The organism is Pseudoalteromonas translucida KMM 520 (assembly GCF_001465295.1).
Lineage (GTDB): Bacteria > Pseudomonadota > Gammaproteobacteria > Enterobacterales > Alteromonadaceae > Pseudoalteromonas > Pseudoalteromonas translucida.
In genome coordinates this window covers 2,018,500-2,249,185 of sequence record NZ_CP011034.1, presented here as the reverse complement: position 1 = coordinate 2,249,185, position 230,686 = coordinate 2,018,500, and the positions used below count along the sequence as shown (strand labels likewise).

General features: G+C 40.1%; 187 protein-coding genes, 30 tRNA genes, 3 rRNA genes, 2 pseudogenes and 1 other annotated feature (1 of these 223 cut by a window edge). Of the genes and pseudogenes, 147 read left to right on the top strand and 75 right to left on the bottom strand.

Annotation, left to right across the window (positions count from 1 at the left end):
• Positions 1 to 9 precede the first annotated feature (9 nt).
• Positions 10 to 309, bottom strand: a complete 300-nt coding sequence (locus PTRA_RS10500; RefSeq protein ID WP_011328632.1) for a DUF3301 domain-containing protein — start codon at positions 307 to 309, stop codon at positions 10 to 12.
• Complete coding sequence (locus PTRA_RS10495) at positions 310 to 1,338, bottom strand: DUF3549 family protein (RefSeq protein WP_058373732.1); 1,029 nt, start codon at positions 1,336 to 1,338, stop codon at positions 310 to 312.
• 210 nt (positions 1,339 to 1,548) lie between these two features.
• On the opposite strand from PTRA_RS10495, the gene PTRA_RS10490 reads away from it, so the two are divergent.
• The 5 genes from PTRA_RS10490 to PTRA_RS10470 are packed head-to-tail and all read left to right on the top strand — an operon-like array spanning position 1,549 to position 5,084.
• Positions 1,549 to 1,869, top strand: coding sequence for a YqcC family protein (locus PTRA_RS10490; protein WP_058373731.1), 321 nt, complete (start codon positions 1,549 to 1,551; stop codon positions 1,867 to 1,869).
• On the top strand, positions 1,862 to 2,626 hold the full coding sequence (gene truC / locus PTRA_RS10485) for a tRNA pseudouridine(65) synthase TruC (RefSeq protein ID WP_058373730.1): 765 nt from the start codon (positions 1,862 to 1,864) through the stop codon (positions 2,624 to 2,626). The genes PTRA_RS10490 and truC overlap by 8 nt, the downstream gene beginning before the upstream one ends.
• A gap of 3 nt (positions 2,627 to 2,629) precedes the next feature.
• Entirely contained in the window at positions 2,630 to 3,073 is a 444-nt protein-coding gene (locus tag PTRA_RS10480; protein WP_058373729.1) for a flavodoxin, read from the top strand.
• 4 nt (positions 3,074 to 3,077) lie between these two features.
• Positions 3,078 to 3,962 (top strand): NTP transferase domain-containing protein, encoded by an 885-nt coding sequence (locus tag PTRA_RS10475; protein WP_058373728.1) that lies wholly within the window; start codon positions 3,078 to 3,080, stop codon positions 3,960 to 3,962.
• A 48-nt stretch (positions 3,963 to 4,010) separates the two neighbouring features.
• On the top strand, positions 4,011 to 5,084 hold the full coding sequence (locus PTRA_RS10470; protein WP_058373727.1) for a phosphotransferase enzyme family protein: 1,074 nt from the start codon (positions 4,011 to 4,013) through the stop codon (positions 5,082 to 5,084).
• A 45-nt stretch (positions 5,085 to 5,129) separates the two neighbouring features.
• On the opposite strand, the gene PTRA_RS10465 is transcribed toward PTRA_RS10470, so the two are convergent.
• Together PTRA_RS10465 and gloB are read right to left on the bottom strand one after the other, a co-directional pair.
• Complete coding sequence (locus tag PTRA_RS10465) at positions 5,130 to 6,713, bottom strand: LysM peptidoglycan-binding domain-containing protein (RefSeq protein ID WP_058373726.1); 1,584 nt, start codon at positions 6,711 to 6,713, stop codon at positions 5,130 to 5,132.
• A gap of 156 nt (positions 6,714 to 6,869) precedes the next feature.
• On the bottom strand, positions 6,870 to 7,643 hold the full coding sequence (gene gloB / locus PTRA_RS10460; RefSeq protein ID WP_058373725.1) for a hydroxyacylglutathione hydrolase: 774 nt from the start codon (positions 7,641 to 7,643) through the stop codon (positions 6,870 to 6,872).
• A 53-nt stretch (positions 7,644 to 7,696) separates the two neighbouring features.
• On the opposite strand from gloB, the gene PTRA_RS10455 reads away from it, so the two are divergent.
• Entirely contained in the window at positions 7,697 to 8,464 is a 768-nt protein-coding gene (locus PTRA_RS10455; RefSeq protein WP_058373724.1) for a class I SAM-dependent methyltransferase, read from the top strand.
• 21 nt (positions 8,465 to 8,485) lie between these two features.
• Here PTRA_RS10455 and rnhA read toward each other — a convergent pair whose 3' ends face one another.
• A complete protein-coding gene (gene rnhA / locus PTRA_RS10450; protein ID WP_011328623.1) occupies positions 8,486 to 8,950 on the bottom strand; it encodes a ribonuclease HI in 465 nt (154 codons plus the stop codon).
• 68 nt (positions 8,951 to 9,018) lie between these two features.
• Here rnhA and dnaQ point away from each other — a divergent pair, with 68 nt between their 5' ends.
• The 9 genes from dnaQ (at position 9,019) to PTRA_RS10405 (ending at position 11,990) form a co-directional block, all read left to right on the top strand.
• Positions 9,019 to 9,732, top strand: coding sequence for a DNA polymerase III subunit epsilon (gene dnaQ / locus PTRA_RS10445; protein ID WP_011328622.1), 714 nt, complete (start codon positions 9,019 to 9,021; stop codon positions 9,730 to 9,732).
• Between the two features lie 9 nt (positions 9,733 to 9,741).
• Complete coding sequence (locus PTRA_RS10440; RefSeq protein ID WP_058373723.1) at positions 9,742 to 11,112, top strand: TIGR03503 family protein; 1,371 nt, start codon at positions 9,742 to 9,744, stop codon at positions 11,110 to 11,112.
• Between the two features lie 98 nt (positions 11,113 to 11,210).
• Positions 11,211 to 11,287 (top strand) — tRNA-Asp (locus PTRA_RS10435).
• A gap of 26 nt (positions 11,288 to 11,313) precedes the next feature.
• Positions 11,314 to 11,390: transfer RNA gene (locus PTRA_RS10430), tRNA-Asp, on the top strand.
• Between the two features lie 41 nt (positions 11,391 to 11,431).
• Positions 11,432 to 11,508: transfer RNA gene (locus PTRA_RS10425), tRNA-Asp, on the top strand.
• Positions 11,509 to 11,546: 38 nt separating this feature from the next.
• A tRNA-Asp gene (locus tag PTRA_RS10420) sits at positions 11,547 to 11,623 on the top strand.
• Positions 11,624 to 11,656: 33 nt separating this feature from the next.
• Positions 11,657 to 11,733: transfer RNA gene (locus PTRA_RS10415), tRNA-Asp, on the top strand.
• 49 nt (positions 11,734 to 11,782) lie between these two features.
• Positions 11,783 to 11,859 (top strand) — tRNA-Asp (locus PTRA_RS10410).
• A gap of 54 nt (positions 11,860 to 11,913) precedes the next feature.
• A tRNA-Asp gene (locus tag PTRA_RS10405) sits at positions 11,914 to 11,990 on the top strand.
• A 110-nt stretch (positions 11,991 to 12,100) separates the two neighbouring features.
• Here the strand turns inward: PTRA_RS10405 and PTRA_RS10400 are convergent.
• Together PTRA_RS10400 and fadE are read right to left on the bottom strand one after the other, a co-directional pair.
• The gene (locus PTRA_RS10400; protein WP_058373722.1) at positions 12,101 to 14,041 is read right to left on the bottom strand and encodes a S9 family peptidase; all 1,941 of its coding nucleotides are present in this window, start codon (positions 14,039 to 14,041) and stop codon (positions 12,101 to 12,103) included.
• Positions 14,042 to 14,232: 191 nt separating this feature from the next.
• On the bottom strand, positions 14,233 to 16,692 hold the full coding sequence (gene fadE / locus PTRA_RS10395) for an acyl-CoA dehydrogenase FadE (RefSeq protein ID WP_058373721.1): 2,460 nt from the start codon (positions 16,690 to 16,692) through the stop codon (positions 14,233 to 14,235).
• A 311-nt stretch (positions 16,693 to 17,003) separates the two neighbouring features.
• Between fadE and PTRA_RS10390 the strand changes: the two genes are divergently transcribed.
• Complete coding sequence (locus tag PTRA_RS10390; RefSeq protein WP_058373720.1) at positions 17,004 to 17,768, top strand: class II glutamine amidotransferase; 765 nt, start codon at positions 17,004 to 17,006, stop codon at positions 17,766 to 17,768.
• A 118-nt stretch (positions 17,769 to 17,886) separates the two neighbouring features.
• On the top strand, positions 17,887 to 18,321 hold the full coding sequence (locus PTRA_RS10385) for a PACE efflux transporter (protein WP_058373719.1): 435 nt from the start codon (positions 17,887 to 17,889) through the stop codon (positions 18,319 to 18,321).
• Positions 18,322 to 18,436: 115 nt separating this feature from the next.
• Here the strand turns inward: PTRA_RS10385 and PTRA_RS10380 are convergent, their stop codons facing one another.
• The 5 genes from PTRA_RS10380 to cmoA all read right to left on the bottom strand — a co-directional run bounded on the left by PTRA_RS10380 (position 18,437) and on the right by cmoA (position 22,787).
• Positions 18,437 to 19,243, bottom strand: a complete 807-nt coding sequence (locus tag PTRA_RS10380) for a DUF3108 domain-containing protein (protein ID WP_080516814.1) — start codon at positions 19,241 to 19,243, stop codon at positions 18,437 to 18,439.
• On the bottom strand, positions 19,188 to 19,835 hold the full coding sequence (purN, locus tag PTRA_RS10375; RefSeq protein ID WP_011328614.1) for a phosphoribosylglycinamide formyltransferase: 648 nt from the start codon (positions 19,833 to 19,835) through the stop codon (positions 19,188 to 19,190). The genes PTRA_RS10380 and purN overlap by 56 nt, the downstream gene beginning before the upstream one ends.
• Positions 19,835 to 20,887 (bottom strand): phosphoribosylformylglycinamidine cyclo-ligase, encoded by a 1,053-nt coding sequence (gene purM, locus PTRA_RS10370; RefSeq protein WP_058373718.1) that lies wholly within the window; start codon positions 20,885 to 20,887, stop codon positions 19,835 to 19,837. Before purM ends, purN begins: the two co-directional genes overlap by 1 nt.
• A gap of 189 nt (positions 20,888 to 21,076) precedes the next feature.
• Positions 21,077 to 22,045 (bottom strand): tRNA 5-methoxyuridine(34)/uridine 5-oxyacetic acid(34) synthase CmoB, encoded by a 969-nt coding sequence (cmoB, locus tag PTRA_RS10365; protein ID WP_058373717.1) that lies wholly within the window; start codon positions 22,043 to 22,045, stop codon positions 21,077 to 21,079.
• Positions 22,046 to 22,061: 16 nt separating this feature from the next.
• Positions 22,062 to 22,787, bottom strand: a complete 726-nt coding sequence (cmoA, locus tag PTRA_RS10360) for a carboxy-S-adenosyl-L-methionine synthase CmoA (protein ID WP_011328611.1) — start codon at positions 22,785 to 22,787, stop codon at positions 22,062 to 22,064.
• A 116-nt stretch (positions 22,788 to 22,903) separates the two neighbouring features.
• Between cmoA and PTRA_RS10355 the strand changes: the two genes are divergently transcribed.
• On the top strand, positions 22,904 to 23,593 hold the full coding sequence (locus PTRA_RS10355; RefSeq protein ID WP_058373716.1) for a DUF3334 family protein: 690 nt from the start codon (positions 22,904 to 22,906) through the stop codon (positions 23,591 to 23,593).
• Between the two features lie 124 nt (positions 23,594 to 23,717).
• Here PTRA_RS10355 and PTRA_RS10350 read toward each other — a convergent pair whose 3' ends face one another.
• The gene (locus PTRA_RS10350) at positions 23,718 to 24,974 is read right to left on the bottom strand and encodes an adenylosuccinate synthase (RefSeq protein WP_011328609.1); all 1,257 of its coding nucleotides are present in this window, start codon (positions 24,972 to 24,974) and stop codon (positions 23,718 to 23,720) included.
• Between the two features lie 121 nt (positions 24,975 to 25,095).
• On the opposite strand from PTRA_RS10350, the gene PTRA_RS10345 reads away from it, so the two are divergent.
• Together PTRA_RS10345 and PTRA_RS10340 are read left to right on the top strand one after the other, a co-directional pair.
• Positions 25,096 to 25,998, top strand: coding sequence for a LysR family transcriptional regulator (locus PTRA_RS10345; protein ID WP_058373715.1), 903 nt, complete (start codon positions 25,096 to 25,098; stop codon positions 25,996 to 25,998).
• A 141-nt stretch (positions 25,999 to 26,139) separates the two neighbouring features.
• Entirely contained in the window at positions 26,140 to 27,153 is a 1,014-nt protein-coding gene (locus tag PTRA_RS10340; protein WP_058373714.1) for a DUF5924 family protein, read from the top strand.
• Between the two features lie 20 nt (positions 27,154 to 27,173).
• Here PTRA_RS10340 and PTRA_RS10335 read toward each other — a convergent pair whose 3' ends face one another.
• Together PTRA_RS10335 and PTRA_RS10330 are read right to left on the bottom strand one after the other, a co-directional pair.
• Complete coding sequence (locus PTRA_RS10335) at positions 27,174 to 27,674, bottom strand: M48 metallopeptidase family protein (RefSeq protein WP_011328606.1); 501 nt, start codon at positions 27,672 to 27,674, stop codon at positions 27,174 to 27,176.
• A gap of 45 nt (positions 27,675 to 27,719) precedes the next feature.
• Complete coding sequence (locus PTRA_RS10330) at positions 27,720 to 28,568, bottom strand: DUF72 domain-containing protein (RefSeq protein ID WP_058373713.1); 849 nt, start codon at positions 28,566 to 28,568, stop codon at positions 27,720 to 27,722.
• A 248-nt stretch (positions 28,569 to 28,816) separates the two neighbouring features.
• Here PTRA_RS10330 and aspS point away from each other — a divergent pair, with 248 nt between their 5' ends.
• The 3 genes from aspS (at position 28,817) to PTRA_RS10315 (ending at position 31,565) form a co-directional block, all read left to right on the top strand.
• Positions 28,817 to 30,595: an aspartate--tRNA ligase gene (gene aspS, locus PTRA_RS10325; protein WP_058373712.1), complete on the top strand. Its 1,779-nt coding sequence runs from the start codon at positions 28,817 to 28,819 to the stop codon at positions 30,593 to 30,595.
• Positions 30,596 to 30,722: 127 nt separating this feature from the next.
• The gene (locus PTRA_RS10320; RefSeq protein WP_058373711.1) at positions 30,723 to 30,953 is read left to right on the top strand and encodes a hypothetical protein; all 231 of its coding nucleotides are present in this window, start codon (positions 30,723 to 30,725) and stop codon (positions 30,951 to 30,953) included.
• Positions 30,954 to 30,968: 15 nt separating this feature from the next.
• Entirely contained in the window at positions 30,969 to 31,565 is a 597-nt protein-coding gene (locus PTRA_RS10315) for a pentapeptide repeat-containing protein (protein WP_058373710.1), read from the top strand.
• Positions 31,566 to 31,594: 29 nt separating this feature from the next.
• Here PTRA_RS10315 and PTRA_RS10310 read toward each other — a convergent pair whose 3' ends face one another.
• Both PTRA_RS10310 and PTRA_RS10305 read right to left on the bottom strand, forming a co-directional pair.
• Entirely contained in the window at positions 31,595 to 31,918 is a 324-nt protein-coding gene (locus tag PTRA_RS10310) for a hypothetical protein (protein WP_011328600.1), read from the bottom strand.
• A gap of 146 nt (positions 31,919 to 32,064) precedes the next feature.
• A complete protein-coding gene (locus tag PTRA_RS10305; protein WP_058373709.1) occupies positions 32,065 to 33,267 on the bottom strand; it encodes a bifunctional alpha/beta hydrolase/OsmC family protein in 1,203 nt (400 codons plus the stop codon).
• Positions 33,268 to 33,544: 277 nt separating this feature from the next.
• On the opposite strand from PTRA_RS10305, the gene PTRA_RS10300 reads away from it, so the two are divergent.
• Both PTRA_RS10300 and PTRA_RS10295 read left to right on the top strand, forming a co-directional pair.
• Complete coding sequence (locus tag PTRA_RS10300) at positions 33,545 to 34,384, top strand: isopenicillin N synthase family dioxygenase (protein WP_058373708.1); 840 nt, start codon at positions 33,545 to 33,547, stop codon at positions 34,382 to 34,384.
• Positions 34,385 to 34,574: 190 nt separating this feature from the next.
• The gene (locus PTRA_RS10295) at positions 34,575 to 35,975 is read left to right on the top strand and encodes a DEAD/DEAH box helicase (RefSeq protein WP_058373707.1); all 1,401 of its coding nucleotides are present in this window, start codon (positions 34,575 to 34,577) and stop codon (positions 35,973 to 35,975) included.
• 103 nt (positions 35,976 to 36,078) lie between these two features.
• On the opposite strand, the gene PTRA_RS10290 is transcribed toward PTRA_RS10295, so the two are convergent.
• Together PTRA_RS10290 and PTRA_RS10285 are read right to left on the bottom strand one after the other, a co-directional pair.
• Positions 36,079 to 36,822: a DUF3307 domain-containing protein gene (locus PTRA_RS10290; protein WP_058373706.1), complete on the bottom strand. Its 744-nt coding sequence runs from the start codon at positions 36,820 to 36,822 to the stop codon at positions 36,079 to 36,081.
• The gene (locus PTRA_RS10285) at positions 36,822 to 37,445 is read right to left on the bottom strand and encodes a hypothetical protein (RefSeq protein ID WP_058373705.1); all 624 of its coding nucleotides are present in this window, start codon (positions 37,443 to 37,445) and stop codon (positions 36,822 to 36,824) included. Before PTRA_RS10285 ends, PTRA_RS10290 begins: the two co-directional genes overlap by 1 nt.
• Positions 37,446 to 37,594: 149 nt before the next feature.
• On the opposite strand from PTRA_RS10285, the gene PTRA_RS10280 reads away from it, so the two are divergent.
• The 8 genes from PTRA_RS10280 to PTRA_RS10245 all read left to right on the top strand — a co-directional run bounded on the left by PTRA_RS10280 (position 37,595) and on the right by PTRA_RS10245 (position 46,383).
• Positions 37,595 to 38,098, top strand: coding sequence for a LabA-like NYN domain-containing protein (locus tag PTRA_RS10280; RefSeq protein ID WP_058373704.1), 504 nt, complete (start codon positions 37,595 to 37,597; stop codon positions 38,096 to 38,098).
• A 190-nt stretch (positions 38,099 to 38,288) separates the two neighbouring features.
• The gene (nudC, locus tag PTRA_RS10275; RefSeq protein WP_058373703.1) at positions 38,289 to 39,212 is read left to right on the top strand and encodes an NAD(+) diphosphatase; all 924 of its coding nucleotides are present in this window, start codon (positions 38,289 to 38,291) and stop codon (positions 39,210 to 39,212) included.
• A 2-nt stretch (positions 39,213 to 39,214) separates the two neighbouring features.
• Positions 39,215 to 40,396: a cystathionine beta-lyase gene (locus PTRA_RS10270; protein WP_058373702.1), complete on the top strand. Its 1,182-nt coding sequence runs from the start codon at positions 39,215 to 39,217 to the stop codon at positions 40,394 to 40,396.
• A gap of 143 nt (positions 40,397 to 40,539) precedes the next feature.
• Complete coding sequence (locus tag PTRA_RS10265) at positions 40,540 to 41,367, top strand: ABC transporter permease (protein WP_058373701.1); 828 nt, start codon at positions 40,540 to 40,542, stop codon at positions 41,365 to 41,367.
• Positions 41,364 to 42,272 carry an ABC transporter ATP-binding protein gene (locus PTRA_RS10260; RefSeq protein WP_058373700.1) on the top strand — a complete coding sequence of 303 codons (909 nt, stop codon included), beginning with the start codon at positions 41,364 to 41,366 and terminating at the stop codon, positions 42,270 to 42,272. Before PTRA_RS10265 ends, PTRA_RS10260 begins: the two co-directional genes overlap by 4 nt.
• Positions 42,272 to 42,646 carry a PH domain-containing protein gene (locus tag PTRA_RS10255; RefSeq protein ID WP_058373699.1) on the top strand — a complete coding sequence of 125 codons (375 nt, stop codon included), beginning with the start codon at positions 42,272 to 42,274 and terminating at the stop codon, positions 42,644 to 42,646. The genes PTRA_RS10260 and PTRA_RS10255 overlap by 1 nt, the downstream gene beginning before the upstream one ends.
• Before the next feature lie 199 nt (positions 42,647 to 42,845).
• Entirely contained in the window at positions 42,846 to 43,649 is an 804-nt protein-coding gene (locus PTRA_RS10250) for a putative porin (protein ID WP_058373698.1), read from the top strand.
• A gap of 454 nt (positions 43,650 to 44,103) precedes the next feature.
• A complete protein-coding gene (locus tag PTRA_RS10245; RefSeq protein ID WP_058373697.1) occupies positions 44,104 to 46,383 on the top strand; it encodes an acyl-CoA dehydrogenase in 2,280 nt (759 codons plus the stop codon).
• A gap of 84 nt (positions 46,384 to 46,467) precedes the next feature.
• Here PTRA_RS10245 and PTRA_RS10240 read toward each other — a convergent pair whose 3' ends face one another.
• Both PTRA_RS10240 and cysK read right to left on the bottom strand, forming a co-directional pair.
• A complete protein-coding gene (locus PTRA_RS10240; protein WP_058374582.1) occupies positions 46,468 to 46,902 on the bottom strand; it encodes a hypothetical protein in 435 nt (144 codons plus the stop codon).
• Positions 46,903 to 47,022: 120 nt separating this feature from the next.
• Positions 47,023 to 47,991 carry a cysteine synthase A gene (gene cysK, locus PTRA_RS10235; RefSeq protein WP_058373696.1) on the bottom strand — a complete coding sequence of 323 codons (969 nt, stop codon included), beginning with the start codon at positions 47,989 to 47,991 and terminating at the stop codon, positions 47,023 to 47,025.
• Positions 47,992 to 48,484: 493 nt separating this feature from the next.
• Between cysK and PTRA_RS10230 the strand changes: the two genes are divergently transcribed.
• From PTRA_RS10230 to PTRA_RS10165, 14 genes are all read left to right on the top strand, one after another.
• Complete coding sequence (locus tag PTRA_RS10230) at positions 48,485 to 49,630, top strand: dicarboxylate/amino acid:cation symporter (protein ID WP_058373695.1); 1,146 nt, start codon at positions 48,485 to 48,487, stop codon at positions 49,628 to 49,630.
• A 148-nt stretch (positions 49,631 to 49,778) separates the two neighbouring features.
• Positions 49,779 to 50,429, top strand: a complete 651-nt coding sequence (gene uvrY / locus PTRA_RS10225; RefSeq protein ID WP_011328582.1) for a UvrY/SirA/GacA family response regulator transcription factor — start codon at positions 49,779 to 49,781, stop codon at positions 50,427 to 50,429.
• Positions 50,430 to 50,438: 9 nt separating this feature from the next.
• Positions 50,439 to 52,262 carry an excinuclease ABC subunit UvrC gene (gene uvrC / locus PTRA_RS10220; protein WP_058373694.1) on the top strand — a complete coding sequence of 608 codons (1,824 nt, stop codon included), beginning with the start codon at positions 50,439 to 50,441 and terminating at the stop codon, positions 52,260 to 52,262.
• A 42-nt stretch (positions 52,263 to 52,304) separates the two neighbouring features.
• Complete coding sequence (pgsA, locus tag PTRA_RS10215) at positions 52,305 to 52,850, top strand: CDP-diacylglycerol--glycerol-3-phosphate 3-phosphatidyltransferase (RefSeq protein WP_058373693.1); 546 nt, start codon at positions 52,305 to 52,307, stop codon at positions 52,848 to 52,850.
• A gap of 216 nt (positions 52,851 to 53,066) precedes the next feature.
• Positions 53,067 to 53,142 (top strand) — tRNA-Gly (locus PTRA_RS10210).
• A gap of 17 nt (positions 53,143 to 53,159) precedes the next feature.
• A tRNA-Cys gene (locus PTRA_RS10205) sits at positions 53,160 to 53,233 on the top strand.
• A 37-nt stretch (positions 53,234 to 53,270) separates the two neighbouring features.
• Positions 53,271 to 53,357: transfer RNA gene (locus PTRA_RS10200), tRNA-Leu, on the top strand.
• A gap of 64 nt (positions 53,358 to 53,421) precedes the next feature.
• Positions 53,422 to 53,497, top strand: a tRNA-Gly gene (locus PTRA_RS10195).
• A gap of 39 nt (positions 53,498 to 53,536) precedes the next feature.
• Positions 53,537 to 53,623 (top strand) — tRNA-Leu (locus PTRA_RS10190).
• Between the two features lie 75 nt (positions 53,624 to 53,698).
• Positions 53,699 to 53,774, top strand: a tRNA-Gly gene (locus PTRA_RS10185).
• Positions 53,775 to 53,813: 39 nt separating this feature from the next.
• Positions 53,814 to 53,900 (top strand) — tRNA-Leu (locus PTRA_RS10180).
• A gap of 75 nt (positions 53,901 to 53,975) precedes the next feature.
• Positions 53,976 to 54,051: transfer RNA gene (locus PTRA_RS10175), tRNA-Gly, on the top strand.
• Positions 54,052 to 54,070: 19 nt separating this feature from the next.
• A tRNA-Cys gene (locus tag PTRA_RS10170) sits at positions 54,071 to 54,144 on the top strand.
• 38 nt (positions 54,145 to 54,182) lie between these two features.
• Positions 54,183 to 54,269, top strand: a tRNA-Leu gene (locus PTRA_RS10165).
• A gap of 692 nt (positions 54,270 to 54,961) precedes the next feature.
• Here PTRA_RS10165 and PTRA_RS10160 read toward each other — a convergent pair.
• Complete coding sequence (locus tag PTRA_RS10160) at positions 54,962 to 56,380, bottom strand: alanine/glycine:cation symporter family protein (RefSeq protein WP_058373692.1); 1,419 nt, start codon at positions 56,378 to 56,380, stop codon at positions 54,962 to 54,964.
• 617 nt (positions 56,381 to 56,997) lie between these two features.
• On the opposite strand from PTRA_RS10160, the gene PTRA_RS10155 reads away from it, so the two are divergent.
• From PTRA_RS10155 to ihfA, 10 genes are all read left to right on the top strand, one after another.
• A 16S ribosomal RNA gene (locus tag PTRA_RS10155) occupies positions 56,998 to 58,533 on the top strand.
• 302 nt (positions 58,534 to 58,835) lie between these two features.
• Positions 58,836 to 59,431: a sequence feature (most likely nonfunctional fraction of RNA operon), on the top strand.
• Between the two features lie 89 nt (positions 59,432 to 59,520).
• Positions 59,521 to 59,597, top strand: a tRNA-Ile gene (locus tag PTRA_RS10145).
• A 111-nt stretch (positions 59,598 to 59,708) separates the two neighbouring features.
• Positions 59,709 to 59,784: transfer RNA gene (locus tag PTRA_RS10140), tRNA-Ala, on the top strand.
• Between the two features lie 306 nt (positions 59,785 to 60,090).
• Positions 60,091 to 62,979, top strand: a 23S ribosomal RNA gene (locus PTRA_RS10135).
• Positions 62,980 to 63,126: 147 nt separating this feature from the next.
• Positions 63,127 to 63,241 (top strand): 5S ribosomal RNA (rrf, locus tag PTRA_RS10130).
• The 16S, 23S and 5S rRNA genes sit together here with 2 tRNA genes alongside, the layout of an rRNA operon.
• A 325-nt stretch (positions 63,242 to 63,566) precedes the next feature.
• Entirely contained in the window at positions 63,567 to 64,622 is a 1,056-nt protein-coding gene (locus tag PTRA_RS10125) for a DUF2066 domain-containing protein (protein WP_058373690.1), read from the top strand.
• Entirely contained in the window at positions 64,622 to 65,332 is a 711-nt protein-coding gene (gene hda, locus PTRA_RS10120) for a DnaA regulatory inactivator Hda (RefSeq protein ID WP_172459224.1), read from the top strand. The genes PTRA_RS10125 and hda overlap by 1 nt, the downstream gene beginning before the upstream one ends.
• A gap of 84 nt (positions 65,333 to 65,416) precedes the next feature.
• Positions 65,417 to 66,397 (top strand): phenylalanine--tRNA ligase subunit alpha, encoded by a 981-nt coding sequence (gene pheS, locus PTRA_RS10115; protein ID WP_058373689.1) that lies wholly within the window; start codon positions 65,417 to 65,419, stop codon positions 66,395 to 66,397.
• A 15-nt stretch (positions 66,398 to 66,412) separates the two neighbouring features.
• The gene (gene pheT, locus PTRA_RS10110; protein WP_058373688.1) at positions 66,413 to 68,800 is read left to right on the top strand and encodes a phenylalanine--tRNA ligase subunit beta; all 2,388 of its coding nucleotides are present in this window, start codon (positions 66,413 to 66,415) and stop codon (positions 68,798 to 68,800) included.
• A gap of 2 nt (positions 68,801 to 68,802) precedes the next feature.
• Positions 68,803 to 69,102, top strand: coding sequence for an integration host factor subunit alpha (gene ihfA, locus PTRA_RS10105; protein ID WP_011328574.1), 300 nt, complete (start codon positions 68,803 to 68,805; stop codon positions 69,100 to 69,102).
• A 66-nt stretch (positions 69,103 to 69,168) separates the two neighbouring features.
• Here ihfA and PTRA_RS10100 read toward each other — a convergent pair whose 3' ends face one another.
• Entirely contained in the window at positions 69,169 to 69,969 is an 801-nt protein-coding gene (locus PTRA_RS10100) for a DUF2989 domain-containing protein (protein ID WP_058373687.1), read from the bottom strand.
• 200 nt (positions 69,970 to 70,169) lie between these two features.
• On the opposite strand from PTRA_RS10100, the gene PTRA_RS10095 reads away from it, so the two are divergent.
• The 9 genes and pseudogenes from PTRA_RS10095 to ccoG all read left to right on the top strand — a co-directional run bounded on the left by PTRA_RS10095 (position 70,170) and on the right by ccoG (position 82,202).
• The gene (locus PTRA_RS10095) at positions 70,170 to 71,612 is read left to right on the top strand and encodes a glyceraldehyde-3-phosphate dehydrogenase (RefSeq protein ID WP_058373686.1); all 1,443 of its coding nucleotides are present in this window, start codon (positions 70,170 to 70,172) and stop codon (positions 71,610 to 71,612) included.
• 174 nt (positions 71,613 to 71,786) lie between these two features.
• Positions 71,787 to 72,914, top strand: a complete 1,128-nt coding sequence (locus PTRA_RS10090) for a M14 family metallopeptidase (RefSeq protein ID WP_011328571.1) — start codon at positions 71,787 to 71,789, stop codon at positions 72,912 to 72,914.
• A gap of 149 nt (positions 72,915 to 73,063) precedes the next feature.
• A complete protein-coding gene (locus PTRA_RS10085; RefSeq protein WP_058373685.1) occupies positions 73,064 to 74,731 on the top strand; it encodes an alanine/glycine:cation symporter family protein in 1,668 nt (555 codons plus the stop codon).
• Between the two features lie 58 nt (positions 74,732 to 74,789).
• The gene (locus PTRA_RS10080; RefSeq protein WP_011328569.1) at positions 74,790 to 75,116 is read left to right on the top strand and encodes a hypothetical protein; all 327 of its coding nucleotides are present in this window, start codon (positions 74,790 to 74,792) and stop codon (positions 75,114 to 75,116) included.
• 1 nt (position 75,117) lies between these two features.
• Positions 75,118 to 75,399, top strand: a complete 282-nt coding sequence (locus tag PTRA_RS10075; RefSeq protein WP_011328568.1) for a YeaC family protein — start codon at positions 75,118 to 75,120, stop codon at positions 75,397 to 75,399.
• Positions 75,389 to 78,070 carry a DUF349 domain-containing protein gene (locus tag PTRA_RS10070; protein ID WP_058373684.1) on the top strand — a complete coding sequence of 894 codons (2,682 nt, stop codon included), beginning with the start codon at positions 75,389 to 75,391 and terminating at the stop codon, positions 78,068 to 78,070. Before PTRA_RS10075 ends, PTRA_RS10070 begins: the two co-directional genes overlap by 11 nt.
• Positions 78,071 to 78,163: 93 nt before the next feature.
• Positions 78,164 to 78,718 carry a YceB family lipoprotein gene (locus tag PTRA_RS10065; protein ID WP_058373683.1) on the top strand — a complete coding sequence of 185 codons (555 nt, stop codon included), beginning with the start codon at positions 78,164 to 78,166 and terminating at the stop codon, positions 78,716 to 78,718.
• Positions 78,719 to 79,256: 538 nt separating this feature from the next.
• Positions 79,257 to 80,674, top strand: a pseudogene (locus PTRA_RS19315) (sigma-54 interaction domain-containing protein).
• A gap of 145 nt (positions 80,675 to 80,819) precedes the next feature.
• Positions 80,820 to 82,202, top strand: coding sequence for a cytochrome c oxidase accessory protein CcoG (gene ccoG / locus PTRA_RS10055; RefSeq protein WP_058373682.1), 1,383 nt, complete (start codon positions 80,820 to 80,822; stop codon positions 82,200 to 82,202).
• 93 nt (positions 82,203 to 82,295) lie between these two features.
• Here the strand turns inward: ccoG and PTRA_RS10050 are convergent, their stop codons facing one another.
• Positions 82,296 to 83,210, bottom strand: a complete 915-nt coding sequence (locus PTRA_RS10050) for a M14 family metallopeptidase (RefSeq protein ID WP_058373681.1) — start codon at positions 83,208 to 83,210, stop codon at positions 82,296 to 82,298.
• Positions 83,211 to 83,460: 250 nt separating this feature from the next.
• Between PTRA_RS10050 and PTRA_RS10045 the strand changes: the two genes are divergently transcribed.
• Positions 83,461 to 85,656 (top strand): UvrD-helicase domain-containing protein, encoded by a 2,196-nt coding sequence (locus PTRA_RS10045; RefSeq protein WP_058373680.1) that lies wholly within the window; start codon positions 83,461 to 83,463, stop codon positions 85,654 to 85,656.
• A 49-nt stretch (positions 85,657 to 85,705) separates the two neighbouring features.
• Here the strand turns inward: PTRA_RS10045 and PTRA_RS10040 are convergent, their stop codons facing one another.
• Positions 85,706 to 86,293, bottom strand: a complete 588-nt coding sequence (locus PTRA_RS10040) for a hypothetical protein (RefSeq protein ID WP_058373679.1) — start codon at positions 86,291 to 86,293, stop codon at positions 85,706 to 85,708.
• A gap of 246 nt (positions 86,294 to 86,539) precedes the next feature.
• Here PTRA_RS10040 and PTRA_RS10035 point away from each other — a divergent pair, with 246 nt between their 5' ends.
• On the top strand, positions 86,540 to 88,171 hold the full coding sequence (locus PTRA_RS10035; RefSeq protein WP_058373678.1) for a cyanophycinase: 1,632 nt from the start codon (positions 86,540 to 86,542) through the stop codon (positions 88,169 to 88,171).
• A 78-nt stretch (positions 88,172 to 88,249) separates the two neighbouring features.
• On the opposite strand, the gene PTRA_RS10030 is transcribed toward PTRA_RS10035, so the two are convergent.
• Positions 88,250 to 88,648 carry a YkgJ family cysteine cluster protein gene (locus PTRA_RS10030; RefSeq protein WP_058373677.1) on the bottom strand — a complete coding sequence of 133 codons (399 nt, stop codon included), beginning with the start codon at positions 88,646 to 88,648 and terminating at the stop codon, positions 88,250 to 88,252.
• A gap of 166 nt (positions 88,649 to 88,814) precedes the next feature.
• Here PTRA_RS10030 and PTRA_RS10025 point away from each other — a divergent pair, with 166 nt between their 5' ends.
• Positions 88,815 to 89,063 carry a hypothetical protein gene (locus PTRA_RS10025; RefSeq protein WP_058373676.1) on the top strand — a complete coding sequence of 83 codons (249 nt, stop codon included), beginning with the start codon at positions 88,815 to 88,817 and terminating at the stop codon, positions 89,061 to 89,063.
• 131 nt (positions 89,064 to 89,194) lie between these two features.
• Here the strand turns inward: PTRA_RS10025 and PTRA_RS10020 are convergent, their stop codons facing one another.
• On the bottom strand, positions 89,195 to 90,076 hold the full coding sequence (locus PTRA_RS10020) for an SDR family NAD(P)-dependent oxidoreductase (protein ID WP_058373675.1): 882 nt from the start codon (positions 90,074 to 90,076) through the stop codon (positions 89,195 to 89,197).
• A gap of 180 nt (positions 90,077 to 90,256) precedes the next feature.
• Here PTRA_RS10020 and PTRA_RS10015 point away from each other — a divergent pair, with 180 nt between their 5' ends.
• Positions 90,257 to 90,757: a nuclear transport factor 2 family protein gene (locus PTRA_RS10015; protein WP_058373674.1), complete on the top strand. Its 501-nt coding sequence runs from the start codon at positions 90,257 to 90,259 to the stop codon at positions 90,755 to 90,757.
• Positions 90,758 to 90,856: 99 nt separating this feature from the next.
• Here the strand turns inward: PTRA_RS10015 and PTRA_RS10010 are convergent.
• Positions 90,857 to 90,933 (bottom strand) — tRNA-Pro (locus tag PTRA_RS10010).
• A 126-nt stretch (positions 90,934 to 91,059) separates the two neighbouring features.
• A complete protein-coding gene (locus tag PTRA_RS10005; protein ID WP_058373673.1) occupies positions 91,060 to 91,683 on the bottom strand; it encodes an arylesterase in 624 nt (207 codons plus the stop codon).
• On the opposite strand from PTRA_RS10005, the gene PTRA_RS10000 reads away from it, so the two are divergent.
• From PTRA_RS10000 to PTRA_RS09895, 22 genes are all read left to right on the top strand, one after another.
• Positions 91,684 to 92,397, top strand: coding sequence for an ABC transporter ATP-binding protein (locus tag PTRA_RS10000; protein ID WP_058374581.1), 714 nt, complete (start codon positions 91,684 to 91,686; stop codon positions 92,395 to 92,397). It abuts the gene before it with no gap.
• Complete coding sequence (locus PTRA_RS09995) at positions 92,387 to 94,888, top strand: ABC transporter permease (protein WP_058373672.1); 2,502 nt, start codon at positions 92,387 to 92,389, stop codon at positions 94,886 to 94,888. Before PTRA_RS10000 ends, PTRA_RS09995 begins: the two co-directional genes overlap by 11 nt.
• Positions 94,889 to 95,017: 129 nt before the next feature.
• Complete coding sequence (gene ruvC, locus PTRA_RS09990; RefSeq protein ID WP_011328549.1) at positions 95,018 to 95,542, top strand: crossover junction endodeoxyribonuclease RuvC; 525 nt, start codon at positions 95,018 to 95,020, stop codon at positions 95,540 to 95,542.
• A gap of 2 nt (positions 95,543 to 95,544) precedes the next feature.
• Complete coding sequence (gene ruvA, locus PTRA_RS09985; RefSeq protein ID WP_058373671.1) at positions 95,545 to 96,162, top strand: Holliday junction branch migration protein RuvA; 618 nt, start codon at positions 95,545 to 95,547, stop codon at positions 96,160 to 96,162.
• Positions 96,163 to 96,169: 7 nt separating this feature from the next.
• A complete protein-coding gene (ruvB, locus tag PTRA_RS09980) occupies positions 96,170 to 97,177 on the top strand; it encodes a Holliday junction branch migration DNA helicase RuvB (RefSeq protein WP_058373670.1) in 1,008 nt (335 codons plus the stop codon).
• 991 nt (positions 97,178 to 98,168) lie between these two features.
• Positions 98,169 to 98,873: a protein TolQ gene (tolQ, locus tag PTRA_RS09975; protein ID WP_058373669.1), complete on the top strand. Its 705-nt coding sequence runs from the start codon at positions 98,169 to 98,171 to the stop codon at positions 98,871 to 98,873.
• The gene (tolR, locus tag PTRA_RS09970; protein ID WP_041454479.1) at positions 98,860 to 99,291 is read left to right on the top strand and encodes a protein TolR; all 432 of its coding nucleotides are present in this window, start codon (positions 98,860 to 98,862) and stop codon (positions 99,289 to 99,291) included. The genes tolQ and tolR overlap by 14 nt, the downstream gene beginning before the upstream one ends.
• Before the next feature lie 4 nt (positions 99,292 to 99,295).
• Entirely contained in the window at positions 99,296 to 100,201 is a 906-nt protein-coding gene (tolA, locus tag PTRA_RS09965) for a cell envelope integrity protein TolA (protein ID WP_058373668.1), read from the top strand.
• Between the two features lie 9 nt (positions 100,202 to 100,210).
• Entirely contained in the window at positions 100,211 to 101,569 is a 1,359-nt protein-coding gene (gene tolB, locus PTRA_RS09960) for a Tol-Pal system beta propeller repeat protein TolB (RefSeq protein ID WP_058373667.1), read from the top strand.
• A 35-nt stretch (positions 101,570 to 101,604) separates the two neighbouring features.
• Positions 101,605 to 102,147, top strand: coding sequence for a peptidoglycan-associated lipoprotein Pal (gene pal / locus PTRA_RS09955; RefSeq protein ID WP_011328542.1), 543 nt, complete (start codon positions 101,605 to 101,607; stop codon positions 102,145 to 102,147).
• Between the two features lie 13 nt (positions 102,148 to 102,160).
• Positions 102,161 to 102,907, top strand: a complete 747-nt coding sequence (gene ybgF / locus PTRA_RS09950) for a tol-pal system protein YbgF (RefSeq protein ID WP_058373666.1) — start codon at positions 102,161 to 102,163, stop codon at positions 102,905 to 102,907.
• Between the two features lie 179 nt (positions 102,908 to 103,086).
• Positions 103,087 to 103,162, top strand: a tRNA-Lys gene (locus PTRA_RS09945).
• A 78-nt stretch (positions 103,163 to 103,240) separates the two neighbouring features.
• Positions 103,241 to 103,316, top strand: a tRNA-Lys gene (locus PTRA_RS09940).
• Positions 103,317 to 103,387: 71 nt separating this feature from the next.
• Positions 103,388 to 103,463 (top strand) — tRNA-Lys (locus PTRA_RS09935).
• Between the two features lie 85 nt (positions 103,464 to 103,548).
• Positions 103,549 to 103,624, top strand: a tRNA-Lys gene (locus PTRA_RS09930).
• Between the two features lie 71 nt (positions 103,625 to 103,695).
• Positions 103,696 to 103,771 (top strand) — tRNA-Lys (locus tag PTRA_RS09925).
• A gap of 84 nt (positions 103,772 to 103,855) precedes the next feature.
• A tRNA-Lys gene (locus PTRA_RS09920) sits at positions 103,856 to 103,931 on the top strand.
• Between the two features lie 84 nt (positions 103,932 to 104,015).
• Positions 104,016 to 104,091: transfer RNA gene (locus PTRA_RS09915), tRNA-Lys, on the top strand.
• 84 nt (positions 104,092 to 104,175) lie between these two features.
• Positions 104,176 to 104,251: transfer RNA gene (locus PTRA_RS09910), tRNA-Lys, on the top strand.
• Positions 104,252 to 104,335: 84 nt separating this feature from the next.
• Positions 104,336 to 104,411: transfer RNA gene (locus PTRA_RS09905), tRNA-Lys, on the top strand.
• 147 nt (positions 104,412 to 104,558) lie between these two features.
• Positions 104,559 to 105,599, top strand: coding sequence for a quinolinate synthase NadA (nadA, locus tag PTRA_RS09900; protein ID WP_058373665.1), 1,041 nt, complete (start codon positions 104,559 to 104,561; stop codon positions 105,597 to 105,599).
• A gap of 204 nt (positions 105,600 to 105,803) precedes the next feature.
• Positions 105,804 to 105,893 (top strand) — tRNA-Ser (locus PTRA_RS09895).
• Between the two features lie 140 nt (positions 105,894 to 106,033).
• Here the strand turns inward: PTRA_RS09895 and PTRA_RS09890 are convergent.
• The 3 genes from PTRA_RS09890 to PTRA_RS09880 all read right to left on the bottom strand — a co-directional run bounded on the left by PTRA_RS09890 (position 106,034) and on the right by PTRA_RS09880 (position 111,051).
• The gene (locus PTRA_RS09890; RefSeq protein WP_058373664.1) at positions 106,034 to 108,718 is read right to left on the bottom strand and encodes a CHASE domain-containing protein; all 2,685 of its coding nucleotides are present in this window, start codon (positions 108,716 to 108,718) and stop codon (positions 106,034 to 106,036) included.
• Positions 108,719 to 109,325: 607 nt separating this feature from the next.
• Positions 109,326 to 110,300, bottom strand: coding sequence for a c-type cytochrome (locus PTRA_RS09885; RefSeq protein WP_058373663.1), 975 nt, complete (start codon positions 110,298 to 110,300; stop codon positions 109,326 to 109,328).
• Between the two features lie 361 nt (positions 110,301 to 110,661).
• The gene (locus tag PTRA_RS09880; protein ID WP_058373662.1) at positions 110,662 to 111,051 is read right to left on the bottom strand and encodes a DUF2750 domain-containing protein; all 390 of its coding nucleotides are present in this window, start codon (positions 111,049 to 111,051) and stop codon (positions 110,662 to 110,664) included.
• Positions 111,052 to 111,309: 258 nt separating this feature from the next.
• Between PTRA_RS09880 and PTRA_RS09875 the strand changes: the two genes are divergently transcribed.
• The 7 genes from PTRA_RS09875 (at position 111,310) to recD (ending at position 126,612) form a co-directional block, all read left to right on the top strand.
• Entirely contained in the window at positions 111,310 to 112,353 is a 1,044-nt protein-coding gene (locus PTRA_RS09875; RefSeq protein ID WP_058373661.1) for an alkene reductase, read from the top strand.
• Positions 112,354 to 112,888: 535 nt separating this feature from the next.
• Positions 112,889 to 115,258: a TonB-dependent receptor domain-containing protein gene (locus PTRA_RS09870; RefSeq protein WP_058373660.1), complete on the top strand. Its 2,370-nt coding sequence runs from the start codon at positions 112,889 to 112,891 to the stop codon at positions 115,256 to 115,258.
• Positions 115,259 to 115,327: 69 nt separating this feature from the next.
• Positions 115,328 to 116,467, top strand: a complete 1,140-nt coding sequence (locus tag PTRA_RS09865; RefSeq protein ID WP_058373659.1) for an alkaline phosphatase family protein — start codon at positions 115,328 to 115,330, stop codon at positions 116,465 to 116,467.
• A complete protein-coding gene (locus tag PTRA_RS09860) occupies positions 116,464 to 117,507 on the top strand; it encodes an alkaline phosphatase D family protein (protein WP_058373658.1) in 1,044 nt (347 codons plus the stop codon). Before PTRA_RS09865 ends, PTRA_RS09860 begins: the two co-directional genes overlap by 4 nt.
• A gap of 156 nt (positions 117,508 to 117,663) precedes the next feature.
• The gene (recC, locus tag PTRA_RS09855; RefSeq protein ID WP_058373657.1) at positions 117,664 to 120,963 is read left to right on the top strand and encodes an exodeoxyribonuclease V subunit gamma; all 3,300 of its coding nucleotides are present in this window, start codon (positions 117,664 to 117,666) and stop codon (positions 120,961 to 120,963) included.
• Positions 120,950 to 124,606 carry an exodeoxyribonuclease V subunit beta gene (gene recB / locus PTRA_RS09850; protein ID WP_058373656.1) on the top strand — a complete coding sequence of 1,219 codons (3,657 nt, stop codon included), beginning with the start codon at positions 120,950 to 120,952 and terminating at the stop codon, positions 124,604 to 124,606. The genes recC and recB overlap by 14 nt, the downstream gene beginning before the upstream one ends.
• Positions 124,603 to 126,612: an exodeoxyribonuclease V subunit alpha gene (recD, locus tag PTRA_RS09845; protein WP_058373655.1), complete on the top strand. Its 2,010-nt coding sequence runs from the start codon at positions 124,603 to 124,605 to the stop codon at positions 126,610 to 126,612. Before recB ends, recD begins: the two co-directional genes overlap by 4 nt.
• Before the next feature lie 136 nt (positions 126,613 to 126,748).
• Here recD and PTRA_RS09840 read toward each other — a convergent pair whose 3' ends face one another.
• The 15 genes from PTRA_RS09840 to ccoN form a co-directional block, all read right to left on the bottom strand.
• On the bottom strand, positions 126,749 to 128,269 hold the full coding sequence (locus PTRA_RS09840) for an amidohydrolase (RefSeq protein WP_237113450.1): 1,521 nt from the start codon (positions 128,267 to 128,269) through the stop codon (positions 126,749 to 126,751).
• 71 nt (positions 128,270 to 128,340) lie between these two features.
• On the bottom strand, positions 128,341 to 128,499 hold the full coding sequence (locus PTRA_RS19265) for a hypothetical protein (RefSeq protein WP_237113449.1): 159 nt from the start codon (positions 128,497 to 128,499) through the stop codon (positions 128,341 to 128,343).
• A gap of 20 nt (positions 128,500 to 128,519) precedes the next feature.
• Complete coding sequence (locus PTRA_RS09835) at positions 128,520 to 128,873, bottom strand: c-type cytochrome (protein WP_058373654.1); 354 nt, start codon at positions 128,871 to 128,873, stop codon at positions 128,520 to 128,522.
• Between the two features lie 51 nt (positions 128,874 to 128,924).
• The gene (locus PTRA_RS09830; RefSeq protein WP_011328528.1) at positions 128,925 to 129,644 is read right to left on the bottom strand and encodes a hydrolase; all 720 of its coding nucleotides are present in this window, start codon (positions 129,642 to 129,644) and stop codon (positions 128,925 to 128,927) included.
• 401 nt (positions 129,645 to 130,045) lie between these two features.
• Positions 130,046 to 130,960, bottom strand: coding sequence for a tRNA 2-thiocytidine(32) synthetase TtcA (ttcA, locus tag PTRA_RS09825; protein ID WP_058373653.1), 915 nt, complete (start codon positions 130,958 to 130,960; stop codon positions 130,046 to 130,048).
• A gap of 87 nt (positions 130,961 to 131,047) precedes the next feature.
• Positions 131,048 to 131,974, bottom strand: coding sequence for a universal stress protein UspE (gene uspE / locus PTRA_RS09820; protein ID WP_058373652.1), 927 nt, complete (start codon positions 131,972 to 131,974; stop codon positions 131,048 to 131,050).
• 143 nt (positions 131,975 to 132,117) lie between these two features.
• Positions 132,118 to 132,855 carry an FNR family transcription factor gene (locus PTRA_RS09815; protein ID WP_058373651.1) on the bottom strand — a complete coding sequence of 246 codons (738 nt, stop codon included), beginning with the start codon at positions 132,853 to 132,855 and terminating at the stop codon, positions 132,118 to 132,120.
• Positions 132,856 to 132,896: 41 nt separating this feature from the next.
• Positions 132,897 to 133,568, bottom strand: a complete 672-nt coding sequence (locus tag PTRA_RS09810; protein ID WP_058373650.1) for a sulfite exporter TauE/SafE family protein — start codon at positions 133,566 to 133,568, stop codon at positions 132,897 to 132,899.
• Entirely contained in the window at positions 133,561 to 133,728 is a 168-nt protein-coding gene (gene ccoS, locus PTRA_RS09805; protein WP_008109812.1) for a cbb3-type cytochrome oxidase assembly protein CcoS, read from the bottom strand. Before ccoS ends, PTRA_RS09810 begins: the two co-directional genes overlap by 8 nt.
• A complete protein-coding gene (locus tag PTRA_RS09800) occupies positions 133,725 to 136,100 on the bottom strand; it encodes a heavy metal translocating P-type ATPase (protein ID WP_058373649.1) in 2,376 nt (791 codons plus the stop codon). The genes ccoS and PTRA_RS09800 overlap by 4 nt, the downstream gene beginning before the upstream one ends.
• Positions 136,101 to 136,108: 8 nt before the next feature.
• Complete coding sequence (locus tag PTRA_RS09795; RefSeq protein ID WP_058373648.1) at positions 136,109 to 136,600, bottom strand: FixH family protein; 492 nt, start codon at positions 136,598 to 136,600, stop codon at positions 136,109 to 136,111.
• Positions 136,601 to 136,742: 142 nt separating this feature from the next.
• The gene (locus tag PTRA_RS09790; protein WP_058373647.1) at positions 136,743 to 137,777 is read right to left on the bottom strand and encodes a c-type cytochrome; all 1,035 of its coding nucleotides are present in this window, start codon (positions 137,775 to 137,777) and stop codon (positions 136,743 to 136,745) included.
• Positions 137,774 to 137,959, bottom strand: a complete 186-nt coding sequence (locus tag PTRA_RS09785) for a cbb3-type cytochrome oxidase subunit 3 (protein ID WP_011328519.1) — start codon at positions 137,957 to 137,959, stop codon at positions 137,774 to 137,776. Before PTRA_RS09785 ends, PTRA_RS09790 begins: the two co-directional genes overlap by 4 nt.
• 6 nt (positions 137,960 to 137,965) lie before the next feature.
• Positions 137,966 to 138,640, bottom strand: a complete 675-nt coding sequence (gene ccoO / locus PTRA_RS09780) for a cytochrome-c oxidase, cbb3-type subunit II (RefSeq protein WP_011328518.1) — start codon at positions 138,638 to 138,640, stop codon at positions 137,966 to 137,968.
• Between the two features lie 12 nt (positions 138,641 to 138,652).
• Positions 138,653 to 140,086, bottom strand: coding sequence for a cytochrome-c oxidase, cbb3-type subunit I (gene ccoN / locus PTRA_RS09775; protein WP_058373646.1), 1,434 nt, complete (start codon positions 140,084 to 140,086; stop codon positions 138,653 to 138,655).
• Positions 140,087 to 140,430: 344 nt separating this feature from the next.
• Between ccoN and PTRA_RS09770 the strand changes: the two genes are divergently transcribed.
• The 3 genes from PTRA_RS09770 (at position 140,431) to PTRA_RS09760 (ending at position 145,586) form a co-directional block, all read left to right on the top strand.
• Positions 140,431 to 140,853 carry a hypothetical protein gene (locus tag PTRA_RS09770; RefSeq protein WP_058373645.1) on the top strand — a complete coding sequence of 141 codons (423 nt, stop codon included), beginning with the start codon at positions 140,431 to 140,433 and terminating at the stop codon, positions 140,851 to 140,853.
• An 813-nt stretch (positions 140,854 to 141,666) separates the two neighbouring features.
• Complete coding sequence (locus PTRA_RS09765; RefSeq protein ID WP_058373644.1) at positions 141,667 to 144,114, top strand: TonB-dependent receptor; 2,448 nt, start codon at positions 141,667 to 141,669, stop codon at positions 144,112 to 144,114.
• A 104-nt stretch (positions 144,115 to 144,218) separates the two neighbouring features.
• Positions 144,219 to 145,586, top strand: a complete 1,368-nt coding sequence (locus tag PTRA_RS09760) for a hypothetical protein (RefSeq protein WP_058373643.1) — start codon at positions 144,219 to 144,221, stop codon at positions 145,584 to 145,586.
• A 50-nt stretch (positions 145,587 to 145,636) separates the two neighbouring features.
• Here PTRA_RS09760 and PTRA_RS09755 read toward each other — a convergent pair whose 3' ends face one another.
• From PTRA_RS09755 to PTRA_RS09720, 8 genes and pseudogenes are all read right to left on the bottom strand, one after another.
• A complete protein-coding gene (locus PTRA_RS09755; protein WP_058373642.1) occupies positions 145,637 to 145,891 on the bottom strand; it encodes a hypothetical protein in 255 nt (84 codons plus the stop codon).
• Positions 145,892 to 145,934: 43 nt separating this feature from the next.
• Positions 145,935 to 146,771, bottom strand: coding sequence for a peptidoglycan binding protein CsiV (locus PTRA_RS09750; protein WP_058373641.1), 837 nt, complete (start codon positions 146,769 to 146,771; stop codon positions 145,935 to 145,937).
• On the bottom strand, positions 146,771 to 150,244 hold the full coding sequence (gene mfd, locus PTRA_RS09745) for a transcription-repair coupling factor (protein ID WP_058373640.1): 3,474 nt from the start codon (positions 150,242 to 150,244) through the stop codon (positions 146,771 to 146,773). Before mfd ends, PTRA_RS09750 begins: the two co-directional genes overlap by 1 nt.
• A 61-nt stretch (positions 150,245 to 150,305) precedes the next feature.
• Positions 150,306 to 151,199, bottom strand: coding sequence for a carbon-nitrogen hydrolase (locus PTRA_RS09740; protein WP_058373639.1), 894 nt, complete (start codon positions 151,197 to 151,199; stop codon positions 150,306 to 150,308).
• On the bottom strand, positions 151,196 to 152,251 hold the full coding sequence (locus PTRA_RS09735; RefSeq protein WP_058373638.1) for an agmatine deiminase family protein: 1,056 nt from the start codon (positions 152,249 to 152,251) through the stop codon (positions 151,196 to 151,198). Before PTRA_RS09735 ends, PTRA_RS09740 begins: the two co-directional genes overlap by 4 nt.
• Before the next feature lie 57 nt (positions 152,252 to 152,308).
• A complete protein-coding gene (locus tag PTRA_RS09730) occupies positions 152,309 to 152,917 on the bottom strand; it encodes a PilZ domain-containing protein (protein WP_058373637.1) in 609 nt (202 codons plus the stop codon).
• 369 nt (positions 152,918 to 153,286) lie between these two features.
• The gene (locus PTRA_RS09725) at positions 153,287 to 154,048 is read right to left on the bottom strand and encodes a haloacid dehalogenase type II (RefSeq protein WP_058373636.1); all 762 of its coding nucleotides are present in this window, start codon (positions 154,046 to 154,048) and stop codon (positions 153,287 to 153,289) included.
• A pseudogene (locus PTRA_RS09720) lies at positions 154,048 to 154,697 on the bottom strand (peroxiredoxin-like family protein). Before PTRA_RS09720 ends, PTRA_RS09725 begins: the two are co-directional and overlap by 1 nt.
• Before the next feature lie 119 nt (positions 154,698 to 154,816).
• On the opposite strand from PTRA_RS09720, the gene PTRA_RS09715 reads away from it, so the two are divergent.
• The 3 genes from PTRA_RS09715 (at position 154,817) to PTRA_RS09705 (ending at position 158,102) form a co-directional block, all read left to right on the top strand.
• Positions 154,817 to 155,701 carry a LysR family transcriptional regulator gene (locus tag PTRA_RS09715; RefSeq protein ID WP_058373635.1) on the top strand — a complete coding sequence of 295 codons (885 nt, stop codon included), beginning with the start codon at positions 154,817 to 154,819 and terminating at the stop codon, positions 155,699 to 155,701.
• A 150-nt stretch (positions 155,702 to 155,851) separates the two neighbouring features.
• Entirely contained in the window at positions 155,852 to 157,210 is a 1,359-nt protein-coding gene (locus tag PTRA_RS09710; protein WP_058373634.1) for a cytochrome c, read from the top strand.
• A complete protein-coding gene (locus PTRA_RS09705) occupies positions 157,203 to 158,102 on the top strand; it encodes a c-type cytochrome (protein WP_058373633.1) in 900 nt (299 codons plus the stop codon). The genes PTRA_RS09710 and PTRA_RS09705 overlap by 8 nt, the downstream gene beginning before the upstream one ends.
• A 183-nt stretch (positions 158,103 to 158,285) precedes the next feature.
• Here the strand turns inward: PTRA_RS09705 and PTRA_RS09700 are convergent, their stop codons facing one another.
• A complete protein-coding gene (locus PTRA_RS09700; RefSeq protein ID WP_157756049.1) occupies positions 158,286 to 159,302 on the bottom strand; it encodes a hypothetical protein in 1,017 nt (338 codons plus the stop codon).
• A gap of 273 nt (positions 159,303 to 159,575) precedes the next feature.
• Here PTRA_RS09700 and PTRA_RS09695 point away from each other — a divergent pair, with 273 nt between their 5' ends.
• From PTRA_RS09695 to PTRA_RS09685, 3 genes are read left to right on the top strand one after another with little or no spacing between them, the layout of a single operon-like run.
• Positions 159,576 to 160,151, top strand: a complete 576-nt coding sequence (locus PTRA_RS09695) for an RNA polymerase sigma factor (RefSeq protein ID WP_058373631.1) — start codon at positions 159,576 to 159,578, stop codon at positions 160,149 to 160,151.
• Entirely contained in the window at positions 160,148 to 161,224 is a 1,077-nt protein-coding gene (locus tag PTRA_RS09690; RefSeq protein WP_058373630.1) for a FecR family protein, read from the top strand. The genes PTRA_RS09695 and PTRA_RS09690 overlap by 4 nt, the downstream gene beginning before the upstream one ends.
• Before the next feature lie 45 nt (positions 161,225 to 161,269).
• Positions 161,270 to 164,269, top strand: coding sequence for a TonB-dependent receptor plug domain-containing protein (locus PTRA_RS09685; protein ID WP_058373629.1), 3,000 nt, complete (start codon positions 161,270 to 161,272; stop codon positions 164,267 to 164,269).
• Between the two features lie 127 nt (positions 164,270 to 164,396).
• Here PTRA_RS09685 and PTRA_RS09680 read toward each other — a convergent pair whose 3' ends face one another.
• The 6 genes from PTRA_RS09680 to PTRA_RS09655 form a co-directional block, all read right to left on the bottom strand.
• On the bottom strand, positions 164,397 to 164,840 hold the full coding sequence (locus PTRA_RS09680; RefSeq protein ID WP_058373628.1) for a ferritin-like domain-containing protein: 444 nt from the start codon (positions 164,838 to 164,840) through the stop codon (positions 164,397 to 164,399).
• A gap of 173 nt (positions 164,841 to 165,013) precedes the next feature.
• The gene (locus PTRA_RS09675; protein ID WP_011328497.1) at positions 165,014 to 165,952 is read right to left on the bottom strand and encodes a LysR family transcriptional regulator; all 939 of its coding nucleotides are present in this window, start codon (positions 165,950 to 165,952) and stop codon (positions 165,014 to 165,016) included.
• A gap of 17 nt (positions 165,953 to 165,969) precedes the next feature.
• A complete protein-coding gene (gene aceK / locus PTRA_RS09670) occupies positions 165,970 to 167,685 on the bottom strand; it encodes a bifunctional isocitrate dehydrogenase kinase/phosphatase (RefSeq protein WP_058373627.1) in 1,716 nt (571 codons plus the stop codon).
• Positions 167,686 to 167,795: 110 nt separating this feature from the next.
• On the bottom strand, positions 167,796 to 168,275 hold the full coding sequence (locus PTRA_RS09665; protein ID WP_058373626.1) for a hypothetical protein: 480 nt from the start codon (positions 168,273 to 168,275) through the stop codon (positions 167,796 to 167,798).
• Positions 168,276 to 168,375: 100 nt separating this feature from the next.
• Positions 168,376 to 169,869: a DUF3413 domain-containing protein gene (locus PTRA_RS09660; protein ID WP_058373625.1), complete on the bottom strand. Its 1,494-nt coding sequence runs from the start codon at positions 169,867 to 169,869 to the stop codon at positions 168,376 to 168,378.
• A gap of 5 nt (positions 169,870 to 169,874) precedes the next feature.
• Positions 169,875 to 170,087: a YejL family protein gene (locus tag PTRA_RS09655; protein WP_011328493.1), complete on the bottom strand. Its 213-nt coding sequence runs from the start codon at positions 170,085 to 170,087 to the stop codon at positions 169,875 to 169,877.
• Positions 170,088 to 170,149: 62 nt separating this feature from the next.
• Between PTRA_RS09655 and yejK the strand changes: the two genes are divergently transcribed.
• Positions 170,150 to 171,166, top strand: a complete 1,017-nt coding sequence (yejK, locus tag PTRA_RS09650; RefSeq protein ID WP_011328492.1) for a nucleoid-associated protein YejK — start codon at positions 170,150 to 170,152, stop codon at positions 171,164 to 171,166.
• 79 nt (positions 171,167 to 171,245) lie between these two features.
• On the opposite strand, the gene rne is transcribed toward yejK, so the two are convergent.
• Positions 171,246 to 174,563 carry a ribonuclease E gene (gene rne, locus PTRA_RS09645; protein ID WP_058373624.1) on the bottom strand — a complete coding sequence of 1,106 codons (3,318 nt, stop codon included), beginning with the start codon at positions 174,561 to 174,563 and terminating at the stop codon, positions 171,246 to 171,248.
• 773 nt (positions 174,564 to 175,336) lie between these two features.
• On the opposite strand from rne, the gene rluC reads away from it, so the two are divergent.
• Together rluC and PTRA_RS09635 are read left to right on the top strand one after the other, a co-directional pair.
• Complete coding sequence (rluC, locus tag PTRA_RS09640; RefSeq protein WP_058373623.1) at positions 175,337 to 176,296, top strand: 23S rRNA pseudouridine(955/2504/2580) synthase RluC; 960 nt, start codon at positions 175,337 to 175,339, stop codon at positions 176,294 to 176,296.
• Entirely contained in the window at positions 176,293 to 176,961 is a 669-nt protein-coding gene (locus tag PTRA_RS09635; protein WP_237113448.1) for an HAD-IA family hydrolase, read from the top strand. The genes rluC and PTRA_RS09635 overlap by 4 nt, the downstream gene beginning before the upstream one ends.
• Here PTRA_RS09635 and PTRA_RS09630 read toward each other — a convergent pair.
• Complete coding sequence (locus PTRA_RS09630) at positions 176,958 to 177,566, bottom strand: Maf family protein (protein WP_058373622.1); 609 nt, start codon at positions 177,564 to 177,566, stop codon at positions 176,958 to 176,960. The two genes, PTRA_RS09635 and PTRA_RS09630, sit on opposite strands and share 4 nt — an antisense overlap.
• Before the next feature lie 131 nt (positions 177,567 to 177,697).
• On the opposite strand from PTRA_RS09630, the gene yceD reads away from it, so the two are divergent.
• The 14 genes from yceD (at position 177,698) to PTRA_RS09560 (ending at position 189,530) form a co-directional block, all read left to right on the top strand.
• Positions 177,698 to 178,222 carry a 23S rRNA accumulation protein YceD gene (gene yceD, locus PTRA_RS09625; protein WP_011328487.1) on the top strand — a complete coding sequence of 175 codons (525 nt, stop codon included), beginning with the start codon at positions 177,698 to 177,700 and terminating at the stop codon, positions 178,220 to 178,222.
• A 9-nt stretch (positions 178,223 to 178,231) separates the two neighbouring features.
• Complete coding sequence (gene rpmF, locus PTRA_RS09620) at positions 178,232 to 178,402, top strand: 50S ribosomal protein L32 (protein ID WP_011328486.1); 171 nt, start codon at positions 178,232 to 178,234, stop codon at positions 178,400 to 178,402.
• Positions 178,403 to 178,413: 11 nt separating this feature from the next.
• Positions 178,414 to 179,451 (top strand): phosphate acyltransferase PlsX, encoded by a 1,038-nt coding sequence (gene plsX / locus PTRA_RS09615; protein WP_058373621.1) that lies wholly within the window; start codon positions 178,414 to 178,416, stop codon positions 179,449 to 179,451.
• Between the two features lie 57 nt (positions 179,452 to 179,508).
• Entirely contained in the window at positions 179,509 to 180,435 is a 927-nt protein-coding gene (fabD, locus tag PTRA_RS09610) for an ACP S-malonyltransferase (RefSeq protein ID WP_058373620.1), read from the top strand.
• Between the two features lie 11 nt (positions 180,436 to 180,446).
• Positions 180,447 to 181,193, top strand: coding sequence for a 3-oxoacyl-ACP reductase FabG (gene fabG, locus PTRA_RS09605; RefSeq protein ID WP_058373619.1), 747 nt, complete (start codon positions 180,447 to 180,449; stop codon positions 181,191 to 181,193).
• 250 nt (positions 181,194 to 181,443) lie between these two features.
• Complete coding sequence (acpP, locus tag PTRA_RS09600) at positions 181,444 to 181,680, top strand: acyl carrier protein (protein WP_006792304.1); 237 nt, start codon at positions 181,444 to 181,446, stop codon at positions 181,678 to 181,680.
• A gap of 209 nt (positions 181,681 to 181,889) precedes the next feature.
• Positions 181,890 to 183,128: a beta-ketoacyl-ACP synthase II gene (fabF, locus tag PTRA_RS09595; RefSeq protein WP_058373618.1), complete on the top strand. Its 1,239-nt coding sequence runs from the start codon at positions 181,890 to 181,892 to the stop codon at positions 183,126 to 183,128.
• Between the two features lie 59 nt (positions 183,129 to 183,187).
• Positions 183,188 to 184,012, top strand: a complete 825-nt coding sequence (gene pabC, locus PTRA_RS09590) for an aminodeoxychorismate lyase (RefSeq protein WP_058373617.1) — start codon at positions 183,188 to 183,190, stop codon at positions 184,010 to 184,012.
• Positions 184,006 to 184,992, top strand: coding sequence for an endolytic transglycosylase MltG (gene mltG / locus PTRA_RS09585; protein ID WP_058373616.1), 987 nt, complete (start codon positions 184,006 to 184,008; stop codon positions 184,990 to 184,992). Before pabC ends, mltG begins: the two co-directional genes overlap by 7 nt.
• A gap of 5 nt (positions 184,993 to 184,997) precedes the next feature.
• Entirely contained in the window at positions 184,998 to 185,624 is a 627-nt protein-coding gene (tmk, locus tag PTRA_RS09580; protein WP_058373615.1) for a dTMP kinase, read from the top strand.
• Between the two features lies 1 nt (position 185,625).
• Positions 185,626 to 186,540, top strand: a complete 915-nt coding sequence (locus PTRA_RS09575; protein ID WP_058373614.1) for a DNA polymerase III subunit — start codon at positions 185,626 to 185,628, stop codon at positions 186,538 to 186,540.
• A gap of 10 nt (positions 186,541 to 186,550) precedes the next feature.
• Positions 186,551 to 186,877, top strand: coding sequence for a PilZ domain-containing protein (locus tag PTRA_RS09570; RefSeq protein ID WP_011328477.1), 327 nt, complete (start codon positions 186,551 to 186,553; stop codon positions 186,875 to 186,877).
• 9 nt (positions 186,878 to 186,886) lie between these two features.
• Positions 186,887 to 187,666: a TatD family hydrolase gene (locus tag PTRA_RS09565; protein WP_058373613.1), complete on the top strand. Its 780-nt coding sequence runs from the start codon at positions 186,887 to 186,889 to the stop codon at positions 187,664 to 187,666.
• Positions 187,667 to 187,670: 4 nt separating this feature from the next.
• Positions 187,671 to 189,530: an alkaline phosphatase D family protein gene (locus tag PTRA_RS09560; protein ID WP_058373612.1), complete on the top strand. Its 1,860-nt coding sequence runs from the start codon at positions 187,671 to 187,673 to the stop codon at positions 189,528 to 189,530.
• Here the strand turns inward: PTRA_RS09560 and PTRA_RS09555 are convergent.
• From PTRA_RS09555 to PTRA_RS09540, 4 genes are read right to left on the bottom strand one after another with little or no spacing between them, the layout of a single operon-like run.
• Positions 189,527 to 190,852: an O-antigen ligase family protein gene (locus PTRA_RS09555; RefSeq protein ID WP_058373611.1), complete on the bottom strand. Its 1,326-nt coding sequence runs from the start codon at positions 190,850 to 190,852 to the stop codon at positions 189,527 to 189,529. The genes PTRA_RS09560 and PTRA_RS09555 overlap by 4 nt on opposite strands.
• 53 nt (positions 190,853 to 190,905) lie before the next feature.
• A complete protein-coding gene (locus PTRA_RS09550) occupies positions 190,906 to 191,448 on the bottom strand; it encodes a hypothetical protein (RefSeq protein WP_058373610.1) in 543 nt (180 codons plus the stop codon).
• A gap of 25 nt (positions 191,449 to 191,473) precedes the next feature.
• Positions 191,474 to 193,480, bottom strand: a complete 2,007-nt coding sequence (locus tag PTRA_RS09545) for a bifunctional diguanylate cyclase/phosphodiesterase (protein WP_058373609.1) — start codon at positions 193,478 to 193,480, stop codon at positions 191,474 to 191,476.
• Positions 193,464 to 194,162, bottom strand: coding sequence for a transglutaminase-like cysteine peptidase (locus PTRA_RS09540; protein WP_058373608.1), 699 nt, complete (start codon positions 194,160 to 194,162; stop codon positions 193,464 to 193,466). Before PTRA_RS09540 ends, PTRA_RS09545 begins: the two co-directional genes overlap by 17 nt.
• A gap of 270 nt (positions 194,163 to 194,432) precedes the next feature.
• On the opposite strand from PTRA_RS09540, the gene PTRA_RS09535 reads away from it, so the two are divergent.
• The 7 genes from PTRA_RS09535 to PTRA_RS09505 all read left to right on the top strand — a co-directional run bounded on the left by PTRA_RS09535 (position 194,433) and on the right by PTRA_RS09505 (position 201,655).
• A complete protein-coding gene (locus PTRA_RS09535) occupies positions 194,433 to 195,710 on the top strand; it encodes a flippase (RefSeq protein ID WP_058373607.1) in 1,278 nt (425 codons plus the stop codon).
• Between the two features lie 254 nt (positions 195,711 to 195,964).
• A complete protein-coding gene (locus PTRA_RS09530) occupies positions 195,965 to 196,807 on the top strand; it encodes a glycosyltransferase family 2 protein (RefSeq protein WP_157756048.1) in 843 nt (280 codons plus the stop codon).
• A complete protein-coding gene (locus PTRA_RS09525; RefSeq protein WP_058373605.1) occupies positions 196,804 to 198,033 on the top strand; it encodes an O-antigen ligase family protein in 1,230 nt (409 codons plus the stop codon). Before PTRA_RS09530 ends, PTRA_RS09525 begins: the two co-directional genes overlap by 4 nt.
• On the top strand, positions 198,030 to 198,545 hold the full coding sequence (locus PTRA_RS09520; RefSeq protein ID WP_058373604.1) for a serine acetyltransferase: 516 nt from the start codon (positions 198,030 to 198,032) through the stop codon (positions 198,543 to 198,545). Before PTRA_RS09525 ends, PTRA_RS09520 begins: the two co-directional genes overlap by 4 nt.
• Positions 198,542 to 199,750 (top strand): glycosyltransferase family 4 protein, encoded by a 1,209-nt coding sequence (locus PTRA_RS09515; RefSeq protein ID WP_058373603.1) that lies wholly within the window; start codon positions 198,542 to 198,544, stop codon positions 199,748 to 199,750. The genes PTRA_RS09520 and PTRA_RS09515 overlap by 4 nt, the downstream gene beginning before the upstream one ends.
• Entirely contained in the window at positions 199,747 to 200,946 is a 1,200-nt protein-coding gene (locus PTRA_RS09510) for a glycosyltransferase family 2 protein (RefSeq protein WP_058373602.1), read from the top strand. The genes PTRA_RS09515 and PTRA_RS09510 overlap by 4 nt, the downstream gene beginning before the upstream one ends.
• Complete coding sequence (locus PTRA_RS09505; protein ID WP_058373601.1) at positions 200,939 to 201,655, top strand: WecB/TagA/CpsF family glycosyltransferase; 717 nt, start codon at positions 200,939 to 200,941, stop codon at positions 201,653 to 201,655. The genes PTRA_RS09510 and PTRA_RS09505 overlap by 8 nt, the downstream gene beginning before the upstream one ends.
• Positions 201,656 to 201,819: 164 nt before the next feature.
• Here PTRA_RS09505 and PTRA_RS09500 read toward each other — a convergent pair whose 3' ends face one another.
• Complete coding sequence (locus PTRA_RS09500; protein ID WP_058373600.1) at positions 201,820 to 204,402, bottom strand: AMP-binding protein; 2,583 nt, start codon at positions 204,400 to 204,402, stop codon at positions 201,820 to 201,822.
• 747 nt (positions 204,403 to 205,149) lie between these two features.
• On the opposite strand from PTRA_RS09500, the gene PTRA_RS09495 reads away from it, so the two are divergent.
• From PTRA_RS09495 to PTRA_RS09470, 6 genes are read left to right on the top strand one after another with little or no spacing between them, the layout of a single operon-like run.
• A complete protein-coding gene (locus tag PTRA_RS09495; RefSeq protein ID WP_058373599.1) occupies positions 205,150 to 206,553 on the top strand; it encodes an undecaprenyl-phosphate glucose phosphotransferase in 1,404 nt (467 codons plus the stop codon).
• Positions 206,537 to 207,754 carry an outer membrane beta-barrel protein gene (locus PTRA_RS09490; protein ID WP_058373598.1) on the top strand — a complete coding sequence of 406 codons (1,218 nt, stop codon included), beginning with the start codon at positions 206,537 to 206,539 and terminating at the stop codon, positions 207,752 to 207,754. The genes PTRA_RS09495 and PTRA_RS09490 overlap by 17 nt, the downstream gene beginning before the upstream one ends.
• An 8-nt stretch (positions 207,755 to 207,762) precedes the next feature.
• Positions 207,763 to 208,272: a polysaccharide biosynthesis/export family protein gene (locus tag PTRA_RS09485; protein WP_418055008.1), complete on the top strand. Its 510-nt coding sequence runs from the start codon at positions 207,763 to 207,765 to the stop codon at positions 208,270 to 208,272.
• Positions 208,273 to 208,292: 20 nt separating this feature from the next.
• Entirely contained in the window at positions 208,293 to 210,533 is a 2,241-nt protein-coding gene (locus PTRA_RS09480) for a GumC family protein (protein ID WP_058373596.1), read from the top strand.
• A gap of 3 nt (positions 210,534 to 210,536) precedes the next feature.
• Positions 210,537 to 211,265, top strand: coding sequence for a tyrosine-protein phosphatase (locus tag PTRA_RS09475; protein ID WP_058373595.1), 729 nt, complete (start codon positions 210,537 to 210,539; stop codon positions 211,263 to 211,265).
• Positions 211,258 to 211,980 carry a VpsP family polysaccharide biosynthesis protein gene (locus tag PTRA_RS09470; protein ID WP_058373594.1) on the top strand — a complete coding sequence of 241 codons (723 nt, stop codon included), beginning with the start codon at positions 211,258 to 211,260 and terminating at the stop codon, positions 211,978 to 211,980. Before PTRA_RS09475 ends, PTRA_RS09470 begins: the two co-directional genes overlap by 8 nt.
• A 227-nt stretch (positions 211,981 to 212,207) precedes the next feature.
• Here PTRA_RS09470 and rsmF read toward each other — a convergent pair whose 3' ends face one another.
• Complete coding sequence (rsmF, locus tag PTRA_RS09465) at positions 212,208 to 213,656, bottom strand: 16S rRNA (cytosine(1407)-C(5))-methyltransferase RsmF (RefSeq protein WP_058374579.1); 1,449 nt, start codon at positions 213,654 to 213,656, stop codon at positions 212,208 to 212,210.
• 262 nt (positions 213,657 to 213,918) lie between these two features.
• Between rsmF and PTRA_RS09460 the strand changes: the two genes are divergently transcribed.
• The 5 genes from PTRA_RS09460 (at position 213,919) to prpF (ending at position 220,636) form a co-directional block, all read left to right on the top strand.
• Positions 213,919 to 214,617: a GntR family transcriptional regulator gene (locus PTRA_RS09460; protein WP_058373593.1), complete on the top strand. Its 699-nt coding sequence runs from the start codon at positions 213,919 to 213,921 to the stop codon at positions 214,615 to 214,617.
• A gap of 71 nt (positions 214,618 to 214,688) precedes the next feature.
• The gene (gene prpB, locus PTRA_RS09455; protein ID WP_011328451.1) at positions 214,689 to 215,561 is read left to right on the top strand and encodes a methylisocitrate lyase; all 873 of its coding nucleotides are present in this window, start codon (positions 214,689 to 214,691) and stop codon (positions 215,559 to 215,561) included.
• Between the two features lie 25 nt (positions 215,562 to 215,586).
• Complete coding sequence (gene prpC, locus PTRA_RS09450; RefSeq protein WP_058373592.1) at positions 215,587 to 216,711, top strand: bifunctional 2-methylcitrate synthase/citrate synthase; 1,125 nt, start codon at positions 215,587 to 215,589, stop codon at positions 216,709 to 216,711.
• 134 nt (positions 216,712 to 216,845) lie between these two features.
• Positions 216,846 to 219,455: a Fe/S-dependent 2-methylisocitrate dehydratase AcnD gene (gene acnD, locus PTRA_RS09445; RefSeq protein WP_058373591.1), complete on the top strand. Its 2,610-nt coding sequence runs from the start codon at positions 216,846 to 216,848 to the stop codon at positions 219,453 to 219,455.
• Positions 219,456 to 219,469: 14 nt separating this feature from the next.
• Positions 219,470 to 220,636 carry a 2-methylaconitate cis-trans isomerase PrpF gene (prpF, locus tag PTRA_RS09440; RefSeq protein WP_058373590.1) on the top strand — a complete coding sequence of 389 codons (1,167 nt, stop codon included), beginning with the start codon at positions 219,470 to 219,472 and terminating at the stop codon, positions 220,634 to 220,636.
• Between the two features lie 90 nt (positions 220,637 to 220,726).
• Here prpF and PTRA_RS09435 read toward each other — a convergent pair whose 3' ends face one another.
• Positions 220,727 to 221,737, bottom strand: a complete 1,011-nt coding sequence (locus PTRA_RS09435) for a LacI family DNA-binding transcriptional regulator (RefSeq protein ID WP_058373589.1) — start codon at positions 221,735 to 221,737, stop codon at positions 220,727 to 220,729.
• 145 nt (positions 221,738 to 221,882) lie between these two features.
• On the opposite strand from PTRA_RS09435, the gene PTRA_RS09430 reads away from it, so the two are divergent.
• The 4 genes from PTRA_RS09430 (at position 221,883) to PTRA_RS09415 (ending at position 226,785) form a co-directional block, all read left to right on the top strand.
• Positions 221,883 to 222,926: a UDP-glucose--hexose-1-phosphate uridylyltransferase gene (locus PTRA_RS09430; protein ID WP_058373588.1), complete on the top strand. Its 1,044-nt coding sequence runs from the start codon at positions 221,883 to 221,885 to the stop codon at positions 222,924 to 222,926.
• On the top strand, positions 222,926 to 224,071 hold the full coding sequence (gene galK, locus PTRA_RS09425) for a galactokinase (RefSeq protein WP_058373587.1): 1,146 nt from the start codon (positions 222,926 to 222,928) through the stop codon (positions 224,069 to 224,071). The genes PTRA_RS09430 and galK overlap by 1 nt, the downstream gene beginning before the upstream one ends.
• Before the next feature lie 41 nt (positions 224,072 to 224,112).
• Positions 224,113 to 225,675, top strand: a complete 1,563-nt coding sequence (locus tag PTRA_RS09420) for a sodium/sugar symporter (RefSeq protein ID WP_058373586.1) — start codon at positions 224,113 to 224,115, stop codon at positions 225,673 to 225,675.
• 135 nt (positions 225,676 to 225,810) lie between these two features.
• Positions 225,811 to 226,785, top strand: a complete 975-nt coding sequence (locus PTRA_RS09415) for an aldose epimerase family protein (protein ID WP_069188190.1) — start codon at positions 225,811 to 225,813, stop codon at positions 226,783 to 226,785.
• A 60-nt stretch (positions 226,786 to 226,845) separates the two neighbouring features.
• Here PTRA_RS09415 and PTRA_RS09410 read toward each other — a convergent pair whose 3' ends face one another.
• The 4 genes from PTRA_RS09410 to PTRA_RS09395 all read right to left on the bottom strand — a co-directional run.
• Positions 226,846 to 227,049, bottom strand: coding sequence for a hypothetical protein (locus tag PTRA_RS09410; RefSeq protein WP_058373585.1), 204 nt, complete (start codon positions 227,047 to 227,049; stop codon positions 226,846 to 226,848).
• A gap of 106 nt (positions 227,050 to 227,155) precedes the next feature.
• Entirely contained in the window at positions 227,156 to 228,643 is a 1,488-nt protein-coding gene (locus PTRA_RS09405) for a bifunctional 2-methylcitrate dehydratase/aconitate hydratase (RefSeq protein WP_058373584.1), read from the bottom strand.
• Positions 228,644 to 229,052: 409 nt separating this feature from the next.
• The gene (locus PTRA_RS09400; protein WP_058373583.1) at positions 229,053 to 230,318 is read right to left on the bottom strand and encodes a RidA family protein; all 1,266 of its coding nucleotides are present in this window, start codon (positions 230,316 to 230,318) and stop codon (positions 229,053 to 229,055) included.
• Positions 230,319 to 230,506: 188 nt separating this feature from the next.
• Positions 230,507 to 230,686: the end of a HupE/UreJ family protein gene (locus tag PTRA_RS09395; protein ID WP_058373582.1), read on the bottom strand. 405 nt of this gene lie beyond the right edge of the window; only the last 180 of its 585 coding nucleotides appear in the window; its start codon lies beyond the right edge, outside the window — the gene reads right to left on this strand; it ends in the stop codon at positions 230,507 to 230,509.

The following is a 230,686-nucleotide window of genomic DNA, read 5'->3' as shown; positions in this document are numbered from 1 at the left end:
GTATAAAGGTTATATTTTATGCGGTGGAATAACCACACTTTTTAAATACTCATTTTCCATGATCAGTATTCCCTGATAGGCATTTTCGCCATCACTTGAAAACTCAAAAATAAATTCGCTTTTCACTCCAGGTTTACCACTTTTTAAAAAGCCAAAGCGGCGTTTACTACAGGCAACGCTCATTAATTGCACCTGCAGTTGTTCGCTTTGGCGTTTAGCATGAACGTTCGCCGCCTCGGCTACTTTTCGGTTTAGCCAAAATAAGTAAATTACACTACCAATCAGTATGAACGTCCATAAACTTGCCATTTAAGAGAATAACCTTCCAATTGCACGCGCGAGGGTTTCGCTACGATTTTCTTTACGTAATAAGCCTAATAAATGCGGGCGAATAGTGGGTATTGCAACTAAATCAGCAAAAATACTCACAAATAGTTCAGTAATTTGTTGATGATGCGCACAGTTATCCATAAACACATGTAAGCGCTCAGGGTCTTCTAGTTGTTTAAAGCAACGCCCAGCAATAGTGAGCAGTACATCAGCATCTTGATTAACAGATGAAGTTAATACGCTATCGACTAATTGAGCGGTTAAGCCTTGCGCTTGCGCTTTAGAAAGCGAGCGTAGCGCTACTGTAACAGCAAACGGGTCGTTATTTTTTATAGCTGCTTGGCCGTACTCTACTAGTAACTGGCTAAATGAGGGCGGTATTTCTACATGCTCAAGCATGGCGCTAAGGGGCTGTAATACCTCAGCGGGCAAATGAGGCCAGGCTTTTTGTATATCAACTAAGTTAGTCTCATTATCTAGGCGCAGTGCAAAATCGGCAATGCCTTGTAGTGCCACACTTTGCCAATTTTCAAAACCCAGCTTGCCACTAAAGTACAACTGCGTATGCTCGTAATACTGTGATGCAGGTTGCTTTAATAATACTTTAAGTTGCGCATTAAAGGCTGCTAATTTATTGGCATTTGGTGTAAAAACATAAGGGTTGTTATCAAGTTTACCGTCGGCTTGCTCACCGGTAAGCTGTGTGCCGAGTGCTTCAATTACCATGTCGGCAAAGTGATCGCGACTCGCACTCACCAATTTGCTTTGCTCATCAACTGGAAATTTTAAAAACCATACATAAGGTTCTTTACTCGCTTTACTATCCCAAAACTGAATAGCTAACCATGCATGACCAGCAAGCGGATATGGGTAAGGGACTTGTGCTTGCTCTATATCTAAAAATTGCTTTTTATCAAGCTTAGTTATGTGCCTACCAATATCAAACGCGCGCCACTGAGTACCTGCATTATCTAAAAGCTGCCCTAATGTCGCTATTTGCTTACTCATCGTTTTCTCAATTGTTTTTACTACAAAATTGCGTCAATTATACGCCATAGCAAAGATTGAGGGAACCGCGGTTATAGAGTTTGAGTTTTGATTTTGCTAAATAACCGAGCAAGCGGGGGTAATATTAAGCGTGTACTTTCAGTTACTATAATTTCCCTCTTAATAAATACAAATGGTATTATTACTTCATCTAGTTTTAAGAGGGCGGTTATGTACCAGCAAACTCAAGCTTATTTAGTGCAGTTAAGCGCACTTTTAAAAAAGCATCAGCTTTGGCAAAATGAGCCAATAGCAGCAGAAGCATTACAGTCAAACGTGCCTTTTTGCCACGACACCATGGCGTTTGAGCAGTGGTTACAGTTTGTATTTATTAAAAAATTTGAGCAACTAATTATTGACGAGCAGCCATTGCCGCGCAACTTTGCAATTGCTCCTATGGCACAAATGACGCTTGCGAGTAAAAAAGGCAGCGGTGAAATTATTACTCTGTTAACAGCCCTTGATGCCTTTTTAGGAGAGCCAAATGAGTGAGCGCCCAGCACCAATTGAGTATGGCGAACTGACTATTTTGTATCAGGATGAAAACTACGTAGCCATAGATAAACCTTCAGGCTTATTAGTGCATCGCTCGTTTTTAGATAAGCACGAAACCCAGTTTGCTATGCAAATGCTGCGCGATCAACTTGGGCAGCATGTTTTTCCGGTACATAGGCTCGATAGACCCACATCGGGGGTGTTACTGTTTGCGCTAAGTTCAGAAGCTGCCCGCGATATGAATCAGTTATTTATTGAAGGCACTATGAGTAAACGCTATTTAGCCTTAGTACGTGGTTTTGCACCTGAGTCGGTATTTTTAGATAAACCACTAAAAGAAGAGCTGGACAAAATAGCAGATAAGTTTGCCGATCAAGACAAAGCGCCACAAGAAGCGCAAACTCAGTTTAATTGCTTATACCAAGCAGCCTTACCCATTCCTATTGGCAAGTACCCTACAGTGCGCTACTCCCTTGTTGAGTGTTTTCCTAAAACGGGGCGTAAACATCAAATTCGTCGGCATTTAAAGCATTTATCACTGCCTATCATTGGCGATGTAAACCATGGCGATAATCAGCATAATCAATTTTTTAGGGAGCATTTTGAGCTGCGCAGATTAATGTTATTTGCAACTGAGCTTAGCTTTGTGCACCCTTATAGTAATGAACCAATAAAAATTAAAGCGCCACTAGGTGATGCAATGCTCAGCATTTGCAAACAACTAGGTTGGCCAGATGAAGAAAAGGATTATTAATTAATGGCACATATTAGTATTTTTGTAGGCAGCGTATATGGCGGTGCAGAGCGTTTAAGTGACGAAGTAGCCACAACAATAGAGCAAGCGGGGCATGGCGTTACGGTATTTAATGAGCCAGTGTTGAGCGACATTCAAAGTGCGTCACATATTTTAATTATTACCTCAACAACCGGTCAAGGCGATGTACCTGATAACTTAGCTGATTTTTATAATCAGTTAAATAGTACTTTTCCTATGTTAACCGACAAGCCATTTGGAATTATTGCCATGGGCGACAGAAGCTACGGCGACACCTTTTGTGGTGCAGGGCGCAGCTTTGATGAATTATTACGTGACTTACAAGCTAAGCCTGTTGGTAACCGCTTAGAAGTTGATGCCTGCGAAGACTTTGAGCCTTGGCCAGTTGTCGAGCCTTGGCTAACAACTTGGTTAGGTAAGTTATAATTTAATGAATACAACAACAAAAAAACATGCACTGAGTTTGGTGGTTTTAGCGGGAGGTTTAGGAAGTCGTTTTGGCGGTAATAAACAAATTGCTGAAATTAGTGGGCTTGGTTGCACCATTATGGAATTAAGCATTGCCGATGCAGTTGCCGCCGGTGTAACGCAGGTGGTACTTATTATTAACCAAGCGGTGCGCAGCGAAATAGAGCAAACAATTTTACCGCGTTTAGCAGCAAATATAGACGTTGTACTTATCGAGCAGCATACCAATTTAGTGCCAAAACAATTTGAGCAACTTGCCCAACAGCGCGAAAAACCATGGGGTACTGGGCATGCGTTATTATGTGCCAAAGACGTGATTAATAATCCGGCAATTGTTATTACCGCCGATGATTACTATGGTGCATCGTCGTTTAAGCTCCTTAGTGAGCACTTTAAACACCAAGGTAATTGGGCCATGGTAGGCTATCCTATAATAGATACGTTATCGGGGGAAGGCGGTGTAAATCGGGGTGTTTGCCAAGTCGAAAACAACCAACTGCTGAGAATAGTTGAATACTTAAATATTCAACAACAAGCAGGGCAAATAATGGGTGATAACCCGGCAGGAGTGCGCGAAGGTATTGCGAAAGATGCATTGGGCTCTATGAGCTTTTGGGGAGTAACCCCCTCATTTTTTCAATACTTAGAACAAGGTTTTACTGCCTTTTTACAGCAATACGATACAGCTGTAAAAATGGAGTATTATTTACCGGATCAGATTCAGCGCGCAATTAGCACCAAGCAGCAAGCTGTGAGTATTTACCGTGCTCAAGAATCTTGGTACGGCGTTACCTACAAGTCAGAATTTGTCAGCGTTGCTGCAACCTTATATAAATTACGACATTAATAAATAGCACGTACTTGCCTTTTTAGGCGTAAAAATAGCGAAATAAAAATGAATTTAAATCCTATCGCGGTGCAATTAGCGCAAAGCTTTGGCCTTGGCAATAAACACATAACAATGAAAGCAATTGGTAGTGGCCATATAAACTGCACTATGCTGCTTAGCACTCCGCAACAGTTATTAGTATTGCAAAAGCTCAATGTTGATGTGTTTCCTGAGCCAGATTTACTCGTAAAAAATGCCCGTTTAATAGAGCAACACTTAACTAACAAGCAGCAATTGGGTGAGTACAACTTAGATATTATTCGCCACGTAGCGACTATTAATAATGACTATTTAGTTAACTGTGATCAGGGTGTATGGCGAGCGCTAGAGTTTATTGGTGGCAGTTACAGCGACGATGTAGTAACCAATGCTACCCAAGCGCAAACTGCGGCGAATGCCTTTGGTCAATTTGCTGTGGCGCTAGAGGATTTTGATGCAGAACAATTACACCATGTGATCCCTGATTTTCATAACTTAGCCATGCGCGCGCAGGCGTTTAAAACTGCAATTAGTCTTGACCCAGAGCAGCGCTTAGCTAGTTGCCAAGCTGAGGTTGATTTTTGTTTATCGCAATTTACACTTATTGATGAACTGCAAGCATTAGCAGGATCTATACCAGTAAGGCCTTGTCATAACGATACAAAAATAAATAATATGCTGTTTTGTGAGCAATCACATAATGCTAAAGCGGTAATTGATTTAGACACCTGTATGCCAGGGTATTGGCTTTACGACTTTGGTGATATGGTACGCACTTTTTGCTCACCAGAGCAAGAAGACTCCACCGATTTAAGTAATGTAGGTGTGCGTGAAGAAATATTTGCAGCCATAGTTAAAGGTTACGTAGAGCCATTAAAAAACCTGATCACCGAGCAAGAAAAACAAAGCTTTTGGCTAGGTGCTAAAGTGATGACCTTTATGATTGGCCTGCGATTTTTAACAGATTATATTGATGGCGATAATTATTTTGCAATCAAACATGCCAACCATAATTTAGAGCGGGCGCAAAATCAGTTTGCGCTTTATAAAGATATTATTGCAAAGCAAAGCACCCTTAAAGCAATATTAGCACAAGCCTAAAATAACTAAGGCGCTATAAGCGCCTTAGTTATACCTTGTTGCAGTTTAACTGCTTCTAACATCTACTTTTAATTTAAGCTTTTGCCCTGGCTGTAAATATTTTTGCCCGGCTAAACTATTCCACTTAATAATGTCGTTTACAGTTAAGTTAAACTTAGACGCAATACGCGCTAACGAATCACCACGGCGCACTTTATACGTAATTGTACGATGCGTAGTGTTTGCTACTGTCTTTGCTTTATTAGCTGATTTATATACTGTTAGCTTTTGATTTAAACGCAGAGTGGCGCTTTTCTTCAGCTTATTCCACTTTGCAAGCTCATCCATAGTGACATCGTATTCACGGCTAATATCCCACAGTGTGTCACCACTTTTAACCGTATGCGAAAGCTTAGTACGGCTGGTATTACTGGCCGCAGAGCGCATTTTCTCTGGTAAATGTTCGCTATTAATTGCGCCATCAGTTAGCGGCACTAATAGTTGCTGACCGACTCTAATTGTATTTGAGCTTAACTTATTTAATGATCGGATTGCACTGGTGCTGGTGGTAAACTTTTTGGCAATAACCGATAAACTGTCGCCACGCTCAACCGTATATTGCTGCCAGCGTAAGCGGTTTTTAATATCAGTATTAGCTAATTTTTGACTAAACTGCTCAGCTTTATCAACCGGTAATAGTAAAGAATGCGGACCATTAGGATCGGTTGCCCAACGATTAAAACCAGGGTTTAACCTATACAACTCAGTGAGTGTTATATCGGCCATTTCTGCAGCAAGTGCTAAGTCAATTTGTGAGCCTATTTCGACTACTTCAACAACTTGTGCATTTATAATTGGATTCCACGTAACATTAAAGTCATCTGAGCGCTTTAATAAGTCGGCCAGTGCTAATAATTTTGGTACATAGGCAGTGGTTTCGCTAGGTAAATCAAGTGACCAAAAATCGGTCGGCAAATGTTTTTTGCGATTCTTTTTAATCGCGCGTAACAAACGACCTTCACCCGAGTTATAAGCTGCAATCGCATTGAGCCAATCGCCCTCAAGGGTTTTGTGTAAATACGACAAGTAATCAAGTGCAGCGCGAGTTGATTGTACTATGTCGCGACGCCCGTCATACCACCAGTTTTGCTTTAAATCGAAACGCTCACCGGTTTGTGGCATAAATTGCCAAATACCCGACGCAGTGCGGTGCGAGTAACCAAACGGATCGAAAGCACTCTCTACAATAGGCAGCAGTGCAATTTCGATTGGCATTTCACGTTTTTCTATTTCTTCAACAATAAAATGCAAATAAGGTTCGGCACGCTTCGAAATACGATTTAAATAAGCTTGATGCTTTGCATAATAGTTACGCTCGGTAACTACGGGCCGATTTTGCGGCACCTCTATTGCAAGTTGGTAACGAATACGCTCCCATACATCATCAAAAATAGGCGCTTCAGCGTCAGCATTTTTAGCGTGTTGATACTTGGCGCTGCTCATTAATGCATTGCTAATATCGTGTGGACTTGCGCCTCCAAGCTGCTTATTTGCTTGAGTTGCGGCTTGTGAGTCAGTGTTTTCGTTTGTTAACGTTTGACAGCCACTTAGTGCTAATACTAAAACCAGTAATAGGGGAGATTTATTCATAAATACCAATACATGGGGTAAAAAACTCGGCGAATACTACCCGTTATGAGCTAACATTGCCACTTGTGACCTTTTAAAACACTTAGCAATAATCAAATGCTAATTTTAACTTTTTGATTGTTAAGCAAAAAGTACGTATGGCTATTGGTTAGCGGATTAAAAATGGTCTTTGAACTTTCTCAGACCTGCAAAGTTTTCCCAAGGTTCATTGTTTTTTGTAACCGAGCAAAATTCTTTTGGTAATAGTTCAGTAATGTTAGGCAAATCGCTGCGCATAAAAGGATTTATTTTTAACTCTTGGCCGATAGTGCTTGGTAAAGTAATTTCATTTTTGCTGCGCAGTTCATCTACTTTTTTACTATAGGCAAGTAGTTCTGGGTTACGCGGTTCAATGGCTGCTGCAAAAGCGAGGTTAGCTTGAGTGTATTCATGAGTACAATAAACTTTGCAATCTGCAGGCAGTTCGCGCAATTTATTAAATGAGAGCCACATTTGCTCAGCAGAGCCTTCAAATAAACGCCCACAACCACCACTAAATAAAGTATCACCAGTAAAGGCAAGTTGCTCATTAACATAACAAATATGATCTAGGGTATGCCCGGGTGTCGTTATAATATTAAAAGCAGTATTAAGCACTGTAATACTTTGGCCATCAGTAAGTGGCCGAGTAATCCCCTTAAACGGGCTGTTAGTTGGGCCGTAAACAGCAATACTTGGGTTTTCGCTAACCAGCCTTGCTACGCCATCGGTATGGTCGTAATGATGGTGGGTAATTAAAATACCCGCTAAGGTTAAATTATGCTGCGCCAAATAATCCAGTACTGGCTCTGCTTGGCCCGGATCGACTACCCAAGCTTGCGTATTATTGCTTGTAGTTAAGCACCAAATATAATTATCTGAAAAGGCTTTAATTGCTTTGACTTGCACCATGTAACGTTGCTCTATAAAGTGACAGTTAACACCTAGTATAACGAGCTCATAAAATGAAACCAGCCCTTAGTTTTCAAGAAGGACCTAAACCGTTGTCATGGCAGCAGTTTCCTCATGGGGATTATTTACGCTGTGAGATTGAACGTAAATTAGCGCCGTGGCTTCCCCGTATGTTTGGCTACCATATGCTTAAGTTGGGCAGTTTGAGTGGCGAGCTAAACACCAGTAAATGTTTAATAAAACACCAAGTGTGCGTAGCGCAAGCGGGCGCTTACACCGGCGTTATTGCCGATATAGACGAATTACCATTTTATGAGCACACTATTGATGCATGTATTTTAAGTCACTGCTTAGAGTATCACTCAGATCCTCATCATATTTTACGCGAAGCACATCGCAGCTTAATTCCTGGTGGGTATATTGTGATAACGGGCTTTAATCCGTTTAGTTTATGTGGGCTTGCCCAATTACTGCCGTTTAGTGGCCAGAAACTACCATGGACAGGGCGCTTTTTTACACCAGCACGGGTTAAAGATTGGCTTAATTTATTGGGATTTGAAATAGTGAGTGATGAGCGCTTTATTTACTCATCACTGGCGCGTGGTAATCGATTGTCGCGTTTTGCGTTTTGGCGCAGCTTTACCAAACAATACTTAAAACCTATGGGCAGTGTTTACATGCTGGTGGCACGTAAACGTGTTGCACCGCTCACACCCATTAAACCTAAGTGGCATGCTCGCCCGCGCTTTACAACAGTAGAAGGGGGCCTTAGGCAAACTTCAAAGCAACACTTAAAGCATTGTGAGCAAAATAAAAAGTAATTTGGTATGTGCTAATCAGCTTTAAGGTTGATAACCTACATCATCGAGTAAATCTTTACTGCCAGCGGCATCGCGCGCTAAGTCATCTACAATTTCGTTGTATTTATGGCCGCTATGCCCTTTAACCCATTTCCAGGTTACGGTGTGTTTAGCGCACGCTAAATCGAGGCGTTTCCATAAATCGACATTTTTTACCGGTTTTTTAGCTGAGGTTAACCAGCCGCGCTTTTTCCAATTCGTGATCCAAGACTCAATTCCTTGTTTTACATATTGGCTATCGGTAGTGATATTAATAACACATGGGCGAGTTAATACTTCTAGAGCCACAATTGCGCCAAGCATTTCCATGCGATTATTAGTCGTTAGTTTATAACCTTGGCTTAATTTTTTTTCATGTTCGTTATAAATCATGAATATACCATAACCACCGGGGCCTGGATTACCTAAACACGAACCATCAGTATAAATCTCTACGGTTTTTTCCACTGTTTTACCTTGATATTATGTACAATAAAGTGATTATAGGAAGATACCAGAGTCAGGATTAATTCGATATGGCACGCAGACAAATAGTTTTAGATACAGAAACCACCGGCATCGACCCTAAACAAGGGCATCGTATTATCGAAATCGGGTGTGTTGAATTAGTAAATCGCCGCTTAACCGGCAATAACTTTCATGTGTATATTAACCCACAGCGCAACAGTGAAGAAGAAGCAATAGACGTTCACGGTATCACTAATGAGTTTTTACGTGATAAACCACTGTTTCATCAAATTGCTCAAGAGTTTTTTGATTATATTAAGGGGGCAGAACTGGTTATTCATAATGCGCCGTTCGATATTGGCCATATGGATAATGAATTTTCTCTACTTAACCAGGGCTATCCTAAAACGGCCACCTTCTGCCAAGTACTCGACACGCTTAAAATGGCGCGTGACTTGCATCCAGGACAAAAGAACAACCTAGATGCGCTATGCCGTCGTTACGACGTAGATAACGCTAAGCGAACCTTGCACGGCGCATTACTGGATTCTGAAATATTAGCCGACGTTTACCTAGCAATGACAGGCGGGCAAGTTAAGCTAAATTTGAATCAAAACAAAAATGACGATACCGATCAGCAAAAAGGTGGAATACGACGCTTAAGCGCACAACGAGCGCCTCTAGTAGTATTAAGCGCCAGTGAGGCTGAACAAGCTGCACACGAAGCACGATTAGATATTGTTAATAATGAAGGCGGCCACTGTATATGGCGCGCTGATTAAGGCCATATTATGAAAACCTTTTATTTGGTAACCGCATTAGTATCTGCTAGTTTTTTTGCAACCAGCGCATATGGCGTTAAACAAGTTGAAGTACTAAAGCGTGATGGGAGGCAAAATGAAATCCCTTTATTAGATAATCGTTTTCGTATTGACAGTAAAGTAGCTGAAATAACCTTACTTTTTTTTAGAAAGCCAGGCTCACCGGCTGTTATTTTAGTAAGGCCCGATGGCAGTAAATATTTTGCTACCGAATCAGTTAAAAACCCTGACTTAAGTTGGCATGACGAGCTTAGTTATGATTTGGTTACCATACGCAACCCCATGGCTGGCCCTTGGCAAGTTATAGGTAGTATATTACCCGACAGCCGCATTGTCGTATTAGGCGAGGTATCACTAGAGGCAGAGCCGTTACCGGAAATGCTGTTTAGAGGCGAGACAATAAAAATCACCGGAAAAATTTTAAATGACGGTGCTCCCATAAATGCCAATCTATTTAGAGATGTCGTTACCTTAAATGTTGATTTTGTAAGTACTAATAGTGCAGAGGCTGCTAATTTTGGAGCGAGTACTCAAGAAGTCGCTGAATTTAAAGACGATGGCCAAGGGTTTGACGAACGTCCAAACGATGGCGTTTTTACGGGCGAGTTTAAATTAGATTTTCCAGAAGGAGAGTGGATCCCCGAGCTCTACATAGTAACTCCCTTGTTACAACGTCGAATAGTGCAAAGTAGCATTATGGTACATTCTGCCCCTGTAAGTTACGACATAACATTAGCAGAGCAAGAAAGTAACGAGCACCTTTTAGCTATTAATATAGATGACACAATAGTTAAGCCAGAAACCGTAATTATGCAGGGTAAAATTTACTACCCTAATAACGAAGAACAAATGTTTAGTATAGAGTCGGATGCAAAACATACGAGACAGTTAGCAATTAAAAATTATGGTTGGGGTCGATATAGTGTCGAGCTGTCTATTTTTGGCACAAATATAAAGGATCGTGAGTTTATGGCAACGCTGCCAACGTACAAATTTGAAATTGCACGCCCAATAGAAGCGGTACCGGCAGTTGCTCCTGCGACCTTAATTAATCCTGATTTAATGATTGAGAGTGAACCCATAGCAGAAAAAATGGCGAATTGGGTTTTGATCAGCTTAATTATTGTTGGAAATCTGTGCGTTTTATTAATGGGTTGGCTGGCAATTCGTATTTTTGTACAGAAAAAACCGCTTAAATTTAAAGTGAAGCTGCCTTTTATAAATAAAAAGACAACAACAAATGACGATGTTGGTAATTCTGAAAAAAAGCAAAGTACTAAAAATGGCTCAAAAAATGACAAAAGCGGTGAAATTTTAAACCTTTCGATGACAGATGACTAAAAAACCTAAATAAAAGCGAAAAAGCCCTTGACGAAATAGGGGCTGGTTCGTATTATTCACGCCGCTGTCAGGGGAGACTCAAACAGCAACGAAAATGTGGAGTGGTAGTTCAGTTGGTTAGAATACCGGCCTGTCACGCCGGGGGTCGCGGGTTCGAGTCCCGTCCACTCCGCCAATTTTCGAAAACTTGTAAGCAAAACTGGAGTGGTAGTTCAGTTGGTTAGAATACCGGCCTGTCACGCCGGGGGTCGCGGGTTCGAGTCCCGTCCACTCCGCCAACGCTTACACAACATATGGTTGTAAAACATATTCTTATTCTGGAGTGGTAGTTCAGTTGGTTAGAATACCGGCCTGTCACGCCGGGGGTCGCGGGTTCGAGTCCCGTCCACTCCGCCAACTATTTAAACATTGTTATAGTATAAAATTTGTATGCTGGAGTGGTAGTTCAGTTGGTTAGAATACCGGCCTGTCACGCCGGGGGTCGCGGGTTCGAGTCCCGTCCACTCCGCCAATAAGAAAAAAGATAACAGTTTAAATATACGCTGGAGTGGTAGTTCAGTTGGTTAGAATACCGGCCTGTCACGCCGGGGGTCGCGGGTTCGAGTCCCGTCCACTCCGCCAACAAATTAAGTAATACAAGTACAGTAATAAAGTAATATGATATCTCTGCGGAGTGGTAGTTCAGTTGGTTAGAATACCGGCCTGTCACGCCGGGGGTCGCGGGTTCGAGTCCCGTCCACTCCGCCATTTGATATCAGTAACAAAATTAGTAAGTGCATTACCCCATGCACATACCACTGCGGAGTGGTAGTTCAGTTGGTTAGAATACCGGCCTGTCACGCCGGGGGTCGCGGGTTCGAGTCCCGTCCACTCCGCCACTTGTTATTTCCTCAATAACAAGTTTAAATACAATCATGAATTATATTCTATATTCCTTAGCACATAAAAAAGCCCACAAAAATGCAGGCATAAATTAATCAGCGCAAACTTATTCAGCTTTTAAATACTGCTCTAAAAATTTCAAGTAAGCGTTTGATGCCGTGATCCGATTTTCTTTTTTGCTAAAACCATGGCCTTCATCGTCAAACAATACATACTCAACTGGTACGCCATTGGCTTTAACTGCAGCTACAAGCTCATCACTTTCAACTTGTAACACGCGCGGATCGTTAGCGCCTTGAATAACCATAAGTGGCTTGATGATGTTTTTAGCGTGGAATAACGGTGAAATGGCGCGGTGACGATCACCGTCTGTTGCCGGGTCGCCCATTTCGTCGTACAGCGACTTTTTAAAGCTCTCCCACCAAGGTGGAATAGAATTAAGTGTACGTACCCAGTTGGTAACTCCAAAAATATTAATCCCAACTTTAAACTCTTCGGGTTCAAAGGCAAGGGCTGCCGCGGTCATAAAGCCGCCATAGCTACCACCCATAATGCCAATTTTATCGGTATCGACCCACTCTAAGCTCTGTAAATGTTTTTTGCCGTATACAATATCTTGAAGGTCATCGGTGCCGTGCTTTTTATCATCTAAATGAAAAAAGGTTTTACCATAGCCCGAGCTGCCTCGATTATTAACTGCAAAAATGGCGTAACCATGATTTACCAAATGCTGTTGCATTGCACTATAACCGGTGCGGCTTTGTCCGCCCGGCCCACCGTGCACCCAAATTAACGCAGGCACTTTGTTGGTGCTACTCGCTTGCTTGGGTTTATATAAAACACCTGGTATTTCTAAACCATCAAAGCTCTTAAAACGTACTATAGTGCTTTGCACTAAATCGTTTTGGTTAATTTTTTTACTGAGTGTATTAGTTAATTGCTGCGCGTTATTACTGCCTACTTGCCATACAAATAAATTACTAGGTGCAGTGTCTGAATTTAAATAAAAGGCCATGCTTTGCTCATCAGCTGAAAAGCTCACACCCCGTAAATTACCTGCCGGTAGCTTAGGCATGGCAATTTCTTTATTCGTTTGCGTATCGATCACGGTTACTTTGGTGCTGGCATCGGCGTTCACGCCACTTACCTGGTAACGCCCTGACGTTGAAAAATAAATAAAGCTTACGTCCCAGTCATCGGCTAAAGCTGGGCTGTGCTCGCCAGAAGCTAGGTCATAACGCCACACCTGCGAAAACTCGCCTTTAGCGTCTGTAGAGTAGTATAAGTATTTGTTATCCGCAGAGAAGGTTTCAGGGCTATATTGAGCGGGTGTATGGTGTTTTGAAATTAACTGTGGCTTTAGTGTTTTAGTATAAGTATCTAAAATAAAGGTATCGCTGTCTTTGTTGCTATTACTTTTAGACAGCGCAATAAAACGACCATTTGGGCTTATTGCACCTACATTTAGTCCTAAAGTATTTTGATAAACAGGCGTCACTTTATAGGTTTTACTATTAACGCGATATAAATCCATAAACTTAGCATCACGCTGATTGCTGGTAATAAAAAATTGGCTGGCATTTTTAGTGAAGCCGGCAAAACTAGCACGGGTTTCATCCCCTGGGGTTAAGTCTTTTACTGTGCCGTCAGTTTCGCGTACATAAATATGAAAGCGTTCGTTACCGCCCGTGTCTTTGGTAAACAACACCCGCTCATCATTTGGAAAGTAGCGGATAGGGTAGGTGCTGTCGGTAAAATCGGTTAAGCGAGTTTTGCCGCCTGTTTGGGCATTAACCTCATATAGGCTGTAAATGCCACTTTCATCACTACTGACTAAAATTTTATCGCCATGGGGTGAAAAGCTACTCCCCATAATTGAGGTGGTATCAAAAAATGTTTCAGCTGAGTAAGTGCTCAGTTCTTTTACATGCGCTTTAGAGCTGGTTAGCGGGGCTGTATATGAGGATGAGTTGGTTGATTCACTGCAACCAGAGAGCGCTAGGGTAACTGCGCATGTAATTATTGTAAGTTTAATAATTTGCTTCATTGTTACGTTCCTTCACTGTTGTTTTTATAACCCGAATTTAGGTTAAAGTATTTATAGCAGTTTTACCTGAACAGTTTTTAAACGCAATGAATGGCTGGTTTTATGTACAATAAAAGTGTATCAAAATCTTACACACAAAAAAGCCAGCACATAATGTGCTGGCTTTTATAACTTAAAAGTAGATGCTGGGCTTATTTAGCTGCATCAGCCTTTTTAGGTTTATTATTACGAGCTGCTTTACCAGCGAGTAAATCGGCAGGATCAAAGTCGTCAACGTTTATAACGTCTAAACGAGCTTGTTCTACAGCGGCTAACTTGTCAGCTTCTGCTTGGCTTAAAATACCAGCCTCTAGGCCCATTTGCGCTACTTTATCAAGCTGAAAGAATGGCAGTTTAAGGCCTTTTTCTTTACATACCCGGTCAAATAATGGCTCAACTTCAAGTACGTCTTTAAGCGTTTGCTCTTGACGACCTACAAGGTTAAGTGGCTCATTTGTTAAATACACATAGCTTGCCAAACGATTACGCGTTTCGCTAGGTACTTGTAGTATTTGCGCTAATTTGTGTTCAAGCTGGTCGGTAGGTTTACGAACCGGACGGCCAAACGGGAATAACAATACTTTTAATACGCCACGCAGTGGAGCAGAAGGCATGTTATTAATTAAATCAGCAAGTGCACGTTGACAATGATACAGATGATCTTGACAGCTCCACTGTACTAGCGGGAAGTCTTCTTTTTTACGGCCTTCGTCGTTATAACGTTTAAGCGTTGCAGACACCAAGTATAGGTAGCTTAGTAAGTCACCTAAGCGAGCAGAGATACGCTCTTTACGTTTTAGTGAGCCACCAAATACTGCCATGCTAATGTCAGACATAAGTGCAAGTGATGCACTAAAGCGCGACGCTATACGATAAAACTCAGCGGTTTCGTCTTTGTATGGCACACTTGTAAAACGAGCACCTGTTAACGCGAGCCATTTAGTGCGTACAAGGTTAGACATGGTAAAACCAATGTGACCCATTAATGCTTTATCAAATACGTTTAGCGCTTCTTCACGGTCTTCAATTTCGCACGCACCTAGTTCGGTAAGTACAAACGGATGACAGCGAATTGCACCTTGACCATAAATAATCATATTACGGGTCAAAATGTTGGCACCTTCAACGGTAATCGCAATAGGTGCACCTTGATAACCACGACCTAAATAGTTATTTGGCCCAAGCATGATCCCCTTACCGCCAAGTACGTCCATGGCGTGTAGGGTAGAGTCACGCATTTGTTCTGTAAGGTGGTATTTAATAATAGCCGAAACAACCGAAGGTTTTTCGCCTAAATCTACCGCACCGGTAGACATGCTTACTGCAGCATCAGAGCTATATGCATAACCGGCAAGTTTTGCTAACGACTCTTCAACGCCTTCCATTTTACCAATAGGTAAGCGGAACTGGCGACGAATACGGCTGTAGGCACCTGTTGCAACGGCAATCATTTTAATGCCACCGGCTGAGTTTGACGGCAATGTAATTGCACGGCCAACCGATAAACACTCAACCAGCATACGCCAGCCTTGGCCTGCCATATCTGGCCCACCAATAATGTAATCAAGCGGTACGAATATATCTTTACCCTGCGTAGGACCATTTTGAAACGGCACATTAAGCGGGAAGTGGCGACGACCAATTTCAACCCCTGGAGTATCGGTAGGTATAAGTGCACAGGTAATACCTGGCTCTTTATTATCACCAATTAAACCATCAGGGTCTTGTAATTTAAATGCCAGCCCTAGCACCGTAGCAACGGGTGCAAGCGTAATATAACGCTTGTTCCATGTAAGGCTAACACCTACAACTTCTTCGCCTTTCCATTGCCCTTTACACACTACACCGTAGTCTGGAATTGAGCTTGCATCAGAACCTGCTTCTGGCGAGGTTAATGCAAAACATGGAATTTCTTGGCCACTGGCAAGGCGCGGTAAGTAATGGTCTTTTTGCTCTTTTGTGCCGTAGTGTTGAAGTAATTCACCTGGGCCTAATGAGTTTGGTACACCAACAATTGACGAAAGTAAGGTTGATTTACTGGTTAGCTTTTGTAGTACGCACGACTGTGCAAATGCTGAGAACTGTAAACCGCCATATTCTTTTTTGATGATCATGGCAAAAAATTTGTTATCTTTTAGGTATTGCCATACATCTTGAGGAAGATCGGTAAGTTCGTGTGTTGCTTCCCAGTCATCGAGCATGCTGCACACTACTTCAACAGGGCCATCGATAAAGGCTTGTTCTTCAATAGTTAGCTTAGGCACTGGGTATTGGTGTAACTTTTTCCAATCTGGGTTACCACAAAATAAATCAGCTTCCCACCATGTTGTACCTGCATCAATGGCTGACTTTTCAGTATCAGACATGCTAGGCGTTACTTTTTTAAACATAGCAAAAAGAGGCTTAACAATATATTGCTGGCGAATACCAGTAACAGAAAGAGGCACCGCTATAATTAAAAATATTATCCAACTAATTAAACCAAAAGCACCCGCAAAGGTACCAATTAATAATGTTGCAATAGAAACACCAAGTGCGGTGTTCCAACTTGCTCTGTGGTAAACCGCTGCGCTGAGCAGTGCGATTAAACCGAGTGTAAATATGAGTGTCATTGCTAATTCCTTATTAGAGGTCAGACCACCTTGGTTAGAGTAGCGCTAGTAACGCTAAGTTTCAAGTACCTTACGTAGTTAAATTTTGATCGAAATAACCGTAAAAAGCAGCTCATTTAATAGAGCCAACGTTAATAAAGTAAGTTACAGCTTTAGTCTATACATTCATAGCGACAAAAAAAATTTAATCTGATAGTAAAATGTTATTTTTTAAGTAAATATAGACGCCTGTACACATAACTAAATAGTGTACGCTTAATATAAAAATATAACGTTATTTATTAATACGTGGTTTAAAGGTTATTTATTTTATGTGTGAATTGCTTGGCATGTCGGCGAATGTGCCTACAGATATTTGTTTTAGTTTTTCGGGGCTGCTAGAGCGCGGCGGTAATACCGGGCCACATAGAGATGGTTGGGGTATTACATTTTACGAAGGTAAAGGCTGCAGAACCTTTAAAGATCCGCAGCCAAGCTACCAGTCAGAAATTGCTAAGTTAGTTAAAGCATACCCAATTAAAAGTGTGTCGGTTATTAGCCATATTCGCCAAGGTAACCGTGGCAAAGTGTGCCTTGAAAACACGCATCCGTTTACGCGTGAACTATGGGGGCGCGAAATTACTTATGCGCATAACGGCCAGTTATCTAATTATCATGATTTAAAGCCAGATCATTACCGACCTGTTGGCGATACTGACAGTGAGTTGGCTTTTTGCTGGCTGCTGGATCAAATACGCACTAAGTACCCAAATAAGCCAGAGGATATGGCATCGGTATTTCGTTATGCAGCAACGCTTTCGCATACGCTGCGCGAAAAGGGCGTATTTAATATGCTGCTGACCGATGGCGTATTTGTTTTAGCTTACTGTACCAATAACTTACATTACATAACTCGCCGTGCGCCCTTTGGAAAAGCGACGCTTATTGATGCTGACATGGTGGTTGATTTTAACGAAGAAACCACGCCCAACGATGTTGTTAGTGTTATAGCAACAAAACCACTGACTAACGACGAACGCTGGAAAAAAATGCAGCCGGGTGAGTTTGTATTATTTAAGATGGGTGAATTGATTTAAGTTTGTCATTTTTAGCATTTAGCGCTTAGTTGAGAGCGCTAAAAATTGTTGTAGTAAAGTAGACGCGAGCTTTTATATTGAGCTGACCCAGTACATTATTTATTATCGGAATTATATTATGACTCCTAAAAAACGCCGTATTCTACAAGCTGTGTTGTATGAATTATTTGCCATTGCTTTTGTTGGCCCTATTATAAGTTTTATGTTTGATAAATCAGCAACTTCGGCGATAGGCCTCGCTTTTGTATTATCCAGCGTAGCACTTAGCTGGAACTATATATTTAACGCGTTATTTGAACGCTGGGAGTCTCAGCAAACAATAAAAGGTCGCTCATTCAATCGTCGCTTATTACACGGAATTGGCTTTGAAGGTGGCCTTGTTTTAATTTTAGTACCGGTTATGGCGCTGTGGTTGAAAATTTCAGTGCTGAGTGCGTTTATAGCGAACCTTGGGTTTTTTGTATTCTTTTTTGTTTATGCAATTGTTTTTACATGGGCGTTCGATCGAGTTTTTGGCTTGCCAGCTTCTGCGCAGCAGCAAAGTGAGGCTTAATAAAGTTTAACTTTTAGATTTAATCGCGAAACAAAACGTATAAAAAAAGCGCGATTTGCATCGCGCTTTATATAAACTAATAGTAATAAAGCCATTTGTAGCTAAAAATAATTGCTTACTCTGGGCTTGTTACTTTTTTAATATCAGCAGGTGGGGCAATGACAGGTGTTGTCACGGTAAATGAGTTTATTTGCACTTCAAATTGTTCCATTCCTTTTTCACCTTTCCACATACGCACTAACATGTAATCCATTTCTGGTGCAAACCAAGCAAGTGCTTGGCGTTTGTCATTATCGTATAAGCGTTTTACTTTAATTGCTTCTACGTTGCCGATAGGTAATGAAATCATCTCTGTTGCAACAACTTCAAAATTGTAGTCGCGGCGATTACCTTTTTTATCGATTAATGGGAATGAAAAACTGGTTTCGCCTTTTTTCAAACCTTCGCGTACTTGCACCTGATACGAAATAGCATCTTGAAAGTCATCAGTCCATTCACATTCAAGCGGATATTCGCTGCGGCTACTGTTAACGACTTTTTTTTGTGCATCAAAATCAATGTTGTAGTCTTTATCAGGACCAGTGCCGGTACGGATCATTGAATAATGATGCGGGCTCACTTTGCCATCTTTAAAGGTAAATTTAGAGGTTTCCTGGCGTGAGTCAGAAAAAATCATCCACTCAATATTGCTGTGATAGGTTAACTCGTAGTTATCGTCACTTATCTTTTTGAGTTCACGCACGGCTTCACCATGATTTTTACCTTTGCGTAAAATATCATACTTAGCTTCGTACTGTGTCAATTCGCCGGCAATAAGGCTAGTTGGAAGTAAAGTGCCCACACATAATAGCAGGGCACTTATTTTTTTATTGTGGGTACTGCGCGCCGTGTGCAGGAAGTTTTGTTTCGTCAAGAACTGCATAATCTGCTTCCATAGTAAGTCTGTGTTCACTGAACCATTTGACCACCAAAGGATAAATTATATGCTCTTGTTCGTGCACGCGTTTTGCTAATGTGTCTGCTGTATCATCCTTGAGTACAGGTACTTTTGCCTGAAGTATAACCGGACCTCCGTCTAGCTCTTCAGTTACAAAATGAACACTTACGCCATGAACATCATCATTTGCATCAATTGCTCTTTGGTGGGTATTCAGCCCCTGGTACTTAGGCAACAAAGATGGATGAATGTTCAACATTTTTCCAATATATTTTTGCACCAAGTTAGGAGTAAGAATACGCATAAACCCAGCTAATACAACTAGATTCGGTATAAAAGAGTCAATGATGCTCATTAACTGTGTATCGTAGGCCTCGCGCGAGTCAAAATCTTTATGACTCAGCACTTGTGTAGCAATGCCTGCTTGCTTAGCACGTTCAAGGCCATAAGCGTCTGCTTTGTTACTAATAACAGCCGCTATTTGCGCATTTATCTCGCCACTTTCACAGGCATCAATAATGGCTTGTAAATTAGAGCCACCGCCTGAGATTAAAACTACAAGACGAGTGGGTGCCATTACTTAGCACCACCTACAATTTCAACTTGCTCTTCGCCAGGCTTAGCGTCTTGAATTTCACCAAGGTGCCATGCGTTTTCGCCCAAGTCTTTTAACATGCTTAAGCTTTGCTCTAGTTTGTCGGCTGGAACAACTAACACCATGCCTACACCACAGTTAAATGTGCGGTACATTTCATGCGTAGTAATGTTACCGTTTTCTTGTAACCAGTTAAAAATACTAGGCCACTGCCAGCTATCGCCTTTTACTACTGCTTTTGCAGAGGCAGGTAATACGCGTGGGATATTTTCCCAAAAGCCGCCACCGGTAATGTGCGAAAGCGCGTGTACGTCAACGTGCTTGAATAACTCAAGCAGTGGTTTAACGTAAATGCGAGTAGGTTCAAGCAATGTTTCACCTAATGTTTTGCCTTCAAAATCAGCGCTTGTATCTGCGTTAGATACTTCAAGCACTTTGCGAATAAGTGAGAAGCCATTTGAATGCGGACCACTTGAAGCAAGCGCAATAAGTTGATCGCCCGCGGCTACTTTAGTGCCATCAATAATTTTTGATTTTTCTACAACACCGGTACAAAAACCAGCCATATCGTAGTCTTCGCCGTCGTACATACCAGGCATTTCTGCGGTTTCGCCACCAATAAGGGCACAGCCAGAAATTTCACAGCCTTTACCAATACCGGTTACTACGTCGGCGGCCGTGTCTACGTCTAGCTTACCTGTTGCATAGTAATCTAGGAAAAACAGCGGTTCAGCACCTTGAACAATTAAATCGTTTACACACATAGCGACCAAGTCGATACCTACAGTGTCGTGCTTTTTAAGATCGATAGCTAAACGTAACTTAGTACCCACACCATCAGTGCCGGCAACTAATACTGGTTGCTTATAACCTGCTGGAATTTCGCAAAGTGCGCCAAAACCACCAATACCGCCCATTACTTCAGGACGACGAGTTTTTTTAACCACACCTTTAATACGCTCAACAAGTGCATTACCAGCGTCGATATCTACGCCCGCGTCTTTATAGCTTAGAGACTGTTTTTGTTCGCTCACAGGTTTTCCTCAAAATAGTTGTTTTGGGTTGCTTAGAAACGCGCGTATTTTACAACAATTGCGTAACCGCGGCTAGCGTAAATATAGTATTGAAATAATTAACAGGACACTTGTCCGCTAATTGCTGGCTAAATAAACAAAAAAACGCCCGTAGGCGTTTTTTACTATTTGCTGATATTGCAGTTAACGCTATGCTTTAGCAGTTAAAATAGCACGTAGTGGTGCTGGGTAACCTTCAATGGTTTTACTGGTATCGTTTGGATCTAAAAAGTCGACTAACGATTCGTTTTCCATCCAAGCAGTTTTGCGTTGCTCATCTAAGGTGGTAATCGCACAATCTTTCACTTGAACATCTTTAAAACCGACGCGCTCCATCCATAGCTTTAATGCTGCGGTGCTTGGAATAAACCACACGTTACGCATTTTAGCGTAGCGGTCGGTGGGTACAAGTACCGTATTTTCGTCGCCTTCGATGGCTAAGGTTTCTAGGACTAACTCGCCACCGGGGCGCAGCTGTGCTTTTAATTGCGCTAAAAAGTCGATAGGCGAGCGACGATGATAAAGTACCCCCATCGAAAATACCGTATCAAATGCTTTTAACTCGGGTAGCGCTTCAACACCTAGTGGTAATAAGTGTACGTTTTCGTCGGGGTTAAAGTGTTTTATAGCTTGAAACTGACACAAAAATAAGTCAGAAGGGTCGATGCCTACTACAAACTGAGCGCCTTCACCGCGCATACGCCATAAATGATAGCCCGAGCCACAGCCAATATCTAACACTGTTCGGCCCTTGAGCGGTTCAATATGTGGAAGCAGGCGATCCCATTTCCAATCGCTGCGCCACTCTGTATCTATTTCAATACCGTGAACGCTAAATGGGCCTTTGCGCCATGGCATCATACGCTTTAATAAATGCAGGGTTTGTTTTTGCTCACCATCGGTTATTTCACCCGCTGCGCCAATTTTTACCTGTGTAGTAATATCAACATGTTGAGTTTTAACCTCAGGTAAATTTTTAAGCACTTTTTGCCACTGTGGTAAGTCGCCATGACTTGCCTCTAACTGCCAAAGTTTTAATTGCGCAGGCAGGGTTTCTAGCCAGTGACTAAGTGGGCTTTGGGCAATAGCGGCGTAAAATTGGTTAAACCATTGAGACATAAATTACTTACTCTCTTTATTTAATTGCGATCATTGAGCAAAAATTAAAACATTGGTACCACGCTTGAGTTTGGCTAAAGCCAATGTCTTTTAAGCGGGTAAAGTGCGTGCTTAGCGTATCAGGGCGCATTACGTTTTCAATAGCGGTGCGCTTTTGGCTTATTTCAAGCTCCGAATACCCATTATGGCGTTTAAAGTCGTGGTGTAGGTCAATTAGTAAATTATCACACAGCTCGTTTTCGGCTTTTATTTTTTCGCTCAGCAGCAATACACCGCCGGGTTTTAAGTTGGCGTATATTTTTTCAAGCACGGCTTGGCGCTGTGCATGCGGAATAAACTGCAGCGTAAAGTTCATTGCCACCACTGAAGCATTTTGAATTTCAAGCTCGTTAATGTCGCCTAAGGTAACGGTAACCGGTACTTCTGACTTAAAGCCCTGTAAATGTACCTTACAACGTTCAACCATAGCTTGTGAGTTATCTACTGCAATAATATGGCAGTTATCGGTGCGAATATTACGGCGCATACTTAATGTTACCGCACCTAGCGAGCAACCTAAATCGTAAAGGTTAGAGTTACTTTGCGCATACTCACCGGCAAGTTTACCCATAGTGCTCACTATAGTGGCGTAACCCGGCACCGAACGCTGGATCATATCAGGAAAAACTTCGACTACGTTTTGATCAAAACTAAAGTCTTTAACTTGTTGCTCAGAGGCATAAATACTGTCTTTAATGGTCACGAAGCCAGTCTCTTTGAAAATAATGGCGCTATTTTAACATTTTATGCTGGATAGTCAGTGATAAATTAAGTAGCTTGGCTAGAATAATGAAAAATAAGTATAAATGAGACTATTAAATGAGCAAAAGTAAAGTTATTAGCACCGATGATATATTGGCAACCCTTTGTCACTCGGTTACAGGGGTACTCACATCGGCCAGTGGCAATAGTGTTAGTTACTCCGCTATGGTGCAAAAAATTACCCGTACTTGTATGCGCCCAGATATTGGCTGTTTTGTGTTATTTGATGGTGGCTTTACCGGGCTGGTAATCACTAATTTCACATCGCAAGCGGCAATGGAAATTTATGGCGATTACATGCGTAACATGGGCATGCCTGAGGAAGAAATAGCACATAGTCATTTATCTGACGATGTATCAAACGTATTAGGCGAGCTAATGAACCAAATAGTTGGCGACTTTACCTCTAAAGTACGCGAGCAATTACATACCTCTATTACCCAAAATCAGCCAAAAATGATGGCAATTAATAAACAGGTACAAATATCGGTAGATACCACAATGGATCGCCCACAAGCGCGCCGCGTAACGTTTACCACCAGTAAACAAAATATATTTTATTTAGAGCTGGCAATGGATAAAACTGAGTTTATTAAATTACACGACTTTGACATTGTAGAAGCAATAGATCCCGACGATATTATCGAAAACGAAGCAAAACAAAAAGCAGAAAAAGCCAAAGTTAAAGCTGCAAAAGAAGCAGAAGATAGTGATGATGACGATTTTATGGCGGGGCTAGGGCTGTAAGAATACGTTAAAATAATTATGTGGTTAAGGTCATAAAAACCAGCCAAGCTCAGTGTTGGCCTTTATTAATAACTGTTGGGTTGCATGATTAAACCCAACAGTTATTTAAACACAATAGCGCTATTTAGCGAATAATCATCTGTTCGCGCTCAGGACCAACAGACACCATAGTTATTGGTACGCCCATTAACGCTTCAATGCGCTCAACGTATTGTTGCGCTGCAATTGGTAGACTGTCGAAGGTACGACAACCGGTTATGTCTTCATCCCAAGGTTGCATATTTTCATATACAGGGCTTAATGCAGCCGTTTGTGGCCAAATTGGGTTTTCGCTATGATCGCCGTCATAGGCAACACAGATTTTTAAATCTTTCATACCCGATAAACAATCAATTTTGGTTAAGGCAATTTCGGTTGCAGCTTGTAGCTCAACACCGTTGCGCGTGGCAACTGCATCAAAGTAGCCCATGTCGCGTGGACGGCCAGTTACTGCGCCATATTCGTTAGCGCTTTCACGGAAATTGTCTTGCTCTTCCATTGCAGTAACTAAAGTACCTGTACCTACAGATGAGCTAAACGACTTTGCTACCGCAACAACACGTTCAGGACGAAGCGCAGGTAAACCGCTGCCTATGCCTGCATAAGCGGCCGTTACGTTTGAAGAGGTAGTGTAAGGGTATTCGCCATAGACTAAATCGCGACCTGCACCTAACTGAGCTTCAAATAATAAATTAGCATTTTGTTTTTGTAGTGCTTTTAACGGCTCTGTTACATTACAAATAAATGCACGCCAAGGTGCGGTTACATCGAGTAACCACTGCGTCATTTCTTCAGCTGTTTGCGAAAAGTCACAACTTGGGTATAGGGCTTTTAGCTGTGGCATTTTCCAATCAAGCATAAATTGAATACGCTCTAGTAAAACGTCAGGCTGATTTAACCAACCCACTAAAATGCCTTTTTTCATTACTCGGTCGCCATACGCTGGCGAAATACCTTGACGAGTAGAGCCGTAAGCAGCATCCCCTAAACGTAATTCCTCAAGGGTGTCTTCAAGAGCATGTAAAGGCAGGCATAAAGTGGCTCGATCGGAAATACACAGTTTTACATTAACGCCAGCGGCTTTAACTTCGGCTATTTCTTCACTTAAGGCACTAGGGCTTATTACCATGCCAGGGCCAAGTACTGCTATGCAATCTGGATTAAAAATACCGCTAGGTAATTGATGTAGTTTAAAGGTGCCAAAATCATTCACAACGGTATGACCGGCGTTATTACCACCTTGAAAGCGAATGCTTGCTGATGCGTTCTCAGCTAAAAAATCTACGATGCGGCCTTTGCCTTCATCACCCCAGTTTGCACCTACAACAACAATTGACGGCATAATTTAATCTCCAAATTGAACAAGCTGATATGATATGCGGGCTGTTAAAATAAGAGAAATTAATTATAATTATGATATCAATAAGGATTCCATATAATGCGGGCAATATTAAGGAAGTGAGATGTTAGATATTCATTGGTTAAAAACCTTTGTTACATTAGCAGAGCTAAAGCATTTTGGTAAAACGGCAAGTGCACTGCACATGACGCAACCTAATGTGAGCTTGCATATTAAGCAGTTAGAAAAAATGACGCGGGTAAAGTTAATCGAGCGTAACCCATTTTGTTTAACCCAAGCGGGTTTACGTTTATTACAGTCTGGGCAAAAAACCTTATGGGAATTGAAGGTATGTCAGTCTGATCTCAATGCAATAAATAACTTAAGCCAAGGCACGCTCACCATTGCAGCCAGTGATATTATTTCTCGTTTGTTACTCATAGAGCCTTTTCAGCTGTTTAAAACCCAGTTCCCGGGGATTGATTTTACCTTGCTTAATACCACTTCGTCACAGGCATCGGCGCTGGTTAAAAGTGCAGAAGCCGATTTAGGCTTTGTAATTGCTCAAAAAGAAAGTGAGCCACTGCATTTTAGTGAACTCCAGCAGATAAAGTGGTGTGCGCTGGGAAATAATTTAGCGTTATGGGAGCAAGCAAAAAACGATGAAAGTATGGTACTAATTGAGCCGCCAACATTAATTTTATTAGGCCACGATACCCGTACCCGTGAGCTATTAGATAATGCGCTACCGTCTTTAAATTTACCGAGTTATCGGGTTATGGAAGTGGGCAGTGTTGATGCACAAATTGATTGGGCAGAAGCTGGTTTTGGCGTGGCAATTGTACCTGAGTTTTCGCTGCGCTCTAAAGCCAATTTAACCACCACAGTGACTGCTTTACCGCAATTTCCAACCACTAGTTTGGGTTATATAGTGCGGCAAAATCAGGTGCTATCTAAGGCAATAAAACAATTATTACACTGGGTAAATGAAGAAATTTCGCGCACCCACTTAAAGCAACCAAAATAGTCATTACTTAACCGATTATTGTATTATTAATAAGCCGAGGGGTTTTATGCTATTTATGTGTTGTTCAGGTAATTACGTTAAGATAATGCGCTTACGTTTTTAAGCGCTTTAGCATGCACACTAGTACGGACCCCAAATTAGATGGACTATTTTAAAAGTTTAATAACAAAATTTATAATTGCAATGCAACAGCGGCCGGGGTTATTAGCGGTAATAGCATTTTGCTCAGGTGTGGCAAGTTATGTATTAGTTGAGCGAAAAGAATCGTTTTCGCAATTTATCGCCATATTTTTGCTAGTGAGCTGGGTATGGTTAATTATTGATAACTGGTTGCGTGACAAAGTAGAGCAAAGATTTGGTGTTGCGGTATCGCCCAACTTTATGCGCTTTGCTTTACAAATGGTGCAACAAGAGAGCCTATTTTTTGCTTTGCCATTTTTTTTAGCGGTAACTCAGTGGGATCATCCACAAGCTATTTTTACCGCGCTAATGATAATGTGTGCAGTTATATCGGTAATCGATCCTTTGTATTATAAAAAGTTAGCAAAAAATCGCATGCTATTTGCGGTGTTTCATAACTTTGCATTGTTTGTAGTTATATTGGTTACTTTACCTATTTTATTTAATGTAACCACTAGCCAAAGTTTAGCAATTGCTTTGGTTACTGCTGTTATTTTTACCCTTCCAAGTTTAGGCAACTTAATGCCCAATACCCGCTGGTGGCGATTTCCTTTATTGGTGGTAATTTTGTGTATTTTAAGTGCTGGCTTATGGCAACTACGTAGTTGGGTGCCGCCAGCGGCTTTGCGTTTAACCGATATTACTTTATCGCACGAGGTTGATTTAGAGCAACGCCAACCTATTGGTAATATTAAGCAATTAGACTCTTATTCACTACATCATCAGGGGTTATATACGTGGACTGCTGTTAAAGCGCCCAGAGGATTAAATGAAAAAATATTTCATGTGTGGTTATACAACAATAAAGAAGTAGATCGGATCACATTAAATATAAGTGGTGGCCGAGAGCAAGGTTATAGAGCCTGGACCCATAAAGTAAATTTTCCAACTGATTCTGTCGGTAAATGGCAGGTGCACGTAGTAACAGAATCGGGGCAACTTATAGGTTTAACTAAATTTACAGTTTTGCCTTAGCTAATGTGCGTTAAATTAGCTCATTTTAAATAAGGATTGTTGCCTTGCTCTACAGCCACGCAAAAAATGCGTAAATCGAGTTCTAGCTGGTGGTAACTTGGCTCCATGTGGCAACAAAGTTTATAAAAGCTTTTGTTATGGTCTTTTTCTTTAAAATGAGCGAGCTCGTGTACCACTAAGGCTTTTAGTAATGGCTCGGGAGCGCGCAGTAAATCGCTGTTGATGGCCAAGTCGTGCTTGCGAGTTTTACCTTGCATACGATAGGTGTGCGTGCCAAGTGCATTAGTGACCATGTCGCCTTGCTTTTTAAATGCGGCGCGACCAAACGGCGGGGCATTTTTTAAATACTGTTTTTTAAGCTCTGTGGCGTAGCTAAAAAGTGCTTTGTCGCTGGTAATATTATGTGCCTGCGGATACTTTTTAAGTAAGTAGTTACTTACTTTATCATTGCTGATTAGGTTTAATACTTGCTCAACAATGTTTGCAGGGTAGCCGGTAAAATAACGTGCGTATTCACTCATGTTGCTCTCTAAGTTCTTATCATTTTATTTGTTGTAAGTGGCTATTTAAAAAAGCGCTTGCTGGTGGGTTTCTGCCTCGCCGCTAAATGGATTTAATACCTTGTGGTTATAACCTAGATCTTGGCAAAACTGCCTTGCTAATAGCGGTGCCTCTCGGTTGTCTGCGGTATGAAAAAATACATAAGGCGTTTTTCCTTCATCAAGCCACTGCTTTACTTTACTAAGCCAAGGCTTATAAAAGGTTTTATATTCACTTTGTAAATTAGCAATAACAAAACGTGCCATGGGTTGCTCACTTGTAGCAATAGCATGCACGGGCAGATGCGGCTTTTTTTGTTGTGCATCAATCAGCGCTTCTGTATTGGCTTTAACTGCAAATAGGGCGCGGGTATCCATGGCTATACGGTTTATTTTGCTTGCCATTAATAACTGATTAAGCGCTATTTCGGCTTCACCCTTTTGAAAAAATGCCGGATGGCGAACTTCTACCCCGAAGTTTAGCTCTTTAGGTAATAGGCTAATAAATTGCGCCAGCTTGGGTAAATCATTAGGGCCAAAGGCACTTGGCAGCTGCAGCATAATTTGCCCGGTTTTTTCTAAAATTGGTGCAAATAAGTTAAGCCAAGCGGTTAGCTCGTTGTGTACATTAGTCAGCTTTAGCTCATGGCTAAAGCGCCGATGAAACTTAAAGGTAAATTTAAAATCGTCGGGTACACTGTTTGCCCAGCGTAAAAGAGTACTTGGGGACGGGTCGGCGTAAAAGCTGGTATTTCCCTCTACAGAGTTAAAATGTTGCGCGTATTGGCTTAGCATATCGGCATTTTTACATTGGCTCGAAAATAAATTGCCTTTCCACGCATTGCTTGACCACTGTGGGCACCCAATATATAGCATACAAACTAACGCCTAATTCTAAAGTGGCTCTAGTGTATCAAATAATAAAATATGCTGCTTTAAATCCGATGCAAAAAACGACACCCGCCCTAGTATCTTCATATCACTTGCGTATAATACAGGGCTTAATTTGATTATTTTGAATTGCTAGCGGTGTTATTTTTATATTCGTATTTATAAAAAAGATTTACCCTACTTAAAACGAATGTTTTTTGACCGTTGCACCCCTTTTATCTGACAGGAAAACTATGCGCTCTATATACTGCGGACAGCTAAATAAAACTCACATAGATCAAGAAGTTGAACTATGTGGCTGGATCAACAAACGACGTGACCTTGGTGGACTTATCTTTGTCGATTTACGCGATAGAGAAGGTTTAGTACAAGTTGTATTCGATTCTGACATTGAAGAGTTAATGAGTTCAGCTAACACGCTTCGCCAAGAATTTTGTGTGCAGTTAAAAGGTATTGTACGTGCACGCCCAGATAGCCAAGTAAATAAAGATATGGCCACAGGCGAAATCGAAATTTTAGGTACTGAGCTTAATATTATTAACCGCTCAGAGCCATTACCACTTGATTTTAACCAAGTGAACTCTGAAGAGCGTCGTTTAAAATACCGCTACCTAGACCTACGTCGTTTAGAAATGAGCGACCGCATTAAATTACGCGCTAAAGCAAGCAGCTTTGTTCGTCGCTTTTTAGATGAAAACGGCTTTTTAGACATAGAAACACCTGTACTTACTAAAGCAACGCCAGAAGGCGCGCGTGATTACTTAGTGCCGAGTCGTGTTCACAAAGGTAGCTTTTACGCATTACCGCAGTCACCGCAGTTGTTTAAGCAATTGTTGATGATGTCGGGTTTTGACCGTTACTACCAAATTGTTAAATGTTTCCGTGATGAAGATTTACGTGCCGATCGCCAACCAGAATTTACCCAAATAGATATAGAAACCTCGTTCATGAGCTCTGATCAAGTACGTGGTATGACTGAAAAAATGATCCGTGAAATGTGGCAAACATTATTAAACGTAGATTTAGGCGATTTCCCAATCATGCCTTACAGCGAAGCAATGAGCTTATACGGTTCAGACAAGCCTGATTTACGTAACCCAATGAAGCTTGTTGATATTGCCGATTTAGTTAAAGACGTAGAGTTTAATGTTTTCTCTGGCCCTGCAAACGACGAAAAAGGCCGTGTTGCGGTATTAACTGTACCGGGTGGCGCTAAGCTTTCGCGTAAACAACTTGACGATTACACTAAGTTTATTGGTATTTACGGCGCTAAAGGTATGGCGTGGATGAAAGTAAACGACCACACTGCAGGCGCAGAAGGCGTGCAGTCACCAGTGGCTAAATTCTTAACTGCAGATGTAATTACGCAATTACTTGAGCGTACTAATGCACAGTCGGGCGATATTATTTTATTTGGTGCCGATAAGCGCAACACAGTAAATGAAGCAATGGGCGCACTGCGCGTTAAAATTGGTATTGATTTAGAAATCACTAATCTTGATAGCTGGGCACCACTTTGGGTTGTAGACTTTCCAATGTTTGAAGAAGATGACGAAGGCACGCTGCACGCTGTACATCATCCATTCACGGCGCCAAAAGACATGAGCGCAAGTGAGCTTGAAGCAAACCCTGCGGCTGCTATTTCAGATGCGTACGATATGGTATTAAACGGCTACGAAGTAGGTGGTGGTTCGGTACGTATTCATAATGCTGATATGCAAGAAGCTGCGTTTAGAATTTTAGGTATTAATGAGCAAGAGCAACAAGACAAGTTTGGCTTTTTACTTGACGCACTTAAATATGGTACGCCACCACATGCTGGTTTAGCCTTTGGTCTTGACCGTTTAGCTATGTTGCTTTGTGGTACTGATAACATTCGTGACGTTATTGCGTTCCCTAAAACTACGCAGGCGTCGTGCTTATTAACCAATGCGCCGAGCAAGCCTAACCTTGATTCGTTAGCTGAACTTGCAATTAGCGTAGTAGAAAAAGCAGTACCAAACGCAGAGTAAATTATTTTACAGTGTTTTGTAAATATGCGTTAGATAATTAAAAATTAAACCCTTAAGTGTAGGCTTAAGGGTTTTTTTATGGTTAAATTTAGTACTGCAATAATCATACAGATGAAAAGGAATTCTTATGTCAGTTAACATCACTCTTTTTGGCGAGTTTATCGCTTTTTTTATACTATTATTAGTGCCTATTTTTGCTTTTATTAGTTATAAATTAGGTAAACGAAAAAGTACTAATCCAGGTGTCATTGCTTTTGTTGGTGGCTGTTTATCGCTAATTTTACCTCTGGGTTTAATATTTATAGCGATACTCGCGCTGAAAAAAGATCTCCCTAAAAAAGTTCAATTTGCGCGATAAGGTAATATTTAAACCGTGTCTATAGAAAATAATAATCACTATTTTGATCAACAATTTACAGCTTTAGCACTGGCAGAGCAGGTTTTTGAGAATATAGAGTTTGAAGACTGTACTTTTACAGATTGCGACTTTTCAAATGGCCAATTTAAACACTGCCGTTTTATAGAATGCAGCTTTAAAAAATGCAATTTAGCATCACTAAAATGGGGTTATAGCTCACTCGAAAATGTTGACTTTAGTCATTGTAAATTAAACAGCATACAGTGGAGTGATATAAATTGGCCGCTGCTTAGTGTTAATGCTGCTGTGAGTTTTAGTCACTGTGAGCTTAGCAACAGTTCCTTTTTTGAATTAACTCTAAAAGCACTTAAACTAACAGATTGCTTTGCAAAAAATGTAGACTTTAGGCACGCAAATTTAGCTAAGAGTAAGTTTAGCGGTACTGATTTTCGTGATAGCGAGTTTTTTCAAACTAATTTAAGCCAGTGCGACTTTGTTGGTGCCACGCAATTTAATATCGATTTAAATAGCAACCAAATAACTAAGGCTAAATTTGAGCGTTTTGAAGCGTTGAATTTACTCAGTGGGTTAGATGTGGAGCTGGTGGATTAGCCGTAATTGCACGGCTAATTAAGCTTTTTTTAACAGCTAGGGCCGTTTTTATTACGTGCGCTTGCAAGCACTCTGGCTATTTCAAGTAACGCTGGCGAAATATCGGTTGCGCCATCTTTAATCAGCTTAGTTACATCACCTGACGAATATAAGCTATCGCGAGACGATTTAATGCCTAAACCACGTACATAGTCTTTGGTTTTACCTGTGCTGCCGGTTTCAATAAACTTAAAAATAATGCGTTCGTTATCACTTTTAGGTTCTGCTTTTAATACTTCAATTTCGTCTTTATAGGCTTCGATTCGGCTTTGTAAAATTTCGATTCGTTCTGCAATGGTGTTATATGATTTCATGGATGAGTTCTTTTGCTAAAAATATTGGAACAATGACGGTTATTATCGCACATATTTAAAATAATTAATTATTTAGCTTAACAAGATGAAAAAATAGCGCAGCTTTAACTGCGCTATTTTACATACTGAATTAAAATTATTATACGTTACTCTACCAATTCACTTACCACTAGTGGGTTATTGTGTAGGGTTTTATGCACTGGGCATTTATTGGCAATTTCGAGAAGGCGCGTGCGTTGTTCGGGAGTTAAGTCGCCCGTTAAGGTGATTTTACGCGTAATAGCTTCAACACCTTGGGTTTGCTCTGCGTTACCGTCTTGTGTTTTATAATCGCGAGTGTGCTCAAGCTCAACTTTGACATGCTCCAAGGGTAATTTTTTATGGCTCGCATACATGCGTAGTGTCATAGAGGTACACGCGCCAAGCCCGGCGAGTAAATGCTCATACGGATCTGGGCCTAAGTTATGGCCACCTGCTTTTAGTGGCTCATCGGCAAGCCAAGTATGCTCTTTGGTGCTTACGTGTTGGGTAAATACATGGTCTTTTTCTTCTACTAATACGCTGCCATTATTTAATTTAGCCGTATATTTAGTTTTATCGTAATTTACATAACGATTGGCCCAGGTGGCAATAATATCTGCTGCGTAGTCGGCATCGTTTTTATTAGTAAGTAAGTGATCGGCGTTATCTAGGCTAATAAAGCTTTTAGGATGCTTAGCTGATGCGTAAATTTTTTCGGCTTCGCTAATATTTACAGTCGCGTCAATAGGGGAGTGCATTACTAATAATGCGCGCTTAAGTTTACTTATGTGGCTTTTATCATACTTGGCTATATCGTCTATAAATTGTTTTTTAATAGTGAACTCGCGGCCCGCTAAATTTACTTTAGCTTCGCCAGCTGCGTTAATTTCATCTAGGTGGGCTTTAAAGTTATGTGCTACGTGCTGTGCATCTGATGGCGCACCTATGGTAGTAATTGCCGATACTTCTGGTATGTGCTCAGCAGCGGCCAGTACTGCAGCTCCACCTAAGCTGTGGCCTATAAGTAATTGCGGTGCACCAAAATGTTCACGCAGGTGATTAGCGGCTGCTACTAAGTCTTGAATATTAGATGAAAAATTACTATTGGCAAAGTCGCCATCGCTATTACCTAAGCCGGTAAAGTCAAAGCGTAATACTGCAATCCCTTGCTGTGTGAGTGCACGGCTGATACGGGTTGCCGCTGCTATATCTTTGCCACAGGTAAAACAGTGTGCGAATAGGGCGTAAAATTTAATTTTACCAGAGGGCAGTTCAAGTTGTCCTGCCAGTTTTAAATCACCACTTTTAAAAGATACTTTTTGTCGCATGGAGGAGCCTTAATACTTAAGTTTAAGTGCGAAATAATAAACATTACTATCATAGTTCAGAGATAGGTGCGAAGTGATGTTATTTCAATGTTTATTTATAATTTGATTAAGATCAACTCAATTGCTCACCCAGTCAAGGTGCGGACATATGTCCTTATGGTTTTAGGGCTGTTTGTCTATCCTCACGGTGGTAATAATACAGGCTTTGCTGCTTAAATAGAGTAATCTACCTCTATAATGTAAATGACCTCTCACAACCTATTCACTGGAATGTACAATGCAATTACCTACTGTTGATTATAAAGCGGACAATGCGGCTGCTCAATTTGTTGAATCATTAAGAAATACCGGCTTTGGGGTCTTAAAAAACCATCCAATTCCGCAATCTTTAGTTGAGTCTATTTATAAAAATTGGCAAGACTTTTTTAACTCAGATCAAAAGCAGGACTTTTTATTTTCTAAAGACACCCAAGATGGCTATTTTCCGCCTTCGGTATCAGAAGTGGCAAAAGGCTGTAAAGTTAAAGATATTAAAGAGTACTTCCATGTTTATCCTAAAGGCCGTGTACCTGCTCAGTTAGAAGCAGACATACGTGAGTACTATCGTTTAGCGAATGAGTTTGCAGCAACGCTTTTAAGTTGGGTACAAGCAGAAGCACCAGCAGATGTGCGTGCTAAATTTTCGATTGACTTAAAAGACATGATTGCTAACTCTGAGCAAACATTACTGCGTATTTTACATTACCCACCAATGACCGGCGATGAAGAGCCAGGTGCTATTCGTGCAGCTGCGCATGGCGATATTAACTTGCTAACTGTACTACCTGCTTCTAATGAACCGGGTTTACAAGTTAAAAATACCGAAGGCGGTTGGTTAGATGTTCCTTCTGATTTTGGTTGCTTGATCATTAATATTGGTGACATGCTACAAGAAGCGTCGGGTGGTTATTTCCCTTCGACAATTCATCGGGTAATTAACCCAACAGGTAAAGCGTCTAGTAAGTCGCGTATTTCATTACCGCTATTTTTACACCCTCGCCCAGATGTGGTGTTATCAGAGCGCTATACCGCTGATAGTTACTTGCAAGAGCGTTTACGTGAGCTTGGCGTTAAGTAACCAGTAAATACTGCGATATAAAAAAACGGCTTTTTAGCCGTTTTTTGCGTTTTAAGTAATTAGATACCTATCTAATTTGATTAAGCGGGAGTCAATTACACGCCAACGTAAATAATGGCATGCATTCTTAGCTACTACAGGTATAATGCGCGCAACTGGCTAGTTTAGCCTTATTTAAAAGAGAGTTTATATGAGTTTTGAAGGTTTAGGTTTATCACAGTCTTTAGTTAATGCGGTTTTAGAGAAGGGCTATGAAACGCCAACGCCAATTCAGGCTCAAGCAATTCCGGCGATTATTGATCGTCGTGATGTGATGGCAGCAGCGCAAACAGGAACAGGTAAAACAGCGGGTTTTACACTGCCACTTATTGAGCGTTTGTCTAGCGGTCCTAAAGCTAAAAGTAACCATGTACGTGCACTTATTTTAACGCCAACACGTGAGCTTGCTTTGCAAGTAAGCGAAAATGTTGAAGAGTACGCAAAGCATTCAAATGTAAGCTCGTTTGTAGTTTACGGTGGCGTTAAAATTAACCCACAAATGCAGCGTTTACGCAAAGGGGTTGATATTTTAGTGGCAACTCCGGGCCGTCTAATCGATTTACATAATCAAAATGCGGTTAAATTTGATAGTGTAGAAGTATTAGTGCTTGATGAAGCTGACCGCATGCTCGACATGGGCTTTATTCATGATATTAAACGCCTGATTGCAAAAATGCCTGTAAAACGTCAAAACTTAATGTTTTCGGCAACGTTTTCTGACGAAATTCGTGCACTAGCAAAAGGGTTGATAAACGATCCGGTTGAAATTTCTGTTGCTGCAAAAAACACCACAGCTAAAAGCGTTACTCAGTGTGTTTACGCGGTAGATAAACCACGTAAAACAGCGTTATTAAGCCACCTAATTCGTACTAACGATTGGCAGCAAGTATTAGTATTTAGCCGTACTAAGCACGGTGCAAACCGCTTAGTTAAACAACTAGAACGCGATGATATTGTTGGCGCGGCTATTCATGGCAATAAATCGCAAGGCGCACGTGTTAAAGCCCTTGATGGTTTTAAAAACGGTGAAGTACGCGTGTTAGTTGCAACCGATATTGTTGCCCGTGGTTTAGATATTGTGGAGCTTCCACACGTTGTTAACTACGACTTACCAAACGTATACGAAGATTACGTGCATCGTATTGGCCGTACAGGTCGCGCGGGTGCATCGGGCCATGCAATTTCGTTTGTAACCACGGAAGATGCAGTTGATTTATACGGCATTGAACGCTTTATTGGTGAGCTTATTCCTCGTGCTACCGAAGACGGTTTTGAGCCGGTTAACCCAGTACCAGAGCGCGACTTAGATGCGCGTCCAATCGCTCCTAAAAAAGCTAAAAAGACCAATCAGCCATTTAATAAGCCTAAATCTGACAGCAGCAAGCCAAATAATAAAAAGCCTAATAATGGCGGAAATGGTACGGGTGCACGCAGAGGGGGTTCTAAAAAGCCAGTAGCTAAAACGGATGATAAAGCGCAAAGCCCATGGGCAAAACGCGAATCTGTTGGTGGTAATACTCAGCGCCGTCGTCGCCCAAGTAACAACGACTAATTATACTTTTAAACGCTGATACAAAAACGCGCTTACTTGTTTTACAAGTAGCGCGTTTTTTAATGGGTATTTTTTAGTGTGTATGCATTGCTTTTATTACAGACTAGCTGATTAAGTAATTAATACCTAACCCTACAAACAAGGTAACACTTACGCTAAGTAGTGTGCCTAGCATTACATATTCGGTGAGCTTTTTATCTTTACTGGCACTTAAATCACCAAACCTAAATACCGATTTAGCGGCAAGTAAAAAGCCCACTCCAGCAAATTGATCTAATAAGATAAAGCTTAGCATAAGCACTCTTTCAAGCATGCCAATACTTTGCCCAGCAAGGGGTAAACTACCACTACTGCTAAAGTTAGCTGTTAAACGCTCTAGCATCATTCTTATAAATACAGCGCAGGGGCTTAAAATAATTATATAGCCGCATACCACCCATAATATTTTGGGGTTAGTTAATAGCTTACCTATTGCAGCTATAAAGCTGTTGTTATCTGTTAGCCAAATACTCACGATTATTAATACTGCTATATGCGCTAGTTGATCGAATAAAAAAGGCACCACGCCTTTATTAGAGTACGATTTAGCAATATCGATAAAATAATGGCTGAACATAATAATTAAGGTGGCTAGCAGCACGCTGCTATATTGTTGCCAGCCATAATTAAACTCCCAGTAACTGATAATAACTGCGCTGATCAAGCCATGAACTAACACATGAAAATACAGCTTAGGGGCCTTAAAATGGCGGGTGTTTCTATCGTTTATCCAACTCATGGGTTGCCAGTAAAAATCGGCGAGTAGGTGGCCAATAATGAGGACAACGAGTAAGAGAGAAAATGCCATTATTTACTTCCTGCGATTATTGTTTGTATACATTGTTGAGTATATTTAATAAAGCGCTCTATTAGTTGGTAATGCGCTAAATTAAGCAGTTTAGTAACATTCTCCCGGCTTGTTTTTAGCTCTTTAGCTACTGCGGCATGGCTGTTGTCGGCTTTAGTTAAATACACATATAAGGCATTGGCCTGCTTTAGCGTAATTTTAGTGAGTAATACATCTACAAAGGCTAGATTAAGACTTAAGCTCTCATCGAGTTGTTGCTCTGCAATATTAATAATAAAGCGTTGATTAGCTATTTTATCTAGCCCTTGCCCTGAGAGGGTAAAGGCAGAACCCGTTGCGGTTTTTATATCGCTGCGCGGATTATCTATTTGCCCTAAAGCCATACTTTGGCGTAGTTCATACCCCGATGCTTTTAAGTGTAAATACACTAAAATAGCGGTTTTAAATAATTGTTCTGGGTTGTTTAACTGTAATTGAAAGGCATCGCCTCGGTATATATTCCAATGGGTGCGCTGTGTGGTAATACTTCTTAGGCTTTGCTCTAGTTGATAAAGCATGGCATCGTACTGCTGCTGAGGAATAGTTTGCGATTTAATAATATCGCCGCTGATCACACCAATCATATGAGCCTCGAATAGTTACTTTTTAAAATGTAACCTAAATTGGTTACATAGAGCTAAGTAACCAATTTAGGTTACTTAAATGAAAAATGCAAGGTACACTTATTTTAATAGCACAACGCCATTACTATAAATCCTGATTAGGAAATTAAATGACTTCACAACACGAGCCGCAAAATACTAAACCCCGTGTAGGTATTTTTGTTGATGTACAAAATATTTATTACACTTGCCGTGATAGTTACGGAAAAAACTTTGACTACAATGCATTTTGGCGAGTTATGGCGCAGCAATATAATATTGAATGTGCGTTTGCTTATGCAATTTATCGAGGGGATGAAAAACAAAGTCAGTTTCAAAATATTTTGCGCGCAATTGGTTTTGAGGTAAAACTTAAGCCATTTATTCAACGCCGCGATGGCAGTGCAAAAGGCGATTGGGATGTGGGTATAACCATTGATATGCTTGAGCATGGTAAAAACCTTGATAAAGTTATTTTACTCTCGGGTGATGGCGACTTTGCTTTATTGTTGGGGCATTTAAAAAGCCAATATAATGTTTCGTGTGATGTATATGGCGCCGATAGGTTAACCGCAGAGGCATTAAAACAAAGTGCAGAGCAATTTCATTTAATCGACAATACATTCTTACTTTAAATAAGTGTTTATTGAACAGCCAAAAAACAACACTCACATACGCTATTAGTCCCTGCAACATGAGACTTTTTAATATTGCAGGGTTATATAGCAATTAAGCCTATTTTAGGCTTTTTTTATCGCGCTAATAAATTGGGTTTACTAAAGGGTTATGGTAATTTTAAAACATAATGTGTACCTAAGGATTTAAATGCTTCATTACAGCAACATGCCACTAGACAGAGGCTCAAATTTTCGTAACGACCCAGCATGGCTTAAAGCGCATATGTCGGCGCAAAGTAAGTGGGTTTTAGTTAAAAATAATCAAACCTTATTTATTAAAGATACCCCAAAAGTTAGCTATTTATCGTATCAACAGGTTGCCCATTTAGATTTAACGAATGCTATTTTTGTTGGCTTAAACAATGCAAAAGATGGGGTGTTTGCTCTTGATGTATCTAAGCTAGATACCAGCATACTTAATCCTTTAATTGACGGCGCGCAGTTTGTTGACATACGCCAATACGGCCCTCAAGTAACCATTAAATACGCCTCAATAGCGGCACTTGCACGCGGCTTATGTTATTGGCATGCAACCCATAGTTTTTGCGGACGTTGCGGCAGTAAAAATCATTTAGTAGAAGCAGGGCATTCACGAGTATGCGAAAACGAAAACTGTAAACACCCTACTTTTCCGCGCACCGATCCTGCGGTAATTATGGTGGTTACTAAAGTGTTTGCCGATGGCGTAGAGCGCTGTTTACTAGGTCGCCAAGCTGCGTGGGCGAGCGGTATGTATTCGTCGTTAGCGGGCTTTGTTGATCCCGGTGAAACACTCGAGCAAGCAGTTGCTCGTGAGGTAAAAGAAGAGGCGGGTATTGAAGTAAATAATGTACGTTATGTTGCATCACAACCTTGGCCGTTTCCTTCATCAATAATGCTGGGCTTTTTTGCCGAAGCGGTTACAGAAGATATTAATGTTGATAAAAACGAACTTGACGATGCTAAGTGGTTTAGCCGTGAAGAGTTACGCCAGTTTGGCAATTGGCATGACGAGGGGGAGCATTTAAAGCTTCCCAGAACAGATTCTATTTCTCGCTATTTAATTGAGTACTGGCTAAATAATAAGGATTAAGCATGACGAGCAAAAGCAATAAAAACACCCAACTTGTTACATCAGGGCGTAAAAAAGCCTATACCCACGGTGTCGTTAATCCGGTTGTGCAACGTGCATCAACCATAGTATTTGACTCGGTAGCTGAATTAAAAAAAGCCGCTAAAACATGTGGCGACAAAACCTTATTTTATGGCCGTAGAGGCACAACTACCCACTTTGCGCTGCAAGAAGCTATTACTGAGCTTGAGGGCGGCGAAGGGTGTGTACTTTATCCGTGTGGCGCTGCTGCAATTAGCCAAACTTTGCTGTCGTTTTTAAAAACCGGCGACCATATTTTAATGGTTGATAATGTATATGAACCTACTCGTGATTTTTGCGATAAAATTCTAGCCGGTCTGGGTATTAGCACTACGTATTACCCACCTACCATAGGCGCGGGAATTAAAGACTACATTAAAGCAAACACTAAGGTATTGTTTTTGGAATCGCCGGGCTCTATTACCATGGAAATTCAAGATGTACCGGCTATGGTAAAAGTAGCAAACGAGCACCACATAATGACCATGCTTGATAATACCTATGGCAACGGGTTGCATTATCGTCCGCTTGAACATGGTGTTGATATTAGTATTCAAGCAGCTACTAAATATATAGTAGGCCATTCTGATGTAATGATGGGCGTGGCGGTTGCTAATAAAAAGTATTGGCTAACTTTGCGCGAAAACGCCTATTTACTCGGGCAATGTACTAGCGCAGACGATGCATATTTAGCACTTAGAGGTTTACGCACTATGGCTGTGCGTTTAAATCAACACGAAAAAGCAGCAATAGAAGTGGCTACATGGCTTGAGCAACATGAGCTTGTTGATCATATTCGCCACCCAGCATTTACGACTTGCCCGGGGCATGAGTTTTTTAAACGAGACTTTGATGGCAGTAACGGTTTGTTCTCAATAGTTATGAAAGCAGGGAATCAATCAGCCATCGATGCGTTTTTAGATAGTCTACACTATTTTAAAATGGGTTTTTCGTGGGGCGGCTTTGAAAGTTTAGTAACCGCTAATTTAACCATGAAAGGATTACGTTCTGATACAGGTTGGAATTTAGGGCCTGTTATTCGTTTGCATATTGGCCTTGAGGATGTAGACGATTTAATCAACGACTTAAGCCAAGCACTTGAGGTTTATAAGCAGCATTTATAATTTTTAATGTAATTTATGCTATTACATTAAAATGTATTGTTACAAAGCTCACCATAGGTGAGCTTTTTTTTGCTGGTAATTCAAGGTGTTTACACTTAGTGTGGATAAATATACTGAAAACAAAAAGTCATTAAGGATAGTCAATGGCAACACCATTACCGATAAACATAGGGCGACTAACGCAAATAGCAGGCTTTGAGCTCGTACGTATGTTTTTAACTAAACGTGGGCTCATTGCATTAGCTGCCTTTGCATTGGTGTGGCTAATAATACTGCGCTACCCAATAGGGCAAGCGGTAGGCATTGTAAGTGCGCCCGATTTTGAACAAATCGCCCGTGATATATCTGGCTCTATAGGTTTAAGTAAATTACTTGACTGGCCTGAGGCCGAGTTTGCTATGTATTGGCTGATTGCTTTGTATAGCTTTCCGATATTTAGTGTGTTTATTTGCAGCGACCAAACGGTAGGCGATAGAGAGCGTGGCACGCTTCGCTTTTTATCGCTGCGTTCAACACGTTTTGAAATACTCTTTGGTCGTTTTTTAGGGCAATTAGCGGTATTAGCATGCTTGGTGGGTATTACCCTAGTGGCAACGCTCGCTGTGTTGGGGTTTAGAGATCCAAGTTTACTTGCTGGTGGGTTTGTCCGCGCACTTTCTATATTTTTAATATTAGTGGTTACTCTGTGCCCATTTGTAGCACTGATGACGTTGATAAATACCTTTGCTCGCTCATCGCGGTTATCTATAGTGTTGGCAATTTTATATTTTACGGCAGGCGGTATTGTTGTTGGTATATTGCAGTGGCAAATACCTGCATTAGGTATGCTTGATTATTTATTTCCGGGTGTACAAATAGAGCTATTAGCGGGACAAAATTTACCATTATTAAGCGCCGTGGCTATTCCACTGATTCAAACAGCGGTGTTACTAAGCATTGCTCAGCGTGTTTTTGCAAGGAGCTCACTATGAGACCATTAATTACAGGCAGCGGTTTGAGTAAATCGTATGGTGCAAAATTGGCACTTAATAATGTGAACTTTGAAATTAATAAAGGCGCGCCAGTGGCGCTTGTTGGGCCAAATGGCGCGGGTAAAACCACCTTATTTAGCTTGTTATGCGGCTATATAGCGCCCAATAAAGGCAGCCTTGAAATATTAGGGCATAAACCTGGCAGCGCGGCTTTATTTAATAAAGTAAGTGCATTACCGCAAGATGCGCAGCTTGACCCTCGTTTTAATATAGATAAGCAACTTGCCTTTTATGCAAAACTGCAGGGTATGGGCGATAAGCAAAGCACAACTGAGGCGCTACGTGTACTTGATTTAGTTGGCCTAAAAGAAATAGCAAAGCAGCGTGCAGGGGACTTATCCCACGGTATGCGTAAACGTGTAACCATAGCACAAGCGCTTATTGGTGAACCGCAAATTGTAATGCTTGATGAAGCCACTGCGGGGCTTGATCCTATTCATGCCAGAGAAGTACGCGAGCTGGTTTCTGATTTAAGTGAGCATGCTACGTTTATTTTAAGCTCGCACGATTTAACTGAGCTGGAGCGACTTTGCTCGCAAGTATTGCATTTAGATAAAGGCGTTTTAAGCGAGCACCAAACCAAAGAAAACAAGTCAGATACACATTTTTATACCCTAATGCTTAATGAAAACTATCAAAATGTAGAGCAGCAGTTGCAATCGATAGCAGGTATAAGCCGTGTATATATGAGCCAACATAAAGAGTTTGTAATTGAGTACCAGCCTACAGGTGAACCGCTTGATATTGCATTGCTTAACTTTTGCCATCAGCATAACTGGCAATATAGGCAGCTTGTGAACGGGCACACCCTAGAGAATCAAATTTTTAAACAGGAGAAATTATAATGGGATTATTCAGTGGATTAATGGGTAACGCTAGCGAAGTAGATGATGCCGATTTAGAAAAAGTATTATTAAATACCTTAATAGAAGGCGAGCAGGTTGAAAAGGCTTATAAAGTAATACGCGATATGTTTATTTTTACTAACAAGCGATTAATCTTGATAGATAAACAAGGGGTTACTGGTTCTAAAATGGAAATGATCAGTATAGCTTATTCAAAAATAACAAAGTTTAGTAAAGAAAGTGCAGGGCATTTTGATCTAGATGCCGAGCTGAAAATATGGGTCGGCTCAGATCCTACACCTATTAGTAAAGACTTTAAGTCTGGCGATAATATTAATGATGTTTATCGTATTATTAGCCAATATGCACTGTAATACTTAGTTTAGTTAAAGTAGTTGTTAGCACGGTGTTGCAATTACTTTAATCTTACACATACCTACACTTCATTACAATTAACTTAATAAATACAAGTGCTTAGTTAAGTTTTCATTCAGTTTCACAGCGTTAGCATGTCCCTCGATCTCAGCTACCCAGCTAAGACGTAAAAAGTAATATAAATAGGGATTTATCATAATGAAAAAGTTAGCAGTTATTATCTCAAGTATTTTATTATCTAGCGCTGCAACCACTGCAATGGCAGCAGATAGCTATCAGTCAATTAGTAACCTAGGCTTTAAGCATGAAACTAGCAGCAATAACAACACAGTTGCAGTGGATTCTATTTACTATTTATCGCCTAAAAAAACCTTAGGCCCGTACGATCAGTTTGAATACATTAATAAACAAAGTAATGTATATGGCAGCTATGCTGACGATGACTCTAGTGACGTAACTTCAGTTGGTGGCGAATACTTTATTAACAACTTTGTAGTAGGCGCATCTTACAGTAACCTTGATACTGGTTCACACAATGAACTTTACAAATTGTCAGGTGGTTTCTTTTTTAACCCAAATTTACTAGCTAAAGTAACTTTAGTTGAAGATAAAGATGGCGATAACTATGCGTTATTTGATTTAGCTTACAACCACATGCTAAACAGCACTGACTACATTGGTGTAACAGTAACCGCTGATGACGACTTTGATTACCGTGCAGTTGCAGCTAAATACTTTATTGACTTGCAGCAAGGTAACTACTTAACGTTTGAAGGTAAGTACGAGAGCATTGATGATGCAGAAAACCAATGGGTAGCAGAAACTAACTACTACTTCTCAAAAGGAACATCTGTATTCGCTAACTACAACAAGCAAGATGCTTACAGCTTTGGTGCTCAGCATTTCATTAATGAAAATGTAGGTATTAAAGTTGGTTACGGTAACAATGCTGATGATTCAGGCAACGATGCTTACTTTGCTAACATGCGTTTTCAGTTTTAATTAAGGCTGATAATTAGCTTATTTAATAACAAAAATAAAAAGCCCGCTTATTACTAAGCGGGCTTTTTTGTGATTTTTTGTAAAGTAAATGGGCGCAAAGCGATAGCTAATTATTAACTAACCTGATCTCTGGTTAAGAGATTTACTAACGTATTGAATCATAGTTATATTTAACTTTATTTTCGCTAGCCAGAGATTTTCAGTAAAAATAAGGCGAATTTACGCGTCAATAGCTGGCCTATTGCAAGTAAATTCAACGCAGTTAGCGCTGGAAATAGCTGCTTGAGATAGATTTATTATCCGGAGCTCAGGTTAACTATCGTTATTGATTAACTTAATAGTGATGACATTAAGCAAACTAAGCATAACTTACGACTGAAGAATGATTGTATTTAACTAGAGAACGGTCATAATTAAACCACTATTTTCATTCAATGTATCAAGGAATATGCACATGACATTTTTTATTATATTACTGGTCGTGGTGGTGGTGGTTATATTTGCAGTTAAAAATATTCGCCTCAATTTAATCAGTCGACCTACCTTTAAAATGTTTAAAAAGGTATTGCCGCCGTTATCGCAAACCGAGCGTGAAGCAATGGAAGCCGGAGACGTTTGGTGGGATGGCGAGCTATTTAGTGGCAACCCTGATTGGCAAAAGCTACATCGCTTTCCTAAGCCTGAACTAAGTGATAAAGAAAACGCCTTTATGGATAATCAAGTAGAAACCTTATTGGCTATGCTTGACGATTATCAAATTGTGCAAAAAGATAAAGACTTACCAAAAGATGTTTGGGATTACTTAAAATCGGAAGGTTTTTTTGCGTTAATAATTCCTGAAAAATTTGGTGGGCGTGAATTTTCTGCGATTGCAAACTCTACTATAGTGTCAAAAATTGCCACAAAAAGCTTAACAGCGGCTGTTACCGTAATGGTACCTAATAGCTTAGGCCCAGGTGAATTACTACTGCATTACGGTACTACAGAGCAACAAAATCGCTGGTTGCCTACGTTGGCGACTGGTGAAGATGTACCTTGTTTTGCACTAACAGGCCCAGAAGCCGGATCTGATGCAGGAAGTATTCCTGACTCAGGCGTGGTGTGTATGGGGGATCATAATGGCGAGGAGGTTTTAGGCCTGCGTTTAAATTGGTCAAAGCGTTATATTACGCTTGCGCCTGTGGCTACGGTTTTAGGGCTTGCCTTTAAAATGTATGATCCTGATGGTTTATTAGGTGGAGAAAAAGAGCTGGGAATTACCTGTGCGCTTATCCCTACTGATCATCCAGGAGTTGAAACCGGCGAGCGCCATTACCCACTAAATATGGCATTTATGAATGGCACAACATACGGTAAAGATGTGTTTATTCCACTTGATTGGATTATAGGCGGGCAACAAGGCGCTGGACGTGGTTGGCGCATGTTGGTTGAGTGCTTAAGTGCAGGGCGTGGTATTTCATTGCCGGCGTTAAGTACTGCAACAGGGCATTTAGCCGCTAAAATGACCTCGGCTTACGCCATGGTACGCCAACAGTTTGGTGTGTCTATTGGTCAGTTTGAAGGTGTACAAGAAGCACTTGCACGTATTGGTGGTTTAACCTATGCGCTTGAGTCGTGTCGTTTAATGACAGCGGGTGCAATTGATTTAAAACTCAGCCCTTCAGTTGTTACCGCTATTGCTAAATACCATATGACTGAAATGGGTCGTACAGTAATGAACGATGCGATGGATATTCATTCTGGTAAAGGCATTCAGGTTGGTCCAAATAACTATTTAGCGCATGGCTATATGGGGATCCCGGTATCGATTACGGTAGAAGGCGCTAATATTTTAACGCGTAACTTAATGATATTTGGCCAAGGTGCAACACGTTGTCATCCGTTTGTATTAAAAGAAATGGAAGCGGCAGCGATGGAAGATGATGACGCTGCATTGGAGCAATTTGATGGTTTATTAATGAACCATATTATGTTTGCCGCGTGCAACGCCAGCATGGCATTTGTGCATGGTTTAACGCGTAGTTGCTTTGCCAAAGCACCGGTAAGTGGCGAAACGGCAGTTTACTATAAGCAATTGACAAGAATGAGCCGCGGTCTTGCCATATGTACAGATGTAGCCATGCTCATGTTAGGCGGAGAGCTTAAACGTAAAGAAATGATATCGGCACGTTTAGGTGATGTACTAAGTCATTTGTACTTAGCGTCAACCGTACTAAAACGTTTTGAAGACGAAGGGCGTCAACAAGCCGACTTACCCTTTGTTAAATACGCAATAGAAACGTCATTGTATGAAATTGGCCAAGCATTTGATGGTTTCTTTAAAAACTTCTCAAACCCAGTGGTTAACTTTGTGCTCAAGCGTATTGTATTCCCACTTGGTAATCATTATCACAAACCAAGTGATGCCATTGCACAAAGCATTTGTAAGCATATGACTCAACCTGGTGTATTTAGAAATCGCTTAACGCATTTATGTTATGTGGATGAAAATGCGGGGACAGGTGTAATGGAAAGTGCATTTTTAGCAATGCATGATATGCAAACACAATTTAAAGATCTAAAACAATGGCAGCGTAAAGGGAAGGTGCCCGCTACGCTTGATATTGAGGGGGCGATTAATTACGCGCTTGAAAACGATTTATTAAAGCAAACCGATGCCGATGCAATGCATCATGCTAATAAGTTAAGAAAGCAAGCCATAGCAGTTGACAACTTTCAACCTGGTGAACTGTAACGCAGTGATATAAGCAATAAAAATAATAACTAAAACGAAAAGGCCTTACAAATGTAAGGCCTTTTTGCGTTTAATTCATTTAAGTTAACGAGCGTAAGGATCGGTCACTATTTTATCTATATACCATAGGCCTTTTTTATGGCGCATTTTAACGCTGCGCATATCATCAATTCTTTTACCATTTAGAGTGCCGGTAAATATAAGATTAATTTTAGCCGAATCGCCATATTGCTCACGCAAGCTCATATTAGACATATCAACTTCTATGACTACTTGATCATATTGCATGTTTACTAAGGTGCGAGAAAATTGCTTAGCAGTACCGTATGATTTCATAATGCGGGCAAGGTTTGGGGTTGCCATAGTGCTGGCTTTGTGCAGATTTTTTTGATTATAAAGCGCGTCAAAATAAGCGGTTGCAGCATCGCCCGGAGTGCTATTAACTTGGGCAACTTCTTCAGTGCAGCTAATAATAAATAGGCAAAAAGTTAAGCTTAAAAAAGAGGTTAGTTTTTTCATCATCAATATAATTTATTCATTCTTTACAAAGTGTGTGGCTTTATTGCACGGATGTAAAGGGGGGCGAATAAATAAGTAATAAAAAAGGATGCTAAGCGCATCCTTTTCCCAACAAAATAATTACTGTACGAGCTCTTGTTCACTAAACTCTTCATCAAACATGGGGCTTGATAAATAGCGCTCTGTGGCACTTGGTAAAATAACCACTACATTTTTATCTGCATTCTCAGGCTTTTCAGCAATGCGCTTTGCTGCAACAACTGCTGCGCCAGATGAAATACCCACTAATATACCTTCTTGTCTCATTAGTAAGTGTGCCATCGCAATAGCATCTTCGTTAGACACTTGCTCTGCACCATCAATAACACTTAAATCTAAGTTACCAGGAATAAAGCCAGCACCAATACCTTGAATTTTATGTGGGCCAGGCTTAATTTCTTCACCTGCTAGTGTTTGGCTAATAACCGGTGAGTTTGTTGGCTCAACAGCAATTGATTTTACATTGAGACCTTTTTCGTTTTTAAGGTAGCGACTAACACCAGTAATAGTGCCGCCAGTACCAACGCCAGCAACAAAAAAGTCTACTTTACCATCAAGGGCATCATAAATTTCAGGACCTGTGGTTTCAAAGTGAATTTTAGGGTTTGCCGGGTTTTCGAATTGTTGTAATAAAATATATTTATCGGGATCGGTTGCTTGAATTTCTTTTGCTTTATCAATTGCACCGTTCATACCTTTTGCGCCGTCGGTTAGTACTAGGTTTGCACCTAAAGCTTTGAGCAGTTTTCGGCGCTCTAAACTCATAGTATTTGGCATGGTAAGGGTTAGTTTATAGCCTCGAGATGCTGCCACAAACGCCAGCGCAATACCGGTATTACCAGATGTAGGCTCAATAAGTTCTTTATCTTTAGTTAGCTGCCCCGATTTTTCAGCTTCCCAAATCATTGATGCACCAATACGACATTTTATACTAAAGCTTGGGTTGCGAGATTCAATTTTAGCGTATACGTTGCCACCGGTAACACGGTTAAGTTTTACCAGCGGTGTATTACCAATGCTTAGTGAGTTATCTTCAAAAATAGTAGACATAATGTTCCTTTGGATACAATCCGCTTAACATGTTAGTAGTTTTGCTATTAACTATATAAGCATACTTTACTGTGAGTTTAAAAAAATTAAAGTAAAGTTTGGCTATAACATATATTTATTGGGCTTATAACGAGCATATGTTTATTCCTCGTGCTTGAATTTACCGCAGTGTGGTTGGTTTTTAAGCTAGGTAGGGCGTACCTAATGTGGTTACTGCCAATTAATTAGCGCTAACAACGCTTAAAAGATAAATAAATCCTAATTAAATAAAAACTTGGCCTCGTGATTATTACAAGTGTTACTTTAGTGAAGAAATAAGCTTGTGAGAGGCGCGTTATATTTATTTATATTTTAACAATTAATCTATTAAAGACTTAATACTCACCGTATTGTTGCTTATTTGTGCAAATGAACTGCAGTTGAACAGTTTTATGATACAAGCTATGCAAAACATGATAAAAACACAGTATCTAAATTCAAGAAAGCAATCACAATGAAGTTAATCTTAAAATTAATTGCCGGTATTGTGGCCGGTATCTTAGCTGGACTCTATTTACCACTAATAGGCGTTGAACTTTTATATACTGTAAAAGAACTGATCGGACAATTGATCTCCTTTACTATACCGCTGATCATTTTATTTTTTATTGCATCGGGTATTGCTGGGCTACCAAAAGGGTCGGGGCACTTATTAGGCAAAACAGTTGGTTTTGCTTATGGCTCTACTGTTATTGCTGGCACACTGGCTTTTTTACTAGTGAGCGCAGTAATTCCGCTTTTAAGCGGCGGTATTACATTTGAAGCTGAAACAGCGATACAAGTTGGTAGCTTTATTGATTTAGAAATTCCGCCACTAATGGGCGTGATGACTGCATTAATGAGCGCATTTATATTTGGTATTGGCATGAGTCAGCTTGAATTGACTACACTTAAAACGGTGTCAGATCAGGGGCGCGATATTGTTGATAGCTTATTATCTAAGGTGATAATACCGGCATTACCATTTTATATTGCAGGTGTATTTGCCGAAATGACGGTAGCAGGAACAGTTGTTGATACCCTACAAGCATTTGGCGTAGTACTTATTGCAGCGCTGGTTATGCACTGGTTATGGCTTACTGTTTTATATGTATCTACAGGCTTGTTATTGAAACGCAACCCAATCGAATTAATTAAAAATATGCTACCAGCGTACTTTACCGCTTTGGGCACAATGTCTAGCGCTGCAACAATTCCGGTATCATTACAATCAAGTAAGTCGAATGGTGTAAAAGAAGACGTAGCCAACTTTACGGTTCCGCTTTGTGCAACTATTCATTTATCGGGCTCTACAATTACCATTGTAACCTGTGCAATGGCGGTCATGTTTTTATCACCAAGTATGCAAGCCCCGTCATTAATAGGCATGTTGCCATTTATTATGATGCTAGGTGTGGTAATGATTGCCGCGCCAGGTGCACCAGGTGGTGCGGTAATGTCGGCATTGGGTTTATTAACAACTATGCTAGGCTTTAATGAAGGCGCAGTAGCTTTAATGATTGCCCTGTATTTAGCACAAGACAGTTTTGGTACTGCGTGTAACGTAACCGGTGATGGCGTTATTGCTTTGTGGGTAGATCGCTTTAGCGAAAAAGCATAATAAACTGGGTGTGTTAATCTGTTAATATACATGTATTAACACACCTTAAACGATGAAATAATATCGGTTATTGTTTTATTTTAACTATGTTATTGTGGCAAATTAATATTATTAAATTGCATTTTATTAGGCTAGTGAGGATGTTCCATTGATTAATGTACTTTTAGTTGATGACCATGAGTTGGTACGAACAGGGATCAGGCGGATTCTTGACGATGTACGAGGCTTTAAAGTTGTTGGAGAAGCTAAAACAGGTGAAGAGGCAGTGCAATTTTGTCGTCAACACTCACCCAATATAGTACTTATGGACATGAATATGCCCGGCATTGGTGGCCTTGAGGCGACGAAAAAGATTTGTCGTTATTGCCCCGATGTAAAAATTATAGTGCTTACTGTTAATTGTGAAGATCCGTATCCTAGTACCGTAATGCAACTTGGCGCGCATGGCTTTTTAACTAAAGGCGCTGGGTCTGATGAAATGGTACGTGCTATACGTTGTGTGCATGCAGGGCAGCGCTATATTGCACCTGAAATTGCACAACAAATTGCATTAGCACAGGTAAGTGGGCGCACTGATGAAAGTCCGTTTCAGAGTTTGTCAGAGCGTGAACTGCAAATAATGCTAATGATCACCAAAGGTGAAAAAGCACAAAGTATAGCTGAGCGTTTAAATTTGAGCTCTAAAACAGTTAATAGCTACCGCTATCGTATGTTTGAAAAACTAAATGTGAGTGGCGATGTAGAGCTGACTCATTTAGCTATTCGCTATAAAATGATTGATATAGACGTATCGTACTAATCATTATTTATGTCTGAATTTGATCACGTCCAGTTTTTAAAAACACTATCGAGTGAGCCCGGGGTTTACCGTATGCTCGATAGTGACAATCAAGTAATTTATGTTGGTAAAGCAAAGCATTTAAAAAAACGGGTGAGTAGTTACTTTAGAAGTAACATCACTGACAGCAAAACCCGTGTTTTAGTCAGTAATATTTGTAATGTTGAAGTAACGCTTACTAATACCGAAACCGAAGCGCTATTACTTGAAAACAATCTGATAAAAAAATATCAGCCTCGTTACAATATTTTATTACGCGACGATAAATCCTATCCTTATATATTACTCACTAATCATAAACATCCTCGATTAGCGTTTCATCGTGGTAGTCGTAAAGTAAAAGGCGAGTATTTTGGCCCATTTCCAAGTGCGGGAGCGGTATCAGAAAGCTTACGACTGATGCAAAAAATATTTCCCATACGTCAATGCGAAGATGTTTATTACCGTGCGCGCAGCCGACCATGCTTACAATATCAACTCAAACGCTGCTCAGCCCCGTGCGTAAATAAAGTTTCAGATGAAGATTATACCGAGCAAGTTGATTATGTGCGTAAGTTTTTAACGGGTAAATCACATGAGGTAATTGCCGATCTCATTAAAAAAATGGAAGCCGCGAGCCAGCAGCTAAATTTTGAACTGGCTGCAAAAGTGCGTGACCAAATAATGTTGCTGCGTAAAATGCAGGAACAACAGTCTATTTCGGGTAACTTTGCAGAAATGGATGTTGTGGGTTTTGCACACTTAAATGGTTTAAATGGCATTCACTTATTGATGATCCGCGACCATAAAGTATTGGGCAGTAAAACCTATTTTCCAAAAGTACCAAAAGACTCAAGTGAACAAGAAATACTGACCTCGTTTTTAGGCCAGTATTATTTAGCACCGGGGGCAACCGGGCGTATCGCAAAAGAAATCATTTTGCCGTTCGAAATACAAGAAAGCGACGTATTAGGCCAAGCACTTACGCAAATAAGTGAGCGTAAAGTAACTCTTAAAGTAGTTACTCGGGGTGAGCGCGCCCAGTATTTACAGTTAGCAAATAAAAACGCATTAAATAGTATTACCGTTAAGCAAAGCACCCAAGACTCTATTAATAAACGCTATGCGCAATTAAAAGCTACCCTACGCCTTGATGATATAACCAGAATGGAATGTTTTGATATAAGCCATACTATGGGAGAGAACACGGTTGCTAGCTGTGTGGTATTTGATTCACAAGGGCCAAATACTAAAGAGTATAGGCGTTACAACGTAACCGGAATAACCGGTGGGGATGATTATGCCGCCATGGAGTTTGCGCTGAATAAGCGCTACAACAAATTAGTAGATGAAGATAAAATACCCGATGTGATTTTTATAGACGGCGGTAAAGGGCAATTAGGGCGTGCAGAGCAGTATTTTGCTACTTGGCCACATGCAAAAATGCCCTTGCTAGTTGGTGTGGCTAAAGGTACAAGCCGTAAACCTGGTCTCGAAACACTGTTAATAGACGGTGGTCGAAAAACTATTCCAATGGATTCAGATGCACCTGCACTGCATTTAATTCAGCATATACGCGACGAATCACATCGTTTTGCTATTGCATGTCACCGCAATAAGCGCCAAAAACAACGAACACAATCATTATTAGAAGAAATAAATGGCGTAGGTGCTAAGCGCCGACAAACATTATTAAAATATTTAGGGGGCATGCAAGGGGTAAAAGCTGCTAATATAGAACAGTTAAAGAAAGTACCGGGGATCAGTCCTGACATGGCTGACAAGATATTTAACCATTTGCATGACAAGGGTTAGCCCTTCATGCGAATATAGCAAAAAAGACATACCCAAGCAGTTATGTGGAATATTCCAAACACACTCACAACCTTTAGACTTTTTCTTATCCCCATTTTTTTGGTGGTATTTTATTTACCTTATTCATGGGCGCTTTTTGCTGCCGCCTTTATTTTTTGGTTTGCGTCAATAACCGACATTCTCGACGGTTATTTAGCACGTAAACTAGAGCAATCAACTCCCTTTGGTGCGTTTTTAGATCCCGTTGCCGATAAAGTTATGGTGTGCGCTGCTTTAGTTGCGTTATCAGAGCATTATCAGTCTATGTATATGACTATCCCCGCACTTATTATAATAAGCCGCGAAATTGTTATCTCTGCGCTGCGTGAATGGATGGCAGAACAAGGTAAGCGCGATGACGTGGCTGTATCTAATATGGGTAAAATAAAAACAGCAGCACAAATGTTAGCCATTATTGGTCTAATTTGGCAATACGATGCTTGGATGAATTATTTAAGTTTTGGTTTATTGTATATTGCGACCTTCCTAACATTGAGTTCTATGGTGCAATATTTGGTATCAGCGTGGAGTGAATTGACCAAAAATTGATTCTAAACGTCTAATAACGCACCATATTAGATAAAAAATAATCAAACAGTTCAAAAGTGGCATTTTTTGTATTGACGCGTTTAATAATCTCTGTAGAATGCGTCCGTGTTGAGAGGGCATAGCCCCCAAGATAAACTAAATGGTAATTAATCAGTTACTGAATATTTACTGCAATACGTTGCAAGTTGATAGAAAGCTTACTGAATAATATTAAATGCGGCACTAGCTCAGTTGGTAGAGCGCGACCTTGCCAAGGTCGAGGTCACGAGTTCGAGCCTCGTGTGCCGCTCCAGTTTATCTCATTGTTAAGGCGGAATGGCAGAGTGGCCATGCACCGGATTGCAAATCCGTTTACCTCGGTTCGACTCCGGGTTCCGCCTCCATAGCAACACTCCACATGCTTTAAATAGCAAACTCGATGCCCGAGTGGTGGAATTGGTAGACACAAGGGATTTAAAATCCCTCGACTAACAAGTCGTGCCGGTTCAATTCCGGCCTCGGGCACCACTTTGTGGTTTAATTACATTACCAAGTGTAATTTATAAAATGTTTAATTTAGAACTAATATGATGCGGCACTAGCTCAGTTGGTAGAGCGCGACCTTGCCAAGGTCGAGGTCACGAGTTCGAGCCTCGTGTGCCGCTCCATATTAGTTTTATCCACTTGCTTTAAATAGCAAACTCGATGCCCGAGTGGTGGAATTGGTAGACACAAGGGATTTAAAATCCCTCGACTAACAAGTCGTGCCGGTTCAATTCCGGCCTCGGGCACCACTTTTATATAAAGTGGCAGAGTAATAAAATACTAATTTATAGTATAAGTAAATACCATTGCTTATAGAATAAAATGCGGCACTAGCTCAGTTGGTAGAGCGCGACCTTGCCAAGGTCGAGGTCACGAGTTCGAGCCTCGTGTGCCGCTCCATATTAGTTTTATCCACTTGCTTTAAATAGCAAACTCGATGCCCGAGTGGTGGAATTGGTAGACACAAGGGATTTAAAATCCCTCGACTAACAAGTCGTGCCGGTTCAATTCCGGCCTCGGGCACCACTTTTATATAAAGTGGCAGAGTAATAAAATACTAATTTATAGTATAAGTAAATACCATTGCTTATAGAATAAAATGCGGCACTAGCTCAGTTGGTAGAGCGCGACCTTGCCAAGGTCGAGGTCACGAGTTCGAGCCTCGTGTGCCGCTCCAAATTATTTGGATACATTTAGGCGGAATGGCAGAGTGGCCATGCACCGGATTGCAAATCCGTTTACCTCGGTTCGACTCCGGGTTCCGCCTCCATATAATTTACTCCACACGCTTTAATTAGCAAACTCGATGCCCGAGTGGTGGAATTGGTAGACACAAGGGATTTAAAATCCCTCGACTAACAAGTCGTGCCGGTTCAATTCCGGCCTCGGGCACCACTTTCTTCCTGTTACTATTAATAAACAATGCTATAAGCTGACATAACATTAGCCAGTATTTATGCATCAAATCGTTATAATCAAACTACACACCTTATTACTACAATAAAACCCAGTCTGTTAAAGTGAATAATTACCTTTAAATAATACTAGATTCAGTGCTTATTTATATCTTAAACTCTCCAGCCTTACCTAATAAGTATTACCAATTAAGCTATTAGCTATTCATTGATACCACACGTATTAAATAGCCACACTTGCTGATAATACCAAAGATCCCGTAACGAAATAACGCCGCAGCGCATAGCTACATGGCTACATGGCTACACTTTACCTAATTATAATACCAATCAAAAACATGAGGGCTCTATACACTAGGTATAGGGTTTTGTATTTACAGCATGAGAACGTATTACAATGCAAAGTTTAATGCTTACCATGAATAGCGATTACTAGCCGTTAGCAACAAGTAACAGGCAAAGCGTTACTATTTAAATAGGCCAGATCATAGTTACTAAGTTTAGAGGGGGAGGTTAGGCCTCATGCGTCTCTGAGGCTTAGGTTATTGTATGAAGGTGTAGAGTGAAGCGTTATTAGCCATATAAAGGCGAGCCAGTAATGGGTGTGTGTTTTAAAAGCAAAAAAAGGGAAGCAATATAGCCTCCCTTTAATTTAACTAATATTAGCTATAATTACTTATGCCAAATCCCTTTTGGAATTGTTTTATCAAGATGCTTATTTTTAGTTGGATCGAAGGTTGGTAACTTTCCAGCACGGCGTTGCGTGTTGTAGTCTTTAGCAAGCCAAACAACAACGCCTGACAACATAAATAATGCTATAACGTTCACAATAGCCATTAACCCCATAGATATATCGGCTAAAGTCCACACTAATGGTAGCTCACCCATTGCACCAAACATCACCATACCTAATACTAACAATCTAAAAATCAACATGCCGTATGCATGGTTATGCTCTAAAAATAATAAATTTGTTTCCGCATAAGAGTAATTAGCAACAATAGATGTGAAAGCAAAGAATAAAATAGCAATCGCAACGAATATTGCACCCCAGCTACCTACATGCTCCTCAAGTGCTGCTTGAGTTAAAGCTATGCCCGTTAAGCCAGAGCCAGCAGTTAGCTGTTGCGATAATAAAATTAATGCCGCAGTAGCGCTACAAATTACAATAGTATCAACAAAAACGCCTAACATTTGCACATACCCTTGTGAAGCAGGGTGGGGAGGGTTAGGTGTTGCTGTTGCTGCTGCGTTAGCAGCGCTACCCATACCCGCTTCGTTTGAGAACAAGCCACGTTTAATGCCTTGGATCATCGCTTGCATAACGCCGTAGCCAATTGCGCCTGCGCCTGCTTGCTCAATACCAAATGCACTATTTATAACATGCATAAAAACACCAGGTAGCTCAGAGTAATTTAAAGCACAAACGTACAAAGCGACGAGTAAATAAGCAAGAGCCATAAAAGGCACTACCATTTCTGCAAATCGAGAAATAGTTTTTAAACCGCCAAAAATAATGATCCCAGAGCCAATAACTAAAGCAATACCTACTATGTAGTTCGGAATATCAAAAGCGACCTTAAATGCAGCAGCAATAGAGTTTGACTGCACTGCGTTAAATACAAAACCAAACGCTAATATTAAACACAGCGAAAAAATAACGCCCATCCAGCGCTTACCTAAACCATATTCCATATAATAAGCTGGGCCACCACGAAAGTTCCCCTGTTCATCACGCGTTTTATAAGCTTGCGCTAATGTGCTCTCGGCAAAACTAGTCGCCATACCAATTAAAGCAATAAGCCACATCCAAAAAATTGCCCCAGCACCACCTAAATAAAGTGCAACTGCAACGCCTGCCATATTACCAGTACCAACACGCGCTGCGAGTGAAGTACAAAAGGCTTGGAATGAAGAAATGCCATCGCCTGAACCTCTACGACTCAAAAACATCACTTTTATCATGTGAGGAAACTGTACAAATTGAATAAAGCGAAGGCGAATGGTGAAAAACAGCCCTGCTGCTATTAATAAGTATACTAAAACATGGCCCCATAAGAGGCTGCTTATACTGTTTATTATATCTGTCATGCTATTTGCCTAATCAACGAGTTTAAATCTGTCGCGCAACTTAGCATAAGCTTGAGAAATAGTTTAGTAATCGAGGTAAAAAAATGACTTATCCACAGGGTTTTGTGGGTAACCTGTGGGTCTGGGTTGTGTATCTTTGGGGTAAAAATTAAATGCAAAAAAGGCGATAAAAACGCTTGCGTAAAATCTGCGGCTCCCTATAATGCGACCCCACTGAGAAGGGAAACGCCGAAGCATAGCAAGGCACGAACTACTTAGAGAGTTAAATAAAACTTCGGTTTTAAATCTTCCAAAAAGAAAGTTTAAAACAAAGTATTGACTCGAAAAATAAAGGATGTATTATACGCATCCCTTGAGACGCTAAAGCGACTCAAAACGTTCTTTAACAATATAAAGCAATCATCTGTGTGGGCACTCGTACAGATTGAGTTCTAACAGCCAAACTACTTACTCTTTATGGGTAATTAGCGAGGCAAACAAATTAGAGTCTCAATTGAAAACTGAGTGACCAACAGAAGTAACTTATTTATAAGTTGCTTCGGCACAGTCAATTCAATATCGAAAGATATTAAAATAAATTCAGAATTCATTGAGCTGTCGAAAGACATAAAACTTTTTAATTGAAGAGTTTGATCATGGCTCAGATTGAACGCTGGCGGCAGGCCTAACACATGCAAGTCGAGCGGTAACAGAGAGAAGCTTGCTTCTTTGCTGACGAGCGGCGGACGGGTGAGTAATGCTTGGGAACATGCCTTGAGGTGGGGGACAACAGTTGGAAACGACTGCTAATACCGCATAATGTCTACGGACCAAAGGGGGCTTCGGCTCTCGCCTTTAGATTGGCCCAAGTGGGATTAGCTAGTTGGTGAGGTAATGGCTCACCAAGGCGACGATCCCTAGCTGGTTTGAGAGGATGATCAGCCACACTGGGACTGAGACACGGCCCAGACTCCTACGGGAGGCAGCAGTGGGGAATATTGCACAATGGGCGCAAGCCTGATGCAGCCATGCCGCGTGTGTGAAGAAGGCCTTCGGGTTGTAAAGCACTTTCAGTCAGGAGGAAAGGTTAACGGTTAATACCCGTTAGCTGTGACGTTACTGACAGAAGAAGCACCGGCTAACTCCGTGCCAGCAGCCGCGGTAATACGGAGGGTGCGAGCGTTAATCGGAATTACTGGGCGTAAAGCGTACGCAGGCGGTTTGTTAAGCGAGATGTGAAAGCCCCGGGCTCAACCTGGGAACTGCATTTCGAACTGGCAAACTAGAGTGTGATAGAGGGTGGTAGAATTTCAGGTGTAGCGGTGAAATGCGTAGAGATCTGAAGGAATACCGATGGCGAAGGCAGCCACCTGGGTCAACACTGACGCTCATGTACGAAAGCGTGGGGAGCAAACGGGATTAGATACCCCGGTAGTCCACGCCGTAAACGATGTCTACTAGAAGCTCGGAGCCTCGGTTCTGTTTTTCAAAGCTAACGCATTAAGTAGACCGCCTGGGGAGTACGGCCGCAAGGTTAAAACTCAAATGAATTGACGGGGGCCCGCACAAGCGGTGGAGCATGTGGTTTAATTCGATGCAACGCGAAGAACCTTACCTACACTTGACATACAGAGAACTTACCAGAGATGGTTTGGTGCCTTCGGGAACTCTGATACAGGTGCTGCATGGCTGTCGTCAGCTCGTGTTGTGAGATGTTGGGTTAAGTCCCGCAACGAGCGCAACCCCTATCCTTAGTTGCTAGCAGGTAATGCTGAGAACTCTAAGGAGACTGCCGGTGATAAACCGGAGGAAGGTGGGGACGACGTCAAGTCATCATGGCCCTTACGTGTAGGGCTACACACGTGCTACAATGGCGCATACAGAGTGCTGCGAACCTGCGAAGGTAAGCGAATCACTTAAAGTGCGTCGTAGTCCGGATTGGAGTCTGCAACTCGACTCCATGAAGTCGGAATCGCTAGTAATCGCGTATCAGAATGACGCGGTGAATACGTTCCCGGGCCTTGTACACACCGCCCGTCACACCATGGGAGTGGGTTGCTCCAGAAGTAGATAGTCTAACCCTCGGGAGGACGTTTACCACGGAGTGATTCATGACTGGGGTGAAGTCGTAACAAGGTAGCCCTAGGGGAACCTGGGGCTGGATCACCTCCTTATACGATTTAGAACTTATTTGTTCGTAGTGTCCACACAGATGATTGTTAATTAGTGCTTGTCCTTCGGGATAACTAATTAATATGCTCTTTAAAAATTTGGAAAAGCTGATAATAAAATTCTGATGAATACATTGTATTTATCAAGAGTTTTCAAAAGTAAAAAAAGAATGGTAGCAGTACCATTCAGTGCCATTTAGTTAACTCTTATGAGTTGATTGATTGGTATCTACTTTAGTATTCAATATTGACTTCTGGCGAAGTTAAACTGTCACACAACAAAGACCCGTTTGGGTTGTATGGTTAAGTGACTAAGCGTACACGGTGGATGCCTTGGCAGTTGGAGGCGATGAAGGACGTATTAACTTGCGATAAGCCTAGTCAAGCTAGTAAAAAGCACTTGAGACTAGGATTTCCGAATGGGGAAACCCACCTGCTTGCAGGTATCGTTAACTGAATACATAGGTTAACGAGGCGAACGCGGAGAATCCTTAGTTGCTAGCAGGTAATGCTGAGAACTCTAAGGAGACTGCCGGTGATAAACCGGAGGAAGGTGGGGACGACGTCAAGTCATCATGGCCCTTACGTGTAGGGCTACACACGTGCTACAATGGCGCATACAGAGTGCTGCGAACCTGCGAAGGTAAGCGAATCACTTAAAGTGCGTCGTAGTCCGGATTGGAGTCTGCAACTCGACTCCATGAAGTCGGAATCGCTAGTAATCGCGTATCAGAATGACGCGGTGAATACGTTCCCGGGCCTTGTACACACCGCCCGTCACACCATGGGAGTGGGTTGCTCCAGAAGTAGATAGTCTAACCCTCGGGAGGACGTTTACCACGGAGTGATTCATGACTGGGGTGAAGTCGTAACAAGGTAGCCCTAGGGGAACCTGGGGCTGGATCACCTCCTTATACGATTTAGAACTTATTTGTTCGTAGTGTCCACACAGATGATTGTTAATTGTAAAGAGAACAACACTTATTGTTTGGGTCTGTAGCTCAGCTGGTTAGAGCGCACCCCTGATAAGGGTGAGGTCGGTAGTTCAAATCTACTCAGACCCACCACTTTACTCCCATACATCGTTATGGAATATCTCGTTTAGTAAACTAAACGTCGATTTCCCACGCCTTGCCTGGAAGCAAAGTCGGTATACAAACAGTAAGACCAGCATATGTGGGGCTATAGCTCAGCTGGGAGAGCGCCTGCCTTGCACGCAGGAGGTCAGCAGTTCGATCCTGCTTAGCTCCACCACTTTACTTCTTAAAAATAAATATTCTTTATCGGGTCATAAACGACCTGAGAATGAAGTGTGTTTAATTTTGAGAAGTTTTTATTTCTCTTGCTCTTTAAAAATTTGGAAAAGCTGATAATAAAATTCTGATGAATACATTGTATTTATCAAGAGTTTTCAAAAGTAAAAAAAGAATGGTAGCAGTACCATTCAGTGCCATTTAGTTAACTCTTATGAGTTGATTGATTGGTATCTACTTTAGTATTCAATATTGACTTCTGGCGAAGTTAAACTGTCACACAACAAAGACCCGTTTGGGGTTGTATGGTTAAGTGACTAAGCGTACACGGTGGATGCCTTGGCAGTTGGAGGCGATGAAGGACGTATTAACTTGCGATAAGCCTAGTCAAGCTAGTAAAAAGCACTTGAGACTAGGATTTCCGAATGGGGAAACCCACCTGCTTGCAGGTATCGTTAACTGAATACATAGGTTAACGAGGCGAACGCGGAGAACTGAAACATCTAAGTACCCGTAGGAAAAGAAATCAACCGAGATTCCGAAAGTAGCGGCGAGCGAAATCGGAACAGCCCTTAAGCTTATTATGTGTTAATGGAAGGCTGCTGGAAAGCGCCACGATACAGGGTGATAGTCCCGTACATGAAAAGACATTTTAAGTGAAATCGAGTAGGTCGGAGCACGTGAAACTTTGACTGAATATAGGTGGACCATCATCTAAGGCTAAATACTCCCAACTGACCGATAGTGAACCAGTACCGTGAGGGAAAGGCGAAAAGAACCCCTGTGAGGGGAGTGAAATAGAACCTGAAACCGTGTACGTACAAGCAGTAGGAGCCCACTTGTTGGGTGACTGCGTACCTTTTGTATAATGGGTCAGCGACTTATATTTTGTAGCGAGGTTAACCGATTAGGGTAGCCGTAGGGAAACCGAGTCTTAACTGGGCGAATAGTTGCAAGGTATAGACCCGAAACCCGGTGATCTAGCCATGAGCAGGTTGAAGGTTGAGTAACATCAACTGGAGGACCGAACCCACTAACGTTGAAAAGTTAGGGGATGACTTGTGGTTAGGAGTGAAAGGCTAATCAAACCGGGAGATAGCTGGTTCTCCCCGAAATCTATTTAGGTAGAGCCTCGGACGAATACTTACGGGGGTAGAGCACTGTTAAGGCTAGGGGGTCATCCCGACTTACCAACCCTTTGCAAACTCCGAATACCGTAAAGTAATATCCGGGAGACACACGGCGGGTGCTAACGTCCGTCGTGAAGAGGGAAACAACCCAGACCGCCAGCTAAGGTCCCAAAGTCATAGTTAAGTGGGAAACGATGTGGAAAGGCCCAGACAGCCAGGAGGTTGGCTTAGAAGCAGCCATCCTTTAAAGAAAGCGTAATAGCTCACTGGTCGAGTCGGTCTGCGCGGAAGATGTAACGGGGCTAAACTATGCACCGAAGCTGCGGATTCATCTTAGGATGAGTGGTAGGGGAGCGTTCTGTAAGCCGTTGAAGGTGTACCGGGAGGTATGCTGGAGGTATCAGAAGTGCGAATGCTGACATGAGTAACGATAATGGGAGTGAAAAACTCCCACGCCGGAAGACCAAGGGTTCCTATCCCATGTTAATCAGGGTAGGGTAAGTCGACCCCTAAGGCGAGGCCGAAAGGCGTAGTCGATGGGAAACAGATTAATATTTCTGTACTCGATATAATTGCGATGGGGGGACGGAGCAGGCTAAGCAAGCATGGCGTTGGTAGTCCATGTGAAAGTGAGTAGGGCGTTTGTTTAGGTAAATCCGGACGAACATTAAACCTGAGACACGAGACGAGTCACTAAGGTGATGAAGTTGCTGATGCCATACTTCCAGGAAAAGCCTCTAAGCTTCAGATTATATGGAATCGTACCCCAAACCGACACAGGTGGTCAGGTAGAGAATACTAAGGCGCTTGAGAGAACTCGGGTGAAGGAACTAGGCAAAATCGTACCGTAACTTCGGGAGAAGGTACGCTCCTATCTGTGATGAGACTTGCTCTCTAAGCGGACGGGAGCCGCAGTGACCAGGTGGCTGGGACTGTTTATTAAAAACACAGCACTGTGCAAAATCGCAAGATGACGTATACGGTGTGACACCTGCCCGGTGCCGGAAGGTTAATTGATGGGGTTATCCTTAGGGAGAAGCTCTTGATCGAAGCCCCGGTAAACGGCGGCCGTAACTATAACGGTCCTAAGGTAGCGAAATTCCTTGTCGGGTAAGTTCCGACCTGCACGAATGGTGTAACCATGGCCACGCTGTCTCCACCCGAGACTCAGTGAAATTGAAATCGCAGTGAAGATGCTGTGTACCCGCGGCTAGACGGAAAGACCCCGTGAACCTTTACTACAGCTTGGCACTGAACATTGAACCTACATGTGTAGGATAGGTGGGAGACTTTGAAGATGAGACGCTAGTTTTGTTGGAGTCAACCTTGAAATACCACCCTTGTAGTTTTGATGTTCTAACGTTGGCCCCTGAATCGGGGTTACGGACAGTGCCTGGTGGGTAGTTTGACTGGGGCGGTCTCCTCCTAAAGAGTAACGGAGGAGCACGAAGGTTGGCTAAGTACGGTCGGACATCGTACGGTTAGTGTAATGGTAGAAGCCAGCTTAACTGCGAGACAGACACGTCGAGCAGGTACGAAAGTAGGTCATAGTGATCCGGTGGTTCTGAATGGAAGGGCCATCGCTCAACGGATAAAAGGTACTCCGGGGATAACAGGCTGATACCGCCCAAGAGTTCATATCGACGGCGGTGTTTGGCACCTCGATGTCGGCTCATCACATCCTGGGGCTGAAGTCGGTCCCAAGGGTATGGCTGTTCGCCATTTAAAGTGGTACGCGAGCTGGGTTTAGAACGTCGTGAGACAGTTCGGTCCCTATCTGCCGTGGGCGTTTGAGAATTGAGAGGGGTTGCTCCTAGTACGAGAGGACCGGAGTGAACGAACCGCTGGTGTTCGGGTTGTCATGCCAATGGCATTGCCCGGTAGCTACGTTCGGAACTGATAAGCGCTGAAAGCATCTAAGCGCGAAGCAGGCCTCGAGATGATTTCTCACTAGAGCTATAAGCTCTCTGAAGGGCCGTTGGAGACTACAACGTTGATAGGCAAGATGTGGAAGTGCTGTGAGGCATTAAGCTAACTTGTACTAATTACCCGTGAGGCTTAACCATACAACGCCAAACGCGTTTTATGCGACAGTTCAAGCAAGAAGTTAATATAACTAAAGTAGATATTACTGAAGAAAGACTTAAAAAATATTATCAGATATTTTCCAAATTCAGTTAATTTGTAGGAATACGAATTAACGCCCTAATTTGCTTGGTAACAATAGCGTTTTGGACCCACCTGACCCCATGCCGAACTCAGTAGTGAAACGAAACAGCGCCGATGATAGTGTAGCATTTGCTATGTGAAAGTAGGACATTGCCAGGCTCCAAATTGTAGAAAGCCCGACTAGAAATAGTCGGGCTTTTTTACGTCTGCAGAAAAGTGAGGGTAGTGCAATTAATGTACACTCACATCCTCCTAACTCGCAGGTTGGGCAAGCAACGCGACTCCCGACACTCAAATCATAAAAATATCACCACCGGCCAATGGTTATGCCGCATTTGCTATGTGCCTTGCTACATCACTAGGTAAAACCACTGCTTAATTAAACGGTGCTAGGTCCTAACAACCCACAAACCAAATATAATTTTGCTTTGTGAGTTGCTTTGATTTAGGATCAAATTAGTTTAAAACTAAGAACAAACAGCCTGTGTATAGATTATTATTAAGTGCCTTATCAATTATATTTTGCTTTACTGCATCGGCGGTTGAAGTAACTGATCTTTATCAAGATATTTTAAAAGTTGATGATAAAACTCGAGACACGCGTTTGGCAGCAAGTCGTACGGCATTGCTGAATGTTTTAGTGAAAGTCAGCGGTGATGAAAGTGCTGATCAAAACAGCTTAGCGCAACAAAAAACTCAAGATATTTCAGACTACATGCTCAAGTTTGAGTACGACGAGAGTACAACCGGTAACTTAAAACTTGTTGTTAAATTTGAAGCGCGAAAAATTAATGCATTAATTAAAGAGCTCGGCTTACCTTTATGGGGTGTGCAACGACCATTAATTGCAATATGGTTAGGAATTGAAGATAACTGGCGCAGAGAACTAGTTACTCAAGAAAGCTACCCACAACTAGAGCAGTTAATATACGATAAAGCAGGGCGACGTGGTTTGCCGGTTGTGGTGCCTTTACTTGATTTACAAGACAGACGCCTAGTTGGTATTCCTGAAGTATGGGGTAATTTTTCAGAGCCAGTAGAAGAGGCGTCTAAGCGTTATAGTGCTGAGCGCAGTATTACCGCCAGAATGTATAAACAACCAGATAGTGAAAATTGGGTTTTAGATTGGCGATTTACTAACGATGACCTTTTTGAATTAAATAGATTAACGGGTGATAAACAACAAGTTGTTGCGCAAATGATAGATACGTTAGCGAAAGGGCTAGCTGATGAATATGCAATTGATCCAAATGCTTATTACGAGCAAGCGGCAGCAACTTTAACCCTAAAAGGTACGCAAAGCTTTGTTGATATTGAGTTGGCTAAACGCCGATTATCAAATTTAAGTGTGGTAACTCAGGCTACTATTATACGAAAAACCCCAGATTTAGTTGAGTTCAAACTTAATCACACTGGCAGTGTGGTTGATTTAAAAAAAGCATTAGGGCTTGATGCTGCGTTTAGAGATTATGTTGATCCAAGTGCTTTTTATCATGTTGTTGATAAAAACAGTTTAGAGTATCAATGGATTGGTGAGTAATGCTAACTCATGAACCAATGCAAATGGCATTGCCGGTTACTTTGCCCGATGACGAAACCTTTACTTCGTACTTTGGTGGTGAGGACTCTTTAGAAGTAAGCCATTTAAAAGACAGTTTTTCAAAATTGTCGCAATCTTTTCAATACACGTATTTATGTGGTTTGGGCGATTCAGGGAAATCTCACCTTTTGTACGCTACGTGTATTCAAGCGCAAGAGCGCGGCTTATCAAATATGCTGTTATCTATGCGAGAAGTTATTGATTTTGGCCCTATGGTATTAGAAGGCTTAGAAGCTCTTGATGTTTTATGCATAGATGATGTGCATTTGGTAGCGGGTGATGATGCGTGGGAAAAGGCCTTATTTAATTTTTTTAATCGCTTTAACGAGCCTAAAAAAATGTTGGTGGTGACCGCAGACTTACTCCCCGACATGCTAAATATTAGCTTACCTGACTTAGAATCGCGGCTAAAATGGGGAACTACACTGCAAATTCGCTCCATGAGCGATGACGACAAAGCACAAGCTTTAGTTAAACGCACAAAAATGCGCGGCTTAGAGCTAAGTGACGAATGCGCCCGATTTTTATTAACGCGCTTAAGCCGTGATATGCGGACATTACTAGACGTATTAGACAAATTAGATCATGCATCTATGGCCGCACAACGAAAATTAACAATTCCTTTTATAAAATCAACGTTAAAGCTCTAGTAGGTCTAGAATCTAGGCACTGCTTTCAGTTATCATAAGTTATTACTTAACAGCAATCACCTTCTGTGAAAGATCAGGTATCCAATGAACTTAGAAAATATATTAGCGCAAGCACTTGAGGCGGTAGCCAGTGCCAGTGAAATCGCGCAGTTAGAAGAAATGCGGGTTAATTACCTTGGCAAAAAAGGCGAGATCACCAGCTTACTTAAAACGTTAGGCAAAATTGCCCCTGAAGAACGCAAAGAAGCGGGCCAAGTTATTAATCAAGCTAAACAAGATGTGCAAGCTGCTATAAACGATAAACGTGAGCTGTTAGCCAGTAAAGCGCTAGAAAAAAAGCTAGCCGCTGAAACTATCGATGTAACATTACCTGGGCGTATTATGCCTACTGGTGGTTTACATCCGGTTACACGTACCATTGAGCGCATAGAAAGCTTTTTTGGTGAGTTAGGCTTTGCAGTTAAATCGGGTCCTGAAGTTGAAGATGACTTTCATAACTTTGATGCGTTAAATATTCCTGAGCATCATCCTGCCCGTGCTGATCACGATACTTTTTACTTCAACCCTAAGCTGGTATTGCGTACGCAAACGAGTGGCGTACAAATACGTACAATGGAAGTTGAGCAACCGCCACTGCGTATTATTTCTCCTGGACGTGTATATCGTAACGATTATGACCAAACGCACACGCCTATGTTTCATCAGGTTGAAGGCTTAATGGTCGACACAGATGTGAGTTTTACTGAACTTAAAGGTATTTTACACGACTTCCTGCGTAACTTTTTTGAAGAAGACATGGAAATTCGTTTCCGTCCTTCATTTTTCCCTTTTACAGAACCTTCAGCAGAAGTAGACGTAATGGGTAAAGACGGAAAATGGCTAGAAGTATTAGGCTGTGGCATGGTACATCCAAACGTTCTTAAGTCTGTGGGCATTGATCCTGAAAAATACACCGGCTTTGCTTTTGGCATGGGTGTAGAGCGCTTAACTATGTTGCGTTATGGCGTAAACGATTTACGTGCATTTTTTGAAAATGACTTAAAATTCCTAAACCAGTTCCGTTAAGAGTGAAACAATAATATGAAATTTAGTGAAAAGTGGTTAAGAGAGTGGGTTAATCCAGCCATTGATACGCAAGCTCTGTCGGAACAGCTTTCTATGGCTGGTCTAGAAGTTGATGGTGTAACACCTGCAGCAGCAAAGTTTAATGGTGTCTTGGTAGGTGAAGTTGTTGAATGTGGGCAACATCCTGATGCAGATAAGCTCCGCGTTACCAAAATTAATGTCGGTGGTGATGAACTGCTTGATATTGTATGTGGTGCACCAAACTGTCGTTTAGGCATTAAAGTTGCGGTTGCAACTGTTGGTGCCGTGCTTCCTGGTGATTTTAAAATTAAAAAAGCCAAGTTACGTGGCCAACCTTCAAATGGCATGTTGTGTGCCTTTGTCGAGCTAGGTATTAGCGAAGAAGGCGATGGCATTATGGAATTGCCAAGTGATGCGCCAGTAGGAACAGATTTACGTGAATACCTAGGCCTTGATGATAATATTATTGATGTTGATTTGACGCCAAACCGTGGTGATTGTTTAGGTATAAAAGGCTTAGCCCGTGAAGTGGGCGTACTTAACAGCATAGACGTAAACGTATTACAAATTCCAGCGGTTACACCAACAATTGACGATAAAGTATCGATTGAATTAGTTAATGAAGATGCATGTCCTCGCTACCTTGGTCGTGTGATCAAAGGCATTAACCTTGATACAGCAACGCCGTTATGGTTGGTTGAAAAACTACGTCGCAGCGGTGTGCGTTCAATCGATCCAGTAGTCGATGTTACTAATTATGTATTACTAGAACTTGGCCACCCAATGCATGCATTTGATTTAAATGCAATTGAAGGTGGTATTAAAGTGCGTAGTGCAAATGCCGGTGAAGAGCTGGTTTTACTTGACGGTAATAGCGTTAAATTAAACGAATCTACATTAGTGATAGCCGATCATAATAAAGCGCTAGCCATTGCGGGTATTTTTGGTGGCGAGCAATCGGGTGTTACAGATAAAACGTCTGATATATTACTTGAAAGCGCATTCTTTAACCCTATAGCAATTGCAGGGCAAGCGCGTAGCTATGGTTTGCACACAGATGCCTCGCATCGTTATGAGCGTGGTGTTGATTTTGCGCTACAGCATGATGCAATAGAGCGTGCAACAGCGTTACTACTTGAAATAGTAGGCGGTGAAGCAGGCCCAGTGGTTGAAGCCGTTGCCGCAGATAAGCTACCTAAAGTGACTGAGGTTCGTTTACGTCGTAGCCGTTTAGACCGTGTTATTGGCCATCATATTGAAGATGAGAAAGTTACTGATATTTTAACCCGCTTAGGTTTTAACGTAAAAGTTGAAAACGACAGCTGGAGTGCAGATGTACCTAGTTACCGTTTTGATGTGCGTATTGAAGAAGATTTAATTGAAGAAGTGGCACGTGTTTACGGTTACAACAGTATTCCTAATGTTGCACCGACTGCTAAACTTAAAATGACCACCCATAACGAAGCGACTATCGCACTAAGTAAGTTTCGTAATACGCTAGTAGCCCGTGGCTATCAAGAGGCTATTACGTACAGTTTTGTAGACCCTAAAGCGCAAGCTATTTTGCACCCAGAAAGTCAGCCGCTAGTATTACCGCACCCAATTTCAATTGAAATGTCGGCAATGCGAGTAAGCTTAATGCCGGGCTTATTGGCGTCGCTAGCGTATAACCAAAATCGTCAGCAACCGCGTATTCGTTTATTTGAACACGGCCTTAAATTTTTAAGTGACGAAAATGCCGAAAACGGTGTTAACCAAGTGCCAGTAATTGGCGGTGTAATTACCGGTCTTGCGCATGGCGAACATTGGGTTGAAGAAAAACGCAACGTCGATTTTTACGATGTGAAAGGTGACGTGGAAGCACTACTGGCAATTACCAATGATGTCAGCCGCTTTGAAATTAAAGCAGAGCAGTCAGATGGTTTGCATCCTGGTCAATCAGCGGTAATTTATGTTGCTGGAAAAAAGGTTGGCTTTTTTGGTGCTTTACACCCTCAAGTGCAAAAGTCGTTAGATATCAATAATGCTACATTTGTGTTTGAAATTGAAATGTCGGCAATTGAAAAAAGAAATTTACCGCAAATTGCAGGGGTGTCTAAATTCCCTTCAAATCGCCGCGACATCGCGATTTTAGTGCAAGAGAGCGTAAATATTGGCGATATTTTAACAGCGATAGAAAAAGTTGGCGGAAATCAATTAGTTGACCTAAACTTATTCGATGTGTATAAGGGCAAAGGTATTGAGCCAAATTATAAGAGTTTGGCGATTGCTCTAACACTGCAATCGGTTGATAGAACACTCGAAGAGAAAGATATCAATCTAGTAGTTGATAACGTGGTGGCCACACTGGCCGAACAGTTTAATGCATCGTTGAGGGACTAGATATGGCGCTTACTAAAGCCGACATAGCTGAACACCTATTTGAAAAACTCGGGATCAATAAAAAAGATGCCAAAGATTTAGTTGAAGCGTTTTTTGAAGAAATCCGCTCAGCGCTTGAAAAAGGCGAGCAGATTAAGCTCTCTGGATTTGGTAATTTTGATCTTCGTGATAAAAAAGAAAGACCGGGACGTAATCCGAAAACAGGGGAAGATATTCCTATTTCGGCGCGTCGCGTGGTGACCTTTAGACCTGGGCAAAAACTTAAAACCCGAGTAGAAGTGGGCACAAGTAAAGCAAAGTAATATAAAAAAGGCAGCGTAAGCTGCCTTTTTTATTATTAATGTTTTATTTAACTACGCCTAGATTACTTAAAACTCCCTAGGTGATACAAACTTACCAGCGCGAATTTGCTGAAAAGTTTGTTGCGCTAATAAATCTAAACTATCAAGGTTTTTTCTGCTGCTTGCTAATTGCTGCTCTACAGCAAATATATCAACGTTTTCTATGCCCGACATCTGCGCAACTTTTGAAAAAACATAAGCATGCTTATACTTTTGTTGTTTATAAAACAAACTGACCAAAGAGGTAAACACCTCGGGAACAGGTATTTGCTGTGCTTTATTAAGCTCTAATGTTTTGTAGAGCAAATCAATCGTTTTATCATCATCAAACTTAATATAATACGATGCCAAAAAAAGTTGCATTTCAGCACTTGTTGTCACCCTTTCATCATGCTCCAAGGCTAAAAACTTAGTCAGTGCTCGCTGATCGTTATTACGCGACCAATGATAATAAAGTAAGCCTGGGTGATTAGTATTTTTAGTGTCTTGATATAATCGCGTCATTTCTTTAATACTGGTTAATTTACCCTCTACACGTGAGGTCTTTTTTTCTTTTAATTTTATATGCTCAATTTTAGCTGCAAGCGTAATACACTGATTATATGATTCAAACTCTTTAAGTAGCTGATATTTATTTTCATCCGTTGGGTGCTTATATTCTATATAACGCTGCAAAATAGTGCTAGAGCGCTGCTCTCTGCAATGATTATCTTTATTTAGATCGTTGCAAAACCCGGGCGTTTCTTTACATACTTGGGCCAAGCTTAGTGGCTTTTCACATCCGGCTAGGGTGAGTACTCCAAGCACTGCTATTAGTCTTATAATCATCCTCAACCCTTAAATATATTAATATAATGTTATTCTAACGCAATCAATTAGCCTCTAACAGTAGAGAATAAAGCAAGATTAAATTAGAATAGGGAAGTCACTAGAGTGCGTTGACTTATCAGGGTCGAAATTATTTCAACTTTTGATGGTTAAATGCTCTAGGGCTATCCGTTCAAAAATGTTTAACTTAGGTAAATAAAATGACCTCATCTCACGAGTTAGAATACACAAATAGTTGGCAAGAACGCCAAGGTTACGCAGAAAGCATGCAACCAATCATTGGTAAGCTTTATCGTAGTCGTGGTATCGAAATTGCTGTTTATGGCCGTCCACTTGTAAATGCAAGCCCAATTGAAATTATCAAATCTCACAAATCAGTTGCGCAGTTTGAAGGTACAAAATTACGTTTACGTGAAAGCTTCCCATTTTTAGAAGCGATTAGCAAAATGGATTTAAATTCTGCACGTATCGATATTGGTAAGCTGGCTTATAGTTATTTGTATAATGATGTTGCAAACGGTCGTTCTGTTGAAGAGTTTGTAAAAGATGAGCTTGCTGAAATTGCTGATTTACCGGCTAAAGAATCACGTGACGTGGTGCTTTATGGCTTTGGTCGAATTGGCCGTTTACTTGCACGCCTACTAATTGAAAAATCAGGTCCTTATGCTGATTTACGCCTACGCGCAATTGTTGTGCGTGGTGGTAAAGATGGCGACCTTGAAAAACGTGCCAGCTTATTACGTCGTGATTCAATTCATGGTCCATTTAATGGCTCTATCACTGTTGATAAAGAACGTAATGCAATTAAAGCTAATGGTAGCTACATTCAGGTTATTTACGCTAACTCTCCTAGCGAAATAGATTACACAGCTTACGGTATCGACAATGCACTTATTGTTGATAACACAGGCATTTGGAAAGATGAAGCAGGTCTTGGTCAGCATTTGGAATGTAAAGGTGCTGCTAAAGTACTATTAACGGCTCCTGCTAAAGGTAATATAAAAAACATCGTATATGGTGTAAATAACAAAGATATTTTACCTGAAGACAAAATTGTATGTGCAGCAAGCTGTACAACTAATGCCATTACACCAACACTTAAAGCATTAAACGATAAGTTTGGCATTAAAAATGGTCACGTAGAAACGGTTCACTCGTATACTAATGACCAAAACTTAATTGATAACTACCACAAAGCAGACCGTCGTGGCCGTGCTGCTGCGCTTAACATGGTAATTACTGAAACAGGCGCTGCAAAAGCGGTTTCAAAAGCACTACCAGAGCTTGAAGGCAAACTAACGGGTAACGCAATTCGCGTACCTACACCTAACGTGTCGCTGGCTATTTTGAACTTAAATTTAGAAAAGAGCACCTCGGTAGAAGAGCTAAACGCATTTTTACGCGATACCGCACTTCACTCAGACTTGCGCGACCAAATTGATTACACCGCTTCTACTGAAATCGTATCTACTGATTTAGTAGGTAGTCGTTACGCTGGTGTGGTTGACTCGCAAGCAACGATTGTTGATGACAATCGTATTGTACTTTACGTTTGGTACGATAATGAGTTTGGTTACAGCTGCCAAGTGGTACGTTGTATGCGCGATATGGCCGAAGTGGCATTCCCAAGCTTACCTCACTAATTTATTAGTCGTTATACAAAAGCCAGCATTTGCTGGCTTTTTTGATTATCAATATTTTTAAAGCGCAGCGCTTATGGTACGCTTTATACATTAGATACGGCTAATCGCAGCGTACTTACATCCTGGCTATTTATGCAGTCCAGAGACACTTAGTCAACTTATAGGTTTTTTGTCATGAAAATCAGCAGCAATTTCGACAGTGGTAATATTAAGGTTATTGAAGCCACCGATCCATTAAATATCCAGTTAGAGATTAATAACGATTTCCAGTCTGAATTTTATCAGTGGTTTCATTTTCGTCTAGAAACAACTCCTTACCAATTACATAAACTAAACATAAATAAGCTCGAAAACTCAGCTTATCCAGATGGTTGGGTAGACTATCAGGCAGTTGCATCGTATGACCGTCAAACATGGTTTCGTGTACCTTCAAGCTACGAAAATGGCACATTAAGCTTTGAAATAGAGCCAGAGTGCGGCAGTGTTTATTTTGCTTATTTTGCACCATATAGCTATGAGCGTCACTTAGATTTACTTACGTGGGCGCAAAGCCAGCAAATTTGCCAATTAGAAACATTAGGCGAAACCCTTGATGGCCGCGACATGAGCGTACTTAAAATTGGTGAGCCAAGCGCAGATAAGAAAAACATTTGGATCACCGCTCGCCAGCATCCGGGTGAAACAATGGCGCAGTGGTTTGTAGAAGGAATACTTCACAAACTACTTGATGATGAAGACCCGCATGCTGCCGCATTACTATCAAAAGCAGTATTTTATATTGTGCCAAACATGAATCCAGATGGCAGTGCTCGTGGGCACTTACGTACTAATGCTAAAGGCGTTAACTTAAACCGTGAATGGCAAACGCCGAGTATGGAAAATAGCCCCGAAGTTTATTTAGTGCTTAATAAAATGCGTGAAACAGGCCTAGATATGCACCTTGATATTCATGGTGATGAAGCAATCCCGTATAACTTTGTAGCCGGCAGTGAAGGCATTCCAAGTTACGATGCGCGCTTAAAAGATCTAGAAGATAGCTTTAAAGCTGCTTTGTTAACCATTACTCCAGAGTTTCAAGACGAGCATGGTTACCCTAAAGACGAGCCAGGGCAAGCTAACCTTACAGTAGGTTCATCTGCAACAGCAGAAGAATTTAAGGCGCTTACCTATACAGTAGAAATGCCATTTAAAGATAATAACGACTTACCCGACCCAGATTATGGTTGGTCAGATCGTCGTTCATATCAATTTGGCCAAGATACTTTAGCGGCTATCGTAAATGTCGTTGATAAATTAAGATAAATTAGTATAAGGTAAGGGCAACATTAAAATGTTGCCCTTTTTTGTTACAACACTTACAAAAATAACAAGTGCGCAACGGCACAATAAACTGTGGCTTAACGAATGTTTAGTCAGCAATTTCAAAAATAAAATAATAAGAGGAATTTAGCGTGGATGCATTCGGACAACTTTTAGATAGCCTAGATGGCATGTTAGGAGGAGCTGTATGGTTTCCTTATGTGTTATTAGGGGTTGGTTTGTTTTTTACTATTTATTTAAAGTTTCCCCAAATACGGTATTTTAAACATGCTTGCCAAGTTGTTTCGGGTAAGTTTGATAAAAAGGATACAGAAGGGGATACCACTCACTTTCAAGCGCTTGCTACAGCACTATCGGGCACAGTGGGTACAGGTAATATTGGTGGCGTAGCACTGGCTATTTCAATTGGTGGGCCTGCGGCGTTGTTTTGGATGTGGATGACGGCATTTTTTGGTATGACTACCAAGTTTGTAGAAGTTACCTTGTCGCATAAATACCGTGAAAAAACTGAAGATGGCACTATGTCTGGCGGCCCAATGTATTACATGGATAAACGCCTTAACATGAAATGGCTGGCCATTTTATTTGCCGTAGCCACTGTAATTAGCTCGTTTGGTACAGGCAGCTTGCCACAAATTAATAATATTGCACAAGGGATGGAAGCCACCTTTGGTTTTGCGCCTATGGCCACAGGTGCTGTGTTATCTATTTTACTTGCCTTGGTTATATTAGGCGGCATTAAACGTATTGCAGCAATTACATCACGCGTAGTACCGTTAATGGCGGCTATTTATATTATTGGTGCTCTGGCTGTTATTTTTTATAACGCTGAAAACATCGGTCCTTCATTTTCTGCCGTATTTATGGACGCATTTTCAGGCTCTGCTGCCGCAGGTGGCTTTTTGGGGGCGTCATTTGCTTATGCGTTTAATCGTGGTGTAAACCGTGGTTTATTCTCTAACGAAGCGGGTCAAGGTTCTGCACCTATAGCGCATGCTTCGGCAAAGGCTGATGAGCCAGTTTCAGAGGGCATAGTATCTATACTAGAACCTTTTATCGATACCATTATTATTTGTACACTTACGGGTTTGGTTATTTTATCCTCGGGGGTGTGGAATGAAAAATTCCAAACCCATTTCGAACGCTCAGCCATGAGTATTATTAAAGGCGATTACACAGAAGAAAATCAAACACAGCGCGAAGACCTCTATAAATACCTTAATGGTCAAAAAAGTAATATACAGACGTTTACCGGCAATATTGAAGTGGTTAATGGTGAAGCATTAAATACGGGCTTTACGGTATTACATTCACGCTCCATTGCTGAGGACGTACGCTTTGGTATTACTGAAAAGCACAAATACACAGGTGTTGTAGAAGTAATAGATGGCATGCCAACAGATGACAGCATTAGTTTAGTGGGCAAGTCATTGGTACATTCAGCAGAGCTAACCACCAAGGCTTTTAAACGTGGTTACTTTGGCGATAGTGGCCAGTACATTGTATCAATAGGCTTATTGCTGTTTGCGTTCTCTACTGCCATTGCTTGGTCGTACTATGGGGATCGCGCAATGATTTACTTATTAGGGCATCGCTCAGTAATGCCGTATCGCGTATTTTATGTGGCTGCATTCTTTTGGGCATCGTTTGCCGATACCACCTTGGTATGGAAGTTAGCGGCAGTGGCCATTGTTGTTATGACACTACCTAACTTAATTGGCATAATGTTATTGCGCAAAGAGATGAAAGAGTCGGTAGATGACTACTGGGTCAAATTCAAAAAAGACAACGAGAAATAAAACAAGTACAATAAAGGCGCCGCAAGGCGCTTTTTTTATGCGTAGTATGGAGAGATGTATGGCGATTATTCGTTGCCCTAAATGTGCCAAATCAATATCAGATAAACACGCGCAATGTCCGCATTGCGAAAGTAACGTTGCCGACTTAAATAATGAGCAAGTTCAACAGCTTCAACGTGAACAGCGAATTAAAAAACAGCAAATGTTTATAACTCACTCATTTTTAGCACTTATCCTATTTTTAGGCGGTTTTTTCTGTTTGTACTTCTTACAACCGCAAGAAAAAACACCTCAGTGGTATGCTTACACCATCGCTATTGGCGTGGGGTGTATTTGGTACCTTATTAATCGTATTATTTTAGTGACTCTAAAAAAGAAAAAATGACATGAATATCGACAATCTTGTACAAAATATTACCCCAGAATTATTTGAACGTTTGCAATACGGAGCAGCAACTGGCAAATGGCCAGACGGTACTCCTTTATCAGATGAACAAAAGCAGCAAACAGTGCAGTTAGTTATGTTGTATCAAGCAAAAGTTGCTCAATCGAATGAGCAATTTACTATTGGTGCAAATGGCGAAATGGTGCAAAAAACAAAAGCACAACTGCAAAAAGAATTTAACTCAGATAACGAAATAGCTAGGTTTAGTGAACATGATCTTTAAACACCTTTTTACGCCAAAATGGAAACATCCAAAGCTGCAAGTACGTCTAGATGCAATCGAAAAATTAGATGTACAACGCGACGCAATAATTTTAAGTACTTTAGCGCTGGAAGATAGCTCAGCAGAAATTCGTCGTAAGGCACTGCAAAAAGTAAACGACTTGCCACTGTGGTGGAAAGCCTATAAACAAGATCAAGCATTAAAAGATATTGCTGAACAACAAATATCTATCGCTGTTTTAAGTAGCGAAAGTACACTGTCGCCGCAAATTAAAAGTGAATATATAGAGCGTTTTGCACCAGTAAAAACCCTCGAAAAACTTGCCTTTGCAGAAAAAGAGCTGCAAGTGCGGGTTAAGTTATTAAAGCGCCTAGGAAACCCTAAACTAATAGAAAAAGCCTTTAAAGAGGGCAGCGAAGAGTTACAAGCGCAATTAGTTGAGTTGGTTATTACCCACCAGTTAACTAAACCATTATTAAAGCATGCACAAAACAGTGCCAAAACAGCGCTTAACACGCACCTAGAAAACGAGCGTTTAGCAATTGAAATGCCAGCGCAAGTTGAGGGAGAAACCCGTGTTATTTTAGCCAAGCTAAATGCTTTGCGCGATAAAAATGATTTTGCATTAGTAAACCCAAAAGCGGGTGAGTTAATGGCGCAATGGCAAGCCTTAGAGCTTAAGTGGCTTAGCACCGAGCAAGTAAAATTGCTAAACGAAAAGTACAGCACAATTACCGAAAAGCTAAATGCCCATATTGCACAGCTTCGCAGTGAGCACGAAAAAGAGCAGCAATTACTTGCACTTCAACAGCGTCAACTGCTGGCATTAGCAACGCTTGAAGCTTTAAGTGAAGAAATTGAAAATGCATTGCAACTTGGCCTAGAAACGCCAGAGCAAATTCAGCAAGATTGGCTTGATGCAAAAGTAGCGCAGGCTCAACAAGCAATAAATGAAACCGAGTTAGCTAATAACCCACAATCAAAACAGGTTATTAATAAGTTAGAAAAATTATTTACTCAAGTAGCTAAATTACCTGAGCTAACGTCTGCTATTAAAGATTATAAGCTGGCATTTGCTGCACTGTGTGAAATAAAACCAGCAGCCGATTTAACCCAATACGACGAAACCTTAGCTGCATTTAATAGTGGTTTTAAGGCGGCGCGTAATCATCTAAATATATTAGATAGTGCATTGCAGGGTACGTTTAAAACACAGCTTAATGCGCATAAAAAGCAATTTTTAGTGCCAATGAACGAGTTGATAAAACCGCTTGAAAAAAATCAAAGCCAAGCTAAGCGCAAAGCCCGTGATGTAAAGCGCCTAATAGAAGAAGGTCGTTTTAACGTTGCATTTGGTGTGTTTAAAGGCTTTGAAGAGCTATTTAATACGTTAACTGAGCAGTATCAGCAACCACTTGTAAGCTTAAAAACCGATTTAGAAGCGCAACTAGCTGACGCCAAAGATTGGCAAAAATATGCTGCAGCACCAAAGCGCGAAGCCTTACTTGAAGAAGTTAGCGCGCTCGTTTTAGAGGAGTGCGTAGACCCACAGCAACGTGCTGATCAAGTTAAAGTGTTGCGTAAACGCTGGAATGAGCTTGGCCGCTTAGATACAGACGAAGAAAAGCAACAAGGTGAGCAATTTGATCAAAAAATCGAATTATTGTTTGCACCTTGCCGTAACTACTTTGCAGAGCAAGAAGTACAGCGTGAAGCGTCAAAAGCGCAGCGCGAAAGTATTATTGCTGACATGCATGCACTGCACTTACTCGCAACTGACGAGCAGGGTTTTGATTGGAAGCAGTTTGAAAGCCAATACAATCGTTTAAACAAAGCATGGCGCAGTGTGGGTAAAGTTGACCCTAAAACCTACCGTGTATTAAACGATCGTTATAAAAACGAGCAGCAGCGTGTGCTAGCGGCGTTAAATGCGTTTCATAAAGGCAATGCTGCACTTAAAAATGCATTAGTAGAGCAAGCGCAGCAATTATCACAAAGTGATGACCTAGCAGCAGCATGCCAAGAGCTAAAACAATTACAGCAGCAGTGGCAAACAATTGGCTTTGCCGGCTTAAAAGCTGAAAATGCCTTATGGCAAAAGTTTCGTCAATTTAACGACGAAACCTTCACTAAACGCAGCAGCGAGTTTGAGCAGCAAAAGTTAGATCAAAGCGAAAACGACAAGCAAGTAGTCGCTGAGCTTAACGAACTTGAATTGGCGCTGGGTCAAATTAACGAAAAAGCGCAATTACATGACTTAGAAACTAAAGTTAAAGGGTATACCCAGTTTAAGTCATTATCGCCAAAAGTAACGTCGTTACTTAGCGCCATAGAAGAGAAGCTTGCAGGGCTAACTAGCCAAGCCGAACAAGCTAATTTAGTGGCCTTATTTAACGCTCTTGAAAATAATGAAGCAATACCGAGCCAGTACCAAGCTATACTTAAAACATCACTTAGTAGTGCACAGTTACTTACTAGAATGGAAATTTTAGCTAATGTAAGTAGCAATGATGCAATGCAAAGAATGGCTGAGCAAGTTGCCATGTTAGATGATAAGCATCGTGGCGAACATGCAGATATAAGCTATTATTTAAAGCAGTTGTTAGCGCTCAGTGAAGGTTCAGTTGATGCTGACACACTAGCACGGCTAAAGGCTGTTTTTACAGCTTAGTGTAGTTACACCTAATAGAGTATTACTCTTTTAAAAGCCGCTCGTAAGCGGCTTTTTTATACCCATCATTTATAATAATTTAGAGAGTTTTTTATGAAAATATTATTTATTATTGCCGCATTATTTTTAACTGCATGTAACGCCACACAAGGAATGTCTGTTTATTCATTTACTAACGCCGATGTGGAGTCGTTATTAGTAAAACAGCTTCCTAAATTAAGCGAACAGGTAAGTTTAATGGGATTACCTGTAGAGTTTGATGTAAACGATGTGAGTGTAAATATTGGTCCAGAAAATCGTGATGTTGTGGTGCTAGGCGCCGACTCAAGCGCCAACATTAGTGCTTTTGCATTAAAATACCCAGTACGCTTAAAGCTGCAAATAGAAGGTAGCCCATTTTACGACAGCGAGAAAAAAGCGGTGTTTTTACGTAATATAAAATTACTAGATTCGAGTGTTGATGCTGGTGGTTTTAAAGGCAACTTAGGTGCGCTAGACGAACAAGCTATGGATATTATTAATCGCTTTTTAGCTGTTAACCCAGTGTATGAGCTAAATATGAACGATCCTAAAATGGCCTTGTTAAGTAAACTACCACTTGATATGAAAGTGGTCGCAGGCGCTATAAAGTTGGTTCCACGCCTTTAAGTTAGTTGTAAAAAAAGGTTAGGGTCTGTTGATTTTTCAAGGTTGAATTTGCAGCAGTGTGTTTGGTATTTAGGCAAGGCAGAGCCTGTGTGGTGTGGTTATTCCCCATAAATAGGCGATAACGTAGCATCAATGCTAAACATGCGCTGCCCGAAGGGTTCTGCCTAGGGGTGCCTACATGGATGTAGGTAAGGGGCGTGAGCAGGACGCAGAAGCTTTGCTCGATTTTTACTTATTCTTACATGGATGTAAGCCAGTAGAATAACGCAGGAGCAGTTATCGAGTCCACTAGGTTACAAATTTCGCGCCGTGATTAAATCGCCCCTAGTTCGAACAAATTCTAATCCGCAAAGGTCAACAGACCCTAGTTAGCATAATAAGGTAACTAGGCTTTGTTTTCTGTCATAAATTTTTGTATTTTAGTAATTCTATTGTCACCCCCCTTCCTCCAGCGCTATTAATTACTAATAATAATTTTTGCAGTGCACTTTTTGAATTAAATTGTCATAATGGTCGCGATATTTCGCGAGGCTATTTTATGATAAAGCAATTTTTAAACGATCCTAGTTTATTACTCAACGCAGTGGGCGAAGGGATTTATGGCTTTGATCTGTCGGGTAATGCCGTATTTGTTAATCCTGCGGCCGAGCGCATGACAGGGTGGAGTGCAGAGACATTATTAGGTAAAAAATTCATCAATACCATCATCATACTCATGCTGATGGCACGCCTTATCCAGCCGACGAATGCCAAATATATTGTACTATGTTTGATGGTAAACGCCGTGAAGTGAAAAACGAAGTTTTTTGGCGCAAAGATGGCAGCTCTTTCCCTGTTGAGTACACATCGACACCAGTTTACCGAAATAATGAATTGATAGGTGCGGTAGCGGTATTTCGCGATATTTCTCAGCAGCAACAAACACAAAATGCATTACAAGATGCACTTGCACAAGTAAAAAATTTGAGTGAGCAGTTACAAGATGAAAATAATTATTTAATTGCAGAATTAAACGAAGATTGGCAAGACTCTGGCTTAGTCGGCAAAAGCCACGTGTTTCAAACCATGTTAGAGCAAATTAAGTTAGTGAGCGAAACCGATACCACAGTGCTTATTTTAGGCGAAAATGGTACAGGTAAAGAGCTGGTTGCCCGAAACCTCTATAGATTAAGTAAGCGCAATAAACAGCCCTTTATAAAAGTGAACTGCGCAGCATTTACGCCAAGCTTATTAGAGTCAGAGCTGTTTGGTCATGAAAAAGGCGCATTTACTGGTGCAAATGAGCGCCGTAAAGGGCGTTTTGAACTAGCCGACAAAGGCACCTTATTTTTAGATGAAATAGCAGAGCTGCCGCTTGAAGCGCAAAGTAAGTTACTTAGAGTGTTGCAAGAGCAAGAATTTGAACGTGTTGGGGCAAGCAATACATTAAAGGTAGATATTCGTGTTATTGCCGCAACTAACCGCGATTTATGGGAAATGGTGCAAAAAGGCAGTTTTAGAATCGATTTATACTATCGCTTAAATGTATTTCCTATAAAAGTGCCAGCGCTGAGAGAGCGCAAGGAAGATATTCCTTATTTATGTAGTAATTTAATTGTGCAGTTAAATAAACGTTTAACTAAGCAGCTTAAGGGATTAAGTAATAAGGCAATTTCTCAACTACAAGCCTATGACTGGCCAGGTAATATTAGAGAGTTACAAAATGTATTAGAGCGCGAGGCCATTTTATCTAAGCAAGCCGTTTTACAATTAAGCCAGCCATTACAAGCAATATCGCAAAGTACTATAAACCCAGCATTAACGCTCAATGAAATGCAAAAACAGCATATTACGACAGTGCTTAAGCTGTCGGCTTGGCAAATATCGGGTAGTAAAGGCGCCGCTGTAAAGCTTGGTATGCCAGAGAGTACTTTGCGCTCTAAAATGCACAAGCTAGGGATTAGTAAAGTTTCGTGATATATCGCGAGTGTCGCTTTATTTCGCGAAGCTGGAATTTAGGATGAAAATAAAAACCTTTAATATCAATGTAATAAGTTAGATTTCAGTTTGGTCTGAAAGTTGCAAATGCTTAACTAACATCCGTTATGATTAAGTAAATATTATGAAGTTTGATATTAAAGAAGAAGATATAATCATCAAGCCCTACAAAAGCGAAGGGCCAATTTATATACGTGAGCAAAAAGGCTTTTTTCAACGTATACGCCGAAACTTAGGCTGGTTGTTAATGCTTACGTTTATTGCAATACCGTGGATCCAATATAACGGCCAACAAGCGGTGCTATTAGATGTAGCAACGCAAAAGTTTACTATTTTCGCTTTAACTTTATTCCCGCAAGATTTTATTATTGTAGCCATGTTGTTTATGGTGGGGGCGTTTGCGTTATTTTTTGTAACCAACTGGTTAGGCCGTGTTTGGTGTGGCTATACTTGTCCTCAAACTATTTGGATGTTGATGTTCTCGTGGGTTGAGCAACGCGTTGAGGGCACACGTAATCAGCGTATACAGCTTGATAAATCTGCATGGGGTTTTACCAAATGGCGTAAAAAGCTTACTAAGCACAGTGCTTGGTTGGTGCTATCACTATTAACTGCCACTTCATTTTTAACTTATTTTATACCCGCAAAAACATTGTACTTAGAAATGTTTACTTTTGAGTGGTCGGGTATTACTAGCTTTTGGGTGTTTTTATTTGCTTTGTGTACTTATGGTAACGCAGGGTTTTTACGTGAAAAAATGTGTACTGTGGCGTGTCCGTATTCGCGTTTTCAATCGGTTATGTTTGATAAGGATACGCTTGTGGTTACTTACGATGGCGCACGCGGTGAAAACCGTGGCCCACGTAAACGTAAGGCCGATCCAAAAGCACTTAACTTAGGTGACTGCGTAGATTGTAATTTATGTGTAGAAGTATGCCCAGCTGGAATAGATATTCGAAATGGTTTGCAATATGAATGTATAAACTGTGGTTTATGTATTGATGCTTGCGACGATACTATGAACAAATTTGGTTATGAAAAAGGGTTAATAAAGTACGCTAGCGAAGAGCAAATGGCGGGTAAAAAAACCAACCCTTTTAGGCTTAAGTTGGTGGGTTATGGTGTTTTGACCGTGATGCTAATTGTAGCTATGTTTGCTTGGGTGGCACAAAGAACACCTATTGAAGCCTCGGTGCTGCGCGATAGAGGCGCTTTGTACAGGGTCAATTACGAGGGGTTAGTAGAAAACCCTTATACGTTAACGATTATAAATAAAACCCAGCAAACATTGCACTACACTATTGCTATATCAGGTTTAGCAGAGGCCAAATTAACTAGCCCAAATGCAATGCTAATTCAACCTGGAGTGATGAAGCGTATACCCGTAACGGTAACAGCAGATGGCTATGATATTCCAAGTAAGGTAAGTAAAGTTAAATTTATTATTTTTGCAGAAGAAGACCCGAGTATTAGCATAACGAAAGACAGTTACTTTTATAAAAATTAAAAGTATAAGAATTAAAAGTATAATAATGCCCAAGCTAGTTTACCTACTTGGGCATTTTAACAAGATTATTTATTGTACATATTTAAACCCAGATCACAGATTAATTATATAATCTAATGCGCTCGTAATTACGGCCACTTGCGCCAAAATACATTCTTCGTCGCTTGCTGTAGGGCTATCTGGGTATACTTCAGTGGTGGTTACATAAGGTGCATTGGTAAAACCCATGCATAAACCTAACTCGCGTGCAGCGTAGTTTATCACCCCAAATTGCTCTTGTGACACACCAATAAGTTGGTTATTTTCATCACTTGGCGCAATGTGGGTTACTTTTGCTACGCTATCAATAATGGCTTTTTGAAATGCAGCCTCAGGTTTAGTGCTATTGGCCACTAAATAAAAACCATCGGGAATATTCCAATTAGTATTTACTGTGCCTTCGCGTGCAGCGAGTGCTGGGCGAAATTCGCTGTTGTCGCTGTCGGTCGTTTCGTGCAAATCAATATGTGCAATTAAATCTAACTCAAGAGATTTTACATAGGCCATAATCGCTGCCGACTCTTGCGCTGGGCTACCTTCATAAAATGAGCGGTTAGGATCAATGGCTTCTGGGTTCCAGCGGTTTATCGTTTCGTAACCCCAAGGGCTAATACAAGGTGCAATAACAATATTAAAATGCTGACTATATTTTTTCGCTGCCGTTTTTGCAAACCTAAGTGCGCCGTGTACGCCACTAGTTTCGTAGCCGTGTACTCCACCGGTAATTAAAACGGTAGGCTTGTTAGTTTTAAAGTCAGCGGTTTTTAAAACAAATAAAGGGTATTTGCCTGCAACGTAATTTAGTTCGCCATATTGCTCTACATTAAGCGTACTTTTGAGCTCGTTAATGAGTGTTACTACTTCATTTTGATAGCTGCGTTTAATATTTTGGCGGGTTAACCAATCGGCTTTATCGTTGTTATTCCACTTAGTGCCGGGTGTGCCAATAGGATATGTGCTGTTAGTCATAATAAACCTTTAATATTAATTATAATTAACCTTATAACAAGGCCATATAGCAAATGCAGTTAATATAATTAGTAAATAAAGGCACAGCTTAACGCTGACTAAAATAAGGCGCAAACTAAAACGATAAACAGCTGTTTTTATTTTTAAGATTAGCTATTTACTAAGCTCAGTTACAGTAAATTGTTAAATTAAATGTATTATAAAAGAGTATGTTACAATTGTTTTATTACCTACTTAGATATTGAGTATTATGGCACAGCATTTTGCCACACCCAGTTGGTTAGGCCGTTTTTTCACCCGTATTAAATTACTCAGCATTGAGCAAGAAAGCTTAGTGATTGAGTTTAAAAACGCGACAAAGCAATCGTTTTTAATCAGGGGTTTTAACGATTTTGCGCAGTTGCAAAACCGAATATTTAGCGCCAATATTAATTTAATCCTAGGTGAAAATAGCGCCCATACTGCTATTAGCTTTTTAAACAAAGCACAGGCAAAAGCATTAAATATTGTAATTAACCAACATTTTGCGCAAGCACTTGAGCACAAAATAAATAATGCTAAAGCTTTGTTAAAGCGCACTGCGTTAGATGAGTATTTACGCGACAGTAACACCACAATTTTAAGCGCTGAGGTGTTTTCACTGAGCGAGCGCTACCAGAAAAACCACAATGTGTGGCAAGGGCATTTATCTTCAAGTAGTAGCCAGTTTTTATCGGTATTGGCCAGTGCAAAAAATAGGAGTGATGCTATTGCACAACTGCGTAATAAATATGAGCGCAAGCAACTTGCACAACGTGCCGATTTTTATAATAACGTGGAGTCAAACCCATTAACCAATGAGCAGCGCCTTGCCGTAATACGCAATAACGATAAAAATTTAGTATTGGCTGCTGCGGGCACCGGCAAAACCTCAGTTATGGTGGCCAAAGCACTTGATTTAATAGCTACAAAACAGGCAATGCCTGAGCAAATACTGATACTTGCTTATAATAAAACTGCAGCACAAGAGCTTAAAACACGCTTTATTAAACGCGGTCAGCAGGCTAAATTAGCAAGCAAGCCACCAGAGGTTTTAACCTTTCATGCGTTAGGGTTACAACTGCTACAACAAGCAGGTAAAAGTTGCGACATATCGCCTTTTGTAAGTGATTTTGGTGCGCTGTCGAGCTGGCTAACATTATGGTTAAGTGAGCAAATACAAGCCCAGCCGGTATTGTTAAGCGCCTTTATTGCTATGCTCGATAAGCCTTTAGTGTCCTACGATATTCATAAAAATAAGCTTAATGCTACGCAAGTACTGGCAATATTAAAAGACTCAGGGCAGCTTAAGCATGAGGTCGATAAATATTTAAAATGCTTAGCAGCTATAAGGGCTGAGCAGTTAACCGATAGCGAAATTACTCAGCGGCTTAAGCGCCAAAATAATCAATTAAATACCGAACAATCAAGCACCAATCAATTAAATACGAGTCAAACTAATAGTAATCAAAAAAACACTAATCACCACAGTGCGGCCGCGCAGTTATTAATTGCTATACATCGCGCTTATAAAGCGCAACTCATTGCGCAAAACTGTATTGATTTTGACGATATGATTTTACAAGCTACTCAGGCTGTAAATAAGCAGCAAGTGAATGTGCCATGGCAGCATATTTTAGTGGATGAATTTCAGGATATTTCCGCTGCGCGTATGGCTTTATTAAACAGTTTAATTAAGCATGGCCATAAGGTGCGTTTTACCGCTGTAGGTGACGACTGGCAGGCCATTTATCGGTTTTCTGGTGGTAACTTAGCACTTACCACACGTTTTAATGAGTTAGTAGGTAGTCATTCGTTAACGTTGTTGCAAAAAACATTTAGGTATAACAATAGTATAAGTGACGTAGCAGGGCGTTTTGTTATGCAAAACCCTGAGCAGTATAAAAAGCATATTATTACCCATACGCAAGTGGCTGAGCCTCAGGTGATTTTATTAGATGACGTGTACCAAGGTAAAAAGTCGTTAGCGCTAAAAACCCAGCAAACTATCAATACTATTCAAAAACACCATGCAAACGCGAGTATTGCTGTGTTGAGCCGTTATCGTTATACGCTCAATAAAGTGCAACAACATTTAGCCTCACAGCAAAAAAATGCAAACGTAGTGTTTTTAACCCTGCATAGCGCCAAAGGGTTAGAAGCAGATTACTGTATTATTATAGGGTTGGAGCAGGGGAAGTTTGGTTTTCCGAGCAGTCAGCAAAATAATCCGCTGCTGGAGGCTTTACTACCTAGCCAAGACACCTTTGCTTATTCAGAAGAGCGGCGTTTATTGTATGTGGGGCTTACCCGAGCAAAACATAAGGCTTACTTAATTGCTGATTCTAAACAGCCGTCGTTATTTGTTAAAGAATTAATAAATGACAACTATCCAATTCATGTTGTATCTACTTTGTTTAGCAAATAACAAAAAGCAATAATATGCAGAGACTGCAACCAGAGGTTGTTTGTAAGTGCTAATTTGGTGAATTAATTAATGGTTCATGCTGATATAAATTAGCATATTGACGTTGGTGTTCTGCAAATAAATAAGCTCTTAATTGTTCTTTACCAGTATGAATGTGTTTTATTTTAGCTGCAAGGCCATGCTTGCTTTGCCTTACAGGCTCAATATCCATAGAAACAGATTCTTTATTTGGTAGGGTAAATTCTACGTGTTGAACTTTTGATAAGTTTTTGTGTTTACCAGTGGGCTTTAAAAATACACCTGTGCTTGAAATTGATTCAATGCAAAAGCCTTGGCTTTTAATATTTAAATGGCTCCAGCGCCAACTGCGTTGAGTACCTTTAGTATCAATAACTTCAGGAGCGCTTAAAATAGGGGTAATTGTGCCTGAACGATTAATTTTTAAGTGTAGCGGAAACCACAGTTGATAATGGGCAACCTCAGCCAGCAGAGTTAAATTGGCATTGCTAAGTAACTGCGCAACACTAACAGGCACACTGCTTTGCATGGTTAACATAGGCTCATGAGGTAATGCAGGTTTTTGATCGGATTTAAATAAATCAGATAAAAAGTCGATTTCTTCAGCAGAAAAATCCATATTCCATACTCGGGTTGCCTAAAATATAAGCATAAGTTAAACAAAACACCGGCTCAATAAACAGCGTGTTTAATTTTGTTTAGGTACTATTTAACCGCTTTAGGTAGTTAGTATCTTTAGCTAAACAAAGCGAAACGGCGCGTTATTGGCTTAACACCATATCTAGATTCAGATATAAAGTTGCAGCCCAAGTTATTAAAAATTAACATGATGTAATTACAAGCCATTTTTTATTTGGGTTATATCATGACGCATGCATTTACACATTACAGACAACAGCAATTGGCCCGCTTTTTAGCTGTGTTGTTAAGCTTTATATTTTCGGCTAGTTTAACGGCCGCAGAACAAAGCCAAACGTTAATTTTAGTTGGTAGCGAGCTAAGTAGCTGCAGTAGTTTAAACACGCTGCAGTGCGATAAAAACACCAAAATAGCGGGTAAAGCAGAGCATTTATTTAGCGTTACGGCTGAAAAAGTTAAAAAAATCACTCAGCAGTGGCCAAGCACTAATCAAAAAGTTAAAAGCAGCACAGCTAAAATTTTACTTGCGATACAGGCCAAGTCATCAGCATCAATAACTAAGCCAGCATTGTTATGGCACTGGCGTGATATTGATAATACCCAGCTTAATAGCCTATCGGAGCAAGAGTATCACTTTGTTATGGATATGCTTGAAGTGCCTCAGTTTAGTTCTCAAGGGCAGCGATTAGCAGAGCAAGTTAACCCTAGTTTGAGTAATGAACCGGCTATAAACAATATACTGCAATTTATAACAGGTAGTTTAAAGGTAGCTAACGAACAACCAAGTATGTTGGCAATTACAGCAGCAAGCCGTGACCCTTATGCTGCTGCCGATTTTACTCAAGGTTTATTTAGTACGGCAAGTGTAAACAGCCAATGGTTAGCATTGACCCCTGCATTAGTTAAAGCGATTACTACAAACACCTGTGAAAAATTACCACAATATAGGCAGTCAGAAATGGGATTGTATAACCGTGAGGCTATTTATCCCGATCGCATTCAAGCAGAAAATGCCCTTTGTAGTAATGGCGTTAATAGCTTGGTAAAGCTAATAAACAACAGTACAGGAGTAGTTTTTAATAATGGCGAGCAAAGCTTAACGCGCAGCGTACTGTTTGATGAAAACAACCAAGCTTACCCGTGGACTAAAGCATTGCAAACACGCCCTGTTGTTATAGGTAGCGGCGCGGGGGCGGCTATTCAAAGTGGTGGCAAAAATACAAGTGGTAACATAGCTACAATTACTAAAGGGTCGAGCCTTTTGGCTTTGCAGGCAGATATTAACGATAGTTCTATGTTTAATCTTGCTGGTGGCCTTGCAACATTTAATTATGGTGTGCTCGATACTCACTTTAGTGAACAAAACCGCACATTAAGGTTGGCAACAGTACTTGATAAAACGCAGCAAAAGTTTGGTTTTGGTATTGATGAAGCCACGGCGTTAGTCGTTATAAAGTCATCCGCAGGTAATTTAATGACCGTAATAGGCAAAAGCGGTGTAGTGTATTTAAAAGCGAAAGGCAATCAGCAATATAACTATTCATACTGGCCTGCAGGCAGCGTTATTGATATTAAAAATGAAGATTTTACCCTAAGCCAGCGCAGCATTAATAAAGCTTTAGCAAATATTAAAATACCAGCATTACCGCTACAACGATTTGGCTCTATATTAACGAATGCAAAATTACGCTCACTTATTCAAGCTATGTGTTTAAGCCAAGAACAAAGTACTGTTGCCCAACAAGATCAGTTTATATTGAGCTTAAGTGTACAAGCTAAAACCGCGTATCATCGTATTAATAAAGGGCAATATGGCTGTGCTATCAGTCATTTAGAGCTTGCAGTGAGTACATTTTAGTTCTGAAAGTTTACTAGAGCGTGTTTAATTAAAACGGCCAAAATATTGTTTATAAAACTATATTGGCCGTTTTAATACTTAGTAGCCAGCGGGGCGGCTATCACGCATGATAAAATCTAGTTTTATTTGTGCTTTTATTGGCTGCGACAGATCAGTTATTTCAATCATTTCGCATTCATCTCTGATCATTTCAGCTATTAGGCTCGGATAATGACGGCAGTCTTCGGGGCGGTCTAAGTAAATACTGCAAGTATATTTATTTTGCGCTTGTGGGTTTGTTTTAGGCTCAACCTCTAAAAAAGGGCATCTGCTTAGCCTAACGCCCGATTTAGGATCGAACCATATTTCATTATTTTTAACAAATTCAAAGATTTCAGGGTTAAATATTTCCCATAAATCAATTTCATCTTGGGTAGCACTCAAGTCGCCATCGCCGTATTTAATACAACATTTACCGCATTGATTACAGTCTTTCATAGTTTGCCAGTTAGCATAATAACCAGGCCACAGTGTAGCACTTATATTGATATGCGGTGTTGTTGGCTAAAAGGTTTAAGTTTTTACCAAGAGTATATAAAATAGCGAGCATATTGTATTACTAAGCTTTGCAGTACGTGGAGCATGATTAAAAGAGTTATAACAAATGAGTGAAGAGCAAAGTATAATTGATAACCTAGCCGACCTTGAAAGTTTTTTACTTAATGTAGAAAGCGGTGGCTTTGGACTTAAAGGTGTTGCCGGTGTTGGTATGGCTACTAATAATAAGGATGGCAGCCGTTTTGTTGCTGTGTTTGACGATAATCAAAAGCTACTTTTAGCACGCATGATTACAGAAAACGTATTCCAAACAGGGCAAGACATGGTTCGTAATGGTGTAGGGCGTAAACATTAACTGTAATGGTTAAAACGCCGCTTTAATTTAAACTGTTAAATTTATTTGCGGCGTTTATTTAATTTTTTAGCCTATAAGCTTATTTAAGGTTTATAGGTGATATCAACTTCAACAGCCTCAGCTATAACTTATTAATAAATTACGGCAGGGTTTGGCTTATTCGGGGAGCCTAACATTTCGCGATAAGATGGTGGCTGCAAACCTTCTCTGTCGGTAATATTAAAACGCTTGGCTATTTCGGCAGCAATTACAGTGTGCCCGTTAAGCTCCTCACCATTAGGGTCATTAGCGATAGCATAAACAATATCACCAATAAATTCTGGTGACTCTGCCGTTGCCATAAACTGCTGGTATTGCTCTTTATCTAGTTTACCTATAATGGCCGAACGTTCGGTTAAGAGTGGCCCCATCCAAATAGATACAGCGCGCATACCTGTGCCTTTAAAGTCTACCGCCATATCATGAGCAAGCTTATCAAGGCCCGCCTTTTGTGCACCATAAGCAGGCCCATGAATATAACAACTAGCACCAAATGATGAACCAAACATAATTAAACCACTGTTATGCTTAGCCATTATTTTTGCGCCATGCCAACTAGCCACGTAAGCAGAGCGCAAACCTACATCTAAAATTTTACCCGCATTAATCTCTTTTTCCCAAAATGGCTTTTGTTCAACTAATTGATCATGAATAAATGCAGCGTTATTAACCAAAATATCTAATCGGCCTTGCTCTTTTTCAACCTGAGCAAATAATGCGGCGGTTTGTGCATCGTCACTGTGATCGCACACCACAGCAATACCTATACCACCTGCTTGATTAATTTTCTCGGCAGTTTCATATACTGTTCCGGGTAATACCGAACCATCCCACCCTAAAACTGAGCCTGTTTTTATACTGCGGCCAGTAACATAAACTGTCATGCCTTTTTTACCTAAAGCTAAGGCAATGCCTCTGCCTGCACCGCGGCTAGCACCGGTTACAATGGCAACTTTTGCTTCTTCCTGTTGCATGAATTCCCTCATTTAAAAAACGACACATAAAAAATACTAAAGGTTAAATTGGCTAAACAGCTCAACTTAGTTTCGATAGCAGCCATATTGGTAATAAAGATATATTTGTATTGAAATTAGCATGTAAAGCCTTAGTATAAAAGCCTAGCTTAAAAATCAACCAAAAAACAAAGGGCTGTCATGAAATATATAAAGACTACCGAGCAACGTTTACAGCAACTAGAAGACAAGCAATCAATATTAGAGTTGAAATATCGCTACCTAAATGCCTGCGATGAAAAACAACCTGAGGTGGTAACTAATTGCTTTATTAGCGGCGAAGTAGATATTAACTTTGGTCACATTGGCCAGTTTAATCGACGAGAAGATTTTGTGGCTGTTTTTAAAGATCTTGGTTGCCACGACCATATAGTTGATATGCATCACGCGCAAAATCCGGTTTTTTTAGAAGTCACCGACAATACAGCCAAGACTAAAATTAACCTTCGCTTTCAAAGTATCAACACCAAAGATAAGCTCCATGTGCAATTAGGTGGCTACTACTTCGACGAATTTGAAAAGCAAAGTGACGGTCAATGGCTGATCAGCAAAAGTGCATTTATAATAAACTCGGTAAGCATGAGTGATTTTTCAGGTGAATATAGCAAAGTGGTTTATAGCGGAAACTGCATGCCAAACTAGGTTACTGTAAATTTTTTAAAAATTCAGGAAAGGTAGCAATAAAGTAACTGAGCGTGTTGCAAAGTAATTGATTTTGGTTATTTAAAAGGCTTTTAAAGCTGGTCGGTATGGAGAGATTCGAACTCTCGACCCCTGCCACCCCATGACAGTGCGCTACCAAGCTGCGCCACATACCGACTGAAGTTGCAATAGTACGTGTATTTTTTTAAAAATCAATAAGCATTTGTTTGTTTGGGTGTTTTTTGCGCAAGCAGGCTGAAAATAGTTTTCTTGCGCAATTAAAAGTAGTTAAAGCATGTGCACTAGTCTTTATTTAACCACAGTTTGATCGTGTTATACATTTCGTCTCGTAGTATTGGTTGCGCAGTTTTGTTAGGGTGCAGGTTATCGTTTTGCATTAAGTCGTTTTGCCCAGCGACTTTAAGTACAAAAAAGTCCATAAGGTAAGCGTTTGTATTTTTACTTACTTGTGTAAAACTATCGGTAAACATTTTGCTGTAACGTGGCCCGTAATTAGGGGGAATATAAATTTCCATTAGAGCGCTGGTGGCATCGGCTGCTTGGCTTTTTTTGATTAATTCGGTTAAGTTAGCTTGTAGCTTACTCACCGGAAAACCACGTAAACCGTCGTTTGCGCCCAGCTCAATAAGTACATGAGTTGGTTGATATTGCGCTAGCAAGGCATCTACACGGCGCAGTGCACCACCGGTTGTTTCGCCACTAATACTGGCATTAATAAGTTTGATATTACTTTGCTCAGCATCGTATTTATCTTGTAACAATTGTACCCAGCCTTGTTCTTGTTTAAGTCCGTAGGCTGCGCTTAAACTGTCACCAAGTATTAAAATGGTGTTATTAGCTGCTGCACTTAGTGGCTTAATAACTAAAAATAAAATGAATACAAAACGTAGGATTGAATGAGTCATATGTCAGCGCTTTCTCAATTAAATATAATTCAAGTAAATGGTTTGTCTAAAGTGGTATCTACCTTTGAAGGGGAGTTGCCCATCCTCAGCGACATCAGCTTTAATGTCAAGCATGGCGAATCTGTTGCGGTAGTGGGCACTTCTGGTTCTGGTAAATCTACGTTACTTAGTTTGTTAGCTGGGCTTGATACAGCAAGTGGCGGTGAAATATTTTTAGATGGCGAGCCGCTACATAATCTCGATGAAGAAGCGCGTGCAGGGCTGCGCGCCGCAAAAGTAGGCTTTGTATTTCAGTCGTTTATGTTAGTACAAAGTTTAACAGCGCTGGAAAACGTAATGCTACCCGCTGAACTTGCAGGGGAGCGCGATGCTAAACAGCAAGCACTTACTTTGCTAGAAAAGGTAGGCTTGAGCCATCGCATTGATCATTATCCGTCGCAACTCTCTGGTGGTGAGCAGCAACGCGTTGCTATTGCGCGGGCATTTATTGGCACGCCAAAAATACTGTTTGCCGATGAGCCTTCGGCAAACCTAGACAGTAAAAATGGTAAAATGATTGAGTCGTTATTGTTTGATCTAAATTCGCAGCATGGTACTACGCTTATTTTAGTAACGCATGACGAGGCGCTTGCACAAAAATGCCAGCATATTATTCAAATTGAAGGTGGCCGATTAGTAGAAAACTCAGCAGAGGAAATAGCAAATGTGGGCTAAGTTAGCACTTAAGTTATTTTCGCGGGAGTTTCGCCGTGGTGAGCTTACGGTGATAAGTGCGGCTATAGCACTTGCGGTACTTACCGTGCTTACTTTATCTATGATTACTGAGCGTATTGCACAGAGTATTGCGCAAAAAAGTAGCGCCTTTATTGCCGCCGACCGAGTGCTTGGCAGTAATCACGTAATCGACACTTCTTATATAGTTAAAGCAGAGCAACAAAATTTAAAAACCGCACAAATGCTTTACTTCGACACCATGTTATTTGCCAACGACGAAATGCAATTTAGTTCGGTAAAAGCGGCCTCAAGTGGTTACCCGTTAAAGGGGCAACTTAAGGTTAAGTCGAGCCTAAATGGAGAAACCGAAGTTGCTAACGGCGGACCAACACTTGGCAATGTGTGGCTTAGCGAGTCGGTATTTTATAGTTTAAATATAGATATAGGCGATGTAGTAGAGCTAGGTGCTGCATTATTTAACGTAGAAAAAGTAATTGTAGAAGAGCCCGACGCGCCTTTTAATGTGTTTTCGAGTAGCCGCAGGGTGCTTATAAACATTAACGACGTGGAAAAAACAGAAGTAATACAACCGGGTAGCCGAGTATTTTATCGTCAGCTTTATGCCGGCGATGAAAGCGATATAAATAGTTTTTACGATTGGCTAAAACCACAGCTAAAAGAAAACCAACAATGGTATGGCGTAAAAGATCGCCAATCACCAATATCTAATAGTTTAAATCGTGCAGAAAGCTTTTTGTTGCTAGCAGGTTTACTGGGCATTATTTTAGCCGCAGTGGCAATTGCGGTATCTGCAAAGCGTTATTGTGAACGCCAATACGACCCAGTTGCTATGATGAAAACCTTAGGTGGTAGCCGGGCAATGATCCGCAAAATTTACCTTACACATTTATTAATGGTGTGTTTAATGGCGGTCACTGTGGGTTTATTAATTGGTTATGGTTTACAAGAAATTGCGACACATTATTTAGCAAAAATCATGGGTACAACTTTGCCAATGGCAGGTTTTAAGCCGTGGTTAGTGGCAATTAGCACAGGTGTAATTTGTGCAGTGATGTTTTCTATCAAGCCGTTATTTGATTTATTTGATATTCCGCCACTGCGGGTGCTGCGTCGTAACTTAGGCGATAAACTAGCGGTTAGCCGGGTGCACTTAGCTATGAGTGCATTTACCGTGTTTTTACTGATGTGGTTATTTAGCAATAATATAAAAATTACCCTGATTCTGTTTGCCTCAACGCTTACTTTAATTGGCGTGTTGTTTTTGGTGTCTAAAATTATATTTGGTGGTGGCCGTAAATTGGGCTTAAAGCCCGGTAATAGCTGGTCGCTGGCAATTGCGTCAATTCAAAAACGTGCAAATGTGAATGCAGTCCAGCTGATCAGTTTTTCCCTCGCCATTAAACTATTACTATTTTTAGTGGTACTTAAAAACGACATGATAGCCGACTGGCAGTCGCAGTTACCAGACGATGCTCCAAATGCATTTTTAGTCAATATTACCCAAAACGAACTTGAGCCAATTAATACTTATTTGGCGCAAAAAAACATTCAGGTATCGGAGTTTTACCCCACTATTCGTGGCCGGGTAAATGCGGTAAATGGCGAGCTGGTAGCGCGAGAAGTATCTCTGCAAGACAACGAGAAAAAAGACGAAGAGGCACGCGCCGGTATTGGTCGCGAGCTAAACCTAACCTGGCTTGAAACGCCGCCAGCGCAAAACGAAATAGTGCAAGGGCAGTGGTTTAATAAAAACACATTAGCAGAGGCATCCATTGAGGAGTCTATGCTTGAGCGTTTAGATGTTGAACTTGGCGACACGCTAACGTTTTTAATTGGTGCGCAGTCGTTTGACGCTAAAATTACTAGTGTGCGTAAAGTAAACTGGGCCACCCTTAAGCCAAACTTTTTTATTATTTTAAGTCCTGATGTGCTCAAAGACTTTCCGGCAACCTATATATCGTCGGTACGTATTGAGCCAGATCAAAAACGCGACTTTAGCCAATTGCTGCGCAGCTACCCAACGGTTACTGCTATAGATGTAGGTAACTTTGTTAAACAAATACAATCAACCATAGAGCAAGTGTCACTTGCAATTGGCTTTGTACTTACTATTGTGGTGTTGTGTGGTGCACTGGTATTAATATCGCAAGTGCAAGCAAGCTTAGGCGAGCGCATGCAAGAAATTGTAATACTGCGCACACTTGGTGCAAAAAGCCGGCTTATTAAAAACGCCACTTTATATGAATTTTTATTGCTTGGTGGTTTGGCCGGCTTAGTTGCCGCTTTTTTTAGTGATATTGCGCTATTAATTGTACAGCAGCAGTTATTTGATCTGGCGGGTAAATTACATCCGCATATTTGGCTAATAGGACCGGTGGCGGGTGGAGTGTTTGTAGCAGGGTTAGGCTATTTTATGATTGCTCGCACACTTAAGCAAAACACCCAAGGGCTGGTACGTGCGTTAGGTTAAGTTGCCAATATTTAAGCAAAAGGAAAACGGCCACTAAAGTGGCCGTTTTTGTTTTATTGTTACTGGTAATTTATACAGTGCTCTGGCATTATTAGCCTAATTAACGAATAACAATAATGAGAGTGCTTTTTGGCCATAATTTTAGGGATTGATCCGGGCTCACGCTTAACTGGCTACGGTGTTGTAGCGCATCAGGGATCTAAATTCACTTATTTAGGCAGTGGTTGCATTAAATTAGCGGACCATGAGTTTCATATAAGACTAAAAATGATTTACCAAGGCATTACCCAGCTTATAGAGCAGTTTTCGCCAGAAACCTTCGCGATAGAAAAAGTGTTTATGGCGCACAATCCCGACTCAGCCCTAAAGCTAGGCCAAGCACGTGGTGCTGCTATTGTAGGCGCTGCAATGGCCGACTTACCGGTATTTGAATACTCAGCAAGGCAAATAAAACAAGCCGTAGTAGGCAATGGTGGTGCCGATAAAACCCAAGTGCAGCATATGGTTAAAAATATTTTAAAACTACCTGGTACGCCACAAGCCGATGCCGCCGATGCACTGGCTATTGCTATTTGCCATGCGCACTCAGAACAAAATTTAATAAAACTAGCGGGTAGCGCAAGCAAAACCGTTAGAGGACGTTTAAGGAAATAACTATGATTGGTCGCTTAAATGGTATTTTAGTCGAAAAACAACCTCCCGAAATATTATTAGAGGTAAGCGGTGTTGGCTACGAAGTACAAATGCCAATGACCTGCTTTTACGACTTACCTAAAGTTGGCGAAAATGCCATTGTTTATACTCATTTTGTAGTACGCGAAGATGCACAACTATTGTTTGGCTTTAACAATAAAGTAGAGCGTGCCTTATTTAGAGAGTTATTAAAGGCCAATGGCGTAGGGCCAAAGCTGGGTTTAGCTATTTTGTCGGGTATGTCGGCGCAGCAATTTGTAAGCTGTGTAAATAACGAAGACTCCACAAGCTTAGTTAAATTACCCGGGGTAGGTAAAAAAACCGCCGAGCGGCTAGTACTCGAAATGAAAGACAGATTAAAAAATTGGGGCAACGATTTATTCACTCCTTTCAGCGACAGTGCGGTTATTGAGCCGTTTAGCGACGCGACAATTGCTAATAATGCCGCCGATGATGCTGTGTCGGCTTTAGTGTCGCTAGGTTATAAATTGCCACAAGCGCAAAAAGCAGTAAAATCAGTAAGTAAACCCGATATGTCTACTGAGGTTCTTATTAAAGAATCTTTAAAATCAATGCTGTGAGTAACCTATGATCGAAGCTGATCGCTTAATTGACGCGACTGAAAAACCCAACGAAGACTCTATAGACCGTGCAATTAGGCCAAAACTACTCGCCGATTACCGTGGTCAACCGCATGTTAAACAGCAAATGGAAATTTTTATTGAAGCGGCCCGTAGCCGAGGCGAAGCACTCGATCACCTGCTTATTTTTGGCCCACCAGGTTTGGGTAAAACGACATTAGCTAATATTGTTGCCAACGAGCTGCAGGTAAACATAAAGGCAACCTCAGGGCCAGTACTTGAAAAAGCTGGTGATTTAGCCGCATTGCTAACCAACCTTGAAGAAGGTGATGTGTTATTTATTGATGAAATACACAGGTTGAGCCCACAAGTTGAAGAAATACTCTACCCAGCAATGGAAGACTACCAACTTGATATTATGATAGGTGAAGGCCCAGCAGCACGCTCGATAAAATTAGACTTGCCCTCGTTTACGCTTATTGGCGCAACTACTCGTGCGGGTTCGTTAACATCTCCACTGCGTGATCGCTTTGGTATTGTGCAGCGCTTAGAGTTTTATTCAGTAGAAGACTTATCGTACATAGTAGGGCGATCGGCGCACTTTCTTAATTTAGAAATGTGCGACGAGGGCGCAGTTGAAATAGCTAAACGCTCACGCGGTACCCCCCGAATTGCCAATAGGTTACTACGCCGAGTGCGTGACTACACCCAAGTAAAGTCAGACGGTACAGTAAACGCCGAAGTAGCAGAGCTGGCACTTAATATGATTGATGTAGATAAAAGCGGTTTTGATTATATGGATCGTAAGTACTTACTTGCCATTATAGAAAAATTTATGGGTGGCCCAGTTGGGCTCGATAATATAGCTGCAGCTATTGGCGAGGAAAAAGAGACCATTGAAGACGTAATAGAGCCCTTTTTAATTCAACAGGGCTTTATTCAACGCACACCCCGTGGACGCATAGTGTCAGACAACGCATACCATCACTTTGGTTTACTCCCAAAGCAAGACTAATAAAAAGCTTTACCCAATTTAAAAGCCATTGTGATTAATTAATTGCAATGGCTTTTTAGTGTATGCTTAGCCGTGTTTTATGTGGTTGGTATGCGTACTTAAATTTAGCAATAATTCACGATGGGTTAAGTCAATCGAGGTTATTGTGCCTGCGTTATATTGCTGGTGTTAACCAATAGGTGGCTTGCTGTGGCGCACTAGCTTAGGCCTTATGCAATTGTTATAAACGCTGAAGTTGTGATGTTAACTTAATACCTAGGTATTAATGTTATGAAGATTATTTATGGGCAAAAAAAAGCCCGCAAATAATGCGGGCAAACAACAAGTTGAAGGAAGTAATCTTGGGAACTCTATTTTACTTACTTAGGTTTTATCCTAAAAAAGTAAAACAATGTAATACGATAAAATATCATATTACGAAGAACTGGATGCAATGAAAATTTTCATTTAATGCGTTAGCTCGGTATGAGGTAATAATACCGAAGAGTTGTTTTTTGTTCAAACTAGAAAATTTATAATTTCAGATGAAAAAAACTAATCTGAATGCTTTTTATGAATGTTTAATTGTTGCACGTTAATTAATCGTTAACATTATAACCTTATGAAATTATTTGCTTATATTGTATTTTGCATTAAATTTCGGTATTAGTTTTACTATTACGTTAAAGTAAACCTTAGGTTGTTTTGCGTGCTTATGCTTATATTTTGAATAAACAGCTAATTTAACTGAGTATTACCTTTATAATAACGCATTAATAAACACTAATATTAATTACGCAATTATAATAAACGGGTTATTTTACGGTTTAATAAAAATAATAGAATTTTTTAACGTTTTTTGTTGTCTATTCATAGCAAGATCGTTGTAAGCGGGAAATACACTATATACACTAGCTACAACTTTAGACGCTTACCCTTTGTAGTTCAGGTGTAAGGTCATATTATCCAAATAAATCAATTTGATGTATTTTTAATTTTTTAGGAGTTTAACGTGGGATCAGGGCTTAATTTTTTAGATCTAATTCTAGAAGCAAGTTTGCTTGTGCAACTAGTGATGCTAGCGTTAGTAGCGATGTCGGTAATGTCGTGGGCTATTATTTTTCAGCGTAAAAAAGCAATCTCAGACGCTTTAAACAATGCCAAAAAATTTGAACAAAAGTTTTGGTCTGGTATTGATTTAAGTAAGCTGTATAGCGAAATTTCATCACGTAGTGGGCAATCAAAAGGTATAGAAGCGTTATTTACCGCTGGCTTTAAAGAGTTTGCACGTCATAAAAAAAATACATTTCAAAGTGCTGGCATTGTTATGGAAGGCACGCATCGCTCTATGCGAGTGGCGCTTTCGCGTGAAGTAGAAAAGTTAGAATCAAGTTTATCATTTTTAGCAACAGTGGGCTCAATTAGCCCTTATATAGGCTTGTTTGGGACAGTGTGGGGCATAATGAATGCCTTTATTGCACTGGGCGAAGTTAAGCAAGCTACGCTACAAATGGTAGCACCAGGTATTGCTGAGGCGTTGATTGCCACTGCAATGGGGTTATTTGCAGCTATTCCAGCCGTTATTGCCTACAACCGTTTTGCTAATAAAGTTGAAAAACTAGAAACGCATTATATTAACTTTATGGAAGAGTTTGCTAATATCCTACACCGTCAAGCAGCTACTCAAATAGAGGCCCAAGCGAATGTATCAGCGTAAAAAGCGCCGTCCGGTCGCAGAAATTAATGTAGTGCCTTACATTGATGTAATGTTGGTACTACTAATTATATTTATGGCTACAGCACCACTCATTACTCACGGTGTTAAAGTTGACTTGCCAAAAATGGAAGAGTCAGACTTAGTTGACACCAAAGATACACCACCTATTATTGCCTCTATTGATGCAGATGGCCGATACTATGTAAGCGTTGGCACCGACCCTGAAGAGCCAATGGAAGCGCTAGATGTAGCTGCCGTAATTAAGTTACAGCTGATGAAAAACCCAGATGTACCCGTAATGATAAAAGGCTCGGGCAAAGTGTCATATCAAGAAGTATTACTATTAATGGACTTTTTAAAAAGAGCAGGCGTGCCATCGGTAGGGTTAATGACCGAATCCTTTGAGGGGACGAAGTAGCCTTATGCAGACACCATTAATAAAATCAGTACTTTTACATGTGGCATTAGGTGGTTTTTTGTATGCCACCGCAAACATTCATCCACCAGCGCCTAAGGTAATGGAAGTTACGCTTAATTCGGCTATTCCCGATGTAGACAAAGCGGTGTCTGCGGTAACGGTTGATCAAAAGCAGGTTGAGCAAAAAATTGCGCAACTTAGAAAAAAAGAAGACGATCAAAAGCGAGCTGAAGACAAACGTATTCGCGATTTAGAGCGCAGAGCTAGTAATGCGCGTAAAGAGCGAGAATCAGAAGCGCGACAAATTAAAAAGTTAGAGCAAGAGCGTAAAGCCAAAGAGAAAGAAACGGCAGAGGCGCAAGCGCAAGCTAAAAAAGCACGTGCTATAGAGCAGCAGGAACGCGCTAAAGCAAAGCAAGCCGAAAAGCAAAAGCAAGAGTCTGAAAACGCAGCTAAGGCTGCCGCTGATAAACGCAAAGCTGAGGAAGACGCGCTTAAAAAAGCACAAGCTGATCGCAAAAAACGCGAAGAAGAAGCCGAACGCAAGCGTGAGCAAGCAATGCAAGAGCAAATGTTACAAGAGCAACTTGCTAAAGAGCAGGCTGCTCGCAGTAAAATACGCCAACAACAGGTAGTGAGTGAAGTAGATAAGTACCGCGCATTAATAATGGCACGTATACAGCAGAACTTACTTATTGACGAAAAAATGAAAAATCAGCAGTGCCGAGTTAACATTCGTTTAGGCTTTAATGGCTTAGTAACGCAAGTTACCTCATTAGGCGGCGATAGATTAGTGTGTGAAGCTGCATTAAGAGCGGTGCGTATGGCCGACACATTACCAGTATCAAAAGATAAAGACGTATTCGACCAACTTAAGAATATAAATTTAACAATCAAGCCAGAATTTTAAAGGAATGATATGTTCAACAAAGTAAAAGTAGCCTGTTTAATTTTATTATTGGGTTTTCAGGGCGTTGCAAATGCAGCACTGGAAATTGTAATAACAGAGGGTATAGATGGTGCACGGCCAATTGCTATTGTGCCATTTAAGTATCAAGGTGTTGGCCCTATTCCGCAAAAAATCAGTGACGTTATTGCTGCAGATTTAATGCGCAGTGGTAAATTTAAACCTGTAGATGTAGCACAAATGCCGCAACAGCCAAGTAAAGATAGTGATATTAACTATGCGTCTTGGGTTAACAAAGGCGTAGAGGCAATATTAGTTGGCGAAGTTGAGCAGCAATCTAATGGCCGCTACTTGGTACGTTATGAGCTGGTTGATGTTATTCGTGGGCAAATTACCGGTGGTCAAACGCAAATGATGACTAACGGTAAATTAATTAAAAACCAAGACCATATTTTAGAAGCACGTGAAAGTATTATTAGCGACACCGGCTTTCGTCGTTATTCGCACCGTATAAGTGATGTGATTTACGAAAAATTAACCGGTGAAAAGGGCGCATTTTTAACTAAAATAGCCTATGTTATAGTACGCGATAATGACGACAGACCTTATCAACTGGTGGTTTCTGACTATGATGGCTTTAATGAGCAAGTATTACTACGCTCTAAAGAGCCGTTAATGTCGCCAGCATGGTCGCCCGATGGCACTAAGTTAGCCTATGTAACGTTTGAAAATCGTCAGAGCCAAATTTACATTCAAGACCTATACTCAGGTAAACGTGAATTAGTTACTAGTTATCCTGGTATTAATGGTGCACCGCAGTTTTCGCCAGATGGTAAAAAGTTACTGTTAGTACTTTCAAAAGATAAAACCGGTGCAACCGAAGTTTACTTACTAGACTTAATAACACGCAAAGAAACGCGTCTTACTCGTCATCGCAGTATAGATACAGAGCCATCGTGGTATCCTAATGGCCAAGATATTGTATTTACATCTGAAAGGGGTGGTAATGCCCAGATTTATAAGTTAAATTTAAAAACTGGCAGAACACAAAGATTAAGCTTTGACGGTGATATGAACCTAGCAGGTTCAATAACACCCGATGGCAAAGAATTAGTGATGGTTAACCGTACCAACGGGCAGTACCATCTTGCTAAAAAAGAGCTGGCAACAGGTGCGTTTCAAGTATTAACACGAACTCGCCTTGATGAATCACCGAGTATAGCGCCAAATGGCTCGATGATTATATATAGCACGCTTCATAATAATAAACAGGTACTTGCGCTGGTATCGATGGACGGTCGCTTTAAAGCACGGTTACCTGTGCTAGACGGACAAGTAAAGGCGCCAGCTTGGTCGCCATATTTACAGTAATAATTGCTGGTTTACTCAAAATAGGAATCTACTCAATGCAACTTAATAAAATACTTAAAGGCCTGCTAATTGCTGTGCCAGTAATGGCTTTAGCAGCTTGTAGCTCATCTTCAGATATAGATGAAGGCGCAGCTAACCAATCAAATCAGGGTATGGTTGAGCAATCAACAAATACTGATACAGTTGAAGTAGCGACAATTTCGCCAGAGCAACGTGCAGAAGAGCAACTTCGTCAAAAATACGAAGCACTTCGTCAAGAGCAAGTAATTTACTTTGATTTTGATAAAGCGACAGTTGAAGGCAAGTACGCTGATTTATTACGCGCACACGCTGAGTTTTTAGTTCAAAACTCATCTGTTAAAGTACTTATTGAAGGCCACGCAGATGAGCGCGGTACGCCAGAGTACAATATTGCACTAGGTGAGCACCGTGGCCAAGCAGTTGAAAAATACCTACAAAGTTTAGGTGTTTCTGCAAGCCAAATGTCAGTGGTAAGCTACGGTGAAGAGAAGCCTATGGTTAAATCTCGCACTGAATCAGCTTTCGCTAAAAACCGCCGTGCGGTACTAGTTTACTAAGATAAGAGATATTATGAAGCCGAAAATTATTTTGGCAGCCATGATATTGAGCGGGAGCACCCAGTTAATGGCTGCTCCCGCTCCTGTTTCAGAAGCTGCAAGTTCACAATCGAGTATTGAAAAGCGTTTAGCGTCGTTAGAGAACATGATGCAACAACGTAACTTTTTACAAGTTGAGTTACAGCAACAGCTTAATTTATTGCAAGATGAAGTAAGCCAAATTCGTGGTGTAACCGAAGAGCAAAGTTATAAGCTAGAAAAAGTGTTGCAGCGTCAGCGCGAGCTTTATCAAGAAATTGAAAACCGCGTAAGCCAAGCTTATAGTCAGCCGGCTGCCACAGCGCCTGCAGTTGATTACACGCAAGCTAGCGATACTCAGACATACAGTGCCGATTTATCTGAAAACGAAGCATACGAGCGTGCTGTTGCGTTAATAATGAAAGATAAACGCTATGATCAGGCGATCCCAGAGTTTCAAACTTTTTTAACTACCTACCCAAATTCTGTGTACGCATCAAATGCACATTATTGGCTTGGGCAGTTGCTCACGATAAAAAATAACCCAGTTAAAGCAACGGAGCATTTTAAAGTGGTGGTTAATGAATTTCCAAATTCAAATAAGCGCCCAGATGCCATGTTAAAGTTAGGCACTTTACTACAAGAGCAAAATTTAGCAGCTGAAGCGCAAAAAATACTGAATGATTTAATTAATCAGTATCCAAGTACCACTGCTGCAAAATTGGCCACAAAGCGCTTATAAAATTAATACAAGAGGCTTGATTAGGCTGCTTTTTGTCATAAGCGGTCTAAAATTGTTCAGCTAAGCATAAAAACTTAAAAAAAGAGACAATTTCGGTTGCACTCATTTTATAAATAAGTATTATAAGCGCCCGCAGCAAACGAATGGTTACCCCACTCGAAATGCGACAAAAATAGAGCGGGTCATTAGCTCAGTTGGTAGAGCAGTTGACTTTTAATCAATTGGTCGATGGTTCAAATCCATCATGACCCACCATTATATTTATAGTAATAATGGTCTATTATCGGCGGATTTACGTAAGCTTAATTAATTATTAAATTAAGCACCCAGAGCGGGGCATTAGCTCAGTTGGTAGAGCAGTTGACTTTTAATCAATTGGTCGATGGTTCAAATCCATCATGCCCCACCATTCTTTATATACTAAAGAATGGCTGGAATCGGCGGATTTACGCAAGCTTAATTAAATTAAGTGCATAGAGCGGGGCATTAGCTCAGTTGGTAGAGCAGTTGACTTTTAATCAATTGGTCGATGGTTCAAATCCATCATGCCCCACCATTCTATGAGCAGTGAAAGTTAAGTATTAGTCGGCGGATTTACGCAAGTAACTAAACAGCAAGGTTTGCTAGTTAGTTATCAGAGCGGGGCATTAGCTCAGTTGGTAGAGCAGTTGACTTTTAATCAATTGGTCGATGGTTCAAATCCATCATGCCCCACCATTCTTTACATAATTAAGAATGGCTGGAATCGGCGGATTTACGCAAGCTTAATTAAATTAAGTGCATAGAGCGGGGCATTAGCTCAGTTGGTAGAGCAGTTGACTTTTAATCAATTGGTCGATGGTTCAAATCCATCATGCCCCACCATTCTATGAGCAGTGAAAGTAAAGTATTAGTCGGCGGATTTACGCAATCAACTAACTAGCAGCCTTGCTGATTAGTTATCAAAGTGGGGCATTAGCTCAGTTGGTAGAGCAGTTGACTTTTAATCAATTGGTCGATGGTTCAAATCCATCATGCCCCACCATTCTATGAGCAGTGAAAGTAAAGTATTAGTCGGCGGATTTACGCAATCAACTAACTAGCAGCCTTGCTGATTAGTTATCAAAGTGGGGCATTAGCTCAGTTGGTAGAGCAGTTGACTTTTAATCAATTGGTCGATGGTTCAAATCCATCATGCCCCACCATTCTATGAGCAGTGAAAGTAAAGTATTAGTCGGCGGATTTACGCAATCAACTAACTAGCAGCCTTGCTGATTAGTTATCAAAGTGGGGCATTAGCTCAGTTGGTAGAGCAGTTGACTTTTAATCAATTGGTCGATGGTTCAAATCCATCATGCCCCACCATTCTATGAGCAGTGAAAGTAAAGTATTAGTCGGCGGATTTACGCAATCAACTAACTAGCAGCCTTGCTGATTAGTTATCAAAGTGGGGCATTAGCTCAGTTGGTAGAGCAGTTGACTTTTAATCAATTGGTCGATGGTTCAAATCCATCATGCCCCACCACTTTCTAGATAATCCCTTCTTAATAGCGTCTTTTTAAAACTTCAACTTTTTATTTATTAAACACCTTGTGCAGATAGCTGTTATTTAGTTTTATATTCTCGTATAATTCATCGTAATTAATGCAATATAGATGAAGTGGTCGAGAACATGAGTCTAGCTCAAACTATTATGCCTGAAGGCTATATTTTCCCTCCTAAGCCAGCACCGTTAACACAAAACGAACAAGGCGAATACAAAGCACGTATAAAGCAACTACTGCAAGAAAAAAATGCCGTATTAGTTGCCCATTACTATACCGATCCTGAAATACAAGCACTTGCTGAAGAAACCGGCGGCTGCGTTGCCGACTCGCTAGAAATGGCGCGTTTTGGTACCCGCCATGATGCCGATATGATCATTGTAGCGGGTGTACGTTTTATGGGTGAAACTGCAAAAATATTAACGCCTAACAAAACCGTGGTTATGCCAACGCTCGAAGCGACTTGTTCGTTAGACATAGGTTGCCCGGTAGATGAATTTTCAGCGTTTTGCGATCAACACCCCGACCGCACAGTAGTCGTGTATGCAAATACCTCTACCGCAGTAAAAGCGCGTGCAGATTGGATTGTAACCTCATCGTGTGCACTGGAAATTGTTGAGCACTTAGATGAACTAGGTGAAAAAATAATTTGGGGCCCAGATAAGCACCTAGGTAGCTATATTCAAAAGAATACCGGCGCAGATATGATCATGTGGAATGGTGCATGTATCGTTCATGACGAGTTTAAAACGAAAGCTCTAAAAGATATGAAAGCGCTGCATCCCGATGCAGGCGTACTAGTACACCCAGAGTCGCCAGAGGAAATTGTTGCCCTTGCTGATGCGGTTGGTTCAACCAGCCAGTTAATCAAAGCAGCGCAAACAATGAGCAACAAAAAGTTTATTGTAGCTACTGACCGCGGTATTTTTTATAAAATGCAGCAACTATGCCCAGATAAAGAATTCTTTGCTGCTCCAACAGCCGGTGAAGGCGCTTCATGTAAAACATGTGCGCATTGCCCTTGGATGGCAATGAACGGCTTAAAAGCGATTGAAGAAGCTCTGATAGACCCTAAAGGTAAAGAAGTGTTTGTTGACATGGACTTACGCGAAGGCGCACTTAAATCACTTAACCGCATGCTCGACTTTACCGCCACAATGGCAAAGTAAAATTAACGAACATTAAAAACGCACGTTAAGTTAGCGCTTAAAAAACGGTTATGCCACCCGCATAGCCGCTTTTTGTGCGCAAAATAAAAAATATGAATGATAAGTGAGCAGTTAAAAGCTCAAGACTAAAAATGCCTTGCACCTATGGCAGCTATTTCATACTATAGCGCGCTTGTTGCACTACCTAGTATGTAGCAACGCCGTGGAGGGATGGCTGAGTGGCTGAAGGCGCACGCCTGGAAAGTGTGTTTAGGTTAATCCCTAACGAGGGTTCGAATCCCTCTCCCTCCACCATTATTCAATATCAGGACGTCTTATGACGTCCTTTTTTGTGCCTACAACAAAGTAAAATCAATAACTTAGCGTATCACCTCGTCCCATGCTGTTTCACCCAAGCGCAGATTTTTAGCATACCTGGTAGTATACCCAGGAAATTACAAAACCAACTTATCGATAGCGAGTCTGTTTAGTACGTTTACTAACTTTTGTTTTTCGATGGGTTTAGAAAGGTAGCCATCAAACAGTTGCTTGTAGAGTTGCTTTTGCTCGCTAAGCACATTGGCTGTTAGCGCTATAATAATTTGCTCGCTGTTAATTTTTTTAATGTGTTTACACGCTTGCATACCATCCATTTTAGGCATTTGAATATCCATTAATATTAAATCGGGCAGTAGTGATTCATATAATTCAATTGCTTCTAATCCATTGTTAGCTATAACAATGTTTGCGTTGCTTGGTTTTATCATAGCGCTAGCAACAAGTTGATTAATGGGGTTGTCTTCAGCTATTAAAATTGTTTTATTGGTTAAGTCAGGCAAAACAAGGCTTTTAGCATCAACATTGCTTGGTTTTATGTTTGCCTTTTTAAGTGGTAAGTAAACTGTAAATTGACTGCCTACTCCTAATTGACTGGTTACTTTAACTTCGCCGTTCATTAAGCTTATTAACGACTTAGTAATTGGCAGGCCAAGGCCAGTGCCTCCAAACTCACGAGTAGTTGATTTCTCAGCCTGTTCAAAGCGTTCAAATAAACGGGGGATATCTTGTTCTGGAATACCAATGCCAGTGTCTAAAATAACAAAGCACACTTTATTGTCATCAGTGACACTTATTTCAACGCTAACGCCACCCTCGCGAGTGAATTTAATTGCATTGGAGATTAAATTAAGAAAAACCTGCCTTATTCTCACCGCATCGCCGCGCCAATATTTATGTTTAAGATGGGAGTTAAAGCGTAAATAAATGCCTTTTTCAGTTGCCGGAATAGCTAAATCTGATTCTAAATGATGAATTAATTCCTCAAACTCAAAAGTGCTATTATCAAGTAACAGTTTACCAGCTTCAATTTTAGAAAAATCAAGAATATCGTTAATAATAGTGATTAGCGCTTTGGTTGAATACAGTGCTTTGTCTAAATAATTTTTGCTTACATCACTCAGTGGCTGTTCTTGCAGTAATTGTAAGGTACCAAATAAACCATTCATAGGAGTGCGAATTTCATGGCTCATATTAGCCAAAAATTCGGACTTAGCATCAGATGCTTGCTCTGCTAATTCTTTTGCTTGGGCTAGTGCCTGCTCGTGGACTATTTGCTGGGTTAAATCATAAGATATACCTAAAAAGCCAACAACCTCACCGACATCGCTGAGTAGCGAGGTAACACTTAAATTTACTTGCGTGTGCTTATCGTTACTTGCAACGTAGGTCCATTGGTTTATATCAGGCTCAGTGGCGGTGGCTTTTATTGAAAACACCTCAAAGCCTGGTTCTACATGTTTATTAAGCTCTACAGAGAGCTGTTTAGCTTTTGCAACTACCTCATCTTCTAAGTGAAAAATAGCCGGAGTTTTAAGGCCAATAACTTGGCTGGCTGTGTAGCCTAATAACTTTTCAGCAGCGGGGTTAAATGCGGTAATGACCCCATTTTTATCGGTAGCAATAATTGTGTAGCTAGCGCTGTGTAAAATGCTGCGTTGCAAGGTGCTTATATCGGCAATTTGCTGGGTGCGCAATTTAACCTCGGTTTCTAACTTAGAATTAGCATGCTCGAGTGCAAGTTCATGTTTTTTTGCCATAGCTATTTTAATTTTTGTTTGTTGGCCTTTGCGATAAAAAAACAACTGTAAAGCGAGCACCAATAACATCACCAGAAAGATTATTAATATATTATTGAGTAACGTTTGATAGGTGCTGGGTAAATTAAGGCTTTTAATAAAAGTATGTGAGCCAGTAAGGGCTATTTTCCAGGTGCGGCCCATCACATCGGTGGTGGTAGACGCTATAAATGATGAACTATCATTTTTATTGCCGTAATTAAAAAAAGTGAGTTCAGCGTTGCTATTTAAATCCGTAATGGTTAAATAATTATCATCAAGCTGAGAAAGTGACTTTAAAATATTGTCAATCAAAAGAGGGGAGTATGTCCAGCCAACCAGTTTTTCAATGCGCTGAGATTGGGTTGTAGGTGCAGCAATACTATTATAAACAGGTAGTAAAATTAAAAAACCTTGCTGCGTTTTCTTATCGGCTTGCACCAAAGTGATGGGGCCTGACAGTTGCGCTCGGTTATATAAAGCAGCGTCTAATGCAGCCTCTCGGCGCATGTTACCAGAGCCAATATCAAGGCCAATTGCTGAAATGTTGTTTTTTTCAGGAAAAAGATATTGAATAACAAACTTTGCTTCGTTATGCGCCGACAATACGCTTATATTAAAGTTGTGATCGGGACGATCGTTTCTTGCTGTGTTTATAAAGTCATTAACATCATTAGGATACACGCGTTTAATATAGCCAATACCACTCGCCCCAGGAAACTCCAACGCATAGTCACGGCTATTCGAATAGTTTGCTATTGCTTGGTGGTTTAAATGATTTATACCTACGCCATGGATAAAGCCTCTTAGCGAGCTCAGCCCATACTTATAAAGATCCAGCCTATTACTAATACCAGTCGATAAAAAAGTGAGTCGTGTATTTAATGCATCCGCTATTTTTTCGTCGAGCTGTTTTTGATATTGAATATGCTGAGAATAACTAAAAAACATACCCACGATCAGCAGTATTATCTGGATAGCAACTTGCAATACCAGCCCTTTATTGGCTCTGTGGGTTACGCCCATTAAAATGCCCTTATATTAAGTAAATGTATCAATAAAAATGTAGTCAATTAAATATAACACTTATTTCACAACAGTTTACAGAAATATTAAGCCGTCATCAGAGGGAGTACTTTAGAGCGTTGATTAGCGTCTTCTAAATATTGATAGGCTAATCCATAATACTCATTTTGGGTCGCCATACTCGTCATAAAATGAAACTACTCGAGTTGGATCATATTCACTATGCTGCGATCTACTTGCCACATTCATCACGCTTAAATGCACCGCATTGCCTTCGCTAAATCAGCGTGGCAGATGAAAGCTTGAAGTGTTAGTAGTGATTGCATGTTGCATAGCATGAATAAGCTCATGCATCACTATTTCTTCACATTATTAGACTGATATACAGAGGGGGCACCAATATTAATACCCGCTATCTGGCGCTCACCCCAGTCTTAGGGTGGTATTCCCCGTATCAACGGGGCTGAACCGCCTGTATTCCGATAAAGTATCAATTTAAAAACTCAGCAGTTAGTTATAAGCCTAAAAGTTTTTTCTGGCAATAAAAAAGCCAGCGGGTTAATCCAACTGGCTTTAAAGTCTTATTATTTAACCGTAGTTAATACTATTAACGGCGTACGTCTTTTGGTGCGCCACCTTCAGGCCAATCGTTTGCTTTAGCGGCAAATTCTGGGCGTGCTAGGTGGCTAAAGTAAAAGGCTATATCAACGGCTTCTTGGTCAGTTAAAATACCTTCTTGGCCAAGTGGCATGTTGCCTTTTATAAATGCAGCGGCGGTATAGGTACGTGCCATGCCTGCGCCGTCGTTAAATGAGTTGTCGCCTGCTACTGCCGGGAACATGTAAGTGCCATTAGGGTACAAGCCTTTGGCGTCCATTTGATGGCAGCTTGCACAGTGCTGTGCATACAGTGCTTTACCATTTTCTGCGTTTGGCTCTAGGTCTTTGTTAATTGCTACAAAACCATTATTACCTTTTAAGTCATCTTTCGTTTTTATATCTTGCGATAAAAAGTTCATGTAGCTGACCATAGCTTGCATTTGTGTAGAGTCGGTTATTAATGGTTGGCCGTTCATTGAGCGTTGAAAACAGCCATTAATACGATCTTCAATAGTGTTTATTTTAGCATTGCGGCTACGAAACTTAGGATAAACTACGTTCATACCTACATAAGGGGCTGCGTTAGCTACGCGGCCTTCGTTTAGGTGGCAAGAGCTACAATTTAGTTTGTTATTAACGTTTTCAGGTAATTGGCGGTAGGTATCAATAACTAATAAACGCCCGTAACGAATTAAATCAGATTCAGGGCTATTATCTAAATCGTTAATATTAGGCGTTGATAACGTATTTGGGTGGCTTGCTGATAAGTTAGTAATTACCGGTGCATTAGCGAGTGCTTTTTGTATATCTGATTGTGGTTCTGCTACTGTTTTTACAGTAACGCTAGCTGTATTTTGGCTGGCTACTTTTTCAACTGCAGTGGTTTTAGCGGGTGTTTGTTTAGTTGGTTTAGGTGCTGGCTCAGAGCAAGCAAATAGCGCTAAGGTAGCGCTTAAAATAATAATATGACGGAGTTTAAACATAATTTGACCCTAGGGTATAAAAGTGTGTGGATTATACGCCTGAAAAACCATTTTCCTATTGCTTTAAATCGTTTTGCCGACGTTATTTAGCTAAAAGTTAGCTATTAAAAAAACTATAATTAATTGTATTTAATAATATAGTTAATAATTATTTAAAATGTATATTTTATTTTAATTTATAGGGCGTGTTAGCCATCAATAGTTACAATATTATGCTATTTAGCGGCGATTTAATTGGGCGAAATTTATAGCTTATTGATATTAAAATAGAATTAAATAAAGGCTGTAATTACAAAGAGCCTATGTAAAACAGTAAAGCCATTATTGTGAGTATGGCTTTACTGTTTAGAGGGAAAGGCGCTTAATATTTTTTCTTTGGCATTTTTAGTTGTGTATCAAACTCATCCGGAAACAGTATTGTACCATCGTCATCTTCGGTTGGAAAAACGGCAATGAGTAAGTCGTCTTCCTCTAATCCTGGTGTCCAGCGGCTTAACCAGTCTTGTGTAGGAATGGCTTTTGGGGTGCAACCTTCCCATTCACCAGTGGCCCATGCTTGTGCAAACTCGCGAGTTGGCCATACGGGTACGCAGTCGTCATCTTCGTTGGTGAGCATAACGCAGCCATCGTCATCGTTTAAAATCCATACTTGTTTAAATTGCTGCGTGGTTTCGAACATAAAAGCGAGTCGTTTTTTGGCACCAAGGCCTAAAATTACGTCGTGTTGTTCTGTGTTATTTGCTGTAGTCATAATTTGCTTACTCTAAGTTTTTGGCTTGGGTATTAAGTGTAAGTATATCGAGTTATATGACAGTGTGGTGAAAAGTTATTATTTAATTTACCGCATATAGATCTAATTTACGGCTCTGTAAGTATAAGTTTTATTATTAATTTGAGCGACCATTCAAAAATACCCTTGAATGTTTATCAAATGGCCGCATTTACACACCATACTTGCTATTTAGGTTGAGCATTTAGTGCTTAGCTATTCCCACACAAAGGATCCACAATGTCGATTGATTTACTTGTCCCGTATAAATTAAACAGCACTATTGAACTTAAAAACCGTATATTAATGGCGCCATTAACGCGCAGTATGGCTGATGATAACCTAGTGCCAACCCAAGCTATGGTTGACTACTACGCGCGCCGTGCAGATACAGGGTTAATTATTAGCGAAGCGACAATTATTCGCCCAGACGGGCAAGGTTATCCTAATACGCCGGGTTTATTTACCAGTGAGCAAATTCAGGGCTGGAAAAAAGTAACCGACGCAGTACATACCAATGGCGGCAAAATATTTGCCCAGCTTTGGCATGTTGGCCGTGTTGCTCACCCACACTTTTTTGATGGCGATGTACTTGCGCCATCAGCAATTGGTGTAGAAGGGACTGTTCCGCGCATGCGTGAGCTTACTTACATTACGCCAAAAGCGGCAACCACAGATGATATTAAAAGCTTAGTAGCCGATTACGCAAAAGCAGCCGAAAACGCAATAGAAGCAGGTTTCGATGGCATAGAAATTCACGGTGCTAACGGTTATTTAATTGACCAATTTTTACATTATGCAGCAAATGAGCGCAATGATGAATACGGCCAAACACCTGAGAACATGGCGCGTTTTGCGCTTGAAGTAACCGATGCTGTTATTGCTGCCGTTGGAAGCGAACGTACCGCTATTCGTGTAACGCCGGGTGCTTATTTTAATATGACCGAGGATAGCCGTGATAAAGCCGTATTTGATTATTTGTTAGCTGAGCTTGAAAAGCGAGACTTAGCCTATTTACATGGTGGAATTTTTGACGACAGCATGCGTTTTGACTCGCTTGAAGGCAAAAATACCTCTGAATTTTTACGCGCGGGCTACAAAGGTACGTTAGTAGGTGTGGGTAGTTATAGTTTTGAAACTGCAAAAGAGGCGATTAACGACGCTAAGTTTGACTTAATTGCCATTGGTCGCCCACTTATTGCAAACCCAGATTACATAAGCAAAATTAGTAATAACCAGCCGCTGGTAGAATACAATGCCGATATGCTTAGCGAGCTGGTGTAACTCTTAGGGTCTGTTGATCTTTCAAGGTTAAATTTGCAGCAGCGTGTTTGGTATTTAGGCAAGGCAGAGCCTATGTGATGTGGTTATTCCCCCATAAATAGGCGATAACGTAGCATCAATGCCAAACATGCGCTGCCCGAAGGGTTCTGCCTAGGGGCGATTGACTCTTTGTTGCCTACATGGATGTAGGTAATGGGCGTGAGCAGGACGCGGAAGCTTTGCTCGGTTTTTACTTAGCCCAAGCCCACTAGGTTACAAACCTTCGCGCCGTGATTAAATCGCCCCTAGTTTGAACAAATTTTAATCCGCAAAGGTCAACAGACCCTAGTTTTATAATTATTTAAAACGATTTTTAAGACAACCCATAAGCTTGCTTTTGGGTTGTCTTTTTTTGTACATATTCCTGCTATAAATCTTCCATATTTGTTTAACCATTATGTCAATTAAGTTCATCTTAGTTGTCATGTTTAAAACTTATACTGCTCCCGTTTTCATAATAATTAATTTTTAATAATTAAAACTAAACGGGACAACAATGTACGCTTTAAAAAACAAATCGCTTTTGAGCATGGCTATAGCCATGGCTGTATCAACATCTGTTTATGCAAACGACAAGACTATAGAGGAAATAACCGTAGTCGCTAAGCCTACCAGCTATGCTAACAACGTTATTGAGCCTGCAATGCTTGAGCAACAAAGTTCGGTAGCAAGTATATTGTCGGTGATTGATAATTTACCGGGTATTAGCATAAACGAAGGTGATGCATTTGGTGGTGACGATTGGTCTACCACAATTACAATGCGTGGTTTTAGTATTGACGGTAACCAACAGCAATTAGGGATGACAGTAGATGGCATACCCAATGGTGGCTCTAATTACGGTGGCGGTGCTAAAGCTAACCGTTTTCTGGACAGCGAAAACCTGGCTACAGTTGAAGTAGGCCAAGGTACGTCTGATATTAAATCGGCATCGCTGGAAGCGCTAGGCGGTACATTTAATTTTGTAAGTAAAGATCCCAGCCTCGAAAAAGGCACTACGTTTGCCTATACATCGGGCAGCCACGACGCCTCGCGTTATTATATTAAGCACGAAACAGGCACTGTTTTTGATAATACCCAAGCATACGTAAGCTACTCGCAAACCGACACTAGCCGTTGGATTGGCTCGGGAAGTAATGGCGGTAAAGACAACCAACATGCTGAGCTTAAGTTTGTATCTAATTTTAACGATTTAACCCTAACCGGACGCTTATCTTACGACGATGTTAGCGAAACTAACTACAACAGCGTGAGTATTGAGCAATTTGAGCAAACACCCAATTGGGATCAATTAACGTGGAACTGGACAGGGGTTCCGCACTTTGATCAAATGTTTGCCGAAGGTTGGGGCACGCTGCGTGAAAACACCTTAGGTTATTTAAAATTTGAATATGCAATTTCGCCCACATCACTATTAACGATTAGCCCTTATTATCATAAAAACTCGGGGCGTGGTGACTGGATCCCACCTTATTTAACAACCCCAGTAGATGAAAACGGCGAGCCAACAACACAAGGCGGTACTAATGCTGGCTCGTATGGCTTTGCTGATAGCGAGGGTAACCCGCTTGCACCTAACCCAGGTTGTACAGCAAGCTTAAATTGGCCGTGGGAGTCGGGGCCTGGTTTAAATCCGGCGTGTTACGACGATACAGCAACGCCCGTTATGTCTTATCGTCATACTCATTACAAAAAAGATCGTTTAGGCGTAACCGCTAACTACCAAGCAACGTTTGGTGATCACGATATTGAGGCTGGTTTTTGGTATGAGCAAAGCGAGCGAGAAGAGTCGCGTGATTGGCACAAAGTAATTGATGCACGTATTTTTCATCATTTTGAAAACACCCCTTACTGGACTCAGTACAAAAATACCTTTGATACAGATACGTTCAAATGGTACATCCAAGACTCTATTAACTTAGGCGATTTAACCTTAAATATTGGCGCTAAACAGTATTTAGTTGAGTTACAAAAGTACGACCACTTTGCTAACGAAAGCTCTGATAAAGTAGACAGCGACTCTGATGTGTTATTTAGTGGTGGCGCGCTGTATCAGTTAAATAACGATACCGAATTATTTGCAAGTTACAGCGAAAACTTTGCTGCAATTAAAGACGGAGTGCTAGAGCGCGACAGTTCAACACTGACTGAAATAGAACCAGAAACAGCAAAAAACATTGATTTTGGGGTACGCTACCAAGCCGATAAATTAACGCTAAGCGCAACGGCCTACAGCGTTAAGTTTGATAACCGCATTACCTTTATTGCACCTGGCAGTGATTCAGGCGGAATTGACTACACTATTGGCACTAATGGGTCATACATAAATGTAGGGGGCATCGATTCTAAGGGGCTAGAGCTTTCTGCAAGTTATATGCTCACACCAAGTTGGAGTGTTTATTCGTCGTATACCAATAGCAGCTCTGAATATTCGTCTGATGATCCAAATGCATATGACTCACAAGGTGTATTACTACAAGATAACGATGGCAACACTGCAGCGCCGAGCTTTAAAAAAGGCGATAGTTTAATAGATACATCGGAAGATTTATTTGTTGTATCTACCGATTACTTTAGTGACGGCTTTCGTGTTGGTTTGTCGGCTAAATACACAGGTGAGCGTTTAGGTGCATGGCAAGACGAAGACACGCGAGCACGCAATAAAGTAGATGGCTACACGGTACTCGACTTTAATGCCGGTTACTCTACCGATGTAGATGCAGGGCCATTTAAAGCCATTGATCTCTCGTTCGTGGTTTATAACATAACTGATAAAAGCTACCTCGCAGGTGGCACAGGTAATGGGGCTACTTACTTTATTGGTGCGCCTCGTACTGCTGCGGTTACCTTTACTGCAGATTTTTAAGTCGTAATGTAAATTATTTTAAGCCCATTATTAATGGGCTTTTTGTTATAAAAATAGGCCGATAACAATATGAAAACGATTTTAAAAGTAAGTGCATTTAGTTTAATTGCCCTAGCAAGCGACTTTGCAGCGGCAGTACAAAAAACGACACAAAATGTCGTGTTGGTAACGCTTGACGGTGTGCGCTGGCAAGAGGTGTTTAGTGGTGCAGATAAAAATCTTATTAATAATTCCGATTTTGTTAAGAAACCAGAGCAGCTAAATACAGAGTTTTGGCATAACAGCCCTGCAAAACGCCAACAACTGCTGATGCCGTTTATTACCCAGATTGTGGCTAAGCAAGGGGTAATAATGGGTAATAGAGAGCAGGGCTCTAATATGTCGGTAAGTAACCCGTGGTATTTTTCGTATCCCGGTTATAACGAAATACTTAGCGGTGAGGTGGATGAAGGTATTAATAGTAACAATAAAATTCCTAACCCAAATCACACTATATTAGAGCGTTTGGAGCGCCAACCCGCATTTAAAAATAATACCGCCTTATTTGGTAGTTGGGATGTATTTCCTGCAATACTTAATACAGAGCGCAGTAAGGTATATGTTAACGCCGGATTTATGCCAATTGAGGAGGATTTATTTGAAAATGCGCCACTTTTAAATGCCATGCAAAATGAAATTCCGAGCCCTTGGAGCAATGTACGATTAGACAGTTTTACTTATCGGTTTGCTAAGGCGTATATGTTAGCTAAGAAGCCAAAATTATTAGTAATAAGTTTAGGGGAGACCGATGACTTTGCCCACGATGGTGACTACCACGCGTATTTAAAGTCGGCAAAACAAAGTGATGCATTTATAGCTGATTTATGGAATACCATTCAAACAACACCGGGGTATAAAAATAACACCACCCTCATTATTACCACAGATCATGGCCGTGGTAGTAACGCAAGCGACTGGCAACATCACAGTTCAAAACGCGCCTTAGCAGCACTGCATTTAGGCGAAAATAAGTTTCCCGAAGGAATTATAGGCTCCGAACATATTTGGCTTGCCGCTATTGGCCCTGCCATAAAAGGCCAAGGCTTAGTTAAAACAACTACTGAGCTTAAACAAACGCAAATTGCCGCAACAGTGTTAAAGGCGCTTGGGCAAAACCCAAAGCAAATAAATGCCAATATGGCACCGGCTATTAATGAGATTTTAAAATGAAAATAATAACCGCGGTAGTATTAACCAACTTGCTTGTTAGCTTTAGTGCTTTGAGTGCTCCCTCTAAAATATTATTTGGCTCGTGCGGGCATCAAGATAAAAACATCCCTATATTCGATGCCATAAACAAAGAGCAGAGCGATTTATTTATATTTTTAGGTGACAATATTTATGGCGATACCAATAATATGAGCGTACTTGCCGATAAATATCAGCGCTTAGGGGCAAAGCCCGGTTTTAAAATACTAAAAGCGCAAACGCCTATTATAGCTATGTGGGATGACCACGATTATGGCCAAAACGATGCCGGTAAAAAGTATCCGCATAAAGAAGAGTCGCGGCAAATTATGCTCGATTTTTGGCAAGAACCTGCAAACTCACCACGACGCACTCGCCCCGATGGTATTTATACCTCGTATATGTATGGTGAAGGTGAGCAAATTGTGCAGGTGATTATGCCAGATTTGCGCTGGAACCGAGATGCGCTAAACACAGTAAGTAAGTTGGAGTACGCCACTAAGCGTAAACTAAATAATCAAGGTCCGTATAGCTCAAGTAATGTTAAAGACGCGTCAATGCTTGGTGAGGCGCAGTGGCAATGGCTTGAACAAGAGCTTAAAAAGCCCGCGGCTATAAAGCTTATTGCCTCAAGCTTACAGCTACTTCCCGATTTTACTGGATGGGAGTCGTGGGCTAACTTTCCCGAGGATAGAAAGCGTTTATTTGCGCTGATCAAAAAGCATAAAGTAAATGGCGTAGTTATTATTAGCGGCGATACCCACTGGGGCGAAATTTCACAGTATAAGCACAACCTTGACTACCCACTAATAGAAATGACCAGCTCTGGCCTAACCGAAAAATGGAAAGACGTAAGCCCTAACATACACCGAGTAGGGGATTTTACCCACCAAGTTAATTACGGCGATTTAAGCATAGACTGGCAGCAAGCCGACCCGTCAATTTCATTACAGCTCAAAGATATTGATGGTAAAGCAATAATGCAAAGTCAGTTTAAACTCTCAAGCATTAGCCCTTATTAATAATTGCCCTTATAAAACGCACAGTAGATAGCATCACTACTGTGCGTATAAAATTTAACTAACCCGCTGATTTATTAAAGCCAATTTGCGCTAATCGCTACCCCTGTAATTGAAAATATCTTACACTCGTTTTATCTCAAGCAAGGATAGGTAAGTATGCTCAATATTATTCAATCAAACCGTATGGAAGCACTGCAAGCGCAGTTTCATCAGTTATTAAAAACCAACCCATTAGCAAGCCCATTCGACAAAGAAGTGGTACTGGTGCAGTCACCGGGTATGTCGCAGTGGTTAAAAATTGGTTTGAGCGAAAACTTAGGTGTAGCGGCGCAGGTGGATTTTCCGCTGCCTTCGAGCTTTATTTGGCAGTTGTATCAGCAACTTTTACCAAATGTACCTAAAGAGTCGGCGTTTAATAAACCCAACCTTGCATGGAAACTGTTTGCTATTTTACCAAGCTGTATTGATGAGCCACTGTATTTACCGCTAAAAACCTATTTAGAGGGCGATATTGACGGCCAAAAAACCTTTGCCTTGTGTGAAAAAATAGCCGACGTGTACGACCAATATTTAATGTACCGCCCGCATTGGATAGCCACATGGGATAGTGGTACAGATGAACTTGATGATGTTGATGTAACCATAGCCCCGTGGCAACCTGATTTGTGGCGGCGCATTGTAAAATTAAGCCAAGAGCTTGGGCAAAGCCAATTTCATCGCGCTAATATGCAAGGACAACTGCTGGCAGCGCTTGAAACAATGGACAACAGTTTACTGCCACAACGCATTAGCTTATTTGGTATATCGGCCATTGCCAGCTCGCAGCTTGAAGTATTTACAGCGCTGAGTGAAAAAACCGAGGTGTTTTTATTCTTTTTTAATCCCAGTGAGCATTATTGGGGCGATATTATTGATGAAAAAACAGCGGCTAAAATAAGTGCAAAGTACGCCAAAATGCCGCTGCTGGAAGCACAACAAAAAAAGCAAACCAATCCTGATGAAGAGTACTACTTTATTGGTAATCCGCTGTTATCCTCGTGGGGGAAATTAGGTCGCGACTACTTTGAGCAGCTAGTACAGCTAGATGCCCGTTGGGTTGATGGCTTTATTGATGTGTTTGACGACACCTTGCTTGGGCAAATACAAAGCGAGATTTATCAGCTAGCGTTTAAAGGTGAGTCACTGACCGATAACAAAGAGTGGTTTATAAACGACGAAGGTAAATTGCCTATAAGTGCAACCGACACCAGCATTACGCTAAGCGATTGCCATACACCGCTTCGAGAAGTTGAGCGTCTGCATGACTACTTACTTAATTTATTTAATCAAAACCCTGCGCTTACCCCCAAAGACATAATAGTGATGATGCCCGATGTAGGCACTTACAGCCCGTACATTGAAGCCGTTTTTGGTGGTGCACAAGGTAGTCGCTTTATTCCTTACGCACTTGCCGATTTAGCCATAGAGCAAGAAAAACCCGTGCTTAGCTCATTTGCTAGTTTAGCTAATTTACCGTTTTCGCGCTTTGGTGTGTCGGATATTCTCGATTTATTACAAGTGACGCAAATAGCCGAAAAATTTGGCCTTGAGGCACACGAGTACGAGCAAATTCAATATTGGCTGGAACGTGTTGGCGTAAAATGGGGCATAAATGCCGAGCATAAAAGCAGCTTTGATTTACCCGCTATCGATTTAAATACCTGGCAACACGGGCTTAACCGTTTATTACTAGGTATTGCCATGCGCGACGAGCAATGTCCGTTTAATGGTATTTATAGCGCCGATGAAGTAGAAGGCATGGCGCTCGATACACTTAATAAGCTAGTGCATTTTATTGATGTGCTACAAAGCTTTAAAGAGCAATTAACGCCCGACGATACGCTTACCAACAAAGCGCATATTTTAAGCGAGCTACTTAGTGCAATTTACGAGAGTGAAAGCGACGACAGTTGGGATTTGTTAGTGCTGCAAAACGTGCTCGAAGAGTTACAAAAGCATCATAATAATGGTGATTACAGCAAGGCGGTGTCGCAGCGTATTGTTAGTTACTTAATTAAACAAGGCATTCAAGAAAAAGGCGTAGGGCAGCGATTTTTAGTGGGGCAAGTTAACTTTTGTACCCTAATGCCAATGCGCGCCGTGCCATTTAAAGTGGTGTGTATGCTTGGCTTAAACGATGCCGACTACCCGCGTAACGTACAGCCGATTGGTTTTGACTTAGTGCCATATTCTAAAAAACAAAAAGGTGACCGATCACGTAAATTAGATGATCGTTACTTATTTTTAGAAGCGCTACTCAGTGCCCGCGATAACTTATACATGAGCTACATTGGTCGCTCGTGTTTTGACAACCAACCGCGTATGCCATCAACCCTTGTGAGCGAACTGCTAGAATATATTAGTCGTAGCTTTGTATTAAGCGGCGAGAGCGAAAAAACACTGCCAGAGTGTTTAATTAGCCAACAGCATTTGCAGCCCTTTAATAGCCATTATTATTTAGCCAATGAGCAAGCAAACACTGTGCTGAGCAACCACAGCTACAATCCAATTTGGCTGCCCAGTGAGTCAATAACCCCACAAGCCGTTAGCGCGCTTAATGTAACACCGCCTGAGCAGTTAGATCTCGATGTGTTTATTCGTAGTGTTTGCAACGCCCAAGAGAGCTTTTATCAACAAAGTTTAGGGCTGCGATTACCGCAATTTAACGAAGTAGTAAAAGACGAAGAGCCCTTTAGCCTAGACGCATTGCGCCGCTACTTTTACCTTGATGAAATACTCGAAGCCAACATTAATGAGCAGCCACTTAGTACAGAGCAAATATTACAACGCGGCGAATTACCACAAGCCAACGTAGGTAGCTTAATATTTGAGAGTATGCAGCACCGAGTAGATGCATTGGCAGGGCAAGTGAAAGAGCAAATTAAAGGGGGCAAAAGCGACCCTATAGAGGTAGCCCTCAAACTAGAAAACACTAAAGTAGAAGGCTGGTTAAACCATATTTATTTGCAAAAGCAGGTGTTTTATCGCAGCGCTAGTATAAAAGCGAAAGATTTAATTAAAGGCTTTATTTATCACCTAGCAGCGCAAAGTATGGAGCAACACGTAGAAACGCTAATACTTGGGCTTGATAAACAAGTTGCCTTTGCGCCAATAAGTAAAGTTGATGCCGATGCATTGTTACTTGATTGGTTTGAATTATACAAAGGACTGCGCAACGAGCCCGTGGCGTTTTTTCCGGTAAGTGGCTACGAGTACGTAAAAAGCGGCGGCGATATAGCAAAAGCGATGAGCAAATTTAGCCCACAATACATAGGGCGAGGCGAGGGCGAAAATCCCTATATTCGCTTAACAGTACAATCGCTTAACGATTGCCAAGACGAGTTTATACAGTGGAGCGATAAATTACTCGCCCCGTTATTTGCACACGCTAAGGAGAGTGACCATGCAAGCGCTTAATCCACTTACAATGCCATTAACAGGGCAAAGCTTAATTGAAGCCAGTGCCGGTACGGGTAAAACGTATACAATTACTGGCCTGTATTTACGTTACTTATTGGGAATGCAAATAGCCTATGATGCAAACTCGCTATTAAATAAGCCGCTCAGTGTTGAGCAAATACTGGTGGTAACTTTTACTGATGCTGCCACGCAAGAAATTAAAGACCGCGTGCGTAATCGTATTATCACCGCGCGCGATGCACTTCTTGGGCAAGACCCAAAAGATGAGCTTATTGCAGGGGTAATAGCTGCAGTTGATGATAAACACCGCGCCTTTGATTTACTCGATGCGGCTGCTAAATCAATGGACGAAGCGGCTATTTTTACCATTCATGGCTTTTGTCAGCGCATGCTAAAACAACACGCGTTTGAGTCGGGTGTGGCGTTTAACTTAGAATTTATTTTGGATGAGCGCGACATATTGCTCGAAACCATTAAAGATTTTTGGCGCGCCTTTGTATATCCACTCAATAAAGAAAAAACCGATGCTATTTTAGGCGTGTTCGCCGCGCCTGAAGCTTTGTTTGGCAAAGTGTCGAGTATTTTAAATAAAGCGAATGCGCAAATAACTCCGCAAGTAAACTTAGATGACGTATGGCAAGCGCGTGACGAGTATATAAGCCGAATACCTGCATTTAAAAAAGCGGTGTTAGAGCAAGAGTTTATAGCTGCCATTAAAAGCTCTGGCTTAAGTGGTTCTAAAACGCCAGGGCGCAAAGGCAGCCTTGCAGCACTTGAAGCCTTTTGTTTAGGTGGCGATTTGTTTTTTGAATTTGGTACTAGCAAATACTCGTTTGAGATATGGAGTAGCGAAAACTTAAGCGATATAAGCAATTATAAAAAGAATCAGCCGCTATTTACACATTCATTACTGAGTCAATTTGACGAGCTTGCCGCACTTAATAACACCATAAACCAGGGGCTAGCAATTGCTGTAGTACAGCATGCGGCAAAGTGGGTAAAAGCAGCCGTAATAAAGCGCAAGCAAGAGCAAAGCGTGATCACCCCAGATGATTTACTTAGCAATTTACACAGCGCATTAAATAACGAGCAAGGCAATGTACTGGCGCAAAAAATTGCCCAGTTGTTTCCGGTGGCTATGATAGATGAGTTTCAAGATACCGATCCGATTCAGTACGGTATTTTTAGTAAAATTTACCAGCAAGAGCACACTACACTGGCGATGATTGGCGATCCTAAACAGGCTATTTATGGTTTTAGGGGGGCAGACATTTTTACCTATATTGGTGCCAAAGAAGCAGTGCAAAAACAGCAGCAATTTACGCTAGGTACTAACTTTCGCTCTAGCAGCGATGTAGTAAGCAGCGTAAACAGCTTATTTGGTAAGCACGCTAACAGTTTTATTTATAACGATGCCATACCGTTTAATGCAGTAGCAGCTAAAGGTAAAAAAGCAGACGAGTCGTTTTTGATTGACGGACAACCAGCTACTGCGTTTGAATTTTGTGTATTTAGCGACACCGCCGCAGATGAAAAAAACAAGCCGACGGGCAAAGCCATTGGGCAGCAGCACTTAGCCACCTTTTTTGCCAATAAAATAGTCACTTTACTAACGCAAGCCGAGCAAGGGCGTGCTTGTATTGGTGAAAAGCCAGTAAGCGCTGCAGATATTTGTATATTAGTGCGCGACCGTGTTGAAGCGCAAATAATCAAAAAGGCCTTGAGCAACGCTAAAATTGCCAGCGTGTATTTATCGCGCGAGAGTGTGTTTAACCAAGAGCTTAGCCACCACCTACTTAATTTTTTAACTGCGTTGCATGGCCAGTATGATGAGTCGCTATTACGTGGCGTGTTAGCAGGGCCGTTATTTTGTTTAAGCTATAACGAAATATATGCACTGGCAGATGACGAGGCACAATGGCAAGAGCACTTAAACTTTTTTGCGCAGCTTAGCCATATTTGGAACAAGCAAGGCGCTATGGCAATGCTTGAGCGCTTAATGAGCCACAATCAACTTAGTGCTAAATGGCAAGGCCTAGGCTACAACGTTGAGCGTTGGCTTACCGACTTTAGGCACCTTGGCGAAATACTACAGCAAAAACAAATTGAGCTTGAGGGCACATTGCGTTTACTGCGCTGGTTTGCACAAAAGGTAAGCCAGCAAGATGGCGAAACAGTGCAAGTACGCCTAGAGAGCGACGCTAATTTAGTTAAAATAGTGACTATGCACGCCTCAAAAGGGCTTGAGTATCCGCTGGTATTTATGCCCTTTGCTAGTGGCTATCGTGAAACGAAAGAAGCGCTGTATCATAATAATGGCACACTAATTTACGATTTAAGTAAAGGGGATGACGCACTGCAAAAAGCAGAGCAAGAGCGCCTTGCCGAAGATTTACGCTTACTGTATGTAGCACTCACTCGCGCGGTACACTTTTGTGCTATTGGTATGTATAACATTGGGCAAGGGCAAAGTAGTCGTTTGGCGATACAAAGCAGTGCCCTGGGGCATGTGTTATTTGCAGGGCTTGAAATTACGAGCAGTCAAATTTGGCGTAACCATTTAGCCGATTTTTGCAGCGAGCATACTGGTATGGATTATCAGCAATTCACCTCAGAGGATTTATTAGCTCAAGGTACTTTAGATTTTAATAATAGCGCTGATGCTCAGCAAATATTGAGTATAAATAATGTAACAGCCAGTATTGAGCGTAATTGGCGAGCAACTAGCTTTAGTGCGCTGAGCTTTAAAAAGCATATCGACCACCTAGCGCCTGGGCGCAGTGATGAGGATCATGAAAAAGATGAATTTGCCGTACAAGAAGACGAAGCCCCTTCTGTGTATAGCTTTCCGAAAGGGGCAAAACCGGGGAGTTGTTTACACGAAATTTTTGAGCAAATAGATTTTACTAGCCCAATAGAGCACCCAGTTAGTAAAGAGCATAATTTAGCAGACGTTATTAAACGCAGCCTAGAGAAGTACCATATTAGTGAACACTGGCAAGATATTACTCAGCAGTGGATATTAGACGTTCTTGCTTGCCCGCTTAATGGCGATAGCAATGTTAATACTGATGCCTCAGGTAATAGTACCTCAGGTAATAATATCTCAGGTAACAGCTCTTTAGTTAACAGTAATGGCCTGAGCTTAAGCCAACTAGCGCCAAGCGATTGCCTAGTAGAAATGGAGTTTAACTTACCGCTTAAAAGCTTAAGTGCGCCGCAGCTTAATGAAATTCTTATAAAGCATTTTGGTTTTGAGCACAGTAAGCTCGAATTTAGCCACGTAAAAGGGCTGTTAAAAGGTTTTATCGATTTAATATTTTGCTACCAAGGTAAATATTATATTTTAGATTATAAATCTAATTACCTAGGTAGTAACGCTGCTGACTACGAGCACGATATGCTTGAGCAAGCCATGAGTAGCCACCAGTATCATTTACAGTATTTAATTTACACCGTAGCGCTGCATCGTTTGCTAAAACAGCGTATAGCTGATTACTCAGCTGAAACTCATTTAGGCGGTGTGTATTACACCTTTTTACGTGGCATGCCAGCTGGGCAAGGTGTGTACTTTAAAAAGCTTACCACTGAGCAAGTGACTATTTTAGATAGTTTGTTTAGCCAAGGAGCCATGTTATGAGTGAATTAAATAATCAACCGGGCCTTTTTGATCAAGAATTTGATCAAGGGGTAGAGCAGGAGCTTGAGCTAAATGAGCAAAGCCCTACTTTAAGCACAGCAGTGCCTTTACTTACCTATTTACTTAGCGAAAACCGCATTCGCATTGTGGATGTAAAGCTAGCTGAAATGCTCAGTAAAAGTAATAGCGAAAACACGCACAATGAAATGTTTTATCTGGTGCTATTACTGTGTTTATCGCAGCAAAGCCAGCATAGTTGTTTAACCTTAAGCGAGGTTGATTGGAGTAACCCTTTTAATTTACGCCGCAGCGACTTTATTAAAGCACAGGAGAGCGTGCCAGATAAGCTAAGCCCGTTTAGTGAAGGGTTTAATTATGAGCAGGTACTTAGCTATTTACAAAACCATACAAGCGTTGGAGACAACAAACCACTGCAACTGTTTAATCAACGCCTTTACTTTGCGCGCCTTGCTGGATATGAGCAAACATTAGCGAGCCGTTTACTAACAATGAGCGAGCGTACACTTAATATAAATAATGAGTTATTAGCTGCGCTACTTAATGAGTATTTTACACCCGATGCAACCATTACCACCGATTGGCAAAAAGTAGCCTGTGCTATTGCAGCCACCAAAGGTTTTAGCGTTATTACTGGCGGCCCAGGTACTGGTAAAACGACCACAGTGACTAAGTTGCTCGCCATTTTACAGTCGCTTTATAAAACTGCTCCACTGAGTATTAAGCTGGTGGCACCCACAGGTAAAGCCGCAGCGCGCTTAAGCGAATCAATTTTAGGCGCTAAAGATAAGCTCACTAATATACCCGCTGATATTAAAATGTTAATCCCCGAAAGTGCACAAACTATTCACCGATTATTAGGGGTAAGACCCTTTACCAATAAGTTTAGGCACAATAAAGCGAATCCACTGCATTTAGATGTGTTAATTATAGATGAAGCCTCAATGGTCGACTTATCGCTGATGGCAAAACTAATTGAGGCATTACCTGCACATGCACGGTTAATACTCTTAGGTGATAAAGATCAGCTGGCCTCGGTAGACACCGGCAGCGTAATGAGTGACTTATGCCAAGGGCTAGTACTGGGGCAAACACCTGGTTATTCACCGGCACGATGCGATGAGCTAAATAATTTATGCTTTAACGGCGAGGCTAAATTAATGGCGCAAGGTAATAGCGCGTTTAAACTTGCCGATTGCATTGCATTTTTACAACACAGCTACCGCTTTGATGCACAAAGTGGTATTGGCCAACTTGCGTTAGCGGTAAATACCAATAACACAGGTATTTTAAATTACGTTGAGCAAGAAAGTGTTGAGGGGCGCTTTAAAGATGTGATTTTAGATTACGACTTTATAGCTAAACCTATCGAAAAATTGGTTAAAAGCGCTGCAAGTAAATACACACATTATCTTAGTTTAATTGCTCAAGGTGCAAGCGTTGCAGAGGTGCACAAAGCCTTTGCAAGTTACCAGTTACTGGCCGCAGTACGTGAAGGTGATTACGGGGTTAATAGTTTAAATCAGCGTATTGAGCGCGTTTTACAACAACAAGGGCTTATTACCCTAAGCCCGAATCAGCGCCATTATACCGGTATGCCAATAATGGTAAGCCAAAATGATTATCAGCTTAAGTTGTTTAATGGCGATATTGGTATTTTAATGCCCGATGAAAGCGGCCAGCTTAAAGCACTATTTATAGGCGAGCAGGGGAATCAACGGGCGTTTTCGCCAGCACGCTTACCTGCGCACGACAAAGTATATGTAATGACTATACATAAATCACAGGGATCAGAGTTTAGCTACACCGCCATGGTGTTACCGCCGCTAAAACAAGCCCGCATGGGGATAAATAGGCAGTTAGTGTATACCGGCATAACGCGTGCTAAAAATACCTTTGAGCTGGTGGCAGATAAAAAAGTATTGTTACTGGCAATGAATAAAAGTGTGTCTAGAGCATCTGGTTTATATGAGCGTTTAGTAAATTAACGATATAAATTTTATCTTATTAATTACTCAAATTTAGCCATTAAAAAAGGGTTTGCCAATGCAAACCCTTTTTAACTTAGTGCGTTATCTACTTCTAAAATGATTATATTTTAATAGCTTAATATAAATACTCAGTTTATTGATTGACTGGTGACCATGCAGGCAATGCTTTTTGAAGTGGTTTGTGCAGTTTAGGAAAGCTTTGTTTTGCTGCATACTGCACTTTACCATCTACAACGGTTAACTCTGCTTGCGTTTTTAATAGTTTGCTCTCAGCCACCGTTAAAATATCTTGATTTAAAATAGCAAAATCTGCGTACATGCCAGGCTCAATTTGACCTTTTAACATTTCTTCGCCTGAAAAATACGCACTACCTTGGGTGAATACCTGTAATGCAGTTAGCCTATCTAGGGTATTGGTTTTATCGTATAGGGTATAACCGCCTACAGTTTTACCCGATACCGCCCAATAATAAGTGGCCCATGGGTTAAAGCTAGCAACGCGGGTACCGTCAGTACCAAAGCCTACCGGTATGTCCATAGCGAGCATTTTTTTAATGGGTGGTGTGCGTTTAGTTTGCTGTTTACCATAACGCTTGGCAAAATCTTCCCCTGCAAATGCCATACGGCCTTGCACAGCAATAGCACCGCCTAATTTTTTAATCCGCGCTAGATTTTTATCTGACACTGTTTCGGCATGGTCAATAATCCAACGCACTTTGTTGAAGGGTTGTGTTTTATTGATTTCTTCAAATACAGTTAACATACGCTCAATAGATTGATCGTAGGTAGCGTGTATTCTAAATGGCCAACCTTGTAGTAGGTGTAAACGCACTACTTTTTCAAGTTCATCTTCAGCGTCTGCGGCAAGATCAGGGCGTCCTGATGTGAAGTTTTCATAATCAGAGGCGCTCCAAGCAAGTAACTCGCCACCGCCTTCAATCACATAACCATTGTCCATGTGTGAGTGTAGATCTTGGTTGGCGTTGTAGCTGCTCATCCATTGCGTAAAACTTTGAATTTCTTCACCAGGTGTTTGTGGAAATAAATAATTAGACACGCGGATAGGTAGTTCACCAGTTACCGCTAAGGCTGTTGATGCTTGATAGTTTTCAGGAAAAGTGTGGCCACCGCCGCCTGCATCAATAACACTTGTTACGCCTAAGCTTAATAGCTTGTTGTAGTATTGTTTACTAGAATTTAGTTGCTCTTCGGCTGATAATTGCGGTAGTGCAGCAATTGTTTTATATAAAATCATTGGGTTAGGATCAGCTACTAAGCGCCCAGTTAATTCACCGTTGGCATCTTTTTCATAGTAACTGCCTTTAGGGGGGACGGTATTTTTAGTTATACCTAATACTTGCAATGCTTTTTTATTCAATACACCGCCTGAGTACAAATGCAAAACAAATACTGGTGTATCAGGTGCCGCTTCGGTTAACTCAGCTGAGGTTGGTAAGCGCTTTTCTTTAAATTGGTATGGGCTCCAGCCACCAATAACACGCACCCATTGACCTTTAGGAGTTACTTTTGCATTTTGCTTTATCATCTCCAGGCCAGTGGCTAAAGAGTCAATACCTTCCCAGCGGGTTTCGAGGTTATAAAAGCGTCCGCCACGCACTACATGCAAATGTGAGTCGTTAAGACCAGGGATCACTCGGCGACCTTGCGCGTCAATAACAATAGTATCGGCGGTTTTTTCTTTTAATAGCTGTTCTTTATCATTAGTTAGTTGCTCAAAACGGCCATCTGTAACCGAAAAGCACTGAATTTTTGACCGTCATAAGTATCAATCTTACTATTGTAAACAATCATATCGGCAGCAAGTGCATTGAAAGCGATAGTCGAACTAATAGCGACAGAGAGTAAACTTTTAATTAGTTTCATAGCGTATTCCTTACATTAAATTATTGATGTGAGCTGGCGTTACGCCCAGCTTGCGATGAAAAATACAGTGCTAAATCTTTAATATCTTGATCCGATAGGGCACTGGCATTAGCGCGCATAATAAAAGCCATTCCGCCTTTACGCTCGCCGCCACGATACGCTTTTAAAGCATATTCGAGATATTCAGCATTTTGTCCAGCTAAGTTAGGATTAGTAGTAATTGGCGCAATACCAAATTCGCCATGGCAACCTAAACATTGTTGGGATAATTGCTTTGCTCTTGCTAGACTTTCAGCTTGTGCAGAGGTGCTTACTTCCTCATTGGCATAAAGCGAGGCTGAGAGTAGTAAAGCTAATAATGGAATGATTTTCATGCTGCTCTCCAATGAAAAGGCCACATAAGTGGCCTTTAATTATTGATAAAACTAGTGACCTTCTTTTGCATTAAACATGTCAGTTGCATAGATAAGGCCTAAACCATAGCCACCTGCATGCTCTTTAGCAATATCAGTTACGTCAGCATAAGTACCAGTACGCGCCCAGTCACGTTGTAGTTCTAGCATGTACTGTAACCATGTGATTGGTTTTGCACCCGCTTGAACCATACGTAATACTGCCATGTCGTGTGCTTCTTTACTTACACCACCCGATGCATCTGTTACAAAAAACACTTCATAACCTTCATCAATAGCAGATAATACAGGGCCTACACCACATACTTCGGTCCATAGTGCCGAGATAACAATTTTGTTTTTCTTAAACGACTTTATTTTGTCAGTTACGCGCTTATCTTCCCATGTGTTCATTGTTGTACGATCAATCGGTGATTGTTTAGGGAATACTGCTTGTAATTCAGGAAAAATTGGACCACTGAAAGACTTTGCTGCAACGGTTGTTAAAATAGTAGGTACTTTAAATGCTTTAGCAGCTTTGGCTAAGCCCGTTACGTTATTACGCACGCTTTCAACCGTGTGCGAGCGAGTAGCAAAAGCCATTTGTGGTTGGTGGTCAATTAAAATTAACGAGTGGTTGTCTGGTGTTAACATGCTTTTTGATGGCTCACCAGCAAAAGCAGAACTGCACGTTGCAGCAACTAAGCTTAGGCCCACTGCTAGCGTCTTTAATGTTTTATTAATTTTTAACATAAGTTCTTCCTATTTATTGGTTGATTACAGAGTGTCACTTTGCTTTGACCTTTATATAATCGGTTCACTTTTAACTGTTGTACATTTGTAAAAACCGTGTTTTTTGTTCTTTAAAATAGAATGATTGTGACGAGGTTGTTACAATTCAGCCAGATCTAAGGGGTTAATGAATACGTAATTTACACTTTATATGCATTGCTAGCAGGGCATTAGGGAGTAAAGCACGACTCTTTCTGTTTAAAGGTAAACAGTGTGTTTTAGCAAAAAAAAGGAGCAGGGGATGGATGTTACATTGTAATTATAAGGTAATGTAACCAAAATAAAGTGGTTTTTAAGTAATGAAATTAGCTCAAAAACTAGAAGTGGTAGGGCTTGTATTAGCATACAAGCCCTAGGTAACACTAGCTTAAGTTAATAGTAACCACTTCTGCGCTGGCATCTTCATCTTGTAAACTATTAATTGGCTCTTTTGGAATATCTGGTTTGTCTAGGGCAATATCGCCACCATCAATTACTTCACCAGTTTGCAAATTAGTAAAATCAAATAACTGATTATCTGCTAAGTGCGACGGTACAACATTTTGCATAGCGGTAAAAATACTTTCTATACGCCCTGGGTGCTCAGCGTCCCACTTAGCTAGCATAGCTTTTGTGTGTTTGCGCTGTAGGTTTTCTTGCGAGCCACATAAGTTACACGGAATAATAGGGTAACCCTGTGCAAACGCATATTGGCTAATATCGCTTTCTTTGCAGTATGCTAGTGGGCGAATAACCATATGCTCACCGTTATCGCTCATTAGCTTAGCAGGCATACTTTTAAGTTTGCCGCCGTAAAACATATTTAAAAATAGAGTTTCGATCATGTCATCGCGATGATGGCCAAGCGCAATTTTAGTTGCACCTAGCTCTTTAGCGGTACGATATAAAATACCACGGCGCAGACGCGAACAAAGTGAACAAGTCGTTTTACCTTCAGGGATAATATCGGTAACTATGCTGTAGGTGTCTTCTTCAACAATTTTGTATTCAACATTTAGTTTATCTAGGTACTGGGGTAAAACATGCTCAGGAAATCCAGGTTGCTTTTGATCTAAATTAACAACAAACAGCTCAAATTTAATCGGTGCTACACGTTTTAAGTGTTGCAGCATGTCGAGCATAGTGTAGCTGTCTTTGCCACCAGATAAGCACACCATAATACGGTCGCCTTCTTCAATCATGTTAAAGTCCATGACGGCTTGACCTGTTTGGCGGCGTAAACGCTTTTGAAGCTTGGTTAAGTTAAATTGAGCTTTAGCTTGATCTGAATGAGACAATTACGCCCCCTTATTAAACAATACGGCAAAGTTATTTGCTAAAAATAAAGGGGCGCATTATATACTTAAAATGCTCGGTAACAAAATTTAATCTTTTGCGAGCGGGCTAATATAACCGTCGGGTTTAAGTGCCAGTACATCGCAATCTAGGCTGTCAATAACATGCTCTGCAGTATTGCCTACTAAGGCCGCGCTTAAACCAGTGCGCCCTACCGTGCCAATAACCACCAGCTCGCTGTTTAAACGTTTTGCCACATCGGGAATAACGTCCTCAGGCAAGCCCTCTTCAATAAAGCACTGCTCTGGGGGTAAATTAAACTCATCAGCCAGTGCATTAGTAGACTGATGGTGATGCTTTTTAACCGATTCGTTATAAATACCAGGGTTAAACTCAGGTATTTCTATGGCAATATTAATTGGTGTAGCAGGGTAGGCGTTCACCAGGTTTAGTTTAGCGCCGGCAAGCTCACACAAAAATTGTGCGTCTTTGATGATACGTTTATTAAGTGCTAAGTGTTGCTCGTTTTCGCTCACTGCATTAACAGCCGCTAAAATGTTGCCATTTGCAGGCCATGCCATTTGTTTTACAAATAAAACCGGAGATGGGCATTTACGTACTAAATGCCAGTCGGTTGGGGTGAAAATAACGGCTTTGAGTGTACTGTGCTGATGAGTGCCTTTGATAACAAGGTCAAATTTTTGCTCAATAACGGTATTAATAATGGCTTCGTAAGGGCGGTTGTGCCAAACAACTTGTGTATCAATATTAACATTATGATAAGGCGATACTAAATCTTTTAACCAAAGCTCGCGGTCGTTTAACACGGCTTTACGCATAGCTTCGCGCTCATCGCCAGAGAGCATAGTAGTCATTTCATAAGAAAAGTCATAAACCGTCATAAAGGCGGTAATTCTCGCACCAGATTTTTTAGCTAAATCAATCGAACGAGCTAAACCGTGCTGGTCGTCTTTGGTGGGGTCAATAACCGCAAGAATGCGTTTAATCGTGTTCATGTGCAACTCCATTCACTTTACGGGTGTACTTTGAGTGTAACGTAAATAGAGCACAGTGAAAGGGATAGCACAAATATTATTGTTCTAAATCAAACTATTTAATCTAATGAATTAGTTTAAATATTACAACGTAAGTACGCTAATTAGCGGGGCTTTACTATTGCAGCTGCTTTGGCCAGTGCATCGTTATCTAAAATAGTAATAAATTTGCCTTCAACTTTTATTAAATCGGCTTTTTGAAAGCGACTCAATAAACGGCTAATAGTTTCAACGGTTAAACCCAAGTAATTGCCAATTTCGCCGCGGGTCATGGTAAAGCGAAATTCTTTACGAGAAAAACCACGCTCACCAAAACGTTCCGATAAGTTAAAAATAAAGCTGGCTAAGCGTTGCTCGGCAGATTTTTTGTTAAGCAGTAACAGCATTTCTTGATCATAGGTAATTTCGCTACTCATTAAGCGCATTATTTGTTGGCGTAACTTAGGGAGTCTGCCTGCTAACTCGTCAAGGGTATCAAACGGAATTTCGCATACCATAGATGTTTCTAACGCTTGTGAAAAGCTTTGGTGCATCATTTTACTTATTGCATCAAAACCAACTAAGTCACCGGCTAAATGAAAACCTGTAATTTGCTCATCGCCTTGCTCAGATAAGGTATAAGATTTAAACGAACCCGAACGCACAGCATAAATAGCGTTTAATGGCGCGCCCGACTCAAACAAAAAGTCGCCTTTGTGTAATGGTTTTTTGCGCTCGATTATTTCGTCAAGCTTATCCATTTCTTGACCATTAAGAGAAAAGGGTAGGCATAACTGGCTGATACTGCAGTTATTACAGCTAATAGCACAATTACTTTTAGCACGACCTTGAGAAAAATCCATAAATTCAATCCGTTAAAATTCAAGCCACAATATGATCAATGTTAATGCACAAGCTTATCTGTTGCAATGATCAGTAAGTAAATACCATACCAAATTATTACGCTACCTAATATTATTCGTGTCCAAGGGTGGTTAAACAGGGTGCTTAGTTTTTTTGCACTAACGCCTATTGTGATCATCGCGGGAAAGGTGCCTAGTGCAAAACAGAGCATTACTAATGCACCATCAAGCGCATTTGCGCTGGTCATAGCCCAAGTAAGTGCTGAATAAACTAAACCACAGGGTAACCAGCCCCATAAAGCGCCGTATCCAAGTGCTTTAAATGGCGAGTTAATTGGCATTAAATATTTATTAAATTTAACTAGGTGTTGCCAAACTAAGGTTTTACCTACTTTTTCGAGCCATTGTAAGGTAGCTGCTAAGCGCATTATATATACCCCTACCAACAACATAAAAATGCCTGCTATAAAAGACAGTGATAATGCAAAAACAGAGTTTTGTGTGGCAAATTTACTGCTAATACCTGCCACTAATGCACCAGCAAGCATGTAACTTAGCGCTCGGCCTATATTATAAGCAAAAGAGTAAATGAGAGTTTGGCGTTTATTACTGGCTAATTGCAGTGAGCTGGCTATACCACCACACATTGCAATGCAATGGCCGCTACCAATTAGGCCCATTAAAAAAGCACTGACGAAAATAGGGTCAATCATTACTTTTGTTATGCTGCTCTTTGTCATCTTCAAACAAGATACTATGGCCTTGTTTATTTAAATCAGAAAATTGCTCGCCTTTTACTGCCCAAAAAAATACCCCTATAGCTATTAGTACAAATAAAATAGCGATAGGAACTAAAATGTAAATTATGCTCATAACTTTAACAGCCTTAATGAGTTGCATATCACAATAATTGAGCTGGTCGACATGCCAATAACAGCCATCCACGGCGCAACCAGCCCCATTGCAGCTAACGGTAATATTGAGCCATTATACAATAAAGACAAAGTTAAGTTTTGTTTAATAATGCGCCTGGTTTTTTTGGCAACTATTAATAGGTGCTCGATTGAAGCTAAATCGCTATTGAGTAATACAACGTCGGCGCTGTTTTTTGAAATATCGGCCCCGGTTTCCATGGCGATTGATAAGTGCGCACTGGCAAATACTGGGCTGTCGTTTACCCCATCACCTACCATGGCAACCACTTCACCTTGTGTTGACCATTGCTCAACCGCTGTTTGTTTGTCTTTAGGGCTACAACCGGATTGCACGCTGTGTAATTTAAGTTTTTTTGCTATACGTTGCCCCGCATCAGACGCATCGCCAGTAAGCATATGACACGTTAACTTATGCGTTTGTAGAGCGTTAATTAAAGTACTCGCATCATCTTTTATTTTATCGACAAAGTAAAAGCGGGCAATAGGTTGCTGATTAATATACAAAGTTGCTTGCGCGTTAGTTTTTTTACTATTAAACCAGCCACTTTTACCAATAGCATAATGGGTGTCGTTATACTGTGCGCTGATCCCTTTTCCCGGGTGTAATTGAATATCGTTAAGTTTATGCCCAGGTACTTTATATTGGCTAAATGCACGGGCAATTGGGTGCTCTGAATAGCTCTCTAGTTGGGCTGCAATCTCAAGCACTTGATTTTTAGTGTACTCTTCACTGAGTATATCGACCGCATCTAAGCTAAAGCGTCCTTGGGTTAGTGTGCCGGTTTTATCAAATGCGAATAAAGTGATTTTAGATAGAGTTTCGAGCACATGCGCTTGTTTTATTAAAATACCTTTACGAGTAAGGTTGGCTACCGAACAGGTTAATGCGGTTGGAATAGCTAAACTTAGCGCGCAAGGACACGTAGCCACAAGTACAGAAATAGTGATCCAAAATGCTTGCTCAGGGGCAATTTGATACCAGCCAAATGCGGTTACCGATGCAAATATAAGTAACACAGCCACAAACCACTGAGCAACTTTATCTGTAATTTCTACTAGTTTAGGGCGTTTGGTAAGTGCATTGTGTTGTAGACGAATGATTTGATTTAGCAGCGTGCTTTGCCCTATTTTATTGATTTTTATTTCAATAATACCGTCATGATTGACTGTGCCGGCGTAAACACTGTGATTAATAAACTTATTAACGGGCAGGTGCTCTCCGGTCATCATTGATTCATCAACGCTGGTTTTACCTTTAATTAAAATTCCATCAGCAGGAATGGTTTCGCCGGCTTTAATTAGAATAATATCGTTTAATTTAAGCTTTTTAGCGGCAATAATATGTTCTTGCCCATTTGCATCGAGAGTACGGGCGGTTAGTGGCAATAACTTTTGTAAGTTAGCTGTAAATTCACTGGCTTTTAAACGTGCTCTAAATTCTAGATATTTACCTAATAATAATAAAAAGGTGAACATACATACGGATTCAAAGTACACCTCACCCACTTGCATAAATGTAGCGTAACAACTAGCACCAAATGCACCAAAAATAGCCAGCGATACGGGTAAGTCCATATTAAGCTGTTTTGCTTTTAAGCCATTAATGGCATTAGTTAAAAAGGGCAGTGCGCTATATAAAATAACCGGAGAGGCAAGTACTAAGCTGATCCACCTAAAATACTGCTCAAAATTACTGTCCATACCGGAGAACATGCCAAAGTACATAGCAAATGCAAACATCATTACTTGCATGGTCATTAAACCGGCTACACCTAAGCGGCGAATATAGGCTTTTGCGGTTTGCTGCTTTTGCTGTGCTTCTAAGTCTGACTGAAACGGGTAGGCTTTATAGCCTATTTTAGCGAGGCTAGTAATAATTTCGCTCAATGGGGTGGCGGTTTTATCCCATTGCACCATAGCGCGGTTAGTTGAGGTATTAACATCAACACGCTTTACCGTTTTTAAACCGAGTAATTGCTTTTCTATAAGCCATGCACAAGCTGCGCAGGTTATACCTTCTACGCTGAGCAATACTTCTGAGAAGTTGTCATTGGTAGTTATAAATTCGTCTTGAATATCTTCGTTGTCGTAGCTTTTAATAAAGGCGAGTTGCTCTGGTACTAACTGCTCTACTTTACCAGCTTGCACGGTTCGGTACTTATAATAGTCGGTCATGCCTTGGTCAATAATATTTTGCGCAACGGCTTGGCAGCCAATGCAACACATTGGCTGAGATTTATTATCAATTACTACGTGTGCGCTAAACCCGTTAGGTACACTTTCAAGGCAATGAAAGCAATTTATAGACATACTAAATACTACTTATAATTAGGCGTAACTAAAACAGCAAGGGTGGTTGGTAAGGTAATGTTTTCTTTTAGCTTCCAGCTACCATCAATAGGCTCAATAAATACCGAATAAGCACCGTCGGTAAATCCATCAAGTAATGCGGTAAATTCTTGATTAGCATTAGGCGTTAGGGTGGCTTCAAAGTCATGCGCTTTAATTGTACGATGATAAAACGACAGTTTTAATGCATGTATGTTGCTCGTATCGCCTTTGGTAAATTTAAAGCTAACGCGCTCACTGGTAACATTCAGCTCGCCATGTAAGTATAAAGCTTTTGCCTTATCAAACTTAGTAAGCTCTAAGTTAATTGCTTTGCCTTTTTTATAGTAGTCATCTACCACCATATCAGGGCCATTGCCTATGGCGGTAAAGAATAAGCTAATGCAGCCAATAATTGCAGCAGAGGGAAAAAAGATTAAAAACCAAGGCCAAAAATTTTTATACCACGGAGTAGGTTGCATAGTTACTCTAAAATAAAATGAAGATGCGGCTATACTATAATAAATATTTGTAAAAGACTAAAAAAAAGCCTCCGAGTGGAGGCTTTTTTGATCTGGATTAATCTATTGAATTTAAAAGATTAAATATTCGTTAACGGTGTAACTATTTAGCTTGAGATAAGCTGTAAACGTAAGCCGTTAGTAGGTGTATTTTATCTTCACCTAAAATATCTTTCCACGCTGGCATTACACCGGCACGACCATGGTTAAGTGTTTCTTCAACAGCACGTTGAGAACCACCATATAACCAAACGTTGTCGGTTAGGTTAGGTGCACCAAAGGGTAAGTTGTGTGCAACAGAGCCTTTACCGTCAGCGCCGTGACATGCAGCACACATAGCCCACTTAGCTTCGCCGGCAGCAGCGTCTTTTTGGTTTACAGTACGACCTGAAAGGCTAAGTACATGAGCGGTCATTTCTTTAACGCCTTGCTCACCTAGTGCAGCACCCCAAGGTGGCATTGCTGCTATACGCCCGTAAAGTAATGTTTCTTTAATTTTATCGGGTGTGCCGCCATATAACCAATCATTATCAGTTAGGTTAGGAAAGCCAGTACCACCACGCGCATCAGAACCATGACACTGAGAACAGTTTTGTGCAAAAAGACGTTGGCCAATTTCAATTGCTAGCTGACCTTGCGACTCGGTATGTTTTTCACCATTTTCAAGTGCAACTTGCTGTGCTGCGTCACCTTCAAATTTTGACTCAACCAATTTTATTACTGGTATTTGTGCCAGCTCATTAAAAATAGGGCCAAAACGTTCATCTGCAACGCGGTACTCAGCGTCTAGTTTTACAAAGCGACCTTCTTCTTTAGCAAGTTCTACTGCTTCTTTAGATTCAGCCAAAGAAGTAATACCTTGGTTAGAACTAGTCCACTTACCTAACCCTTCCCAGTTACCTAAACCTGGGTAAGCTGCTAAGTAATAAACAGACCAAATAAATGTTGCAAAGAACATGTAAGTCCACCACTTTGGTAGTGGATTATTTAGCTCTTCAATTCCATCATATACATGTCCGCAGCTTTCACCTTCAGGTACACCAGCGTAGTTTTTTAAATTCCACACGAGTAAACCAAACAAAATGAACAAACATGATAGGGTTAATACAATAACCCAAATACTCCAAAAGCTAGTCATTTCTCAGACCCCTTTTCCTCGTTAGAGAGCGTATTGTTGTGTTTTTTTTCATCTTCGAAAATAACATTAGCAGCGTCTTTAAAACGTGTTTTACTACGTTTGCTGTATGCCCAAGCAACAATCACAATAAATAGTACTAAAATTACCAGAGTTAAAATGCCTCTGTATGTCCCATAATCCATAATTAGTTACTTCAAGTGGGTGCCAAGTTGTTGCAAATAAGCGATAAGGGCTTGCATTTCTGTTGCACCTTTACCGTCATTCATTGCATCAACTTTAGCAACATCGGCGATTAATTCTTCATCACTACCGTAACCTAAACCATCGTAACGGTCGGTACGGCTATCGATTCCAAATGTGTCACGGAAAATTTTAAGTTTATTCAGAGTTAAGCTTGTATCAAGCGTATTCTCTGCTAACCAAGGAAAGCCTGGCATGTTCGACTCAGGAACCACAGCACGTGGGTCAACTAAGTGAGCATAATGCCAGTCATCGGAATAACGCTTGCCTACACGCGCTAAGTCAGGACCAGTACGTTTAGAGCCCCAAAGGAAAGGGTGATCCCAAACAGATTCACCGGCAACCGAATAGTGGCCATAACGCTCAACTTCGTCACGAAAAGGGCGGATCATTTGTGAGTGACAGTTAGAACAACCCTCACGTACATACAGATCTCGGCCTTCCATTTCAAGTGCCGTTAACGGACGTAGTCCGTCAACTGGTTTAGTTGTATCGTCTTGAAACATTAGCGGAGTAATTTCAACTAATGCACCAAAGCTAATTGCGAAAACGGTCAAGATAGCCATAAGGCCAATATTTTTTTCGACTATTTCGTGTTTGTTTTGTGAATTTTTATTGCTCATTATCTCACTCCGTTATGCTAATTGTGCTTGTTCGTCTAATTGCAGCGAATCGTTCTTCGCTGCTACTGTACGATAAACGTTATAAGCCATAACTAGCATACCTACTACGATGAACACACCACCTAAGAAGCGTATAACATAGAAAGGATGAGACGCCTCTAAAGACTGTACAAAGCTATACATTAATGTGCCATCAGAGTTAACTGCACGCCACATTAGACCTTGCATTACACCTGAGATCCACATTGCTACTATGTATAAAACAACACCAACAGTGTGTAACCAAAAGTGTGTGTTAATTAATTTAACGCTGTACATACGACCTTGCGAGAATAACGCAGGGATTAAGTGGTAAATAGCGCCGATAGATATCATTGCAACCCAACCTAATGCACCTGAGTGAACGTGTCCTACAGTCCAGTCGGTGTAATGAGAAAGCGCGTTTACTGATTTTATTGCCATCATTGGGCCTTCAAACGTAGACATACCGTAAAAAGATAATGAAACAACTAAGAAACGTAAAACAGGGTCAGTACGAAGCTTATGCCATGCACCTGACAACGTCATAATACCGTTAATCATGCCACCCCAAGATGGAACGAATAAGATAATAGACATAACCATACCTAAACTTTGCGTCCAATCAGGAAGCGCAGTGTAGTGAAGGTGATGAGGGCCTGCCCAAATATAAAGCGAAATAAGTGCCCAAAAGTGAACCACTGATAAGCGGTAAGAGTAAACCGGACGGCCTGCTTGTTTTGGTACAAAGTAATACATCATACCTAAAAAGCCAGCTGTTAATAAAAAGCCAACGGCATTGTGTCCGTACCACCACTGTACCATTGCATCAACTGCACCAGCATAAATGGAATACGATTTAGTTAACGACACAGGTACAGCCATACTATTTACAATATGAAGTACAGCAACCGTAATGATAAAGCCAGCATAGAACCAGTTCGCTACATAAATATGAGACACTTTACGTTTTGCGATTGTGCCCATAAATACTACGGCATAAGTTACCCATACAACCGCTATTAAAATATCAATTGGCCACTCAAGTTCTGCATACTCTTTAGAACTTGTAATACCCAAAGGTAGTGTAATAACAGCAAGCACAATAACAAGCTGCCAACCCCAAAAGGTAAAGGCTGCTAATTTATCGGAAAGAAGGCGCGTTTGACAGGTACGTTGAACGACGTAATAAGACGTCGCAAAAAGTGCACTTGTACCAAATGCGAAAATAACTGCGTTCGTGTGTAACGGACGAAGTCGAGAGTATGTTAACCATGGTGTATCAAAGTTAAGTGCTGGCCAAGCTAGTTGGGCAGCAATCAGAACCCCAATGCTCATGCCAACGATGCCCCAAATCACTGTCATAATAGCGAATTGGCGTACAACTTTATAGTTGTACTCAGTGTGTGATGCTACTGTCTGGCTCATTTTCTGGCTTCCGCTGCAATAAATGCGTTTAGAAATGAATTACCCACCTAAAAAAAGTGGGGCCTACTATTACTTCACAAGCTTGCCATCTAAAACATTAAAAATGCGATTATTTTAGAAAACAGACTCGAGAAACCCTTATTTTTTTGCGGTTGAAATGATAAAATTTTTGGCTTAAAAAAGATAGGTCAATTACATAATATTATGACATCAATCAAACTTTACTAGCTTGCTGTTTACTTTTTGAGGTGAATTGTACGTTATTTGTAATAAAAGTGTGATTTGACCTTCTGACTATTAAATTAGTGCCAGCCATTATTTTTTGGATTGTGAGTACCCGCCACATGTATATATATAGAGTATGTTTGTTTTTTTTACTAATTTTTTTAGTTGCGTGTGATTATTCAAAGAGCAGCGATACACAACAATTAAAAAACCTTGCTTGCGAAGCCGGTTTACCCTGTACTTTTCCTAACGGCGTTAAAGTATGGCTTAGCGATGGTGATTTATCCCCCGAAACACCATTCTCTATATTTGCCGAGTTACCTAAAGGGCGTGTTATTACGAATGCAAAACTTGAAGGCGTAACTATGTATATGGGGTATATTCCTCAGCAATTTAAGCGCTATGGCAACACCTGGCAAAGTGAAACTATGGTAGGTATTTGCGCTGAAAAAAATATGCTGTGGAAATTAATCCTTAACGTAACCGATGAAGCATCGCAGCAAAGCAACTCGGTATACTATTATTTTTACGTTACTTACTAAACATACCGTTGCTTATTAAGTAAAACGCTTAATTTTCAGTAGGGAGGTAAGCATTCTAGTTGAGATCAGTTTAGCTGTGCTTACTCTCTTTAAATTAAGCGTTACTTTTTATTTATTGGCGCAGAAAGCAAAAACCACATAAGGTTTAGCTTTAGCGCAATAAGATTAAGCCTACAATAAGAGTACTTTATACACTCACATCATTTTAACTAGCACTTAGCACTCCCGCCTTTTGTAATTTTATTTTCTCTTTTTAATTTCGAAAAATGCATTAATTGTAGTTGCTTCAATTAAGTGTACTCCTAGGTTTAAGGCAATTATTGCTTCATTAAATTGGTGAATAATTTACTTGTTTAATCTTGGCTGAATAAAAAATATCTCCTTTAAAAGCTACATATGCGTTAAATCAGACTAATTAATTACTCAAAGCGCATAAATATAGTTATCAATTAACATTTAGTTTTACGGTTTTAATAACCTACTGTGATTAACTTGTTAATTTACCGATTAAGGGTACATTGTTGAGGTAATTACATTTAATTACAAAGTCCATTAGTTTGATTTCACCTGTGCTTTTAATGTAGCGCAATGTATTTAGTTTATTGATTTTTATATGTATTTATTAATTAACAAGGAAACATGGTGTAACGTTTGTACCTTTTTTGGGTATTTCGCTTTTTGGTTGGCTTTTAATTGGTCTGTCGTTAAGTTTTTGTTCAGTTAATCACGCCTAAGTTGCTGTTTTCTGACTCACAATTCTTATAAAAGTGAGCATTACCATTTAGGTAAATTTTCAACAAGTAGGGTTCATCCATGAAAAAATCAACTCTTGGCTTAGCGGTTATCGCTGCTATTCCAATGTTCTCAAGTGTGCAAGTTTTAGCGGCTGACGAAGCGGCAAAGTCAATTGAAAAAATTCAAGTAACAGGCTCTCGTATTAACCGTACAGATATGGAAACGGCTAGCCCTATTACAGTTATTGGCGATGACTTTATTGCAAAAAGTGGTTACACATCAGTTGCAGACGTGCTTTCTAATCAACCATCAGCGGCAGGGATGAGCCTAGGTGGTTCAAGTAATAATGGTTCAGGTGGTACTGCTACTGTAAACCTACGTGGGATGGGCTCTCAGCGTACTCTAGTATTATTAAATGGTCGTCGTATGGTTTCATCTGGAACCGGTGCAGATTCGTCTGTTGATTTAAATACGATTCCAGTTGCAATGATTAAGTCTATTGAAATTTTAAAAGACGGTGCTTCTGCAGTATACGGTTCAGATGCTATCGCTGGTGTTGTTAATATAATAACCAAGAAAGACTTTGAAGGTTCAGAAGTTAATGTAGAAGGTAGCCGCACTACAAAAGGTGATGGCAATAACTACGGTGTAAGTTTATTACACGGAATGCAAATTGCTGAAGGTAATTTAGTTGTAGGTGCTCAGTATTCAAGCCGCGGCGAAATAATTCAATCAGACAGAAGCTTTGTAGAGCCAGGTCAATCATCATATATTCCTGAGGGAACACTTGGTGGTAAAATGCCAGATGGAAATGGTGGTTTTATAGACCGTAATAAAGGCTATGATTATACGACTTCTAGCTATGCACAAACACCAAATGACTTGTACAGTATTTTTACTAGCTTTGATAAAGAGTTAGACTCAGATACGATGTTTAATGTTGATTTGATGTATACACGTCGTGATTCGACTCAGCAACTTGCGCCACAGCCAGCAAGCATAGATTTAAAAACAACGAATTTAGATGCTGCTTATACAAGTACTTTTGTAGATGGTAATGGTGCACTTGCAGATACCTTAGAGTACCGCCGTAGAATGGTTGATGCTGGTCCTCGTATTTATGAGCAAAAAACCGATACATATAGAGCGTCAGTTGCATTAATGGGTACGCTAGATAACGACGCTAGCTGGGATGTAAGTGCTACTTATGGCCGTAATGATTCTAAGGATAAAGTTCAAAATTCTATCCATGCAAGTAATGTTGAGCAAAGTATTTATGCTAATCAAGCGCTTTGGTTTGCTGGCGATGCATTAAATCGCGATATGTTAGTGTCAGATGGTGCAATTTACACTGAGTCAAATGAAGGTGGTAACGAGCAGTTTATCCTAGCTGCAGGTTACAGTGCACTAACAGATAACGATATTGGTTATGCAATTGGTGTTGAAAACAGATTTGAAAGTGGTTATTACACTCCTGATTTGATCACTCAACGCGGTGAAAGTACAGCTGCACAACAAGATCCAACTGAAGGTGATTACTCAGTACAGTCTGTGTATTTTGAAGCGTCTATGCCAGTATTTGAGTCAGTAACAATTGAAGGTGCTGCACGTTACGATAACTACTCAACGTTTGGTGGTGCAACAACGTGGAAGCTTGGTGCAACTTGGAACGTAACAGATGAGTTTATGGTTCGCTCTGTATTAGCGACTGGCTTTAGAGCACCTAATGTTGCTGAGCTTTTTGGTGGTAACTCAGGCTCATTCGATTACCTAGAAGATCCATGGGGTAATGAGCAAGACCCTCAAATCGAAGTAAATTACACCAGTGACAAAAACCTTAAAGCAGAAGAAAGTAAGTCATTTACTTTTGGTATGGTATGGGAAATTACTGATGGCTTATCAAGCACCATGGATTACTGGAAGTTTGATATAACTGATGCAATTACGCGTCTAGACGTTCAGAACGAAATGAGAAATTGTTTTGCTGGTACGCTTGAGTCATGTTCAGCAATCAATATTACATCAACAGGTGATTTATCAAATATGAGTTCAGCATTAACAAATGTTGGCTCGCAAAAAACATCTGGTGTTGATTGGAATATCTCATACAAAGCAGATAACTATGGTATCAACCTTGATACAACATACTTAATCGAATTTGAACAAGATGATATTGATTACACAGGCACTATCGATGGCAATATCGGTGGCTATGCTAAAATCAAATCAAATCTATCTGTAAATTACGATGTAAGTGAAGCATTAAGCCTTCTTTATAATGCAAGATTCGTTAAAGGAATGGATGGCGAGTATTACGGTGACTTCTTTAGCACTGACAATACTGTTTATCATGATATTTCTATGAGCTACAGCGTAAGTGATGATTTACGCATTACTGGTGGTATGAATAATATCTTTGATAAAGAGCCTGAGTCTGTATTAGGCGGTAATGATATGGGAACAGTTCCTGAGATATACGATGTAATTGGTTCGCGTATTTTTGCGAGTGTTAATTTTAAATTTTAATTAGCATAATAAATATTTTAAGGCCTAGTTTTTACTAGGCCTTTTTTATTGAACAAAATACTGCAGGCAAGTACACTAAGGAGCTATATTACAAGGAGATTTAATTGTTAAAGCAAGATGAAAATTTATCTTTTATTATTGAACCGCAGCTGGGCCAACGCTCAGAGCAACGCCTTGATTTATACTTTTCTATTCCCAACGAAATGGGCGTGAATGCACAAACCCTTAGTGAAGAATCCTATTTTAATAATCAATTTAAATCTTATTTAGCTTATAACGCCAATAATATTCACCTACCGCTAGTGCGAAGCCGTTTTGTAAGTAAAAACAAAGGTGAGCAGCGAGATTACCGACAAAACCTCAATTTGTATTGTTATCAGGTGCGCTTGGCTATTGATGCAGATATTAAAGAAACACTCAAAATAGAAGACCCTGATGAATTTTATCAACGGGCGGGTGAGTTGTGCGAGCAAAGCCAAAGCTTATTAAGAAAACTAAGACGTTATACACCTGAAGATGAAAAGCTTATTTCGTTTTACACTAATGCCGATAACTACCTTAGTTGGCAAATAGAGCAGTCGTTTTTAAAACTGCTTGATGAAGGGCCACGCAGTAGTGATTATGCCAAAGAGCGCAACGACTTAGTTAACTTTTGTAAGTCAGAAAATAGCTATCGCGAAGAGCAACAATATAATTCAGAATCAACCCTTAAAGATGCAAACCGCATTACTAATAAAATGCGGTTATTGCAGCGTTTAATTGAACATGGCGTAATTTTAAACCGCCAAACTCGCTACCTTAATAGTTATTTAAAACGTTTAGTTAAGGGCTCGGTAACCGCTGTGATTATGGCGTTAGTGATGGTAGTTATACTCAACGCACGCGCTACTTTTACAGAAGTGACTGCTACATTAATACTAATATTAGGGGTTATTTATGGCCTTCGAGAAATATTTAAAGAAGATATAACCCGAATTATTTGGCGATCTATTGTACGTGGGCGGCCTAAGTGGCGTTTTATTTTTAAAAACAGCGTAACCAAAGACAAAGTAGCGAGTCAGTTTATTTGGTTAGAATATACGCGCTTTAAAAATATTCCAAAAGAAGTGCGTGTTATTTTCTCTAAACGCCGCCAACAAAATAAGCTCGCTGCACAGTGGTTACACTTTGCTAGCGAAACACGTGTAAATGCCCGAGAGTTTTTACCGGGTTACGATAGCTTGCATCAAACACTGCAATTTAGCCTTGCGCCGTTTTCTCGCTATCTTAAAAAAGGTGAGGGTAAGTTATATCATCTTGAGAGTAATAAGGTTTCTAAGCAGGCTGTAGAGCGTCGTTATCAATTAAATATGGTATTAGTACTAACTGAGCGAGATAAAAAGCTGTATCAGCGTTATAAAATAACCATGAACCGCAGTAAAATAGTTAATATTGAACTTATTTACTCTGATGACGGTACTAAGCAGGAGTAACAAAGGATGTAACCGGTTACACCCTACGTTATTCCTCTAAAGGGTTAGCGTTAGTTGTTCGCTAACCCTGTTTTGGTAAATAAAGTTACCTTGTTTGACACGAGTATAATTTCGATATTTTTAGCATCGTCACCCCAAACGCAGTTGGTATGCAGTGTTTTTTCTACGCAGTTATCAGCGTTTCCTAAAAAAATTTCGACTTCTGATTTATCCATACCAATTTTTATTTTTTCGTAGTTCTCAACATTTACTTTAGAACACGCTGCTAGGCTTAGTATTGCTGCAATAATCAGGATTTTTTTCATTGTTATTTCCTATGTGTTAAATAACACCATAAATGGTGTAGGCTTAATGCTTGAATTTTCTAATTTGGACGATCATTCCCATTCTAGGGTGATCAAAATAGTGTATTTCTTCACTTATTACTCGTCTAAATTGTGAAAAACGAGCTGCTTCTATTTCACCACTATCGCGCTTTTGGCTAATATCGAAATTAGCGGTTATGTATAAATAATGGCGTAAATGTATTTTAAATAAACCGTCGAGTTCCCACTTCATAGTGGGTTCTTCAGGTGCATTAAAAAAAGAATTTTGCGAGTTAACTAAGCTAACAAAGTCTGGGTTTGCATAACTTGGGGCGCTTTGCTCTGCACTTTTAATATGCTCGCCGGCGATTAAATGCATGCTAGGTGCACGCGATTTGCTTGCCCCTTCAAAACGCCAGCCAGTATGTAATAGTGGCGTTAACCCTTTGCGCTCTAGGGCTTGGCGTTGGCTGTTAAATTGCAGTTGTGTTGCTGCTAAAAGGTATGTTTGCTGCATTGTATCTTGTGCAGCTACAAGCGGTGTTACCGGTAGCTGTTCATAACTTTTTAAATAATCAATACTGTTATCACACACGCCAGATTGCTGATTGGAGTTAACTAAAGAATCTGTAAAAGAGCGTTTTTCAAAGCGTGTATCGCCATCAATACACGCTTGCATAGCTTGCTCAGTGTAAAGTGGGGTGAATAAATCAAGTGTGTTTTTATCTTCAATAGCTGGCTTTTTAAGGCTAAAGTCTTCTTGTAAGTACGGAGCAGGGCGTTGTTTAAATATCAGTACTTCTACTTCAAACCAGCGCTCAGCAATTGCGGTGCTGCTAAATAAGCAGCATAAAATAATAAGCGATTTTTTTAGCAACATTAATGGCTAACCTTTTTTTCGAAATCTGCAAGCATTGCAGTGACCATTTTCAAGCGTTCGCGGGCATTTGCCTCACTAATAACAAAGCGCAGTTTATTTGCGCCATCCATTTTGTACACGCGCGGTGCACTTTGTATCAAGCCTATGATGAAGCTAGGATTAACCTTAGTGTTTTGGCTAAATTCAAAGTAACCACCTTTCGGGTTTGCCTCAATTTTTGTTATACCTAAATCACTTGCTCGCATTTTTAATTGCTGCAGGCTAAAGAGGTTTTTAGCCGCGTCGGGTAATAAGCCAAAGCGGTCGATTAACTCTACCTGTAATTCGTCCATATCGGCAACATTAGCACAACTAGCAACGCGCTTGTACATACCTAAGCGTGCGTTTACATCGTAAATATAATCATCGGGTAATAAAGCCGGTAGTTTTAAGTCTACCTCAGTTTGTTTTTGCAGGAGGTTTTCAAGGGTGGGCTCTTTGCCTTCTCGCAATGCTTTTACTGCTTGTTCAAGCATTTCCATATATAAGCTAAAGCCTATGGTTTGCATTTGACCTGATTGATCGTCGCCTAGTAACTCACCCGCACCACGAATTTCTAAATCGTGGGTTGCTAGCGCAAAACCTGCGCCTAAGTCTTCTAGCGACTCTATTGCTTCTAAACGTTTAGTTGCATCTTTTGACAGCGATTTAGGATCGCCTGTTAATAAGTAGGCATAAGCTTGATGATGGCTGCGGCCAACTCGACCACGTAATTGGTGTAACTGTGCTAAGCCTAATTTGTCGGCTCTATCCATAATTATGGTGTTAGCGGTTGGTACATCAATACCGGTTTCTATTATAGTGGTACACACTAATACGTTATATTTTTGATGGTAAAAATCAGCCATTATTTGCTCAAGCTCTTGCTCGCGCATTTGTCCATGTGCACTGGTTACGCTTGCCTCGGGCACCCATTCACTAATTTCTTGTGCTACACGCTCAATTGTCTCTACGTTATTATGTAAAAAGTAAACTTGGCCACCGCGTTTAATTTCTCGCAGTACCGCTTCACGTATTAATTCTACATCGCGTTGGCGCACAAAGGTTTTTACCGCTAAACGCTTTGCAGGTGGAGTGGCAATAATAGATAAGTCGCGCATACCGCTCATAGCCATATTTAAGGTACGCGGGATAGGCGTTGCAGTTAAAGTGAGTATGTCGACATCGGCGCGTAGCGCTTTAATTTTTTCTTTTTGGCGCACCCCAAAGCGATGCTCTTCATCAACAATTAATAAGCCTAAATCGTTAAATTTAATATCAGCCTGGATCAATTTATGAGTACCAATGACAATATCGAGCTTGCCATTGGCCATTTTTTCAAGCGTGTCTTTTTGCTCTTTAGGTGAGTTAAAACGCGACAGTACACCTACCTCAATAGGAAAGTCGGCAAAACGATCTTTAAAGTTTTCAAAGTGTTGCTGGGCAAGTAATGTTGTAGGCACCAAAATAGCTACTTGTTTGTTATCGTTAACCGCTACAAATGCGGCGCGCATGGCGACTTCGGTTTTACCAAAGCCTACATCGCCACACACTAAACGGTCCATGGCTTGTTTTGATTGCATATCGCCTAATACGGCTTCAATGGCGTTGCGTTGATCGTCGGTTTCTTCAAACGGAAAGCTGTCGCTAAATTGGCGATAAGCTGGGGCATCAAGGGTAAATTTATTACCTGGTTTTGCTTGGCGCTGAGCGTAAATATCAAGTAATTCAGCGGCTACATCGCGCACTTTCTCAGCAGCACGTTTTTTAGCTTTGTCCCATGCATCTGAGCCAAGTTTATGCAGTGGCGCACTGGCTTCTTCGCCGCCCGAATAACGGCTGAGCATATGCAGCGCCGAAACCGGTACATACAGTTTTGCTTCACTGGCGTAAGTAATGGTAACAAATTCGGTGATAATGCCTGCGGCATCTATGGTTTGTAAACCTTGATAGCGACCAACGCCGTGATCAAGATGTACAATAGGTTGGCCTTCTTTAAGCTCGGCTAAGTTACGAATTAGCGCATCTTGGCTGGCTTGGTATTTATGCTTACGGCGACGGCGCTGCGATACTTTTATGCCAAGCAGTTCTTGTTCGGTGATTATAGATAAACTAGGTTTAGTACCTAATACAACACTTTGCTCTAGTGGGCTAACAATTAAGCCAACATCGCTTTGGCTTTTTGTAAACTGCTCAAAACTAGTAAATTCTTTAAACTTTAAGCCGCTGGGTTTTAATACTCCCAGTAATGACTCGCGCCGGCCATCCGACTCTACGCTAAGTAAAATACGGCCTTTTTGCTTTTTTTGCGCCGCTACATAGTTTATAAACGCACCGTAAGGTTCGCTTTGTTTATGATCAATGCGAATAACAGGTAATTCACTAACGGTTAAATTTTTATTGCCTGCTTTAGTACCCAACTTTGCTTGAGATAAGCGAATACGCGCATAGTTACCTAAATTAGCAAACAATTCATTAATGGGTTGATACAGCGCGCTTGGCTCTAATAATGGACGCAATGGGTCTACGCGGCGGTTTTCATAACGTACGTTTACATCATGCCAAAAATTATCGGCGGCATGTTCTAAATCACCAAGCTGCATTACCGTTGTGGTTTCAGGTAGGTAATCAAAAATAGTGGCCAGTTGCTCAAAAAACAGCGGCATATAATATTCTATACCGGCAGGCCAATTACCTTTACTCACTTGCATGTAAACAGAGTCTTGCTGCGCGCTGGCACCAAACTTTTCACGGTACGCTATTCTAAAACGTTCAATGTCGGCTTCGTTAGTGGGAAATTCGTGTGCCGGGAGTAGTTCAATTTTATCTACTTTTTCATCCGAGCGCTGGGTTTCAACATCAAATAAACGAATGCTGTCGAGCTCGTCGTCAAAAAAGTCGAGCCTAAAAGGATGCGGGCTGCCCATAGGGTATAAGTCGACAATAGAGCCGCGAATGGCGTACTCGCCGTGCTCCATTACTTGCTGTACGTTTAAATAACCTGCTTGTTCTAAATTATTTCTAAAATTATGGGTATCGAGTTTATCGCCCACTTTAAAGTTAATTGTGGACCCATAAATAAACGAAGCCGGGGCGGTGCGCAGCATTAAGGTAGAAACAGGGACAATTAATACACTTTGTTGCTCATTTTTTAGCGTATTTAAAGTGGCTAACCGGGCAGAAATAATATCTTGATGAGGAGAAAAATGGTCGTAAGGCAGGGTTTCCCAGTCAGGAAATATCATTACCGGGTTGTCGGGCAATAAATACTCTAGCTCGGTTTCAAGGCGCAGGGCGCTTGGCGTGTCTGGGGTTACAATTAACACTAGGTTGTCTTGTTGTTTTACACCCTCAGCAATAGCAATGCTTAAACCACTGCCGCTAAGTTGCCCCCATTGAATTTTATCTTTTTGAGATTTCACCCAAGGCAAGGCTGCCCATTGCTCAAACGCCATTTATTACTCCATTTATAAATTGGCCCTAATTTATTATGTAATAAGGGCCAAGTAATTTTATTTAATCGCGGTAAATTTTTGTTAAGTCTTGGTAATGATCAATTCTGCGGTCGCGTAAATACGGCCAAATACGTCTTACGTTTTCGCTGCGCTGTTGATCAAGCTCAACCACTAAAATTTGCTCGTCAGTATTATTAGCCTCTGCAAGTAATTCACCTTGTGGGCCTGCAACAAAAGAGTTACCCCAAAATTGAATTCCTTCGCTTTGTTCACTTGGATCTTGCTCGACTCCAACGCGGTTACAACTAATTACCGGTACACCATTGGCAATCGCATGGGCGCGCTGGCTAATAACCCACGCATCTTTTTGGCGGGTTTGTTCATCGCTATCATCGCGCGGATCCCAGCCTATTGCGGTTGGGTAAATAAGTAGCTCAGCACCGGCCATTGCCATTAAGCGTGCAGCTTCAGGAAACCATTGATCCCAACATACTAATACGCCCAATTTACCCACTGAGGTTTGAATTGGCTCAAAGCCTAAATCGCCTGGAGTAAAGTAAAACTTTTCGTAAAAACCAGGGTCATCGGGAATATGCATTTTACGGTATTTACCGGCAATACTGCCGTCATTTTCAAGTACTACAGCGGTATTGTGATAAAGGCCGGTAGCACGTTTTTCAAATAACGACGCCACAATTACAATGCTTAACTCTTTTGCCAGCTCACCTAAAGTATGCGTGCTTGGGCCTGGAATGGTTTCGGCTAAATCAAACACGTCTACATCTTCGGTTTGGCAAAAGTACAGGCTACGATGTAGCTCTTGCAGCACAACTAATTTAGCGCCTTTATTGGCCGCTTCACGAATTGCGGCAATAGACTTTGCCATATTTTGCTCAGCATTATCGCTATTGCTTTGTTGTACGAGTGCAACGGTTAATTTTGCAGGGCTGGTCATTGAGCTGCTCCAGTTAAAAATCCACGTGGGAGTTGCATTGTTATACAGTGCAAACTGCCAAATTGTTCAATAATAGGTAGGCAATTAATGCCTACTATTGTGTGCTCTGGGTACGCTTGTTGAATTTGCGTTAAGGCGAGCTTATCGCTTACATCATCGTACGTTGGTACTAATACCGTATTATTAATAATTAAATAGTTAGCATAGGTGGCAGGCAAACGTGTTTGCTCATCGTCATATACTGCTTTGGGCCAAGGTAAGGCAATTAAATTATATGGAGTGTTATTGGAAGTTTTAAAGCCTTGAAGCTGTTTTTCCATCGCATGCAGCGCGCTGTAATGCTCATCGGTTTTATCGTCGCACTGTACATAAACAAGGGTATTGTTTGGTGCAAAGCGAACTAGCGTATCTATGTGGCTGTCGGTGTCGTCGCCCGCTAAATAACCATGGTCAACCCATAAAAAATCAGTTGCTCCTAAGTGCTGTTTTAATAGTGCTGAAATGTCACTTGGGGTTAAATTTGGGTTGCGGTTTTTATTGAGTAAACATTCACTGGTAGTAAGTAATACGCCGTGTTCGTTTATTTCAATGCCACCGCCTTCAAGTACCATATCTACTGCTTGGTAGTCATTATTTGTATCGCTAAGCTCATTGACTAAAACACGGTTTATTTGATTATCTAGTGCACTTGCAAATTTATTGCCCCAACCATTAAAGGTAAAGTCATACACTTTAAGTTGACTAGGGTTGTTTATAGCGGCGCAAGTAAGGGGGCCGTGATCGCGTGCCCATGTATCATTTGTTGGTGTAACTACAAAGTGAACACAGTTTAAAGGGACGTTGGCTGCGCGTAATAGCGCAATAACATGCTCTTTTACAGGCTCACTGTGCGCTACAATAACTAACTGTTGTACTGCAATAATATGTTTTACAAGCGCTACATACACAGGCTCAACGCGTGCTAAGTTTTCAGCCCAATCGGTGTTTTTATGCGGCCAAGTTAGCATAACAGCGTCTTGCTCGGCCCATTCTGGTAAAAGTCTAAAATTCATGAGTAATTGATACAAATTAAGGTAGCGCTAGTTTAGCAGTTTGAGTGTACATGTCAGCTATTTATCATCTGCTTGCATGTTTTGTGATTGCTCTAATTGCTGGCGTTTTTTGAGTTGTCGGGTTTGTGCATGCAAACTGGCTCTAACAACCAGTTCTTGGTCGCTGTCTCTTATGGCTATAAAGAGTAAAGTGTATTGGTAATGCTCGGTATCGGTTTTTTTAACTGCAACGACTTCGGTATAGCAATAAACAGCTGACGCTTCATGGTGTAAAAAAAGTTTAGTCCGAAATTTTTGCCCTAAAGAATAAACATCCTCTGTTGTAAATTTTACGCCACCGCCGCCATAACTATCGCAATAAATAGCGTTATCTTCGCTTTGCTCTGAGGCGAGAACATGGCTCATTATTAAGTCTATTTTACGTGATTGCGCTTGTAAAAAAACCGCGAGTTCTTGGGCAATATCACCTAAATTACGCAGTGGTCCAAGCGCGCTTTGCTCTAAGCTACTCACTTCATTAGCGAGTTTAAACAAAGGGGGGATATCTGCGTCTAACTGGGTAAGGTTTTTTGGAACGGCGTTATCATCAACTATGTATAGGTTTACACGGTTACTTTCATCAATTTGAAAATATTGTTCAAACTCACTTAACTTTTGACTGTTCATAGCACTCTCCGCAACGCATTTAAGTAATAATAGCGCCCTTAGTGCTAAATTACTAGAATATATGTTTTTTGAATAACTGCTTGAATACTTTATTTATATTCATTTTATAAATATAAAAAAGTGGCCAACGTTATCCTAACATTGGCCGCTGGGGTATTAATTAGTTTTACTTATTTAACCTGAACTCTGGTTAAGAGATTTACTAACGTATTGAGTCATAGTTATATTTAATTTTATTTTCTCTAGCCAGAGGTTTTCAGTGAAAACAAGGCGAATTTACGCGTCAATAGCTGGCCTATTGCAAGAAAATTCAACGCAGTTAGCGCTGAAAATAGCTGCTTGAGATAAGTTTATTATCCGGAGCTCAGGTTATTTAAGCAGCTGGGCTAACTCATGTAAGTTTTTTACAACATGATCTGGTTTTTTAGCCAGTGGGTAAAGTGCTTTACCTGGGCGCGCAATAAAAGTGGTTTGTAAACCGGCTGCTTTTGCTCCGGCTACGTCCCAACCATGTGCTGCAACCATCATGGCTTCACTTGGTTTTACATTAAGCTTTTTAAGTACCCATTGGTATGCACGTAAATCGGGCTTGTACACTTTAATATCTTCAATGCTGTAGCGCTCGTCAAAATAACGAGTTAAACCAGCGCTTTCAAATTGTGCTTGCACGCCTTTATTTGAAGAGTTTGTTAGGCTAACCAGCTTATAACCTTGTGCTCTTAATGCCGCTAAACCTGCTTTTACGTCTGCGTGTGGTGGCAGTGTTAATAATGGCGTAACAATAGCGGTTTTTGCTTGCTCGCTGGTAATATTAATATTGTTGTTTTGTGCCACCATTAATAATGACGCCACGCCAATTTGGCCAAAGTCTTGGTAATCGCCAATTACAGTTGATACCAACGAGTGGTGTAGCATAGTAGAAAACCACAATGGCAATAAATCTTCTCGCCCACCAAGAGCTTCGCCTATAGAAGCGCGCATTGAATCTAGATCAAGGAGTGTTTCGTTAACGTCAAAAATTAACACTTTAGGTTTATTTGAGGTTTGTTCGGCCATAGTATCTCCAGAGAGTAGGCTTGCGCCTAAAATTAATGAAAGGGTTAGGGTTTTTAGGGATGTTAATACAGACATTATTTACTCTCAGATTTTAAAGCGTTTAATACATCAAAGGGTTCTGCGCGTAGGGTGTAGTCTTCAGTTACAAAAGCGTAAGTGATCACACCTTGTTGATTAATAACATAAGTGGCCGGTAGTGGCAGTTGAAAGCTTTTATCGCCGTAGTAGTGCTCAAAATCAATACCAAATTCGGAATATAACGCTTGAATGCGCTCATCGAGTGTAAACAATAAACCGAACTGCTTGGCTATTTTATTACTTATATCTGAAAGGACATCAAATTCAAGGTCGTTTTTTTGTGCTGTTGAGAGAGTTTCATCAGGCAATTGCGGTGATATTGCTACTAACTGAGCACTTTGAGCTGTAAATTGCGGTAAAAAATCATTTAGGGCTTTTAACTCTAAATTACAATACGGGCACCAGCCACCGCGGTAAAAGCTAATAATTACTGGGCCTTTTTTTAATAAATTCGCAAGCTTAATGTTTTCGCCGTTATGATTGGCTAAGCTGAAGTTTTTTACTTTATGACCAACGTGCAACGCATTATCTTTAATATGCTGGGCAATAAGCTCTGCGTTTGTAGTGTTCATTAGTGTAAAACATCGGCAGGGAGTTTTGCTTCTTTTTGCACGTTATAGGCGTCAATTTGCGCTTTTAAACTCATATATAACCTCAATAATTAAGTTACGTTAGATTATATAGTTTTAGTTATTTAAATATAGATTGCAAAAGTGAAAGCTTCATTCGAAAATATTAAACATTGAAAACCCAAAGTAGCTTGTTATGTATAACATAAGTGATTTAGAAACCTTTATTGCCGTAGTAGAGAATAAAGGCGTACTTGCAGCTGCGCGCGAGCAAGGGTTATCGCCAGCAACAGTGAGCCATCGCCTTAGTAAATTAGAGCGAGAGTTGTCTACTGTTTTAGTCTTTAGGGATAGTAGGCGAGTACGTTTATCGCCTGCAGGAGAAGTGTTTTACACACGTGTGGGCGCTATTATTGAGGCTTTGCACGACGCAGAGCATAGTATAGGTGCGCGCAGCTCAACTGTGAGCGGGCTACTAAGGGTAACTATGCCACCGTGGATTTTTTCTAAGTATGTTATGCCTAAGCTTAGCGAATTTGAAAGTGAATATCCTCAATTAAAACTCGATTTTTTAATTACGGATCATTTTATTAATGTGGTTGATGATGCTCAAGATGTGGCTATAAGAGTAGGGCAGTTAAACGACTCTGGCATGTTGTCGCGTAAAATAGTCAATAATAGCCGTGTGTTATGTGCCGCTCCCAGTTATATAAATAAACAGGGTATGCCAAGTAATTTAACCGAGCTTGCGGCGCATTATTGGGTATGTTTGCCGTGGCAAAAACAATTAAAATTATTTGACGAGCAAGGTAAAATACACAGTTTTAATGCTAAACCCCGCTTTACTATTTCAAACTCAGATAACATGACCCAAGCTGCCATTGCTGGGCATGGCATTGCAATTAAATCAAAAATAGCAATAGGTGAAGAGCTTGCAAATGGCACTTTAGTTGAAGTTATGCCCGGTGTAATGGCGCAAAGCGACGCACCGGTATGGTTTTTACGGCCACAAAACAGCTTAACCACGCGTAAAACCGAGGTGTTTTTTAACTTTATAAAGTCACTATTTGTTACTTGCTAAATATAAGCGGTTGGATGGCGCCTTTATTATGAGCAACACATGCGTTAGATCAACCTTTGTTCTTATACTCATTTGAGAATATTTTATTGTTGTTATTATCTCTCTTAGGCTTATTGGCCGTTTTATTTCTTTGAGGGATTAAATTTAACAATGAAAAAAGTGACGTACATTGTGTTAGTAGGTATTGCACTATTAGTGTTTGCCTTTGTGGGCGCTAAGCTCATTCCTATTACTTTAGCACCACCTTTGGCTGCAACACATAAAGTAGATATTAACGATCAAACGCTCATTGCTCAGGGCGAATACTATGCACGAGTTGCTGACTGTGTTGCGTGCCATACGGCACCCGGCGGAAAACCTTTTGCGGGTGGCTTAGGCATGCAAACACCTATGGGCGCTATTTATTCTACTAATATCACTCCCGACATCGAAACGGGCATTGGTAGTTATAGCTACGCCGATTTTGAACGTGCAGTTAGAAAAGGCATTCGCCAAGATAACCAACCGCTTTATCCTGCTATGCCTTTTGTGTCTTATAAAATAGTAAATGATGCTGAAATAGAGGCAATGTACGCGTATTTTATGTCAAGCGTTAGCCCAGTAAAGCAACAAAATCAACAAACAACTATTCCATGGCCTGCCAGTATGCGTTGGCCACTAGCGTGGTGGCAGGCATTATTTTCACCAGCGCGTAGCTTTACAGCTAACCCCAATTTAACAGCTGAGCAAAACCAGGGTGCCTATTTAGTTGAGGGACTAGCTCACTGTGGTGCGTGCCATACGCCCCGAGGTATTGCTTTTCAAGAAAAGGCGCTATCTGATGATGCATCGGGTCAGTTTGTATCGGGCTCAGTACTTGAGGGCTGGTATGCTAAAAGTTTACGTAATGAAGGATTAGGTTTATCAACCTGGAAACAAGCCGATATTGCCCTGTTTTTAAAAACAGGGCGTACCGACAAAACTGCCGCATTTGGTAGCATGGCCGATGTAGTGGCGCATAGTACGCGGTACTTTACTGATAAAGACTTAAACGCTATTGCCAGCTTTTTAAACCAGTTAACACCGCGCCCAGGTTATGACAAAAATTGGCAGCCGAAAGCAGACACCACAACAAGTGCATTGCGCGCAGGTGACTTTTCGACTCCTGGTGCTTTGTTGTATATGGAGCAGTGCGCCGCGTGTCATCGCTTAGATGGAAAAGGCGCACCACGTATTTTTCCAGCATTGGCTGGTAACTCTATTGTGTTTGCAGAAGATCCCAGTTCGTTAATTCAAGTTACTTTAGCCGGGGGTGAAATGGCAACAACTGCGCACGATGTAATGACATTTACTATGCCGGGTTTTTATCACTTAAAAAACCAAGAGTTAGCGGATGTTTTAAACTTTATTCGCAATAGTTGGGGTAATCATGGCAGCCATATTTCAACTCGAGATGTTGCGACTATGCGCCGTGTAGTTGACCATGCTCCGGTGCATTATGTACCCGCAAAGGAGATAGAAAATGAATAAGTTACTAGGGATAAGCGTGCTTGTAGTTGCAATTTCGGTTGCAGCTTACATGGGTTATGAAAGCCGTTTTTATGATGCGCCTGATGCAAAAACTTACGATGTAATTGATGCCGAAGGTAAAGTGGTTGATCAGTTTATCATTCCAAAAATTACCGATGTAGTAGGCCACAAAGATGAAGAAGCCATTTTATACGGCATGCGTTTACTTAACGAAACGGCGCGCTTATTACCTGAGAATGTAGGTAATGGGCTTAATTGTAATAGTTGCCATATGGGACAAGGCAAACGAGAGCTGGGCGCACCTTATATAAATACTTATAATCGTTATCCGCGCTTTAATCCGCGTGCACAACGCGTACTTGATTTAAATGAGCGCATTAACGGCTGTTTTCAACGCTCGATGAATGGTAAACCAATCCCAATAGATTCGCCAGAAATGCAAGGTATGCATGCTTATATGAAATGGCTAGGTGGCGATGTGGCACCGGGCAATACCGTTAAGCTAACTAGCCTAGAGTTTTTTAAAGTAGGCAAATATACAGCAAACGCAAATAACGGTGCACAGGTTTATGCAGCGCAATGTGGCACTTGTCATGGCAGTGATGGCGAGGGGATTAAAGATCAATTTGGCGATTATATTTTCCCACCATTATGGGGCGATGACTCATTTAACATTGGGGCAGGTATGGCACGTGCTTCGCGAGCAGGTGCATTTGTTATTCATAACATGCCATTGAGTGTGAGTCGTGAAGCGCCGCTTGGGCAGATCACTTTATCAGAGCAAGAGGTTGTTGATGTTGTGGAATACTTTACTAAAAAGCCACGTCCAGACTTTGCAGATAAAGTAAACGATTGGCCAGGTATGGATAATCCTGCAGATTCTCGTTATTAATACAATATGCATAACCGCTTAACCTAGCAAGGTTAGGCGGTTTTTTATTACTAAAATGTATTTAATTAAAACTCAGATTATTTACTCTATGTAAATTAGAGTGATACAAAAAATGCACCGTTTTGGCGCATTTTTATTGGCATAACATAAAGCTAATATTTTAATAAAAGCTATTACATCAGGCTATTTAAAATTCCACATTGACCATATGCCTACTTCATTTTGAGTTCGCTCAACAGTTGCACTTTCAATATTACTTTGCTTAGCAACAAGTGCCAGCGTTAAGTAAGAAGTTGCTTTATAATCAACACCTAATTGTATGTAATCACGTTCTAAACTAGCGTTTAAACGCCTATTAGGGTTGACTGTATCGTAACGAGCAAATGCAGAATAACCCGGTTTAAAGGCGTAACTTGCCCAGGTTCCCCAACCGCTGCTGGCGTCTTGCGGTATTTTGTTAACTTGGTTCCAGTTGTCGTTATATACATATTCAACGCCAAAACGTACACCTTGATGCAGGTAACTTAGCGCTGCATTGAAACGCTCGGCAGTATGGTTTTTCTCGGCCTCGTCTTTATCAAGTGTGCGTGTACCTTGGTAAGCACCTAAAGCAAAATCAAATTGTTTATTTATATGCCACACAGCCGATGCTTCTAAATCAATTCGATCGCCCACGGTTGGCTTTTGAAAACCACCTCCAGTAATAGCCGATACAGCATACGAAAAGTGCGCCGATTTATGACCATAATGAATACCTAAATCGGTTGGGCCGGCTAATTTGTTTTTTGGCGTTAAGCTCGGATCGACATAACGATAGCCTACACGACGTGCTATATAATCAATCCATGGCAGTTCAGCAACACCAATTTTAAGTGTGCTACCTTGGTTAAAATTGCGTTTCAGATAAGCATGACGAAACCAAATATCGGTAGGGTCTTGCTGGCGTTGCCACTGCACATCTGTGGTTACTGTTAATGACCAGTCATCATTAAATTGATGATCTAAATTAAGATAAAAGCGTTTTACATCAAGCTGCCAATCTTCAATATCTTGGTACTGATCGTCAATTTGAATATTACTAAAATTAGCAAATACTTGGCTCGATAACGTAGTTTGCGACGCGCTCACCGGTGCACTAATAACAAGTAATCCACTTGTTGCTAATAGTACAGAAACACTTAACCTTGTTTTATTAAACACCACAAAACTCCCTTAGGTTGCTTACATTCAAGCTTGATAAATTTTGCATATTATAGCTTTTTAGTTGTTGCATCACGAACTTGCTAATACGTTATTTAGTTAAAGCATGACTTAGGTCAAGATGCGGGTTTATTACCGTTTTAATAGCATATAAAGCAATTTTGAATGCAACGAAAAAATAACTGCATATTAACAATTTACCTTGTAATTAACGTTAAAATTAGTCATCTTAACAAACCTAGATTTATACAATAATAAGGGATGAAGTTAAGGATGGCGCAAGGACTCAAATTAGCCACTACATTTACAGAGTTATCGACTCATTTACGCCGCTTTGTTTCACGAATAGTGTTACCAGACGACGTAGAAGATATAGTGCAAGAAACCTTTATTAAAAGTTACGAAGCTGATTTGAAACAAGATATTCAATTTACGCGTAGCTACATGCTTAAAACAGCTAAACACCTTGCCCTTAATCATATTGCTAAATGGGATAATAAATTTAGCGACTCCCTTTGTGATGATCATGAATTACCAAAATTACTTAAATCAATAAAACTAGAGGACGAGTACACCTCGAAAGAGCGTTTTTTATTGTTTTGCCGGGCAACAGAGCAACTAAGCTTGACGGTTCGTAAGTGCTTTATATTAAAAAAAGTATACGGTATGAGCCAAAAAGAAATTGCCCAGCAACTACAGTTAAGTCAAAGCACAGTAGAAAAACATATTGCAAAAGGGTTACTACAAACCATGCTATACATGCGAGAACATTCTCAGGATGAAAATGAGCAGTATAAAAAGCACAACACCGCTGCTCAAAAGCCAACTATAGTGAGTGTGGCAAAATGAGTAATATTCATCAATTTACACCAAAAGATTTAATTTTAGAAACAGCAGCTAATTGGATAAGCGCGATAGACCGTGGTTTAAACAAGGCTGAAAAAGAGCAATTTAAATTATGGATGCTGCAAAGTAATGCACACCAAGACGCCGTTTACGAACTCGCTAAGTTATGGGACGAACTGAGCGTATTAAACGAATTAAGTACTTTATTTCCGCATAAAAACAATACCGAGGAAAAAAGTAAATGGGTATTTTCGTATGGTATCGCTGCCAGTTTATTTGCTGCATTAATGATTTGCAGTTACTTATTGGTAAACTTAGAAACGGGTTACAACCAAGCCCTAGCGAAAGTTAATTATACTAAAATTTATAAAACCAAGGTGGGAGAGCAAGCCACATACGTACTGCCCGATGGCACCATAGTGCAATTAAATACCAACAGCTTATTAGAGGTTGCTTATAGCAAAGGACGCAGACAGCTATTACTGAGCAGAGGGGAAGGGCGTTTTAATGTTGCTAAAGATGCTACGCGGCCATTTAGTGTGATGGCAGGTGATAAAAGCTTTACAGCATTAGGCACTGTATTTAATGTACAGCGCAATACCTCATCTCATTTAGAGTTAGTGGTAACTGAAGGAAAAGTGATGATCACTGATCCGAGTGTAGCTGTTGATGCTAACGATTTTAAAGCGTATCAACTAGCCGATAACAGCACTCAAAAAATTAGAAAAATAAACGCAAATATTGTACTTTCAGGCGAAAAAGCAATTATAGAAAAAAGTGTTACAGCGCCTATTAAACGCCTCTCTGCTGACGATGTGCAACGAGATTTAGCGTGGCAAAATGGCATGCTAATTTTTAACGGAGAACAATTAAGCGATGCCTTAAATGAAGTTAGCCGTTATACCGCTACTCGGTTTGAGCTTTCATCGGCAGAGCTTGCGAATATTAAAGTTGCGGGGGTATTTAAAGCGGGTGATGTTGCTGGGCTACTTGAAAGTTTAAAAACAAATTTTTCGATTGATCACGAACGCTTAGGTGAACACGTAGTTAGCCTTAAACGTCAAACTAAGTCATAAATAGCAGCGCCTAAAACCATGCTAATGTTGGATTAAGTTGCAATTATGAACATGCAAAGTAAAAGATATATTAATAAAAAGAATAAAGCCTATAGCGGATTTTTGTTTGCCAACTGTTTATATAAGTTGCGCAGTAACCAAACGCATTTATTGTGTAGTTTGAGTGTGCTTGCATCGGCTTTTTTTAGCTTGAATGTTTTAGCCACAGTAACTACCGGGCAAATGGTGCAATTTGATATAAAAGCGCAGCGAGCAGACAAAGCTTTAATAGAATTTGCTAAGCAAACCGAGCAAACCGTGGTGTTTTCTTATGAGTTAGCTAAACAATATAATGCAAATTCGCTTTATGGTTTTTACACCCAATTAGGTGCACTGGAGGCACTGTTAGGTGACACTAAGCTCGATGCGGTTGTTGATCAAAATGGTTTACTGAGTATAAAACTCAAACAAATCAATAGGAAAAATAACAACATGATGAAGCTTTCAGGCGTTAGTGCAGCAATATTACCTGCATTACTTGCTGCAAACACTCAGGGCGTTAATGCTGCTGAAGATGTTGCCCAAGAAAAAATAGAAAAAATTGCCATTGTCGGGAGTCGTGTAGCAGGTCGTTCAGTTGAAGATTTACCTGTTCCGGTTGATATTTTAAGTGCAGAAGCGCTAGAAAATACAGGGCAAACAGAAGTGGGCAGAATGCTGCAGTCAATTGCGCCTTCGTTTAACTTTTCAAGCTCGTCAATTAGTGATGGCACCGATGCCCTTCGCCCAGCAACACTGCGTGGTTTAGGCCCAGATCAAACATTAGTACTTATTAACGGTAAGCGCCGCCATCAAGCCAGTATTATTCATATTAATACTTCGGTAGGTCGTGGTACAGCGGGTACCGATATGAATGCTATTCCGGCGTCGGCAATTAAGCGCATTGAAGTACTGCGTGACGGTGCTGCAGCGCAATATGGCTCAGATGCCATAGCGGGTGTTATTAATATAGTGCTCAAAGATGGCAGCGAAGGTGGTAAAGCCGCAATTAACTATGGCCAATATTCAGAAGGCGATGGCGAAACGATAAATCTCGATTTTAATAAAGGGTTTGCTTTAGGTGATAAAGGTTACGTAAATACTACACTTAACTACCGTGATCGTGCGCCAACTAACCGTGCCGGTTTACATGGTTCTTGCCAATTTAATGGTTGTACAACACTTGATGACGGCACTTTAGTAGCGGGCGATCCGCGAGAGCTAACAGCCGACAGAGATACCTTTAGAATTGGCGATGCCGACTCACAACAATTTGGCTTAATTGTAAGCACAGGTTATGAATTAGGTGATGGTGAGCTATACGGTTTTATTACTTACTCAACTCGCGATAACGAGTCGGCGGCGTTTTTCAGGCACAATGCCAACGGTGGCGGTAATTCGGTTTTACAAGATAATGATGCGACAATTCAGGCTGGCTTTTTGCCAAAAATTAATACCACCATCGACGATGTTTCGTATAACTTTGGTTACAAAACGCTGTTTGATAACGATGCTAGCTTAGATTTATCGTACACCTATGGTGAAAACAGTATTGATTACACTACCAGTGACACAATTAACGCCTCGTACGCTAACTTTTTACGCTACGACCAAGGCTTAAGTGCTGCTGATATTCGCGCCACTATTCCGCGCGAAGCCTATGCTTACGGTATGGAATTATCGCTACAAACACTTAATTTAGATTTCACCCAAAATTTTGATGATTACTCACTCGCTATGGGCGCAGAAATTCGCACCGATGAGTATCGCATTTTAGAAGGCAGCGAATACGCATACCGAGATTACGACACTAATAACGGCGTAAGTATATACGACGGTTTAAGCGGTGGTGTTGGCAGCGAAGATGCTTCGGGCGGTACGCAAGGTTTTGGTGGTTCATCGCCAATGTCATCGGTTGATGAATCGCGTGATGTGATTTCGTTCTACCTTGATGCTGAAACCTATATTATTGAAGACGTTATTTTATCGGGCGCACTGCGCTACGATAATTATAAAGGCTTTGGTGACACGGTTAACTTTAAACTAGCGGGTAACTGGTCGATTACTGACGATATTTCACTGCGAGGTGCATTAAGCTCAGGTTTTAGAGCGCCGTCAATGCAGCAGTTGTATTTTAATAATATCAGTACTCAGTTTGTTGTTGACGATGTTACGGGCAACTTAGTTGCCGAAGAAGTCGGTACTTTTAGAAACGATTCAACATTAGCGCAAAGCTTAGGTATTCCAAAATTAACAGAAGAAAAGTCGCAAAACCGCAGTTTAGGTATAGTGTATAACGTAACAGACAACATTAACGTAACGCTCGACTATTACTCAATTGATATAGACGACCGTATAGTTATCAGTAATCGCTTAGGTAAAGGGTTATCGCCAAGTCTTGACGCTGCATTAATAAGCTCAGGTGCTGGTGCGGGTCAGTTTTTCTTAAATGGTGCAGATACAGAAACGCAAGGTATAGACTTTGTTGCTACCTGGAACACTGAAGGATTAGGCGGCACGCTTGATTTTACCTTAGCAGCTAACTTTACTAAAACCGATGTGGTGTCGTTATTTACCCCTGCAGGTTCAGGCTTAGAAACAGTACCGGTTGAGGACGTGTTCTCTGACCAAGAAATTTCTATTATTGAAGAGTGGCAACCAGAGGATCGCATTAACTTAAGTGCGCTTTATCAACGTGATGATTGGACAGTTAATTTGTCGCTTAATCGCTTTGGTGAGTACACAGTAGAAGATGGCGGCCGCCAGACCTACGGTGCCGAAATATTAACTGATGTTAAAGTAAATTACTTTGTAACTGAAAACTTATCGGTAAATATTGGCGCAAATAACTTATTTGATGTCTACCCAGATGAAAATACTATAGGTAATTCACGTACTGGTACTATTGTAGACGCCCAAGGCAATACCATTGTAAGCAGCCCAGGGGTATTTAAATACTCTCGTCGTTCAGCCCCATTTGGCTTTAACGGTGCGTATTACTACCTAGGTGCAGAATACCGCTTTTAATTATAGATACTCCCATTTTTATACTTAATATAAAGCCCAGCATTTAATAATGCTGGGCTTTTTTAATTGCTTAACCTGAATTCAGCTAGAGATAGATTTATTATCCAGGGTTCAGGGGGCAAATTACTTACTGCTTTTTCATCCGGCTCATTTCAGCATGACAGCTTTGCATTGTTAGTAATGCTTTAGCTAGTACAGCTTCGCAGTCTGCGGGTTGTGGTTTTTTCATTGCATCTTTAATTTCTTCGAGGGTTTTATCCTCAACTTCTTCTAGCTCTTTAATATACGTATCGTCGTTATTGCTGCTAAATTTAGTGATAAGCGCAGTGTAAGCACGGCGCGCTTCTACTGCAAACGATGAGCCATCTTCACGTTCACCTTGTTCATTAATAGCAAAAGGCTGTAAGCGTTCAACGGTCACTTTACGTGCATCAATCATGCGCTGGAAAAGGGCGGCAACAGCGGGATCTTTTACGTTCTGTTGAGCTTTTTCGTAAAAATCTATACCACTATTCATTACTTGGATGATGTCAGAAATATGATTTACTTCATTATCTTGATGGGTGTTCATAATGACCTCTCTTATAAATGAAATTAAATGTTCATTTATATAAAAGCAAAGGTTGTTCCACTATAAAAACTTTCGTAGTATTTTGTTTTTATTGGAATAAATGTATTTTGAGGATGATGTTTGCTTACTTGTTAGATTAAGTAAGCAAATTTTACAAAACTTTTGTAACGGTATTACTTAAGTTCTTCAGCAACTTCGGCTACTTTTTGGCGTAACCAAATATGACTGGCATCGCGATGTAACAGTGGGCTCCAAATCATATCTAACTCAAATGGTGGAATAGGAAAAGGAGGTTCTAATATTTTAAGACTAGGATCGTCTATATAAATGTTAGCGGCTTTGGAGGGCAATGTAGCTATTAAGTTTTGTACTTTGGCTAAATGTACCGCCACATGGTAATTACGGGTAAAGGTAGCAATATTACGGTGTTTACCAAAATGAGCGAGTGCTTCATCAACCCAGCCGAGCTTTTGTACATCTTTAGGATCCATTCCTACGCCTACACCAAAGCCGGTTTTACTTACCCAAATATGGCGTGCTTTTAAGTAGCTCTCTAGGCTAAAGTTGTCAATAATCGGGTTGTCGGATTTAACTAAACAGCAAAAACTATCTTTCCAAATGCGCTTATGATGAAACGATTGCGGCAGGTTTTCAAAGCGATTGATTGCCATATCCACTTTGCCATTTTCCACATCATGAAAGGTCACATCACTAGGGGTGAGTATGTCTAAGGTGGTGTCGGGGGCTTCTGCGTGTAATTTACTTAATAGCTTGGGCGCTAAGGTACTGGCCGCATAGTCACTGGCCATTATTCTAAATACGCGCTTACTTTGGCTTGCTTCAAACTCACGATTAGGCGCAAGTGTTTCCTCTAGAGTCATTAATATACCGCGAATAACAGGTTGTAACTCTAACGCGCGCTCTGTGGGTACCATGCCATCACTGGTGCGTACTAAAATAGGATCGTTAAATAAGTTACGAAGGCGCTTTAAGCCATTGCTCATGGCAGGTTGAGTAATACTTAACCGGTTTGCTGCGCGGGTAACATTACATTCGCGCAATAAAGTATCGAGATAAACCAGTAAATTTAAATCTATTTTACTTATATTCATTGTGTGTCCTTAACGCTTTACCAGTGATGGATAAAACGTTGTGCTGTCGGGTATGGATAAATATGACTAACCTGACCATTTTTAATATTTTGCTGTGCTTGCTTCCAAAAGTTAACATCAATAAGCTCTGGATGTGTGCTCATTAAAAACTGCTTATAGATTGGGTTAGGCATTACAAAGGTGCAAAGTTGCTCAGGAAATACATCTTGCGGCGCAACCGAATAGCTTTGCTCATCCATTAAGTAGTCGTCATACGTTTTTGCTTTAGGCAGTGCTCTAAAATTCATGTCAGTTAAATATTGCACTTCATCGTAATCATAAAAAATAATGCGTTTGTGTTTACTAACACCAAAGTTTTTTAACAGCATGTCGCCGGGAAATATATTAACAGCAATCATTTCTTTTAGTGCCTGGCCGTACTCTTCAATCGCGTCGGCGGCACTGGCATCATCGGCATTTTCTAAAAATAGATTAAGCGGTGTCATGCGTCGCTCAATATATAAATGTTTGATAATTAGCCAGTCGCCTTCAATTACCATGGATGAGCCAATGGTTTGGTGCAACTGCTGCAACAAGTTACTATCAAACCGCGCTAAAGGAAATACGACGTTAGAATACTCTATGGTGTCGGCCATACGGCCAACCCGATCGTGTTTTTTAACTAATTGGTAGCGTTTTAACACGGTATCACGACCAAAAGGTTTACTTTCGCCAAATTTATCTTTAATAATTTTAAATACATAGCCGAATGAGGGCAGGGTAAATACCATCATCACCATGCCAGGTGTGCCGGGGGCAATAGTAAATTCGTCATTAGAGTGAGTTAAATGATTTAAAAACTCACGGTAAAACTCGGTTTTACCTTGTTTATGAAAACCAATAGCGTTGTAAAGCTCTGCTATAGTTTTATTGGGCATTAATTGGTTTAAAAATCGGACTAATGCGGAAGGCGCATGGGTTTCTACCATAAAGTAGGCACGCGCAAAGCCAAAAATAACTCGCATTTGTGACGATTTAGTAAGTAGTGCGTCTAGGTATAAACCTTTATCTTCATGATGCAGTACTGCAATAATAAACGGCTGTACGCCGCTTTGCGATACCACTCGCCCTACAATATAGGCGGCTTTGTTACGGTAAAATGGAGTGTGCAGTATATCAAAGCGCATTTGCCAGGCTTTATGGTGCGTGTCGGGCGCTTGTTTATAAAATGCTTTTACCAGCAGTCGTATGTCTCGCTCTAAGTTTACAAAGGGGGCTTTAAAATCAAAGTGATTAATGATCTGTTTAATTGTGGGCTTTAGGCCGTCAACCACAGGGAAATAGCTGCGATACTCAGCTTCTACTGGCACTGCAGGCGCATCTTTTAGAGTGGCTTCTACAAAAATAAAGTCGTTATGAAAATAGCGGCGATGATACAGGCGGCAAAATACCGAGTTATAAAAAGTTTCGGCAAGCTCAGCCTGAGGATGAAAACATAAAAAATGTTGATAGAGCTTTTTTACTTCTAGCCACAGCTGTTCATCGAGTTGTTCGGTTTGTTGTTGTCGAAGTGTGGCGGTGGTTTCGTTAACCCGATCATCGTAATGGCTAATACGTAATCGGCTTATATCATTAATTGCTTGCCAGTCTCTTTTAGCAAACGCCAGCGGTGCTTTTGCCGTGGTTTTTTGAAATAACAGGTAGTGCTTTTTAAAGCCCGTTAAAATTAATTCAGCAATATGACGAGGCTGCATCATTACTCCTTATTAGACGCTAGAGCTTATACTCTATCGTTGTTAAGAGTATGTTATTCTCGATTTAAAACCAAGCTAAATTAAGATGTTATTTATTCATGAGATAAAGGTTACTGGTAGTTATCTATTTTTTTTTGTAATTTATTAATGCGCTTTTTTACCATATTAATTTGTGCTTTATAGTTTTTATTAATTACTTTTTGTTTTTTAGCAATATCGGCGGCAATGCGTTTTTTATCTTCCTTGGCTAAAATATGGTTAAGGCGCTGTTGCTGTTTATAATCAGCTTGGTCTTTTTTACGATCTAATATTGCTAACTTATGTTGGTTACTGCGCAGCTCTGCCTGTAAACCAGCTAGTAAGCTTTCGCGCTCCAGTTCGTTTAATTGCTTGGTGTAATCTACTTTAGGGCCTACTTGCTGATTTATTGTGGTGTTGACTTTGTATACGGTGGCGTCGTTATCGCACGGGAATTGAGAAAAGGTGGTGCCTTCTTGCGTAACGCACTTGTAGTAACTGGTTGCACTGAAACTGTTAAAGCTTAAGGTTATAAGCAAGAGGAAAATAGAAATACAGTACAGCTTAATCATATTGGCTATCCCTAAGAATGTTTTACTGCGTTAAATAAATAACGTTAAAGTAAAACTATAACCTAGCTTGGCGGTATAGCAAGCTAGGTTAATAATAGCCTTATTGAGTGAAGGTTTTTAACTTTTTAATACTGTGGACTAAAAATGGAATGTCTAAGCCTTGCTCAATCGAAAACCCTTCGGCGGCAGAAATATTTTTAAAGTCGCCATCAGGATCAATTAAGGTAATTCTATCCTTTTTATACGCTATAACCACGCCTTGAGAATAATTAACACCCATATTGTCTTTTTTCTGGTGTAAGTTAACACCGAGCATAGTTTGCTCAGCAATAGCGTTGCAGTTTAAATACTGCCCAACAGCGGTCGCTATTATATCGCTAGGTTGAATAAGGCCATTAACGCGAGTGATCCGTTTATCGGAACTATAAAGCGTTGAGGTAATTACCACCTCTTTGTTAGTATCAGCCAAACTAAAAGCATAAATATGGGTGTCTTTATCGCGAGGTGCTAAATCATCAGTGCCTTTAATTATTCTAATTGCACTATTCGTATGGGTTTGATCATTAATAAAGTTTAACGCTGCAATACCCGTTACTTCAACACTGCGACGTTGGCTTTGCCATGCGGGTAATGTTTGCTCATTTATAATTGTAGATTTATAAAATGCCGGTAAACCATAAACTAAACTAAAGAGCATGTCGTTATGATCGGTTGGTTGTAAAAACTGCTTAGTGCTATACAAGTTTTTATTACTGGCAAATTGAGCAAGCTGCTGCGCTGTTTCAAATACAAAAATATCAATTTTAGCCGGTGTGTAACTTTCGCATTTTGTTAGCGGTGTAGGCAATTGGTAGCTAATGTTTTGCTGATTAATTTGCACATTATGCGCTTGTTTATAGCTTTCTATGTCTAGTAGATCATTTTTAGCTAATAAGCTTTTAGCCGTTGTAGGATACGAAAGCGGTAAAAAGTTATCTTGTTTAGTTACATCAAACTTTAAATTAGCGTCAGCCCAAATATGAATACTATGGCTTAGGGCAAAACAAATCACTAAAAATGAACTCGCGTAGCGAGCAAACTTGAGCTGCTTTAAACGGGCTAAATTTTGCCAAGTAAAATTACTGACCGTTAACTGAAAACCTAAAATAACTAAAACTATGCCACCGGCTAAAATAGTTGTTAAAGCGGGTGAGCTGTTTAAGCGGTGCCATAAAAGCGAAATAATTTCAGGCAAAGCAGAACTGCTTAAGTGATAACCTAAATTAAAATAAACATAAGCATCAAGTGTGAGTAACGAAGCACCAAAGGTAGCAATAAGTGCAGCCATACCGCGAATATGGCGAGGGTATGGAAAAACTAAACTGAGCGGAAATACCGTCAGCACAAACGCTAAAAAGGCAATAAAACTAGTATGGCTAAGCCAAGTAACTAGCATATAAGTAATACCCATAAAGCTTGTAGGTGGCGAGTCGGCAAATAAGTAGCTTAAGCTAATTAAGAGCGCTAAGCCAATATTGGCAAAGGTAAACCAATGCCCCCAACTTAGTAATTGACTCGCTTTTGATGAAAACTGATTGTGCTGCGATAAATTCATAGAGTTTATTTAACCGACTGTGCGAGAGCTTTAGCAAAGTTCTCGGTAACGGCTTGTCTTTTCCCTGTTGGTACATGCTCTTTTAAGATATGCGTGATAGAATTTCCTAAACACATAAGACTCAAATCAACCGGCGCATTGTGTTGAGTTAACACATCAATAAGCTGATCGACGATTTGTTCTACTTGTTCATTAGAGTATTTTGATAAGATTGGCATCAGTTGGTTCAATTTAATAGTTATATTCTCACATTTTAACACCAGAGGCGTGAAAAACAAAGATGGCAACAGACGTTAAAAAACTAGTCGTTCATTATGTAGACAAAAAAGACGGCGATACTCAAATTCATTTGCGTAATGATGAAATGCTAATCAACGATAAAGTAGCTGTGTTTATTGAGCAATTGCATCATGCGTATAATGGTAAGCCAGGTAAAGGCTTTTGCGCTTTTAGTGGCGATAAAAACAGCGTAGTTGCATCGGCAATGCAAAGTTACCGTAACAACGAACTTGGCTTTTGGCATATGACAGATCAAGCATCGAGTGTGTTAAAAGAGGAACTTGATAAATACGCATTTAATGAAACCGGTTATTTAGTGTTTTGTCACTACCAGTATGTGGCTACAGACTACATGCTTATTGCGATGATTAATATTAAAGAGCATTACTCAATTACTTCTGAGCTTGATTTAGCGTCGTCACGTCATTTAGATATTTCGCGTATGCAATTAGCGGCACGAATCGATTTAACCGCTTGGGACACCCAAGCGCAAGACAATCGTTATATTTCGTTTATTAAAGGCCGCGCAGGGCGCAAAGTTGCCGATTTCTTCTTAGACTTTTTAGGCTGTGAAGAAGGTATTGATCCTAAACAACAAAGCCAAGTAATGCTCAGTGCTGTAGAGGATTACTTATCAGAGCAACAATTTGATAAATCAGAAAAAGACGATTTACGTAAACAAGTATTTGATTACTGTAATGATTGTGTAACGACAGGTGAAGATGCCAACGTAAGTGAGCTTTCGGCAACACTTACAAAAGGCGATGACAGTCCGTTTGACAGCTTTTGCAAAGAGCAAAGTTACGATTTAGAAGAGTCATTCCCCGTTGATAAAAAAACAGTGGCAAGTATGGTTAAGTTCTCTGGTTTAGGTGGCGGTGTAAGTGTGAGTTTTGAGCGTAAACACTTAGGTGAACGTGTTACTTATAACGAAGCAACCGATACCTTAGTGATCAAAGGCATTCCGCCAAACTTAAAAGATCAGTTACAACGCTTCATGGAAAAAGAGCAAGACTAATACGATTGATCTAAAGTTACAGATACAAAAAAGCCCCGCTAGTTAATAATTAACTAGCGGGGCTTTTTAATGAGTATTGTTAATCAGCACTCATTGTTTTGGTCATTGTAGAACTTGCACGACCAGCAGGTTTGATTGAACCTGCACGTAAACCACTGTCTGGCACTAGTTCACGTTTATCGTGAGCCATAGCAACAGACGTATGTTTTACTTCGCTATCAGCTACAGGAGTAGGTTGTGCCATTGGCGCACTTGCTGACCCTTGAGTTACTACTGTTTTAACATGTGGTGCTGCAGTTACTACTGGCGTTTCAACTTTAGCTGGTTCTTCAGTTACTACTGGAGTTTCAACTTTAGCTGGTTCTTCAGTTACTACTGGAGTTTCAACTTTAGCTGGCTCTTCAGTTACAACAGGCGTTTCAACTTTAGCTGGCTCTTCAGTTACCACTGGAGTTTCAACTTTAGCTGGCTCTTCAGTTACTACTGGAGTTTCAACTTTAGCTGGCTCTTCAGTTACTACTGGAGTTTCAACTTTAGTTGGCTCTTCAGTTACCACTGGAGTTTCAACTTTAGTTTGCTCTTCAGTTACCACTGGAATTTCAACTTTAGCTGGCTCTTCAGCTGCTACTGGAGTTTCAACTTTAGCTGGCTCTTCAGTTACTACTGGCGTTTCAACTTTAGCTGGCTCTTCAGTTACTACTGGAGTTTCAACTTTAGCTGGCTCTTCAGTTACTACTGGCGTTTCAACTTTAGCTGGCTCTTCAGCTGCTACTGGAGTTTCAACTTTAGCTGGCTCTTCAGTTTGTACTGGTTCTTCTACAGCTTCAACTTTTGCTAAGTCTTCAACCGCAATGGCTTGTTCAACTTGTTGCGCGGCATCCACAGGTTTAGCTGCAGATTTAGCTTTAAGTTCTGCTTCATACTCTGCAGCAGCTTGGTCGGCAACAGGAACAAATGCCGGTGCTTCATCTGACTTAGCTTCATTACCTTCACCTTCAGGGCGACGACGACGCTGACCTGATGCACGAAGATGACGAGGCGAGCGACGTGAACGTGTACGAGTTTGCTCTTGCTCGTCTTCGGTTGTAGGTGTTTCATCGTTAGAGTCAACATCTTCAACTTTCTCTTCTTTAATATGAGCCGTTTTTTCTGCCGCTGTTTGAGTTTGCTTTTCTACAACAGGCGCTTGCTCTTGGGCTACAGGTGTTTCTTTTTCTGTAGCTTGTACAGGTGCTTCATCTGTTGTTTGTACTTGCTCAGCATTTTCATCTTGCAGGCGTACTTTCTTACGTAAATTACGACGCTGACGACGAACCTTTGGTTTTTGATCCTTTGGCTCTTCGGCTTGAACTGGCTTAGTTTCAGCTTCTACTTTTGCAGGTGCATCTACTTTTACTGCATCTTTATCTTCAGTGCGTGGCTCTGGACGCTTACGTGAATTAGGGTTGCGACGACGCTTATTGCGATTCTCGCCTCTCTCTTGATTCTCGTTAGTTTGCGTTGCTACTTCAGGTGTTGATACAGAGTTAGTTTTAACCTCTTCATCCGCAGTACGCTCAGTGCGTGGCTTAGAACGAGGGTTATTACGACGACGCTGATTGTTGTTATTACGACGACGATTATCGTTATTACGAGTATTATCGCGCGCTTCTTGTTTTTGTGTTTCTTCTTTTTTTACTTCAACGGTTTCGCTGGCGAATAAAGATTTAAACCACTTACCAATTGCATCCAGTAAACCGCTTTGCGCTTTAGTTTCAGCAGGGGCAACAACGTTAGCAGGAGCCGCTTGTGGAGCTGGTGTTGCAGGCATTACAACGCCTTTTAACATTGGCTCTTCACGTACTGGTGCTACAGGCGACTTAGACATTTCAAATGCTTCAGGCTCTGGAGCAACAATTTGTCCATAGCTTACTGTTTCAATCGTTTCGTCTTTACGTAAGCGCATTACTTCGTAGTGTGGTGTTTCCATGTGTTGATTAGGAATGATCACTATGTCGCACTTATGTTGTTTTTCCATGCGATGAACACTACGGCGTTGTTCATTTAATAAATAAGCGGCAACAGCAACAGGCACTTGAGCATTAACTTGTGCAGTGTTGTCTTTAATTGCTTCTTCTTCAATTAAACGCAAAATAGACAGGGCAATTGATTCGTTAGAACGAATCGTACCTTGGCCACTACAACGTGGGCATGGGCCTTGGCTTGCTTCACCTAATGAAGGGCGCAAACGCTGACGCGACATTTCGAGTAAACCAAAACGTGAAATTTTACCAATTTGTACACGAGCACGATCAGGGCGAACAGCATCTTTTAGACGGTTTTCTACTTCACGCTGATGGCGTGGTGGTGTCATATCGATAAAATCGATAACAATTAAACCACCTAAGTCGCGAAGACGTAATTGACGTGCAATTTCATCTGCTGCTTCTAAGTTAGTATTAAGTGCTGTTTCTTCAATATCGCCGCCTTTTGTTGCTTTAGACGAGTTAATATCGATAGAGGTTAATGCTTCCGTAGGGTCAATTACAATTGAACCACCTGAAGGCAAGCGTACTTCACGTTGGAACGCAGACTCAATTTGGCTTTCAATTTGGTAATGCGTAAATAATGGTGTATCACCTTGATAAAGCTTAACACGGCTCATAAAGTCAGGGCGAAAACGTTCAATATGCGCTTTAGCTTCTTCAAAAACACGTGGTTTATCAATTAGTATTTCGCCAATATCACGACGTAAATAGTCGCGAATTGCGCGAAATATTACGTTGCTTTCTTGGTGAATTAAAAACGGCGCTTTAGCACTGTCGGCTGCAACACCAATTGCTTCCCAATGAACAAGTAGGGCTTTTAAATCGTAGTTTAATTCTTCAAACGATTTGCCAACACCTGCAGTACGAACAATTAAGCCCATACCTTTAGGAAGTTCTAAGCGGCTAAGTGACTCTTTAAGTTCAGTACGCTCATCACCTTCAATGCGACGAGATATACCGCCAGCACGAGGATTATTAGGCATTAAAACTAAGTAACTACCGGCAACGCTGATAAAGGTAGTAAGTGCTGCGCCTTTTTGGCCACGCTCTTCTTTATCAACTTGTACTATAACTTCTTGACCTTCTTTGATCACGTCACGAATATTCGGACGGCCATGGAAAGTATACCCAGCTGGGAAGTAAGTACGGGCAATTTCTTTTAAAGGAAGGAAACCATGACGATCAGCACCGTATTCAACAAATGCTGCTTCAAGAGATGGTTCAATGCGAGTGATTTTGCCTTTATAAATATTGGCTTTTTTCTGTTCGTGACCTGGGCTTTCTATATCTAAATCATATAGGCGCTGGCCGTCAACCAGTGCTACGCGCATTTCTTCTTGCTGCGTTGCATTGATTAGCATACGTTTCATATTGTTACTCTACTAGTTTGTGTCGCTGACATGACGCTGTTTTCACGTCTGTTCAGTTATTCCTATTTTTAGAATGTGCAGCCTCACGACTGGGTCTTTAATGGAACGGCTCTGTTTTTTTACGTACGCAGTATTTTTAAATGCAGGCAAACAATAGTGTATTTATTACTATTAAATTCATTGCAGGGCTAAAACTGTGTCGGCTTTTCAGCTACGTTACACGTTTTACCCAGAAGTTGGCCTGTCATACTAATCTTATTAAATGCCGTGCATATTTAGGCGCATAGGGCTCGTTAAGTAAGTGAGTAATACAATGTGATGTACTACTAAAATCCATTTTTGTGAGCAAAAATCGCTGCCAATGTTAATGACGACTTATTTATTAGATTTTTTTAGTTCTAAATAAGCTGCTGTACGGTACTACAATTGAGCAAGTGCTGAACGACGTTTTTACGTCGTCACTATCAGACAAATTATCTGTTCATTGCTTTTTCAATCGCATTAAAAATCAATTCATGTTCAAACTTAACTGGCAATATATTACGCGCATTGCCGCTAATTGATCGCACGTGTTGACTGGGTATGTATAAAAGCTTTGGAAAACTTAACTCGGATCTGTATGATCAATTACCCAGAATGTGCATCACGAATGTATTACTGCGTTAAAAAGCACCGTTGTTATTTGCAAATACTAAATATTTGCGCTGCTGATTATCCCACTATTATAACTGTGTTAGCAACTAAATTATTTTTCTTAAATTAGTGATTAGGCAATGTCAGAAAAAAACGACTTACAAGTAACTTATGTCACGATCAACGAAGACCATTTAGGTCAACGAATTGATAACTTTCTTATTACCCATTTAAAAGGGGTGCCTAAAAGCGCAATTTATAAACTTTTGCGTAAAGGTGAGGTGCGCGTTAATAAAAAACGCATTAAGCCGGTATATAAACTGCAGCTAGAAGATGTGCTTCGTATTGCGCCAATTAGGGTGGCAGAACGAGAAGAGTTTGTGCCTTCAAAACTTGATAAAGTAACACGCCTTGAAAATGATATTATATTTGAAGATAAATACCTGATTGTTATTAATAAACCATCGGGTATGGCGGTACATGGTGGCAGTGGCTTAAGTTATGGTTTAATTGAAGCGCTGCGCGTATTACGCCCAGAAGAGCGCAGTTTAGAGCTAGTACATAGACTAGATCGCGATACGTCGGGCTGTTTATTAATTGCTAAGCGCCGTTCAGTACTGACTGCTTTACATGAGCAGCTACGTGAAAAAACCATGGAAAAAAACTATTGGGCGCTAGTTGATGGCCAATGGGACTCTAAAACTAAAAATGTTACCGAAGGGCTGCGTAAAAATACGCTTAAGTCTGGGGAGCGCGTAGTGCGTGTAGATAACACTGAAGGTAAACCCTCACATACTCGCTTTAAAGTGCTTGAGCGCTTTAACGAGTGCTCGTTAGTGCAGGCGTCACCGGTTACCGGGCGTACTCACCAAATACGTGTGCATACACAATGCAAAGGCCATCCCATTGCGTGTGATGATAAATACGGTGATGAAGAATTTGATAATTCGATGCGTAAAACAGGGTTAAATCGCTTGTTTTTACATGCTCATGACTTAACTTTTTATCATCCTAAAAACGAAACAACCATGCGCGTAGAAGCTCCGCTTGATAAAGCTCTTGCTAATTGCCTAATTAAATTGCGTGCTAATAAAACGTGATAGCAGTCAGTTCGCTCAAAAAGTACAAGTTGGCTATTTTTGATTGGGACGGCACAGTAATGGATTCAATTACTAAAATAGTTAATTGTATTCACAGCAGTGCCGTTGCGTTAAATATAGAACCGCCAAGCAATGAAGCAACCAAAAACATTATTGGTTTGTCGCTTGATAAAGCCATTGCGGTATTATTTCCACTACATAGAGCGCAGCACCAAGCGTTAATTAGTGGTTATAAACAGCATTACCAAACAGATACTACGGCTACACCATTATTTGCCGATGTAGAAAAAGTGCTATTAGCACTACAGCACAGTGGCATTATTTTAGCCGTAGCAACAGGTAAAGGGCGCGCTGGACTCGAGCGTTTATTACACCAAAGTGAGTTAGGGCATTATTTTAGTGCAACGCGTTGTAGTGATGATGCAAGCTCTAAGCCATCGCCCGATATGTTGTTTCAATTATTAGCAGAGCTTGGCATAAGCGCCGATGAAGCGGTTATGATTGGCGATACAAAAATTGATATGGCAATGGCGCAAGCCGCGGGTATGGATAGCATAGGTGTCACTCTGGGTGTACATAACGCAAAGCAACTTAGCGAGTTTAACCCGATTGCAACTGTTGATAGTTATCAGCAGTTGCAACAGCTATTACTGCCTGAGTATTAACTAAGGGGGGTATTTGATTGCGCGCTTAGCACATCAAGGCCAAACTCAGCTAATAATTGGCTGAGTTTGATCAGTGGTAAGCCAATTAAGCTGTTGGGATCGTCACCAGTTAATTTTTCAAATAAACAAATCCCTAGGCCTTCACTTTTAAAACTGCCTGCGCAATTATAGGGCTGCTCAGCATCGCAATAAGCACTTATTTGCGCATCAGTGAGTGTTTTGAAAGTAACATTAAATGGCTCAATGCAGGTTTTACTCTCCCCAGATGTAAGATCGTAAACGCACAGGCCAGTTAAAAATGTTACACTATGGCCGCTAAAAAGGGATAACTGCTTTACGGCATTGTGTTTATTATGAGGTTTACCTAAAATTTGCTCATTAAATACAGCAACCTGATCTGAGCCAATCACTAAGCCTTTACTAAAGTGTTTACTAGCTGCGCGGGCTTTTAATTCACTTAAACGCTTAACTAGTTGTGCAGGGGTTTCATTGTTTAATGCTGATTCGTCAACATTAGGTGAAAATGTATCGAATGGCAGATTGAATTTTTGTAATAAAGACTGCCTAAAAGGTGAGCTTGAGGCTAATATAAGTGGGTACTTCATGGATTGTTTTCCTAACCAAAATCAGATTGAGTTAGGATAAATCAGATCCGTAAGTAAAACACGTGAAAAACCACGTAAATATGGTTTTTTACTTTGACTAACCAACTAACTATCTATATGATGCAGCCCCTATGCAAAAGGTGAAAATTCCCATCACTCTTCATCCAGGCAAAGCAGCGCAACACCGTTTAAAGTATGACGGCATTGTACCGCTTGAAAAACTAACTCGTTTACGAGAAGTTGTGCAGGAAGAAGTAGGTGAAATAGCGGTAAAAATTCATTGCAAAAACGACGACCAAGGTTTTGTTGTGATTAGAGGCAATTTGTCCACACACGTAACTGTCACTTGTCAACGTTGTAATGGTGATTTAGGGTTGGATTTGGTGCAAGATTTTGTTTATTCACCGGTTGGTGATGAGACAGAGTCAGACATTTTTCCAGAAGACTACGATGAAGTAGCGCTTGATGAAAATGGTGAAATTAACGTTTTTAATTTAATTGAAGACGAATTAATTTTGGCAGTTCCATTAGTCTCTACCCACAACGAAGCTTCATGCAGTTATTCAGCAAAGCCTGCCAGCTTTGGTGTTTTAAAGGCGGAAGATGAGAAACCTAATCCATTTGATATTTTGAAACAACTTAAGAAAGATTCTTAGGAGAAGACTATGGCTGTACAAAAAAGCAAAAAGTCTCGTGCAAGACGCGGCATGCGCCGTTCACACGATGCGATTAGTGGTCCAAGCTTAACTGTAGATCAAACATCTGGTGAGACTCATCGTCGCCACCATGTGACTGCAGATGGTTACTACAAAGGCGTTCAAGTAATTTCTAAATAAGAGATTTCTTTATGCTGAATAATCTAACCATAGCGTTAGATATGATGGGGGGCGATTACGGCCCCCGTTCATCTATCCCCGCTGCCGTTAACGCGGTAAATGCTCATGCTAATTTAACGCTAATTTTATGCGGTAATGAGCAAGTCATATCAAAACAACTCGAATCACTCGATTCACTAGCACACCCTCGACTTATTATTCGCCATTGTAGCGAAGTTGTTACTAATGCATGTAAGCCCGGTGTTGCTGTACGCTCCAAAAAAGATTCATCTATGCGCGTTGCCCTTAACTTAGTTAAATCGGGCGAGGCTCAAGCATGCGTAAGCTCAGGTAATACTGGCGCGTTATTTTTTATGGCACATTACGTGTTAAAAATGCTTCCTGGTGTAAAACGTCCAGCACTTATTTCTGCGGTACCTACAGAGCGAAAAAACCCGGTTTATTTACTCGACCTGGGTGCTAACGTACATTGCGATGCACAAACCTTATATCAATTTGGCATTATGGGGTCGGTAGTCGCAGGGCAAGCACTTGGCTGCGATAATCCCAAAGTAAGTTTATTAAACATTGGCTCTGAAGATATCAAAGGCCATGAAGATATTAAGCAGGCTGCACAATTAATGCAGCAAAGCCCTTTAATCAACTATATTGGTTACAGTGAGGGTAGCGATATATTTACCGGAAAAGCCGATGTTATTGTATGCGAAGGCTTTGTGGGTAATGTGGCGCTTAAAACCTGTGAAGGGATTGCAAAACTTATAATGAATAAGTTTACCGCCGCGCTTGAAAAGCACCTCGTTTATAAATGTATGGCGTTTATGCTGGGTCCTATAATAAAAAAACTCTATAAAAGGGTGAACCCCGACCAGTATAACGGTGCAAGTCTGGTAGGATTGCGCGGTATTGTGGTTAAAAGCCATGGAAATGCCTCAGCTAAAGCATTTCAAGCAGCAATTGATGAAGCGGTAAAGGAGGTTGAACGCCAACTTCCCGACAAAATAGCCGCAATTTTTGAAAAAATACATTCTAAAGACACGGTGAACGAGTAGTAATTGAGTTGCCGTGTTTATAACATTATTTATTTGTTTAATTAAAAAGAGCAAAATATGGCACAACAAATTGCAATTCTATTTCCAGGTCAAGGCTCACAAAGTGTTGGCATGTTAACTGAGTTACTCCAAAGCTCAGGCATTGTTAAAGCAACTTTTAGCGAAGCGTCAGCGGCGCTAGGATATGACCTAGCAGATCTGGTTCTTAATGGCCCAGAAGAAAAGCTAAATCAAACCCACCGCACTCAACCTGCATTATTAACAGCCAGTGTTGCTATTTACCGTGATTGGTTAGCAGCTAACCCAGATGCAGATGTTATTATGGCTGGGCACAGCTTAGGTGAGTACTCTGCATTAGTATGTAGCGAAGTAATAAGCTTGAGTGAAGCGGTAAAGCTAGTAGAAAACCGTGGTTTATATATGCAAGAAGCCGTACCTGCAGGTGTAGGTTCAATGGCCGCTATTATTGGTTTAGGCGATGATGAAACCAAAGCGGCTTGCGCCGCTGCAGCACAAGGCGAAGTGGTTTCTCCGGTAAATTATAATTCTCCTGGGCAAGTTGTTATTGCTGGCCATAAAGCGGCTGTAGATCGCGCTTCACAAGCGTGTAAAGATGCAGGTGCAAAACGTGCATTGCCACTTGCTGTTAGCGTGCCATCGCACTGTGAGCTAATGAAGCCGGCCGCTGAAAAGCTAGCTATTGATTTAGCTGCGTTAACATTTAACACGCCTAAATGCGCTGTTATTAATAATGTTGATGTAAAAGCTGAAACGTCAGCTGACGCAATTAAAGACGCATTAGTGCGTCAGTTATACAGCCCAGTACGCTGGACTGAAATAGTACAAGCATTAGTTGCACAAGGTGTAACACAAAGCTACGAATTTGGCCCAGGTAAAGTATTAACTGGCCTTGCAAAACGAATTGATAAAGCAATGATCTGTGGTTCAGTTAACGACTGTGCCTCAATTGATGCGGCAAAATAAGAGTATAAAATATGACTAATTTATTTTCATTAGCGGGCAAAGTTGTCCTGATCACGGGCGCTAGCCGTGGTATTGGTAAAGCCATTGCAACTACTTTAGTTGCCCAAGGCGCAAAAGTAGCGGGTACGGCCACCAGTGAGTCGGGCGCTGCTAAAATCAGCGAGTATTTAGGTGAAAATGGTAAAGGTTATGCGTTAAACGTAACTGATCCTGCGTCTATTGAGGCGACATTAGCGGCGATAAAAGCTGATTTTGGCGATGTTGACGTATTGGTAAATAATGCCGGCATTACCCGCGATAATTTATTAATGCGCATGAAAGAAAGTGAGTGGGATGATATTATCGACACTAACTTAAGCTCTATATTCCGTTTATCTAAGGCGGTATTACGCCCAATGATGAAGAAAAAGAATGGTCGTATTATCAATATTGGTTCAGTAGTGGGCACTATGGGTAATGCTGGGCAAGCTAACTACGCAGCGGCTAAAGCCGGCGTTATTGGCTTTTCTAAGTCACTAGCACGCGAAGTTGCGTCGCGTGGTATTACGGTAAACGTAGTTGCACCTGGTTTTATTCAAACCGATATGACCGATGGTCTTACTGATGAGCAAAAAGCAGCCACACTGGCAAATGTACCAGCAGGGCGTTTAGGGCAACCAAATGAAATTGCTGCTGCAGTATGTTACTTAGCATCAGATGCGGCTGCGTATGTATCGGGTGAAACTTTGCATGTAAATGGTGCGATGTACATGGTTTAATAGCCTATGTGCAAAGAAAGTAATTAAATATAAGTAATTAAATTGCCAAAAAAGATTGAATTATTGGCAATCTTGCTTTAAACATACTTGAAATCGTGGTTAAAATAAGCGATAAAAGATGAAACGTACACTCAAGAGGTTTGACCAGACAATTATTTATGGTCAAAAGATTGAATCAGAGAATTATGCGACGTAAACTACGCCGCAATCTGAAAATAACGCATTGGCGTTTTTAATAAAGGAAAGAAGAATGAGCGATATCCAAGAACGCGTAAAGAAAATTATCATCGAACAACTAGGTGTTAAAGAAGAAGAAGTGAAAAATGAATCTTCTTTCGTAGATGACTTAGGTGCAGATTCTCTTGATACAGTTGAATTAGTAATGGCTCTTGAAGAAGAGTTTGATACTGAGATCCCTGATGAAGAAGCTGAAAAAATCACTACAGTACAATCTGCTATCGATTACGTTACAGCTCACGCTGAGTAATTAATCGCATATTAAGGGCAGCATTCGCTGCCCTTAATCTCTATATCCAAACCACTTCAAAGTATATGATTCAAAGCAAAGCTAAACATCAATCTAATTTACACTGATTTTATTGGTATTATGCGTTTTAAATCTAATTTGAGACTAGCACTTTGAAGTTGCTTGGGTATTAATTATCCCCTTATAAAACACCTTATTGGAGGCAAACCGTGGCTAAACGTCGAGTTGTCGTAACTGGCTTAGGAATGTTGACGCCGCTAGGTAATGATGTGCAATCAACCTGGCAGGGCTTATTAGATGGCAAAAGTGGTATTCAAACTATCACACACTTTGATACATCAAAATTTGGTACGCATTTCGCGGGTCTAATTAATGATTTTGATGCATCGGCTTATATGCCAGCAAAAGATGCTAAAAAAATGGATTTATTTATTCAATACGGCATTGCCGCGGGGATCCAAGCATTTAAAGATTCAGGCCTTGAAGTAACTGAACAAAACGCGACGCGTATTGGCGTAGCTGTGGGTTCTGGTATTGGTGGTTTAACGCTTATTGAAGAAAACCATATAAAACTACTCAATAGTGGACCGCGTAAGTTATCTCCATTTTATGTACCTTCTACTATTATTAATATGATTTCTGGTCATTTATCAATAATGAATGGACTACGTGGCCCTAATATTTCTATTGTTACAGCCTGTACTACGGGTTTGCATAATATTGGCCATGCTGCCCGTATGATAGCGTACGGCGATGCAGATGCTATGGTAGCCGGCGGTGCTGAAAAAGCCTGTACGCCAATTGGTATGGGAGGCTTTAATGCCGCTCGTGCACTTTCAACACGCAACGATGATCCACAAGCGGCTTCGCGTCCTTGGGATAAAGACCGCGATGGTTTTGTATTATCAGACGGTGCGGGTGTTGTGGTTGTTGAAGAATACGAACACGCAAAAGCACGTGGTGCAAAAATTTATGCCGAACTAGTTGGTTTTGGTATGAGCGGTGATGCATTTCATATGACTTCACCACCAGAAGATGGTGCAGGCGCAGCGCTAGCGATGGAAAATGCGCTAAACGATGCGCAAGTAAATGCGGACCAAATTGGTTACATTAACGCACATGGTACATCGACTCATGCAGGTGACAAAGCAGAAACCTCGGCCGTTAAAAGTGTTTTTGGCAGTGCAGCAAAAGATGTAATGGTGAGTTCATCTAAATCTATGATGGGTCATTTATTAGGTGCTGCTGGTTCGGTTGAGTCGATTATTTCAATATTGTCGTTAACCGACCAAAAAGTAACCCCAACAATAAATCTTGATAACCCAGATGAAGGGTGCGATTTAGACTATGTAGCGCACACTGCCCGAGATGCAAAATTAGAGTTTGCTCTCTGCAACTCGTTTGGCTTTGGTGGTACTAATGGCTCGTTACTGTTTAAAAAGGTATAATCTTTTTTAACAACAGACCAGACTATAAGAGCTCAGTTGTTTAACTGGGCTTTTTTTATATGCAAAAAACACAAAAAGACACACAAACTATTATTACAACAGTTAAAAACAGCACTATAAGCACGTACGATCGTGGCTTAAATTATGGTGATGGTTTTTTTACAACTGCAAAAGTAGTAAATGGGCAAGTAGAGCATTGGTCACATCATAAAGCGCGTTTAATTGAATGTGCTGCACGACTTGGTTTCCCATTAGTAGATTTTGCTGAACTTGAAGCAGACATAGCTAAAAGTATAGCGGAGCATACGTTGTGCGTGCTTAAAATTGTAATAACGCGAGGTGAGGGAGGGCGCGGTTATGGTTTACCGCAAACGTGTAATATCACCGTGTTATTGAGTATTTTAGATTACCCTCAAAATTACAGCAGATTGGCAGATGAGGGTATAAGTCTTAACATCAGCCCCATTAAACTAGCCGCACAACCCTTGCTTGCAGGACTCAAAACGCTAAACCGCCTTGAACAAGTATTAATAAAAAAAGCGCTGCAAACGCAACCTTGTGACGATGTACTGGTACTTGATTACAACGACAATGTGATAGAAGCCTCTGCAGCAAATATTATTGCTATTAAGCAAAATAAATTATTTACCCCAAGCCTTAATGAGTGCGGGATAAAGGGGGTTTATCTGCAATCATTATGTGATAAATTAGCCGTTGATTTTAAGTGCGTAAGTATTACAGACTTGCTTGAGGCGGATGCGGTTTTTATCTGTAATAGCTTAATGGGCGTAGTGCCTGTTAATCGTCTTGAGCAGCGTAGTTTTGATGTTGTGCATAGCCAGTTATTATTAAATAAATTATTAGCCAAGGAGGCTAAGTGTTAAAAGTTACTTTATCGGTATTATTATTAGCCATAATTACCAGTGTTTTTGGTTATCAGCAATTACAAGCAACGCTCCATAGCCCATTAAAAGTAGCGAATAACACCCAGTTTGAAGTGAAAAAAGGCACTGGCTTTAATCAGTTATGCAAGCAATGGCAAGCCAATAACTGGGTAGAAAACTGCTGGCGTTACCAACTACTTGCTAAACTAGACCCAACACTCACAGATTTAAAAACGGGGCTTTACGCACTTAATAGTGATAGCGTTATTAGCAATATAAAAAAAATAAATAACGGCCAACAAGTTAGCTTTAGTTTTACTATTATCGAAGGCCAAGCACTGCGCGAAGTATTAGCTGCTATTAAAAATGCCAATCACTTAGAAAATGATTTAAAAGAGCAGCAACTAAGTCAGCAAATACTTGGCAGTGATATGCACTTAGAAGGCTGGTTATTTCCCGAAACTTATCACTATCATAGTAACGACACGATTAGCAGTGTGCTAAAACGCGCCGCCCAAAAAATGCAACAAACCCTTGATGCTGCTTGGCAGCAGCGCGCACAAAATTTACCTTATAACACTGCGTACGAAGCACTGATAATGGCCTCTATTATTGAAAAAGAAACGGGCCTTGCCAGTGAGCGGCCATTAATCGCTTCTGCGTTTGTAAACAGGCTAAATACTAATATGCGCCTACAAACAGATCCAACCGTAATCTACGGCATTGGAGAGAGCTTTGACGGCGATATTAAACGCAAAGACTTGCGTAACTACACGCCCTATAACACCTATCGTATTAATGGCCTGCCGCCAACACCCATTGCCATGCCATCAAAGGCAGCTATTTTAGCCGCGGTTAATCCACCCACAACTGAATATGTTTACTTTGTTTCAAAAGGTGATGGCAGTCATCAATTTTCAACCACATTGCAGCAGCACAATGCGGCAGTTAAAACGTATATATTAAACAAAAAGAACTGATTTTTATGAAACCTAAATTTATAGTAATCGAAGGGTTAGAAGGTGCCGGTAAATCTACCGCTATTGCTTTGTGCCAGTCGTTTTTAAACAGCAAAAAAATTGATTTTATTAATGTGCGTGAACCCGGTGGTACGCCGCTTGCTGAATCGTTACGTACATTAGTAAAAGCACAACATGACGAAGAAATAGCATTCGAAACTGAATTATTAATTATGTACGCAGCACGCTCGCAGCTAATGCATAATGTTATTAACCCAGCGCTTGAGCAAGGGCAATGGGTACTTGCCGATCGTCACGACTTGTCATCGCAGGCGTATCAGGGTGGCGGACGTGGTATTGGTGCTAATACACTTGCATCACTTTCTTCAATGGTATTAAAAGGGCTAAAACCCGATTTAACCATTTACTTGGATATTGATCCTGTTATTGGCCTTGAACGCGCTAAAGGTCGAGGTGAATTAGACAGAATAGAACAAGAAGCGATTGAGTTTTTTCAGCGTACACGCATGCGTTACTTAGAACTTGCTAATGACGACAACTCTATTAAAACTGTTGACGCTAATCAAAGCATTGAGCACGTACATCGTGATATAACGAATGTATTACGCACATTTTTTGCAGAGCAAAAATAATATGACATTGCCTTGGCTGCACGATATAGAGCAACGCTTAACACAAAGTTTTAAAGCGCAGCGCTTTCATCATGCGCAGTTGTTTAGTGGCCCTATTGGTGTTGGTAAGTTTGCTTTTGCCAGCCAGTTAGCAAATGCATTGTTATGTAACAACATAGCCGAGCAAGTTGCGGCAAAAAAAAGTGTATTATCGGCGTGTGGACAGTGTAAGAGTTGTTTATTAATAAAGGCAGGTACTCACCCTGATAAGCGCTTAACGCAAGTTGATGGGCAGAGTATTGGCGTAGACGATATACGTGGTATTAGTGATTTTATGCATCATTCGGCAGCGCAAAATGGTAATAAAGTCGCTATTATCGAAAACTGCGAAAAAATGACTACCGCTGCTGCAAATGCGTTATTAAAAACGCTAGAAGAGCCAAGTCAAAGCCGGTTTTTAATTCTCACAACCAGTCAAGCTACACAATTGCCAGCCACTGTTTTAAGTCGCTGTGCAAAAACGGATGTAAAAGTAACAAACTTAGCACTTGCTCAGCAATGGTTAGAATCGCTAGAAATAACCAATTATACCTGGTTGCCGCTGTTTTACAGCCAACCACTGCAAGTTAAATATTGGCATGAGCAAAATCAGCTACAAAATATAAATACACTTTATAAATTTGCAACTGAGTTTAAACAAAGTCATAATTTTACTGAGTTAGTAGCAATAATAAATAAACAGCCTGAGCTTATTCGTATATTTACGTTATTTTTAAGCGAGCAATTAAAACAACAGCTTATGCAAGGCATGAGCTTTGACGCTTATCAAAATGTGCAACATGCACTAAACGAGTTTTTACAAAATAATACCAAAATACTCGGGCTAAATTTACCGCTAGCAGTATCGAGATTAGCGTCCGTACTGCGAAATAATTAAAGGACTGAGCATGCAAGAGCTATTAGTAGATATAGACGATTTAGATGAATTATATTGCTGTTATATGCCTTATTTAAAAAAAGGCGGCTTATTTGTACGCACTAATATGCGTTACGAAGTAGGGCATTCACTCGCTTTACGAGTCACCCTTCCAGATGCGTTAGAGGATGATGTTGTGACCGGGAAAGTGTCGTGGATCACACCACAAGGAGCGCAAAGCTCTAACCCGCCGGGCATAGGTATTAGTTTTTTAGATGATAAAACAAACCTAAACGCCAAGATCGAAAAACTACTGGGGACTATGTTAAACTCCGGTAATCCAACTTATACCATGTAAAGTAGTACCATGATTGTAGATTCTCATTGCCATTTAGACCGCCTTGATTTTGATAAGCTCGATTTAAACCTTGACCAAGTACTTGATAAAGCGCGTGCAAAAAAGGTTGAACACTTTTTATGCGTAAGCGTAACACTTGATCAATTCCCGAATATGCTTGATAAAATTAAGCATTATGATGATGTGTCAGCTTCATGTGGCGTACATCCACTTGATCAAAAAGATGCGCTTAATAAGCAACAATTAATTGATTTAGCGTCGCACGATAAAGTCGTCGCCATTGGCGAAACAGGGCTTGATTACTACTACGCAAAAGACACACATGCCGTACAACAGGCAAGCTTTGTAGGGCATATAGAAGTAGCAAACCAATTACAAAAACCACTAATTATTCATACCCGTGACGCCCGTAACGATACCATTAATTTAATGAAACAGCATAACGCCGAAAATTGCGGTGGTGTACTGCATTGTTTTACCGAAGATTGGGATATGGCTAAAAAAGCCATTGATATGGGCTTTTATATTTCGATTTCGGGGATTGTTACCTTCAAAAATGCCGTAGAGTTAAAAGAAGTGGTAAAACAAATACCGCTCGATCGCCTGTTAATAGAAACCGACTCTCCATATTTAGCACCGGTACCGTATCGCGGCAAAACTAATCAACCAGCATATGTAGAAGATGTGGCTTATTACATTAGTGAATTAAAGGGAATTAGCTTTAACGAACTGGCAAAAGCGACTACTGAGAACTTTTACACTTTATTTAAATTAGCAGCCAAAGGCTAAATACATGAAAACTCACACGGCGCAACTTCCTATTTTATTAATGGGGCCTATGGTGCGCCGTGCCGAGCAAACCAGTGTATGCATTCAGTTTGCTACCTCTAAGCCTGCTAATTGCCGCGTTGAACTGTTAAATTATGAATGTTACGGCGATCAGCACAGCGTTTCTCTCGGCGAACATTTATATCTGCATTTCGTCATTATAAAGCCAATAAATCATAAGTTTCCTACTGACAGCTTATTAAGCTACGAACTTATAGTTGACGATACCCCAATTGATTTATCGCCTTGGTGCTATAGCAATCAAGCAACACCTGCATTTGTAATTCCCAATAAACTCAGTGATATTTTGCACGGATCATGTCGTAATGCACATCATCCAGCAAAAGACAGTTTAGTTTCTGCAAGTCATTGGCAAAATACTCAGCGCGGTAATAACAACCAAGGCGCACAATTGCTATTACTGAGCGGTGATCAGGTTTATGCCGATGACGTAGCAGGGCCTATGTTATTAGCTATTCATCAGTTAATTGAAGCCTTAGGTATTTATAAAGAGCAACCACTTACAATTGAGCTACCGAACGATATAAATGAGCAGCTTTATAATCGCCATTTGTTCTTACCAAAAACACCTTGGCAAAAACGCTCAAAGTTAGGTGTTAGTTATTGGCTGAAAAAAGATGAACCTCACTTTTCAAGTGTAAAAGCCCACAATCACCTTATCCACTTTGAAGAATATATAGCACTTTATTTATTAAACTTTAGTGCCGCCGCTTGGCAATGTGTCGATATACAAAGCACAACGTATGCAGGTCAAAACGCGCAAAACAAGACTATTTTTAACGCCGAAAAATCAGCATTGATTGATTATGTAAAAGGATTGAGTGATGTAGAGCGGTTGTTTGCCAATGTATCTACATTAATGATATTTGACGATCATGATGTAACCGATGACTGGAACCTGACCGCTGGATGGGAGCAAGCGATTAATCAAAACCCTGTGAGTAAACGTATTGTGAGTAATGGTTTAATTAGCTATTGGTTGTTTCAAGGGATGGGAAATGATGCGCTCACTAAAACGGGCACATTAATCGCTGCGTTTAAGGACAGCTTAGCGAGCAGTAATACCTGGCAGTTTAAAGCATTTGATAAAACACTAACAGAATTTAGTCACTGGCATTATGAACTGACAACGGTTCCTAAAGTGGTGGTGCTCGACACTCGCACACATCGTTGGCGTAATGAGCAAAACTTTAATGAGCCCTCTGGTCTACTTGATTGGGAGCGACTTACTGATCTTGAGCAGAGCTTATTGAGCCATGATCAAGTTATTATTGTATCGCCCGCGCCAGTATTTGGCGTTAAATCGATTGAAGCTATTCAAGCGCTATTTAATATGTGCGGCCAACCGCTCACGGTAGACGTAGAAAACTGGATGGCTCACGAAGGCTCGGCAAGAAAATTGCTCGATACTTTTAGAAGAGATGATACGCCAAACGAAACGCTAATTTTATCTGGTGATGTACATTACTCCTTTTGTTTTTCGGTGCAAAAACGTTTTGGTGATCATCCTAATAGAGTGTGGCAGCTGACTGCCAGTGGTATAAAAAACGAATTTCCGCGTAAATTAATAAATATACTCGATAAACTCGATTCAATTTTATATAGCCCGAAAAGTCCGCTGAATTTCTTTACTAAACGTTGGCATATGGAGGTTGATAAACACCAAACTAAAGGCGATGGGCAAAAGTATTTAGTGAGCGATTCAGCTATTAGCTTAATAACGCTAGAGCAAGGTAATTTGGCTCGCTATCAGCTTATTCATGGCGAGGGTCACTTAACTGAGTTTGATTTAGCACAGCACTAATTAGCTTGATTACGTCTTTTTTTTATAGTTTTAGGCGCGGGTAATTTATTAGTTAAAATGGCCAAGCATAAAATAGCCATAAACAGCATTGAATTAGCGCCAGCTTGCAGCGAATAGTCTACTAAAGAATGCAGTAGCATAGTAATAATAGCCACAGCACAGCCAAATGCCACTCCTTGATAAAGTGCGGTTTTACGTTGGCGCATGGTCACAATACAGAGCCATAAACAATAAAGTATCAGCAAACCAAGCGCTAATGTTGCCGGGATACCTAGCTCCACAGCAAATTGTATATAATCGTTATGCGCATTATCGTAGTAGCCAGAAAAGGGCTCTGATTGATACGCAGGGAAAGCAGTATAAAAAGTACCCCCACCTGATCCCAGCAATGGTTTATCTAATATAAGCGGTATAGAGTCGCGTACCACTTCGTCACGTGTTTCTGAGTGTATACTGGTTTCGCTAATACGCTGTTTTACTTTTTCAACGTCAAATATTGCACCAATAATAATTAAATCGATAATAAAAAAGCTAATAATAAGGTGTTTAAACGCTTTGGGCTTTTGCCTATAAATAAATAAAGCCAATAAGCTAATAGCCATTAAAGCGATAAAAAATGCCGAGTTACCCATACGGCTGCGAGTTAATATTAAGGCAACAATAATAATAATTAATGATACGCGTAACACAATTTTAGAGCTTAATAATATGCCAGCCCAGTCACGTAATGTTTGTGCGAGTGATCGTGTATTGTCGTTAGCAGAGCGTTTTAACTCACTGATCAACACACCAATGCCTAAGCATAAGCACAGCGCTAAATAGTTGGCTAAAAAGTTAGAATAAGTAAAAGTACCAATAGCACGATCGGTATGTTTATAACTAAATAATGGGCTAATAATATCGGGTGATAAGCTTAAATAACTTGCATATAAAGCCTGAAAAACCCCAGCAAAAATAACAGTGTAAACTAGCTTTTTAATTCGTAAGGAGTGGTTACAGTAAATAAAAATTAACCAGCAAAATAGTATCATAAACCAGGTTTTAATTAACATTTGCTGAGTTTGAAACGGATCAACACTTATGCCAAATAGCTGTATTGTGCATACTAAAACAACAACGCCAAGAGCAATAAATATAGGCCAAGAGTATAAAGGAGGATAAAGCAGTTGTTTATTTTTAATAGTACTATTAAATAAATGCACTAAAAACGTAAAGCTAATTAACACGCCTATAGTTAATATTGCCCATGGACGATAACTGCCAAGGGGGAGGGGGAGTAAAAAAATAATTAAACATATAACAAAAAATATAAAGCGATTCACAGTGTTCTCAAAATATAAACGCAGCGCTAAGGCTGCATTTATATTTAATAAAGTTAGTTACCAACTTCAGATATACCAGCATCACCACCAGTACCACCCGATCCAGGAGGGGTAGGTAATACAGGTAAGCTAATTGGAGGATTAGGTTGTGCTTGGGTAGGGCCTGCAGCCGTGGCTTGTGAAGCAATAGTAGCATCTATGCCCGCATTAATTGCAGCAAGTGTAATAGTGTCAGAATCTACTCCGTATGCTGAAAGTGCAGCTAATAAAGCAGCAACCATAGGGCTGTCTACACCAAAAGCAGCAACAACGGCAGTAACCATTTGATCAACCTGAGCGTTACTACAGTTGCCTCGTGGCAAGGTTTTGTCTAGTTGGTTTTTTATATTGTTTTTACAAATAATTTTAATGGCGGCAACTAAGTCTTGTTGTAGTTGCTCAGGAGACACATCTATTGGTGCATTACTTAAAATCGAAATCAAGTTGTCTGTTCCTGCAGACTGAACAGATTTTGATGTATTAGTTTGTGCATAAGTTTGCGGTACATAAAGTACACACAGCCCTACTATTAGTCCAAATAAGATAATTGATTTCATGATCGACCCTTGTTTAAAAAATAGGCTACTTACAAAATTCTAATACATTTGGATGAAAAGTAAACTTTTTATTTGTGTTTTTATCAATAATGTTGATTACTTGTGAGGTCGAGCAAATTAAATTCCCTTGAACACCATCACAACCTAAGCTTTCGAGTATGTTTAATGTTTCGGGTTTTTCAATTAAACACGCTAAAACTTTAATACCAAAACCATGACAAATATTATTTACCGTTTGAATATAAAAGCGACTTTGAGGATTATCAACTAAATCTTGAATGTAGCTACCGTCAATTTTTACATACTCAATATCTAGGCCATGTAAATATTTAAAAGAGGTTAAACTGGTGCCAAAGTGCTCTACGCATACACTAATACCAACCTCTTTTATCGCATCAATATGAAGTGCAGCAACGCGTATATTACTTAGTAAGCTCAATTCATGTAGCTCAAAAATAAGATTGTTTTTGAGGCTGGGGTAGTGTTGAGAAAACGCACCTAGCCACTGAATAAACTCCGGTGAATATAGCGAGGACTTACTTATATTTAAGGCGAATTTATCCTCTGGGTATTGCACTTTAATATTAATAAAATCACGGATTAATTTTTTATCTAGCTCTTCTGTTAAGTTTAACTTTTCGGCCATAGCGAATAAGTGACTATTGTTTATTTTTTCATTGTTATGGATAAAGTGCGCAAATACTTCAAAGTAGCACTGTGTAAGCTCGGTATTACTTTTTTTCACAGGCTGTACTGAAAAGCTCACTTCCCCAGAGTTAATTATGCTCTGAATTATTTTTTGCCACTCTTCTACACTAAAGACTATTTTGTTATCAATGTTAGCGTCAATCGTACTTTCTCCAATAGTACATCTTGTATCTAATGACGAAAGTAAATGACTCAGTGTTAAGCTTTTTTCAACATTTATAGAGGCTAAGCGAGCATAACCATTATTATGTGAACTGTGCTGTTTTTGGCTAAACAGTTCAATAAGATTAGCGTGTAAATTATATAAAAACGTAATGTCGTATGGCGCAATAAAAACAAAGGTGCTGCCATTTATTCGGCATAACCTATAGTTATTTAGATCAGCTAAAGAGAGTTTTAATATTTTAGCAACGTCGGTTACATACTCATCACCACTTTGATAACTAAGCGTTTGATTAATATTTACTAGCGAGGGGAGTGTGACCATTGTTGCTGTCATTGGTCGCTCAGGGGTAATGGAGTGAGTAATAGCATTAAAATAGTTTTCAAAAGATTTGCGATTACCTAACCCTGTGAGTGGGTCACTATACACGGCGCTTGTTAGCGCTTGGGTTTGTTTAGCTAAAGAGTCGAATGTACTTTGTAAATTAAGCACCATATTATTAATTGCTTTGGTTACTATGCGCAACTCTTGGGCTAACGGTACTTTATTATTGAGTGTAAAGCGTTTGCGAGTCACAAGTAGTGCTTGTTTTTCAACTGCTTTTAAAGGTTTGAATATTGTTTGTAAAATAAAATATGTGATCAGCAGTGAAGCAATTAACAGTATGAGCGAACTATAAAAGCTACGCTTTGTGTGCTGCCATAAAGTTAAGTATGACTCCCCCAAGTGGCTAGTAACTTCAAGTGTACCAGCAATGATCCAACCCGTATTTATTTCAGATTGCATTGTGGGTGCGCTTAACTCTACGGTGTTTGTAAACCACAGAGGCACAGAGTCGACATGAGTTGGGTTTTCTAATGAGAATAGCGTTTCATGTTTTGTATTTATAAAGCGTATTTTACTATAATAACCAGAATCAAAAATTGCGGTTGCCATAGTTTGCCCTACTATAAGGCCATCTGTATCCAAATAAGGGGAGATAGAAAGGCCTAAGCTTGTTGCAGTATCTTTTGCATGGCTTGCCATTTGCGTTTGTAAATAGTCTCGGGTTGTATCTACATCAATAATAACTCTTACAAAAAAAGATAAAATTGAAATACAAATGATTAACCCATAGATCTGTGTTTTAAGACTAATACCTTGTTTAAAAGGGTGATACATTATTTGCGCCTCCTGTATTAGTACTATTAACGAGAGCAAGTTCACCTTTTTCAATTCTTTTTAGCATAGTATCCCAAGCCGACACACCGCTACTATTTTTAACTTTATTGCCAAGCCCTTTTGCTTTGGCTAACCATAAACCTTGGCCATTAAAACTGTATATAGGTGTTAAATCGTTGCGTTTATTTGCGGGGAGTAACTGGGTATTAAAGTTACCCAAAACAAAAGGAATTTGGTCTGCTTCAGGAAAGTATATTAGTACCATGTGAGGCTGATTAATGGTGTGTTGACGCACATACATAAACCTTATTTTTTCTTCAGGAATACCAAGCGCAATTAAAGTAAAGTATTTAGCTATAACGTAGTCCTCACAATCCCCCATACCCACACCCAAACTTTCTATTGGTGTAGCCCAATAATCATTTTTATTCCAAAGCTCATTATCTGTTTTGTATTTTATATGTTTATTAAAAAAATTATTAACCAGATGTACCTGGCGCCATTCATTTTTATCAATAGATGCATCAATAAACTTAAGCCACTGCTTTATACGTCTGTGACCCTCTTCACCGTAATATTGTTTCGCCCGATCAGTTATTTCACTATGACGCAAGTAAATAAGCATGTCTTGTGAGCAAACAAAAAAAGATAACAAGATTAAAATGTAGCATCCAAAACGCACAAGTAGTTCCTTAAAATTTAGATGCGACACTTCTTATATTATTAGCATTAAACACAAAACTAGCAATAAAGTAGATCGAATAACTGTTAATGACTTAATAGGAGGTTGTACTCCCAATGATAAATGAATGCCGTGAAATAAAAAGTACATTGTGATGTACATTGAAGTTGAATTTACTAAGTAGATAAAAAGTTTATTGCGATAAGTTGGTCTATTATAAGATAGATTGTTTTATATTTAGCCAATAACAAATAACTATAAGGATGTTTTTTGAATCAATCGCCAGTGATTTTAAATAAATTTTTGGGTACAGCCGGCCTACAAGTTGTTAGCAGAGTATTGTCTGTTATTGCCGGTGTTATTCTTGCACGCTATTTAGGGCCAGAACAGTATGGATTATACACTTATATTTTATCGATAATTGCTATGGCAACGATTCCAGTTATTGCTGGTTTACCCCAGTTGTTAATACGCGAAATAGCACATGCTGAGTTGGAGAGTAAGTGGAGTGAACTAAAAGGCTTACTGCAGTGGTCAACAGCATTTATTGTTAGCACTTCTGCTGTGGTGATGCTTGCTATTCTAGCTTTTTTATACACAGGTATTATCAAAGGTGAGACTGCTAACTTGCTTTGGTTTGCGGTGCTGCTGATCCCAATAAAAAGCTTCTGCACAAATCAAGGCGCTATATTAAATGGCTTTAGAAAGCCAATTTTAGGTTTATTACCTGAGTTTATTTTAATGCCCTTTTTAGCTGTTTTTATTTACTTGATTTTTATAGCGTTACAAATAGAGTTCAGCAGCTTATTACTAATAAAAGTGCAATTAATCACATCAGCATTAACGCTTTTGTTAGGGGCAGGACTAATATTAAAAGTACGCGCTCATAAGCTAAAAAGTATTAAGGCAGAATACTATTTTAAAAGGTGGCATTTTGCGTTATTACCTTTTACGTTGATGGTACTTATCAGCACGATGAATTCGGAGCTTGCAAGTGTTTTTTTAGGTTATTTTGCAGATAAAGAGTCAGTTGGTTTTTTTAAAGTTGCTTTACAAGGAGTGACATTAGTTACTTTAGGCTTTACTTCTGTGAATCTTATTATAGGGCCAAAAGTAGCTAGGTTATATCGTAGTGGTGATATGAACTCTACACAGGCTCTTTTGACAAAAAGTGTAAAATTAAACGCTATTTTTTCATTACCTATTGTAATTATTTTAATTTTCCTAGGTGAAAGGTTTATAAGAATCTTGTTTGGAGATCAATATGCAGCTTCCCATCTGATCCTTATAATTTTAAGTGTTGGCCAAATTCTCAATATATGTTTTGGCTCAGTTGGTTTAGTCCTCAATATGACTGGGAATGAAAAGCGTTCTTTGAAAGCATTACTCATTACTTTATTAACTAATATTGTACTGTTATTTATTTTAGTTCCCGAATATAAAGCAATTGGCGCTGCTTTAGCTGTAAGTATTAGCTTAGTATTATGGAATATATTGATGTCGATAGAAGTGTATAAAATCACTAAATTAAAAACGTGGTTATGCTAAGTTTATTTATAAAAACACTGAGCATTTTTTAACACAGAGTTATTAAGTTAATTCCAATAAAAACACTAGAGAAATCTGAAATAGAGAAAGTTATATTAATTTTTAAATGTCATGACGAAGGTATTATTTTATTTTGAGGTGAGTTTTTGATATTAAAAATAATAAATTTAAATATCATCGAAGAAACTTACTTAATAATAAGGTAGAGCCAGTGCATTGTGTTTTACCTTAGAAGATAAAGTATGAGTAATCTTATGAAAGTAACAGTATATATAACTACGTTCAATAGAGTTGAGTTATTAAAACGGGCTGTAAATTCCGTGTTGATTCAAAGTTACGACAATATACAAATAGTGGTAGCCGACGATGGCTCTACAGATGGTACGCACAACTACCTAAAGGAAATGGAGTGTAAAGGGCTATTAATAAGCACTATTAATTCATCAGGCGAATCTAAGGGGGCGTGTTATGGGCGTAATAAAGCAATCTCACTAGCCGAAGGGGTTTTTATAACCGGACTAGATGATGATGACTATTTTGAAAGTTGGCGTGTAGAAAAATTTGTTCATTACTGGAATGAATTTAAAGATACTACAAGTATTGCTGGCTTGTTTGATTCTATGATTGAAATAACAGCGACACATAAATTAAAAACTCATCAATCGTTGAAAGTGAACTACAGAGATCTTAGAACAGAAAACCTAATTGGTAATCAAATTTTTACTAAAACAGCCTATATGAAAGCTTTAGGGGGATTTGCAGAAGACATGCCAGCATTGCAAGATTGGGAAATGTGGATTCGTGTCGCTAAGCAATATGGTACTTTTTTTAATATTAATACATATTCATATATTGTTGATACCACTCATAGTTGGGAGAGGATTTCTGATAAAAAAGCATCAAAAATAAAGTTTGCTTTTTTATTATTGAAAAATAAACTGGAGCCATTGAGCTTTATTGAAAAGGTTGAGTTAACAGATACGCTTTTGAGTTATAAGCAAGTAAAAATGAATTTTCAAAGTGCTCTGTTTTTATTACTGGGCTTCAGAATGAAAACTTTTCTGCGTCGTATTAAGTGGAAACTGATTAAGAAATGAAATCATTTTTTTACTTTTCACAAACTATATTCATTTTATTACTTTTGAGATCTTCTTTAGACCCAATTTTGGATCTTACTAGAGTTGGAGGGATTGGCTTTGGTGCAATAATTAATTTTATTTTAGTGTTATGTGTATGCAACCTTATACTTAAAAATAATATGCTAGTTTCCAAAAGTATTATAAAAATCTGGTCGCCTTTCATTGTTATCGGACTTTTATCTATAAGTATTTCACCGGATAAAATATCGTCTCTACGTTCTTTTTTTACTGTTATTACATATTTCTCTTGGTTTTTGATCCCGTTTTATTATGTAAAAAAAGAGGCCGAGGTGAAGGTCTTAATAAAGTTAATAATTTATTCCTCTATTATCCCTTTTGTATTTGCTGGTGTTGAATTTATATTCCCAGCCGGAAGTACTGGTAATGATGGTTTTAGAGTTTTTGGGAGTTTTTCTCACCCGAATATTTTTGCTTTTTACTTAGTGCTGATCTCGTCTATTTGTTTTTTTACTTTTAAATCTACGCTAATTGCTTTTGATGTGAAATTTATAAAACACGCCAAAATTATATTTATGTTTTGCATCATTTGCCTACTTGCTACCAAAACGAGAAGTGCTTGGATTGCACTGGTTATAGTGTTTTTGGTCTATGGCTTATTAATTGAGCGTAGGTATATAGTGTACTTGATTTTATTGACATTTATAGCATTCCTAATTCCCTCTATCCAAGAGCGTATTTTAGATATTTTCTCAGGAAATAGCATTGATATTTTAGAGGAGGGAGGAAAGCTAAACTCTTATGCGTGGAGGAACGTTGTTTGGAGTGCAGCTTGGGGCTATATAATGGAGAAACCATTTTTTGGACACGGCTATAACTCGTTTTCATACTATTTTTTAGAATTTTTCCCACTTGAATCTGATACTAGCTTTGATGCCCATAATACTTACGTACAAATTGCCTTTGATATGGGTTTTTTTGGGGTAATAGCTTATCTGTTTCTTTTTTCTATGATACTGGCTCGAATGATAAAGTATTTTAAAGTAGATAAAAAAGGCGGTGCAATAATTATTGGGTTAGTAATATCGTATTTAGTTGTTGGTTATTCAGATAACCTGCTTTTTTACCTCTCATATAATTGGTATTTCTGGTTTTTTATAGGAATATTTTTTGTTTATTCACAATTCAATTGTCAAAGTACTAACCTAGATAAGGAAGATGTATGAGTAAATATTTTAAATATGATTTAAAAAGGTATGGGGGCTATAGCGCATTTCTAAGAGAGCAGTCAATATATTGTATTTTTATTTACAGATTAGGAGCTCGTATTGAGACTGTGAATAATGACATAATAAAAAAAATATTATATATCCCCTATTATGTTCTGTTTAGGTTATTTGAAAGCTTATTTGGTATCAGTATACCCAAAGAAGTTAAAGTTGGACCTGGCTTGAAAATATGGCATTTTGGGCAAATCTTCATTCATCCTGACGTTGTCATTGGCAAGCAGTGCACGCTTAGGCACGGTATAACTATTGGCAATAAATATGAGGGGAGTGGATGTCCTCAAATAGGTGATAATGTTGATATTGGCGCCAATAGTATGATTTTAGGAGATATTAAAATTGGCTCTAATTGTACAATAGGTGCTATGACTCTGGTGAATAAAGATGTACCTGCCAATAGTATAGCTGTTGGGATCCCTGCAAAAATCACTTTTAAAGGTGACAAAAAATGAACATAACATATTTTATCAACCAGTACCCAAAAGTTAGCCACACTTTTATTAGAAGAGAGATTTTAGAACTCGAAAAAAAAGGTTTCATTGTTCAGAGAGTTGCACTCAGAGGCTGGGATGCTGATTTAAAAGATAAAGTTGATTTTTGCGAACAGGAAAAAACAAATTATATTTTAGAAAATGGAATTAGGCCCTTATTACCAATATTTTTTAAAGCATTCATAAAGTATCCAAAAAGAGTAACGACAGCTTTTATAGCAGCAGTTAATATGGCAAAAATGTCTGAAAGAGGCGTGTTATATCACCTTATTTACCTTGTTGAAGCATGTAAATTATCAGCTTATTGCTGTGAAACTGATAGCAAACATATTCACGCACACTTTGGTACAAACTCCGCAGAAGTCACCATGTTAGCGGGTATGATCTCAGGTGTTGATTATAGTTTTACAGTGCATGGCCCTGAGGAGTTTGATAAACCATTAGGATTGCACTTAAAAGAAAAGATTAGTCATGCAAAGTTTGTTGTTGCTATAACTAGCTATTGTAGGTCTCAGCTATTTAGATGGGCAAATTATAATGATTGGAAGAAAATTGAGATAGTACGGTGTGGTCTTGACGATAACTTTTTAAAAGGACAGCCATTGCTACCTCAGGCTAGCGAGATTAAACAATTATTATGTATTGGTCGGTTATGTGAACAAAAAGGACAATTACTTTTACTTAAAGCATTAAAAATGGTTTTAGATGAGGGAGATAATATCAATTTAATTTTAGCGGGTGATGGTGAGATGCGAGGTGATATCGAAAAATTCATCAAAGCCAATAACTTGGGAAAAAATGTTCGGATTACTGGATGGATAAGTTCTGAGGAAGTACATAATTTATTATTAGCGTCAGATGCTATGATCCTACCTAGCTTTGCAGAAGGATTACCTGTAGCCATAATGGAAGCAATGGCAGTAGGCAGACCTGTGATGACCACTTATATTGCTGGTATCCCGGAGCTTATAACGAATGAAAAGCAAGGCCTTTTATTTCACGCAGGTGATACATTAGTTATAAAAGACTCGATAACCAAGTTTATTAAAATGTCAGATGACGAAATTAAGAGTATGGTTTTCTTAGCTTATAAAGCTGTAGCTGAAAAACATGATATTGAGCAGGAAGTGAGTAAACTAGCCGCTCTAATTTATGGTGTGAAATGATAAGTTTTATAGATATATTCATTGGTTTAATTGTATTTATATTTATCTTTTTGCCAACACTATTTTTATCAATTGAGTTAATTATTGGCCTTTATTATCGAGGTACAAATAAAAATATGGCCATTAACAGTGACGTTGATAATGCTTATATAGTTATACCTGCGCATAATGAAGAAAAGATAATTAAAGATACACTTACAAAGCTAAAAAGAGAAATTGTTAGCTTATCTAAAGTGCTTGTTATAGCAGATAACTGTACAGACGCGACAGCTTCAATCGCCAAATCATTTGGAGCAAAAGTTTTAATTAGAAACAGTCTGGACTTTGTTGGTAAAGGTTACGCAATTGAAGCCGGTGTAGAGTATTTAAAACCGTTTAATCCTTCAGTAATTATAATATTTGACGCTGACTGTGAGTTTACAGAGGGAAGTTTTTATACCCTAACTCGGCGTTGTATTATGGAAGACGCTGTTATTCAATCCGCATACGTAATGAAGTCACATGCTCACGCTACAATTACAACAAATGTGGCCCAATTTGCTTGGGCTATAAAAAACATTACTCGACCACAAGGTCTTGCTTTTTTTAAAATAAACTGTCAACTGCAGGGATCAGGTATGGCCTTTCCTGCGAGAGTTCTAAATAATATTACGTTTGCTTCAGGTAGTATTGTTGAGGATTTAGAGCTAGGTTTAAAATTAACTGCCCAAGGAGAAAAAATAATTTATGATAGCTTTTCTCAAGTGTTAAGTTACTTTCCTACTTCAGTTATTGGAAACAACACTCAGCGTACGAGATGGGAGCACGGTCACTTAAGCTCAATTACCTTGTTACCAAAAAAATTTATAAGAAGCCTAGCTCAGCTTAAAATAAAAAGCTGTTTTACGATTTTTGATGCCATGCTTCCACCAACTGTTTTATGGTTCTTTATAGTTTTTTGTTGTTCTTTCTTTTTTTTGATAATGATGCTTTTTAATATATTTATTCCGTTCTATTTTTCTATTATTTCACTGTTTATTCTTTTACTTAGTTTAGGTCTTGTATGGTTCGTAATGGGCAGAGAGATAATACCTTTAAAAGATTTCGGAACTTTGTATAAGTATCTATTAGCTAAGATAAATATTTATAAATCATTCGTTAAAAATCGGCAAAAGTCTTGGATACGGACAGATAGAGGGGATGATAGCAATGAGTAACAAAGAAATTTTAAATAAAATTAGCTACCTAAATTATGATGATTTAGATGGATTTATAGCAAGCCTCCTACAGAGTGAGTTATCAAACACAGTTGGGTTTGTTAACCAGCACAGTATCAATTTAATGCATGACGATGATAGTGTACGCGAAAACTTTCTATCCTTAACACACCTTTTAAGAGATGGCATAGGTGTGAAATTAGCTTGTAAAATATATGGAATAGATCCTAAAGATAACTTTAATGGTACAGATGTAATTCCGGCTATTGTTAACGCGCTAAAAATGTCAAATCGAACTGTTAAATTTTTCGCCTACGGGGCAACTGAACCTTGGTTAACTCAAGGTTCGAAAACTTTATTCAAAACAGAAGAAGTAATAAAAATGAATGGTTTTGAGCAAGATAATCTCTATATAGAAAATTTTAAAAATAACTCAGAAAAAACAGCTTTAAACTGCGTTGTGCTTGCTATGGGGATGCCCAAGCAGGAAAAGTTAGCCGTGATATTATCAAGCATTGATGTTCCCTCCTTGATCATTTGTGGAGGGGCAATTATTGACTTTCAAGCAGGGAAGGTTAAAAGAGCCCCTGAAATACTTAGAACATTGGGGTTAGAGTGGTTTTATCGCTTACTTGTAGAGCCTCAGCGTTTGTTTAATAGGTATGTAATTGGTATACCGAAATTTTTTTACAATTTAGTTGTACATTAGAAGTAATCCACCCAACGGAGGCGAGCGGTGTTATTGCACGGCTCGACAGAAACTTTTTGCTGCAGCAGTTCTGTTTGAATATATCCCGTACGCAACCCTTTACTTTTGGGCCAACAGGTAAATTCAGAACTAGTCAGTTCTGGAACATTATCACAGTGTATCAATTACCGCCCAACTAGAGACATTCTAATTAATCTGGGTAAAAATTTTGCTGCTTTATACATGACAACAGGTATTAAAATGCCTGCAATTAATAGAACTAAAAATAGTAAGAAGTGATTATCAATACCGATAGTTGTAAGGATTGTTCTGGCTGTACTCGCTGCTGCAGGGTGCCACAGGTATATGGAGTATGAATATAGGCCAATCCATTGGATAACTTTGATTTTAGGAAAGAAAAAATAAGATATAATTATAAGGCTTATTGAGGTTATAAAAGTAAAATATACCAAGATTAAATCTCTATTTACTATTTCAAAAAATGAAGCTACACGTAAGCAAGTACCTAATAAAGCTAGGATGGCTGCAATTGTTAAAATAGTTTTATTCAAAAACTTATGAGGGTGCTTATAAAGTAGCATTCCTAGAATGAAATACGGTGCTAGTTCAACACTGGCGTAAACCCAAAACAAAACATGCCCGCTTATAGTCAGACTCAATGCGTAAAGTAAAATCATACTTATTATGTAAGTATAAAAGCTTGGTCTAAATCGTAAGTGTATAGTTCCTATAACCGTTGCTATCACAAATAGTGAGTAGAGATACCACAAATGTAAATAACCCGATATTAAGTATGTACCTAAGTCACCATCTTCTTTACCTATTATGTTCCTTAAAAGAAAATATAATATTGAAACAACAACGGCTGGTAATAATAGAGATGTTATTTTACAAAATAAAAACTGAAAGATTTTATTTTCACTTGAAAGTATTGCTATAAACACAATTCCTGCAAGAGCAGTAAATAAAGGTATTCGAATTAAATCAAAAACATCAAAAATAGAACGCCACGGTGAGTCCATTGCATAACCCAGGCCATAGTGTGGCTCGCTACCAAACACATGAAAAGCAACTACTAATATACAAGCAAATGCTCTTAGTGAATCTAAATTCACTAAGTTTTTAAATGAAGTACTTTTAGTGTTAGAGTTATTTATAAGCTTTTTGGGTAAAGATTCTAGCCCAGCAATTGATATATTTGTCCAGTTTTCTGGTAAGTAGCCTAATTTTTCTTCTAATTCTATTGAGATTGAAAAAAAAGTCAGAGAGTCTCCACCTAAATCAAAAAATGAATACGATTTGTTTTTTGCTAGCTCCCCAAAAATACTTATGTAAGTATCATTAATACTTAAAGCCGATTGCTCGTTATTTTTTTTGTTAGATTGAGTAAGTTCCATTTTTATAGAGTTATAGTCGAACTTACCTGTGTCTAAGGTAGGAAACTCTTTTTTAAACACTACTTTAATCGATGATTTAGGCAGCTTTAAGTGTTGTTGAAAGTATTCATTAATATGATTGATTTTACTTTCTTGGCGAGTAACTATTAACAGCTTTTCATCTACTCCAGTACAAATCGCATCAAAATGCTGTTCATTGCACATAACCTCTATTTGATCCAAACTTATCCTGTTGCCAAATACTTTTATAAAACGGCTCATCCTTCCTGTTACAAAATAAAGTCCATCTAAGGATTTTTTAGCAATGTCACCAGTTTTTAATTCGAATGTTTCTTTATCTTTTTTTAGATCATCTTTTTCTATGGCATAGCCCATCATCACGTTCGGGCCGTTATAAATTAATTCGCCTTGTTCTCCAGGTGGGAGCTCTTTATTTTTATCATCAACTACTTTGAATTCTCCTCTAGGGATTGGTATACCTATTGAATTTGGGTTTGATTCACACATATCCGGTGGTAAGTAAGACATTCTCGGTGAGGCTTCTGTTTGTCCATACATAACAAAAAATTTGCAGCCTCTAGCTTTTGCAAAACTCGCAAATTCAGAAACAATATTCGTTGCCAGTTTACCGCCAGCTTGTGTGAAGTACTTTATAGATGAGGGGATTAATTGTTGATAATTAATTTTTGATAATAGATCGAAATTGTGAGGTACACCGGCAAAACTTGTTGCGTTTTGTTCTTTACAAAAATTCCAAAACTCTTTTGTGTAAATTGCATGAGTATTAAACCCAATTGTTGCACCACAAAATAAATGAGTATTAACAATTGAAAGGCCATATGAATAATTGGTTGGTAAATTAACAATGCCAATGTCTTGTTTATCTATACCTAAATATTCAATTATAGAGACTGTATTTGCCTCGATATTGTCATAGGATAATTTTACACATTTAGGGCTTCCAGTCGAGCCAGAAGTAGATAAAAGTAAGCAGAGATCTTCATGTAAATTTACTTTTTTACTACTTAGTTTCTCAACGTCGATGCCATTAGTAGTTTTTATTATAAAGTTAGCGTCGAAAGCTTCTCCTAACCGAGAAGCCATTTCCTCATTATTAGGAGGAAGCATCAAAGCAACATGCTTACCTAGTAAAATAGCTACGTAAGATATTAGCCAATCAATACTTGGAGTACACTCTAATAAAATAAGACTTCTTTGTGATCCTAACTTTGAGGCAATGCCTTCTGCTTTTTCAATTAATAGTGAATAAGTTATTTTTTGATCGCTTTCTACAGCCGCTATGCTATTGCTGCGAAGTTTAGAAGTGAGTTTATTAGTGTCCTTAAACATTGATGACCTACTTTAATCCAAAAGGAGATAATCATATTTTAGTCTAGATTAACGAGAGTTGTTAATTTATACATAACTTTGATATAAAAGATAAAATTTATTAGTAACTTAAGAAGGGGCTATAGTTATATTCATTTTTACAATGCGAACACATCGTAAACAGAAGTTTTTATGGTATTTTAATTAGTTTACGTTTGTTTTTATCACGTTTTTTTTTGTTTATTTAATTTATTAAATAGGTTCTAAATAAAATTGAATTTTATTTGTCTTCGAGCCCACCAAGTAGTGGTGGTAAATTACACCGCTGTTATTTGTATATATGGTCCTGCCGGGCAAAATAGTAAAGTATCTATAAAGAAGTAATAGCGGCAGTGTGTTTAACCCTCTGTAGGTATTAAAGGGGGGGAACTAAATAAACCAATAGCTTCCTGCTTAGTTGCAATTAAATAATATTATGGCTACTCCGTTCACGTTAATGAGAAGTAGTTCCTTACATTACTAAGCTAAAGTAAAACATGTACTTTAATGTGTTCCTCTATAAAAAAGTAAAAGTTTAGCTATTACAGTAATGTTTACTCATGTTTGTTTTTATATAAACAACATACATTGAAACAAACTATAGCATGATATTTATAAGTAAACGCACTTTATGTTAATTGTGCAACTTGAGTTGTTAACTTAGTATTAATTCTGAAATCTAGTGATAATTTTTTCACTCAGTATGGTCTACCATAGGGATTAATTGTTATGAATTCTTCAAGGACATTTAAGCTATCAGGTTCATCAGATGGCTGTTTTTACAGACTTTTCGATATTATTGCATTATTTTTTGCTTTTCAATGTTCCGCCTTATTTTATGACTTTAACTTAAGCCCTTTTTATATGGTGTCAGTGTTAAGCGTTGCACTCATTTACCTATATTGCGCTGAAGTGTTTTCTACTTATAGATCGTGGCGTGCAGGGAAATTTAGAGTGATGATGCTGTGCGTTTGGGGCGCTTTGTTAGTCTCATTCGCTTGTTTGTTTTTTATATCATTTATTTTTAAGTTTTCAGAATCCTTATCTCGGATTGGCATTAGTTTATGGTTTTTATTAAGTATGCTTTATTTATATTTATGGCGCTTGGCTGTTTACTTGTATAAGCGTAATCGTCGTAAATTTGGTTTATATTTGCGTAATGTGGCTATTATTGGCGCAACAGAAACCGCTGCGTACTTATATGATGAAATTGAAAAAAATGATGAGTTAGGCTTTAAGTTTTTAGGATTTTATGATGACAGAACTCCAGATCGTTTGTTTAGTAAGTTAGCGTCTCATGATGTTGCTGGCAACATACAAGAAGCCGTTGATTCTGCAAGAGAAGGTAGGGTTAATGTCTTATATATTGCTCTTCCCATGAAAGCAGAAAAACGTATTGCAGACATTTTATTACAGCTGGGTGATACCACAGTTGATGTGCATATAATACCCGACTTTCTTCTTTCTAATCTAATACATGCGCGTATTGAACATGTTGGTGAGGTTGATACATTAAGTGTATTTGAGTCACCATGTATTGGTGCTCATGAGTTTATAAAACGTACAGAAGACGTTGTGTTCTCAATAGTTATATTATTATTGATTTCGCCATTATTATTAGTGATTGCAACTGCAGTAAAGCTGACATCAGCTGGTCCAGTAATATTTAAGCAAGATCGTTACGGACTAGACGGACGCAAAATAAAAGTATGGAAATTCCGTTCAATGACAGTAACAGAAAACAGTAATTTGATAACTCAAGTTACAAAAAATGATGTAAGGATAACAAAGTTAGGTCGATTTTTACGACGCACAAGTCTTGATGAACTTCCCCAGTTTTTGAATGTGCTTGACGGTGATATGTCTATTGTTGGGCCAAGACCTCATGCTGTCGCGCACAATGAAGAGTACAGAAAAAAAGTAGAATTTTATATGTTTAGGCACAAAGCTAAACCAGGTATTACAGGGTGGGCGCAAATTAACGGTTGGCGTGGTGAAACAGATACATTAATAAAAATGGCGAAACGTGTGGAGTATGACCTACACTATATTAAGAACTGGTCATTATTGTTTGATATAAAAATAATATTCATAACTATCATCAAAGGATTTAAGAATGAAAATGCCTATTAATGTGATTACTCCTAGCTTATTAGTAGTTTGCATAGGAGCCAGCCCTTATGCACTTGCTAATCTAAAACCAGGTAGCATTATAACGAAAAATGGTGCCGAAATAACGCCTACGCTGCAAACAGGAGTTAGTTCTAATAATAATATATTTAGAACACCAACTAACGAGGAGTCGCGGTTAATATGGAGTATTTCCCCAAATATTTCTGCAGTAATAGAAGATGGCCCCGACAATTATAAGCTTAACCTTGGGTCAAGTACGTCCTTTCATAATAAAGATACCACAGATAACTTTACACAAGTGACCATTGCCGCAAGTGCTCATAAAGAGTTTACCCAACAGCATAGATTCGATATTAAAGGTGACGCAGATTGGTTATATGAACCTAGAGGAAGTGGTTTAACCGAAGGTTTGGGAGATATTGTTAATGAATTAGTGAAATACGAACAGCAAAATGTGACAGCGCGTTATGAATATGGCGCAAAAAGCTCTAAAGCTCAGATTGCACTTAATGCTGGTTTTTTCAATAAAAAATATCAAAACTTTAGACCCGTTTCCCAGTATCGGGACTATGATAAAACTTTAGTGGGAATAACCGGTTACTATAATACGCTCTCATCGACACGTACTTTTTTGGAGTTAAAAAAAGAAAATTACCGCTACGATATTTTGCAAGCTAATGGTATTTCACGAGATTCAGATGACAGAAAAATATTACTAGGAATAGAGTGGGAGGCAACGGCGGTAACATCAGGGACCTTCAAAGTTGGTTATCAAGACAAAGATTTTATTTCAGACTTACGTGAAGATTTTACCGGTTTAAGTTGGGAAGCCGCTGTGCTTTGGCAGCCACTTACTTATTCATCGGTACAAGTTTTAACTAGCCGCTCAGCTAAAGATCCCTTGGTAGCAGGTGATTATATTAAAGAGAGTGTTTATAACATTACCTGGGATCATAATTGGAGTAATTACTTTAGTTCGTTGGCAAGTTTAAATTATGCAGACGAGCAATACACTGGTGATATTGGTAGACAAGATAAAACAACAGCGGCCCGATTAGGTTTAAATTATTTAGTTAGTAACTTTGGGATGGTATCTAGCTATGTGGATTTTATAGATAAAAACTCTAATCAAGATGCGATTACATTTGATCGTGTCATTATCGGGATTAATTTTACCTTTGCTTTGAAGGTTAATCGATGAAATCTAGGATGATTGTTTGCCTGGCTTTTTTATTGAGTTTTAATAGTTTTGGCCAAAGTGCACAAAACTATACTTTAGGACCAGGTGACAAAATAGAGATAAAAGTTTTTGGCCAACCTGATTTAGATGTAACAGCATTATTAGGTAACAGTGGCATAGTTAATTATCCTTTTTTGGGAAAAGTTAAACTCGCTGGCCTGAATACATCACAGGTAGAGAAAATAATAAGCCGTGGTTTACAGCCTGATTATTTAGTGAACCCCAATGTGTATGCTCAGGTTACACAATATCGGCCTTTTTATATTCACGGCGAAGTTAATAACCCAGGAGCATACCCTTATCAGCCGGCAATGACAGTAAATCAAGCAATTGCACTTGGTGGTGGATTAACAGAGCGAGCATCAATAGATAAAATATATATTTTTAAAGAGCAAACCAAAGAGCAGCAACATAGAGGCAGTTTAAACAGTCAAATTGCAGCGGGCGACACCATTAAAATAGAACAGCGCTTGTTTTAAGCCGTTAAAGGCAGTGATAAATGAATAAACAATCAGATAAATTTAATAATAATAATGATGATGTTATTGATCTTGGTATTCACTTTAATGTTATCAAGCAAGCAAAATGGCGAATTTTGAGTTTTGCGATAATCATTACATTATTAGCTATAATGATTACGTTAACTTTAACGCCTAAATATAAAGCAAGTGCAACTTTATTAATTGAAGCAGAGCAGGCTAAAGCGGTTAGTTTTGAAGAAATATATGGTTTAGACTCAAATCAAAAAGAATATTATTTAACTCAATTTGAAGTAATAAAGTCAGACAGTATTGCACGAGAAGTTATTACTAAGTTAGATTTGCAGTCACATATAGACTTTACTCCTAAACCTTCAATCTTTAATGAACTAAATATATTAATTTTTAAAGAACTAAATATATTAATTAAAGACTTACTGCCTTTTTTAAATAAAAAAGAAGTTGCTACGCTCTCGTATGAAGATCAAGTTGAGCAACAAATGCAAGATTTGCTTAGTATATTTAATAAAGCATTAATTGTTACCCCAATTCATAAAACACAATTAGTTAGAGTTAGTTTTGAGTCAAGTGACTCTAAACTTGCAGCCTTGGTTGCAAATACGGTTGGTGAAGTTTATATCGACAACCAAATGCGTGCCAAAATGGGGATCACGCAACAGGCAACAAGTTGGTTAAACACACGGTTGTCGCAATTGCGGATTCAATTAGATGAATCTGAAGTTCGCCTACAAGCATATCGAGAGGCGCAGCAATTAGTCGATATAGAAGGTATAGCCGGACTGGTTACTAAAGAGCTAGAGCAAATTTCTCAACAATTAGTTAATGCACGTAATGAGCAAAATAATTTAAAAAGCATTAATAGAGTCATTAAGGAGTATGGAAATAATAACATCGCGCTTTTAGAAAGCATGCCGGAAATAACGTCACATAAAGTAATCCAAGATGTAAAGCGCGAGGTAGTATTGGTTGAACGTAAAGTAAGTGACTTGGGCGAAGTATATGGAAATAAACACCCAAAAATGATTTCTGCTAAAGCTGAACTTGCGACAGTTAAAGCTAATTTAAATAAGCAAATTAAAAGCCTAGTTACAGGTATCGAAAAAGAGTTAAACAGAACAACTCGAACAGTTAATACATTAGAGGTTGATTTGAAGAAAATCCGAGATGATTACCAATATATTACACGTAAAGAAACGCAGTATAATCAGTTAAAACGTGAAGTTGAAACCAATCGGAATATATTTAATACATTTTTATCTCGCTCTAAAGAAACTGCAGTTACCAGCGATTTCACCTCAGCAGCAGCTCGCTTTACAGATAGAGCATATACGCCAAAATACCCAAGTAAGCCTAATAAAAAGCTTATTGTTATAATTACATTTATAGCCAGCTTTGCTTTTGCAGTGGTGATGAGCTTTATATTTGATGCATTAAACGATACGGTGAAAACAAAAAATGACGTTGAGAGTAAATTAGCACAACGCATGCTAGGTTTATTACCCAAAGTTAAAATATCGAGAAAGAATCCGTTTCCGATATACGCCTATTTAGAGGATAAATACCGCCGCTTTGCAGAATCTGTGCGTACATTTAGAACAAGCTTATTACTTACTCAGTTAGACCGGAATCATCAAATAATAGCAGTTACATCAAGCGTTCCTGGTGAAGGTAAAACCACCACATCAGCTAACTTAGCTTTATCGCTTGCGCAAATGGGGAGCGTTTTACTGATTGATGCTGATTTACGTAAACCCAGCTTAGCAAAACGGTTTGACATACCAGTATTTCACCCAGGCTTAAGTAATTTGATTACTGGAACAGAACAGTTTTCTGAGTGCGTTCATTTAGATGAGCGCTCCGGGGTTGCTATAATGCCAAGCGGACAAATACCATCAAACCCATTGGAATTACTATCTAGTGCCCGGTTTGATGAGTTATTAAAGGTTTTAAAAACTAAGTACGATCATATTATTATTGATACTCCCCCGACACAAGCTGTTAGTGATGCCCTAGTAATTGCACAAAGTGTTGATTCGGTTGTGTATGTAGTGAGAGCTGACGAAACAAGAGTAAAACCAATTAAAGCTGGGCTAGAGCGTTTGTTTGAGGTGAAAGCACATGTAGCAGGCGTTATACTTAATCAAGTTGATATGAGTAAAGCTAAAGATGAGCATAGTTACGGATACTATGATTATTATGAATACTCACAACCGTCAGAAAAACCTCAACCTAATGGCTAAATTATGATTGATATTCATTCGCATATTTTACCCGGCATTGATGATGGCGCTAAAAATTTAAATGAATCTTTAGCACTATTAAAGCTAGCGCAAAATGATGGAATAACACATATGGTGATTACTCCGCATATTCATATAGGGCGGTTTGATAACTCTGCTATACAACTTCGCAGAGACTTAGCTGATTTAAAAGAGCATGCAAAACAGGAGAGAATTACTATAAAGCTAGCAGTAGCGGCAGAAGTACGCCTTGATATAGAGTTAATGGCACTGGTAAAGGCAAATAAATTGCCCTTCATTGGCAATTTAGCCGGAGCAAATTACTTATTATTAGAGCTACCACATTCTCACGTACCACCAGGCTACGATAAGTTTATTGGCTGGTTAGCAAAACAAAATATTAAAGTGATCATACCTCACCCTGAACGTAACCGTGATATTCAGGCTAATCCTTTTTATATAGAACATTTAAAGCAGTTAGGTTGTGAGTTTCAATTAACCGCTTCAAGTATTGAGGGGGGGTGGGGGGATAAAGCAAAGCAAATTAGCAATGACATGCTTAAAGGTAATTTAGTTAGTTATGTTGCCTCTGATGCGCATTCGGTAAAACGCAGGCCGCCAATACTGAGTAAAGCAAAACACATTGTGAGTAGTTTAGTCGGGGAGGATAAAGCACATATGTTATTTGTAACTAATCCTTGGCGCTTAACTGAGTCACTATTTTGTGATTAATTTTAAATTAAATAGGTTAATCCCTATCATTTTTTTAGCGCTTATAACCTTGTTGATTGCCTATTACAGTATACAAAGCATACGTGCCAATGCTTGGTATTTTAATGCTCGAAATACGCTGCAACAGCTATCCTCTCCAATTAAGCGCTCAGAATTAAAGCAGGCCGAAAAAGCTATTACTTTAGCTACCAAATTTGAGCCAAGCCATCCTCATTATTGGCACTTGAATGCGTATATAAAAATATTATCAGTAAGTATTTTAAATCAGACGGCTGTAATTAATGCCCCTACACATAAGCAGGCTTACCAACAGGCCGAACAAGCGCTTTTAAAGTCTATTGAATTAAGGCAAACATGGGCAGAAACTTGGATAGCATTGGCGCAAGTGGTGAGTTATCAAGATGGGCCCACAAAGCAGGTTTATGACTATATTCAACAAGCAAAAAAAGTAGGCCCTTATAAGCTTGATGTGCACTTAGGTATTATTCAAATAGCGTTGATTCATTGGTCGCAACTAACTCCACAATACAAAGCTTTATATGTTAACGAATTGAAGTTAGCAGTAAAATATGGCTATAAATTCAATCAAGTTTTTGATATTGCAAAACAAAGTAATAGCTTAACCATATTGTGCTTATCGTTACAATTTGGTGGCGATTTCGATTCTGTTCGCAAAAGTTATATATTTAAAAAGCATTGTGGTAATAGCAAATAAAAATGCCCAGAGTTATAAAACTCTGGGCTATAAAATGACTCTTAGTTGAGCCTTACGTTAACTGAAGACGCTTTCTTGATTATAGGGAGAAGAAGAAAGTACATATAAGTATAGCTAACATGATTAAAACCGCACATTTATTATCTGAATTTAGGTACTTTAAAAACCCAGTCACATTCAAAAATCTATCTATGTTTTAATACTCACATTTTTACATTAAACGCAGTTTAATTGCTTTGTACCCATGTTATTAGCTGAGTATTTTGTACTAGATCCCGTGGGAGTGAGTTTTTAACTTTATTTTTTTGCCATTTACCTAAGCCAATCGGGCAGTCGCATAAAGTTAAAATAACCTCTCCCGTATTTTGGCTTACATCCGCTAAGCGAATATCCTTACCCTGAAAGTAGTCGTTAGCTTGAGTGTCGGTTAAAGGCAACACATTACTTTTACACTGCTTACCAAATACGGTTGCAAACTCGTGGGATAAACGCACGCCGTTATTATGAATGGCGCCAAGTTGAATACCTAAACGGGCGTATTTAATTTTGTTTTGCACAGTCTCAAACTCCTGCGGAAATAACCACAGCTCTTTATCGCGCTGCATTAATATGCCCGGTAAGGTAGTTAAGCCAAATTGTTGCTTAAGTGTTTGCATAAAAGCTGCACTTTTTTTGCTCTCAAATTGCTGAAACGGAAATGCACCTTTTTTGACTTTTAGATTAGGGTTGTCGCAACTTGCTTGCTTTTTGAATTTGGCAATAAAAAAGCCTTCACTGTCGAAAGTTTGCGGCCACACATGTAAATAACCCTCTGTTGTGGTTGCTTCACTTGCACCAGGGAATAGATCACTTAAAGACTCCGGTATTATACAGTCGCCAAATTCACTGAGTAAAAAGTCGCACACGTGTTGGTTTTCAAGTGGAGTAAGCGTACAGGTTGAATAAACTAAGGTTCCACCGGGCTTTAAAGCATAAAATGCACTTTTAATTAAATCTTTTTGTACTTGGGCAATTTCAGTATTAGAGTCGATAGACCAATTTTTTAGTGCATCTGCATCTTTTCGTACCGTGCCTTCGCCAGAGCAGGGGGCATCGAGTAAAATGCTATCAAAGCACTCAAACATATAATTACCAAAAACCACCCCATCAAAATGCGATAATGCACAGTTACCTACTCCCATGCGTTTTAAAGTAGCGCTAAGTACTTTTAAGCGTGATGACGAAAGCTCATTTGCAACCAACACCCCTTGGTTATTCATTAGGGCAGCAAGCTGCGAAGTTTTAGAACCAGGTGCAGATGCCATATCAAGAACGTAATTAGTGTGCTCTATACTTTGTTTTAGTGCTATGGGGGGCAGCATGGAGCTTGCTTCTTGTACATACATAGCACCGCTCAGGTGAAGGTCGGTATTGCCAAGTGCTAGGTTCTGCTCTTCTGCAACAGGGCGCTCTAACCAAAAACCTTCCGCGCACCATGGAATAGGAGTGAGTAGCCAGTTTTTTTGCTTAGCGTATTGCTTAAACTCAGTAACAGATATTTTTAAGGTATTAACACGAATAGATTTTCGTAGTGGCCGCCGGCAAGCATTAATAAAGTCGTCTATATCTAGGTGTGCAGGTAAATAGGTTTTTACATCATCGATAAAGTGCTCGGGGATAAAGGTATTTGCGTCCACGGTTTGGCCAGTCGTTATATTAAAGACAAATAATAACATTTCTTAAAGTGTGTTTCAGTGCTTAACGGGTAAAAAGTTGCTTTTTATTGGTGTCGACACTTGTGGGTTATTTATTATTTTAGAGCAGATTATTATTTACTTTAGGCTGGTGATGTCGACAATAAGTGTGTTTTTTGAATTTTTCATACTGTTTTAGGGTTGACACTTAGTGGTAGGGAGTTCATAGTGGCTTTATAAATTGTCGACAATCTAATAGTAACCTATGACGCAAAGCCTGTTAAATGAAACACCTATTACAACCGCATCAGATCAAGTATTTGTAAATATGCGCCGAGAAATAGTAGAGGGCAGCATAGCACAAGGCAGTAAAATATCTGAGCCAGAGCTGGCAAAGCGTTATGGAGTGAGCCGTGCAACGCTGCGTGAGGCGTTAAATCGTTTAGAAAGCTGTTATTTAGTTGAGCGTAAAGCCAACATAGGTTGCCGAGTTGTATCGTTAACAGCAGAGCGCTTGATAGAAGTTTATCAAGTACGCAGTGCCTTAGAGGGCTTGGCGTGTCGTCTTGCTGCCGACAATATGGCAGCCGATGAAGTCCAAGGTTTAAAGCAATTACTTAATCAGCATTTAAAAACGCAACGAGTAAAAGAAGGCGAGTCGTACTATCAAGAAGCGGGTGATTTAGATTTTCATTACCGCATTATAAAAGGCAGTAAAAATGCCCACTTGATTCATTTGCTATGCCACGACCTTTATCAATTAATAAGAATGTACCGCGTACAAATGGGTATGGTTGGCCCGCGGGTATCAAAAGCATTTGATGAGCATTTAGCTATTATTAATGCGATTGAAAACCACGATGGTGAATTAGCCGAAATGTTGATGAAGCGCCACATAAGTGCTTCTCAAGCCAATATTCAAACTAAATTTGATTTACTGGCAGCGCAAACAAAAGCCAGTTAAATAAATCGTATTAGTATTTAAAATATAAAAACTGCCCCAGAGCAGCCACCGTTCAAAGTTAGGAGAAACGAATGTCAGCAGGATCAAAGTTTAAACAGGCTATTGCCAATAATCACCCATTACAAATAGTGGGTACTATTAATGCGTACACAGCAATGATGGCTGAAAAAATGGGTCATCAGGCAATTTACTTATCGGGTGCTGGTGTTGCCAATGCTTCTTTTGGTATGCCTGATTTAGGTATGACTAGCCTTGATAACGTGCTTGAAGATATTCGCCGTATTACCGGTGCAAGCGACTTACCTTTATTAGTAGATGCAGATACAGGTTGGGGTGGTGCGTTTAATATTGCCCGTACAGTAAAAGAAATGACTAAAGCGGGTGCTGCAGGTTTCCATATTGAAGACCAAGTAGCGCAAAAGCGTTGTGGCCATCGCCCAAATAAAGAAATAGTTAGCCAAGGTGAAATGGTTGACCGTATTAAAGCCGCTGTAGATGCAAAAACTGATAGTGACTTTTACATTATGGCGCGTACCGATGCGTTTCAAAAAGAAGGTTTAAATGCCGCTATTGAGCGCGCAGCAGCGTGTGTTGAAGCCGGTGCAGACGCCATTTTTGCAGAAGCCGTGCACGACCTTGCCGACTACCAAGCATTTACAAAAGCGATTAACGTTCCTGTATTGGCTAACATTACTGAGTTTGGTCAAACGCCTATTTATACTAAAGAGCAGTTAGGCGATGTAGGCGTTGAAATGGTGCTTTACCCATTAAGCGCATTTAGAGCGATGAACAAAGCAGCCTATAATGTATATAGCTCAATTTTAAATGAAGGTTCGCAACAAAGCCAAATTGAAAATATGCAAACCCGTGCTGAGCTTTATGATTTTTTAGATTATCACACCTATGAAAATACCCTAGACAACCTTTTTTCATCAACTAAATAATAATAACAATTTAAGGAGATAAATTATGAGTACTAAAGTATTAGCGGGTGCAGGTTTACGCGGACAAGTAGCAGGTCAAACTGCATTATGTACAGTAGGCCAAACAGGTTCAGGCTTAACTTATTGTGGTTACGATATTAGCGAACTTGCTGAAAAAGCGCAGTTTGAAGAAGTATCGTTTTTATTATCTCGCGGCGAATTACCAACAACCGGTGAGCTTTTAGAATACAAAGCTAAGCTAAAAAGCTTACGTGGCTTACCACAAGCACTTAAAACAGTGCTTGAGAACATTCCAAAAGACGCACACCCAATGGATGTAATGCGCACAGGTTGCTCTATGCTGGGTAACCTTGAAATGGAAAATGATTTTAGTGAAGCCAATGATGCGATTGACCGCATGGTTGCAGTATTCCCAAGTATTATTTGTTACTGGTATCGCTTTACGCATGATGGCGTACGCATTGAAACGCAAACAGATGACGACTCAGTTGGCGCGCACTTTTTAACCTTATTACATGATAAAGCCCCGTCTGAGCTATTTGCTCAAGTTATGAATGTGTCACTAATTTTATACGCAGAGCATGAATTTAATGCCTCAACCTTTACTGGTCGTGTGTGTGCATCAACGCTATCTGATATTCATTCGTGTGTAACCGGTGCCATAGGTACGTTACGTGGGCCATTACATGGTGGTGCTAACGAAGCGGCAATGGATATGATTGAAAACTTCACCAGCGCAGATCAAGCAGAGCAAGAAGTGATGGGTATGCTTGAGCGTAAAGATAAAATTATGGGCTTTGGTCACGCTATCTACCGCGAATCAGATCCACGTAACGTAATTATTAAAAAGTGGTCTGAAAAACTCGCAGCAGAAGTAGGTGATGATGTCCTTTATCCTGTGTCTGTTCGTTGTGAAGAAGTAATGTGGCGCGAGAAAAAATTATTTTGTAATGCTGATTTCTTCCACGCATCGGCGTATCACTTTATGGATATTCCGACTAAATTATTTACGCCAATATTTGTAATGAGCCGCGTAACAGGTTGGACCGCACACGTTAAAGAGCAACGTGAAAATAACCGTATTATTCGTCCAAGTGCTGATTACACTGGGCCAGATGCACGTAGCTACACACCTATCGAATCACGTTAAAATTATTTGGTGGGCACGTAAAGTGCTCACCTTTTTTATTTGCTGCACACTATTTTAAGGCTCATCACTTTTCACTCTCTCCTTAAATAAGCTAGTAGTGCACAACCACCGTCACCAAATTAGCGAATATTTTAATGACTATAATAAATAATACTGAATATCGAAAACCCTTACCCAATTCAAACGTTGATTATTTTGATGCCCAAGCAGCTGTTGATGCAATTAAACCAGGTGCATATGCAACATTGCCTTATACATCACGTGTATTTGCCGAAAACTTAGTGCGTCGTTGCGATCCAGCAATGCTTACCGATGCACTTAATCAACTGATTGAACGCAAACAAGATTTAGATTTTCCTTGGTATCCGGCGCGCGTAGTGTGTCACGATATTTTGGGTCAAACTGCATTGGTTGATTTAGCTGGACTGCGTGACGCGATTGCGGCTAAAGGTGGCGATCCGTCTAAAGTAAACCCAGTTGTACCAACGCAGTTAATTGTTGATCACTCTTTGTCGGTAGAGCATGCAGGGTTTGATCCCGATGCATTTGAAAAAAACCGTGCTATAGAAGATAGACGTAACGATGACCGTTTCCATTTTATAAACTGGACCAAAACAGCGTTTAAAAATATTGATGTGATCCCGCCAGGTAACGGCATTATGCATCAAATTAACCTTGAAAAAATGTCGCCGGTAATTCAAAACCGCGATGGCATTGCCTTCCCAGATACCTTAGTAGGTACAGACAGCCATACTCCACACGTTGATGCACTGGGTGTTATTGCTGTGGGTGTAGGTGGCCTTGAAGCAGAAAGCGTAATGTTAGGGCGCGCTTCGTATATGCGCCTGCCAGACATAGTAGGGGTTGAGCTAACAGGTAAGCGCCAACCGGGCATTACCGCTACCGATATCGTACTGGCTATTACCGAATTTTTACGCGCGCAGCGTGTGGTATCAGCGTATTTAGAATTTTACGGTGAAGGTGCAGATGCACTTACACTGGGCGATCGCGCCACTATTTCAAATATGACGCCTGAATTTGGTGCCACAGCGGCGATGTTCTACATCGACGATATGACCATAGATTATTTGCGTTTAACGGGTCGTGAAGAAGAGCAAATTGCGCTGGTAGAAAACTACGCTAAAACCACAGGCCTGTGGAGCGACAGCTTAAAAACTGCGCAGTACGATCGCGTGCTTAAGTTTGATTTATCAAGTGTGGGGCGCAACATTGCGGGGCCATCAAATCCACATCGCCGTGTATCTACAAGCGATTTAGCTAAAGAAGGTATTTCGGGCGTAGTAGAAAACGAAGCAGGCTTAATGCCAGATGGCGCGTGTATTATTGCCGCTATTACCAGTTGTACAAACACCAGTAACCCACGCAACGTGATTGCCGCGGCATTACTTGCGCGTAACGCTAACGCCAAGGGTTTAACGCGTAAACCTTGGGTAAAAACCTCATTAGCACCGGGTTCTAAAGCCGTGCAATCGTACCTAGAAGACGCTAACTTACTTACCGAACTTGAACAGCTAGGTTTTGGTATTGTTGGTTTTGCTTGTACTACCTGTAATGGCATGAGCGGCGCGCTTGACCCTGCAATTCAAAAAGAAGTGATTGATCGCGATTTATACGCCACCGCGGTACTGTCGGGTAACCGTAACTTTGACGGCCGTATTCATCCTTACGCCAAACAAGCCTTTTTAGCATCGCCGCCTTTGGTTGTTGCTTATGCAATTGCCGGTACGATTCGTTTTGATATTGAAAAAGATATACTGGGTAAAGATCAGCAAGGTAACGACGTTACGCTTAAAGATTTATGGCCGTCGGATGAAGAAATTGACGCAGTAGTTAAGCAAAGCGTTAAGCCAGAGCAATTTAGAAAAGTATACGAGCCCATGTTTAACTTAACCGTAGATTACGGTGAAGATAACGATCCACTATACGAATGGCGTCCAGAAAGCACTTATATTCGCCGACCTCCTTATTGGGAAGGTGCATTAGCTGGCGAGCGCACCATGACAGGTATGCGTGCACTGGCAGTACTTGGCGATAACATTACAACCGATCACTTATCGCCTTCAAATGCGATAATGGCCAGCAGTGCGGCGGGTGAATATTTATTAAAAATGAACGTACCTGAGGAAGATTTTAACTCATACGCAACCCATAGGGGCGATCATTTAACAGCGCAGCGCGCTACGTTTGCTAACCCTAAACTGCTAAATGAAATGGTACTTGATGAAAGCGGCGAAATTAAACAAGGTTCGTACGCACGCATAGAACCTGAGGGCAAAAATACTCGCATGTGGGAAGCTATCGAAGCATACATGCAGCGTAAGCAACCACTTATTATTGTGGCTGGCGCAGATTATGGCCAAGGCTCGTCGCGCGATTGGGCAGCAAAAGGTGTAAGACTTGCGGGTGTTGAAGTAATTGCAGCTGAAGGGTTTGAACGTATTCACCGTACTAACCTAGTGGGTATGGGCGTTTTACCGCTAGAGTTTAAAGCGGGAACAACTCGTAAAACACTCAAATTAGATGGCAGTGAAAGTTACGATGTAACAGGTGAACCAACACCAGGTTGCACACTTAACTTGTCAATCACTCGTAAAAATGGCGAAGTACTAAACGTACCAATGAAATGTCGTATCGACACCCAAGAAGAGCTGTCTATTTATGCTGCGGGTGGTGTATTACAACGCTTTGCACAAGACTTTTTAGAAGCCACAAAAACAGCATAGGGGCAGGGTTAATTATGTTTAAACCACAAATTAAAGTACCTGCCACATACATGCGTGGCGGTACTAGCAAAGGGGTGTTTTTTAACCTTAGTAACTTGCCAAAGCCTGCCCAAGTGGCAGGTGAGGCACGTAATAACTTATTACTGCGCGTTATTGGCAGCCCAGATCCGTACGGCAAACAAACCGATGGTATGGGCGGTGCTACATCTAGCACCAGTAAAACAGTTATTTTAAGTAAAAGTGAGCAAGCCGATCACGATGTTGACTATTTATTTGGCCAAGTGGCAATAGATAAAGCGTTTGTTGATTTTAGCGGCAACTGCGGTAATTTAACCGCAGCTGTCGGTGCTTTTGCTATTAGTAATGACTTGGTTGATAAAAGCCGTGTACCAGATAATGGTGTTGCTGTTGTACGTGTATGGCAAGCCAATATTAAAAAAAGCATTTTAGTGCATGTACCTATGACTAATGGCGAAGTACAAGAAACCGGTGACTTTGAGCTAGACGGCGTTACATTTGCAGCAGCTGAAGTAAAACTGGAATTTATTGACCCAGCTGATGGCGACGGCGCGTTATTTCCAACTGGCAATGTGGTAGATGATCTAGAAGTGCCAGGAGTAGGTACTTTAAAAGCGACGATGATCAACGCAGGCATTCCCACTATTTTTGTTAATGCAAGCGACATTGGTTATACCGGCACTGAATTGCAAGATGATATAAACGCAGATGCAGCAGCGCTTGAAAAGCTTGAAACCATTCGTGCCTATGGCGCGGTTAAAATGGGACTCATACAAAGTATTGATGAGGCAGCAGCACGCCAACATACACCTAAAGTGGCATTTGTTGGTGCAGCACAAGATTATAAAGCGTCAAGCGGTAAGCAAATTAACGCCAGTGAAATTAACTTGTTAGTGCGCGCTATGTCTATGGGTAAATTACACCATGCAATGATGGGCACCGCAGCAGTAGCTATTGGTACCGCTGCGGCAATTGACGGTACGTTAGTTAATTTAGCTGCTGGTGGCGGAGCATTGAGTGAAGTTAACTTTGGTCATCCATCTGGCACCTTAAAAGTAGGTGCACACGCTACAAATACGGATGGTAATTGGCAAGTAACTAAAGCCAGTATGAGCCGCAGTGCACGGGTGCTTATGGAAGGCGTGGTAAGAGTACCGCAGTAAAGCATTGTTTAATTGCGACTAAGTTATTTATAATTTATGCATAAGTTGATGCGGTAATACCTTAGGGTATTACTCATCAACTTTTTTTGTTTATGTGCTATTTTTTATACGCGTTGACTCTCGTTTGACCAAGCGGGGCAAATATTTATGCTCATTGCCACTATCAACTATTTCATTTTTAAAGTGAGTTAACGCCAACTGAGCTGCGTGCTGCGCCATTTTTTCAATGGGGTAGTTTAAAGTGGTTAGTTTTGGCCTTGAATAACGCGCAATCAGTACATCATCAAAACCAATCACCGACACATCACCGGGTACTTTAAAGCCATTATCTTCAAGTGTTGAAATAGCACCAATAGCCATAGCGTCGTTATAAACAAAAATAGCACTGAAGTGCTGCCCAGAGGCTAATAAATTTTGCGCAGCGCTTTGTCCGCCTTGTAAGGTAGGCTCTGCGTATTTAATTAGCGCAGGGTTAATGGGGCTGCCTGCCATATTTAGCTCTGCCGAAAAGCCATCAAGGCGTAGCGCAGGATCTTCAATTTGATATTTGCTGCTTATACAGGCAATGTTTTTATGTTTGAGTGCCATTAGATGGCGCGCTGCTATTTTTGCGCCTTCTTCGTTATCTAACCAAATACATTTATGTTTTATTTGCTCAATCAGTCTATTGATAAGCACTAAGCCGGGGAGTTTTTCACATAAAGTAATTAGTTCGCAGTCAGGAGTTTTTTTACTATGCATAACAATAGTTTGGCAGCGGCGCTCAAGTAATAAATTGATAGCAGCGCGTTCAGACTCGACATTTTGTCCTGCGGTACTTAACAGCAATTGCATATTATTTTCGCGGGCTACTTTATCTACCCCGCTGGCTAATGATGCAAAAAATGGGTCGGTAAGTTCGGGGATCACCACGCCTATGGTCATACTTTTTCGGGTTACTAAAGCACGTGCATTAGCATTGGGTGTGTAGCCAAGCTCTTGCATTACTTTATTTACTTTTTCTATGGTTGCCTTACTTACTTTAGGGCCATTATTAATTACACGTGATACCGAGGCGATAGACACGCCTGCAATTCTGGCTACATCTTTTATTGTTGTCATTGACGGGTAATCGTTTTCTACATCCTGTTAATAATAAAATTTACACTATTTAACGTGGGCTGTATATGTTGATTTTTTAGGTTGCAAATGGCAGGGTAAGCGTTTACCCTTTTCGGTTTTATCATAAACCACATTTGAGATATTTATGGATACAATTTTTGACCCAACTGAGCATCCACATCGTCGCTACAATCCATTGATTGATGAGTGGGTGTTAGTTTCACCGCATCGTGCCAAACGACCTTGGCAGGGGCAAGTTGAAACTCTTGATGAAGACGTTAGAGAAAGTCATGATGAAAGCTGTTTTTTATGTGCTGGTAATACCCGCATAAACGGTGAAGTTAATGACAACTATAAAAAAACGTATGTGTTTACTAATGACTTCGCAGCTCTGAAAATTGATACTCCAGAATTTAAAACAGATGATCCGCTATTTAAAATGGCCACAGAGCAAGGCGAAAGTCGTGTTATTTGTTTCTCTCCAGATCACAGTAAAACCTTACCGCAACTTAGTATTAGCGCCATTACCGACATTGTTAAAACGTGGCAAAGCCAGTGCGTAGAATTAGGCGAAAAGTATAACTGGGTGCAGGTATTTGAAAACAAAGGGGCGATGATGGGGTGCTCAAATCCGCATCCGCATGGCCAAATTTGGTCGCAGCAGCAATTACCTACTTTGGTAAATAAAAAACAACTTGCGCTGAGCGACTATGCTAAAAAATATAACAGTAATTTATTACTAGATTACGCCCAGCGTGAAGCGCAATCGGGCGAGCGTGTTGTGGTTAAAAATGAAGATTGGCTGGTGGTTGTGCCGTACTGGGCAGGCTGGCCATTTGAAACCTTATTATTACCGCGTTTTGCGTTAACACGTATGGTCGACTTAACCCCTGAACAAGCGGTAACTCTAGCCGATGCATTAAAACAAATTACCACTAAATACGACAATTTATTTAATTGCTCGTTCCCATATTCTATGGGCTGGCACGGCGCGCCTTATGATGGGCAAGAGCATAGTGAATGGCAGCTCCATGCAAGCTTTTTTCCACCATTGTTACGCTCAGCTACTGTGCGTAAATTTATGGTGGGCTACGAAATGATGGCAGAATCACAACGTGATTTAACCCCAGAGCAAGCAGCACAAAGATTACGTGATGTACCAAACGTACATTATAAGGAGGCTAAGTAATGCCAAGAACTACAATGCTTATTAGCCAATTTGAACAACATTTTAATTGCCCACCAGAGCAGCTATTTCATGCACCTGGGCGCGTTAATCTCATTGGTGAACACACAGATTATAATGATGGTTTTGTGCTACCCGCTGCGATTAATTTTGGCACCGACATTGCTGTAAAAGCACGAGCTGATCGCAACATTAACGTGTTAGCAATTGATTGTAACAACGAAACCAATAGTTTTAGCCTAGATAAAATAGAATTTAGCCAACAACAAATGTGGGTTAACTATATTCGCGGCACACTACAAGCATTAATGCAAAGCTACCCAAATATTAGCGGCGCCGACTTAGTAGTGTCGGGCAATGTGCCACAAGGTACAGGTTTGAGCTCGTCAGCTAGTTTTGAAATTGCTATTTTAAAAACGTTTGCAACATTAAACAATATTCCGCTCGATGGTGTTAAAGCGGCACTTATGGGACAAAGTGCTGAAAATAACTTTGTCGGCTGTAATTGCGGCATTATGGATCAGTTAATTTCGTCGATGGGTAAGCAAGGGCATGCCATGTTGCTCGATTGCAGAAGTTTAACCTTTGAATATGCTGTTATTCCAAAGGGAATGTCGTTAGTTATTGTTAACTCTAATGTTAAAAGAGGGCTGGTCGACAGTGAATACAATACCCGACGCGAGCAATGCGAAGCTGCAGCAAAGCACTTTAATAAACCGGCTTTACGCGATGTTACTCTTGAGGAACTAGAAGCAGAGCAAGCTAATTTACCGCCATTAATATATAAGCGTGCTAAACATATAGTTACTGAAAATACCCGTACCGAACTAGCTCTCAAAGCGCTAAACGTCAATGATATGGTAACCATGAGCCAACTTATGGCACAATCACACCTATCAATGAAAAATGATTTTGATATTACTACCTCTCAAATAGACTTTTTAGTGGATATTATTGCTCAAGTTTTAGGCGATCAAGGAGGGGTGCGTATGACCGGTGGTGGTTTTGGTGGTTGTGTCGTTGCTTTAACGCCAGATCATTTGGTTGAGCAAGTGCGAAACACGATTCACACACATTATAATACAAAAACAGGGCTTGAAGCAGACGTTTACGTATGCCTAGCCTCTCACGGTGCTTTTAGCAATTAATAAAACACAATAAAAATCAATAAGACAACAAGGTTAAAGTTATGAAATTACAACCGCTCGACATTGCCATATTTGTTACTTATGTGGTGGGGTTATTAGTACTCGCACTGTGGATCTCGCGAGAGGAGAAAGGCGCCAGTAAAAATACTGAAGACTACTTTCTTGCTAGTAAAGCACTGCCTTGGTGGGCAATTGGTGCATCATTAATTGCCTCAAATATATCGGCAGAACAAATTATTGGTATGTCTGGTTCGGGCTATGCGATTGGTTTAGCTATCGCATCTTATGAGTGGATGGCGGCAATTACCTTAATTATTGTCGGTAAATATATGCTGCCGATATTTCTTAAAAATGAAATATTTACTATGCCGCAATATTTAGAGCAACGCTTTGATAGCAAAGTTAAAACAGTATTAGCGCTGTTTTGGCTAGCGGTATATATATTTGTAAATTTAACCGCTGTTTTATGGCTTGGTGGCTTAGCAATAGAAACCGTTGCCGGTGTTGACTGGATGTACGGAATGATCTTTTTAGCACTATTTTCAGTGGCTTATTCACTTTATGGTGGTTTGAAAGCTGTTGCTTATACCGATATTTTACAAGTAGTACTGCTGGTATTTGGTGGCTTATTTTTAAGTTACTTAGCACTTGATGCAGTAGCAGATGGCGACGGAATAATAGCAGGCTTTGGCGTTTTAACTGAGCAGCTTCCTAACCACTTTGATATGATTTTAAGCCCAGATAGCCCGCATTATATGAGTTTACCTGGTTTATCAGTATTAGTTGGTGGCCTGTGGATAATGAACATTAGCTACTGGGGATTTAATCAATATATTATTCAGCGCGCACTTGCTGCTAAAAACCTTAAAGAAGCACAAAAAGGTATTGCCTTTGCTGCCTATTTAAAATTACTAATGCCAGTAATTGTAGTGTTGCCAGGTATTGCTGCGGTTGTTTTATACCCGCAACTTACCACGCCAGATCAAGCGTATCCATCTATGATGGCGTTAATGCCAACAGGTATTAAGGGTTTGATTTTTGCTGCATTAGTGGCGGCAATTGTTTCATCACTTGCCTCTATGACTAACAGTATTTCAACTATTTTCACCATGGATATTTACAGCAAGCTTAAACCAGGTAAATCACAAAAACATTATGTGTTTATAGGCCGATCAGCTGCATTAATATCTTTAGCTATAGCCTTGGTTGTGGCGGAGCCATTATTAGGTAAGTTCGATCAAGCGTTTCAATATATTCAAGAGTTCACCGGTTTCTTTACTCCAGGTATTGTAGTGATTTTTGTAATGGGTATGTTTTGGTCAAAAGCCAGTTCAGCGGGGGCGTTAGCTGCGGCAATTGGCTCGGCTGTCTTCTCAATCCTGTTAAAAGTTTACTGGGTAGCGCTGCCATTTATGGACAGAGTAGGCTTAGTATTTTTACTGTGTTTGGCATTGTGTGTAATTGTATCATTAGCTAAGCCAGATAAAGGCCAAGACAGTAGCGTTAGCCTAGACGATGTTAACTTTAAAACCTCAAGCAACTTTAACATAGCGGCATTGGGTGTAGTGATCATCTTAATCGCTTTGTATACCACTTGGTGGTAATGCAAGGCGCGTATTCAGTGAGTATGACAGCCATAACTATCTGCTCACGTGTTTAACGCAAAATATATTGAATCAAAGCAGCTTAGGTTGCTTTGATTTTTTTGTGCTCTAATAGACATAACAAGAAAACAGTAAATGAATCAATTACACAGTTATATATTAAGCAATGAGCAAGGCATGCGGGTCGAAATATTAAACTATGGCGCGCGGGTTAAATCTATTTTATTTCCGGTAAACGATACACCCACAGAAATGACAGTTGGGTATGCCGATACCAATCGTTATTTAACCGATACTTATTATTTAGGTGCTACCTGTGGCCGCGTTGCTAATCGTATTAGTGGTGCGAGTTTTGAGCTTGAAGGTGAGCGATATTTACTGAGTAAAAATGATGGTGAAAATTGCTTACATGGCGGGGCGGATAACTTTTCTCTGCGTTTTTGGCAAATGCAATCGAGTACTGCCAACGAAGTGATTTTGAGCTTAAGCTCAAAAGATGGCGACCAAGGCTTTCCTGGCAAGGTGGAAATGCAAATACGTTATCATTTATCACATGACAATAAATTGACCATGAGCTTTAGCGCAACCACAAATAAAGCAACCCCTATTAACGCTACTAATCATTGCTACTTTAATTTAGGTGAGCAAAATTGCTTGCCACTCACGTTACAAATAAATGCGGCCAGCTATTTAGAGCGTGATAATAACAGCTTGCCAACCGGTAGAGTGTTAAGTGTTAAAAATAGTGACTTTTGTTTTCAGCAACCGGTTATTATTGGCCAGCGCTTGCAGTCTGCTCAGCACCCACAACTAACAGCGCCAACAGGGTTTGATCATTGTTTTGTTATAAATCAGCCACAAGCAAGCAAAGCAGCAGCGGTATTAAGCTCATTACGCAATAAAGTTAAAATGACGTTGTACACCGACCAAGCATCTATACAGCTTTATACCGGTGCATTTTTAGCCGCACCATTAAGCCCTGATCAGGGAGTGTGTTTAGAAGCGCAAAATTATAGCGATGCAGTAACCTTTCCAGATTTTGAAAACTCAATACTAAAGCCGGGCGAAGTTTATAATAAATATATTAGCTATCACTTTGAAAATATTTAAATAAAGCTGTGCTAATACTTAGCACAGCTTTATTGGTTATTAAGTATAAGGGGGTATGAGCTATTTTTTAACGGGAATATCTTCGAGTAATTTTAAAATAGCCTGGTTGCTGTTTAATTTAGCTAAATCGATTAGGTAACCTTTTTCAAGATCTTGCATAGGTTGCTTTGTTAATAGCGCTTTTACTGACTCTTCTTCTGCATTTACTATGGCGGTTTTTAACGCTGCAAAGTTTGCGATACTGTGTTCATTTTGTTCAGTCATATTAAATCCTCTCATTGGCGTGCGTTGTAACTTTTAAAGTTATGGCCTTAACTACTTGGCCATATAGTTAAATTTACACGCTTTAATAAGCCAGTCAGCGGTGCACTTACTTAATAACAAATAAGTCCATAAAACTATTTACAGGTGTGGCCTCAAGCGCGGTTTGATTTTTACAAAGCGTGAAAATAGTTTGGCATTGTTTATTCTCAAAGCGGGACGCTAAATTAGCTTTAAATTTTTGCTCCAAGAGTGGGATCCCTTCCTCACGACGGCGACGATGACCCACAGGATATTCTATAACTGTGTCCTCGGTGCTACTGCCATCTTTAAAGAAAATCTGAATAGCATTGGCGATAGAGCGTTTATCATCCTCTAAATATTCTTTGGTAAAGCGTGAATCTTCTACAATGTGCATTTTGTTGCGCAGTTCATCAATAATCGGGTGTGCGTTATGAAATTCGTCTTCGTAATGATCAGCGGTTAAATTGCCAAATATTAACGGCACTGCAATCATGTATTGTAAACAATGATCGCGATCGGCTGCGTTATCAAGGGAACCCGTTTTTGAAATAATACGAATGGCCGACTCGTGAGTACGCACAACAATTTTATCAATATCGGCTAACCGATCTTTTACCTGAGGATGTAAAATAACCGACGCTTCTGCGGCTGTTTGGGCATGAAACTCAGCAGGAAAAGATATTTTAAATAAAATATTTTCCATAACATAACTGCCGTAGTCTTGGGTGAATAAAAACTGCCGTTCGGCCTCAGGTTTAAGTGTTTGGTCTATGTTGGTTTTAGAAAAAGAGACATCATAAAATCCCCATTGCGGGGCTGTTAATACGCTTGGAATACCCATTTCACCACGCATAGATATATCAGCTAAATGAACGGCTCGGGAAGTTGCATCGCCAGCAGCCCAAGATTTACGAGATCCTGCATTAGGTGCATGCCTATAGGTGCGCAGCGCTGAGCCATCTACCCAAGCTTGTGATATAGCGGCCATAACTTGTTGTTTATTGCCGCCCATCATTTTAGTGGCAACCGCAGTCGATGCAACCCGTACTAATAATACGTGGCATAAACCCACCCGATTAAACGAATTTTTTAGCGCTATTACGCCTTGAATTTCATGCGCCATGATCATGGCTTCTAGCACTTTGCGCATTTTTAAAGGTTGTTCACCCTTGCTCAGTCTAACTTGAGATAGATGATCAGCAACGGCTAAAATAGCACCTAAATTATCAGACGGATGACCCCATTCGGCGGCCAACCAAGTATCGTTATAATCGAGCCAGCGAATAATACAGCCAATGTCCCATGCCGCTTTTACAGGGTCGAGTACCAAAGATGTGCCCGGCACGCGTGCACCATTAGGCACAATAGTACCTGCTACTATAGGGCCGAGGAGTTTGGTGCATTCAGGAAAACGCAGCGCTAATAGCCCACATCCTAAAGTGTCTATTAAACAGTTACGGGCAGTATTGAGTGCCTCCTTGCTGCTTACTTTATAATTTAATACATAATCAGTTATATCTTGTATTACATGGTCGTAATCAGGGCGATTATTAATATCTACATTATTACTCATTTTTTATCCTTATTCGTTTAATGTTAACGATTAGAATGTGCACTGAGTATTTAATACATATTTATTAAACACTTTTACCTTTAACTAGTTTACGCTTTAACCATAGCACGAGGCGTTGCCAGCTAATAGGGAAGCAGGTAAACATAATGTCGTATATTTAAAATACACTTATGCCAAGGTGAGATTATTATGTACACAGAAATATTGAGCGGTTTTTGTATTAAATTTTGTGCAAGCTGTATTTAATTACCTAAATTCTGATAATAACTGAGGCGTAAAAATTAAAAAGGGCAGCGTGGAGATCCGAGTGGATTTTACGCTGCCCTTATTTATGCAAACTTAACGTTTAAAGTCATGTTTGTATTTAGTTGGTGATTAATCACCATTGCTTATAAACCCAAGTTTACAATTATAACTTAGGGGGCGTACCTTCAGCGTTAGACACTACCGCATCAATTTGTACTAGCGCATTCATAGGGATAGCTGATACGCCTACCACAGTTCTTGCTGGCAAATCACCTTTAAAGAAGCTGGCGTACACTTTATCAATAGCGGTAATATCGCTAATGTTTTTAACTTGAATGTTAACTTTTACAAGGTCGTCCATAACATGATCAATACTCTCTACAATGGCTTTAATATTGTTTAAGCACTGCGTTGCTTGTGTTGTTACGTCATCAGCTACAAGATTAGCCGTTTTTGCATCAATGGGTAATTGCGCTGAAATATGGTTGTAGTGCGAAAACGCCACTGTTTGTGTAGATAGAGCATTAATTGGCGCATTTTTGATATTACTTGCTCTAATAATAATGCCGTGTCTGTCCTCAACTGCTTGTGGTGGTGTGCCATCACCATGGGATATAACTGCATCAATTTGTACTAAAGCATCCATAGGCAGTGCTGCAACAACCATGGTTGATCTTGCTGGTACGTAAGCTACAGCTCTGGCAATAGCTGAGTCTGGAATAAAGGTTGTATAAACTTCGTTTATTGCGTCAATATCTGCCGGATTTTTAACAAATATATTTACCTTAACTATGTCGTCAAAGGGTACGTCAATACTCTCTAAAATAGCTTTAATATTGCTTAAACACTGTTTAGTCTGATTTTTTATACCACCGGTTACTATTTCTCCCGATTTAGGATCGACAGGTAACTGAGCAGAAATATTATTGTAATGAGAAAAAGCAACCGTATGCGTAGACACTGGGCATATAGGTGCATTTTTACTATTTTTTGCTACTTTAATTAAATCGCAAGGCGCTTGTGGTGTAGTACCTTCGCCATTAGAGATAAGCGCATCCATTTGTACTAATGCACCCTCTAGCGGTAAAGCTGCCACGGCAACTGTTGTGCGTGTTGGTAAGTAGTCTTGAAAGAAACTAGCGTATACGTCGTTTACAGCATCAATATCTGTGATGTTTTTTAAAAACACATTAATTTTAATCACATCGTCCATAACATGATCAATACTTTCAATAACCGCTTTAATATTTGTTAAACACTGTTTTGCCTGTGTTTTTATATCATCAGCTACAATGTTACCGCTTTTAGGATCAATCGGTAATTGTGCTGAAATATTATTGTAATGCGAAAAAGCAACTGTTTGTGTAGCTACAGTGCAGCTTGGTGCATTATTAGTGTTTCTTGAAAGTTTTATGATTGTGCCGCTCATCTTGATATTTCTCCTAGCTGAGATAGTTATAATGAGGTTTAAATTGACCACATTAAAAGTGGGTTTATTCTCGCAGGCCATCTAGCTGCTGCCCGATAGCCATTGATTTGAAGGTAAGGGTAGCCATAGCATCAACTATGTTAGCGACAGTAAAGCTACCCTAATGGGGATAATAAATTCAGTTACTATTAGCCAACTGCCAATACGCCACCAATTACTGCAACTACACCACCAAGTGCACGGGTAGCGCGGTTATCAGCTTTTAGCATCAGTGTGCCCAAACCACGGCCAATAAAGGTGATAGCTAAAGTAGCAATAACAAAGCCCGCCATGTAGCTTAATATGCTTGCGCCTTCAGCCATTTCTGC

What these genes read in the sequence shown, in the direction of transcription:
- PTRA_RS10500 (WP_011328632.1), bottom strand. Translation starts at nt 309, where the DNA reads ATGGCAAGTTTATGGACGTTCATACTGATTGGTAGTGTAATTTACTTA.
- PTRA_RS10495 (WP_058373732.1), bottom strand. Translation starts at nt 1,338, where the DNA reads ATGAGTAAGCAAATAGCGACATTAGGGCAGCTTTTAGATAATGCAGGT.
- PTRA_RS10490 (WP_058373731.1), top strand. Translation starts at nt 1,549, where the DNA reads ATGTACCAGCAAACTCAAGCTTATTTAGTGCAGTTAAGCGCACTTTTA.
- truC (WP_058373730.1), top strand. Translation starts at nt 1,862, where the DNA reads ATGAGTGAGCGCCCAGCACCAATTGAGTATGGCGAACTGACTATTTTG.
- PTRA_RS10480 (WP_058373729.1), top strand. Translation starts at nt 2,630, where the DNA reads ATGGCACATATTAGTATTTTTGTAGGCAGCGTATATGGCGGTGCAGAG.
- PTRA_RS10475 (WP_058373728.1), top strand. Translation starts at nt 3,078, where the DNA reads ATGAATACAACAACAAAAAAACATGCACTGAGTTTGGTGGTTTTAGCG.
- PTRA_RS10470 (WP_058373727.1), top strand. Translation starts at nt 4,011, where the DNA reads ATGAATTTAAATCCTATCGCGGTGCAATTAGCGCAAAGCTTTGGCCTT.
- PTRA_RS10465 (WP_058373726.1), bottom strand. Translation starts at nt 6,713, where the DNA reads ATGAATAAATCTCCCCTATTACTGGTTTTAGTATTAGCACTAAGTGGC.
- gloB (WP_058373725.1), bottom strand. Translation starts at nt 7,643, where the DNA reads ATGGTGCAAGTCAAAGCAATTAAAGCCTTTTCAGATAATTATATTTGG.
- PTRA_RS10455 (WP_058373724.1), top strand. Translation starts at nt 7,697, where the DNA reads ATGAAACCAGCCCTTAGTTTTCAAGAAGGACCTAAACCGTTGTCATGG.
- dnaQ (WP_011328622.1), top strand. Translation starts at nt 9,019, where the DNA reads ATGGCACGCAGACAAATAGTTTTAGATACAGAAACCACCGGCATCGAC.
- PTRA_RS10440 (WP_058373723.1), top strand. Translation starts at nt 9,742, where the DNA reads ATGAAAACCTTTTATTTGGTAACCGCATTAGTATCTGCTAGTTTTTTT.
- PTRA_RS10400 (WP_058373722.1), bottom strand. Translation starts at nt 14,041, where the DNA reads ATGAAGCAAATTATTAAACTTACAATAATTACATGCGCAGTTACCCTA.
- fadE (WP_058373721.1), bottom strand. Translation starts at nt 16,692, where the DNA reads ATGACACTCATATTTACACTCGGTTTAATCGCACTGCTCAGCGCAGCG.
- PTRA_RS10390 (WP_058373720.1), top strand. Translation starts at nt 17,004, where the DNA reads ATGTGTGAATTGCTTGGCATGTCGGCGAATGTGCCTACAGATATTTGT.
- PTRA_RS10385 (WP_058373719.1), top strand. Translation starts at nt 17,887, where the DNA reads ATGACTCCTAAAAAACGCCGTATTCTACAAGCTGTGTTGTATGAATTA.
- PTRA_RS10380 (WP_080516814.1), bottom strand. Translation starts at nt 19,243, where the DNA reads ATGCAGTTCTTGACGAAACAAAACTTCCTGCACACGGCGCGCAGTACC.
- purN (WP_011328614.1), bottom strand. Translation starts at nt 19,835, where the DNA reads ATGGCACCCACTCGTCTTGTAGTTTTAATCTCAGGCGGTGGCTCTAAT.
- cmoB (WP_058373717.1), bottom strand. Translation starts at nt 22,045, where the DNA reads ATGTCTCAATGGTTTAACCAATTTTACGCCGCTATTGCCCAAAGCCCA.
- PTRA_RS10355 (WP_058373716.1), top strand. Translation starts at nt 22,904, where the DNA reads ATGAGCAAAAGTAAAGTTATTAGCACCGATGATATATTGGCAACCCTT.
- PTRA_RS10350 (WP_011328609.1), bottom strand. Translation starts at nt 24,974, where the DNA reads ATGCCGTCAATTGTTGTTGTAGGTGCAAACTGGGGTGATGAAGGCAAA.
- PTRA_RS10345 (WP_058373715.1), top strand. Translation starts at nt 25,096, where the DNA reads ATGTTAGATATTCATTGGTTAAAAACCTTTGTTACATTAGCAGAGCTA.
- PTRA_RS10340 (WP_058373714.1), top strand. Translation starts at nt 26,140, where the DNA reads ATGGACTATTTTAAAAGTTTAATAACAAAATTTATAATTGCAATGCAA.
- PTRA_RS10335 (WP_011328606.1), bottom strand. Translation starts at nt 27,674, where the DNA reads ATGAGTGAATACGCACGTTATTTTACCGGCTACCCTGCAAACATTGTT.
- PTRA_RS10330 (WP_058373713.1), bottom strand. Translation starts at nt 28,568, where the DNA reads ATGCTATATATTGGGTGCCCACAGTGGTCAAGCAATGCGTGGAAAGGC.
- aspS (WP_058373712.1), top strand. Translation starts at nt 28,817, where the DNA reads ATGCGCTCTATATACTGCGGACAGCTAAATAAAACTCACATAGATCAA.
- PTRA_RS10320 (WP_058373711.1), top strand. Translation starts at nt 30,723, where the DNA reads ATGTCAGTTAACATCACTCTTTTTGGCGAGTTTATCGCTTTTTTTATA.
- PTRA_RS10310 (WP_011328600.1), bottom strand. Translation starts at nt 31,918, where the DNA reads ATGAAATCATATAACACCATTGCAGAACGAATCGAAATTTTACAAAGC.
- PTRA_RS10305 (WP_058373709.1), bottom strand. Translation starts at nt 33,267, where the DNA reads ATGCGACAAAAAGTATCTTTTAAAAGTGGTGATTTAAAACTGGCAGGA.
- PTRA_RS10300 (WP_058373708.1), top strand. Translation starts at nt 33,545, where the DNA reads ATGCAATTACCTACTGTTGATTATAAAGCGGACAATGCGGCTGCTCAA.
- PTRA_RS10295 (WP_058373707.1), top strand. Translation starts at nt 34,575, where the DNA reads ATGAGTTTTGAAGGTTTAGGTTTATCACAGTCTTTAGTTAATGCGGTT.
- PTRA_RS10290 (WP_058373706.1), bottom strand. Translation starts at nt 36,822, where the DNA reads ATGGCATTTTCTCTCTTACTCGTTGTCCTCATTATTGGCCACCTACTC.
- PTRA_RS10285 (WP_058373705.1), bottom strand. Translation starts at nt 37,445, where the DNA reads ATGATTGGTGTGATCAGCGGCGATATTATTAAATCGCAAACTATTCCT.
- PTRA_RS10280 (WP_058373704.1), top strand. Translation starts at nt 37,595, where the DNA reads ATGACTTCACAACACGAGCCGCAAAATACTAAACCCCGTGTAGGTATT.
- nudC (WP_058373703.1), top strand. Translation starts at nt 38,289, where the DNA reads ATGCTTCATTACAGCAACATGCCACTAGACAGAGGCTCAAATTTTCGT.
- PTRA_RS10270 (WP_058373702.1), top strand. Translation starts at nt 39,215, where the DNA reads ATGACGAGCAAAAGCAATAAAAACACCCAACTTGTTACATCAGGGCGT.
- PTRA_RS10265 (WP_058373701.1), top strand. Translation starts at nt 40,540, where the DNA reads ATGGCAACACCATTACCGATAAACATAGGGCGACTAACGCAAATAGCA.
- PTRA_RS10260 (WP_058373700.1), top strand. Translation starts at nt 41,364, where the DNA reads ATGAGACCATTAATTACAGGCAGCGGTTTGAGTAAATCGTATGGTGCA.
- PTRA_RS10255 (WP_058373699.1), top strand. Translation starts at nt 42,272, where the DNA reads ATGGGATTATTCAGTGGATTAATGGGTAACGCTAGCGAAGTAGATGAT.
- PTRA_RS10250 (WP_058373698.1), top strand. Translation starts at nt 42,846, where the DNA reads ATGAAAAAGTTAGCAGTTATTATCTCAAGTATTTTATTATCTAGCGCT.
- PTRA_RS10245 (WP_058373697.1), top strand. Translation starts at nt 44,104, where the DNA reads ATGACATTTTTTATTATATTACTGGTCGTGGTGGTGGTGGTTATATTT.
- PTRA_RS10240 (WP_058374582.1), bottom strand. Translation starts at nt 46,902, where the DNA reads ATGAAAAAACTAACCTCTTTTTTAAGCTTAACTTTTTGCCTATTTATT.
- cysK (WP_058373696.1), bottom strand. Translation starts at nt 47,991, where the DNA reads ATGTCTACTATTTTTGAAGATAACTCACTAAGCATTGGTAATACACCG.
- PTRA_RS10230 (WP_058373695.1), top strand. Translation starts at nt 48,485, where the DNA reads ATGAAGTTAATCTTAAAATTAATTGCCGGTATTGTGGCCGGTATCTTA.
- uvrC (WP_058373694.1), top strand. Translation starts at nt 50,439, where the DNA reads ATGTCTGAATTTGATCACGTCCAGTTTTTAAAAACACTATCGAGTGAG.
- pgsA (WP_058373693.1), top strand. Translation starts at nt 52,305, where the DNA reads ATGTGGAATATTCCAAACACACTCACAACCTTTAGACTTTTTCTTATC.
- PTRA_RS10160 (WP_058373692.1), bottom strand. Translation starts at nt 56,380, where the DNA reads ATGACAGATATAATAAACAGTATAAGCAGCCTCTTATGGGGCCATGTT.
- hda (WP_172459224.1), top strand. Translation starts at nt 64,622, where the DNA reads ATGCTAACTCATGAACCAATGCAAATGGCATTGCCGGTTACTTTGCCC.
- pheS (WP_058373689.1), top strand. Translation starts at nt 65,417, where the DNA reads ATGAACTTAGAAAATATATTAGCGCAAGCACTTGAGGCGGTAGCCAGT.
- pheT (WP_058373688.1), top strand. Translation starts at nt 66,413, where the DNA reads ATGAAATTTAGTGAAAAGTGGTTAAGAGAGTGGGTTAATCCAGCCATT.
- ihfA (WP_011328574.1), top strand. Translation starts at nt 68,803, where the DNA reads ATGGCGCTTACTAAAGCCGACATAGCTGAACACCTATTTGAAAAACTC.
- PTRA_RS10100 (WP_058373687.1), bottom strand. Translation starts at nt 69,969, where the DNA reads ATGATTATAAGACTAATAGCAGTGCTTGGAGTACTCACCCTAGCCGGA.
- PTRA_RS10095 (WP_058373686.1), top strand. Translation starts at nt 70,170, where the DNA reads ATGACCTCATCTCACGAGTTAGAATACACAAATAGTTGGCAAGAACGC.
- PTRA_RS10090 (WP_011328571.1), top strand. Translation starts at nt 71,787, where the DNA reads ATGAAAATCAGCAGCAATTTCGACAGTGGTAATATTAAGGTTATTGAA.
- PTRA_RS10080 (WP_011328569.1), top strand. Translation starts at nt 74,790, where the DNA reads ATGGCGATTATTCGTTGCCCTAAATGTGCCAAATCAATATCAGATAAA.
- PTRA_RS10075 (WP_011328568.1), top strand. Translation starts at nt 75,118, where the DNA reads ATGAATATCGACAATCTTGTACAAAATATTACCCCAGAATTATTTGAA.
- PTRA_RS10070 (WP_058373684.1), top strand. Translation starts at nt 75,389, where the DNA reads ATGATCTTTAAACACCTTTTTACGCCAAAATGGAAACATCCAAAGCTG.
- PTRA_RS10065 (WP_058373683.1), top strand. Translation starts at nt 78,164, where the DNA reads ATGAAAATATTATTTATTATTGCCGCATTATTTTTAACTGCATGTAAC.
- ccoG (WP_058373682.1), top strand. Translation starts at nt 80,820, where the DNA reads ATGAAGTTTGATATTAAAGAAGAAGATATAATCATCAAGCCCTACAAA.
- PTRA_RS10050 (WP_058373681.1), bottom strand. Translation starts at nt 83,210, where the DNA reads ATGACTAACAGCACATATCCTATTGGCACACCCGGCACTAAGTGGAAT.
- PTRA_RS10045 (WP_058373680.1), top strand. Translation starts at nt 83,461, where the DNA reads ATGGCACAGCATTTTGCCACACCCAGTTGGTTAGGCCGTTTTTTCACC.
- PTRA_RS10040 (WP_058373679.1), bottom strand. Translation starts at nt 86,293, where the DNA reads ATGGATTTTTCTGCTGAAGAAATCGACTTTTTATCTGATTTATTTAAA.
- PTRA_RS10035 (WP_058373678.1), top strand. Translation starts at nt 86,540, where the DNA reads ATGACGCATGCATTTACACATTACAGACAACAGCAATTGGCCCGCTTT.
- PTRA_RS10030 (WP_058373677.1), bottom strand. Translation starts at nt 88,648, where the DNA reads ATGAAAGACTGTAATCAATGCGGTAAATGTTGTATTAAATACGGCGAT.
- PTRA_RS10025 (WP_058373676.1), top strand. Translation starts at nt 88,815, where the DNA reads ATGAGTGAAGAGCAAAGTATAATTGATAACCTAGCCGACCTTGAAAGT.
- PTRA_RS10020 (WP_058373675.1), bottom strand. Translation starts at nt 90,076, where the DNA reads ATGCAACAGGAAGAAGCAAAAGTTGCCATTGTAACCGGTGCTAGCCGC.
- PTRA_RS10015 (WP_058373674.1), top strand. Translation starts at nt 90,257, where the DNA reads ATGAAATATATAAAGACTACCGAGCAACGTTTACAGCAACTAGAAGAC.
- PTRA_RS10005 (WP_058373673.1), bottom strand. Translation starts at nt 91,683, where the DNA reads ATGACTCATTCAATCCTACGTTTTGTATTCATTTTATTTTTAGTTATT.
- PTRA_RS10000 (WP_058374581.1), top strand. Translation starts at nt 91,684, where the DNA reads ATGTCAGCGCTTTCTCAATTAAATATAATTCAAGTAAATGGTTTGTCT.
- PTRA_RS09995 (WP_058373672.1), top strand. Translation starts at nt 92,387, where the DNA reads ATGTGGGCTAAGTTAGCACTTAAGTTATTTTCGCGGGAGTTTCGCCGT.
- ruvA (WP_058373671.1), top strand. Translation starts at nt 95,545, where the DNA reads ATGATTGGTCGCTTAAATGGTATTTTAGTCGAAAAACAACCTCCCGAA.
- ruvB (WP_058373670.1), top strand. Translation starts at nt 96,170, where the DNA reads ATGATCGAAGCTGATCGCTTAATTGACGCGACTGAAAAACCCAACGAA.
- tolR (WP_041454479.1), top strand. Translation starts at nt 98,860, where the DNA reads ATGTATCAGCGTAAAAAGCGCCGTCCGGTCGCAGAAATTAATGTAGTG.
- tolA (WP_058373668.1), top strand. Translation starts at nt 99,296, where the DNA reads ATGCAGACACCATTAATAAAATCAGTACTTTTACATGTGGCATTAGGT.
- tolB (WP_058373667.1), top strand. Translation starts at nt 100,211, where the DNA reads ATGTTCAACAAAGTAAAAGTAGCCTGTTTAATTTTATTATTGGGTTTT.
- pal (WP_011328542.1), top strand. Translation starts at nt 101,605, where the DNA reads ATGCAACTTAATAAAATACTTAAAGGCCTGCTAATTGCTGTGCCAGTA.
- ybgF (WP_058373666.1), top strand. Translation starts at nt 102,161, where the DNA reads ATGAAGCCGAAAATTATTTTGGCAGCCATGATATTGAGCGGGAGCACC.
- nadA (WP_058373665.1), top strand. Translation starts at nt 104,559, where the DNA reads ATGAGTCTAGCTCAAACTATTATGCCTGAAGGCTATATTTTCCCTCCT.
- PTRA_RS09890 (WP_058373664.1), bottom strand. Translation starts at nt 108,718, where the DNA reads ATGGGCGTAACCCACAGAGCCAATAAAGGGCTGGTATTGCAAGTTGCT.
- PTRA_RS09885 (WP_058373663.1), bottom strand. Translation starts at nt 110,300, where the DNA reads ATGTTTAAACTCCGTCATATTATTATTTTAAGCGCTACCTTAGCGCTA.
- PTRA_RS09880 (WP_058373662.1), bottom strand. Translation starts at nt 111,051, where the DNA reads ATGACTACAGCAAATAACACAGAACAACACGACGTAATTTTAGGCCTT.
- PTRA_RS09875 (WP_058373661.1), top strand. Translation starts at nt 111,310, where the DNA reads ATGTCGATTGATTTACTTGTCCCGTATAAATTAAACAGCACTATTGAA.
- PTRA_RS09870 (WP_058373660.1), top strand. Translation starts at nt 112,889, where the DNA reads ATGTACGCTTTAAAAAACAAATCGCTTTTGAGCATGGCTATAGCCATG.
- PTRA_RS09865 (WP_058373659.1), top strand. Translation starts at nt 115,328, where the DNA reads ATGAAAACGATTTTAAAAGTAAGTGCATTTAGTTTAATTGCCCTAGCA.
- PTRA_RS09860 (WP_058373658.1), top strand. Translation starts at nt 116,464, where the DNA reads ATGAAAATAATAACCGCGGTAGTATTAACCAACTTGCTTGTTAGCTTT.
- recC (WP_058373657.1), top strand. Translation starts at nt 117,664, where the DNA reads ATGCTCAATATTATTCAATCAAACCGTATGGAAGCACTGCAAGCGCAG.
- recB (WP_058373656.1), top strand. Translation starts at nt 120,950, where the DNA reads ATGCAAGCGCTTAATCCACTTACAATGCCATTAACAGGGCAAAGCTTA.
- recD (WP_058373655.1), top strand. Translation starts at nt 124,603, where the DNA reads ATGAGTGAATTAAATAATCAACCGGGCCTTTTTGATCAAGAATTTGAT.
- PTRA_RS19265 (WP_237113449.1), bottom strand. Translation starts at nt 128,499, where the DNA reads ATGAAACTAATTAAAAGTTTACTCTCTGTCGCTATTAGTTCGACTATC.
- PTRA_RS09835 (WP_058373654.1), bottom strand. Translation starts at nt 128,873, where the DNA reads ATGAAAATCATTCCATTATTAGCTTTACTACTCTCAGCCTCGCTTTAT.
- PTRA_RS09830 (WP_011328528.1), bottom strand. Translation starts at nt 129,644, where the DNA reads ATGTTAAAAATTAATAAAACATTAAAGACGCTAGCAGTGGGCCTAAGC.
- uspE (WP_058373652.1), bottom strand. Translation starts at nt 131,974, where the DNA reads ATGAACACGATTAAACGCATTCTTGCGGTTATTGACCCCACCAAAGAC.
- PTRA_RS09815 (WP_058373651.1), bottom strand. Translation starts at nt 132,855, where the DNA reads ATGGATTTTTCTCAAGGTCGTGCTAAAAGTAATTGTGCTATTAGCTGT.
- PTRA_RS09810 (WP_058373650.1), bottom strand. Translation starts at nt 133,568, where the DNA reads ATGATTGACCCTATTTTCGTCAGTGCTTTTTTAATGGGCCTAATTGGT.
- ccoS (WP_008109812.1), bottom strand. Translation starts at nt 133,728, where the DNA reads ATGAGCATAATTTACATTTTAGTTCCTATCGCTATTTTATTTGTACTA.
- PTRA_RS09800 (WP_058373649.1), bottom strand. Translation starts at nt 136,100, where the DNA reads ATGTCTATAAATTGCTTTCATTGCCTTGAAAGTGTACCTAACGGGTTT.
- PTRA_RS09795 (WP_058373648.1), bottom strand. Translation starts at nt 136,600, where the DNA reads ATGCAACCTACTCCGTGGTATAAAAATTTTTGGCCTTGGTTTTTAATC.
- PTRA_RS09790 (WP_058373647.1), bottom strand. Translation starts at nt 137,777, where the DNA reads ATGACTAGCTTTTGGAGTATTTGGGTTATTGTATTAACCCTATCATGT.
- PTRA_RS09785 (WP_011328519.1), bottom strand. Translation starts at nt 137,959, where the DNA reads ATGGATTATGGGACATACAGAGGCATTTTAACTCTGGTAATTTTAGTA.
- ccoO (WP_011328518.1), bottom strand. Translation starts at nt 138,640, where the DNA reads ATGAGCAATAAAAATTCACAAAACAAACACGAAATAGTCGAAAAAAAT.
- ccoN (WP_058373646.1), bottom strand. Translation starts at nt 140,086, where the DNA reads ATGAGCCAGACAGTAGCATCACACACTGAGTACAACTATAAAGTTGTA.
- PTRA_RS09770 (WP_058373645.1), top strand. Translation starts at nt 140,431, where the DNA reads ATGTATATATATAGAGTATGTTTGTTTTTTTTACTAATTTTTTTAGTT.
- PTRA_RS09765 (WP_058373644.1), top strand. Translation starts at nt 141,667, where the DNA reads ATGAAAAAATCAACTCTTGGCTTAGCGGTTATCGCTGCTATTCCAATG.
- PTRA_RS09755 (WP_058373642.1), bottom strand. Translation starts at nt 145,891, where the DNA reads ATGAAAAAAATCCTGATTATTGCAGCAATACTAAGCCTAGCAGCGTGT.
- PTRA_RS09750 (WP_058373641.1), bottom strand. Translation starts at nt 146,771, where the DNA reads ATGTTGCTAAAAAAATCGCTTATTATTTTATGCTGCTTATTTAGCAGC.
- mfd (WP_058373640.1), bottom strand. Translation starts at nt 150,244, where the DNA reads ATGGCGTTTGAGCAATGGGCAGCCTTGCCTTGGGTGAAATCTCAAAAA.
- PTRA_RS09740 (WP_058373639.1), bottom strand. Translation starts at nt 151,199, where the DNA reads ATGACCAGCCCTGCAAAATTAACCGTTGCACTCGTACAACAAAGCAAT.
- PTRA_RS09735 (WP_058373638.1), bottom strand. Translation starts at nt 152,251, where the DNA reads ATGAATTTTAGACTTTTACCAGAATGGGCCGAGCAAGACGCTGTTATG.
- PTRA_RS09730 (WP_058373637.1), bottom strand. Translation starts at nt 152,917, where the DNA reads ATGAACAGTCAAAAGTTAAGTGAGTTTGAACAATATTTTCAAATTGAT.
- PTRA_RS09725 (WP_058373636.1), bottom strand. Translation starts at nt 154,048, where the DNA reads ATGTCTGTATTAACATCCCTAAAAACCCTAACCCTTTCATTAATTTTA.
- PTRA_RS09715 (WP_058373635.1), top strand. Translation starts at nt 154,817, where the DNA reads ATGTATAACATAAGTGATTTAGAAACCTTTATTGCCGTAGTAGAGAAT.
- PTRA_RS09710 (WP_058373634.1), top strand. Translation starts at nt 155,852, where the DNA reads ATGAAAAAAGTGACGTACATTGTGTTAGTAGGTATTGCACTATTAGTG.
- PTRA_RS09705 (WP_058373633.1), top strand. Translation starts at nt 157,203, where the DNA reads ATGAATAAGTTACTAGGGATAAGCGTGCTTGTAGTTGCAATTTCGGTT.
- PTRA_RS09695 (WP_058373631.1), top strand. Translation starts at nt 159,576, where the DNA reads ATGGCGCAAGGACTCAAATTAGCCACTACATTTACAGAGTTATCGACT.
- PTRA_RS09690 (WP_058373630.1), top strand. Translation starts at nt 160,148, where the DNA reads ATGAGTAATATTCATCAATTTACACCAAAAGATTTAATTTTAGAAACA.
- PTRA_RS09685 (WP_058373629.1), top strand. Translation starts at nt 161,270, where the DNA reads ATGAACATGCAAAGTAAAAGATATATTAATAAAAAGAATAAAGCCTAT.
- PTRA_RS09680 (WP_058373628.1), bottom strand. Translation starts at nt 164,840, where the DNA reads ATGAACACCCATCAAGATAATGAAGTAAATCATATTTCTGACATCATC.
- PTRA_RS09675 (WP_011328497.1), bottom strand. Translation starts at nt 165,952, where the DNA reads ATGAATATAAGTAAAATAGATTTAAATTTACTGGTTTATCTCGATACT.
- aceK (WP_058373627.1), bottom strand. Translation starts at nt 167,685, where the DNA reads ATGCAGCCTCGTCATATTGCTGAATTAATTTTAACGGGCTTTAAAAAG.
- PTRA_RS09665 (WP_058373626.1), bottom strand. Translation starts at nt 168,275, where the DNA reads ATGATTAAGCTGTACTGTATTTCTATTTTCCTCTTGCTTATAACCTTA.
- PTRA_RS09660 (WP_058373625.1), bottom strand. Translation starts at nt 169,869, where the DNA reads ATGAATTTATCGCAGCACAATCAGTTTTCATCAAAAGCGAGTCAATTA.
- PTRA_RS09655 (WP_011328493.1), bottom strand. Translation starts at nt 170,087, where the DNA reads ATGCCAATCTTATCAAAATACTCTAATGAACAAGTAGAACAAATCGTC.
- yejK (WP_011328492.1), top strand. Translation starts at nt 170,150, where the DNA reads ATGGCAACAGACGTTAAAAAACTAGTCGTTCATTATGTAGACAAAAAA.
- rne (WP_058373624.1), bottom strand. Translation starts at nt 174,563, where the DNA reads ATGAAACGTATGCTAATCAATGCAACGCAGCAAGAAGAAATGCGCGTA.
- rluC (WP_058373623.1), top strand. Translation starts at nt 175,337, where the DNA reads ATGTCAGAAAAAAACGACTTACAAGTAACTTATGTCACGATCAACGAA.
- PTRA_RS09630 (WP_058373622.1), bottom strand. Translation starts at nt 177,566, where the DNA reads ATGAAGTACCCACTTATATTAGCCTCAAGCTCACCTTTTAGGCAGTCT.
- yceD (WP_011328487.1), top strand. Translation starts at nt 177,698, where the DNA reads ATGCAAAAGGTGAAAATTCCCATCACTCTTCATCCAGGCAAAGCAGCG.
- rpmF (WP_011328486.1), top strand. Translation starts at nt 178,232, where the DNA reads ATGGCTGTACAAAAAAGCAAAAAGTCTCGTGCAAGACGCGGCATGCGC.
- plsX (WP_058373621.1), top strand. Translation starts at nt 178,414, where the DNA reads ATGCTGAATAATCTAACCATAGCGTTAGATATGATGGGGGGCGATTAC.
- fabD (WP_058373620.1), top strand. Translation starts at nt 179,509, where the DNA reads ATGGCACAACAAATTGCAATTCTATTTCCAGGTCAAGGCTCACAAAGT.
- fabG (WP_058373619.1), top strand. Translation starts at nt 180,447, where the DNA reads ATGACTAATTTATTTTCATTAGCGGGCAAAGTTGTCCTGATCACGGGC.
- acpP (WP_006792304.1), top strand. Translation starts at nt 181,444, where the DNA reads ATGAGCGATATCCAAGAACGCGTAAAGAAAATTATCATCGAACAACTA.
- pabC (WP_058373617.1), top strand. Translation starts at nt 183,188, where the DNA reads ATGCAAAAAACACAAAAAGACACACAAACTATTATTACAACAGTTAAA.
- tmk (WP_058373615.1), top strand. Translation starts at nt 184,998, where the DNA reads ATGAAACCTAAATTTATAGTAATCGAAGGGTTAGAAGGTGCCGGTAAA.
- PTRA_RS09575 (WP_058373614.1), top strand. Translation starts at nt 185,626, where the DNA reads ATGACATTGCCTTGGCTGCACGATATAGAGCAACGCTTAACACAAAGT.
- PTRA_RS09570 (WP_011328477.1), top strand. Translation starts at nt 186,551, where the DNA reads ATGCAAGAGCTATTAGTAGATATAGACGATTTAGATGAATTATATTGC.
- PTRA_RS09565 (WP_058373613.1), top strand. Translation starts at nt 186,887, where the DNA reads ATGATTGTAGATTCTCATTGCCATTTAGACCGCCTTGATTTTGATAAG.
- PTRA_RS09560 (WP_058373612.1), top strand. Translation starts at nt 187,671, where the DNA reads ATGAAAACTCACACGGCGCAACTTCCTATTTTATTAATGGGGCCTATG.
- PTRA_RS09550 (WP_058373610.1), bottom strand. Translation starts at nt 191,448, where the DNA reads ATGAAATCAATTATCTTATTTGGACTAATAGTAGGGCTGTGTGTACTT.
- PTRA_RS09545 (WP_058373609.1), bottom strand. Translation starts at nt 193,480, where the DNA reads ATGTATCACCCTTTTAAACAAGGTATTAGTCTTAAAACACAGATCTAT.
- PTRA_RS09530 (WP_157756048.1), top strand. Translation starts at nt 195,965, where the DNA reads ATGAAAGTAACAGTATATATAACTACGTTCAATAGAGTTGAGTTATTA.
- PTRA_RS09525 (WP_058373605.1), top strand. Translation starts at nt 196,804, where the DNA reads ATGAAATCATTTTTTTACTTTTCACAAACTATATTCATTTTATTACTT.
- PTRA_RS09520 (WP_058373604.1), top strand. Translation starts at nt 198,030, where the DNA reads ATGAGTAAATATTTTAAATATGATTTAAAAAGGTATGGGGGCTATAGC.
- PTRA_RS09515 (WP_058373603.1), top strand. Translation starts at nt 198,542, where the DNA reads ATGAACATAACATATTTTATCAACCAGTACCCAAAAGTTAGCCACACT.
- PTRA_RS09510 (WP_058373602.1), top strand. Translation starts at nt 199,747, where the DNA reads ATGATAAGTTTTATAGATATATTCATTGGTTTAATTGTATTTATATTT.
- PTRA_RS09505 (WP_058373601.1), top strand. Translation starts at nt 200,939, where the DNA reads ATGAGTAACAAAGAAATTTTAAATAAAATTAGCTACCTAAATTATGAT.
- PTRA_RS09500 (WP_058373600.1), bottom strand. Translation starts at nt 204,402, where the DNA reads ATGTTTAAGGACACTAATAAACTCACTTCTAAACTTCGCAGCAATAGC.
- PTRA_RS09495 (WP_058373599.1), top strand. Translation starts at nt 205,150, where the DNA reads ATGAATTCTTCAAGGACATTTAAGCTATCAGGTTCATCAGATGGCTGT.
- PTRA_RS09490 (WP_058373598.1), top strand. Translation starts at nt 206,537, where the DNA reads ATGAAAATGCCTATTAATGTGATTACTCCTAGCTTATTAGTAGTTTGC.
- PTRA_RS09485 (WP_418055008.1), top strand. Translation starts at nt 207,763, where the DNA reads ATGATTGTTTGCCTGGCTTTTTTATTGAGTTTTAATAGTTTTGGCCAA.
- PTRA_RS09480 (WP_058373596.1), top strand. Translation starts at nt 208,293, where the DNA reads ATGAATAAACAATCAGATAAATTTAATAATAATAATGATGATGTTATT.
- PTRA_RS09475 (WP_058373595.1), top strand. Translation starts at nt 210,537, where the DNA reads ATGATTGATATTCATTCGCATATTTTACCCGGCATTGATGATGGCGCT.
- PTRA_RS09460 (WP_058373593.1), top strand. Translation starts at nt 213,919, where the DNA reads ATGACGCAAAGCCTGTTAAATGAAACACCTATTACAACCGCATCAGAT.
- prpB (WP_011328451.1), top strand. Translation starts at nt 214,689, where the DNA reads ATGTCAGCAGGATCAAAGTTTAAACAGGCTATTGCCAATAATCACCCA.
- prpC (WP_058373592.1), top strand. Translation starts at nt 215,587, where the DNA reads ATGAGTACTAAAGTATTAGCGGGTGCAGGTTTACGCGGACAAGTAGCA.
- acnD (WP_058373591.1), top strand. Translation starts at nt 216,846, where the DNA reads ATGACTATAATAAATAATACTGAATATCGAAAACCCTTACCCAATTCA.
- prpF (WP_058373590.1), top strand. Translation starts at nt 219,470, where the DNA reads ATGTTTAAACCACAAATTAAAGTACCTGCCACATACATGCGTGGCGGT.
- PTRA_RS09435 (WP_058373589.1), bottom strand. Translation starts at nt 221,737, where the DNA reads ATGACAACAATAAAAGATGTAGCCAGAATTGCAGGCGTGTCTATCGCC.
- PTRA_RS09430 (WP_058373588.1), top strand. Translation starts at nt 221,883, where the DNA reads ATGGATACAATTTTTGACCCAACTGAGCATCCACATCGTCGCTACAAT.
- galK (WP_058373587.1), top strand. Translation starts at nt 222,926, where the DNA reads ATGCCAAGAACTACAATGCTTATTAGCCAATTTGAACAACATTTTAAT.
- PTRA_RS09420 (WP_058373586.1), top strand. Translation starts at nt 224,113, where the DNA reads ATGAAATTACAACCGCTCGACATTGCCATATTTGTTACTTATGTGGTG.
- PTRA_RS09415 (WP_069188190.1), top strand. Translation starts at nt 225,811, where the DNA reads ATGAATCAATTACACAGTTATATATTAAGCAATGAGCAAGGCATGCGG.
- PTRA_RS09410 (WP_058373585.1), bottom strand. Translation starts at nt 227,049, where the DNA reads ATGACTGAACAAAATGAACACAGTATCGCAAACTTTGCAGCGTTAAAA.
- PTRA_RS09405 (WP_058373584.1), bottom strand. Translation starts at nt 228,643, where the DNA reads ATGAGTAATAATGTAGATATTAATAATCGCCCTGATTACGACCATGTA.
- PTRA_RS09400 (WP_058373583.1), bottom strand. Translation starts at nt 230,318, where the DNA reads ATGAGCGGCACAATCATAAAACTTTCAAGAAACACTAATAATGCACCA.